This window comes from Sphingomonas canaveralia (genome assembly GCF_047238125.1).
Classification (GTDB): domain Bacteria; phylum Pseudomonadota; class Alphaproteobacteria; order Sphingomonadales; family Sphingomonadaceae; genus JBDFMH01.
In genome coordinates, this window is record NZ_JBDFMH010000001.1 from 1,020,774 (window position 1) to 1,249,855 (window position 229,082).

The 229,082-nt window shown below is 67.0% G+C and carries 219 protein-coding genes, 6 tRNA genes, 1 other RNA gene, 1 pseudogene and 1 riboswitch (2 of these 228 cut by a window edge); of the genes and pseudogenes, 83 read left to right on the forward strand and 144 right to left on the reverse strand.

The features are described from left to right. On the forward strand, positions 1–715 hold the 3' portion of the coding sequence (locus ABC347_RS04865; RefSeq protein WP_413244612.1) for a hydrolase 1, exosortase A system-associated. Its footprint begins 59 nt before the window's first position; only the last 715 of its 774 coding nucleotides appear in the window; its start codon lies off the left edge, out of view; its stop codon occupies positions 713–715. Here the strand turns inward: ABC347_RS04865 and trxB are convergent. Both trxB and ABC347_RS04875 read right to left on the reverse strand, forming a co-directional pair. After that, positions 712–1,677, reverse strand: coding sequence for a thioredoxin-disulfide reductase (trxB, locus tag ABC347_RS04870; protein WP_413244613.1), 966 nt, complete (start codon positions 1,675–1,677; stop codon positions 712–714). The two genes, ABC347_RS04865 and trxB, sit on opposite strands and share 4 nt — an antisense overlap. A 70-nt stretch (positions 1,678–1,747) precedes the next feature. Then, complete coding sequence (locus tag ABC347_RS04875) at positions 1,748–2,320, reverse strand: energy transducer TonB (protein WP_413244614.1); 573 nt, start codon at positions 2,318–2,320, stop codon at positions 1,748–1,750. A gap of 109 nt (positions 2,321–2,429) precedes the next feature. Between ABC347_RS04875 and ABC347_RS04880 the strand changes: the two genes are divergently transcribed. Next, positions 2,430–4,706: an ATP-dependent helicase gene (locus tag ABC347_RS04880; protein ID WP_413244615.1), complete on the forward strand. Its 2,277-nt coding sequence runs from the start codon at positions 2,430–2,432 to the stop codon at positions 4,704–4,706. 17 nt (positions 4,707–4,723) lie between these two features. Next, positions 4,724–5,887, forward strand: a complete 1,164-nt coding sequence (locus ABC347_RS04885) for an aspartyl/asparaginyl beta-hydroxylase domain-containing protein (RefSeq protein ID WP_413244616.1) — start codon at positions 4,724–4,726, stop codon at positions 5,885–5,887. Here ABC347_RS04885 and ABC347_RS04890 read toward each other — a convergent pair. Both ABC347_RS04890 and recG read right to left on the reverse strand, forming a co-directional pair. Continuing rightward, entirely contained in the window at positions 5,884–6,414 is a 531-nt protein-coding gene (locus tag ABC347_RS04890; RefSeq protein WP_413244617.1) for a hypothetical protein, read from the reverse strand. The genes ABC347_RS04885 and ABC347_RS04890 overlap by 4 nt on opposite strands. Positions 6,415–6,839: 425 nt before the next feature. Continuing rightward, positions 6,840–8,900, reverse strand: coding sequence for an ATP-dependent DNA helicase RecG (gene recG / locus ABC347_RS04895; RefSeq protein WP_413244618.1), 2,061 nt, complete (start codon positions 8,898–8,900; stop codon positions 6,840–6,842). 74 nt (positions 8,901–8,974) lie between these two features. On the opposite strand from recG, the gene ABC347_RS04900 reads away from it, so the two are divergent. Further along, positions 8,975–9,241, forward strand: a complete 267-nt coding sequence (locus ABC347_RS04900; protein WP_413244619.1) for an FAD assembly factor SdhE — start codon at positions 8,975–8,977, stop codon at positions 9,239–9,241. Continuing rightward, positions 9,238–12,714, forward strand: coding sequence for a transcription-repair coupling factor (gene mfd, locus ABC347_RS04905; RefSeq protein WP_413244620.1), 3,477 nt, complete (start codon positions 9,238–9,240; stop codon positions 12,712–12,714). The genes ABC347_RS04900 and mfd overlap by 4 nt, the downstream gene beginning before the upstream one ends. 21 nt (positions 12,715–12,735) lie before the next feature. On the opposite strand, the gene ABC347_RS04910 is transcribed toward mfd, so the two are convergent. After that, positions 12,736–13,137, reverse strand: a complete 402-nt coding sequence (locus ABC347_RS04910; protein WP_413244621.1) for a hypothetical protein — start codon at positions 13,135–13,137, stop codon at positions 12,736–12,738. 34 nt (positions 13,138–13,171) lie between these two features. Beyond that, positions 13,172–15,250: a putative bifunctional diguanylate cyclase/phosphodiesterase gene (locus tag ABC347_RS04915; protein WP_413244622.1), complete on the reverse strand. Its 2,079-nt coding sequence runs from the start codon at positions 15,248–15,250 to the stop codon at positions 13,172–13,174. Between the two features lie 80 nt (positions 15,251–15,330). On the opposite strand from ABC347_RS04915, the gene moaA reads away from it, so the two are divergent. After that, positions 15,331–16,338 (forward strand): GTP 3',8-cyclase MoaA, encoded by a 1,008-nt coding sequence (gene moaA, locus ABC347_RS04920; protein WP_413244623.1) that lies wholly within the window; start codon positions 15,331–15,333, stop codon positions 16,336–16,338. Then, positions 16,335–17,108 carry an NAD kinase gene (locus tag ABC347_RS04925; protein ID WP_413244624.1) on the forward strand — a complete coding sequence of 258 codons (774 nt, stop codon included), beginning with the start codon at positions 16,335–16,337 and terminating at the stop codon, positions 17,106–17,108. The genes moaA and ABC347_RS04925 overlap by 4 nt, the downstream gene beginning before the upstream one ends. A 10-nt stretch (positions 17,109–17,118) precedes the next feature. Here the strand turns inward: ABC347_RS04925 and ABC347_RS04930 are convergent, their stop codons facing one another. Next, positions 17,119–20,367: a DUF3857 domain-containing protein gene (locus tag ABC347_RS04930; RefSeq protein ID WP_413244625.1), complete on the reverse strand. Its 3,249-nt coding sequence runs from the start codon at positions 20,365–20,367 to the stop codon at positions 17,119–17,121. An 87-nt stretch (positions 20,368–20,454) separates the two neighbouring features. Beyond that, a tRNA-Asn gene (locus ABC347_RS04935) sits at positions 20,455–20,529 on the reverse strand. 131 nt (positions 20,530–20,660) lie between these two features. Between ABC347_RS04935 and ABC347_RS04940 the strand changes: the two genes are divergently transcribed. Genes ABC347_RS04940 through ABC347_RS04950 form a run of 3 tightly spaced genes read left to right on the forward strand, consistent with a single transcriptional unit; the run spans position 20,661 to position 26,264 of the window. After that, a complete protein-coding gene (locus tag ABC347_RS04940; protein WP_413244626.1) occupies positions 20,661–21,443 on the forward strand; it encodes an ImuA family protein in 783 nt (260 codons plus the stop codon). Beyond that, positions 21,343–22,899, forward strand: a complete 1,557-nt coding sequence (locus ABC347_RS04945; protein WP_413244627.1) for a Y-family DNA polymerase — start codon at positions 21,343–21,345, stop codon at positions 22,897–22,899. Before ABC347_RS04940 ends, ABC347_RS04945 begins: the two co-directional genes overlap by 101 nt. Then, positions 22,896–26,264 carry an error-prone DNA polymerase gene (locus tag ABC347_RS04950; RefSeq protein ID WP_413244628.1) on the forward strand — a complete coding sequence of 1,123 codons (3,369 nt, stop codon included), beginning with the start codon at positions 22,896–22,898 and terminating at the stop codon, positions 26,262–26,264. The genes ABC347_RS04945 and ABC347_RS04950 overlap by 4 nt, the downstream gene beginning before the upstream one ends. A gap of 31 nt (positions 26,265–26,295) precedes the next feature. Here the strand turns inward: ABC347_RS04950 and ABC347_RS04955 are convergent, their stop codons facing one another. The 6 genes from ABC347_RS04955 to ABC347_RS04980 form a co-directional block, all read right to left on the reverse strand. Further along, a complete protein-coding gene (locus tag ABC347_RS04955) occupies positions 26,296–26,541 on the reverse strand; it encodes a hypothetical protein (RefSeq protein WP_413244629.1) in 246 nt (81 codons plus the stop codon). Between the two features lie 49 nt (positions 26,542–26,590). Next, a complete protein-coding gene (gene modB, locus ABC347_RS04960) occupies positions 26,591–27,268 on the reverse strand; it encodes a molybdate ABC transporter permease subunit (RefSeq protein WP_413244630.1) in 678 nt (225 codons plus the stop codon). Further along, positions 27,268–28,011, reverse strand: coding sequence for a molybdate ABC transporter substrate-binding protein (gene modA, locus ABC347_RS04965; protein WP_413244631.1), 744 nt, complete (start codon positions 28,009–28,011; stop codon positions 27,268–27,270). Before modA ends, modB begins: the two co-directional genes overlap by 1 nt. Positions 28,012–28,074: 63 nt before the next feature. Next, the gene (locus tag ABC347_RS04970) at positions 28,075–28,449 is read right to left on the reverse strand and encodes a winged helix-turn-helix domain-containing protein (protein ID WP_413244632.1); all 375 of its coding nucleotides are present in this window, start codon (positions 28,447–28,449) and stop codon (positions 28,075–28,077) included. Then, entirely contained in the window at positions 28,431–31,163 is a 2,733-nt protein-coding gene (gene secA, locus ABC347_RS04975) for a preprotein translocase subunit SecA (protein WP_413244633.1), read from the reverse strand. The genes ABC347_RS04970 and secA overlap by 19 nt, the downstream gene beginning before the upstream one ends. A 99-nt stretch (positions 31,164–31,262) precedes the next feature. Next, positions 31,263–31,886 carry an energy transducer TonB gene (locus ABC347_RS04980; protein WP_413244634.1) on the reverse strand — a complete coding sequence of 208 codons (624 nt, stop codon included), beginning with the start codon at positions 31,884–31,886 and terminating at the stop codon, positions 31,263–31,265. 105 nt (positions 31,887–31,991) lie between these two features. Here ABC347_RS04980 and argJ point away from each other — a divergent pair, with 105 nt between their 5' ends. Together argJ and ABC347_RS04990 are read left to right on the forward strand one after the other, a co-directional pair. Then, positions 31,992–33,212, forward strand: coding sequence for a bifunctional glutamate N-acetyltransferase/amino-acid acetyltransferase ArgJ (argJ, locus tag ABC347_RS04985; protein ID WP_413244635.1), 1,221 nt, complete (start codon positions 31,992–31,994; stop codon positions 33,210–33,212). A gap of 37 nt (positions 33,213–33,249) precedes the next feature. Beyond that, positions 33,250–34,011, forward strand: coding sequence for an FkbM family methyltransferase (locus ABC347_RS04990; RefSeq protein WP_413244636.1), 762 nt, complete (start codon positions 33,250–33,252; stop codon positions 34,009–34,011). Between the two features lie 31 nt (positions 34,012–34,042). On the opposite strand, the gene trxA is transcribed toward ABC347_RS04990, so the two are convergent. Genes trxA through ABC347_RS05025 form a run of 7 tightly spaced genes read right to left on the reverse strand, consistent with a single transcriptional unit; the run spans position 34,043 to position 45,305 of the window. Then, positions 34,043–34,363, reverse strand: a complete 321-nt coding sequence (trxA, locus tag ABC347_RS04995; RefSeq protein WP_413244637.1) for a thioredoxin TrxA — start codon at positions 34,361–34,363, stop codon at positions 34,043–34,045. A 52-nt stretch (positions 34,364–34,415) separates the two neighbouring features. Beyond that, complete coding sequence (gene addA / locus ABC347_RS05000) at positions 34,416–37,844, reverse strand: double-strand break repair helicase AddA (RefSeq protein WP_413244638.1); 3,429 nt, start codon at positions 37,842–37,844, stop codon at positions 34,416–34,418. Beyond that, on the reverse strand, positions 37,841–40,786 hold the full coding sequence (addB, locus tag ABC347_RS05005) for a double-strand break repair protein AddB (RefSeq protein WP_413244639.1): 2,946 nt from the start codon (positions 40,784–40,786) through the stop codon (positions 37,841–37,843). The genes addA and addB overlap by 4 nt, the downstream gene beginning before the upstream one ends. 31 nt (positions 40,787–40,817) lie before the next feature. Continuing rightward, positions 40,818–41,576: a nucleotidyltransferase family protein gene (locus ABC347_RS05010; protein ID WP_413244640.1), complete on the reverse strand. Its 759-nt coding sequence runs from the start codon at positions 41,574–41,576 to the stop codon at positions 40,818–40,820. After that, a complete protein-coding gene (locus tag ABC347_RS05015; protein ID WP_413244641.1) occupies positions 41,573–42,529 on the reverse strand; it encodes an aminoglycoside phosphotransferase family protein in 957 nt (318 codons plus the stop codon). Before ABC347_RS05015 ends, ABC347_RS05010 begins: the two co-directional genes overlap by 4 nt. Continuing rightward, positions 42,514–42,951 (reverse strand): tRNA (adenosine(37)-N6)-threonylcarbamoyltransferase complex ATPase subunit type 1 TsaE, encoded by a 438-nt coding sequence (gene tsaE, locus ABC347_RS05020; RefSeq protein WP_413244642.1) that lies wholly within the window; start codon positions 42,949–42,951, stop codon positions 42,514–42,516. The genes ABC347_RS05015 and tsaE overlap by 16 nt, the downstream gene beginning before the upstream one ends. Further along, positions 42,948–45,305, reverse strand: a complete 2,358-nt coding sequence (locus tag ABC347_RS05025; RefSeq protein WP_413244643.1) for a sensor histidine kinase — start codon at positions 45,303–45,305, stop codon at positions 42,948–42,950. Before ABC347_RS05025 ends, tsaE begins: the two co-directional genes overlap by 4 nt. Before the next feature lie 111 nt (positions 45,306–45,416). Between ABC347_RS05025 and ABC347_RS05030 the strand changes: the two genes are divergently transcribed. Then, a complete protein-coding gene (locus ABC347_RS05030; protein ID WP_413244644.1) occupies positions 45,417–46,364 on the forward strand; it encodes a prolyl hydroxylase family protein in 948 nt (315 codons plus the stop codon). Positions 46,365–46,384: 20 nt separating this feature from the next. Here ABC347_RS05030 and ahcY read toward each other — a convergent pair whose 3' ends face one another. The 4 genes from ahcY to ABC347_RS05050 form a co-directional block, all read right to left on the reverse strand. After that, entirely contained in the window at positions 46,385–47,794 is a 1,410-nt protein-coding gene (gene ahcY, locus ABC347_RS05035; protein WP_413244645.1) for an adenosylhomocysteinase, read from the reverse strand. A 99-nt stretch (positions 47,795–47,893) separates the two neighbouring features. Beyond that, entirely contained in the window at positions 47,894–48,163 is a 270-nt protein-coding gene (locus tag ABC347_RS05040; RefSeq protein WP_413244646.1) for a DUF1467 family protein, read from the reverse strand. 10 nt (positions 48,164–48,173) lie between these two features. Next, positions 48,174–49,754, reverse strand: coding sequence for a ribonuclease J (locus ABC347_RS05045; RefSeq protein WP_413244647.1), 1,581 nt, complete (start codon positions 49,752–49,754; stop codon positions 48,174–48,176). Positions 49,755–49,927: 173 nt separating this feature from the next. Continuing rightward, positions 49,928–50,707 carry a type III pantothenate kinase gene (locus ABC347_RS05050; protein WP_413244648.1) on the reverse strand — a complete coding sequence of 260 codons (780 nt, stop codon included), beginning with the start codon at positions 50,705–50,707 and terminating at the stop codon, positions 49,928–49,930. 131 nt (positions 50,708–50,838) lie between these two features. On the opposite strand from ABC347_RS05050, the gene ABC347_RS05055 reads away from it, so the two are divergent. Then, a complete protein-coding gene (locus ABC347_RS05055) occupies positions 50,839–51,306 on the forward strand; it encodes a hypothetical protein (protein WP_413244649.1) in 468 nt (155 codons plus the stop codon). Position 51,307: 1 nt separating this feature from the next. On the opposite strand, the gene ABC347_RS05060 is transcribed toward ABC347_RS05055, so the two are convergent. The 22 genes from ABC347_RS05060 to ABC347_RS05165 form a co-directional block, all read right to left on the reverse strand. Continuing rightward, on the reverse strand, positions 51,308–52,006 hold the full coding sequence (locus ABC347_RS05060; RefSeq protein ID WP_413247002.1) for a biotin--[acetyl-CoA-carboxylase] ligase: 699 nt from the start codon (positions 52,004–52,006) through the stop codon (positions 51,308–51,310). After that, complete coding sequence (nuoN, locus tag ABC347_RS05065) at positions 52,003–53,436, reverse strand: NADH-quinone oxidoreductase subunit NuoN (protein ID WP_413247003.1); 1,434 nt, start codon at positions 53,434–53,436, stop codon at positions 52,003–52,005. Before nuoN ends, ABC347_RS05060 begins: the two co-directional genes overlap by 4 nt. 1 nt (position 53,437) lies before the next feature. Next, entirely contained in the window at positions 53,438–55,018 is a 1,581-nt protein-coding gene (locus tag ABC347_RS05070; RefSeq protein WP_413244650.1) for an NADH-quinone oxidoreductase subunit M, read from the reverse strand. A gap of 4 nt (positions 55,019–55,022) precedes the next feature. Beyond that, positions 55,023–57,101, reverse strand: coding sequence for an NADH-quinone oxidoreductase subunit L (nuoL, locus tag ABC347_RS05075; protein WP_413244651.1), 2,079 nt, complete (start codon positions 57,099–57,101; stop codon positions 55,023–55,025). Positions 57,102–57,108: 7 nt separating this feature from the next. Next, the gene (nuoK, locus tag ABC347_RS05080) at positions 57,109–57,414 is read right to left on the reverse strand and encodes an NADH-quinone oxidoreductase subunit NuoK (RefSeq protein ID WP_413244652.1); all 306 of its coding nucleotides are present in this window, start codon (positions 57,412–57,414) and stop codon (positions 57,109–57,111) included. After that, the gene (locus ABC347_RS05085; protein ID WP_413244653.1) at positions 57,411–58,022 is read right to left on the reverse strand and encodes an NADH-quinone oxidoreductase subunit J; all 612 of its coding nucleotides are present in this window, start codon (positions 58,020–58,022) and stop codon (positions 57,411–57,413) included. Before ABC347_RS05085 ends, nuoK begins: the two co-directional genes overlap by 4 nt. Positions 58,023–58,055: 33 nt before the next feature. Next, positions 58,056–58,541, reverse strand: a complete 486-nt coding sequence (gene nuoI, locus ABC347_RS05090; protein WP_413244654.1) for an NADH-quinone oxidoreductase subunit NuoI — start codon at positions 58,539–58,541, stop codon at positions 58,056–58,058. Next, positions 58,538–59,587 (reverse strand): NADH-quinone oxidoreductase subunit NuoH, encoded by a 1,050-nt coding sequence (gene nuoH / locus ABC347_RS05095; RefSeq protein ID WP_413244655.1) that lies wholly within the window; start codon positions 59,585–59,587, stop codon positions 58,538–58,540. Before nuoH ends, nuoI begins: the two co-directional genes overlap by 4 nt. Further along, the gene (gene nuoG, locus ABC347_RS05100; protein ID WP_413244656.1) at positions 59,584–61,593 is read right to left on the reverse strand and encodes an NADH-quinone oxidoreductase subunit NuoG; all 2,010 of its coding nucleotides are present in this window, start codon (positions 61,591–61,593) and stop codon (positions 59,584–59,586) included. Before nuoG ends, nuoH begins: the two co-directional genes overlap by 4 nt. Position 61,594: 1 nt before the next feature. After that, positions 61,595–62,356 carry a hypothetical protein gene (locus ABC347_RS05105; protein WP_413244657.1) on the reverse strand — a complete coding sequence of 254 codons (762 nt, stop codon included), beginning with the start codon at positions 62,354–62,356 and terminating at the stop codon, positions 61,595–61,597. Next, positions 62,353–63,660 (reverse strand): NADH-quinone oxidoreductase subunit NuoF, encoded by a 1,308-nt coding sequence (gene nuoF / locus ABC347_RS05110; protein ID WP_413244658.1) that lies wholly within the window; start codon positions 63,658–63,660, stop codon positions 62,353–62,355. The genes ABC347_RS05105 and nuoF overlap by 4 nt, the downstream gene beginning before the upstream one ends. Continuing rightward, entirely contained in the window at positions 63,651–64,319 is a 669-nt protein-coding gene (locus ABC347_RS05115; protein ID WP_413244659.1) for a complex I 24 kDa subunit family protein, read from the reverse strand. The genes nuoF and ABC347_RS05115 overlap by 10 nt, the downstream gene beginning before the upstream one ends. After that, a complete protein-coding gene (locus ABC347_RS05120) occupies positions 64,312–64,524 on the reverse strand; it encodes a hypothetical protein (RefSeq protein WP_413244660.1) in 213 nt (70 codons plus the stop codon). Before ABC347_RS05120 ends, ABC347_RS05115 begins: the two co-directional genes overlap by 8 nt. Before the next feature lie 34 nt (positions 64,525–64,558). Beyond that, entirely contained in the window at positions 64,559–65,059 is a 501-nt protein-coding gene (locus ABC347_RS05125; protein ID WP_413244661.1) for a hypothetical protein, read from the reverse strand. Further along, on the reverse strand, positions 65,056–66,279 hold the full coding sequence (locus ABC347_RS05130) for an NADH-quinone oxidoreductase subunit D (RefSeq protein WP_413244662.1): 1,224 nt from the start codon (positions 66,277–66,279) through the stop codon (positions 65,056–65,058). Before ABC347_RS05130 ends, ABC347_RS05125 begins: the two co-directional genes overlap by 4 nt. Further along, positions 66,279–66,938 carry an NADH-quinone oxidoreductase subunit C gene (locus ABC347_RS05135; RefSeq protein ID WP_413244663.1) on the reverse strand — a complete coding sequence of 220 codons (660 nt, stop codon included), beginning with the start codon at positions 66,936–66,938 and terminating at the stop codon, positions 66,279–66,281. The genes ABC347_RS05130 and ABC347_RS05135 overlap by 1 nt, the downstream gene beginning before the upstream one ends. After that, complete coding sequence (locus ABC347_RS05140; RefSeq protein WP_413244664.1) at positions 66,935–67,489, reverse strand: NuoB/complex I 20 kDa subunit family protein; 555 nt, start codon at positions 67,487–67,489, stop codon at positions 66,935–66,937. The genes ABC347_RS05135 and ABC347_RS05140 overlap by 4 nt, the downstream gene beginning before the upstream one ends. Next, complete coding sequence (gene ndhC, locus ABC347_RS05145) at positions 67,480–67,857, reverse strand: NADH-quinone oxidoreductase subunit A (RefSeq protein WP_413244665.1); 378 nt, start codon at positions 67,855–67,857, stop codon at positions 67,480–67,482. Before ndhC ends, ABC347_RS05140 begins: the two co-directional genes overlap by 10 nt. Positions 67,858–67,978: 121 nt before the next feature. Beyond that, positions 67,979–68,803, reverse strand: a complete 825-nt coding sequence (locus ABC347_RS05150) for an inositol monophosphatase family protein (protein ID WP_413244666.1) — start codon at positions 68,801–68,803, stop codon at positions 67,979–67,981. Positions 68,804–68,812: 9 nt separating this feature from the next. Next, a complete protein-coding gene (gene efp / locus ABC347_RS05155; protein ID WP_413244667.1) occupies positions 68,813–69,376 on the reverse strand; it encodes an elongation factor P in 564 nt (187 codons plus the stop codon). Positions 69,377–69,417: 41 nt separating this feature from the next. Next, positions 69,418–70,008 carry a M23 family metallopeptidase gene (locus ABC347_RS05160; protein ID WP_413244668.1) on the reverse strand — a complete coding sequence of 197 codons (591 nt, stop codon included), beginning with the start codon at positions 70,006–70,008 and terminating at the stop codon, positions 69,418–69,420. After that, on the reverse strand, positions 70,005–71,027 hold the full coding sequence (locus ABC347_RS05165; protein WP_413244669.1) for a L,D-transpeptidase family protein: 1,023 nt from the start codon (positions 71,025–71,027) through the stop codon (positions 70,005–70,007). Before ABC347_RS05165 ends, ABC347_RS05160 begins: the two co-directional genes overlap by 4 nt. A 67-nt stretch (positions 71,028–71,094) precedes the next feature. On the opposite strand from ABC347_RS05165, the gene ABC347_RS05170 reads away from it, so the two are divergent. Next, positions 71,095–71,679 (forward strand): YcbK family protein, encoded by a 585-nt coding sequence (locus tag ABC347_RS05170; protein WP_413244670.1) that lies wholly within the window; start codon positions 71,095–71,097, stop codon positions 71,677–71,679. Positions 71,680–71,688: 9 nt separating this feature from the next. Here ABC347_RS05170 and thiE read toward each other — a convergent pair whose 3' ends face one another. Beyond that, positions 71,689–72,381, reverse strand: a complete 693-nt coding sequence (gene thiE / locus ABC347_RS05175) for a thiamine phosphate synthase (RefSeq protein ID WP_413244671.1) — start codon at positions 72,379–72,381, stop codon at positions 71,689–71,691. A gap of 89 nt (positions 72,382–72,470) precedes the next feature. Between thiE and ABC347_RS05180 the strand changes: the two genes are divergently transcribed. Next, entirely contained in the window at positions 72,471–72,842 is a 372-nt protein-coding gene (locus tag ABC347_RS05180) for a hypothetical protein (RefSeq protein WP_413244672.1), read from the forward strand. 120 nt (positions 72,843–72,962) lie between these two features. On the opposite strand, the gene ABC347_RS05185 is transcribed toward ABC347_RS05180, so the two are convergent. Genes ABC347_RS05185 through tkt form a run of 5 tightly spaced genes read right to left on the reverse strand, consistent with a single transcriptional unit; the run spans position 72,963 to position 78,557 of the window. Further along, a complete protein-coding gene (locus ABC347_RS05185; RefSeq protein ID WP_413244673.1) occupies positions 72,963–73,862 on the reverse strand; it encodes a fructose bisphosphate aldolase in 900 nt (299 codons plus the stop codon). 43 nt (positions 73,863–73,905) lie between these two features. After that, a complete protein-coding gene (locus tag ABC347_RS05190; RefSeq protein ID WP_413244674.1) occupies positions 73,906–75,099 on the reverse strand; it encodes a phosphoglycerate kinase in 1,194 nt (397 codons plus the stop codon). Further along, complete coding sequence (locus ABC347_RS05195; RefSeq protein WP_413244675.1) at positions 75,096–75,554, reverse strand: MOSC domain-containing protein; 459 nt, start codon at positions 75,552–75,554, stop codon at positions 75,096–75,098. Before ABC347_RS05195 ends, ABC347_RS05190 begins: the two co-directional genes overlap by 4 nt. A gap of 2 nt (positions 75,555–75,556) precedes the next feature. Next, entirely contained in the window at positions 75,557–76,564 is a 1,008-nt protein-coding gene (gene gap / locus ABC347_RS05200) for a type I glyceraldehyde-3-phosphate dehydrogenase (RefSeq protein WP_413244676.1), read from the reverse strand. Positions 76,565–76,583: 19 nt separating this feature from the next. Then, positions 76,584–78,557, reverse strand: coding sequence for a transketolase (tkt, locus tag ABC347_RS05205; RefSeq protein WP_413244677.1), 1,974 nt, complete (start codon positions 78,555–78,557; stop codon positions 76,584–76,586). Between the two features lie 141 nt (positions 78,558–78,698). Here tkt and ABC347_RS05210 point away from each other — a divergent pair, with 141 nt between their 5' ends. From ABC347_RS05210 to ABC347_RS05225, 5 genes are all read left to right on the forward strand, one after another. Beyond that, positions 78,699–78,875, forward strand: coding sequence for a hypothetical protein (locus tag ABC347_RS05210; protein WP_413244678.1), 177 nt, complete (start codon positions 78,699–78,701; stop codon positions 78,873–78,875). Beyond that, positions 78,875–79,213: a cell division protein ZapA gene (locus ABC347_RS05215; protein WP_413244679.1), complete on the forward strand. Its 339-nt coding sequence runs from the start codon at positions 78,875–78,877 to the stop codon at positions 79,211–79,213. The genes ABC347_RS05210 and ABC347_RS05215 overlap by 1 nt, the downstream gene beginning before the upstream one ends. A gap of 11 nt (positions 79,214–79,224) precedes the next feature. Then, a non-coding RNA gene (ssrS, locus tag ABC347_RS18245) (6S RNA) lies at positions 79,225–79,380 on the forward strand. A 9-nt stretch (positions 79,381–79,389) separates the two neighbouring features. Then, complete coding sequence (locus tag ABC347_RS05220; RefSeq protein WP_488199650.1) at positions 79,390–79,947, forward strand: 5-formyltetrahydrofolate cyclo-ligase; 558 nt, start codon at positions 79,390–79,392, stop codon at positions 79,945–79,947. Then, a complete protein-coding gene (locus ABC347_RS05225) occupies positions 79,944–80,153 on the forward strand; it encodes a DUF2842 domain-containing protein (RefSeq protein ID WP_413244681.1) in 210 nt (69 codons plus the stop codon). Before ABC347_RS05220 ends, ABC347_RS05225 begins: the two co-directional genes overlap by 4 nt. A gap of 27 nt (positions 80,154–80,180) precedes the next feature. Here ABC347_RS05225 and ABC347_RS05230 read toward each other — a convergent pair. Continuing rightward, positions 80,181–80,257: transfer RNA gene (locus tag ABC347_RS05230), tRNA-Asp, on the reverse strand. A 40-nt stretch (positions 80,258–80,297) separates the two neighbouring features. Continuing rightward, complete coding sequence (locus ABC347_RS05235; RefSeq protein WP_413244682.1) at positions 80,298–81,509, reverse strand: AI-2E family transporter; 1,212 nt, start codon at positions 81,507–81,509, stop codon at positions 80,298–80,300. 371 nt (positions 81,510–81,880) lie between these two features. Between ABC347_RS05235 and ABC347_RS05240 the strand changes: the two genes are divergently transcribed. After that, positions 81,881–82,519 (forward strand): cell wall hydrolase, encoded by a 639-nt coding sequence (locus ABC347_RS05240; RefSeq protein ID WP_413244683.1) that lies wholly within the window; start codon positions 81,881–81,883, stop codon positions 82,517–82,519. Positions 82,520–82,531: 12 nt separating this feature from the next. Here ABC347_RS05240 and ABC347_RS05245 read toward each other — a convergent pair whose 3' ends face one another. The 8 genes from ABC347_RS05245 to ABC347_RS05280 form a co-directional block, all read right to left on the reverse strand. Beyond that, positions 82,532–82,876: a hypothetical protein gene (locus ABC347_RS05245; RefSeq protein WP_413244684.1), complete on the reverse strand. Its 345-nt coding sequence runs from the start codon at positions 82,874–82,876 to the stop codon at positions 82,532–82,534. An 8-nt stretch (positions 82,877–82,884) separates the two neighbouring features. Next, complete coding sequence (locus ABC347_RS05250; RefSeq protein ID WP_413244685.1) at positions 82,885–84,315, reverse strand: MBOAT family O-acyltransferase; 1,431 nt, start codon at positions 84,313–84,315, stop codon at positions 82,885–82,887. Between the two features lie 6 nt (positions 84,316–84,321). Next, the gene (locus ABC347_RS05255; protein WP_413244686.1) at positions 84,322–85,746 is read right to left on the reverse strand and encodes a GDSL-type esterase/lipase family protein; all 1,425 of its coding nucleotides are present in this window, start codon (positions 85,744–85,746) and stop codon (positions 84,322–84,324) included. After that, positions 85,743–86,726 (reverse strand): SGNH/GDSL hydrolase family protein, encoded by a 984-nt coding sequence (locus ABC347_RS05260; protein ID WP_413244687.1) that lies wholly within the window; start codon positions 86,724–86,726, stop codon positions 85,743–85,745. Before ABC347_RS05260 ends, ABC347_RS05255 begins: the two co-directional genes overlap by 4 nt. Before the next feature lie 155 nt (positions 86,727–86,881). Then, a tRNA-Leu gene (locus ABC347_RS05265) sits at positions 86,882–86,966 on the reverse strand. A 51-nt stretch (positions 86,967–87,017) separates the two neighbouring features. Further along, positions 87,018–87,413 carry a DUF805 domain-containing protein gene (locus tag ABC347_RS05270; RefSeq protein WP_413244688.1) on the reverse strand — a complete coding sequence of 132 codons (396 nt, stop codon included), beginning with the start codon at positions 87,411–87,413 and terminating at the stop codon, positions 87,018–87,020. Positions 87,414–87,509: 96 nt separating this feature from the next. Beyond that, positions 87,510–87,935 carry a hypothetical protein gene (locus ABC347_RS05275; protein ID WP_413244689.1) on the reverse strand — a complete coding sequence of 142 codons (426 nt, stop codon included), beginning with the start codon at positions 87,933–87,935 and terminating at the stop codon, positions 87,510–87,512. A gap of 11 nt (positions 87,936–87,946) precedes the next feature. Then, on the reverse strand, positions 87,947–89,455 hold the full coding sequence (locus ABC347_RS05280; RefSeq protein WP_413244690.1) for a YifB family Mg chelatase-like AAA ATPase: 1,509 nt from the start codon (positions 89,453–89,455) through the stop codon (positions 87,947–87,949). Positions 89,456–89,766: 311 nt separating this feature from the next. On the opposite strand from ABC347_RS05280, the gene rpmH reads away from it, so the two are divergent. From rpmH to ABC347_RS05310, 6 genes are read left to right on the forward strand one after another with little or no spacing between them, the layout of a single operon-like run. Continuing rightward, positions 89,767–89,901, forward strand: coding sequence for a 50S ribosomal protein L34 (gene rpmH, locus ABC347_RS05285; protein WP_413244691.1), 135 nt, complete (start codon positions 89,767–89,769; stop codon positions 89,899–89,901). Between the two features lie 56 nt (positions 89,902–89,957). Continuing rightward, positions 89,958–90,224: a ribonuclease P protein component gene (rnpA, locus tag ABC347_RS05290; RefSeq protein ID WP_413244692.1), complete on the forward strand. Its 267-nt coding sequence runs from the start codon at positions 89,958–89,960 to the stop codon at positions 90,222–90,224. After that, positions 90,221–90,433 (forward strand): membrane protein insertion efficiency factor YidD, encoded by a 213-nt coding sequence (gene yidD, locus ABC347_RS05295; protein ID WP_413244693.1) that lies wholly within the window; start codon positions 90,221–90,223, stop codon positions 90,431–90,433. Before rnpA ends, yidD begins: the two co-directional genes overlap by 4 nt. 17 nt (positions 90,434–90,450) lie before the next feature. Further along, entirely contained in the window at positions 90,451–92,166 is a 1,716-nt protein-coding gene (gene yidC / locus ABC347_RS05300; protein WP_413244694.1) for a membrane protein insertase YidC, read from the forward strand. After that, a complete protein-coding gene (gene yihA, locus ABC347_RS05305) occupies positions 92,163–92,816 on the forward strand; it encodes a ribosome biogenesis GTP-binding protein YihA/YsxC (RefSeq protein ID WP_413244695.1) in 654 nt (217 codons plus the stop codon). Before yidC ends, yihA begins: the two co-directional genes overlap by 4 nt. A gap of 17 nt (positions 92,817–92,833) precedes the next feature. Further along, the gene (locus ABC347_RS05310) at positions 92,834–93,502 is read left to right on the forward strand and encodes a glutathione S-transferase family protein (RefSeq protein ID WP_413244696.1); all 669 of its coding nucleotides are present in this window, start codon (positions 92,834–92,836) and stop codon (positions 93,500–93,502) included. Here ABC347_RS05310 and ABC347_RS05315 read toward each other — a convergent pair. Further along, positions 93,496–93,945 carry a cupin domain-containing protein gene (locus ABC347_RS05315; protein WP_413244697.1) on the reverse strand — a complete coding sequence of 150 codons (450 nt, stop codon included), beginning with the start codon at positions 93,943–93,945 and terminating at the stop codon, positions 93,496–93,498. The two genes, ABC347_RS05310 and ABC347_RS05315, sit on opposite strands and share 7 nt — an antisense overlap. A gap of 49 nt (positions 93,946–93,994) precedes the next feature. On the opposite strand from ABC347_RS05315, the gene dapE reads away from it, so the two are divergent. Beyond that, complete coding sequence (gene dapE / locus ABC347_RS05320) at positions 93,995–95,131, forward strand: succinyl-diaminopimelate desuccinylase (protein ID WP_413244698.1); 1,137 nt, start codon at positions 93,995–93,997, stop codon at positions 95,129–95,131. Here dapE and ABC347_RS05325 read toward each other — a convergent pair. From ABC347_RS05325 to phaR, 4 genes are all read right to left on the reverse strand, one after another. After that, positions 95,100–95,657, reverse strand: a complete 558-nt coding sequence (locus tag ABC347_RS05325; protein WP_413244699.1) for a Smr/MutS family protein — start codon at positions 95,655–95,657, stop codon at positions 95,100–95,102. The two genes, dapE and ABC347_RS05325, sit on opposite strands and share 32 nt — an antisense overlap. Next, positions 95,632–96,837: a murein transglycosylase A gene (mltA, locus tag ABC347_RS05330; RefSeq protein WP_413247004.1), complete on the reverse strand. Its 1,206-nt coding sequence runs from the start codon at positions 96,835–96,837 to the stop codon at positions 95,632–95,634. The genes ABC347_RS05325 and mltA overlap by 26 nt, the downstream gene beginning before the upstream one ends. Positions 96,838–96,875: 38 nt before the next feature. Next, on the reverse strand, positions 96,876–97,535 hold the full coding sequence (locus tag ABC347_RS05335) for a Tim44/TimA family putative adaptor protein (RefSeq protein WP_413244700.1): 660 nt from the start codon (positions 97,533–97,535) through the stop codon (positions 96,876–96,878). A gap of 71 nt (positions 97,536–97,606) precedes the next feature. Next, complete coding sequence (gene phaR, locus ABC347_RS05340; RefSeq protein ID WP_413244701.1) at positions 97,607–98,179, reverse strand: polyhydroxyalkanoate synthesis repressor PhaR; 573 nt, start codon at positions 98,177–98,179, stop codon at positions 97,607–97,609. 127 nt (positions 98,180–98,306) lie between these two features. On the opposite strand from phaR, the gene ABC347_RS05345 reads away from it, so the two are divergent. Further along, positions 98,307–99,266: an alpha/beta fold hydrolase gene (locus ABC347_RS05345; RefSeq protein ID WP_413244702.1), complete on the forward strand. Its 960-nt coding sequence runs from the start codon at positions 98,307–98,309 to the stop codon at positions 99,264–99,266. A gap of 34 nt (positions 99,267–99,300) precedes the next feature. Then, positions 99,301–100,473 (forward strand): acetyl-CoA C-acetyltransferase, encoded by a 1,173-nt coding sequence (locus ABC347_RS05350; protein ID WP_413244703.1) that lies wholly within the window; start codon positions 99,301–99,303, stop codon positions 100,471–100,473. Positions 100,474–100,476: 3 nt separating this feature from the next. Here the strand turns inward: ABC347_RS05350 and ABC347_RS05355 are convergent, their stop codons facing one another. The 9 genes from ABC347_RS05355 to ada form a co-directional block, all read right to left on the reverse strand. Beyond that, positions 100,477–100,926 carry a hypothetical protein gene (locus ABC347_RS05355; RefSeq protein ID WP_413244704.1) on the reverse strand — a complete coding sequence of 150 codons (450 nt, stop codon included), beginning with the start codon at positions 100,924–100,926 and terminating at the stop codon, positions 100,477–100,479. 60 nt (positions 100,927–100,986) lie between these two features. Further along, positions 100,987–101,757 (reverse strand): ABC transporter ATP-binding protein, encoded by a 771-nt coding sequence (locus tag ABC347_RS05360; RefSeq protein ID WP_413244705.1) that lies wholly within the window; start codon positions 101,755–101,757, stop codon positions 100,987–100,989. Beyond that, complete coding sequence (locus ABC347_RS05365) at positions 101,754–102,554, reverse strand: MlaE family ABC transporter permease (RefSeq protein ID WP_413244706.1); 801 nt, start codon at positions 102,552–102,554, stop codon at positions 101,754–101,756. The genes ABC347_RS05360 and ABC347_RS05365 overlap by 4 nt, the downstream gene beginning before the upstream one ends. After that, a complete protein-coding gene (alr, locus tag ABC347_RS05370) occupies positions 102,551–103,597 on the reverse strand; it encodes an alanine racemase (RefSeq protein WP_413244707.1) in 1,047 nt (348 codons plus the stop codon). The genes ABC347_RS05365 and alr overlap by 4 nt, the downstream gene beginning before the upstream one ends. 55 nt (positions 103,598–103,652) lie before the next feature. Beyond that, positions 103,653–105,230 (reverse strand): MFS transporter, encoded by a 1,578-nt coding sequence (locus ABC347_RS05375; RefSeq protein WP_413244708.1) that lies wholly within the window; start codon positions 105,228–105,230, stop codon positions 103,653–103,655. Between the two features lie 82 nt (positions 105,231–105,312). Further along, positions 105,313–105,684 carry a tRNA-binding protein gene (locus ABC347_RS05380; RefSeq protein ID WP_413247005.1) on the reverse strand — a complete coding sequence of 124 codons (372 nt, stop codon included), beginning with the start codon at positions 105,682–105,684 and terminating at the stop codon, positions 105,313–105,315. Positions 105,685–105,691: 7 nt separating this feature from the next. Then, a complete protein-coding gene (locus tag ABC347_RS05385) occupies positions 105,692–106,042 on the reverse strand; it encodes a GFA family protein (RefSeq protein ID WP_413244709.1) in 351 nt (116 codons plus the stop codon). Then, a complete protein-coding gene (locus ABC347_RS05390) occupies positions 106,039–106,557 on the reverse strand; it encodes a GNAT family N-acetyltransferase (protein WP_413244710.1) in 519 nt (172 codons plus the stop codon). Before ABC347_RS05390 ends, ABC347_RS05385 begins: the two co-directional genes overlap by 4 nt. Before the next feature lie 33 nt (positions 106,558–106,590). After that, entirely contained in the window at positions 106,591–107,637 is a 1,047-nt protein-coding gene (gene ada / locus ABC347_RS05395) for a bifunctional DNA-binding transcriptional regulator/O6-methylguanine-DNA methyltransferase Ada (RefSeq protein ID WP_413244711.1), read from the reverse strand. 173 nt (positions 107,638–107,810) lie between these two features. Here ada and ABC347_RS05400 point away from each other — a divergent pair, with 173 nt between their 5' ends. The 7 genes from ABC347_RS05400 (at position 107,811) to ABC347_RS05430 (ending at position 115,854) form a co-directional block, all read left to right on the forward strand. After that, the gene (locus ABC347_RS05400) at positions 107,811–108,365 is read left to right on the forward strand and encodes a F0F1 ATP synthase subunit delta (RefSeq protein WP_413244712.1); all 555 of its coding nucleotides are present in this window, start codon (positions 107,811–107,813) and stop codon (positions 108,363–108,365) included. Between the two features lie 2 nt (positions 108,366–108,367). Further along, positions 108,368–109,897: a F0F1 ATP synthase subunit alpha gene (atpA, locus tag ABC347_RS05405; protein WP_413244713.1), complete on the forward strand. Its 1,530-nt coding sequence runs from the start codon at positions 108,368–108,370 to the stop codon at positions 109,895–109,897. Between the two features lie 126 nt (positions 109,898–110,023). Further along, positions 110,024–110,911, forward strand: coding sequence for a F0F1 ATP synthase subunit gamma (locus ABC347_RS05410; RefSeq protein WP_413244714.1), 888 nt, complete (start codon positions 110,024–110,026; stop codon positions 110,909–110,911). 22 nt (positions 110,912–110,933) lie between these two features. Then, positions 110,934–112,391, forward strand: coding sequence for a F0F1 ATP synthase subunit beta (gene atpD, locus ABC347_RS05415; protein ID WP_413244715.1), 1,458 nt, complete (start codon positions 110,934–110,936; stop codon positions 112,389–112,391). A gap of 49 nt (positions 112,392–112,440) precedes the next feature. Further along, the gene (locus ABC347_RS05420; protein ID WP_413244716.1) at positions 112,441–112,704 is read left to right on the forward strand and encodes an ATP synthase F1 subunit epsilon; all 264 of its coding nucleotides are present in this window, start codon (positions 112,441–112,443) and stop codon (positions 112,702–112,704) included. Between the two features lie 144 nt (positions 112,705–112,848). Further along, positions 112,849–114,348, forward strand: a complete 1,500-nt coding sequence (locus ABC347_RS05425) for a TadA family conjugal transfer-associated ATPase (protein WP_413244717.1) — start codon at positions 112,849–112,851, stop codon at positions 114,346–114,348. 27 nt (positions 114,349–114,375) lie between these two features. After that, positions 114,376–115,854 carry a hypothetical protein gene (locus ABC347_RS05430; RefSeq protein ID WP_413244718.1) on the forward strand — a complete coding sequence of 493 codons (1,479 nt, stop codon included), beginning with the start codon at positions 114,376–114,378 and terminating at the stop codon, positions 115,852–115,854. Between the two features lie 5 nt (positions 115,855–115,859). Here the strand turns inward: ABC347_RS05430 and ABC347_RS05435 are convergent, their stop codons facing one another. Then, positions 115,860–116,045, reverse strand: coding sequence for a hypothetical protein (locus ABC347_RS05435; protein ID WP_413244719.1), 186 nt, complete (start codon positions 116,043–116,045; stop codon positions 115,860–115,862). Between the two features lie 35 nt (positions 116,046–116,080). Between ABC347_RS05435 and ABC347_RS05440 the strand changes: the two genes are divergently transcribed. The 5 genes from ABC347_RS05440 (at position 116,081) to ABC347_RS05460 (ending at position 120,861) form a co-directional block, all read left to right on the forward strand. Beyond that, on the forward strand, positions 116,081–116,893 hold the full coding sequence (locus ABC347_RS05440; RefSeq protein ID WP_413244720.1) for a class I SAM-dependent methyltransferase: 813 nt from the start codon (positions 116,081–116,083) through the stop codon (positions 116,891–116,893). Between the two features lie 97 nt (positions 116,894–116,990). Next, on the forward strand, positions 116,991–117,494 hold the full coding sequence (gene secB / locus ABC347_RS05445; RefSeq protein WP_413244721.1) for a protein-export chaperone SecB: 504 nt from the start codon (positions 116,991–116,993) through the stop codon (positions 117,492–117,494). Positions 117,495–117,534: 40 nt separating this feature from the next. Further along, on the forward strand, positions 117,535–119,088 hold the full coding sequence (murJ, locus tag ABC347_RS05450) for a murein biosynthesis integral membrane protein MurJ (protein WP_413244722.1): 1,554 nt from the start codon (positions 117,535–117,537) through the stop codon (positions 119,086–119,088). Beyond that, positions 119,088–120,086, forward strand: coding sequence for a tryptophan--tRNA ligase (trpS, locus tag ABC347_RS05455; RefSeq protein ID WP_413244723.1), 999 nt, complete (start codon positions 119,088–119,090; stop codon positions 120,084–120,086). The genes murJ and trpS overlap by 1 nt, the downstream gene beginning before the upstream one ends. 115 nt (positions 120,087–120,201) lie before the next feature. After that, the gene (locus tag ABC347_RS05460; protein WP_413244724.1) at positions 120,202–120,861 is read left to right on the forward strand and encodes a DUF4136 domain-containing protein; all 660 of its coding nucleotides are present in this window, start codon (positions 120,202–120,204) and stop codon (positions 120,859–120,861) included. Positions 120,862–120,873: 12 nt separating this feature from the next. Here the strand turns inward: ABC347_RS05460 and ABC347_RS05465 are convergent, their stop codons facing one another. The 7 genes from ABC347_RS05465 to mutM all read right to left on the reverse strand — a co-directional run bounded on the left by ABC347_RS05465 (position 120,874) and on the right by mutM (position 128,082). After that, positions 120,874–122,127, reverse strand: coding sequence for a HupE/UreJ family protein (locus tag ABC347_RS05465; RefSeq protein ID WP_413244725.1), 1,254 nt, complete (start codon positions 122,125–122,127; stop codon positions 120,874–120,876). Further along, positions 122,124–123,530 (reverse strand): tetratricopeptide repeat protein, encoded by a 1,407-nt coding sequence (locus ABC347_RS05470; protein WP_413244726.1) that lies wholly within the window; start codon positions 123,528–123,530, stop codon positions 122,124–122,126. The genes ABC347_RS05465 and ABC347_RS05470 overlap by 4 nt, the downstream gene beginning before the upstream one ends. A gap of 10 nt (positions 123,531–123,540) precedes the next feature. Next, the gene (locus ABC347_RS05475) at positions 123,541–124,254 is read right to left on the reverse strand and encodes a DUF4331 family protein (protein WP_413244727.1); all 714 of its coding nucleotides are present in this window, start codon (positions 124,252–124,254) and stop codon (positions 123,541–123,543) included. Positions 124,255–124,256: 2 nt separating this feature from the next. After that, complete coding sequence (locus ABC347_RS05480; protein ID WP_413244728.1) at positions 124,257–124,916, reverse strand: hypothetical protein; 660 nt, start codon at positions 124,914–124,916, stop codon at positions 124,257–124,259. 131 nt (positions 124,917–125,047) lie between these two features. Further along, a complete protein-coding gene (gene dnaA, locus ABC347_RS05485) occupies positions 125,048–126,418 on the reverse strand; it encodes a chromosomal replication initiator protein DnaA (protein WP_413244729.1) in 1,371 nt (456 codons plus the stop codon). 462 nt (positions 126,419–126,880) lie between these two features. Then, positions 126,881–127,144, reverse strand: coding sequence for a 30S ribosomal protein S20 (gene rpsT / locus ABC347_RS05490; RefSeq protein ID WP_413244730.1), 264 nt, complete (start codon positions 127,142–127,144; stop codon positions 126,881–126,883). 122 nt (positions 127,145–127,266) lie between these two features. Further along, positions 127,267–128,082: a bifunctional DNA-formamidopyrimidine glycosylase/DNA-(apurinic or apyrimidinic site) lyase gene (gene mutM, locus ABC347_RS05495; RefSeq protein ID WP_413244731.1), complete on the reverse strand. Its 816-nt coding sequence runs from the start codon at positions 128,080–128,082 to the stop codon at positions 127,267–127,269. Between the two features lie 47 nt (positions 128,083–128,129). Here mutM and ABC347_RS05500 point away from each other — a divergent pair, with 47 nt between their 5' ends. After that, on the forward strand, positions 128,130–128,861 hold the full coding sequence (locus ABC347_RS05500) for a class I SAM-dependent methyltransferase (protein ID WP_413244732.1): 732 nt from the start codon (positions 128,130–128,132) through the stop codon (positions 128,859–128,861). Positions 128,862–128,865: 4 nt separating this feature from the next. After that, positions 128,866–130,398, forward strand: a complete 1,533-nt coding sequence (gene ubiB, locus ABC347_RS05505; RefSeq protein ID WP_413244733.1) for a 2-polyprenylphenol 6-hydroxylase — start codon at positions 128,866–128,868, stop codon at positions 130,396–130,398. Here the strand turns inward: ubiB and ABC347_RS05510 are convergent. Then, complete coding sequence (locus ABC347_RS05510) at positions 130,388–130,684, reverse strand: 2OG-Fe(II) oxygenase family protein (RefSeq protein WP_413244734.1); 297 nt, start codon at positions 130,682–130,684, stop codon at positions 130,388–130,390. The two genes, ubiB and ABC347_RS05510, sit on opposite strands and share 11 nt — an antisense overlap. After that, a complete protein-coding gene (locus ABC347_RS05515; protein ID WP_413244735.1) occupies positions 130,648–131,361 on the reverse strand; it encodes a hypothetical protein in 714 nt (237 codons plus the stop codon). Before ABC347_RS05515 ends, ABC347_RS05510 begins: the two co-directional genes overlap by 37 nt. Positions 131,362–131,471: 110 nt before the next feature. Between ABC347_RS05515 and coaBC the strand changes: the two genes are divergently transcribed. The 4 genes from coaBC to ABC347_RS05535 are packed head-to-tail and all read left to right on the forward strand — an operon-like array spanning position 131,472 to position 134,221. Next, positions 131,472–132,674 carry a bifunctional phosphopantothenoylcysteine decarboxylase/phosphopantothenate--cysteine ligase CoaBC gene (gene coaBC, locus ABC347_RS05520; RefSeq protein WP_413244736.1) on the forward strand — a complete coding sequence of 401 codons (1,203 nt, stop codon included), beginning with the start codon at positions 131,472–131,474 and terminating at the stop codon, positions 132,672–132,674. Beyond that, positions 132,671–133,111, forward strand: coding sequence for a dUTP diphosphatase (gene dut / locus ABC347_RS05525; protein WP_413244737.1), 441 nt, complete (start codon positions 132,671–132,673; stop codon positions 133,109–133,111). Before coaBC ends, dut begins: the two co-directional genes overlap by 4 nt. A gap of 10 nt (positions 133,112–133,121) precedes the next feature. Then, complete coding sequence (locus tag ABC347_RS05530; RefSeq protein WP_413247006.1) at positions 133,122–133,871, forward strand: HesA/MoeB/ThiF family protein; 750 nt, start codon at positions 133,122–133,124, stop codon at positions 133,869–133,871. Beyond that, the gene (locus tag ABC347_RS05535) at positions 133,868–134,221 is read left to right on the forward strand and encodes a DsrE family protein (protein ID WP_413244738.1); all 354 of its coding nucleotides are present in this window, start codon (positions 133,868–133,870) and stop codon (positions 134,219–134,221) included. Before ABC347_RS05530 ends, ABC347_RS05535 begins: the two co-directional genes overlap by 4 nt. A gap of 2 nt (positions 134,222–134,223) precedes the next feature. Here ABC347_RS05535 and ABC347_RS05540 read toward each other — a convergent pair. The 8 genes and pseudogenes from ABC347_RS05540 to ABC347_RS05575 all read right to left on the reverse strand — a co-directional run bounded on the left by ABC347_RS05540 (position 134,224) and on the right by ABC347_RS05575 (position 141,858). Further along, positions 134,224–134,592 (reverse strand): annotated as a pseudogene (locus tag ABC347_RS05540) (type II toxin-antitoxin system death-on-curing family toxin). Between the two features lie 20 nt (positions 134,593–134,612). Next, entirely contained in the window at positions 134,613–134,840 is a 228-nt protein-coding gene (locus ABC347_RS05545; RefSeq protein ID WP_413244739.1) for an AbrB/MazE/SpoVT family DNA-binding domain-containing protein, read from the reverse strand. Positions 134,841–134,884: 44 nt separating this feature from the next. Further along, positions 134,885–135,595, reverse strand: a complete 711-nt coding sequence (locus tag ABC347_RS05550; protein WP_413244740.1) for an SIMPL domain-containing protein — start codon at positions 135,593–135,595, stop codon at positions 134,885–134,887. A gap of 59 nt (positions 135,596–135,654) precedes the next feature. Continuing rightward, positions 135,655–138,264 carry a type I DNA topoisomerase gene (gene topA, locus ABC347_RS05555; RefSeq protein ID WP_413244741.1) on the reverse strand — a complete coding sequence of 870 codons (2,610 nt, stop codon included), beginning with the start codon at positions 138,262–138,264 and terminating at the stop codon, positions 135,655–135,657. A gap of 72 nt (positions 138,265–138,336) precedes the next feature. Then, entirely contained in the window at positions 138,337–139,218 is an 882-nt protein-coding gene (locus ABC347_RS05560; RefSeq protein WP_413244742.1) for an alpha/beta hydrolase, read from the reverse strand. Between the two features lie 145 nt (positions 139,219–139,363). After that, positions 139,364–140,338, reverse strand: coding sequence for a hypothetical protein (locus ABC347_RS05565; RefSeq protein ID WP_413244743.1), 975 nt, complete (start codon positions 140,336–140,338; stop codon positions 139,364–139,366). 83 nt (positions 140,339–140,421) lie between these two features. Next, entirely contained in the window at positions 140,422–141,000 is a 579-nt protein-coding gene (locus ABC347_RS05570) for an N-acetylmuramoyl-L-alanine amidase (protein ID WP_413244744.1), read from the reverse strand. 39 nt (positions 141,001–141,039) lie between these two features. Next, complete coding sequence (locus tag ABC347_RS05575) at positions 141,040–141,858, reverse strand: ThuA domain-containing protein (RefSeq protein ID WP_413244745.1); 819 nt, start codon at positions 141,856–141,858, stop codon at positions 141,040–141,042. Positions 141,859–142,192: 334 nt separating this feature from the next. Here ABC347_RS05575 and rpoB point away from each other — a divergent pair, with 334 nt between their 5' ends. From rpoB to ABC347_RS05595, 4 genes are all read left to right on the forward strand, one after another. Then, a complete protein-coding gene (gene rpoB / locus ABC347_RS05580) occupies positions 142,193–146,353 on the forward strand; it encodes a DNA-directed RNA polymerase subunit beta (RefSeq protein WP_413244746.1) in 4,161 nt (1,386 codons plus the stop codon). Then, positions 146,353–146,727: a hypothetical protein gene (locus tag ABC347_RS05585; RefSeq protein WP_413244747.1), complete on the forward strand. Its 375-nt coding sequence runs from the start codon at positions 146,353–146,355 to the stop codon at positions 146,725–146,727. The genes rpoB and ABC347_RS05585 overlap by 1 nt, the downstream gene beginning before the upstream one ends. After that, the gene (gene rpoC, locus ABC347_RS05590) at positions 146,724–151,001 is read left to right on the forward strand and encodes a DNA-directed RNA polymerase subunit beta' (protein WP_413244748.1); all 4,278 of its coding nucleotides are present in this window, start codon (positions 146,724–146,726) and stop codon (positions 150,999–151,001) included. The genes ABC347_RS05585 and rpoC overlap by 4 nt, the downstream gene beginning before the upstream one ends. Before the next feature lie 289 nt (positions 151,002–151,290). Beyond that, positions 151,291–152,757, forward strand: a complete 1,467-nt coding sequence (locus tag ABC347_RS05595) for a hypothetical protein (protein ID WP_413244749.1) — start codon at positions 151,291–151,293, stop codon at positions 152,755–152,757. Between the two features lie 25 nt (positions 152,758–152,782). Here the strand turns inward: ABC347_RS05595 and ABC347_RS05600 are convergent, their stop codons facing one another. Then, positions 152,783–152,998 carry a hypervirulence associated TUDOR domain-containing protein gene (locus ABC347_RS05600; protein ID WP_413244750.1) on the reverse strand — a complete coding sequence of 72 codons (216 nt, stop codon included), beginning with the start codon at positions 152,996–152,998 and terminating at the stop codon, positions 152,783–152,785. Between the two features lie 94 nt (positions 152,999–153,092). On the opposite strand from ABC347_RS05600, the gene ABC347_RS05605 reads away from it, so the two are divergent. Beyond that, positions 153,093–154,271, forward strand: a complete 1,179-nt coding sequence (locus ABC347_RS05605) for a glycosyltransferase family 4 protein (protein ID WP_413244751.1) — start codon at positions 153,093–153,095, stop codon at positions 154,269–154,271. A 110-nt stretch (positions 154,272–154,381) separates the two neighbouring features. After that, positions 154,382–155,395, forward strand: a complete 1,014-nt coding sequence (locus ABC347_RS05610) for an SDR family oxidoreductase (protein ID WP_413244752.1) — start codon at positions 154,382–154,384, stop codon at positions 155,393–155,395. Positions 155,396–155,406: 11 nt separating this feature from the next. Here ABC347_RS05610 and ABC347_RS05615 read toward each other — a convergent pair whose 3' ends face one another. Continuing rightward, positions 155,407–155,700, reverse strand: a complete 294-nt coding sequence (locus ABC347_RS05615; RefSeq protein WP_413244753.1) for a DUF2218 domain-containing protein — start codon at positions 155,698–155,700, stop codon at positions 155,407–155,409. Beyond that, a complete protein-coding gene (locus ABC347_RS05620) occupies positions 155,697–156,185 on the reverse strand; it encodes a PadR family transcriptional regulator (RefSeq protein WP_413244754.1) in 489 nt (162 codons plus the stop codon). Before ABC347_RS05620 ends, ABC347_RS05615 begins: the two co-directional genes overlap by 4 nt. Positions 156,186–156,365: 180 nt before the next feature. On the opposite strand from ABC347_RS05620, the gene ABC347_RS05625 reads away from it, so the two are divergent. The 4 genes from ABC347_RS05625 (at position 156,366) to ABC347_RS05640 (ending at position 158,984) form a co-directional block, all read left to right on the forward strand. Continuing rightward, on the forward strand, positions 156,366–157,679 hold the full coding sequence (locus ABC347_RS05625; protein ID WP_413244755.1) for a replication-associated recombination protein A: 1,314 nt from the start codon (positions 156,366–156,368) through the stop codon (positions 157,677–157,679). Continuing rightward, on the forward strand, positions 157,676–158,017 hold the full coding sequence (locus ABC347_RS05630; RefSeq protein WP_413244756.1) for an MmcQ/YjbR family DNA-binding protein: 342 nt from the start codon (positions 157,676–157,678) through the stop codon (positions 158,015–158,017). The genes ABC347_RS05625 and ABC347_RS05630 overlap by 4 nt, the downstream gene beginning before the upstream one ends. After that, positions 158,017–158,889, forward strand: coding sequence for a hypothetical protein (locus tag ABC347_RS05635; protein WP_413244757.1), 873 nt, complete (start codon positions 158,017–158,019; stop codon positions 158,887–158,889). The genes ABC347_RS05630 and ABC347_RS05635 overlap by 1 nt, the downstream gene beginning before the upstream one ends. A gap of 19 nt (positions 158,890–158,908) precedes the next feature. Then, positions 158,909–158,984, forward strand: a tRNA-Thr gene (locus tag ABC347_RS05640). Between the two features lie 31 nt (positions 158,985–159,015). Here the strand turns inward: ABC347_RS05640 and ABC347_RS05645 are convergent. The 24 genes from ABC347_RS05645 to ABC347_RS05760 all read right to left on the reverse strand — a co-directional run bounded on the left by ABC347_RS05645 (position 159,016) and on the right by ABC347_RS05760 (position 183,078). Then, complete coding sequence (locus ABC347_RS05645; RefSeq protein ID WP_413244758.1) at positions 159,016–160,008, reverse strand: GGDEF domain-containing protein; 993 nt, start codon at positions 160,006–160,008, stop codon at positions 159,016–159,018. A gap of 192 nt (positions 160,009–160,200) precedes the next feature. Continuing rightward, positions 160,201–161,478, reverse strand: a complete 1,278-nt coding sequence (locus ABC347_RS05650; protein ID WP_413244759.1) for a dihydrolipoamide acetyltransferase family protein — start codon at positions 161,476–161,478, stop codon at positions 160,201–160,203. After that, complete coding sequence (locus tag ABC347_RS05655) at positions 161,479–162,483, reverse strand: alpha-ketoacid dehydrogenase subunit beta (protein WP_413247007.1); 1,005 nt, start codon at positions 162,481–162,483, stop codon at positions 161,479–161,481. Between the two features lie 20 nt (positions 162,484–162,503). Continuing rightward, entirely contained in the window at positions 162,504–163,772 is a 1,269-nt protein-coding gene (locus tag ABC347_RS05660; protein ID WP_413244760.1) for a thiamine pyrophosphate-dependent enzyme, read from the reverse strand. Between the two features lie 204 nt (positions 163,773–163,976). Then, the gene (locus ABC347_RS05665) at positions 163,977–164,342 is read right to left on the reverse strand and encodes a glycine zipper 2TM domain-containing protein (RefSeq protein ID WP_413244761.1); all 366 of its coding nucleotides are present in this window, start codon (positions 164,340–164,342) and stop codon (positions 163,977–163,979) included. 74 nt (positions 164,343–164,416) lie between these two features. Further along, a complete protein-coding gene (locus ABC347_RS05670; RefSeq protein WP_413244762.1) occupies positions 164,417–165,781 on the reverse strand; it encodes an ATP-binding protein in 1,365 nt (454 codons plus the stop codon). Next, on the reverse strand, positions 165,778–166,473 hold the full coding sequence (locus ABC347_RS05675) for a response regulator (RefSeq protein WP_413244763.1): 696 nt from the start codon (positions 166,471–166,473) through the stop codon (positions 165,778–165,780). Before ABC347_RS05675 ends, ABC347_RS05670 begins: the two co-directional genes overlap by 4 nt. Beyond that, positions 166,470–167,678 carry an ABC transporter permease gene (locus tag ABC347_RS05680; protein ID WP_413247008.1) on the reverse strand — a complete coding sequence of 403 codons (1,209 nt, stop codon included), beginning with the start codon at positions 167,676–167,678 and terminating at the stop codon, positions 166,470–166,472. Before ABC347_RS05680 ends, ABC347_RS05675 begins: the two co-directional genes overlap by 4 nt. A gap of 77 nt (positions 167,679–167,755) precedes the next feature. Further along, on the reverse strand, positions 167,756–168,559 hold the full coding sequence (locus ABC347_RS05685) for an ABC transporter ATP-binding protein (protein WP_413244764.1): 804 nt from the start codon (positions 168,557–168,559) through the stop codon (positions 167,756–167,758). Then, positions 168,471–169,895, reverse strand: a complete 1,425-nt coding sequence (locus ABC347_RS05690; protein WP_413244765.1) for an efflux RND transporter periplasmic adaptor subunit — start codon at positions 169,893–169,895, stop codon at positions 168,471–168,473. Before ABC347_RS05690 ends, ABC347_RS05685 begins: the two co-directional genes overlap by 89 nt. A gap of 1 nt (position 169,896) precedes the next feature. After that, positions 169,897–171,366, reverse strand: a complete 1,470-nt coding sequence (locus ABC347_RS05695; RefSeq protein ID WP_413244766.1) for an efflux transporter outer membrane subunit — start codon at positions 171,364–171,366, stop codon at positions 169,897–169,899. Positions 171,367–171,417: 51 nt separating this feature from the next. Beyond that, positions 171,418–172,149, reverse strand: a complete 732-nt coding sequence (recO, locus tag ABC347_RS05700) for a DNA repair protein RecO (protein WP_413244767.1) — start codon at positions 172,147–172,149, stop codon at positions 171,418–171,420. A gap of 27 nt (positions 172,150–172,176) precedes the next feature. After that, the gene (locus tag ABC347_RS05705) at positions 172,177–172,740 is read right to left on the reverse strand and encodes a GNAT family N-acetyltransferase (protein WP_413244768.1); all 564 of its coding nucleotides are present in this window, start codon (positions 172,738–172,740) and stop codon (positions 172,177–172,179) included. Beyond that, on the reverse strand, positions 172,737–173,648 hold the full coding sequence (locus tag ABC347_RS05710; protein ID WP_413244769.1) for a GNAT family N-acetyltransferase: 912 nt from the start codon (positions 173,646–173,648) through the stop codon (positions 172,737–172,739). The genes ABC347_RS05705 and ABC347_RS05710 overlap by 4 nt, the downstream gene beginning before the upstream one ends. Then, positions 173,645–174,568 carry a polysaccharide deacetylase family protein gene (locus ABC347_RS05715; protein ID WP_413244770.1) on the reverse strand — a complete coding sequence of 308 codons (924 nt, stop codon included), beginning with the start codon at positions 174,566–174,568 and terminating at the stop codon, positions 173,645–173,647. The genes ABC347_RS05710 and ABC347_RS05715 overlap by 4 nt, the downstream gene beginning before the upstream one ends. A gap of 50 nt (positions 174,569–174,618) precedes the next feature. After that, positions 174,619–176,532, reverse strand: coding sequence for an excinuclease ABC subunit UvrC (gene uvrC, locus ABC347_RS05720; protein WP_413244771.1), 1,914 nt, complete (start codon positions 176,530–176,532; stop codon positions 174,619–174,621). A gap of 74 nt (positions 176,533–176,606) precedes the next feature. Beyond that, the gene (locus ABC347_RS05725) at positions 176,607–177,152 is read right to left on the reverse strand and encodes a F0F1 ATP synthase subunit B family protein (RefSeq protein WP_413247009.1); all 546 of its coding nucleotides are present in this window, start codon (positions 177,150–177,152) and stop codon (positions 176,607–176,609) included. Positions 177,153–177,330: 178 nt separating this feature from the next. Then, on the reverse strand, positions 177,331–177,822 hold the full coding sequence (locus tag ABC347_RS05730) for a F0F1 ATP synthase subunit B family protein (protein ID WP_413244772.1): 492 nt from the start codon (positions 177,820–177,822) through the stop codon (positions 177,331–177,333). Positions 177,823–177,875: 53 nt separating this feature from the next. Then, on the reverse strand, positions 177,876–178,103 hold the full coding sequence (locus ABC347_RS05735) for a F0F1 ATP synthase subunit C (RefSeq protein ID WP_413244773.1): 228 nt from the start codon (positions 178,101–178,103) through the stop codon (positions 177,876–177,878). A 37-nt stretch (positions 178,104–178,140) separates the two neighbouring features. Next, the gene (locus ABC347_RS05740) at positions 178,141–178,941 is read right to left on the reverse strand and encodes a F0F1 ATP synthase subunit A (protein ID WP_413244774.1); all 801 of its coding nucleotides are present in this window, start codon (positions 178,939–178,941) and stop codon (positions 178,141–178,143) included. Between the two features lie 37 nt (positions 178,942–178,978). Then, complete coding sequence (locus tag ABC347_RS05745; protein WP_413244775.1) at positions 178,979–179,296, reverse strand: AtpZ/AtpI family protein; 318 nt, start codon at positions 179,294–179,296, stop codon at positions 178,979–178,981. Positions 179,297–179,421: 125 nt separating this feature from the next. Continuing rightward, entirely contained in the window at positions 179,422–179,802 is a 381-nt protein-coding gene (locus tag ABC347_RS05750; RefSeq protein ID WP_413244776.1) for a YdbL family probable chaperone protein, read from the reverse strand. Positions 179,803–179,809: 7 nt separating this feature from the next. Next, positions 179,810–179,983, reverse strand: coding sequence for a YnbE family lipoprotein (locus ABC347_RS05755; protein WP_413247010.1), 174 nt, complete (start codon positions 179,981–179,983; stop codon positions 179,810–179,812). Between the two features lie 32 nt (positions 179,984–180,015). Continuing rightward, entirely contained in the window at positions 180,016–183,078 is a 3,063-nt protein-coding gene (locus ABC347_RS05760; RefSeq protein WP_413244777.1) for an intermembrane phospholipid transport YdbH family protein, read from the reverse strand. Positions 183,079–183,244: 166 nt separating this feature from the next. Here ABC347_RS05760 and radC point away from each other — a divergent pair, with 166 nt between their 5' ends. Next, positions 183,245–183,940 carry a RadC family protein gene (gene radC, locus ABC347_RS05765; protein ID WP_413244778.1) on the forward strand — a complete coding sequence of 232 codons (696 nt, stop codon included), beginning with the start codon at positions 183,245–183,247 and terminating at the stop codon, positions 183,938–183,940. A gap of 145 nt (positions 183,941–184,085) precedes the next feature. Here the strand turns inward: radC and ABC347_RS05770 are convergent, their stop codons facing one another. Beyond that, positions 184,086–184,700 (reverse strand): hypothetical protein, encoded by a 615-nt coding sequence (locus ABC347_RS05770; protein WP_413244779.1) that lies wholly within the window; start codon positions 184,698–184,700, stop codon positions 184,086–184,088. Between the two features lie 295 nt (positions 184,701–184,995). On the opposite strand from ABC347_RS05770, the gene purB reads away from it, so the two are divergent. Next, a complete protein-coding gene (gene purB / locus ABC347_RS05775; protein WP_413244780.1) occupies positions 184,996–186,291 on the forward strand; it encodes an adenylosuccinate lyase in 1,296 nt (431 codons plus the stop codon). A 137-nt stretch (positions 186,292–186,428) separates the two neighbouring features. On the opposite strand, the gene wrbA is transcribed toward purB, so the two are convergent. Next, positions 186,429–187,028, reverse strand: a complete 600-nt coding sequence (wrbA, locus tag ABC347_RS05780) for an NAD(P)H:quinone oxidoreductase (RefSeq protein WP_413244781.1) — start codon at positions 187,026–187,028, stop codon at positions 186,429–186,431. Between the two features lie 61 nt (positions 187,029–187,089). After that, on the reverse strand, positions 187,090–187,788 hold the full coding sequence (locus tag ABC347_RS05785) for a pirin family protein (RefSeq protein ID WP_413244782.1): 699 nt from the start codon (positions 187,786–187,788) through the stop codon (positions 187,090–187,092). Positions 187,789–187,899: 111 nt separating this feature from the next. On the opposite strand from ABC347_RS05785, the gene ABC347_RS05790 reads away from it, so the two are divergent. From ABC347_RS05790 to ABC347_RS05800, 3 genes are all read left to right on the forward strand, one after another. Then, a complete protein-coding gene (locus ABC347_RS05790) occupies positions 187,900–188,799 on the forward strand; it encodes a LysR family transcriptional regulator (RefSeq protein ID WP_413244783.1) in 900 nt (299 codons plus the stop codon). A gap of 126 nt (positions 188,800–188,925) precedes the next feature. After that, on the forward strand, positions 188,926–189,621 hold the full coding sequence (gene ctrA / locus ABC347_RS05795; protein WP_413244784.1) for a response regulator transcription factor CtrA: 696 nt from the start codon (positions 188,926–188,928) through the stop codon (positions 189,619–189,621). 142 nt (positions 189,622–189,763) lie between these two features. Next, the gene (locus ABC347_RS05800; RefSeq protein ID WP_413244785.1) at positions 189,764–190,444 is read left to right on the forward strand and encodes a PEPxxWA-CTERM sorting domain-containing protein; all 681 of its coding nucleotides are present in this window, start codon (positions 189,764–189,766) and stop codon (positions 190,442–190,444) included. A gap of 2 nt (positions 190,445–190,446) precedes the next feature. Here the strand turns inward: ABC347_RS05800 and ABC347_RS05805 are convergent, their stop codons facing one another. After that, positions 190,447–191,568 (reverse strand): hypothetical protein, encoded by a 1,122-nt coding sequence (locus ABC347_RS05805; RefSeq protein WP_413244786.1) that lies wholly within the window; start codon positions 191,566–191,568, stop codon positions 190,447–190,449. A 137-nt stretch (positions 191,569–191,705) separates the two neighbouring features. Between ABC347_RS05805 and ABC347_RS05810 the strand changes: the two genes are divergently transcribed. The 5 genes from ABC347_RS05810 to ABC347_RS05830 are packed head-to-tail and all read left to right on the forward strand — an operon-like array spanning position 191,706 to position 196,246. Next, on the forward strand, positions 191,706–193,214 hold the full coding sequence (locus tag ABC347_RS05810) for a circularly permuted type 2 ATP-grasp protein (protein WP_413244787.1): 1,509 nt from the start codon (positions 191,706–191,708) through the stop codon (positions 193,212–193,214). After that, a complete protein-coding gene (locus tag ABC347_RS05815) occupies positions 193,214–194,149 on the forward strand; it encodes an alpha-E domain-containing protein (RefSeq protein ID WP_413244788.1) in 936 nt (311 codons plus the stop codon). The genes ABC347_RS05810 and ABC347_RS05815 overlap by 1 nt, the downstream gene beginning before the upstream one ends. Next, the gene (locus tag ABC347_RS05820; protein ID WP_413244789.1) at positions 194,146–194,979 is read left to right on the forward strand and encodes a transglutaminase family protein; all 834 of its coding nucleotides are present in this window, start codon (positions 194,146–194,148) and stop codon (positions 194,977–194,979) included. Before ABC347_RS05815 ends, ABC347_RS05820 begins: the two co-directional genes overlap by 4 nt. A gap of 35 nt (positions 194,980–195,014) precedes the next feature. Then, a complete protein-coding gene (locus tag ABC347_RS05825) occupies positions 195,015–195,833 on the forward strand; it encodes a proteasome-type protease (RefSeq protein WP_413244790.1) in 819 nt (272 codons plus the stop codon). 14 nt (positions 195,834–195,847) lie between these two features. After that, complete coding sequence (locus tag ABC347_RS05830) at positions 195,848–196,246, forward strand: hypothetical protein (protein WP_413244791.1); 399 nt, start codon at positions 195,848–195,850, stop codon at positions 196,244–196,246. Between the two features lie 19 nt (positions 196,247–196,265). Here ABC347_RS05830 and ABC347_RS05835 read toward each other — a convergent pair whose 3' ends face one another. Together ABC347_RS05835 and ABC347_RS05840 are read right to left on the reverse strand one after the other, a co-directional pair. Next, positions 196,266–197,090: an arginyltransferase gene (locus ABC347_RS05835; protein WP_413244792.1), complete on the reverse strand. Its 825-nt coding sequence runs from the start codon at positions 197,088–197,090 to the stop codon at positions 196,266–196,268. Positions 197,091–197,193: 103 nt separating this feature from the next. Continuing rightward, entirely contained in the window at positions 197,194–198,435 is a 1,242-nt protein-coding gene (locus ABC347_RS05840) for a threonine ammonia-lyase (protein WP_413244793.1), read from the reverse strand. A gap of 125 nt (positions 198,436–198,560) precedes the next feature. Here ABC347_RS05840 and ABC347_RS05845 point away from each other — a divergent pair, with 125 nt between their 5' ends. The 3 genes from ABC347_RS05845 to ABC347_RS05855 all read left to right on the forward strand — a co-directional run bounded on the left by ABC347_RS05845 (position 198,561) and on the right by ABC347_RS05855 (position 202,285). Further along, the gene (locus ABC347_RS05845) at positions 198,561–199,430 is read left to right on the forward strand and encodes an NAD(P)-dependent oxidoreductase (RefSeq protein ID WP_413244794.1); all 870 of its coding nucleotides are present in this window, start codon (positions 198,561–198,563) and stop codon (positions 199,428–199,430) included. After that, the gene (locus ABC347_RS05850; protein ID WP_413244795.1) at positions 199,427–201,124 is read left to right on the forward strand and encodes an amidohydrolase; all 1,698 of its coding nucleotides are present in this window, start codon (positions 199,427–199,429) and stop codon (positions 201,122–201,124) included. The genes ABC347_RS05845 and ABC347_RS05850 overlap by 4 nt, the downstream gene beginning before the upstream one ends. Before the next feature lie 201 nt (positions 201,125–201,325). Next, the gene (locus ABC347_RS05855; RefSeq protein ID WP_413244796.1) at positions 201,326–202,285 is read left to right on the forward strand and encodes a retroviral-like aspartic protease family protein; all 960 of its coding nucleotides are present in this window, start codon (positions 201,326–201,328) and stop codon (positions 202,283–202,285) included. A 33-nt stretch (positions 202,286–202,318) separates the two neighbouring features. Here the strand turns inward: ABC347_RS05855 and ABC347_RS05860 are convergent, their stop codons facing one another. Then, complete coding sequence (locus ABC347_RS05860; protein ID WP_413244797.1) at positions 202,319–202,921, reverse strand: redoxin domain-containing protein; 603 nt, start codon at positions 202,919–202,921, stop codon at positions 202,319–202,321. Positions 202,922–202,956: 35 nt separating this feature from the next. Then, complete coding sequence (locus tag ABC347_RS05865) at positions 202,957–205,020, reverse strand: protein-disulfide reductase DsbD family protein (protein WP_413244798.1); 2,064 nt, start codon at positions 205,018–205,020, stop codon at positions 202,957–202,959. A 69-nt stretch (positions 205,021–205,089) separates the two neighbouring features. Here ABC347_RS05865 and ABC347_RS05870 point away from each other — a divergent pair, with 69 nt between their 5' ends. Then, positions 205,090–206,739, forward strand: a complete 1,650-nt coding sequence (locus ABC347_RS05870) for an alkaline phosphatase family protein (protein WP_413244799.1) — start codon at positions 205,090–205,092, stop codon at positions 206,737–206,739. 15 nt (positions 206,740–206,754) lie between these two features. Here the strand turns inward: ABC347_RS05870 and gatB are convergent, their stop codons facing one another. The 4 genes from gatB to ABC347_RS05890 are packed head-to-tail and all read right to left on the reverse strand — an operon-like array spanning position 206,755 to position 211,279. Beyond that, positions 206,755–208,239 (reverse strand): Asp-tRNA(Asn)/Glu-tRNA(Gln) amidotransferase subunit GatB, encoded by a 1,485-nt coding sequence (gatB, locus tag ABC347_RS05875; protein ID WP_413244800.1) that lies wholly within the window; start codon positions 208,237–208,239, stop codon positions 206,755–206,757. 1 nt (position 208,240) lies between these two features. Continuing rightward, on the reverse strand, positions 208,241–209,722 hold the full coding sequence (gatA, locus tag ABC347_RS05880; protein ID WP_413244801.1) for an Asp-tRNA(Asn)/Glu-tRNA(Gln) amidotransferase subunit GatA: 1,482 nt from the start codon (positions 209,720–209,722) through the stop codon (positions 208,241–208,243). Next, complete coding sequence (gene gatC, locus ABC347_RS05885) at positions 209,722–210,009, reverse strand: Asp-tRNA(Asn)/Glu-tRNA(Gln) amidotransferase subunit GatC (protein ID WP_413244802.1); 288 nt, start codon at positions 210,007–210,009, stop codon at positions 209,722–209,724. Before gatC ends, gatA begins: the two co-directional genes overlap by 1 nt. 31 nt (positions 210,010–210,040) lie before the next feature. Then, complete coding sequence (locus tag ABC347_RS05890) at positions 210,041–211,279, reverse strand: MFS transporter (protein ID WP_413244803.1); 1,239 nt, start codon at positions 211,277–211,279, stop codon at positions 210,041–210,043. 150 nt (positions 211,280–211,429) lie between these two features. On the opposite strand from ABC347_RS05890, the gene ABC347_RS05895 reads away from it, so the two are divergent. From ABC347_RS05895 to ABC347_RS05910, 4 genes are read left to right on the forward strand one after another with little or no spacing between them, the layout of a single operon-like run. After that, a complete protein-coding gene (locus tag ABC347_RS05895) occupies positions 211,430–212,500 on the forward strand; it encodes a DUF3089 domain-containing protein (protein WP_413244804.1) in 1,071 nt (356 codons plus the stop codon). Then, positions 212,497–212,982, forward strand: a complete 486-nt coding sequence (gene ruvX / locus ABC347_RS05900; protein ID WP_413244805.1) for a Holliday junction resolvase RuvX — start codon at positions 212,497–212,499, stop codon at positions 212,980–212,982. The genes ABC347_RS05895 and ruvX overlap by 4 nt, the downstream gene beginning before the upstream one ends. A 36-nt stretch (positions 212,983–213,018) precedes the next feature. Continuing rightward, positions 213,019–213,975, forward strand: coding sequence for an aspartate carbamoyltransferase catalytic subunit (locus ABC347_RS05905; RefSeq protein WP_413244806.1), 957 nt, complete (start codon positions 213,019–213,021; stop codon positions 213,973–213,975). Next, positions 213,972–215,192 carry a dihydroorotase gene (locus ABC347_RS05910; RefSeq protein ID WP_413244807.1) on the forward strand — a complete coding sequence of 407 codons (1,221 nt, stop codon included), beginning with the start codon at positions 213,972–213,974 and terminating at the stop codon, positions 215,190–215,192. Before ABC347_RS05905 ends, ABC347_RS05910 begins: the two co-directional genes overlap by 4 nt. A gap of 29 nt (positions 215,193–215,221) precedes the next feature. On the opposite strand, the gene ABC347_RS05915 is transcribed toward ABC347_RS05910, so the two are convergent. The 4 genes from ABC347_RS05915 to dapB form a co-directional block, all read right to left on the reverse strand. Beyond that, positions 215,222–215,298 (reverse strand) — tRNA-Arg (locus tag ABC347_RS05915). 40 nt (positions 215,299–215,338) lie between these two features. Then, positions 215,339–215,758, reverse strand: a complete 420-nt coding sequence (locus ABC347_RS05920; protein ID WP_413244808.1) for a hypothetical protein — start codon at positions 215,756–215,758, stop codon at positions 215,339–215,341. Continuing rightward, positions 215,755–216,423 carry an endonuclease III gene (gene nth / locus ABC347_RS05925; RefSeq protein ID WP_413244809.1) on the reverse strand — a complete coding sequence of 223 codons (669 nt, stop codon included), beginning with the start codon at positions 216,421–216,423 and terminating at the stop codon, positions 215,755–215,757. Before nth ends, ABC347_RS05920 begins: the two co-directional genes overlap by 4 nt. A gap of 9 nt (positions 216,424–216,432) precedes the next feature. Next, complete coding sequence (gene dapB, locus ABC347_RS05930; RefSeq protein WP_413244810.1) at positions 216,433–217,158, reverse strand: 4-hydroxy-tetrahydrodipicolinate reductase; 726 nt, start codon at positions 217,156–217,158, stop codon at positions 216,433–216,435. Between the two features lie 104 nt (positions 217,159–217,262). On the opposite strand from dapB, the gene ABC347_RS05935 reads away from it, so the two are divergent. Further along, entirely contained in the window at positions 217,263–217,406 is a 144-nt protein-coding gene (locus tag ABC347_RS05935; protein ID WP_413244811.1) for a hypothetical protein, read from the forward strand. A 2-nt stretch (positions 217,407–217,408) separates the two neighbouring features. On the opposite strand, the gene ABC347_RS05940 is transcribed toward ABC347_RS05935, so the two are convergent. The 4 genes from ABC347_RS05940 to ABC347_RS05955 form a co-directional block, all read right to left on the reverse strand. Continuing rightward, positions 217,409–217,870, reverse strand: coding sequence for a YaiI/YqxD family protein (locus tag ABC347_RS05940; RefSeq protein ID WP_413244812.1), 462 nt, complete (start codon positions 217,868–217,870; stop codon positions 217,409–217,411). 84 nt (positions 217,871–217,954) lie between these two features. Beyond that, complete coding sequence (locus ABC347_RS05945) at positions 217,955–218,644, reverse strand: PEPxxWA-CTERM sorting domain-containing protein (RefSeq protein ID WP_413244813.1); 690 nt, start codon at positions 218,642–218,644, stop codon at positions 217,955–217,957. Positions 218,645–218,717: 73 nt separating this feature from the next. Then, positions 218,718–219,437 carry a PEPxxWA-CTERM sorting domain-containing protein gene (locus tag ABC347_RS05950; protein ID WP_413244814.1) on the reverse strand — a complete coding sequence of 240 codons (720 nt, stop codon included), beginning with the start codon at positions 219,435–219,437 and terminating at the stop codon, positions 218,718–218,720. Between the two features lie 56 nt (positions 219,438–219,493). Continuing rightward, entirely contained in the window at positions 219,494–219,643 is a 150-nt protein-coding gene (locus tag ABC347_RS05955) for a hypothetical protein (protein WP_413244815.1), read from the reverse strand. Here ABC347_RS05955 and ABC347_RS05960 point away from each other — a divergent pair. Both ABC347_RS05960 and ABC347_RS05965 read left to right on the forward strand, forming a co-directional pair. Beyond that, entirely contained in the window at positions 219,632–220,333 is a 702-nt protein-coding gene (locus ABC347_RS05960; protein WP_413244816.1) for an NAD-dependent deacylase, read from the forward strand. The genes ABC347_RS05955 and ABC347_RS05960 overlap by 12 nt on opposite strands. A 31-nt stretch (positions 220,334–220,364) precedes the next feature. Continuing rightward, positions 220,365–220,494: riboswitch (yybP-ykoY riboswitch) on the forward strand. 63 nt (positions 220,495–220,557) lie between these two features. Continuing rightward, positions 220,558–221,106 carry a manganese efflux pump MntP gene (locus ABC347_RS05965; RefSeq protein ID WP_413244817.1) on the forward strand — a complete coding sequence of 183 codons (549 nt, stop codon included), beginning with the start codon at positions 220,558–220,560 and terminating at the stop codon, positions 221,104–221,106. 3 nt (positions 221,107–221,109) lie between these two features. On the opposite strand, the gene era is transcribed toward ABC347_RS05965, so the two are convergent. Beyond that, the gene (era, locus tag ABC347_RS05970) at positions 221,110–222,003 is read right to left on the reverse strand and encodes a GTPase Era (RefSeq protein WP_413244818.1); all 894 of its coding nucleotides are present in this window, start codon (positions 222,001–222,003) and stop codon (positions 221,110–221,112) included. Continuing rightward, on the reverse strand, positions 222,000–222,665 hold the full coding sequence (gene rnc / locus ABC347_RS05975) for a ribonuclease III (RefSeq protein ID WP_413244819.1): 666 nt from the start codon (positions 222,663–222,665) through the stop codon (positions 222,000–222,002). Before rnc ends, era begins: the two co-directional genes overlap by 4 nt. 97 nt (positions 222,666–222,762) lie before the next feature. Here rnc and ABC347_RS05980 point away from each other — a divergent pair. The 3 genes from ABC347_RS05980 to ABC347_RS05990 form a co-directional block, all read left to right on the forward strand. Further along, positions 222,763–222,836 (forward strand) — tRNA-Gln (locus ABC347_RS05980). A 328-nt stretch (positions 222,837–223,164) separates the two neighbouring features. After that, the gene (locus ABC347_RS05985; protein ID WP_413244820.1) at positions 223,165–228,690 is read left to right on the forward strand and encodes an AMP-binding protein; all 5,526 of its coding nucleotides are present in this window, start codon (positions 223,165–223,167) and stop codon (positions 228,688–228,690) included. 20 nt (positions 228,691–228,710) lie between these two features. Then, on the forward strand, positions 228,711–229,082 hold the 5' portion of the coding sequence (locus ABC347_RS05990) for an SDR family NAD(P)-dependent oxidoreductase (protein ID WP_413244821.1). Its footprint extends 3,318 nt past the window's final position; only the first 372 of its 3,690 coding nucleotides appear in the window; the start codon lies at positions 228,711–228,713; the stop codon falls past the right edge of the window.

Sequence of the window (229,082 nt, forward strand, 5' to 3'; positions counted from 1 at the left end):
GGCCGATGGCACGAGCGGCCTGCTGATCGTATCCGGCGGCACCGAGACGCGCAGCGGCCCGCACGCGGCGATGACCCGGCTGGCGCTGCGGATCGCCGCCGCCGGCTTTCCGGTACTGCGGTTCGATCGCCGCGGGGTCGGCGACAGCGATGGCGACGATCCGGGCTTCGACGGCGCGGGCGCGGATATCGCCGCCGCCGCGACCGCACTGCGCGCCGCCTGCCCCGCCGTCACGCGCATCGTGGGGCTCGGCACCTGCGATGCCGCGAGTGCGCTTGCGCTGGCGCATCGCAATGCGACGCTCGATGCGCTGATCCTGATCAATCCCTGGGTGGTGCCACCGTCGAGCGATCTGCCCCCGCCCGCAGCGATCCGCCGCCGCTATCTCGATCGGCTGACAAGTCTCGATGGCTGGTCGCGGCTGGCGCGTGGTCGCATCGATATGCGCAAGGCGTGGCGCGGCTTGCGTAGCGCGGCGCGAGCGAATGAGCCGGCACTGCTTGCAGCGCAGGTGCGCCACGGGCTTGCCGGTGCCGATGCGACCGTGCTGCTGGCGACCGGCGATGCCACTGCCCAGGCCTTCATTGCCGAGCATCGCCGCAACGCCTTCCCCGCTGTCCTGCACAGCCGCGAAACCGGATCGCATGCGCTGATCGGCCCGGGTGACGCGGATTGGCTGGCCGCCCGGGTGCTGGGCGCTTTGGCCGGACCTTAGGCTGCTTCCTTAGCCTCGAAATCGGCTTCGGCTAGGAAGCGTTCGGCATCCAGCGCGGCCATGCAGCCGGTGCCGGCCGCAGTGATCGCCTGGCGGTAGACCTTATCCATCACGTCGCCGCACGCGAACACGCCCGGCACGTTCGTCAGCGCGGTCCCCGGCTGCACGCGGAGATAGCCGTCCTCGTCCAGATCCAGGTGACCGCGGAACAGTTCGGTCGCGGGGTGGTGCCCGATCGCGACGAACCCGCCGTCCACGTCGAGCCGGCTCGCCGCCCCGGTCCGCGTGTCCTTGAGATCGATCGCGACCAACCCGGCCGCGCCCTCGCCGCCCACGAAACCGGCGACCTCCTTGTTCCACAGCACCTTGATGCTCGGATGCGCGAACAGGCGCTGCTGCAGGATCTTCTCGGCGCGCAGGCTGTCGCGGCGGTGGATCAAAGTGACGTCATGGCTGTGGTTGGTCAGGTACAGTGCCTCTTCGACCGCGGTATTGCCGCCGCCGATCACGGCCACCTTCTTGCCGCGGTAGAAGAACCCGTCGCAGGTGGCACAGGCGGAAACACCCTTGCCACCGAGTTCCGCTTCGCCCGGCGCGCCCAGCCACTTCGCCTGCGCACCGGTTGCGATCACCAACGTGTCGCAGACATAGACGGTGCCGCCATCGCCGGTCAGCCGGAACGGGCGCTGCGACAGATCGACATTGACGATGGTATCCCACATCATCTGCGCACCGACATGCTCGGCCTGCTTCTGCATCTGCTCCATCAGCCACGGACCCTGGATCACCTCGGCGAAGCCGGGATAATTCTCGACGTCGGTGGTGATCGTCAGTTGCCCGCCCGGCTGCAGACCCTGCACCACGATCGGCGCCATGCCCGCGCGCGCGGCATAGATCGCCGCCGACAGGCCGGCCGGGCCGGAACCGAGGATCAGCATGCGGGTCGAATGGGTAGCGGTCATGGCAGGTCGGTCGCTCCGGAATGATGATCCCGCGAGATAGGGAGCGTCGAACCGGCTGTCGACCCGCCGGCTACTGTAGCCCCGGCGGCAGGCCGTTCTGCAGGCTAGCGGTGATGCGCTTCGCCTCGATCTCGGCGAGCCGCCATTCATTCACAGTCAGGCAGCGCTTCTGTGTGATGAACAGCGAGCCGAGTTTCGGCGCCGGCTTGCAGACCAGCTTCTCCTTGTCCAGCGCCAGCTCGCGGCGGTCGGCAGCGGGAATGGCAGGCGTGATCCCGGCCGGCAGCCGCCAGTCGACATAACCTTCCTGGGTGGAGGCGACCGGATTGCCGCGCGCGTTCCGCTTCGGCGTGAAGCGGCCGAACCGAACCAGCATGTCGCAGGTCTCGCGGTCCAGGCGCCAGAAGCCACTCGACTCGATCGGCTCGCAGCTGTTCATCCGGCCATCGCGCGACATCGACACTCGCACGCCGACCTTACCCTGCTCGCGCCGCTTGAGCGCGGCCGGCGGGTAATGATCGAGCATGAACTGCGCGTTGCGCACCGTCTGCTCGCTCGGCCTGTCGGGCACCGGAGGCGCCCCCTTCGGCGCATCACCTGTCTGGAGCGACAGCGTGGACAAAAGCAGCATCGCGAGCGCCATGGCATTTCCCCCTTGCAGTTCAACGCGATCATGCGCGCGAATCGGCCCTGCCGCAACGCCTGCGCATGATGGATTGCGATTGGCGCCCGCGTTCCCTAACTGTTCGCGGGTGACCCATGCCAGCCCCGCCCCACAGCCCGAACCGCCCTATCTGGCCGGCCTGAACCCGCCACAGCGCGAAGCCGTGCTGACGACCGAAGGGCCAGTGCTGGTGCTGGCCGGCGCGGGCACCGGCAAGACCGCGGCGCTGACGGCGCGGCTGGCGCATCTGATCGCCACCCGCCGCGCCTGGCCGTCCGAGATCCTGTCCGTCACCTTCACCAACAAGGCAGCGCGCGAGATGCGCGAGCGGGTCGGCCGGATCATCGGCGATGCAGTCGAAGGCATGCCCTGGCTTGGCACCTTCCACTCGATCGCCGCCAAGATGCTGCGCCGCCATGCCGAGCTGGTTGGGCTGCAATCGAACTTCACCATCCTCGATACCGATGATCAGCTGCGTCTGCTGAAGCAGCTGATCGTAGCGGCCGATCTCGACGAGAAGCGCTGGCCCGCGCGCCAGCTGGCCGGGCTGATCGATCGCTGGAAGAACCGCGGATGGACGCCGGCGGAGATCGATGCGGGTGAAAGCGAGACCTTTGCCAACGGCCGCGGGGCGGAGCTCTACGCCGCCTATCAGGCGCGGCTGCGGGCGGTGAACGCCTGCGATTTCGGCGATCTGCTGCTGCACATGCTGGTGATCCTGAAAACGCATCGCGAGGTGCTGGAGCTGTATCAGCAGCGCTTCCGCTACATCATGGTGGACGAATATCAGGATACCAATGCCAGCCAGTATCTGTGGCTGCGGCTGCTGGCGCAGGAGCGCAAGAATATCTGCTGCGTGGGTGACGACGACCAATCAATCTATTCTTGGCGCGGCGCGGAGGTGGCCAACATCCTGCGGTTCGAAAAGGATTTTCCGGGCGCGGTCACGATCCGGCTGGAGCAGAATTATCGATCCACCCCGCACATCCTGGCGGCCGCATCGGGCGTGATCGCGCACAATGGCGGGCGGCTGGGCAAGACGCTGTGGACCGACGCCGCCGAGGGCGAGAAGGTGCGCGTGGTCGGCGTGTGGGACGGGCCGGAGGAAGCCCGCCGCGTCGGCGACGAGATCGAGGCGGCCCGCAATCGGGGCGAGCGGATCGACGATATGGCGATCCTGGTGCGCGCCCAGTTCCAGACGCGCGAGTTCGAAGACCGGTTCATCGCGATCGGCATGCCCTATCGCATTGTCGGCGGCTTCCGCTTCTACGAGCGCGCCGAGATCCGCGATGCACTGGCCTATCTGCGCGTGATCGCGCAGCCGGCGGACGATCTGGCGTTCGAGCGGATCGTGAACGTGCCGAAGCGCGGGTTGGGCGACAAGGCGGTCGCGCGGCTGCACATGCTGGCGCGAGCCGAAGGCATCCCGCTGCTGCTGGCGGCCGCGCGCATCCTGGACACCGATGAGTTGACCGGGGCGGCCCGCAAGTCGCTGGGCCGGCTGTTGGGCGACATCGCCAATTGGCGCGACCGGCTGGCGACGACGCCGCATGCCGAGCTTGCCCGCCAGATGCTGGACGAGAGCGGCTATACCGCGATGTTGCAGGCCGATCGATCGGCCGAGGCTGCTGGCCGGCTCGAGAATCTGACCGAGCTGGCCCGCGCGATGGAGGAATATGAGACCCTCCCCGCCTTCCTGGAGCATGTCAGCCTGGTGATGGACAACGACGCCAACGCCGACGAGCCGAAGGTGACGATCATGACGATCCACGCGGCGAAGGGGCTGGAATTCGGCACCGTCTTCCTGGCCGGGTGGGAAGAAGGCGTGTTCCCCTCGCAGCGCGCGCTGGACGAAGGCGGTGCCGCCAGCCTGGAGGAGGAGCGACGGCTGGCCTATGTCGCGATCACCCGCGCCCGGCGGCAGGCGTTCATCTTCCACGCCGCCAATCGCCGCATCTATGGTCAGTGGACGTCGTCGATCCCATCACGTTTCGTAAACGAGTTGCCCGCCGATCATGTCGACAGCGAGACGACCATGACCGGCGGCGCATCGCTGTGGCGGGCGCAATGGTCCGAACAGGGCGATCCGTTCGCGCATGTCGGCCGCGGCCAGGGGCGCGGACCGGGCTGGCAGCGGGCCGCGGTCAGCGGCGTCGATACCGCGCCGACCCGGATCGTCGAGGCTCGTGCGTCGGCCGCCAGCTTCGCCGCCAAGCCGCGCGCCGATCTCGCGATCGGCCAGCGCGTGTTCCACGCCAAGTTCGGCTATGGTGCGATCGCCACGATCGAAGGCAACAAGCTGGAGATCGATTTCGAGCATTCCGGCCGCAAGCGCGTGATCGACAGTTTCGTGCAGCCAGGCTGACGCGCTAGACGGGCGCGATGACAGTCACTGCCGACGATGCCCAGCGCCTGATCCACGAAGGCGTAGCAGCGATGCAGCGCCGTGATCCGCGCGCCGCACGCGATGCGTTTGCCGCAGCCTGCGATTGCCCCGCCATCGCGCCGCCGCTGTTGCCGCTGGCGCAGGCCTGCCACGCGCTGGGCGATCGGGCGGGCGAGGAAACCGCGCTCGATCGACTGCTGGCGATCGAGCCCCGCAACCTCCGCGCGCTGCTGATGAAGGGTGAAGCGCGGATCGCCGCAGGCGACGATCGCGCCGCCACGTCCTTCCTCAACGTGGCGATCAAGTCGGCGGATGCCCAACAACCCCCCGTGCTCGCCGCCCAGCTGGTTCGCGCTCAGCAGTGGCTGGCAGGTGCTGCAAGTCGCTACGAGACGCATCTGCGCGGCCGATTGGACGGCGCCGGCCTGCCGCCGTCCTCGCTGCAGGGCCGGGTCGGCGCGGCGATGGCGATGCTGAGCGGGCGACGCGCGCTCTATCTCCAGCAGCCGAGCAGCTTCTATTTCCCGGGCCTGCCGCAGATCGACTGGTATGATCGCACCGATTTCGCGTGGGCCGAGGCGCTCGAGGCCGAGACCGATGCGATCCATCACGAGCTGGCCGCAGTGATGGCGGATGACCGCGACTTTCCGGCCTATGTCCAAGGCGAAGGCGATCGCCCGCGATCGCGTCACACATTGCTCGACGATCCGAGCTGGGGGGCGTTCCACCTGCTGAAGGGCGGACTTCCCGTCCCCGGCAATGCCGATCGCTGCCCGCGCACGATCGCCGCGCTGGGCCAGGCGCCGATGCCGGCGATCCGCGGCCGATCGCCGATGGCGCTGTTCTCGCTGCTGAAGCCCGGCACGCATATCCGTCCGCACCACGGCCTGCTCAACACCCGGCTGATCTGCCATCTGCCGCTGATCGTGCCGCCAGGCTGCGCGATGCGCGTCGGCGCCGAGACACGCGAATGGCAGCGCGGAAAGCTCACCATCTTCGATGATTCGTTCGAACACGAAGCCTGGAACCACGGCCGATCAACGCGCGTGATCCTGCTTTTCGAAATCTGGCGCCCCGAAATCTCGGCAGAGGAACGCGCCGCGCTGACCGTGCTATTCGAAGCGATCGGCGACTATGGCGGCTTCGGCGAAGAAGACTAGCGGACGGTCTGTGCGGCGGCAGACATCGGCTGCACCTGCGGGTTGAGTTTGCGCAGGTTGACCAGATAGCTGCGTGGCTTCTTCATCAGCTTCGGATCGTCGACCACGGTCAGCCCGATCGCGCGCGCGATATCGCCGACGAAGAACACGCAGTTGCGCGTGTTCAGCTCATAGGATTTGCCCGGCAGCGCCCGCCATTTCTCGATCGTGGCGAGCACCGCGCGATACTGATGGTCGGTCAGCACCAGGCTGAACTGCGGATCGGACGATGCCATGTAGCCCGGCTTCACATATTCGACATGGCCATAGACCGGCCCCATCAGGATCGCCGGGCTCACCGTCTTCGCGGTGAAGCCGTAGGTGTAGTCGACCGGCGTCGCCGGATCCGCATCGGTCGCGCCGCTCGTCGCCACGAAGGCGTGCGGAAAATTGGTGCCGAATTCCTTCGAGTAGAAGGTGATCGTGACCGCCGCTGAAGCCGGCGTGGCGAGGATCAGCAGCAGCGGAAGAGCGAGGCGAGACAGCATGGCAGCCTTTTACCTTGCTGATCGCCGGCTGAAACCCGGAAAACCAGGGACGGCGTCCGAAGCAGTCAGTCGGCTTAGGCTCTTCTCCAGGTAAGCGAATTCGCGCTAGAGTTGCAGTCATGACAATTGAGCATCTGCTTTTATACGGAGCGATCGCAGGCGTGGTGATCGGGCTTGCAGCCGGCCGCCACCGGATTGGGTGCTACGCCCTGTTGGTCGTGCCCGTGGCGATGATCATTTATATCGGTCAATGGCAAGCGGCCCACCCAGGAAATGTCCGTTCGACCAGCGCCCTGGACTTCATTTTCGGGCCGCTCTGGCCAAGCCTAGGAGCACTCGCGGGCTTCTACGCTGGAAGGTTGGTACGAGCTAAGCTTCGGCATCGCCGAGGGGATGACGAATAGAAGCCAGTTCCAAGCCAAAAGCTATCCGGACCGCAGCCGCGCCACCCCCGCATCCCGCTCGAACAGATAGAGCGCGGTCCGCGCCGCCTCCCCGCGCGGGCCGTCGAGCCCGCCTTCATGCTCGACCAGCAGCCGCGCGTCGTCGGTCGCGGTCTCGATCAGCGCGGCCACCTGTTCGGGCGCGGCCAGGCGGAACGCGGCCTCGCCCGATTGGCGCGTGCCCAGCATCTCGCCCGCGCCGCGCAGCCGCAGATCCTCCTCGGCGATGCGGAAGCCGTCGTTGGTGTCGCGCATTAGCGCCAGCCGCGCGCGCGCCGTCTCGCTCAGGCTGGCGCCGCGCAACAGCAGGCACACTGATCGCCCGCCGCCCCGCCCGACCCGGCCGCGCAGCTGGTGGAGCTGGGCGAGGCCGAACCGGTCGGCATGTTCGATCACGATCAGCGTGGCCGAGGGCACATCGACGCCGACCTCGATCACTGTCGTCGCCACCAGCACCGCCGCCTGCCCGCGCTGGAAGCGGTCCATCGCAGCGTCTTTCTCCGCCGGCTTCATCCGACCATGAACCAGCGCCACCTTGTCGCCGAACCGCAGCGCAAGCGCCGCCGCCCGCGTCTCGGCCGCGGCCAGATCACTCGCCTCGCTTTCCTCGACCAGTGGGCACACCCAATAGGCCTGGCCGCCGCTCGCGATATGGCGGCCGAGCCCTTCGACGACCTCGTCCAGCCGCTCCTCGCTCACCACCCGCGTCTCGATCGGCTGACGTCCCGGCGGCATCTCGTCCAGCCGGCTGACGTCCATCTCACCATAGTGGCTCAGCGCCAGGGTGCGCGGGATAGGCGTCGCCGTCATCACCAGCAGGTGCGGCGGCCGTTCCGCCTTGGCCTGCAGCAGCAGCCGCTGCGCCACGCCGAACCGGTGCTGCTCGTCTACCACCGCCAGGCCGAGCCGCCGATAGGTCACCGCCTCCTGGAAGATGGCGTGCGTGCCGACCAGGATGTCGATCGATCCATCAGCCAACCCCATCAGCGTCGATTCGCGCGCCCGGCCCTTGTCCCGCCCGGTCAGGATCGCAACTGTCAGCGGCAGGCCGGCCAGCATTCGGGATAGCGACTCGTAATGCTGCCGCGCCAAAATCTCGGTCGGCGCCAACAGCGCGCCCTGCGCCCCCGCCTCCACCGCCGCCAGCAGCGCCATCGTGGCGACCAGCGTCTTGCCTGATCCGACATCGCCTTGCAGCAGCCGCAGCATGGGCCGGCCCTGCGCGATATCGCCCTCGATCTCGGCAATCGCGCGCGCCTGCGCACCCGTCGGCGCATACGGCAGCTTCAGCGCGGACCGCAGCCGCCCATCGCCCTGCAATGGCGTGCCCCGTCGGCTGCGCTGCGATTGGCGGACCAGCATCAGCGCCAGCTGGTTGGCGAAGATCTCGTCATAGCCGAGCCGCTCGCGCGCCTTGCCATCGGCGGGATCGGCATGGATCCGCGCCAACGCCGCACGCCAGCCCGGCCACTCCTGCTTCTCCTTCAGGGAAGGCTCGATCCATTCGGCCAGCTCGGGCGCGCGTGCCACCGCCTGCGCGATCATCTGGCCCAGCCGCTTGTTCGTGAGACCTTCCGACAGCGGATAGACCGGCTCGCGCGCGGGCAGCGCGTTCGCCTCCTCGGGGGTCATCACGTCCGGATGCACCATCTGCAGCCAGACATCATACTGCTCTAGCTTGCCGGATATCGCGCGCGGCTCGCCCAGCGGCAGCAGCTTCTTGGCATAGCCCGACGAGGTGCCGAAGAAGACGAGGCTGACCGCCTGCCCTCCGCGATCGACCGCCACCACGCGCGATGGGCTGCGCGGGCCGCCACCCATCCGATACTCGGTCGGCGTCACCACCGTCGTCACGATCGACCCCACGTCGCGTTCGTGCAGATCGTCCACCGCCCGCCGGTCGATCCAGCCGGTCGGCAGGTGGAACAGCAGATCGATGACCCGCGCCAGGCCAAGCCGACCCAGCGGCTTTGCGAGCCCCGGCCCGACGCCCTTCAGCGCCTGCACTTCGGCGAACAGCGGATTGAGAATATCGGGGCGCATGACTAGATGCCTCGCATAGTCCCAGCCGACGGGCCGCGCCAAGGCCCGCCGGCCGATCGGCATTGGAACCCCGCGTGACCCCCGACGACCGCCTCAAACGCCTCCGCTTCCGCGCCTGGCACCGCGGCACCAAGGAAGCCGATCTGTTGATCGGCGGATTCTTCGATCTCGCCCATGCGGGCTGGACGGCGGCGGAGGTCGACTGGTTCGAAGCGCTGCTGAACGAGGAGGATGTCGAGATCATGGGATGGGCGATCGGCACGATCGCGGTTCCGGATCGTTGGCGCGGGCCGATGATGGAGCGAATGCAGGTGCTGGATTATATCCCGGTGAGCCGTTGATCGATCTTCAACGCATCCTGAAGGCCGATGCCCCCGTCACGCTGGCGGGCGCGCCGGGCGGCTTCCTGCCGTGGCTGATGGCCGATCTTGCGCGCGCCGCTGCGGCCAAGGGTGCGCGCCGGGCGGTGTTCGTGGCGCCCGACGAACAGGGCATGCGCGGCGTGGCCGATGCCGCGCGCTGGTTCGCGCCCGAGCTCGATGTGCTGAGCTTCCCGGCGTGGGACTGCCTGCCCTATGATCGCGCCTCACCCTCGCTGCGCGCCATGTCCGAGCGGATGGCGGCGCTGCATGCGCTGCAGGCGCAGCCGAAGGGGCCGCAGCTGCTCGTCACCACGGTCAACGCCGCGACCCAGCGGACGCTGACGCCGTTCCGTGTCCGCCAGCTGGTCGCGCGGCTCGCGCCCGGCGAACGGATCGATCGCGATGCGCTTGCCGCGCTGCTGCAGGCGAATGGCTATGTCCGCTCCGATACGGTGGCCGATGCCGGCGAATATGCGGTGCGCGGCGGTCTCGTCGATCTGATGCCCTCGGGGGCGGAGCATGCGCTGCGGCTCGACTTTTTCGGCGACGAGATCGAAAGCGTCCGGCAGTTCGATCCGGTCGACCAGCGCACGATCGGCCGGGTCGACGGCTTCACGCTGCTGCCCGCGTCCGAAGCCCTGCTTGACGAGGAATCGGTCAAGCGCTTCCGCGGCCGCTATCGCGAGACGTTCGGCGCCAGCGCGACCGGCGATCCGCTCTATCAGGCCGTGTCCGAAGGCCGCCGCCTCGCCGGAATGGAACATTGGCTGCCCTTGTTCGAAGAGCGGCTGGCGACGCTGTTCGATCATTTGAGCGACGACGACGTGATCGTGCGCGATACCGGCGACGCCGCTGCAGCCGAGCAGCGTTTCGAAGCGATAGCCGATTATCACGCCAATCGCATCCGCGCCCAGACTGCCGAGCCGGGCAGCTATCGCCCGCTGAAGCCCGGCACGCTCTACATGGAGGCGACGGAGTGGGCTGCTGTCGTGGCCGATCGCCCGATCCACCTCGCCACCCCGTTCCACGAACCCGACTCCCCCTCCGTGATCGATCTGGGTGTGGACGGCCCGCGCGATTTCACGCCCGAACGCGCGCAGGGCGGCAACGTCTACACCGCGCTCGTCGACCACGTGGCCGCAATGCGCAAGGCGGGTCGCAGGGTCGTGCTCGCCAGCTATTCGACCGGTTCGCGAGAGCGGTTCGCGGGGCTGCTGCACGACGAGGGGCTGGATCGCACGATCAAGGCGGACAGCTGGCAGGAAGCGCTGGGTGCCGCCGCCGGCGGGGCGGCCGCGCTGATCGTCGTGCCGCTCGACCATGGCTTCACCACGCCCGATGTCGCGCTGCTGACCGAGCAGGACATGCTGGGCGATCGGCTCGTCCGCCGCGCCAAGCGCAAGAAGTCCGCCGATGCCTTCCTGGCCGAACTCGCCACGCTCACCCCCGGCGATCTGGTCGTCCATGCCGATCATGGCATCGGCCGCTATGAAGGGCTGACCTCGATCCCGGTCGGCCAGAGCCCGCACGATTGCGTGGCGCTGAGCTATGCGGGCGGCGACAAGCTGTACGTGCCGGTCGAGAATATCGACGTGCTGTCGCGCTACGGGGCCGAGGAAGGCGCGAGCCTGGACCGGCTGGGCGGCGTCGCTTGGCAGCAGCGCAAGGCGCGGATGAAGGAGCGGATCCGCGAGATCGCGGGCGAGCTTATCGCCACCGCCGCCGCGCGCGCGCTGCGCCCGGCCGAGGTGATGGAGCCCGATCCCGGTGCCTTCCCGGCCTTCGTCGATCGTTTCCCCTACACCGAGACTGAAGATCAGGAACGCGCGATCGGCGACGTGATCGAGGATCTGTCCGCCGGACGGCCGATGGACCGGCTGGTCTGCGGCGATGTCGGTTTCGGCAAGACCGAGGTCGCGCTGCGCGCCGCGTTCGTGGCGGCGATGGCGGGGCAGCAGGTGGCGATCGTCTGCCCGACTACGCTTCTCGCGCGTCAGCATTACACCAACTTCGTCGATCGCTTTCACGGCTTCCCGCTGAACATCGGCCGCCTGTCGCGGCTGGTGCCCGCGGCCGAAGCGAAGAAGGTGAAGGAGGGCATTGCCGACGGGTCGATCGACATCGTCGTCGGCACCCACGCACTGCTGGCCAAGGGGCTCGAATTCAAGCGGCTCGGGCTGGTCATCGTCGACGAGGAACAGCGTTTCGGCGTCACCCACAAGGAACGGCTGAAGGCGCTGAAGACCGACGTCCACCAGCTGACGCTGACTGCGACGCCCATCCCGCGCACGCTGCAGATGGCGATGTCGGGCCTGCGCGAACTCTCGGTCATCCAGACCCCGCCGGTCGATCGACTGGCGGTGCGAACCTATGTGATGCCGTGGGATCCGGTCATGATCCGCGAGGCGTTGCTGCGCGAACATTATCGCGGCGGGCAGAGCTTCTTCATCACGCCGCGCATCGCCGATCTGCCCGACATCGAGGAATTCCTGCGCAAGGAAGTGCCGGAAGTCCGCTACGTCGTCGCGCACGGCCAGATGGCAGCAGGCGAAGTGGAAGAGCGGATGAGCGCCTTCTACGATCGCAAGTTCGAAGTGCTCGTCTCGACCAGCATCATCGAGAGCGGCATCGATATCCCGACCGCCAACACGATGATCGTGCACCGTGCGGACCGGTTCGGCCTGGCGCAGCTCTATCAGATCCGAGGGCGTGTCGGCCGCGCCAAGACCCGTGCCTATGCCTATCTCACCACGCCCGCCAGCCGGCTGGTCACCGAGACCGCGGAGAAGCGGCTCCACATCCTGTCCAACCTCGATTCGCTGGGCGCGGGCTTCCAGCTTGCCAGCCATGATCTCGACATTCGCGGTGCCGGAAATCTGCTGGGAGACGAGCAGTCGGGCCACATCAAGGAAGTTGGGTTCGAGCTCTACCAGTCGATGCTGGAGGACGCGATCAACGAGGCGAAGCTGGGCGGCACAGCCAGCTTCGAGGCGCGCGATCGCGAATTCTCGCCCCAGATCACGATCGATGCGCCGATCCTGATCCCCGACACCTATGTTCCCGATCTCGATCTGCGCATGGGCCTCTATCGCCGGATGAACGAACTCGAGGACAAGCAGGCGATCGAGGCGTTCGCGGCCGAGCTGATCGATCGCTTCGGGCCGCTGCCCGATGCCACGCAGAATCTGCTCAGCGTGATCGAGACGAAGCTCAATTGCCGCAAGGCCTGCATCGCCAAGCTCGATGCGGGCGCCAAGGGTGCGCTGGTCACCTTCCGCGACGACAGTTTCCCAAACCTGCCCGGCCTGATCGCCTACGTCGAACGGCTGAAGGGCACCGCCAAGCTGCGGCCGGACAGCAAGCTGGTGATCCAGCGCGCCTGGCCAGATGCCAAGGCCCGCCTGCACGGTGCGCTGCAGCTGTCGAAGGGGCTGGCGAAGATCGTGGGGTAATCCTCCCCGGCACGGGGAGGATCAGAAGGTCCGCGCCTGCTCCTCGGCGCTCTCGACCGCCACCTCGAGCTGCTTCTCCTCCACCGCCTCGGCATGCGTGCGGTTCATCTCGAACCCGCCCGACAGGCCGGCCAGCGACCAGAAGCCGGTCACTCGTGTGCCATCGGTGGAGATCGTGCCCGCATAGTCCACCCCATGCGCGGCATCGCTTTCGCCGTCGTACAGCTTGGTGAAGCGCACATCCTCGCCGTCGCGGCTGCCCCGCAGCACGGCATTCAGATGCATCGTCGTATCCCCGACCGTGTTCGGTTCGCTGGTCGTGCCCGAGATCATCCCGAACAATTCCTCGATCGAAGCGATGAAGCTTACGTCCGGTTCGCCGCCCCCGAGATAGGAGAAGCGGCCGAACCAGGCTCCGGTCATGTTACGGCGCTCCTCGCTCATGCTCTGGTCTCGCTCACCCCTTCGCTTCCCGCGCCAACAGCCGGACCAGCGCGGCAGGCTTCAGCGGCGGCGCGCAAAGGAAACCCTGATAATAGTTGCAGCCCTCGGCCGCCAGCAACTCGCGTTGATCTTCGGTCTCGACGCCCTCGGCCACGACGGCAAGGCCGAGCGAGCGCGCCATTTCGATCACGCCGCGCACCACGACCCGGTCTCGCTGGCTACCCGCGATATCCTGAGCCAGGCGCTTGTCGATCTTGAGATAGTCGAGGGGGAGCGACTTGAGATAGGCCAGGCTTGAATAGCCGGTGCCGAAATCGTCGATCGCAACGCGCAGCCCGCCGGCACGCAGGGTGGCCAGCAGGGTCGCAGCCTGGCCAAGATCCTCGATCAGCCCGCTCTCGGTGACTTCGACGGTCAGCCGCTCGCGCAGCAGGCCTGCCTCGTCCACCACGCGCAGCAGCTGATCGGCAAAGCCCGGCCGCGCGATATCAGCCGCAGTCACATTCACCGCGATCCTCAGCGCCGCCGCCCGCCCCTTCCATCCGGCTGCGATCGCAATCGCGCGACGCTGCACGTGGGAGGACAGCTGGACAAGGAAGTCGGACCGCTCGGCCGCCGCGAACAGGGTGGCGGCGCCCAGCTCGCCCAGCAGCGGATGGCGCCAGCGCGCCAGCGCTTCGACGCCCACGATACGGCCGCTGATGATATCGACCTGCGGCTGGAACAGGATCCCGATCTGGTCCCGCACGAGCGCGTGGCGCAGGTCGACCTGCAGACGGCTGTCATGCGCGACCGAGCTGATCGAGCCCGGGTCGTCCATCCGGATCGGGGCGCCGTCGCCGGCCTTCACTTCCGCCAATGCTGCGCCGGCGCGCCGCAGCAATGTCGCAGCATCCTCGGCAGGACCGGCAGATTGCGCGAGCCCGATGCGCGCCGCCAGCGTCACCAGATGCTCGCCCGATACGAACGCGCGGCCGACCGCTTCCTCGATCCGCGCCGCGAGGAACATCGCCTCGTCCGGATTCACCGGCGCCGGCATGCCGATCAGATATTCGGCGCCCGCCATCCGCGCGACCATCCGGCGCCCGGGGCCGTCGGACACCAGCCGCTCGATCCGCCGCGCCACGCCCTGCAGCAGCGCATCGCCGGTCGACCGCCCATAGGCGGCGTTGACCATGTCATAGCGCGCGATTTCTAGCAGCATGGCGATGCAGCCCGTGGCTGGCCGTTCGGGGCCGTGCGCGATCTGCGCCTCGAGCCAGCGCAGTGCCGCGATGGAGTCGCCGAGCCCGGTCAGCGGATCGCGGCTCGGCAGCGGATCGCCGCGCATCCCCGCGGACAGCGTCTCGATCCGCCCGACCACGGTGCCGGCGCCTTCCTCCAGGTGCAGGTGATGCGCGATCCGCTCCGCGCCCGCGCCGTCATGCGCGAACGCGGTCGCCCGGCCGGTCGCCAGCAGCCGTCGCACCGCCTCGCGCGCCGCGCGCCGCCCGGCCGGATCGAGCCGACGCACCAATTGTCCCAGCCGTGCCTCGCCCGCTATTCCCAGCCGGGCGGCCAGCGCCGGGCTCAGCTGCACCGTACGGCGAACGGGATCGAGCCGCCAGGCTTCCGCCTCGGCCGCCATCAGGCTTGCACGATCGCCCGCGGCACGCGCGCCGCCCGCGAGCCGCTCCACCTGCCGCTGCGCCAGCCGCAGCGCACGGGGCAGCGCGCCGAGATCGGCATCGCCTGCGACGATCTGGCTGGCACCGCATTCGGCCAGTTCGTCGAACAGCGCGGGATCTTCGGCATCCGCGATCACGACCAACGCGCCACCGATCCCGTCTGCCACCGGCGCCAACGCCCGTGCAGCGGCGACCAGTTCGGCGGCATGGCCACGTCCGTCGATCAAGGCGATCGGCGCGCCGCTGGCCAGAAAGCGTCGATCGACCGCATCGGCGCGACGCGCGGCGATCGGCCGCCAGCCGGCTTCCGCAACCTCCGCCGCGATCGCCTCGCGATCGGCGAACGATAGCAGGAACAGTGCAGCATGGCCTGCCCGGGCCGCGGCAGGCGTCGATCCGGCGACAGGCAGACTGGGTCGGTTCATCGCCGCCGACCCTAGCCGCTTTGCGGCGCAGGTCGAGCCCCGCCCTTGCGGGCGACCGCCCCGCAGCCTAGCTGTGGCGCATGAACGGCCTGCCGATCCCCGCGCGCCCACTGATCGACGGTTTCGGCCGCACGATCAGCTATGTGCGGATGTCGGTCACCGATCGCTGCGATCTGCGCTGCCGATACTGCATGGCGGAAGCGATGAGCTTCCTGCCGCGCGCCGAGGTGCTGACGCTGGAGGAGATCGCCGAGATCGCCGATGCGTTCGTGGCGCGCGGCGTGCGCAAGATCCGGCTGACCGGTGGCGAACCGCTGGTTCGCCGCGGCGCGCCCGATCTGGCGCGGATGATCGGCCGCAACCTGGGTCATGGTCTCGACGAGCTGACGCTGACGACCAACGGCACCCAGCTGGCGAAGCAGGCGTCGGCGCTGTTCGATGCCGGCATCCGGCGGATCAACGTCAGTCTCGACAGCCGCGATCCCGACCGTTTCCGCCATATCACCCGCTGGGGCGATATCGGCGTGGTGATGAACGGGATCGCAGCGGCGAAGGCCGCCGGGCTTGCCATCAAGGTCAACATGGTGGCGCTGAAGGATTTCAACGACGACGAGATCGAGCCGATGCTGCGCTGGTGCGCGGCCGAAGGCTTCGGCCTGACGCTGATCGAGACGATGCCGCTCGGCGCGATCGACGAGGATCGCACCGATCGCTACCTTCCGCTCGATACGGTCAAGGCGCGGCTCGCGTCGCGCTGGACGTTGACCCCGCTCGACGAGACGAGTGGCGGCCCGGCCCGCTACTGGCGGGTGGAAGAGCTTGGCGCGAAGCTGGGCCTGATCACGCCGCTGACCCATAATTTCTGTGCGACCTGCAACCGCGTGCGCGTCACGGCGGAAGGCAAGCTGTACATGTGCCTTGGCCAGGAGGATCGCGTCGACCTGAAGGCCGCGCTGCGTTCGGGCGGGCGGCCGGCGCTGGATGCGCTGCTCGACCAGGCGATGCGCCTCAAGCCGCTGCGTCACGAGTTCGACGTCGCCGCCGCAGCGCCAGCCGTCTCGCGGCACATGAGCGTCACGGGCGGATGATCGAGCGGAAGCTGGCGCTGGTCGCATCGCCGACGCCACAGGCGCAGGAGGCGGCTGCCGAGCTGCGCCAGCGGCACGAATGGTATCCCACCGAACAGGCCGACGTCATCGTGGCACTGGGCGGCGATGGTTTTCTTCTTCAGACGCTGCACCTGATGCTGGAACGGCGCCGCATCCTGCCGATCTACGGCATGAATCTGGGAACGGTCGGCTTCCTGATGAATGAGTGGGCGGCGGACCTGCTCGAGGTTCGGATCGGGCGCGCGCGCACCTTCACCGTCTCGCCGCTCAGGATGGAAGCCGAGACGATCGATGGCGAGAAGATCGAGAGCCCCGCGATCAATGAAGTCTCGCTCCTGCGCGAGACGCGCGAGACCGCGAAGATCGAGGTTGTCGTCAACGGCCGCACGGTGCTGCCCGAACTGGTGTGCGACGGCATCCTGGTTGCGACGCCGGCCGGTTCGACCGCCTACAATTTGTCCGCGCACGGACCGATCCTGCCGCTCAATTCGGCGATGCTGGCTGTAACGCCGATCAGCCCGTTCCGCCCGCGGCGCTGGCGCGGGGCGATCCTGCCCGACCGCGCGAAGATCGCGTTCCGCGTGCTCGACCCAGTCAAGCGCCCGGTCAGCGCCGTCGCCGATCAGCGCGAGGTGCGTGACGTGATCTCGGTCGCGGTGTCGGTCGATCGCACGACGACGTTGACGCTGCTGTTCGATCCAGAACATGCGCTGGATGACCGCATCACGATGGAGCAGTTCGCGGTCTGATCACCTGCCATCAGGGCTCCAATCCATAGCGGGCGAATTCGTCTGCGATCCGCGGGCGGATCGCGATCGCCTTGTCGATATCGGATCGCCCGCGCTTCGCGTCGCCGGATCGCAACCAAGCGAGCCCGCGACCATATAAGCTGCTTTCTTCCTTCGGATCCTGGGCAAGCGCGGCGTCATAATCCGCAATGGCCTTGGTCAGGTCGCCGCGCCTGAGGTGAACCATGCCGCGGCTGTCAAGAAACGCCACCGACCGGCTGATGGCGATCGCGGCGTCGCAATCCGCCAGCGCCTTGTCCAGCTCGATATTCAGGGTTGCGCGCAGCCAGCAGGCGTCGTTGCGCGGAGTTGGATCGGCAGGCATCGCGGCAGCGCGGGCGGCATAACGAGCAAGCAGCGGTTGCGGTTCGCCGAGCACCGACAGACTATTGTCGCGCGCGATGGCGACCGCTTCCCGATCGACGTCGGCGCGGCGCGTGGCCGTGGCATAGGCCGCCACGATCGCTGCCTTCGCGGCTGTGTCTCCAGCCAGGGGCGACAGCCCCGCATCGGGCAGGTGACGGCCCGGATCAAGCCGGATCACAGCCAGCACATCGTCCAACTGCCCCTTGCCACCGCTCGAAAGATCATAGGTCAGCCGCGCGATATAGGCGTCCGATGTTGGTTCGATCGCAATTGACTTTGCAATCGCCTGACGTGCTTCTTCGGGTCGCTTCTTGATCGCCAGCATGTTGCCGTACAGCGCCAGCGCCGAAGCGTTGCCCGGCGCAGCGGTCGCGAATGCTTCCGCCCGCGCCATCGCCTCGTCGGTCCGCCGCAGTTCGTTGAGAAGCGTGACCTCGGCGATCCGCGAAGCAGTACTGTCGGGCCTGCGGGCGAGGATGATCTGATGATCGCTCAATGCGCCCTCATACCGGCCAAGGCGCGCACGCGTCGCCGCGCGATCCATATAGGCTTCCACGAACTCGGGCTGGCTTACGATCAGCCGATCCAGCAGGATCAGCGCATCTTCGTCGCGCTGCACTTCGGACAGCAGCCAGGCCTTGCCCGCCAGCGCCGGTCTGAACGTCCGGTCGATCGCCAGGGCGCCGTCATAATCATTATTGGCCTTGTCGTAGGTTCCGTTCATGCGGTGAAAGTCGCCGCGCATGGCGAGCGCGCGGGCGGAACGTTCGCCACCTGCGATCAGGCGATCGAGCCGCTTTACGGCCGCCGCCTTGCTGCCGCTTTCCCATAGCCTGCCCGCCTCGGCATAGGCGTCGCCCGCTAGGGGGCTGTCGGCAGCCGGCATGGCCCGCTCGTCTGCGGTCGCCTGATATCCGAACGGCAAATTGATGAAGGCCTGCCGCGCGAAGACGGCATTGCTCTTCTCATCGGCCGCCTTTGCATCGGCGAAGCTGATCTCGCCGGCCGCCGATCGGGTGGATGCGGTCATGTCGAAGCGCCCATCCTTCAGGCTCACCGTGCGGCGGTAATGGATGTCGGCGATCGTCTCGTCGATCGCATCAGCGCGCAGCGTGAAGGGGTTTACGGATTTCGGAAGCAGGATGGTCTGGTGGGTCATGCTATATTCGCGATCCACCACCACCGGCATCGCCCTGGATGCCGCGTCGCTCCTCTCCGGCGCCAGATCCCGCCCCAGCCGTGCCTTGTTCGCTTCATAGCGATGGCTGGCATCAGCCCCGGTCAGGTTCCAATCCATCTTGCCGCTGCCGGTGAAGCCGAGCACGAGGTCGCCCGTTCGCGGATCATCGGCCGTGGTGACCTTGTCGATCGTCACCCAGTCATGACGTTCCTGCCACATCTTGGTCAGCATCTCGTCACGCTGGCCGGGCTCGAGCAGCGAAAGCGCCGCCCGCATCGTGGCAGCCGGATCGCCGCGCAGGATGACGGTACCGTTCGCAGCGGCCGGCACCATGATGCCTTTCCGTGCATCCAGATCGAGCCGCCACTCGCTATCGGGCTCGGTGGGCGGCAGCGAAGGCAGCGCCACCAGCACGGCCTTGTCGGGGACGAGCGGCAGCGCCCATCTGAATGCAGGCAGCTCCAGGCGGGCAAGGTCGCGATCGCCTAACCGCGTCCCATCCAGCCAATAGGTCTTACCGGCGATGGCGGCCCGCACGATGACATGATCGAAGCGGGCGGGCATCGGCAGCGATTTCTCGACGCCGTCGCTCCGCTTAACCGACACGAGCGCCGGTTCGGCATCGATTCCCAGCGCGCGCAGGATCGCCACCAGCAATACCGTCTTACCCTTGCAGTCCCCGACCCGCGCTTCCCATACCGCCTCCGCAAGCTGGGGCTGATAGCCGCCCAGCCCATCGACCTTAGCGAAATAGCGAACCTGGCGCTGGACTAGATCGAGCGCCATGCCCGCGCGGTCGATCGGATCGGGCGTGGCCGCTGCAATGCGTTTAACCTCGGAATCCAGCGCGGAACCCGGCGTGATGGTTGCGGCGCGGGCATAGATCGGCGCGAGCAGGGTGGATACCGCTTGCCAATCGGCAAAGTCGCTCACCTGCACGCCGCCGATATCAATGAAGCGGGTGGGTGCGCGGGGCGGCACGACCGGCATCTTGTGATCGAGCACATCGAAGACCAGAACTTCCTGCCCGTCCGGGCGCAGATGCCGCGGCTTCGGCAGGCTTTCACCTGCGCGCCAGCGCAGGTGGCGGCTAGCCGGCCAGCTGTAGCGCAGATGCAAGCGCCCCACGGTCAGTCCGCCGATAAACAGATTCTCTGCCTCGACATGACCGTCCAGAAGAGGATTCAGGTTGTTGACGGTAAAGGCGAATTCCAGTTCGTCGCCGACCCGTAGGTCAGGCACCTGCATCACGGCAGTCAGCAGACCATCGATCTGGGCGGATTCCAGCCCGGTCTCGCGACGGATGATGGAGAATCCGGACCCGTCCTTGAGTACATCGATCGTCTTGCCGTCGCGCAGGATGGCGACCCGGTGGATCGTCGCCGTGCCGAATTGCGGCTGCCAGGGCACGATCACGGTACCGGCGGCCTGCAAAGCGGCGACGGACGACAGTTTCAGGACCTGCCGTCCGAAATAATGCGTGCCCTGCGCATCGATGCGGGTCTGAAAGTCGAGCAGACGCAGGCTGAGCCCAGCAGCATCGGGCTTGGCCGCCGGAGCCTCGACGGGAACGACCCAGCCCGGCACCGCGCCAACCGCGATCCTGTCCTCTGCCCGCGCCGAGCCCGCCACCGCGATCAGCCACAACGCCACCAGCCCCAACCAGCGATGCATCGACGCCCCCCTGCCCCACGCACAGCCTATCGGCGCGCGCGGACAAGGCAATCCGTCGAAGAGGTTAATCGATGCTGCGAAAAAAAGTGGCTCCCCGGGCCGGATTCGAACCAGCGACCATTCGATTAACAGTCGAACGCTCTACCACTGAGCTACCGGGGAACGGCCCGTTTGCGGGCGAGGCGGCTCCTTAGCATGATCCGGCGCGCTGGCAAGGGGTCCGATCCGACATGCCATGCTTGACTCGTTGAAGAGCCTCCCGCATTTCAAGATAGAACATATCGGGAACACTAATGAGGTCGGATCGAGTCGAGATCGCGGCGCTTAAGCAGCGCATCGCCCGGATCGCCGCCGTGCCGGCCCCGGATCCGCTTGCGCGCGTGACGCTTGGCAACGCTGGGATCGACATGGCCATCGGTGGGGGTCTGGCGCGAGCCGCGCTGCATGAGGTTATGGCAGCCAGCCAGGCCGATATCGCCGCAGCCACCGGCTTTACGGCTGGGCTGGCGGCACGCGCGCTCGGTGGTCGCCCGCTGCTGTGGGTGCGGCAGACGTTCGTCGATGCCGAAGCGGGATGGCTGCATGGATCGGGGCTTGCCGAACTAGGCATCGATCCCGCGCTGCTCTTGCTGGTGTGTGCACGTGATGCGCTGGCGGTGTTGCGGGCAGGCAACGATGCCGTGCGCAGCGGTGCGCTCGGCGCAGTGGTGATCGAGCCCTGGGGCATGCCGCCGCGGCTGGATCTGACGGCAAGCAGGCGGCTGGCGCTGGCGGCCGAATCGTCCGGTGTGATGACGCTGCTGCTGCGCGTCGCAGCGGAACCCAAGCCGGGTGCGGCAGCCACCCGCTGGCTGGTGGCGGCATCGCCATCCCGCCCGCGGGAAGCGAATGCACCGGGGTCACCCGCCTTCGCGGTGACGCTGGATCGATCGAAGACGGGAGGGGCCGGGCGGACCTGGGTGCTGGAGTGGGATCGTGATCGAGGCTGTTTCGACGAACGAGGATCGGCGCCGCTATCTGGCACTGTGGTGCCCTCGCCTGCCGACCGATCGTTTGCATGGCGCCGCGCGGGCTGATTCACGGCCGCTGGTGGTGGTCGATCGGGTGCGCAATGCGGTGCGCCTGGTCGCGCTCGACGCACAGGCAGCACGGTTGGGTCTGGCGATTGGCACCACGCTGGCCGATGCACGGGCGCGATATCCCGATCTCGATGTCGCCGACGCCGATCCACAGGCCGATGATCGCCTGCTGATGCGGCTTGTGGCGCGGGCCGGCCGGCTGACCCCGATGGTTGCGCCCGATCTGCCCCACGGGCTGATGCTTGATATCAGTGGCTGCGCACATCTGTTCGGGGGAGAGGACGGGCTACATGCCGAAGCGCTGGCGCTGGCCATGCGTCACGGACTGTCCGCACGCGCGACCATTGCCGATACGCCCGATATGGCGCGTGCGCTCTGCCGCTTCGCACGGGTCGCGATCGTGCCACCCGGCGGTGGTGCGGCCCGTGTGCGTCCGCTTCCGGTCGCTGCGCTCGGCACCGCGCCTGATGTCGTCACCGCGCTGTCGCGCGCCGGGCTCAAGACGATCGGCGATCTGGCGGATCGGCCCTTGCGTGCGCTGGTGGCGCGTTTCGGTGCGGATCTGGCGACACGGCTGGCGCGCATCCTGGGGGAAGAGGATGCCCGGATCACGCCGCTGCGTGCGCAGCCCCCGGTACGTATCGTCCGCCGCTTTGCCGAACCGATCGGCCATGCCGATGCGATCGAGGCCACGATCGCGGATCTGACAGGGGAAGCTGCGCAGCTGCTGGTGGAACAGGGGCTGGGTGGGCGCGGCTTCCTGCTCGATCTCTTCCGTAGCGATGGCGCGGTGCGCCGTCTGGCCGTAGAAAGTAGCCGCGCGCTGCGCGATCCTTCAGCGGTCATGCGGCTGTTCCGCGAACGGATCGATACGTTGGCCGATCCGATCGATCCCGGCTTCGGCTTCGATCTGGTCGCTCTGGCCGTCACTCGCACCGAACCGCTGGATGCCGCACAACCGAACCTTGATGGTCGCGCCTGTGACGAAGAGGCGCTGGCCGCGCTCGTCGATCGGCTGGGTGTGCGGTTCGGCCGCGATCATGTGCTGCGTTTCGTTGCACGCGATACGCATGATCCCGATCGGGAAGCGGGTCTTTCACTCGCCGCATGCGGGCCGGGCGATCTCGGCTGGCCAGCAGCTTGCGCAGGCGATCCTCCTGCTCGCCCGATCCATCTGTTCGAACCGCCCCAGCCGATCGAGACCATGGCCGAAGTGCCCGATGCGCCGCCGATGCGCTTCACCTGGCGGCGGGTGCAGCACCGCGTCACCTGGTCCGAAGGGCCGGAGCGGATCGAGCCGGACTGGTGGCAGCATGCCGATCAGGAGCCTGCCCCGCCGCGTGACTATTACAGGGTAGAGGACGAGGCCGGCCGTCGTTTCTGGATCTATCGTGAGGGCCGCTTTGGCGCTGCGCGACCACCATCCTGGTACCTGCACGGCCTGTTCGCATGACCGCCTATGCCGAACTGGTCGCGGCCACCGGATTCTCGTTCCTGCGCGGCGCATCCCTGCCCAAGGAGATGGTCGCGGCAGCCCTGCTGATGGGCCATGACGGCATTGGCATCGCCGATCGCAATACCGTCTCTGGCGTCGTCCGCGCCTGGGCAGCATTGCGCGAGATGCGCAGGACCGGCGCGTTGCTTCCCGATCGGATCCGCGAAGGCGACGGGCCCGGCGTCGTTCATTGGCTGGAACGCGCCTTTCCCACAATCGCGGGCGAGCATCTGGTTGCGCCGGATGCCGATTCGGTGCGCGCCGCCGCGACTCGTTTCAAGCTGATCACGGGCGCGCGGCTCGTGTTCGCCGATGGCACGCCCGATATTGTGGCCCACCCCGCCAACCGCGCCGGCTGGGGCCGGCTCACCAAGCTGCTCACGCTTGGCAATCGCCGATCGATCAAGGGCCTGTGCGAACTGCATCTGGCCGATTTGCTGGCCGATGCGCAGGATCTTCTTCTGATCCTCATGCCTCCCCGCCGTGCCGAAGGGATCGAATCGGCAGCTGCCCGGCTGGCCGAAGCGGCTCCCGGATCGGCATGGATCGCGGCCACCATGCACCGCCGCGGCGATGATCGCCGCCGCCTCGCCCGGCTGCAGCGGACCGCGGATACCATAGGCCTGCCGCTGATCGCCACCAACGATGCGCTCTATGCCGATCCCGGCCAGCGCGATCTGCAGGATGTGATGACCTGTATACGCGAAGGCGTGACGATCGATCGCGCCGGCCGGCGGCTGCAGGCCAATGCCGAACGCCATCTGAAGTTCGCTATCGAGATGGAGCGGCTGTTTGCTGATGCGCCCCACGCCCTGGAGGCGGCTCGTGAACTGCGTGAGCGCGTCGATTTCGATCTCGATCAGCTGCGCTACCAATATCCCGACGAACCCGTCCCCCCCGGCTGGACCCCGCAGGCCTATCTCGAACATAGCGCCTGGGCCGCGGCGTCAGCACGCTATCCCGCCGGCATTCCCGCCAAGGTCGAAAGACAGATTGCCGAGGAACTCGAGCTGATCGAGGAACGCGATTATGCGCGCTACTTCCTGACCATCAAGGACATCGTCCAGTTCGCCGAGCGCAGAGGCATCCTATGCCAGGGCCGCGGGTCGGCCGCGAACTCCGCGGTCTGCTTCGTGCTCGGCATCACCGCGGTCGATCCGGCCGAGAATGACCTGCTGTTCGCGCGATTCGTCTCGGCCGAACGCAACGAGCCGCCCGATATCGACGTCGATTTCGAACATGAGCGGCGCGAGGAGGTGATCCAGCACATCTATGATCGCTACGGCCGCGATCGGGCCGCGATCGCGGCGACCGTCATCCATTATCGGCCGCGCTCGGCGATCCGCGACGTGGGCAAGGTGCTGGGGCTGAGCGAGGACATCACCGCCCGGCTCTCCAGCCTGCAATGGGGCAGCTGGGGCACCGATATTCCGCACCATCTGGTCGCCCGCGCCGGGCTGGACGCGAACAATCCCGTGATCGCGCGTGCGGTGGCGCTGGCGGAGCGGCTGCTGACCTTTCCACGCCACCTGTCGCAGCATGTCGGCGGCTTCGTGCTGACCCGCGGTCGGCTGGACGAGATCGTGCCGATCGGCAACGGTGCCATGCCCGATCGCACCTTCCTGGAATGGGACAAGGACGATATCGACGCGCTGGGGCTGATGAAGGTCGATATCCTGGCGCTCGGCATGCTGACGTGCATTCGCAAGGCGTTCGACCTGATCGCGCTGGCCGATGGCACCGATCCGCTCCAGCTGCACGAGATCCCGCAAGACGATCCGGTCGTCTACGACATGCTGAGCCGCGGCGATTCGCTGGGCGTGTTCCAGGTAGAAAGCCGAGCGCAGATGAACATGCTGCCCCGGCTCAAGCCGCGCCGGCTCTACGATCTTGTCATTCAGGTCGCGATCGTGCGGCCGGGGCCGATCCAGGGCGACATGGTCCACCCCTATCTGCGCCGCCGCGCCGGTCTGGAGCCGGTGATCTATCCGACGCCAAGTCCGGAGCATCCGCAGGACGAGCTGGAACAGGTGCTGGGCAAGACGCTTGGCGTGCCGCTGTTCCAGGAACAGGCGATGCGCGTCGCGATCGTGGCGGCCAAGTTCACGCCGGAACAGGCCAACCAGCTACGCAAGGCGATGGCCACTTTCCGCCATGTGGGCACGATCGGCCAGCTTGAGCAGCTGTTCGTGGGCAACATGATCGGGCGAGGCTACGTTCCCGAATTCGCGCAACGCTGCTTCGATCAGATCAAGGGGTTCGGCAGCTACGGCTTTCCCGAAAGCCATGCCGCCTCGTTCGCCAAGCTCGTCTACATCTCGTCCTGGATCAAATGCCACCACCCGGCCGCCTTCGCCTGCGCGCTGCTGAACGCCCAGCCGATGGGCTTCTATGCGCCCGCACAGATCGTGCGCGACGCCGCCGAGCATGATGTCGAAATCCGCCCGATCGACATCAACCACAGCGATTGGGACAATAGCCTTGAACGGCGCGACGATGGCGCGTTGGCGGTACGGCTGGGATTTCGACAGATCGATGGTCTGCACCAGGCCGATGCGCAGCGGCTGGTGGCGGGGCGCGGTGCGGGCTACGCATCGGTAGAGGTTCTGGCGGCACGCGCACGATTGAACGCCCGGGCGATGCGGCTGCTGGCCGATGCCGACGCGTTCCGATCGATCGGCTCGGACCGCCGGGCCGCGCTCTGGGCGGTTCGCCGGCTGCCGGGCGATGATCCGCTGCCGCTGTTCGCCGCCGCCGATGCGCGCGAGCTCGGCGCCGATGTCTCGGTCGAGCTGCCAGAAATGCCGCTGCCCGAACAGATCGCCACCGATTACCAGACCACCAGGCTTTCCTTGAAAGGCCATCCGATGGGCATGCTGCGCGGTCTGTTCGCGGCCGAAGGCGTGCTGAGCAGTGCGCAGGCCAATGCACTGAAGGATGGCCGCCGCGCGCGCGTAGCCGGCGTGGTGCTGGTCCGCCAGCGGCCGGGCAACGGCAAGGCGATCTTCGTCACGCTGGAAGACGAGACCGGCATCACCAACGTCATCATGTGGGCGCGCACCTTCGAGACGTTCCGTGCGGAGGTGATGGGATCACGGCTGATGCTGGTCGAAGGGCAGATCCAGAAGAGCCCGGAAGGCGTGATCCATCTGATGGTCGATCGGGTGATCGATCGGTCGGCCGAGCTGTCGCGCCTGTCCGACGATCGCATCGCCGAAGTGCCGCTGTGCCGCGCCGATATCGGCCTCAATCCCCAGCCCCCGCCCCGCGGCTGGCACCCGCGCGACGTCCGCGTGCTGCCGAAATCACGCGATTTTCATTGAAGGCGTCGGTCCCGTTTCCGCAAAGGTCAGACTAATCGTCGCGCCATTCGCGTTCCTGCTTGCGGCGGCGCTTCTCTTCGCGGCGGCGTTCCTTCGCCTCCCGCGCTTCCTGCTTGCGCAGCTTGCGGCCGCGGTTGCGATCGGCTTCGTCCTGGCTGGTCGTCGCCCAGTCCACGCCCTGGCCGACCGCACGCACCGGAAGCGTGACGACATCGACCGCGGTCGATACGCATCCCGACAGCAGTCCCGCCGCCACCATGGCCAAGATGATACGCATTCGCCCTACTCCGCAACCCGCGCCACCGTCGCGATGATCGCAGCTGCCGTCAACGCCGTTGGCGCCGTGCGATCAGATCGGATGCGATCAGTGCCGCCAGTGACAGGATGACCGACAGGATCGACAGCGTCACCACCATCGTCTCGCCGCCCGGCCGCTGCAGCGCGGCGTGGATCGCCAGCGGCAGCGTCTCGGTCGATCCCGGCACGCTGGCCACGAAGGTAATTGTCGCCCCGAATTCGCCCAGCGCGCGTGCGAACGACAGCACTGCCGCCGCAATCAGCCCCGGCATGCTCAATGGCAGCGTGATCCGTAGTATACGTTGCAGCCGTGATGCGCCCAGCAACCGCGCGCTTTCATCCACCTCGACATCGATCGCCTCGATCGCCAGCCGGATCGCGCGCACCGCCAGCGGCAGTGCCATCACCGCCGCCGCGATCGCAGCCCCGATCCAGGAAAAGACCAGCGGCGGCGCGCCGATCGCTGCCAGCAGCGCCCCGCCCGGCCCGGCCGGGGCGAACAGCAGCAACAGCAACCAACCCACCACCACCGGCGGCACCACCAGCGGCAGATGCACCAGCGCATCGACGATCAGCTTGCCCGGAAAGCGATGCCGCGCCAGCGCATAACCGATCCCCCAGGCTATCGGCAGCAGCAGCAGCGTCGCGGCCAGCGCCACCTTCAGGCTCAAGGCGACGATGCCCCATTCGACAGCGGTCAGCAGCATCAGCGCGGTGGCAGGAAGCCGGCGCGGATGAAATGGCGCTGCCCCGCCGCCGACCGCAGCCAAGCGCCGAACGCCGCCCCTTGCCGGTTCCGCGCGGCGACCGGCACCGCCATCACATAACGGATCGGTGGGTGCAGCGCGCCGGGCACGACGCCTGCCACCCGAACGCCGGGCTCGACCCGGGCGTCGGTCGCATAGACGATGCCTGCCGCTGCGGTGCCCCGCGCGACCTGCAGCAGGGCGGCGCGCACATTCTCCGCCCCCGCCACGCGCGGCGCGATCGCCGTCCACACGCCCGCCTTTTCCAGCGCCGCCTTCGCATAGCGCCCGGCGGGCACCGAGGCCGGATCGGCGAGCGCCAGCCGCCCGCCGCCGAGCCGCGCCGGCAGATCACGCAGCCGCCCGATCGGCCGCGGATCGGTGGCGGGGACGACCAGCACCAGCCGGTTCGCCAGCAGCACGGCCCGGCTGCCACGCCGCAACAGACCCTTGGCCAGCAGCGTATCGGCCCACGCCTCGTCCGCCGACAGGAACAAGTCGGCCGGCGATCCGGCCTCGATCTGGCGAGCGAGCGCAGGCGTGCCGGCAAAGGCGATGCGGGGGCGTTCGTGCCCCGCCGCCGCCCAGGCGTCCGCCGCGGCGTCGAGCGACTCCTGCAGGCTGGCCGCCGCCAGCACGATCGGCGGCGCCGCCACCGCCGGCGCGACGGCAAACAGCATCGCCAGGGCAATCAGAATGCGCATCGCGGACTCCACACGTGATATCCGGCGATATACGACGGCTTCAGCTCGCGCCAGTGGGCCGGATCAGGCTGCGATATGACGCCCGAGCGCCAGCAGATCGGATCGTGCAGCGACGGCTTCGAGCTCGGCTTCGAGCCGGCGATAGCGGTCGAGCACGTCGCGGCCCAAAGCGGAAAGTCGCGCGCCGCCCCCGCGGCTGCCGCCCGCCGCGGTCTCCACCAGCGGCGCAGGCCATGCCCGGTTCATGGCATCGACCAGCAACCAGGCCCGGCGATAACTCATGCCCATGGCGCGGGCACCGGCCGAAATCGATCCATGCGCGACGATCGCCTCGAGCAGCGCCGCCTTGCCCGGACCGATCGCGATCTCGCCGCCCAGATGCACGCGCAGCCGCAGCGACGCGTGCGGTTCCTGCTGCGTCAGATCTGGCCGTGACAATGCTTGTACTTGCGGCCGGATCCGCACGGGCACGGCGCATTGCGGCTCACCTGTCCGGCCCACTGCGTGGGATCGTCGCCCATCTCGGCCGGCATGTCGGGCTGAACCATCTGGAACGGCGCGATCCGGGTGGTCACCAGCCCGAGTGTGCCGGCATCCAGATCCAACGTATCATCCTCGCCGGTCAGCGGATCGAAGTGGCTGGTGAAGATGTCGGGCATTTGCGGCAGGTCGGGCGTTGCCTGGAACTGGGCATGTGCCAGCATCCGCGTCACGTCCTCGCGGATCGCGACCAGCATCCGCTCGAACAGCGCAAAGGCTTCCTGCTTATATTCGTTGATCGGCGTCTTCTGCGCATAGGCGCGCAGGTGGATGACCGCGCGCAGCGCGTCGAGCGTCGCCAGATGCTCCTTCCAGTGGTGATCCAGCGATTGCAGCAGGATGTTCTTTTCCACGGCATGCCACCGCGCCTCGTCCAGCATCGCCGATTTCTCGGCGATTGCGGCATCGGCGGCGGCCTGGATGCGCTCGGCGAACATCTCCGGCTCGACCGCGTCCTCGTTCAGCCAGTCATCGAACGGCAGCTCCAGCCCCAGCAGTTCCTGGGTCCGCGCCTTCATGCCCGAAATGTCCCACTGCTCCTGATAGCTGTTAGGCGGGCAGCTGTCGGCGACGATCGCGTTGACCGTCTCGGCGCGCATGTCGATCACGACGTCGTCGACGGTATCGGCATCCATGATGTCGGCGCGCTGTTCGTACACAACCTTGCGCTGATCGTTCATCACGTCGTCATACTCGACGACCTGCTTGCGGATATCGTAGTTGCGCGCCTCGACCTTCTTCTGCGCGGTCTCGATCGCCTTGGAAATCCAGGGGCTGACGATCGCCTCGCCATCCTCGAGATTCTTGTTCATCATCTTCGCGAACATCGTCTGCGGGCCGAAGATACGCAGCAGATCGTCGTCCAGCGAAAGATAGAAGCGCGACAGGCCGGGATCGCCCTGCCGGCCCGAACGGCCGCGCAGCTGATTGTCGATGCGTCGGCTCTCATGGCGCTCGGTGCCCAGCACGAACAGGCCACCGGCATCCAGCACGCGCTGTTTCTCTTCCGAGATCTCGGCCTTGATCCGCTCGATCGCTGCGTCACGGTCCGGACCCTCGGGCACGGCCGACAGTTCGTCCTCCACCCGAAATTCGAGGTTGCCGCCGAGCTGGATGTCGGTGCCGCGGCCGGCCATGTTGGTGGCGATAGTGACCGCGCCCAGCCGGCCGGCCTGCGCTACGATATGCGCTTCCTGCTCGTGATAGCGGGCATTCAGCACCTTGTGCGGCACGCCTTCTTTCTTGAGATATTCGGACAGCAGCTCCGATTTCTCGATCGAGACCGTACCGACCAGCACCGGCTGGCCGCTGGCCGCCGCATCACGGATCGCGGTGGTGATCGCCGCGAACTTGTCGGTCATGTTCTTGTAGAATTCGTCGTCCTGGTCGATCCGCTTGACCGGCACGTTGGTCGGGATCGAGACGACGTTCATCTTGTAGATCTGGAAGAATTCGGGCGCTTCGGTGGCGGCCGTGCCCGTCATGCCGCCAAGCTTGGGATACATGCGGAAATAGTTCTGGAAGGTCACAGAAGCCAGAGTCTGGTTCTCCGGCTCGATGTTGACGCCTTCCTTGGCCTCAACCGCCTGGTGCAGGCCATCCGACCAGCGCCGCCCGTCCATCATCCGGCCGGTGAACTCGTCGATGATGACGACTTTGCCGTCCTTCACGATATAGTCGGTATCGCGCTTGAAAACGACGTTCGCGCGCAGCGCCTGGTTCAGGTGGTGGACGACCTGGGTATTCTCGAAGTCATAGAGATTGCCGCCCTCCAGCAGGCCGGCGGTCTCCAGCATCCGCTCCACCTTCTCGGTGCCATCCTCGGTCAGGATCACCGAGCGCTGCTTTTCGTCCAGCTCATAGTCCTCGGCGGCGATCTGCTTCACGATCGCATCGACCTGCATGTAGAGCTCGGACTTGTCGTCGGTCGGGCCGGAAATGATCAGCGGGGTCCGCGCCTCGTCGATCAGCACCGAGTCGACCTCGTCGACCACTGCATAATTGAAGGGTCGATGCACCATCATCGACCGCTCATATTTCATGTTGTCGCGCAGATAGTCGAAGCCGAATTCATTGTTGGTGCCGTAGGTGATGTCGGAGGCATAGGCATCTCGACGCTGCCCGTCGGACAGGTTGGGCACGATCACCCCCACCGTCAGCCCCAGGAAGCGATAGACCTGCCCCATCCAGTCGGCATCGCGCCGCGCCAGATAGTCGTTGACCGTCACGACATGCACGCCGTCGCCCGGCAGCGCGTTCAGATAGACGGCCAGCGTGGCGACCAGCGTCTTGCCCTCACCGGTGCGCATCTCGGCGATCTCGCCGCGGTGGAGCACGATGCCGCCCACCATCTGCACGTCGAAATGGCGCATGCCCAGCACCCGGCGCGATGCCTCGCGAACGGTGGCGAAGGCTTCGGGCAGCAATTCGTCCAGTGTTCCGCCATCGGCCAGCCGCTGGCGGAACAGCGCGGTCTGGCCGCGCAACTGATCGTCCGACAGAGCCTGCAGCTGCGGTTCGAGATCGGCGATCTGGCGCACGATCGGGTTGAGCGACTTCACATAGCGGTCGTTGGACGACCCGAAGATGGCCTTGGCAATGCCGCCGAGCATGGACGTTCCTTGGATAAGCGCAGGTGCGCGCGCCCGAAGGCACGCCCGGAATGATCGTGCGCGAGATAGGTGCCCGTCGCGGGCACGTCAATTCGCGGGCTAGCGCCGGGCCTTCTGGGCGGGCGTGTCACCGGTCTTGGCAAGAGACACGGTGAAGATAAGCGACTCGCCAATAATGCTTGGGTCGATCGGCATTGGCGATCGCCCGGCTGCGAGCATTGCAGGGCAGACGTCGGACGCTGAGCCGGGGAGGCCTGAGTAGGCTTGCACAGTGCAATCTTTCATCTTCAAGTCTTCACCGACCGTGAACTGGATGCTCACTGAAAACGGCCGTGAGAGTCTATCAGGAAGAAAAGGTTGCTCGTCGGAGTTGGCTGCTTGCGGAATCTCCCATCGCACGCGTCGAGTTGTCGTCGAGCTGACCGCATTGCCCCGCTGATCGCGCGCCGGGCGATAGCGTCCACGCGCCTTTAGCAGTTCGCACGCTGTGACATCGAGCACCGCCGAACCGCTCGATCCCAGAATTTCGCACCGGTTCACGCGGCCGTCCGGGTCGATCGTGTAAGAGACATGGGTGGTACCGGCCTGGCCCTGCTGGATCGCCAGCTTTGGGTAATCCTCGGAGGTGATCCATTCGGCTTGGGGCGTGATCGATTCTGCCGGAATCGTGAAACCGGCGGCTTCGCTCGGCGCCATCAACAAGATCGCGATCGGCAATATCATTTTCCGCCCCCCTGCCCGGATCGAATGCTGGCGAAGCACCCGGGCCGGATCAAGCGAGATGTTACGGGCTTCATAAGCAGAGAGCGAACCCCTATGCCCCGCGCCATGACCCGCTCTCCCCTCGCCACACCCTTTCCCGCCCTGCCCGCCATCGCCGGCGTTCGTGCCGCGGTCGCGCGTGCGCGCTACAAGACATGGGACCGGTGCGATCTGACCTATGTCGCTCTCGAGGAAGGGACCGCCGTCGCCGGCGTTACGACGCAGAGCCGCTGCCCTTCGCCGGAGGTGGAATGGTGCCGGGCCGCATTGCCGCTGGGCCGGGCGCGTGCGCTGGTCGTCAACGCCGGCAACTCCAACGCCTTTACCGGCCATCGCGGACGGTCCGCTGTGGAGGCGATCGCCGCCCGCGTCGCCACCGCGACTGGTTGCCAGCCATCGGATATCTTCGTCGCATCGACCGGTGTGATCGGGGTGCCGCTGCCGATCGACCGGGCCGAGGCCGGGATCGACGCCGCGCTGGTCGCTCCTGCCGCCGGTTGGGAGGACGTGGCGAACGCGATCGCCACCACCGACACCTTTCCCAAAGGCGCGGTCACTCGCGTGGTGATCGGCGGCAGCACCGTCACGCTGGTCGGCGTGATCAAGGGATCGGGGATGATCGCGCCGGACATGGCGACGATGCTGGGCTTCATCTTCACCGATGCCGCGGTCGAGCCCGCCTTCCTGCAGACGATGCTGGAGGCCGCCAATCGCGCCACTTTCTCCTGCATAACGGTCGATGGCGATACTTCGACTTCGGACACCGTGCTCGCTTTCGCCACCGGCCGTGCCGGCCATGCGCCGCTGACCGGCTTCGATAACGCCGGGGCCGATGCCTTCCAGGCAGCGCTCACCGATCTCTGTCGGCAGCTGGCGCATCTGGTCGTGCGCGACGGCGAAGGCGCGTCGAAATTCATCCGGATCGACGTGGAAGGCGCGGAAAGCGATGCCAGCGCGCGGCGGATCGGCCTGTCGATCGCCAACTCGCCGCTCGTGAAGACTGCGATCGCCGGCGAGGATGCGAACTGGGGCCGGGTGGTGATGGCCGTCGGCAAGGCCGGCGAGCCCGCGGACCGCGATCGGCTGGCGATCCGCTTCGGCAACACGATCGTCGCGCGTGATGGGCTGGCGGTTGCGGATTATGACGAAACCCCGGTTGCCGCCCACCTGAAGGGCAGCGAGATCGAAATTGGCGTTTCGCTCGGCATCGGCGAGGGCAGCGCGACTGTCTGGACGTGCGACCTCACCCACGGCTACATCTCGATCAACGCCGACTATCGCAGCTGATCGGCGCGGGAGAGGCCACACCGACCGGAGACCGCGCTTGGCCCAGACCCTGAAGGAACGGCTCGTCCGCAAGCTGAGCCCGCACCTGAAATCGCGGATCCGCGCACGCCTGCATCAGTTCGGCCTGCTCACCCCGCGCCGCGCGGAGCGGCTGATCCTGTCCGCCGTGGCGCTGGATGGCGCGCGCACCTTCCTGCAGATCGGCGTCAACGACGGCCAATATGCCGATCCGCTGAACCTGGCGGTCCATCGCGGCTACCTGACCGGCGCGCTGGTGGAGCCCCAGCCGGTCTTCTTCCGAGCAATGCAGCAAACCTATCGCGGCATCGCAGGCATGGACTATATCAACAAGGCGATCTCGGATCAGGCGGGCACGCTGCCCTTCTATGCGTTCGATCCGGCCGATCCCGTCATTCCCGCCTGGGCGCACGGATCGGCCAGCCTCGACCGCGCGCAGCTGATGCGGTTCGCCGATCGCATTCCCGATGTTGATCGTCGGATCGTCGAGATCCCGGTCGAGCTTGTCACGGTCGATCAACTGCTGCGCGAGACCCGCCATGCCAACCCGGACATCCTGGTGGTGGATGCCGAGGGCCACGACGCCCGCATCCTGCGCCAGTTCGACCTGACCACGTTTCGGCCGAAGCTGATCCTCTACGAGGAGGAATCGATGTCGCCGGACGATGCATCAGACATCCGCAAGCGCTTCACCGACGCCGGCTACGAGCTTCGGGCGATGGGTCAGGACAGCGCCGCGATCCGCGGCGACACGCAGCTCGCGAAAGCGCCGGCCCCCTGATCCAGGTGCCGGCGCCCTGGGCTTGGATGCCTTAGAGGGCGCCTTCCAGCCACCCCTTGAGCTGGCTCTTCGGTGCTGCGCCGACCTTGGTCTCGACCGGCGCGCCATCCTTGAACAGGATCATCGTCGGAATGCCGCGCACGCCATATTTGGCGGGCGAATCCGGGTTCTCGTCGATGTTCAGCTTGGCGATCGTCACCTTTTCGCCAAGCTCGTCCGAAAGCTCTTCCAGCGCCGGGCCGATCATCTTGCACGGCCCGCACCATTCGGCCCAGAAATCGACCAGGACCGGGCCGGAAGCGGACAGCACATCGCTCTGGAACGAGCCGTCGGTGATCGTCTTGGTGGCCATGGTCGAAACTCCTTTGGGTTGACTGTGGATGTAGGGTGGCGCTCGGTCGGGCTCAACGGTCGCCCGACAGCATTTGCTCCTGCCGGGCCAAGCCGGGCTTGTGGCGCGGGTGCAAGTCGTCGGGCAACGGCAACAGCACGGGACCGGCCGTATAGAGCAAGGCTGCCTCGATCCGCCGATCGGGAAAGATCGACGCGAGCGCGGCGACATAGGCTGCCATTTGGTCCAGATGATGCGCTGGCACGGCATCGATCGTGGCCGGCACCCGCCGCCCGGTCTTGAAATCGACGATCAGCACGCGATCCTCGCGCACCAGCAGCCGATCGACCGTACCGGCGATCACGTCGCCCGCGACGACCGCTGCGATCGGCGCTTCGGCCAGGGCATCGGAAGCGAACACATCGGCGAAGCGGGCATCCGCGATCACCGTCAGCGCGTCTGCGATCAGCGCTTCCCGCTCCTCCCGGTCGATCACCCCGGCCGATTGTTCCAGCCAGCGCAGCCCGGCCGCCGTCCGATCGACCGGGGCAAGCGCGGGCAACCGTTCGAACAGCGCATGCAGCAGTGTCCCGCGCCGCGCCGCCGCGCGCATCGCCGGGCTCGGCGGCGGATCCGCAACTGCATCGACGCCGATCGCCGATGGGGCGAGCGGACGCGGCGGGCGCGCTTCCTGCGGGGCGGCGGCATGCAGCCAAGCGGGCAATGCGGGCTCAGGCGGCGCCAACCTCCGCGCACGCGCCAGCGGCGGCACCGGCTTGCCGCCGCGATGATGGCGGGCATGGCCCCAGAATTCGTCGGCCGGATCTTCCTCTGCGCCCAAGGCGATCATCGCGGCCTCGATCGCGGCATACCAGCTCGATTGCGGCACCACCCCCTTGGTCGCCGGGCCAAGCGCACCGCCGATCACCAGTCGCTCCTCCGCCCGCGTCACCGCGACATAGAGGAGCCGCAGATGCTCCTCGCGGTCGCGTCGGCGTGCGCGCTCGGCGGCCTCGGCGATCGATCCGGCCAGCTCCGCCTTGCGCGGACGGAATAGCGGCACCGTCGCCTCTCCGACCGGCCACGCCAGCGTCGACACTGGCGAGCGATCGGGATCGCCGGTGGCATCGGCCAGGATCACCAGCGGTGCCTGCAGCCCCTTCGCGCCGTGCGCCGTCATCACCCGCACAGCATCCAGCGGGGTGGAAGGATCGCGCTTGATGTCGACTTCGCCGCGATCGAACCAGTCCAGAAAGGATTGCAGCGTCGGCGTACCCTCGCTCTCGAATAGCAGCGCGGCGTTCACGAGTTCGTCGATGGGGTCCGATGCTTCCGCGCCCAGCCGGGCGACCAGCCGGCGGCGGCCGTCGAGCGGACCGCTCAGGATCGTCTCGATCAGCATGTACGGCGAGACGAAATCGGCCTGCGCGAGCAGGCTGCCGAGCGCGGCCGCGGTATCGGCCTCGTCCGCCCGGTCCCGCAGCGTTGACCACAGCCCGGCGCGCGGCTGCTTCGCCAGCCGGTACAGCCGGTCCTGATCCCAGCCGAACAGCGGCGATACCAGCAGCGCGGAGAGATTGAGATCGTCCAGCGGCTGCGTGCAGAAACGCAGCCCCGCCAGCAGGTCCCGAACCGCGAGCGGCCGATCGAGCCGCAGCCGATCGACACCCGCGACCGGCACGCCTTCGGCATGCAACCGCGCCACGAGCAGCCCGGCTAAGTCACCGCGCTTGCGCACCAGGATCAGGATATCCTCGGGCCGCACCGGCCGCCCCTTGCCTTCCAGCCACAGCGGTTCGTCCAGCCAGCGGCGGATTTGCCGGGCGAGCTGGGTCGCGAAACCACGCGTGGCATCGTCGAGCCAGGTCTCGTCCCCCTCCTCGACATCCTCCGCACTCGACACGCTGTGCGGCCGCCACAGGGTCACGGTGCCGGGACCGCCGTCACGCGCGCTCAGATGCGGGGCCAGCTGTTCCTCGACCCCGAGTTCGAGCGGGCCGAGCTGATCCAGCAGCGTATCGACCAGTTCCAGCACAGGCGGCGTCGAACGAAACGAACGATCGAGCGAGAGTTGGTTGAAGCCCCTGCCGGCCTGCTCCGCCCGCATCGAGAATGCCTGCCGCGCCGCGTTGAAAGCCTGCGGGTCGGTGCCCTGGAAGCCGAAGATCGCCTGCTTGAAATCACCGACCGTGAAGATCGTGCGCGTCGTCTGCCCTCGCGCCCCTTCGCCGGCAAAGAACTCGCCCGCCAGCGCCGCAATGATCGACCATTGCCGCGCATTGGTATCCTGCGCTTCGTCGACCAGGATATGGTCTGTCGCCTGATCCAGCTTGTAGCGGATCCAGTCGCCGATCCCGTCGCTGTTCAGCAGCCGGACCGATGCGTTGATCAGGTCGTCGAAATCGACCATCCCGGCCGCGCGCTTGGCAGCGGCGTATCGCAGCGCATAGGCCTGCCCGGCACGCAGCCCCGCCGCGACCAGCACGGCAAGCCCGGCACGCGCGCGCAGGCCGATCAGCTCCGCGCAATGCCCATGCAGCCGCATCGCCAGATCCGCATAGCCTTCCTCCTGCGGGGCCTGGCCCTTGCCGAACGACAGCGGCGCGCCATCCTTGCGGGACCAGACGGCGTGCAGATCGGCCAGCAATGTCGCCCGCTCCATTGCATCCGAAGCCAGCCAGCGCGCCACCAGATCGGCGCGCGCGGCTCCCTTGGCCGTCTTCCAGCGCCCGTTCGCGGCACCAATCGCGCGCAGCGTCTCCGTATCGAAACGATCGTCGCCACAGGCCTGCTCGATCGCCGCGTCGATATCGCCCAGCGGCAGATCGAGCGCTGTGCGCACCCGCGCCTCGATGCCCTCGCGGGGGCCGAGCCCCGCCATGTCCTCGGCAGCGCGAGCGCAGTCCATCAGATAGCGTTCGGCCCCCTGCTCGCCCAGCCGACGGCTCAGCTGCTGCACGTCATCGATCAGGCCGAGATCGCCGCCGCGTTCCGCGTCCACCAGCAGATCGGCCAGCACCGATCGCGCCAATGCCGCCTCCTCGCGCCCCTCGATCGGCCGAAAGCCGGGCGAAAGCCCCGCCTCCGCCGGAAAGCCGGCCAGCAGCGTCTGGCAGAAGGCGTGGATCGTCTGGATCCGCAGCCCGCCCGGCGCATCCAGCACCGTGGCGAACAGCGCCCTCGCCCTCGCGATCGCCTCTTCGTCATGGGGCTCACCGAGATTGAAGAGCTCCTTGCGCAGCTTTTCGTCTGCCAGCCGCACCCAATGCGCCAGCCGCTCGTGCACCCGTTCCGCCATCTCGGCGGCCCCCGCCTTGGTGAAAGTCAGGCACAGGATCGATTGCGGGGCGGCCCCGGCCAGCAACAGCCGCAGCACGCGCGCAGTCAGCACATGCGTTTTGCCTGTGCCGGCGGAGGCGGACAGCCAGACGAGATCGGCAGGGTGCGATGCCTGCTGCTGCTCGCCGAACAGTCGTTGCAGCGGCTTCACCCGGCGGCTCACCGCTCGGCTCCATACCATTCGTCCAGCCGCATCAGCTGGTCATAGTCGTCGAACGGAGCGAAATCGGGATTGAGCTTTGCGGTGAAGGGCTCGTCGCCGGTCAGCCACTTGGCGATCGCCTCGCGCAGCACGCGTTCCGAAAAGGCAAGGAAGCCCTCGGGGTCAACCGCGCTGGCCTTGCCGAACCCGTCGCGCTCCTTGGCCAGGGACCAATATTCGAACGCCTCGGCCCAGCCCGCTATGCCTTCGATCCCGCCCTGCTCGGCAATCAGACCCAGCAGGCCCAGCTGCAGCGCGAAGCCGGCGTCGATCTGCGCCTTCGCCGGCGCCTTGCCGGTCTTGTAGTCGACGATCGCCAGCCCACCGCCCGGCAACCGGTCCACACGATCGACCTTGCCCGATATGGTGACGCCGGCGATGTCGATCACGGCCTTGCGCTCGGCTGCGATCGGCACCCGCCCCGCCGCCACATCGTCGGCCATGCGGGCGGCCACCCATTCCAGCGCCTCGATCAGCCGCGGCGTCCACAGCGCCCTCAGCACCGGATGCGCGGCAATCCGGTCGAGCAGGTCGCGTGCACGCGGCACCAGGCGGTCCGGGCGACAACCATCCTCGATCATCCAGGCCTCGAACACGGCATGCACCGCGCTGCCGCGCCACGCCGCACTCGGATCGGCATCGACCGGATCGAGCCGCGACAGCCCCAGCATCGCCTTGGCGTAGAAGGCGTATGGGTCGGCCTTCAGCCGGTCGAGATCGGTCACCGCCAGTCGGCGCGGCCGTTCACGCGATGGCGGTGACGGCGCGGGCTGGCTGGCCGGCGCACGCGGGCCGATCGGCCGATCGATCGCGTCGGCCCAGCGCCGCAGCCGCGGCAGCCGGGTCACGCCGCCGGTCATCGCCTCCAGCCGCAGCCAGAAGCGCGATGCGATCACCGGCGCACGCGCATCGCGCCGCGCCCGGGTCAGGATCACGCGCGGCGCGCCCAGCGCGCTGGCGAAATCATGCGCGGCCAGGCCGATCCGCCGCTCCAGCCCGGGCAGGCCCAGCGATCGGCGCAGCGCTGGCGCCAGCCACGGATCCGGCGCAGGCAGGGCCGGCCAAACGCCTTCGTTCAACCCACCCAGGATCATCAGGTCGGCCTGTTGCAGCTGCGCTTCGATCAGCCCCCAGATGAACAGCCGCGGATGCCCGCCCTGCGGCGGCCGGATCGCGATATCGTCCATCAATTGCCGCAGCATCCGGTGCAGCCCGTCACCATCGACCCGCACCGGCCCCTCGGCGGCAACAGCTTCCAGTTCCGCGATCAGCGCGGCAGCGCGCCGCCCATCGGGGCCCGCCCACACCGCATCACCGCACAGCGCGGACGCCACGTCGCGCAGCACCGCAAGTCGATCAGCGGTCGATGCGCCAGCGGCCAGCGACTCGAGCGGGGCAAGCAACGCCCTTGCCTCGTCCCACCAGCCGGCGGCTGCGCGCCGCCACTTGCGCTCGCGCTCGTCGCCGCCGTCGAGATGCGCGGTGACGCCGGCCAGCCCGGCATCGGGCCGCGGGCCGCGCAGTGCGCGATCCAGCGCCCGCACCCCCGCCAGCCAGGCATCGCGTCGATCGCCGCGCCGCACCAATGGATGCTTCAGCAGCGCCAGCAGGGCGACCGGTGCGAACCGTTCGGCGGCGGCCGCCGCCAGCGAAAGAAGCAGCGTGCCCGGAGGCAGCTGCGAAAGCGGTCGCCCTGCCGAATCATCGACATGGATCGCCCAGCGGCGCAGCTGTGCGGCCACGCGTTGCGCCAGTCCCCGATCCGGGGTCACCAGCGCCGCGGTCCGCCCCGGCGTCTCGATCGCTTCGCGCATGGCGATCGCGATCGCGCGTGCCTCCTCGCCCGGACCGGCGAACTCCGCGGCCACGATCCCGCTCAGCCGCCGCTCGGCCGGGGGTAGCGTCTGCCACTTGGCGGTGAAGCGCGCCGGGGCCATCGCGTTGCCGATCGCACGACTGCGCACCGCCGCCGAACCGCGCCCGCCACCCCAGCGCCACGGCCGAACCTCGCCGCGCGCCACACCGATCGCGTCGATCAGCAGCTTCAGCTGGAATTGGGGGTGTGTCTCGATCGGCGACTTCACGATGCCGGTCGTCGGATCGGGATCATGCGGGCCGAGCGCCGACCACTCGGCGACCGGCATCGCCAGGTCGAGCGCAGGCACCACCACCATACCCTGCGGCAGCCGCGCGATCCGTCGCAGCAGCCGCGCGATCGCGGGCGCCGATGTCGTGATCCCCGCCGCTACGACCAGCCCAGCCGGCGGCGTGGTGGCCCAGCGCCGCTCGATGCCCGCCAGCAGCCGAGCACGCCGCTCGGCCAAATCGATCCGGCCGATCGCCGTCAGCTCCGCCGGCCACCGATCCAGCACCGCGCGCAGGATCGCCAGCGATCCTTCCCAATGGCGCGACAGCTCGACCGGCACCGCATCGGCCAGCCGCTCGGGCGGCACCTCCTCGACCAGTAGCTGATCGCGCACCCGCGCCAGATCGCCGGCGAGACGCAACGCTTCTGCCGCGTCGATCGGATCGCCAGCGGCATCGCGCGCCTGCTGGACGAGCCGCGCCAGCCGCATCAACCGATCGAGCGGATCGACCGCAGGCGGCACCGGCTCGGCATCCGCAGGGTCCAGCGCCAGACCTAGCGCGTCGCCGAGCTCGGCATCGCCGATCGCCACCAGCCGCGGCAACAGCAGCCCGCCTTCCGATCGCCGCACGAACGCATCCGTCACTGCCCGCACTGCACGATTGGTCGGCAGCAGCAGCATCGCGCGCGCCAGTGCCATCCGGTCGCCGCCGGTGCGCGCGATCAGCCCGGCGGCAAGCGCATCGGCAAAGGCGCGGTGCGCTGGGATGGTGAAGACGGCCGGCCTGAGCGGCGCGGCGCGATCGGCTGGCGTCATGGCGTCATCTAGCGCGGCGGGAGCCCCTGCGTCACCCCTCGGCGATCAGCGCCTCGGTCCGCGCGATCGCCTGCGGCGTCCCGACATCGAACCAGAGGCCCTGATGCACGACACCGTACAGCCGCCCGCTTTCGATCGCCCGATCCCAGAGCAGGTTGGTCGAGAACGGACCATCGGGCGCATCGGCCAGCAATCGTGACGAGACGATTTGGATCCCGGTAAACACGAACGGCGCCACCCGCCCTGGCCGCCGCCGCGCGATTCGGCCGGCGGCGTCCATATGGAAATCGCCCGGCCCGCGATGGCAGTTGGCGCGCGCCAGCGGCACCACCAGCAAAAGGGCATCCATCGTCGTATCGTCCCAGCGCTGGCCCAGCAGGCTGATCGCGTCGATCGGGCCGTCGATCCACAGATTGTCGCTGTTGACGACCAGGAAGCGATCGCGATCGATGATCGGCAGCGCCTTCACCAGCCCGCCGCCCGTCTCCAGCAGCCGCCCGCGCTCATCGGAAACCTGGATGTCGAGGCCGCTGGCGCTACGCTGCAGGTGCGCCTCCAGCGCGTCGGCCAGATAGTGGACGTTAACCACCGCGCGCTTCACGCCCGCGGTGCGCAGCCGATCCAGCACATGATCGAGCAGCGGCTTGCCGGCCACTTCCACCAGCGGTTTGGGCCGGGTCGCGGTCAGCGGGCGCATGCGCTTGCCAAGTCCCGCCGCCAGCACCATCGCGGTCTCGATCGGCGCGGCGCCCGTCACGGCCCGCAATTCCAGCGGCTTGCGCGCGCTCATGCGTCCGCCCACAGCGCGGCGCGCTTCGCGGGCGGCACGTTGGCATCGAACCAGTCGCGCACCGGCGCCAGTGCGGGATGGGCCAGGTCGCGTTCCAGATAACGCCAGACCCGCGGCTGATAGGCCAGGTAGCGTGGCTTGCCGTCGCGTTTCCACAACCGGCAGAAGATGCCCAGTATCTTGGCGTTGCGCTGCGCGCCGAGCAGCGCATAGGCGGCGGGATCGATCGCGCCATAATGCGCCAGCATCGCCTCTTCCAGCGCGGGCGGCACGTCGCGCCGCGCATCCTGCAGCAGCGAGACGAGATCATAGGCTGGGTGGCCTGCCAGGGCATCCTGGAAGTCGAGCAGGCCGAGGCTGCCGTCGGGCAGCAGCATGATGTTCTCGGCATGATAGTCGCGCAATACCGTCACAGACCGGTCGTCCCGGATCGGCGCCAGCGCAGCGTCCCAGGCGGCGGCATAGCCGGCCGTATCCACCTCGATGCCGGCGGCGGGCGCATACCATTCGGGAAACAGCCCCGCCTCGCGCTGATAGACCGCCATGTCATAGGGCGGCAGCCCGCCGGCATCCTGCGCATGGAGCGCGCTCAGCAGGTCGATAGCGTCGCGATAGACCTGCAGTTCGCGATCTGGCTCGGCGGCGATCACCTCGGCCATCCGCGCATCGCCGAAGTCCTCAAGCAGGATCAGTCCTTGGGTCAGATCGCGCGCCAGGATCCGGGGGGCGGCGAAGCCGCGCGCGTGCAGATGTTCGGCAACCGCGATGAACGGGCGGCTATCCTCGTGCGCGGGCGGTGCATCCATCAGCACGGCGGTGCGATCGGGGGTCGCGACGCGGAAATAGCGGCGGAAGCTGGCATCGCCGGCCAGCGGCAGGATGGCAGCGCCACGCCAGCCCGCATCGGCCAGGAAATCGGGCGCATGCGCCGGCGGAATCATCGCGGTGGCCATCGCGCTTCCCATGACGGTGGCACTTGCGCTGTCAAGCATCGCCCGCCGCCATCCGGCGCAAGCCATAGTCGCAGGGCATGCGGCCACAGCCGGTCGCCCATCCGCCCCGGCCATTCGATGATCAACGCGCCATCGGCCAGCGCATCGTCCAGCCCCAGCTCGTCGATCGCATCCGCCCGGTCCAGCCGGTAGAGATCGACATGCCACACCGGCACCGCCAGATCGTCGTAAGGGATCACGATCGGGAAGGTCGGGCTGGCGATCTCGCCGTCATGCCCCAGCGCCGCCAGCAGCCCGCGCGCGAGCGTCGTCTTGCCGGCACCCAGGTCACCTGACAGCGCGACGACGTCGCCCGGCTGCAGCACCCGCGCCAGCCCCGCGCCGAACGCCAGGGTCGCTCCTTCATTCGCCAGTCGGATCATGCGCGCTCGCGCTCGCGCGGGAGGCGCAGGATCACGGTCGTACCTTCGCCCGGCTCGCTGAACAGCGTGATCGTGCCGCCATGCGCCTCCACGAACTGGCGGGTCAGCGGCAGCCCCAGGCCCAGCGCCGCGCGTCCGCCGCGATCCACGCCGGGCTCGCTACCGCGGTGGAAGCGGTCGAACACGCGCTCCTGCTCGGCCGCGGCGATCCCGGCGCCATTGTCCGAAACCACGATCTCCGCGCCTTCCGCATCGCCCGATGCATGCAGCAGGATCCGCCCACCGGCCTGCGTATAGGCTACCGAATTGCGCAGCAGATGATCCAGCGCCTGGCGCAGCCGCCGGGCATCGCCCAGGATTGCGCCGACCGATGGATCGATCTCCACCACGAACTCCAGCCGCTGCTCGTCCGCGGCGGCGCGCACCGCATCGGCCGCGGCATGCGCCAGCCGTTCCAGGTCGACCTGCTCGGCCGCCATCGGCAGCAGCCCGGCCGCGCTCTGCGTCAGATCCAGCACGTCGTCGATCAGCGTGCCCAACCGCGCGGCCGATGCCGTGATCGCGGCCAGATAATCGGTCGCAGTCTCCCCGATCTCGCCGGCATAGCCGCCCGCCAGCATCTCCGCGAACCCTGCGATCGTGGTCAGCGGCACGCGCAGTTCGTACGACATGTTGGCCACGAACGCGGTCTTCAGCTTGTCGGCCTCCTCCAGCGCATCGTTGCGCTCGCGCAGCGCCGCTTCGATCTGGCGGCTGGCGGTGATGTCCAGCATCGTGAATAGCGCGTTTCCGTCCGGCAGCGGTACCGCCGCGAACTCAAAATGGCGCCCGTCCTTCAACGCCACCCGGCCCGATCGCTGCTGGCGATCGATGGTTGCGATCCGCACCAGCTCGCGCACCAGCCCGGCGCGCGCCGGATTGACGAGCTGCCTGCCGACATGTTCGACCAGCGCGTCCACCCGCGGATGCAGCGCCAGCACCTGCTCGCTCAGCCCCCATACATCCAGAAAACGGTTGTTCCACAGGTGCAGCCGGCCATCCGCGGCAAACACGCCGATCGCCTCGAACAGATTGTCGAAGGTCGCGGTCCGCACCCGCAGCAGCGTGTCGCGCGCGGATGCCAGCTGCAGCTGCTCGGTGCGATCCTCGAAGATCAGCAGCAGTCCGCCATCGGGCAGCGGCTGCGCCAGCACGCGCAGATGGATACCGCCCGGCAGCTGCCAGGCTTCTTCCTCCGGGGCAGTCGCGGTGAACCAGGTCCGGCGGTCCGCCTTCCACTTAGGGAAGTCGCGCATCTCCGGCGCGCGATTGGCCTCGCGCATCCGGTCCAGCACCCGATCGAATTCAGGATGATCGGCGATCCAGTCCTGCTGCATGGCGAACAGCCGCTGGAACGGCAGGTTGCAGAACGCCAGGCTGCGATCGGCGGCGAACTGCGCCACCCCGGCCGAAAGGCGGTCGAGCAGATCCCGCTGGGCGCGCTGGAAGCGGCCCAGATCGGCGCGAGCCTCCTCGAGCTCCTCGATGTCGACGGCATAGCCCGCCACCCCGGCTTCACCCAGCGGCACGTCGACGATGCGGATCATCCGCCGCTCGCCGGCGATCGTGGCTGGCGCGGTGCGTACCGACAGCCGGCCCTCGTCGCGCGCCATCGCCGCCGGGCCCAGCGGGCCGCGCCCGGCCTCTCCCTCCACCAGCTCCAGCCCGCGCGCGACCACCTCGGCGGCGTCGCCAGCTTCCACCGCCCGCACATAGGCGGCATTGACCAGTGCAAGCCGCAGATCGGGGCCACGATGCCACATCGGGAAGGGTGCCGCCTCGATCAATGCCGCCACTGCCTCCAATGCCTGCGACAATTGCGCGCCGGCGGCGGTCAGCCGCTCGATTTCAACCTGGCTGTCAGTCTGATCGAACAGCCAGACAACCACGCTCCCGCCGCCAGACGGTCGTCCCCGCGCCATCAGCACACGATCCGATCCCTGCACGTGCAGCGGCCGTGCGAAGCCGCGGCCGGCGCGCTGGGCCGCGGTCACATCGCGTGCCAGCAGCGCGGCATCCTCGCCCGACAGGCCGGCCTCGTCCTGCGCCAGATCGCCGATGAAGCGCGGCAGTCGCGCCAGCCCCAGCCAGTCGGCCAGCCGCTCGGTGGCGGCGATCCGCCCGTCGGCCGCGATTCGCAGCGGAATGACCGGCGCGCCTGCCAGCATCGCCTCGCTATCCGCCAGCCGCGCCTGCGCCGCCCCGGCCGCACGTCCGCGCCGGATCCCCCAGCCGATTGCGAACGCCGCCGCCACCATCCACAGCGCGCACAACCCCACCGCCAGGGCGGCCGCAAGCGGGCTCAGCGTCATCATCGGCGGATCGGGCGCGAAATCATCGGATGGTGATAGGCAGGCGATGGCCCGCGGTGAAGGGACTTCCGCAATCCGCTTCCCTGAAGCCGCCCGACACGCGACAAGGCGGCGATGGCGAGTGTGATCGACAGGGCGAACGAACTGGCGGAAGCGGGCGATCCGGCCGCCGCCGCTGGGCTGCTGGCCGAGTCCGGCGATGGCGACGCGCTGTTCCTGCTCGCGCGCTGGCGGCTCGCCGGCACCAACGGCCCGCGCGACTTGGCGGCGGCGCGCGCATTGTTCGCGCGGGCGGCCAAGCTTGGCCGGCGCGGTGCCGCCCAGATTTACGCCGCCTTCCTAGGCAGCGGCACCGGTGGGGAACGCGACTGGTCCGGCGCGCTCGATCTGATCGCGGCGGATCCGGGCGCGCAGGCCGAGCATGGGTTGATCGCGCAGATGGCGCTCGACGCCACGGGTGATCCGCTGGTCGTCCCCACGGGAGAGCCGATCGCCGGCCACCCGATCATCCGCTTTCCCGCACTATTCTCGGTGGCCGAATGCGCCTGGCTGGTCGGTGCCGGCAAGCCCAGGCTTGCACCGGCGGTGGTGGTAGATCCGGTGACGGCACGGCCGATCGCCAATCCGGTCCGCACGTCGGGCATGGCCTCGTTCCCGCCCGCGCTTGAATCACCGGCAGTGCATGCGCTCAACCGGCGGCTCGCGGCGGCCAGCGGCACTATGGTCGCCCAGGGAGAGCCGCTCCAGTTGCTCGCCTATGCGCCCGGCCAGGAATATCGCGCCCATGTCGATGCGGTTCCGGGCACGCGCAACCAGCGGATCATGACGATGCTGGTCTGGCTGAACGCGGCCTATGATGGCGGCGCGACCCGGTTTCTTGATCTGGGCATCGATCTGCGCGGCCAGCCCGGCGACGCGATCCTGTTCCACAACGTGGATGCCGATGGCGCGCCCGACATGAGGATGCGCCATGCCGGCCTGCCCGTTACGCGCGGGGTCAAATTCCTCGCCTCGCGCTGGATCCGCGAACGGGCGATGACAAGCTGGCCGCCGGAGGATTGATCCCCCGGCGGCCGCATCGATCAGTAGCGGTAATGATCGGGCTTGAACGGGCCCTCGGTCGAAACGCCGATATAGCTCGCCTGCTTCGCGGTCAGCTTGGTCAGCTTCACGCCCAGCTTCTGGAGGTGCAGCGCGGCCACCTTCTCGTCGAGATGCTTCGGCAGCACATAGACCTGGTTCTGATAGGCATCGGACTTCGTCCACAGCTCGATCTGCGCCATCACCTGATTGGTGAAGCTAGCCGACATCACGAACGACGGATGGCCGGTCGCGTTGCCCAGGTTCACCAGCCGGCCCTTGGACAGGATGATGATCTGCTTGCCGTCCGGGAATTCGACCAGGTCGACCTGCGGCTTGATCTCGGTCCACTTGTAGTTGCTCAGCGCCGCGATCTGGATCTCGCTGTCGAAATGGCCGATGTTGCAGACGATCGCCATGTTCTTCATCGCCGCCATATGCTCGGCGGTGATCACGTCGGCATTGCCGGTCGCAGTCACGAAGATATCGGCGCGCTGGGTCGCCTCTTCCATGGTGACGACCTCGAAGCCCTCCATCGCCGCCTGCAGCGCGCAGATCGGATCGACTTCGGTCACCAGCACACGCGCGCCGCCGTTGCGCAGGCTCTGCGCGCTGCCCTTGCCGACATCGCCGAAGCCCGCGACGCAGGCGACCTTGCCAGCCAGCATCACGTCGGTGCCGCGGCGGATCGCGTCGACCAGCGATTCCTTGCAGCCATAGAGATTGTCGAACTTAGACTTGGTCACGCTGTCGTTCACGTTGATCGCGGGGAACGGCAGTTCGCCCTTCTTGGCGATCTCATACAGGCGGTGCACGCCGGTCGTGGTCTCTTCCGACACGCCCTTGATCGCCTTCACGGTCGCGGTCAGATAACCCGGCCGGTCGGCGATGAACTGCTTCACCACGCGCTGGAACTCGACTTCCTCGTCATTCTCCGGCTCGGCGAAGCTGGCGCCTGCCTCCAGCTTGGCGCCCCACAGCGCGAACATGGTGGCATCGCCACCATCGTCGAGGATCATGTTGCAGGGCTCGTTGCCCCAGTCGAAGATGCGCGCCACATAGTCCCAATATTCGGCCAGCGTCTCGCCCTTCACGGCGAACACCGGGATCCCGGCTGCGGCGATCGCGGCGGCGGCATGGTCCTGGGTCGAGAAGATGTTGCACGATGCCCAGCGCACGTCGGCGCCCAGCGCGGTCAGCGTCTCGATCAGCACCGCGGTCTGGATCGTCATGTGCAACGATCCGGTGATGCGTGCGCCCTTCAGCGGCTTCGATGCCCCGAATTCCTCGCGCAGCGCCATCAGGCCTGGCATCTCGGTTTCGGCGATCTCGATCTCCTTGCGACCCCAGCCGGCCAGGCTGATGTCATGGACGAGATAATCGGTGAAATTGTCGACGGGCTGGGTCGCCACGGATGCTCTCCGGCAATGGAATGGATGGCCGCGCGCCTAGCGGAGCCGGGCCACGGATGCAAATGCAAATATAAAGATATCTTTATATGTGGGTCGGCCTCAATGCCGCTGCGGCACGATCAGCTGGAAGAATTCGGCCCCGATCCAGCCGTTCACATAGTTCGCATAGTAGAGCGCAAAGGCGATCGCCGACACGATCGTGGTCCAGAACACCGTCCGCCACACGCTGAACCGCGGCGGCGCGCCGCGATCCTGGCCCGGCACCGCTTCCTCGGCCGCATCCCCGGTCTGCAGCCGGAACGGCAGTACCAGGAACAGGCAGAAGAACCAAAACAGCACATAGATCGCGACGATCGAGCCGAAGGTCATCGCTTGGCGCTCACACGCGGATCAGCGAGACATCGACGACCGGCTTCTTGCCGGTCCACTGGGTCGCGCGCCGCCGCACCGCCAGCCGAACCGCTTCCTTCAGCTTGGCCTCGTCGCGCGGCGGGTTGGCCAGCGCCTCCGCCGCCGCATCGCGCGCCTCGACCAGGAATTCGTCGCGATCCTCCTCCACTGGCAGGCCCTGCAGCGCGATCGCGGGCTCTCCGCGCAGCTTGTTTTTGGCATCCAGCGCCACCGCGACCGAGATGACGCCGTTCAACGAGATCCGCCGCCGCTCGTTCATGGTTGTCCCATCCGCCGGCAGGATCACGTCGCCGTCCAGGATCAGCCGGCCGACCCGTTCATGCCCCACCAGCGCCGGGCCGTTCGGTGCCAGCCGCAGCACGGTGCCGTTCTGCTGCACCACGCCCTTGGGCACGCCTAGCCCGGTCGCAAACCGCGCCTGCTCGGCCATATGGCGCATCTCGCCATGCACCGGCAGGATGATCTCGGGCCGGATCCACTTGTACATCAGCTCCAGCTCGGGCCGGCCCGGGTGGCCGGACACATGCACATGCGCCTGGCGGTCGGTGATCATGATCACCCCCTTCTCCGCCAGCTTGTTCTGGATACGGCCGATCGCGACCTCGTTGCCCGGGATCTGCTTGGACGAGAACACCACCGTGTCGCCGGCCGAAAGCTTGATCGGGTGGCTGTCGAACGCCACTCGCGCCAGCGCGGCGCGCGCTTCGCCCTGCCCGCCGGTCGCGATGATCATCACCTCGCGCGGCGGCAGCCGCATCGCGGCGTCCACGTCGATCGTCTCGGGGAAATCCTTCAGATAGCCGGTCGCCTTGGCCACCTTGATGATCCGGTCCAGCGATCGGCCCGCCACGCACAGCTGGCGCCCGGTATCGCGCGCCACTTCACCCAGCGTCTGCACGCGCGCCGCGTTGGACGCGAAGGTTGTCACCAGCACGCGGCCTTCCGCCGCGCCGATCACTGCATCCAGCCCCTCGCGTACCGCCGCTTCGGATCCGGACGCGCTCTCGTTGAACACGTTGGTCGAATCGCAGACCAGCGCCAGCACGCCGTCGTCACCGATCGCCTCCAGCTCGGCCGCGGTCGATGGCGTGCCCAGCAGCGGCTCCTCGTCCAGCTTCCAGTCGCCGGTGTGGAACACCTTGCCATAGGGCGTGTCGATCAGCAGCGCGTTCCCCTCCGGGATCGAGTGCGCCAGCGGCACATAGCGGAAGCCGAACGGCCCGAGCTGGAAGCTGCTCTCGTTCGGAATGATGTTGAGCTTGACCTTCTTCGACAGGCCTTCCTCGTCCAGCTTGCCGCGGATCAGCCCCGCGGTGAACGGCGTGGCATAGAGCGGCACGCCCAGATCGGCGGCGAGGTAAGGGATCGCGCCGATATGATCCTCATGCCCATGCGTCAGCACGATGCCCAGCAGATCATCGGCACGGTCCTCGATGAACTGCAGGTCTGGCAGGATCAGGTCGATGCCCGGATAGCCCGGATCGGCGAAGGTCAGGCCGAGATCGACCATCACCCATTTGCCCTGGGTGCCATAGAGATTGACGTTCATGCCGATCTCCCCGGATCCGCCGAGGGCGAGGAAGAGGAGTTCGTTGCCGGGTTTGGTCACGTGTCTGTGTGTCTTTCTTTTTGAAATCGTCACCCCGGTGGAAGCCGGGGGTTGCGGGCGGCAGGCGCGCAACCGTCTTGAAAACCCCAGTTCGCACTGGAGAACTGAACCGGTTACGCAGGCTTCAGCCGCTGATACATGATGCGCAGGCCCTGGATCGTCAGATCCGGTTCGATCGCATCGAACACCGATGTATGCGTGTCGAACAGCACCGCAAGCCCGCCGGTCGCGATCACCTTCACCGGGCGGCCGATCTCGGCCTTCATCCGCGCCACCAGCCCCTCGATCATTGCGATATAGCCCCAATAGATGCCGATATGCATCTGGCTGACGGTATCGCGCCCGATCACGCTCTCGCCCGCCGGTGCCTCGATCGCGATCCGCGGCAGCTTGGCGGCCGCCGCCACCAGCGCGTCGAGCGAAAGATTGATCCCCGGCGCGATGATCCCGCCTTTGTAGGCGCCATTATAGTCAACAACGTCCAGCGTGGTCGCGGTGCCGAAATCGATCACGATCAGATCGCCCGCGTGCAGCGCATGCGCAGCGATGGTGTTGACTGCGCGGTCCGCGCCGACCGACTTGGGCTCGTCGACATCCAGGTCGATCCCCCATTCCACCGGCGCGCGGCCGGCGATCAGCGGGGTCACGCCGAAATATTTGGTCGCCAGCACTTCCAGGTTGTGCAGCGCGCGCGGCACCACGGTCGCCACGATCACCGCCTTCACCTGGCGCCGCTCATATCCCTCGAGTTGCATCAGCTGGTTGAGCCAGACGGCATATTCATCGGCGGTACGCCTGGGATCGGTTGCGATCCGCCAGCGGGTGCGGATCTCGGCCCCGTCGATCAGGGCGCAGACGACATTGGTGTTCCCGGCATCGATCGCGAGCAGCATGGGGGCGCTGTAGAGACAATAAGTCCGCATCGCTAGGCCACCCTGAACGAGGTATTGCACCGCGCGGGTTCCCGGGTGATCCACGATCCATATCCGAGGAGAGAAACATGCGAACGTCAGGGTTTGTGGGAATGATGATCAGCGCGACAGGGGCTTTGTCGAGCATGGCAAACGCTGGCGTCTTCACCGACGATCTCAGTCGTTGTCTCGTGACCGCCGCTACACCGGCTGACCGCGATACGATGATGCAATGGATTTTCTCAGCTTACGCCGCTGCCGACATCGCGCGAGAAATCTCATCGGTGACCCCGGAACAACACGTGGCCTACAACAAGCGTGGCGCGGCTCTGTTCGAGCGCCTTATCCTCGTTGATTGCAGAAAGCAGGCCGTGGCGGCAATCCGAAACGAGGGCCAGACCGCTTTCGAGCAGAGCTTCCAGGTTCTCGGACAGATGGCCGGCCGCGGGCTGATGGAGGATCCCAAAGTCGCAGCGGAGATGGAGCGGTTCGGCGCGGTCCTTGACCGAGAAAAACTGGGCGCGTTGATGACAGAAGCAGGACAGGCTGCCCCGCCTCCGGCGCCGGCAGCGAAGAAATAGATTACAGCGGAAACACGTCGGCGGCGTGAATCGTGCGAACCCCGTCGCGGTTGCGCAGCCGCAGCGCGCCGTCGCCGTCCAGTCCGTCGAACAGGCCTTCGAGCGCCGCGCCGTCCGCCAGTCGCGCTACCAGCGGTGTGCCAACCGGATGCGCGCGTCGGCACCACTGGGCACGAACATCGCCCAACCCGTGCCGCCAGCGCGCAACCCAGCGCGCGACGCTATCCGCCAGCGCCTCGCAGAACAGCCCGGGATCAGGTGGCTCGACGCCCGCTGCCGCCAGGCTCGTCGCAGGATAAGGCGTATCGGTCGGCGCCTGCGCCAGATTGACGCCGAACCCGATCACCACCGTATCGCCGCTGCGCTCGAGCAGGATTCCCGACAGCTTGGCTCCATCCAGCAGCAGGTCGTTCGGCCATTTGATCGCCAGCCGGTCCGGCCCGGCATAGGCCGCCACCAACTCGTCCAGCGCGACCGCGGCAACCAGCGCCAGCGAGGCCGGCGGCGGATCACCCGGCCAAAGCGCCACGATCGTGCTGGCATAGAGGTTGCCGAAGGGAGACGACCAGTCCCGCCCCTGCCGCCCCCGCCCCGCCGTCTGGCGATCCGCGCGCAGCCAGGTGCCGTGCGACGCCCCGGCGCGGGCGAGCGCGATCAGATCGGCATTGGTGGAACCGGTCTCGGCGACCGAACGGATCAGAACAGCGCCCGCGCCGCCGCCATGCTGGCCGCGCCCAGCGCCGGGATCGCCAGATAACCGAGCGGCGACACCGCCAGCGCGCTCGCCGCGATCAGCCCGCCCTCGATCCGGCTCGCCTGCGGTGCGAACGCCGCCGCCGGCTCGTCGAAATACATCGTCTTGACGATCTTGAGGTAATAATAGGCCCCGATCACCGAGGTCGCGATGCCGATCATCGCCAGCGGCCACAGCCCGGCCGCCACCACCGCATCGAACACCAGGAATTTCGGCCAGAAGCCGAACAGCGGTGGAATGCCCGCCAGCGAGAACATGAACATGGCCAGCGCTGCAGCCAGTGCGGGACGGGTGCGCGAAAGGCCGGCCAGCGAGGCGATTGTCTCGACCGGGCGGCCATCGGCATCGCGCATCTGCAGCACGCACAGGAAGCTGCCCAGCGTCATCACGACATAGACGGCCAGATAGGTCAGCACCGATGAAACGCCATATTCGGTGCCCGGCACCAGCCCGAACAGAATGAAGCCGACATTGTTGATCGACGAATAGGCCAGCAGCCGCTTGACGTTGGTCTGTCCGATCGCCGCCACGCCGCCGAGGATGGTGGAAGCGAGCGCCGAGAACACGACGATCTGCTGCCACGCCGGGTTGGCCGGTCCCATCGCCTCGATTGCGACCCGCGCCAGCAACGCCACTGCCGCGACCTTGGGCGCGGAGGCGAAGAAGGCAGTCACCGGCGTCGGCGCGCCTTCATACACGTCGGGCGTCCACATGTGGAACGGCACCGCGGCGATCTTGAAGGCGATCCCCGCCAGCACGAACACGACGCCGAACAGCAGCCCGGTCGACATGCCCTGCGCCAGCGTCTCGGCGATCAGGTCGAACTGGGTGGTGCCGCTGAAGCCATAGACCAGCGAGATGCCGTAGAGCAGGATGCCGCTCGCGAGCGCACCGAGCACGAAATATTTCAGACCCGCCTCGGCCGAGCGAAGGTCGCGCCGCATGAAGCTGGCCAGCACATAGGCGGCGAGCGATTGCAGCTCGAGCCCGACATACAGCGTCAACATGTCGCCGGCGGACACCATCATGCCCATGCCGACACCTGACAGCAGGATCAGCACCGGATACTCGGCCCGCATCTGGCCGCCATCGGCAAAGAAGCGCGGCGCGATGATGATCGCGATCGCCGCCGCCAGATAGATCAGTATCTTGGCGAAGGCCGCGAACTGGTCCGCGCGGAACAGTCCCTCGAAAGCCACGCCATAGCCCGCCGGGGGCAGCGCGGCCAGGAAGCCGGCTGCCACGAACAACGCGACCGCAGCGATGCTGATCGCACTGGATGCGCGATCACCCTGCCAGCCGGCCCACAACAGCAGCGCCAGCGATCCGAGCGTCAGCGTCAGTTCGGGCAGCGTGAAGAGCAGCGATCCACCCATCTCAGTGCCCCCCGCCATGCGCCGCCGGTGCGGCATGGCCGCCACCGTGCGCCGCGGCCGCAGCCGCCGGGTTGCCCGCCGTCACCAGCGCATCGCCCGCCGGCGTCGCCCGCTCGATCCGGGCAAGCAGCGTGCCGATATCGCCGCGCATCGGCGCCATGAAGCTTTCGGGGTAAACGCCCATCCACAGCACCACCGCCGCGATCGGCGCCAGCAGCGCGAATTCACGCGGCGAAAGATCGGGCATGGCGCGCACATCGTCCTTGGTCAGCGCGCCATAAGCCACGCGGCGATAGAGATAGAGCATGTAGGCCGCACCCAGGATGATGCCGGTGGTCGCCACGAACGCAACCCAGCTGTTCGCTTCATAGGCGCCGACCAGCGACAGGAATTCGCCGACGAAGCCAGACGTGCCGGGCAGGCCGACCGATGCCATCGTGAACAACAGGAAGAACAGCGCATATTTCGGCATATTGTCCGAAAGGCCGCCATAGCGGTCGATCTCGCGCGTGTGCAGCCGATCGTAGATCACGCCGACACAAAGGAACAGCGCGCCGGACACGAGCCCGTGGCTCAGCATCACCAGCATCGCGCCTTCCAGGCCCTGACGGTTGAACGCGAACAGGCCGATCGTCACGAACGCCATGTGCGCGACCGAGGAATAGGCGATCAGCTTCTTCATGTCATTCTGCACCAGCGCGACGAGGCTGGTATAGACGACCGCGACCATGCTCAGCCCCATCACCAGCCAGAACAGCTGGGACGACGCTTCCGGGAACATCGGCAGCGAAAAACGGATGAAGCCGTAACCACCCATCTTCAGCAGCACGCCGGCCAGGATCACCGATCCCGCGGTCGGTGCCTGCACGTGCGCGTCGGGCAGCCAGGTGTGAACCGGCCACATCGGCATCTTGACCGCGAACGAGGCGAAGAACGCCAGGAACAGCCAGGTCTGCGCTTGCGGATCGAAGTCATAGGCCATCAGCGCCGGGATCGATGTCGTGCCCGCGGTCTGCGCCATCCACAGCATCGCCACCAGCATCAGCACCGAGCCGAGCAGCGTGTAGAGGAAGAACTTATAGCTGGCGTAGATCCGCTCGGCCCCGCCCCAGATGCCGATGATCAGATACATCGGGATCAGGCCGGCTTCGAAGAAGATGTAGAACAGGAACAGATCCTGCGCCGCGAACACGCCGATCATCAGCGTTTCCATCAGCAGGAACGCCGCCATATATTCGGGCACGCGCTTCTCGATCGCCTGCCAGCTTGCGGCAATGCAGATCGGCATCAGGAACACCGACAGCATGATCAGCATCAGCGCGATGCCGTCGATGCCCAGCGCCCAGGCGAAGCGACCGAACAGCGGAACGCTCTCGGTGAACTGCCACTGCGCGCCGCCGATGTCGTAGGTCGCCCACAGCAGGATGCCGAGCGCGAAGTCGATCAGTGTGGCGCCGAGCGCGACCCAGCGCGCCTGGCCGGCGCGCGCATCTTCGTCGCCGGGCGCGAACAGGCACCACAGCGCCGCCACCACGGGCACCGCGATCATGATCGAAAGGATGGGGAAGCCAAGCTGGTTCATCGTCTTAGCGCACCACCACCCAGGTCGCGAGCGCAGTGAGGCCGAGCAGCATCACCAGCGCATAGGTATAGAGATAGCCCGACTGCAGCCGCCGCGCGACGACGCTGCCGCCCTGCACCACGCCGGCGATGCCGTTGGGGCCGAAGCGATCGATCATGCCCTGGTCGCCACGCTTCCAGAACAGCCGCCCGAAGGCGAATGCCGGCCGCACGAAGATCAGGTGATAGAGCTCGTCGAAATACCATTTGTTGAGCAGGAAGGCGTAGAGGCCCCGCGCCGTGGCGGTGAAGCGCGCCGGCAGGCCGGTATCGAGCACATAGGCCCATAGCGCGGTCAGGAAGCCGAGCGCCATCACCACCGTGGCGGAAAGCTTCACCCACAGCGGCACCTCGTGCATCGCGTGCATCAGGTGCGTGTCGAACGCGATGCTGCCCTTCCAGAATTCCACGCCATGTTCCGCATCGATGAAGCTGTGGTGGAACAGAAAGCCCGCGAAGATCGCACCCAGCGTCAGCACCGCCAGCGGCACCAGCATCGCGATGGGGCTCTCGTGCGGATGATAGCCGGCCGTGCCGTGCTTCACCTGGTCGGAACCCGCGTCGTGCGCATGAGGCTCATGCCCGGAGTCTTCGGCCGACGGATTCTCGTCATGATGATCGCCATGCGCCCCGTGCCCGTGCGCGTCGTGCACCGCATGCTGGATATGCTCCGATCCCGCCCAACGCGGCTTGCCGTAGAAGGTCAGGAACACCAGCCGCCAGGAATAGAAGCTGGTCAGCAGCGCCGCGAACACCGCGACCGCGAACGCGATCCCGCCGGATACGGTGCCGCTGGCGAACGCCGCCTCGATGATCGCGTCCTTCGAATAGAAACCGGCAAAGCCGAACACGCCGATCACGCCCACGCCGGTAATCGCCAGCGTACCGGCCATCATCGCATAGAAGGTCAGCGGGATCGCCTTCCGCAGCCCGCCATAGAAGCGCATGTCCTGTTCATGGTGCATCGCGTGGATCACGCTGCCGGCACCCAGGAACAGCAGCGCCTTGAAGAAGGCGTGCGTGAACAGGTGGAACATCGCCGCGCCATAGGCGCCCACGCCGGCTGCGAAGAACATGTAGCCCAGCTGCGAACAGGTCGAATAGGCGATCACGCGCTTGATGTCGGTCTGCACCGTGCCGACGGTCGCGGCGAACAGCGCGGTCGCGGCGCCGACATAGGTGACCACGGTCAACGCGGTCTCGCTCGTCTCGAACATCGGTGACAGCCGGCAGACCATGAACACGCCCGCCGTCACCATCGTCGCGGCGTGGATCAGCGCGGACACCGGGGTCGGGCCTTCCATCGCGTCCGGCAGCCAGGTGTGCAGGCCCAGCTGTGCGGACTTGCCCATCGCGCCGACGAACAGCAGCAGGCACAGCACGGTCATCGTGTCGAACCGGCCGCCCAGGAAGCCGATCGTCGAGCCCGCCATACCGGGCGCCATTTCCAGGATCGCCGGGATCGAGACGGTGCCGAACACCAGGAAGGTACCGAAGATGCCCAGCGAAAAGCCGAAATCGCCGACGCGGTTGACGACGAACGCCTTGATCGCGGCCGCATTCGCGCTCGGCTTGTGATACCAGAAGCCGATCAGCAGATAGGATGCCAGGCCGACGCCTTCCCAGCCGAAGAACATCTGCACCAGATTGTCCGCGGTCACCAGCATCAGCATCGCGAAGGTGAACAGCGACAGATAGGCGAAGAAGCGCGGCTGGCTGTCGTCCTCCGCCATGTAGCCCCAGCTGTAGAGGTGGACGAGCGCGGACACCGTCGTCACCACCACCAGCATCACCGCCGTCAGCGTATCGACGCGCAGCGCCCAGTCGACCACCATGTCGCCCGAGCGGATGAAATCGAGAACCGGCACGACCATCGGCTCGGCACTGCCGCCCAGGAAGTCCAGGAAGATCGGCCAGCTGAGCGCGCACGACACGAACAGCGCGCCGGTCGTCACGGCCTTGGCCGCGACATTGCCGATCGCGCGATTGCCCAGCCCCGCGACGAGCGCGGCCAGCAGCGGCAGGAAGACGATAAGCTGGATCACCGAATGATCACCCCTTCATCCGGTTGACATCGTCGACCGAGATCGTGCCCCGGCCGCGGAAATAGATGACGAGGATGGCCAGGCCGATCGCGGCCTCGCCTGCCGCCACCGTCAGCACGAACATCGCGAAAACCTGGCCGACGAGATCGCCCAGATAGGCACTGAACGCGACCAGGTTGATGTTCACGCTCAGCAGGATCAGCTCGATCGCCATCAGGATGATGATGATGTTCTTCCGGTTCAGGAAGATGCCGAACACCCCCATCGCGAACAGGATGGCGGAGACCGCCAGGAAATGCTGGATCCCGATCACAGTTCGATCCCCTGCCCGACCGGCGCGTCGACCTTGCGGGTCGCATCCTGCGGCCGGCGCATATTCTGCCGCTCGATATCCTGCTTCTTCACGCCGCCGCGCGCCCGGTGGGTCAGCACGATCGCGCCGATCATCGCCACCAGCAGCACCAGCCCGGCGCCTTCGAAGATGAACAGGTAGCGCGTGTAAATCAGCGTGCCGATCGCCTCGATATTGGGCACCTGCTCGGGCATCGGCGCGGCGCGATTGGCCAGCTCGATCCCGCCTGCGGTCCACGCCTGGGTCGCGATGATGATCTCGGCTGCCAGCGCGATCAGCACGAGCACGCCGATCGGCAGGTAGCGCACGAAGCCCGCGCGCAGCTCGGCGAAGTCGATGTCCAACATCATCACGACGAACAGGAACAGCACGGCGACCGCGCCGACGTAGACGATCACCAGCAGCATCGCGATGAATTCGGCGCCGACCAGCACCATAAGCCCGGCCGCGTTGAAGAAGGCGAGGATCAGCCAGAGCACCGAGTGCACCGGGTTGCGCGCCAGGATGGTCAGTCCCCCGGAGGCGACGACCATGATGGCGAACAGATAGAAGGCGATCGTCTGGATCACGAGATTGGCAGCCCTTCGGATTCGGTCGGCGGCTTAACGGTAGGGCGCATCGGCGGCAAGGTTCGCGGCGATGGCGCGCTCCCAGCGATCCCCGTTCGCCAGCAGCTTGGCCTTGTCGTAGATCAGCTCCTCGCGGGTCTCAGTCGCATATTCGAAGTTCGGCCCTTCCACGACGGCATCGACCGGGCAGGCCTCCTGGCAGAACCCGCAGAAGATGCACTTCGTCATGTCGATGTCGTAGCGCGTCGTCCGCCGCGATCCGTCTGCCCGCGGCTCGGCCTCGATCGTGATCGCCTGGGCGGGGCACACCGCCTCGCACAGCTTGCACGCGATGCAGCGTTCCTCGCCGTTCGGATAGCGGCGCAGCACATGCTCGCCCCGGAACCGCGGCGAGAGCGGGTTCTTCTCGTACGGATAGTTGATCGTCGCCTTGGGCTTGAAGAAATATTTCAGCGTCAGCGCATGCGCCTTCACGAATTCCCAGAGCGTGTACGACTTGATGTAGTGCGCGAGGCTCATGAGAGGCCTCCATAACGGGTGAGCATGAGATAGCCGGAGACGACGAACACCCACAGCAGCGAAAGCGGCAGGAAGATCTTCCAGCCCAGCCGCATCAGCTGGTCATAGCGGAAGCGCGGCACCGTCGCCTTCACCCAGCTGAAGATGAAGAAGAAGGCGAAGATCTTGATGAAGAACCAGATGATGCCCGGGATCGCATAGAGCGGCGCCCAGTCGATCGGGGGCAGCCAGCCGCCCCAGAACAGCACCGCGTTCAGCGCGCACATCAGGATCACGTTGCCATATTCGCCGAGCCAGAACAGCGCGAAGCTCATCGACGAATATTCGGTCTGGTATCCGGCGACGAGTTCGCTCTCGGCCTCGGTCAGGTCGAACGGCGCGCGCGCCGTCTCCGCCATCGACGAGATCAGGAAGACCACCGCCATCGGGAACAGCAGCGGATTGAAGCCGAAGCCGTTGATGATGCCGAAGATGTGCCCGCGCTGCATGTCGATGATGCCCTGCAGGTTGAACGTCCCCGCCCACAGCACAACCGAGATCAGCACGAAGCCGATCGACACTTCGTACGACACCATCTGCGCGGCCGCGCGCAGCGCCGAATAGAAGGGATATTTGGAGTTCGACGCCCAGCCCGCGATAATGATGCCGTACACGCCCAGCGACGATGCCGCGAGGATGTAGAGAAGCCCGACGTTGATGTCGGCCAGAACCATGCCCGGCCCGAACGGAATCACCGCCCAGGCGATCAGCGCGACCGTGAAGGTCAGGATCGGTGCGATCAGGAACAGCCCGCGATTGGCCGCGGTCGGGATGATGGTTTCCTTCAGGAACACCTTCAACCCATCGGCAAAGCTCTGCAGCAACCCGAACGGGCCGACCACGTTCGGCCCGCGCCGCAGCGCCATCGCCGCCCAGATCTTGCGATCGGCGTAGATGATCATCGCCACCGCCAGCATCAGCGGCAGCGCGATCATCAGGATCAGGATCGTGGTCGCCAGGAACCAGCCGAAGCCGTAACCGAGCGATGCCTGGAAGAATTCGGTCACTCCGCGGCCTCCGCGAAATCCTGGCCGTGGATCAGCTCGGCCGAGCAGCGCTGCATCGTCGGGCTCGCGCGGCAGATCGAATTGGTCAGGTAGAAGTCCCTGATCGGATAGCCGATCGGCCCGCTGGCATCGGATGCCAGCGACGGCGGCGCCCAGGCGTAGTCGGCCAGCCCCTCCTGCCCCAGCGCCGGCACGTCCGCCGCCATCGCGCTGCGCAACTGGTCGAGCGTGTCGAATGGCAGCGTGCGGCCGAGCACATCGGACAGCGCGCGCAGGATGGTCCAGTCCTCGCGCGCATCACCCGGCGGAAATACCGCGCGGTCGCCGCGCTGAACGCGGCCTTCCAGGTTCACCCAGGTGCCCGCCTTCTCAGCATAAGTCGCGCCGGGCAGCACGACATCCGCCGATGCCGCGCCAGCTTCACCATGATGTCCCATATAGACCTTATATGACACACCAAATAGGTTCGTGTCAAGCTCGTCCGCACCCAGCATGAACAGCAGTTTCGGCGCGGCCGCAGCCAGATCGGCGATGCCGCCGGGCTGCGCATAGCCCAGCATCAGCCCACCCATGCGCGCTGCCGCCATGTGCAGCACGTTGAACCCGTTCCAGCCCTCGCGGATCAGCCCAAGCGATCCGACCGCGGCCAGCGCCACGCCAAGTCCGCCGGCCTTCAGCCCGCCGCCGCCCAGGATCAAGGCCGGCCGTGCCGCGCCGGCGAACGCGTCCGCCGCCGCCTGCGGCAGCTTGCCGATCAGCGAGATGTCGTTGCCGATCCACTCGACCGGGTAGGTCAGGTCGATCTCTTCGCCGATCGCGAATACCTTGGCGCCGCGCTTCACTGCCTTGCGGATCCGCGTATTCACCAGCGGCGCTTCCCAGCGCACGTTCGATCCCGCGATCAGGATCACGTCCGCGGTCTCGATCCCGGCGATCGTGGAATTGAAGTTCACCGCCGCCAGGTTCGAGCAATCATAGTCGAGCCCGGTCTGCCGCCCCTCGAGCAGCGTCGAGCCCATCGATGCCAGCAGCGCCTTGGCGGCATACATCGTCTCGCAGTCGACCAGGTCGCCTGCCACCGCCGCAACCGACGATCCGGCCGCGTCCGCCGCCTGCTTGATCGCCACGAACGCCTCGGCCCAGCTCGCCTCGACCAGCCGGCCGTCGCGGCGGACATAGGGTTTATCGAGCCGGCGGCGGACCAGCCCGTCGACCGCGTGGCGCGTCTTGTCCGACGCCCATTCCTCGTTCACATCCTCGTTTACCCGCGGCAGCGCGCGCAGCACCTGTCGGCCGCGGCTGTCGAGCCGGATGTTCGTGCCGACCGCATCCATCACGTCGATCGCGCGGGTCTTCTTCAGCTCCCACGGCCGTGCCTCGAACGCATAAGGCTTCGAGGTCAGCGCGCCGACCGGGCACAGGTCGACCACGTTGCCGGACAATTCGGAGGTCACTGCCTTTTCTAGATAGGAGGTGATCTGCATGTCCTCGCCGCGATAGAGCGCGCCGATCTCCTCCACGCCCGCCACTTCCTGGGCGAAGCGGACGCAGCGTGTGCACTGGATGCAGCGGGTCATCACCGTCTTGACGATGGGGCCCATATATTTCTCGGTCACCGCGCGCTTGTTCTCGTGATAGCGGCTGTGGCCCTTGCCATAGGCGATCGACTGATCCTGCAGGTCGCATTCGCCGCCCTGATCGCAGATCGGGCAATCCAGCGGATGGTTGATCAGCAGGAATTCCATCACGCCTTCGCGCGCCTTCTTCACCTTCTCGGTGGTGGTGAAGACTTCCATCTTGTCGGCGGCGGGCAGTGCGCAGCTTGCTTGCGGCTTGGGCGGACCCGGCTTCACCTCGACCAGGCACATCCGGCAATTGCCCGCGATGCTAAGCCGCTCATGATAGCAGAAGCGCGGGATCTCCTTGCCAGCCGCCTCGCAGGCCTGCAGCACGGTCGCGCCCGCAGGTACCTCGACCTCGATCCCGTCAACGGTAAGTGTGGGCATCTCAGTTCGATCCGTTCAGCATTGCGGTTTCAGCCTTCGGCGCGACCACGGTCCGGCGGTAGAGCGCCGATGCCAGCGCCAGCCTGATCCCTGTACGATTGGTTTTCAGGGTCACCTTCTTCGGCACGCAAGATGAAAGCGACGGCACCAGCGCCGTGATCGCGACCTTCTCCGCCGGCGACGCTGGATCGGAGGTGACGAGTTGCACGCTCTCTGCCGGCGCGGTGAAGACGAGGCAATCGGCCATTGCCGATACGATGTCGCGTGAGGGATTGCCGGTTCGGATCGCCCGCGCCTGCGCCGCATCGTCAAAGGCCTGCTCGGCCATGACTGGGGGCGCGTGCTTGCGCAGCCAGGCTTCCGACAGCAGGCCGCGCAACGTCGCCCGGCTGAGGTTCACGGCTACCTGCGAGCCCATACCTTCTACCGACTTGCCGAGACAGCTGGTCAGCTGTGGCTGAAGGCGCACGAAATGGCTGTTGGACGCTGGATCGCCATCGTTGGTTTCCAGCGCGGCCATCACCCGCTTCTCCTCGCGATTGACCAGGCACCGTGCCATCGCCCGACCCGTGGCCATCGCGGCCTCCGCGGTCTGGTCGATCATCTCGGCCGAGCCGACATAACGATATGGATTGCCGGCATTGTAGACCGGCGCCACGGTCGATCGGCCCGGGATCAGCGTGCCGGTGCTGGCCTCTGGCGGCCGCGCTGTCGCCGGCGCGGCAAGCGTCGCGGTCAGGGCAAGGCAGCCGGCAAGCCTCACTCGGCCGCCTCCAGCATGCCGCCGCGCTCGGCGATGCGCCGTTCCAGCTCCGGCCGGAAATGGCGGATCAGGCCCTGGATCGGCCAAGCCGCCGCGTCGCCCAGCGCGCAGATGGTGTGGCCTTCGACCTGGCGGGTCACCTCGTCCAGCATCGCGATCTCCTCCACGCGGGCATTGCCCTCGCGCAGGCGTTCCATCACGCGCCACATCCAGCCGGTGCCCTCACGGCACGGCGTGCACTGGCCGCAGCTCTCATGCTTGTAGAAATAGCTGATCCGGCTGATCGCGCGAACGATGTCGGTGGATTTGTCCATCACGATCACCGCCGCGGTGCCCAGGCCCGACTGCAGATCGCGCAGGCCGTCGAAATCCATCGGCGCATCCATGATCTGCGCGGCCGGCACCAGCGGCACTGACGAGCCGCCCGGAATCACCGCCAGCAGATTGTCCCACCCGCCGCGGATGCCGCCGGCGTGGCGGTCGATCAGCTCGCGGAACGGGATACCCATCGCTTCTTCGACCACGCACGGCTTGTTGACGTGGCCGGAGATCTGGAAAAGCTTGGTGCCCTCGTTCTTCTCGCGGCCGATGCCCTTGAACCAGGCAGGCCCGCGGCGAAGGATGGTTGGCACAACCGCGATCAATTCGACATTGTTCACGGTCGTCGGGCAGCCGTAGAGGCCCGCCCCAGCCGGGAAGGGCGGCTTCAGCCGCGGCTGGCCCTTCTTGCCTTCCAGGCTCTCGATCTGCGCGGTTTCCTCGCCGCAGATATAGGCGCCTGCGCCACGGTGGACGAACACGTCGAAATCATAGCCCGATCCGGCGGCGTTCTTGCCCAGCAGCCCGCGGTCATAGGCCTGCGCGACTGCTGCGAACAGCGTCTCCGCCTCGCGGATGAACTCGCCGCGGATGTAGATATAGGCCGCCCGCGCACGCATCGCGAAGCCGGCGATCAGCGCGCCTTCGATCAGCTTGTGCGGATCGTGGCGGATGATCTCGCGATCCTTGCACGATCCGGGCTCGGATTCGTCGGCGTTGATCAGCAGGAAGCTCGGCTTTCCCGGCTTCGGCTCCTTGGGCATGAAGCTCCACTTCATGCCGGTCGGGAAGCCCGCGCCGCCGCGACCGCGCAAGCCGGACGCCTTGATGTCCTCGATGATCTGGTCCTGCCCGCGCGCCATCAGCGCCTTGGTGTCGTCCCAGTCGCCGCGCATGATCGCGGCATCGAGCGTCCAGGGCTGATAGCCGTAGACGTTGGTGAAGATCCGATCCTTGTCGGCCAGCGGCGCGATCGTCATGCCCATTCGCCCCGGTAATCATGGTTCGCATCGACCATCTCGACCAATGTCGTCGGCCCGCCTTCGGGCGCCGACGCCTGCCGCCCGGTCTGCGGACCCGGCTGCGGCGTGTCGCCGACGGCCAACGCCTCCAGGATCTGGGTCATGCTGTCGAAATCGAGATCCTCGTAATTATCGTCGTTAATCTGCACCATCGGCGCATTGGCGCAGGTGCCCATGCATTCGACCTCGGTCAGCGTGAACAAGCCGTCGGGCGTGGTCTTGCCCTTGGCCAGCCCCTTCTGCTTGCAGGCTGCCATCACATCGTCCGATCCGCGGAGCATGCAGGGTGTGGTGCCGCACACCTGAACATGGAAGCGGCCGATCGGCGCCATGTTGTACATGGTATAGAAGCTGACGACTTCGAGCGCGCGCATGTACGGCATCTCGACCTGCGCCGCGACGAATTCGATCACCGGCACCGGCAGCCAGCCCTGCGTGTTGGTCTCCGCGCCGACCTGGCGCTGCGCGAGATCGAGCAGCGGCATGATCGCCGAATGCTGCCGGCCCGGCGGATAGCGTGCGATGATGCCGGGCACCTTCGCGGCATTCTCGGGCGACCAGGCGAAACCGCCCCAGCGCGCGCGGGTTTCGGCCTCATCGGGAATGTGGGGAGCGTCAGCCATTGTGCGGCACCTGATTTCGAACGGCGCTGATCATACGGAACGCGACACACGCCGTGCCGCTGAACAGCAGGCCCGCCAGCGCCACGAAGCCGAGCGCCCAGGCGATGTGCGGCTGATCCGGCGAGGACTTGCCGAGCAGTACCGCAACCGCGAACAGCGCCATGCTGGCGACCAGCGCAAGGCGAGCGATCAGCAGCCCCCTCACCGGTCGCACTCCCCGAACAGGACATTGCGGGTCATCAGGCGCACTCCCAATCACCAACTTGAACCAAGTCTCCGCATTCAAGGCATTTCCCATGAATGTTGATGACGTCAAAATAATCCGAAGTGCTTCCGCCGTCTTCGCTTACGATCTCAACTATCTCGGTTGCATCGATATTATAGCTTAGCTCGACCAAGCAGACGAAGCGGTCTGTATGACCTTGCCGACAAGTCACGGGAACGGATGACTTGGCTTGCCGGTAGGAAGCCCCCCCGTTCAGAAGCCCGTCATAGCCATCGCGGTTGCTATCGAAGAACGTCACTGATTTGCCGCATTGCCTGCAATCAAACCGCACCGGATCGAGATGTTCGCGATCAACGACCTCCCCGGCAACAATACGGCCAAAGGTGCTCGAACAGGGGCACTGCAAACGCCAGCGAACGAAAACGTCCTGCACCCCCTCGCTGACGGCGACAAGTCCGTTAAAATTACGAGGTGGGGACTCAGCTGCAGATCGAGCCGTCTCGCTCAAACTCACCGGTCGCACTCCCCGAACACAACGTCGATCGCGGAGAGGATGGCAGTGGTGTCGGCCAGCATGTGGCCCTTCATCATGAAGTCCATCGCCTGGAGATGGCTGAACGCGGTCGGGCGGATCTTGCAGCGGTACGGCTTGTTGCTGCCGTCCGACACCAGATAGACGCCGAACTCGCCCTTCGGGCTCTCGGTCGCGACATACACATCGCCCGCGGGCACGTGGAAGCCTTCGGTGTAGAGCTTGAAGTGATGGATCAGCGCTTCCATCGACTGCTTCATCTCACCGCGCTTGGGCGGCACCACCTTGCGGTCGAGCGAGGCGATCGGCCCTTCCGGCATCTCGTCAATGCACTGCTTGATGATCCGCATCGACTGGCGGACCTCCTCGACGCGCACCATGAAGCGGTCGTAGCAATCGCCCCGCGTCCCGACCGGGATCTCGAAATTCATCCGGTCGTACACGTCGTATGGCTGCGACTTGCGGATATCCCATGGCACGCCCGCCGCGCGGATCATCGGGCCGGAAAAGCCCCAGGCGATCGCATCGTCGCGGCTGACGGTGCCGATATCCACGTTGCGCTGCTTGAAGATGCGATTGTCGACAACGAGGCTCATCGCATCCTCGAACAGGGTCGGCACGCGCTTCTCGAGCCAGTCGTAGATATCGGTCAGCAGCTTCAGCGGCACATCCTGGTGCACGCCGCCTGGGCGGAACCAGGCCATGTGCATGCGCGCGCCCGATGCCCGCTCGAAGAAGCCGTAGGTATCCTCGCGGATCTCGAACAGCCACAGGTTCGGCGTCATCGCGCCCACGTCCATCACATGCGAACCCAGGTTCAGCATGTGGTTGGAAATGCGGGTCAATTCCGCGAACAGCACACGCAGATATTGCGCCCGCAGCGGCACTTCCAGCCCCAGCAGCTTCTCGATCGCCAGCACATAGCTATGCTCCATGCACAGCGGCGAGCAGTAATCGAGCCGATCGAAATAAGGCAGTGCCTGGAGATAGGTCTTGTATTCGATCAGCTTCTCGGTGCCGCGATGGAGCAGGCCGACATGGGGATCGACCCGTTCGACGATCTCGCCGTCCATCTCCATCACCATCCGCAGCACGCCGTGCGCGGCCGGATGCTGCGGGCCGAAGTTGACCGTATAATTCTCGATCGCGACATCGCCGATCGTCGGATCGGCCGGGGTCAGCGTCTCGTAGGTCGTCGCCATCAGCGCTTCACCTCGTCAGCCTTTAGCGGGGTCGGCGCGCCGGGGGCTTCGGGCGCCTTCTCGTCGCCGGGCAGCACATATTCGGCGCCTTCCCAAGGGCTCATGAAATCGAAGCTGCGGAAGTCCTGCGCCAGCTTCACCGGCTCATAGACCACGCGCTTGTCCGCCTCCGAATAGCGCAGCTCGACATAGCCGGTCAGCGGAAAGTCCTTGCGCTGCGGATGGCCGCGGAACCCATAATCGGTCAGGATCCGGCGCAGATCCGGGTTCCCCTCGAAAAAGACGCCGTACATGTCATATACTTCGCGCTCCAGCCAGCCGGCCACCGGCCATAGCCCCGTCACGGAAGGCACCGGCTCCACCTCGTCGGTTGCGACATGGACGCGGATGCGATGGTTCTTCGTCAGCGACAACAGGCAGTAGACGACTTCGAACCGCTCCGCGCGATCGGGATAGTCGACCCCGGCAATCTCCATCAGCTGCTGATAGTGCAGCTCGTCGCGCAGCGTACGCATTGCCGCCACCAGTTCGCCGCGCGCCACGTCGAGCCGCACTTCGCCCACCGCCTCCGATGCGTCCACCAGCGCGGCGCCGAGCGCCGCGCGCGCGGCATCGATCACGCCGTCATTGGGGGCATATTTGGGGAAAGGCGCCGTCACCGTTCGATCGTCCCCGATCGGCGGATCTTCCGTTGCAGCTGCATGATACCGTACAGCAAAGCCTCCGCGGTCGGTGGGCAGCCCGGCACGTAGATGTCGACCGGCACGATCCGGTCACAGCCGCGCACCACCGAATAGCTGTAATGATAATAGCCGCCGCCATTGGCGCACGACCCCATCGAGATCACGTAGCGCGGCTCTGACATCTGGTCGTAGACCCGGCGCAGGGCCGGCGCCATCTTGTTGCACAGCGTGCCCGCCACGATCATCACGTCCGACTGGCGCGGCGATGCGCGCGGGGCGGCGCCGAACCGCTCGAGATCATAGCGCGGCATGTTGACGTGGATCATTTCGACCGCGCAGCACGCCAGGCCGAACGTCATCCACCACAGCGATCCGGTGCGGGCCCACTGGAACAGATCCTCGGTCGACGTGACCAGGAAACCCTTGTCCTGAACCTCGGCGGTCAGATCATCGAAGAAGGCGCGATCGGGCTCGGTCCCCTCGGGCGGGAACGGCGCGTTCGGCGAGCCTGCGATTTCTACTCCCAATCGAGCGCTCCCTTCTTCCAGGCATAGGCGAAGCCGATGGTCAGTTCGGCAAGGAAGATCATCATTGCCAGCCAGCCGGCAAAGCCGATCGCGCCCAGCGAAACCGCCCACGGATAGAGGAACGCGGCCTCGAGATCGAAGATGATGAACAGGATCGCGACCAGATAGAAGCGCACGTCGAACTGCGCGCGGCTGTCCTCGAACGCGGGAAAGCCGCACTCATATTCGGTCAGCTTGTCCGGATAGGGGTTGGACGCGCCGGTGAACTTGGCCGCGATCATCGGCAGCGCCACAAACACGGTGGAGATCGCCAGGGCGATACCCAGGAACAGCAGAATCGGCAGATATCCGGCGGCGACCGACGCCATGTGCGAACTCCGAGAGAGGCGCTTTGCGCGCCGGTTTCCGGGCGGCTTCTAGGCTTGCCGCACCTGCGAAGCAAGGTTTGCAGGCCTGAAAATGACTCGCAGCCGTCTGCGTTTGTTCCGTTCAGCGCAGCGTCTTGAGGGCGCCTGCCACGAGCTTGTGGAGTCGCGAATGCAGCGCATCGTTGCCTGCGATATATTCGCGTCGCTCGATCGCCTTGTCGCCCCCGCGATAGTCGGTAACGAAGCCGCCGGCCTCGCGCACCAGCAGCATGCCCGCCGCGCTGTCCCAGATGTCGAGATCCTGCTCGAAGAAGGCGTCCATCCGGCCCGCCGCCACCCAGGCGAAATCCAGCGTGGCGGCACCGAACCGGCGCACCCCCGCCACTTCGGCCGCGATCGCGGCATAGATCGCCACCCACTGCTGGATGCTGCCCCGCCCGAGATGCGGCATCCCCGTGCCGACCAGCGCCTCGGTCAGATCGCGGCGCGACGACACGCGCAGCCGCCGATCCTGCAGCCAGGAACCCCTGCCCTTCTCCGCCCAGAAGCTCTCGTCGGTGATCGGCTGGTAGACCAGCGCCTGGGTAATCTCGCCGCGCGTGGATCCGAGTTTCGGCTCCTCGACCGCGATCGAGATCGCGAAGTGCGGCACGCCGTGCAGGAAGTTGGTGGTCCCATCGAGCGGATCGACGATGAAGCGCGGCTTGGACGGATCGCCCTCGATCACGCCCGCTTCCTCCATCACGAAACCCCAGTCGGGCCGCGCGCGCTTCAGCTCGTCAAACAGCGTGCGCTCGGCCGCCTGGTCCGCCATCGAGACGAAATCGGCCGGCCCCTTTTTCGAGACCTGCAGCTGCTGCACTTCGTTGAAGTCACGGCGCAGCTTCTGCCCGGCCTTGCGGGCCGCGCGCTCCATGACGGTGATCAGGCCGGAATGGGCAACCATCTGTCGATCTCAGTCCGCGCGCCGCACATATTCCTGGCTGTAGACGTCGACCACGATCTTCGTCCCCGAGCCGATATGCGGCGGCACCATCACGCGCACGCCGTTGTCCAGCATCGCGGGCTTGTAGCTCGACGATGCCGTCTGCCCCTTCACGACGGCATCGGCTTCGACGATCGTTGCCTCGACCGTGTCGGGCAGCTGCACGTTGATCGGCTCCTCGTCATAGAGTTCCATCACCACGTCCATCCCGTCCTGCAGGAAGGCCGCGGCATCACCCAGCAGATCGCGCGGCAGGCTGATCTGGTCGTAGCTTTCCTTGTCCATGAAAGTCAGCTGATCGCCATCGGCGAACAGGAACTGGAAATCCTTGGTGTCCAGCCGCACGCGCTCCACCGTCTCGGCTGAGCGGAAGCGGACATTGTTTTTGCGGCCGTCGCGCAGATTCTTCATCTCGACCTGCATGTAGGCGCCGCCCTTGCCGGGCTGGGTGTGCTGGATCTTGACCGCGCGCCAGATGCCGCCCTCATATTCGATGATGTTGCCGGGACGAATGTCCACGCCGCTGATCTTCACGGGATCGCCTCATATAGTCTGGAGAAAGAGCCGTGCGCGCCTTAGCGGGCCGGCGCTTGCCCCGCAAGCAAGCGATACGGATCGATCGGCCGTCCCTCATGCCAGGCGGCGTCGGGCGGCTTGGCAAAGATCGCGAAATGAAGGTGCGGCCCGTCCGGGCTGGCGTTGCCGGTGGATCCCACGCTGCCCAGCCGGCGACCGCGCGGCACATAGATCCCCTCGCGCAGATCGGCGGCATAGTCGCGCAGATGGGCGTAATAATAGCTGAAGCGCCGATCGGGAGAGCGGACGTAGACGGTCAGCCCGCCGGCCTCGCTGGTGAACAGCTTCTCCACCGTGCCGCCCGCCGCCGCGATCACCGGCCGACCCGCCGGCGCCATGATGTCGAGCGCGCCGTGCCGCCGTTCCTCACCGCGAGCATCGCCGAACGTGTCGGTCAGATCCGCCGCCCGCACGCCCGCCACGGGGATGGCAAGGCCGGTGGGGGCAACCACCACGTCATCTGCGGCCGCCGGCTCTGTGTCACGGCTCGAATCGCCTGGTGCATCGGCCGGCACGATCCGCACGATCGAGATCAGCCCGATCACGCCGAGCAGCAAGAGCCCGAGCAGGATCTTGCCGAACCGGTTCACGCCTGGAACCGCGCCTTGGTACCGGCCTTCACCATCAGCGACAGCCGCGCGGCATCCCAGTTGGTCAACCGCACGCAGCCGTTGCTTTCCGCGCGGCCGATGGTCTGCGGCTCGGGGGTGCCGTGGATACCGTAGTGCGGCTTGTTCAGATCCATCCAGATCACCCCGACCGGACTGTTCGGCCCGGCCGGCAGCTGATGCTTCTCGTCGCTCTTGGCGTTGCGCAGCAGCGAAGGGTTGTAGGCATAGGTCGGGTTGTAGCTCAGCCCCTGAATCTTCCAGCTGCCCAACGGTAGTGGATCATGGCTGCTGCCCATCGTCGCCGGGAACTGTGCCAGCAGCCGATCGCCGGCAAAGGCGCGCAACACGCCGTCGGATTTGTCGACCACCACCAGATCGGCCTGCGGCTGCACCGCGCTCACGTTGAGATCGGATAGCGTCCGGCGCCAGGGTTCGGGCAGTTTGGGATCATAATCGCGGCTGGCAGGCAGCACGTTCGGGAAGCGCAGCACCGCCCCTGCCGCGATCCGGCCACCGGGGTTGAGCGCGGCCAGCGTCTGCGGCGTCGTGTGGAATTTCTCGGCCAGCCGCTCCAGCGCATCGGCATAGCCCAGGGTCGGCAGCGCGGCCTGCGCGGCGGGATCTTCTGGCAGCTTGCCGACGAACGGTCCGGCGAGATCGGATTGCGAGACGCGCAACAACCGGATCGGGCGAATGGCGCGGAAGCGATGCAGTGCCTTCAGCGTCGGCTGGTCGATCTCGCCGGTCTGCTGAAGGTTGGACGCCTTCTGGAATCCCGTCAGCGCGAGCTTGAGCGACTGGCCGCCCTTGCCGTCGATGACACCTGGCCCGAACCCGATCCGATCGAGCAGCACCTGTACATGCAGCACGGTGAGGTCGACGCCGGCCGCTGGCGAAGATTCGGCGGATTTGTTCCCGACCTGTGCGATTGCCGGCGCGAAAATGAGGCCGGCCGTTGCGATCGACAGACAAGTGCAGGCGACGACTGCTTTTTTCATTAACCCCAACTCCTCATATTCGATTTCGTAACGCGGCGGGGCCGTAATCTTTCCGAGTGGGAAACGAATGCTGGATCAGGGTCTCAGCCGGCGACGGCTGATTGGTGGCGCTTTGGCGCTCGGCAGCTCGATGGCGATCGGCGCCACACGCGCCAATGCCAGCTTCATCGTTCCCGGATCGGAAGTGGGCGGGATCGAGAAGCGTCTGGCGATCCGCAGCTGCCATACCAATGAGCGCTACGACGCCTGCTATTTCCGCAACGGCACCTATGATCCGCAGGGTCTCGCCGAAATCGCCCACGCGCTGCGCGATTGGCGCACCGGGCAGGCAGCCCCGGTCGATCGTGAATTGCTTGACCTCCTCGTCACGCTCCGCGGGCGGCTCGATGTCGATCCCCGCAAGCCGTTCGACCTCATCTCCGGCTATCGATCGCCGCACACCAACGCCGCGCTGCGTGCCGCCGGTGGAGAGGGCACGGGGGTCGCCACCAAGAGCCAGCACATGCTGGGCAAGGCGACAGATATCGCGCTGCCCGGCGTGCCGCTCGCCCGCGTCAAGGATGCCGCGCTGGCGATGGCACGCGGCGGAGTCGGCTACTATCCGCGCGACGGGTTCGTCCATGTCGATACGGGACGGGTACGCAGCTGGTAGGGTCGATGCTCAGCCGCCAAGTACCCCGGCGAATTTCCGTACCGCTTCCCCCGGCCCGGCCGGATCGTTCCACACCGCGCCGCTGACCGCCACGAAATCGGCCCCGGCCCGTGCCAGGTCGCCCGCGGTCTCGACCGTGATCCCGCCGATCGCGACGCACGGTATCTCGAACAAGGTCGACCACCAGCCCAGCAACGCCGGATCGGCCTGGTGACGCACCTCCTTGGTGGTGGTCGGATAGAAACTGCCGAACGCGACATAATCGGCACCCGCCTCGCCCGCTTCCATCGCGAGGTGGCGGCTGTCATGGCAGGTCACGCCGATCTGCGCCTGCGGACCGAGCTGGCGCCGGGCGTCACGCGGATCGCCGTCGTCCTGTCCCAGATGCACGCCGTCAGCGCCCAGCCGCTTGGCCAGGCCGATCGAATCATTGACGATGAAGGCGACATCGGCCGCCGCGCAGATCGCCTGCAGCGGCAGGGCGAGCGCCGCGATCGCATGATCGTCGATCCCCTTCAGCCGCAGCTGGAACGCTGCCACCGGCCCGCCCGCCAGCGCGGCCCCGAGCTGCGCGGCAAACGCCGCATCGATTGCCGGCGGAGAGATCAGGTAGAGCTGGCAGGGTGGGCGTTTGGGGTCGCGCTCGAACCGGTCGGCAAAGCCGGGGTCGAGCGGTCCGAGCGGATCGGTGTCATCGGTCATGGCGCCCGGTTACGGTGTGGCGCAGCGCCCGGCAATCGGCGATCCATTGTTCAGCCATCGCTCACCCGATCCACGGCACGGTCGCGACCATGAAGACGCCCCTCCTCGCCGCCGTCGCGCTTGCCACCGTCGCGGCTCCCGCCGTTGCCCGCCAGACCGAAGGCCTCGTGCGCCTGCGCCAGGCGGCCTATGTCGGCGGCCCGCGCGTGACCCCGCTGAAGGTGATCGAGGACAGCCGCTGCCCGATGAACGCGCGTTGCGTCTGGGCGGGCCGTGTCATCGTGCGCGCCAAGGTGCAGACCGGGCGTAGCGCGCGGACCATGGACCTGACGCTGGGCCAGCCCGTCCGGGTCGCGGATGGCATGCTGGCGCTGACATCGGTGACGCCGGAGAAGATGGCGGGCGCGCAGCCCCGCCGCACGCCCTATCGCTTCGGTTTCAGCTTCGAAGGTGGATTATAGGAACGACCCGCCGCACCCTGGTGAAGGCCGGGGTTCAGTTGCGAGACGTGCCGCGAGGCACGGCGCCGGGTTTGGTTTCCCGCGAGCTGTGCCCCAGCATGAGCCGGGGTACGGCATAGCTCAGCCGGCAACCTTCTGCGTCGAAGCCTTGTGGATCTCGTCGATCGCACCGCCCAGCGACGCATCGAACTCGTCGTCGCTCATCTGCGCGCGCAGGTCTTCCAGCAGCGCGCGGCTGAAGCTGGCGATCATGCCGCGATTCTTTGCCAGCTGCGCGCAGGCTTCCGGCCGCGCATAGCCGCCCGAAAGCGCCACGACGCGCAGCACCCGCGGATGATCGACCAGCGGGTCGAACAGGCCGGGCGTGGCCGGGATCGACAGCTTCAGCATCACCTTGTCGTCACCCGGCAGCGCATCCAGCGCCTTCAGCAGCTCGTCGAGCAGGATGCGGTCGGCCTGCGCGCGCTCCGGGCTCTTGATGTTGATCTCCGGCTCCAGCATCGGTACCAGCCCGGCGGCCAGCACCTGCTGCCCCACCTCGAACTGCTGCTTCACGATCCGTGCGATGCCCTCACCATTGGCGAGGTTGATTACCGACCGCTCCTTGGTGCCGAACACACCGAGCGACTTCGCCCGCGCGAGCAGCGTGTCGAGCTCGGGCATCGGCTTCATCAGCTGCACGCCGTTCGCCTCGTCCTCCAGACCTTTGTCGATCTTGATGAACGGCACCACGCCCTTGTCGATCAGCGCCTGCGGCGTCGGCTTGCCGCCGACCTGGCCGTCCATCGTGCGTTCGAACAGGATCGCACCGATCACCTTGTCACCCGTGAAGGCGGGCGAGGAGATGATGCGGCTGCGCATGTCGTGGATCAGGCCGTACATGCCGGCCTCGTCGCTCCACGCGCCATCCTCGATGCCATAGCCCTTCAGCGCCTTGGGCGTCGATCCGCCCGACTGGTCGAGGGCGGCGATGAAGCCGTTGCCGGCTGCGATCTTGGCGGTCATCTCGGCGGTGTTCATGGTCGAAAGGCTCCAGTCAGATCGGGCAGCGCCCGGATGCGTGTCAGATGTCGAGCGCGGCGACTCCGGGCAACGGCTTGCCTTCCATCCACTCCAGGAAAGCGCCACCGGCGGTCGATACGAAGGTGAAGCGGTCCGCCACGCCCGCCTGATTGAGCGCAGCGACGGTATCGCCACCGCCGGCGACCGACACCAGCGATCCGCCCTCGGTGAGCGCCGCCGCGGTCTGCGCCAGCGCCACGGTGGCGGTATCGAACGGCGGTGTCTCGAACGCGCCCAGCGGGCCGTTCCACACCAGCGTGCGGCAAGTCTTCAGCGCGTCGGCCAGCGCCTCGGTCGCCGCCGGGCCGATGTCCAGAATCATCTCGTCGGCCGCCACTTCATGCACGTTCACGGTGCGGGTCGCCGGGTTCGGTTTGAACTCCTTCGCCACCACCACATCATAAGGCAGGTGGACGGTGCAGTCGGCCTTGTCGGCCGCGTCCAGGATCTCGAGCGCGGTCGCAGTCAGATCATGCTCGCACAGCGATTTGCCGACATCCACGCCGCGCGCGGCCAGGAAGGTGTTGGCCATGCCGCCGCCGATGATCAGATGATCGACCTTCGCCACCATCTGGCGCAGCACATCGAGCTTGGTTGAAACCTTTGCACCGCCGACGACAGCGGCCACCGGATGCTCGGGATTGCCCAGCGCCTTGTCGAGCGCCTTCAGCTCGGCTTCCATCGCGCGGCCGGCAAAGGCCGGAAGCCGGCGCGCCAGCCCCTCGGTCGTCACATGCGCGCGGTGCGCGGCGGAGAAGGCGTCGTTCACGTAGAAGTCGCCCAGCTTCGCGATTGCATCGGCCAGCGCGGGGTCGTTCTTTTCCTCGCCGCCATGGAAGCGGCTGTTTTCCAGCACCGCGATCGCACCCGGCTCCAGCGCGGCGACCGCCTGTTCGGCCGCATCGCCGCAGCAATCGTCGATGAAGGTGACTTCGCGGCCCAGTACGTCGCCCAGCGGCCCCGCGATGTTGACCAGCGACATGTCCGGCCGCCGCTCCCCCTTCGGGCGCCCGAAATGGGCGAGGACGAGCACGACCGCGCCCTTGTCGGCCAGCTCGCAGAGCGTCGGCGCGGCCGACCGCAGGCGCGTGTCGTCGGACACCTCCGCGCCGTCCATCGGCACGTTCAGATCCTCGCGCACCAGCACGCGCTTGCCGCGCACGTCGCCGATATCGTCCAGGGTGCGAAAGCTCATGCTTCGATCCTCATCTCATCTCCGATCGCAAGCTGGCCGCCCGCGATCACCCGCGTCAGCAGCCCGCCCCGCCACTCGGGCGTTAGCGCCGCGCGCAGCCCGGGCGCGATCTCGTCCATCCGGCTGCACGGATCGCACTCGCCGGTCACTTCCAGCACAACCGCATGGCCGACCCTCAAGAGCGTGCCCGGTGTCCGCGGCAGACCGATGCCATCGACCAGCAGATTGGCGCGGCGGACCGACCAGTCGAGCGCGGTGCCCAGATCCGCGATCGCGGCCTCCCAGTCGGCGCGCGCAAGCACGGTCACCTGCCGCTTGCCGCGGCCGCCCGGCTTCACGGCCCCGCGATAATCGCCGCGAATGCCTTCCTCGATCGACACGTCGGCCCGATCGATCGTCTCGATCGGGCCGCGCGGGCGGCCGTGCCGGGCAATGCCGATCAGCCGCCCCGTCATGATCAGATCAGCTTCGCCATCGCGCCGGCGGTATCGACCATCCGGTTGGAGAAGCCCCACTCATTATCGTACCAGCTGACGACGCGGACCAGCTTGCCTTCGATCACCGCGGTCTCCAGGCTGTCGACAGTGGACGAAGCCGGGTTGTGGTTGAGATCGATCGACACCAGCGGCTCGTCCGACCAATCGAGGATGCCAGCCAGCGGGCCGCTTTCGGCCGCCGCCTTCAGCAGCGCGTTGACCTCGTCCTTGGTCGTGTCGCGCTTCGGCGTGAAAGTCAGGTCGACCAGGCTGACGTTCGGCGTCGGCACGCGCACCGCGGATCCGTCGAGCTTGCCCTTCAGCTCCGGCAGCACCTCGCCCACCGCGCGCGCGGCGCCGGTTGTGGTGGGGATGATCGACATGCCGGCGGCGCGCGCGCGGCGCATGTCGGGGTGGATCTGGTCCAGGATCTTCTGGTCGTTGGTGTAGGCGTGGATCGTGGTCATCAGGCCGCGCTCGATGCCGATCGCATCGTTCAGCACCTTGGCAACCGGCGCCAGGCAGTTGGTGGTGCACGATGCGTTGGAGACGATCTTGTGTTCGCCGCTCAGCTTTTCGTGATTGACGCCGTAGACGACGGTCAGGTCGACACCCTTGCCCGGGGCCGAGATCAGCACGCGCTTCGCGCCTGCCGCCAGATGCTTTTCGGCATCGGCGCGATCGGTGAAGAAGCCGGTGCATTCCAGCGCGATATCGACGCCGTTGGCGGCGTGCGGCAGGTTCGCAGGATCCCGCTCGGCCGAAACCTTGATGCGCTTGCCGTCGATGATCAGGTCGTTGCCGTCGACTTCGACCGTGCCGTTCCACAGCCCGTGGACCGAATCACGGCGGAACAGATGCGCGTTCGACTTGGCATCGGCCAGATCGTTGATCGCGACCAGTTCCAGCCCGCTATCCGGGCGCGACAGGATCGCGCGGGCGACCAGCCGGCCGATCCGGCCGAAGCCGTTGATGGCAACTTTCGTCATGTTCAAATCTCCCAGTGGATCAGTTCAGTGCGGCGCGGACCTGCGATGCGATCGCATCCGCATCCAGCCCGAAATGGCGATAGAGATCGGGGGCAGGCGCCGATGCGCCCCAGCCATCCAGCCCGAAGCGCAGGCCGTTGACCATCGTGTAGCGTTCCCACCCCATCGTGGTTCCGGCCTCGATCGAGACGCGCAGGATCTGCGAAGGATCGACGTTCGGCAGGATATCGTCGCGATAGGATTGCGGCTGCGCGTCGAACCGTTCCCATGACGGCATCGAGACGACATCCGCGCCGATGCCGTCCGCTTCGAGCTTGCCCGCCACCGCGACCGCGATCTCCACTTCCGATCCGGTGGCGATCAGGATCACCCGGCGATCGGCCGTGGCGGCGCGCAGCCGATATGCCCCGCGCGCAGACAGATTCTCCGAAACATCGGTGCGCAGCTGCGGCAGGTTCTGGCGGCTCAGCGCCAGCAATGAAGGGCCGTCCTTCTTCTCCAGCGCAAGCGCCCAGCATTCGGCGGTCTCGATCGTGTCGCACGGGCGATAGACGTCCAGGTTCGGCATCACGCGCAGCGCCATCAGATGTTCGATCGGCTGATGGGTCGGCCCGTCTTCGCCCAGCCCGATCGAATCATGCGTCATGACGTAGACGACGCGCGCCTTCTGCAGAGCGGACAGCCGGATCGCCGGACGGCAATAGTCGGCGAACACCAAGAAGGTGCCGCCATAGGGGATGACGCCGCCATGCAGCGCCATGCCGTTCATCGCCGCAGCCATCCCGAACTCGCGGATGCCGTAATAGATGTAGCGGCCGGAATAGTCGTCGGCGGTGAGCGGTGCCTGCGCCTTGGTCTTCGTGTTGTTCGATCCGGTCAGATCGGCCGATCCGCCCAGCGTTTCCGGCAGCGCAGCGTTGATCGCCTCGAGCGTCATCTCAGATGCCTTGCGCGTCGCCACCGTCTGCGGCTTCTCGATCAGGCTTTCGAGATAAGGGGTAAGCCAATCCGTCGCCGGCAGCTCGCCCGCCATGCGGCGCTCGAATTCCGCCGCATCCGAATGGCTTGCAAGCCGCTCCGTCCATTCGGCATGAGCCCCGGCGCCCTTGCGGCCGATCTCGCGCCACGCAGCCACGACATCGCCCGGAAGCTCGAACGGCGCATACCCCCAACCCAGCGCTTCGCGCGTGGCGGCGATCTCGGCATCGCCCAGCGGCGATCCATGGGTGGCGCTGGTGCCCTGCTTGTTGGGCGCGCCATAGCCGATCAGCGTGCGGCAGGCGACGAGCGACGGCCGCGGATCCGCCGCCGCCTCTGCCAGCGCACGCGCGATATCGGCCGGATCATGGCCGTCGCAGGACGTGACATGCCAGCCGGTCGCGACATAGCGGCTGGCGATATCCTCGCTCGACGACAACGACACCGCGCCGTCGATGGTGATGCGATTATCGTCCCACAGCACGTTCAACCGGCCGAGCTTCAGATGGCCGGCCAGGCCGATCGCCTCATGGTTGATGCCTTCCATCAGGCAGCCGTCGCCCGCGATCACCCAGGTGCGATGATCGACGAGATCGTCACCGAAGGTGGCGTTCAGATGCCGCTCGGCGATCGCCATGCCGACCGCCATCGCCAGCCCCTGGCCCAGCGGCCCGGTGGTGCACTCGATGCCCGGGAGCTCGAAATTTTCGGGGTGGCCGGCGCAGGGGCTGCCCAGCTGGCGGAAATTGCGGATATCCTCCAACGTGGGCCGGGCATAACCGGTCAAATGCAGCAGGCTATAGATCAGCATCGATCCGTGGCCGGCCGACAGCACGAAGCGATCGCGATCCGCCCAGTGCGGATCGGCGGCATCGAACTTCAGCTGATCGCGATAGAGCACGGTCGCAACATCGGCCATGCCCATCGGCATCCCGGGATGACCGCTGTTCGCTGCCTGTACGGCATCCATGGAAAGCGCCCGGATGGCGTTGGCGAGCGTGCGGATGTCGGTCATCGCGGAAACGAACCTATGAGAAGGCCGCGCGAGTCGAGCGGCGGGGAAGAATGCGCGCGCCCAATTGGCGCGACCCGCCCGTATCGTCAACCGAGATGCCCCGTGGCTTGCCGCGCGGTGCCGCCATGCTATTGATCCATCATGCTTGACGAGCGCCTCATCATCGCCATCGGGCGGATCGAACGCGCCCTGTCGCGGATCGAAACCGCCGCCCAACGCTCCGCCCCCGCCGATCCCGGCCTTGCCGCCCGCCACGCCGCCCTGCGGCGCGATACAGCAGCCGCGATCGCGCGGCTCGATGCGCTGATCGGCGATTGATGGCGGCGGTCGAACTCAAGATCGGCGGCCGCAGCTACGAGATCGCCTGCCGCGATGGCGAGGAAGATCATTTCCGCCGCATCGCTGCGATGGTCGATGCGCGCGCGGCCGATGCCACCCGCGCGGTCGGCGGGCTTACCGAGACACGCACGCTATTGTTCGCGAGCCTGTTGCTGGCGGACGAGCTGGCATCCGCGCCCACGCAACCGGCCGCCGCGCCCCCCGCCCCTGCGCCCTCGCCGGCCGACGACGATCAGGCCGCACAGGCGATCGAGCGGTTGGCCAGCCGGATCGAGGCGCTGGCCGAAAGGCTTGAGAGCGGGCACGCGACCGCCTAGATAGGAGATGACGGGTACTGCCCGGTACGAGCCGACGGAAAATCCCTGAGGCTATTCATCATCCATGGGAGCTGTCCCTGTCAGGACCCTGGTCCAAAGCACACGGCGCCCACCTGACGTTACCGGCGTCAGAGGATATTCCGGCAAACGGCCATGGCGGTCCCGTCACCCCGCCGATCGACGAAGCCAAGCGCCAGTTGCGCCACCTGCTGCGCGAACGCCGCGCCGCGCATGCCGCCGATCCGTTACATGCTGCCGCCTGCGCGGCGATCGCGGCGCGGGTCATCGCGCGGCTCGATTGTGCGACCGCGATCGTGGGCTACCGGTCAATGCCCGGCGAAGTCGATCCAGCCGCGATCCTCGATGCCGCACATGCGCGCGGCTGCACGATCGCGCTGCCTCATATCACTGCCCGCGACCGGCCGATGCGGTTTTTGCGCTGGCGGCCGGGAGACGCGCTGGTGCGTGGGCCGTTCGGCATCCAGCAACCCGCCGCGGATGCGGAGCCGATCGAACCAGATCTGATCCTGGCTCCGCTGCTGGGCTTCGATGCGTCCGGCGGACGGATCGGCATGGGCGCGGGCTTTTACGATCGCGCTTTCGCAGCCTATCCGCAGGCGCGCCGGATCGGGCTGGCGCGCGCCGACCAACAGGTGCCGCTGATCCCACGCGATCCATGGGATATCGCGCTCCACGCTATCGCCACCGAAGAGGACTGGATCTTGCCATCATGACGCCAAGCTGGCGCAAGCCGTTCGGAATGCTGCTGATCCTGCTGCTGATCGCGGCCTGGGCGGTGCTGGTGACGACCCTCGTGCCGCTGTTCGGCCGGCCACCCGCGCTGGTGGAAGCGCTGCTGTATGTCGCCGGCGGAATAGTCTGGATCTGGGTCCTGCCGATGCGACGGCTGCTGACCTGGATGGAAACCGGCCGCTGGTAAAAGGGGTCGCAAAGGCCACCGGAAGGGTGGCGCGAGTGACGGGGCTCGAACCCGCGACCTCCGGCGTGACAGGCCGGCGCTCTAACCAACTGAGCTACACCCGCTTGAAGCGAGGCGGCCGATTAGGCGGCCATCGCTACCCTGTCAAGCGACCTTCTGGCCGGCCGGCGGATCATCGGGCGCGGCGCCGGTCAGCGTGCCTTCCTCGAACAGGAAGCCGGCGATATCCGGCTTGCCGGCAGCGTCGAGGATCGTCTTCAGGATGATCAGCAGCGGCACCGCCAGCAGCGCGCCGGTCGTGCCCCACACCCATCCCCAGAAGCTGAGCGCGACGAGGATCAGCAGCGGATTGATGGTCAGCCTGCGGCCCACCAGCGTCGGCGTGATGATGTTCGCCTCGATCAGATGGACCGCCACGAAGATCGCCGCGGGCACCAGCGCATACCAGGGATCGGGGAAGGTCATCAGCCCGCCCAGTGCCAGCAGCAGCGCTGCCACGATCGGCCCGAAATAGGGGATATAGTTCATGATCGCCACGATCCCGCCCCACATCAGCGGGGTCGGCATGTCGACCAGCCACAGCCCGGCCGAGACCAGCAGGCCGAGCGTGACGTTGATGATCGTGATTGTGCCGAGATAGGCCGATGTCGCGTCGACCATCTCCTGAATGACGCGCGCGGTCGTCATCGCGCTGGAGAAGCTGCCGCGGCTGGTGATGGTGCGGCGGCGCATCTTCGTCCAGCCGGACAGGAAGAAGTAGATCACCAGGATCGCGAAGAACATCTGGATGATGGCGAACGGCGCGGAGGTCGTCAGCAGATCGAGCAGCGAGTTCGGCGTCTCCAGCGTCACCGTGCGGGCCGCGGCGTGCGGCGTGCGCGCCAGCATCGTCACGGTCTGGTCGATGAAACGCTCGAGATTCGCGTAGATTTCGATCACTGGCTGCAGGTTGGTGCGAATTCGCCCGATCCGCTCGGGCAGCAGCGCGAACCAGTCGGCCGCAGGGACGATGATCGACGCGATCGCGATATTGGCGACGCTGAGAAACAGGACCAGGCATAGCAGCGCGGCCAGGCCGGACGGCACGCGCCGCCGCTCCAGCCATTCCAGTACCGGCACCAGCGCCACCGCGACCACCAGCGCCGCCGTGACCGGCAGAAAGAATTCGGCGCCTGCCCGCAGCGCGAACGGCACCGCCAGCGCGAGCCCGACGCCTGCGATCAACGTCAGTGCCGCCAGCAGCCGATCGCGCCGGTGCGCGGTCTCCGCGGTTTCGTGAAGCACCTCGTCCAGCGACAGCGGATCGACCGCGACGGCCTTTGCAGCAACGGGCGTATCGGCGTCGGGGCGGTTCATCGTGGCGTCATCCTCTGCACCGATCATAGCATGGTGGTTCGGCCACGCGACTGTTGATCGGCGATGGCGAACCGATTCGCTGCCGATATGGTCATATGCAGGCGCAAATCCTGCTGAAGATAGTTAACCCCGTTAACGACCGCCCGATGTTCCCGCTTTGATTCTCAAACCACCCTGTCGCCGTAACGACTCGTCGCGGCTTGGGTTGCTGTAAACGGATGTGAAGGCCATCGCGCTGCAACCAGGGTCGTCGGGGGGCGACAGGGTCAGCCAGAGCACCCCTGCCTACGACAAGACGTGACCGTCATCCGCGCCCAGTTTTCACTGTTTGGGGCGTCGGGGCAGCGTTTGCGCATTTTTTGGAGTGCGGAATGTCCGCCAAGCGGAACTCGAATATTCTTGGCAGTGCCGCGCTTGCGCTGCTCGCCCTTGCCGTGACGGTCCCTTCGACCCACGGCCTGTTCGGTGAAACCTCGAACGCCCAGCCACTCGCTACGCTTCCTGTCGCCAGCCTGTCCGCCATCAACGGCGTCGACGCGGCGATGAAGCTTTCCCCGGAATTCACCGCTGCGCTGCTCGCCGACGATGGCGTCACCGCGAGCGACGATGCCGCCCCCCGCCCCGAAACCGCCGCCGCCGGCCCGCTCGATGCGGAGACGACCTGCATGGCCAAGGTCGTTCATCACGAGGCTGCCAACCAACCGCGCGACGGTCAGCTCGCGGTTGCGCAGCTGATCATGCACCGCAAGGAATTGGGCCGCTTCGCCAGCAGTGTCTGCGGGGTCGTCCATCAGCCTGGTCAGTTCTTCAACACCAACGCCTACAACCCCAATCGCAGCGATCCGCGCTGGGCGACCGCCGTCGCCGTGGCGCGCGAGGCGATGTCTGGCGAGACCGCGGCGGTGGTGCCGGGTGCGATCTTCTATCATGCAGCCTATCAGCCGGCACCGCGCTTCTTCCGCTCGCGCCAGCGGGTCGCCACGCTGGGCGATCACATCTTCTATCGCTGATCGCCGCCCGGATCAGTCGGCCATGGCCGGCTGACTGTCGAACCGCGCCGCCTGCCAGCCCTTCCAAGCGCGGTGCATGGCCGCACGCGTTCCCCCCAGCCCGATCGCGTCGCTCGTCGCCAGCCACCATTCGCTGGCAGCGACGATCCGCGCGCTCGTCGGGCTTGGCGCCAGTTCCGCCGCCCAGGCGTTGATCGATACGGCATTGGTCAGCGCCAGGAACAGCGAAGCGACGGCGATCGTCACCGTCGTCCAGCCCAAAGGATGGCCACCAATCAGCTGGCTGCCCGGCAGATCGACGGGCGAGGCCATATCCTCGCGGGGGCGGCGGGGCACGGGGGATGGATCCTCGCTCATCGCTTCCCCTAAAACTGATAATAGATGAAGGGCGCGACCCCTTCGTAGCGCATCGCATCGATGATCAGGATGGTGATGCCGATGCCCGCGCCCAGCAGCGGCGCCGGCACCCGGCGCAGCTGCAGCGCGATCGTCTGCGCCAGCCGCGGCGGCGTGAAGTGGATGGCAATGCCGAACAGGATCAACGCCAGGATCAGCGGGGTGGCGGTGATGCCGGCCACCGGGCTCGCCACCATGCCGCCAAGATAGGCGATCGCCTCGTCGAAGCTGGCGGCACGGAAGAAGATCCAGCCCAGCAGCACGATGTGGAAGGTAAACAGGATCGCGACCGGGCGTGGCACCGTCGGCCAGCCCGCGGGCCGATATTCGCGCCACAGCCGCTCCAGCGCCAGTACGCCGCCATGCAGCCCGCCCCAGATCACGAAGGTCCACTTCGCCCCGTGCCAGAGCCCGCCCAGGAGCATCGTGATCATCAGGTTGCGGCAGATGTACCAGACCCCACCGCGGTTGCCGCCCAGCGCATCGATATAGAGATAGTCGCGCAGCCAGCTCGACAGGCTGATGTGCCAGCGCCGCCAGAAATCCTGCAGCGACGCCGCGCGATAGGGCTGGTTGAAGTTCAGCGGGAATTTGTAGCCGAGCAGCGCGGCAAGCCCGATCGCCATATCCGAATAGGCGGAAAAATCGCAGTAGATCTGGACCGCATAGCCATAGGCCGCGAACAGGAGGTCCGCCCGCGAAAAGGATGCAGGGTCGGCGAACACCGGATCGACGAAGGTGACTGCCAGTTCGGACGCAACGACCGCCTTCTTGAACAGCCCCCACACGATCAGCAGCAGCGCCATCGCCGCCATGCCGCGATCGAGCCGGGGGCGCTCGGCGAATTGCGGGATCAGGTCCGACGCGCGCACGATCGGCCCGGCCACCAGGTGCGGGAAGAAGGACATCAGCAACGTCATGTCGAGCAGCGATGCCGGCGGCACGCGTCTTTTGTAGACGTCGACCAGGTAGCTCATCCCCTGGAAGGTGAAGAAGGAGACCCCCACCGGCAGGATGATCTCCAGCACCGGCAAGTCTCGCTCGAAGCCGATCGCGGTCAGCGACGCGGCGAGCTGATCGGTGAAGAATCCGAAATATTTGAAGAAGCCGAGGATCGCGAGATTGCCGGCTACGCCAAGCACCAGCAGTGGCTTGCGCCCGTTCGCCCCCTCCCCGCCATCCTCGTCCACCGGGCGCGCGGCGATCGCGCGGGCGATGACCCAGTTCATCAGCGCCGATCCGATCAGCAGCGCGACGAAGCGCCCATCCCAGGCGCCGTAGAACACCCAGGAAGCAAGCAGCAGCACGATCTTGCGCCACTCGTTATCGCGGGCGACGCCCCAGACGAGCGTGTAGACGAGCAGGAAGAACAGCCCGAAAGTCAGCGTCGGGAACAGCATGATCGCCTATCGGCCGCCCAGCGCGGCGCTGGCGGCGCGGTCGAGATCGCCTTGCAACAACCGGCCGATCTCGCGCCCGCCGGCCGAATTGAAATGGACATAATCGCCGCGCATCAGCGGCGGCGTGCCACGCACCCACTTCACTGCCGAGCAGGGCCCGCCCATCCGCGCTTCCCAATCCCAGAAGGCCACGCCCAGCTGCGCAGCGACCTTGCGCTGGATATCGCGTGTCGCCTTGAGGGCCGGGGGCGCGAACAGCGACGGGCGGGTCGCCGCGACGGGCGCCGGGCGTGGCGCGGGGACGATGGCCGCCGTCGCGATCGCCGGATCGCTTGCCAAGCCTTCGGTAGCGGCCTGATCGCGCAGCGCATCGATCGTCGCGGCCAGCGGATCGCTGCGCACCGGCGCCGGGGTGGCCGGCGCCGACGGGCTCCAGTCGCTGCCGGTCCCGGGGCAGATCGCCGGCGCGCCATCCGCATTGGCGCGCAACGCCGGTTGCCGGCTGGATGCGTCTGGAGCGCCCAGCAGCAGGATCGGCACATTGCCGGCCAGCCGCCGCAACCGGCCGATCTGGGTACGCAGCGTGATCTCGTAGGAAGACGGACTGAACCGGGGGGTAAAGCCCTCATTGGTGCCGAACGCCATCACGATCAGATCCGGTCGATAGCTCTTCAGCTCCTCCCCGATCACGGAGTCACTGGTCCGCGCGAAATGCATCAGCTGCGCGCCGACCACGCCGACATTGGACAAAACGACGCCGCCGGCATCGCGGAACGTGGCCCAGCTGGTGATCGTGACCGGTGCGCCCTCGGCCTCGACTTCCACCGCACTGGCCAGGCCGAACGTATCGAAGGTGCGGCATTCGGGTCGCGGGCTCACCGAATTGAGCTGCATCCGTGCTTCCGCACCGGCCAGCCGCACGACCAGGGTGCCGGCGTCGCGATCCGCCACCGCGCACAGCACGAAGCGATCGAACATCTGGTTGGGCTCGGCGGTCAACGCGATCTTCGCGCCTGATGTCCGCGCGGTCAGGCTGAAGCCGGCAAGGCCAATCGGCGGGCGTGGCTCGGCGGAATTGGCGCCGTAGATCGACTTCACCTGCCAGCCGGATGACATGGTGACGGTCACGCCGCGCGTTAGATAGCCCTGATAGGGCCGCCCGCCGGCCAGCACGCCGCGTCCGCCGCTGCCGAACCGCGCCTGCAGCAGGTCGCGCCACCCGCCGGTGATGGCGTCGCCCGCGGTATGGCTGTCTCCGATCTGCAGGATATGGACCGGCCGGCCGCTGCGCTTTGCGCGCGCCGCCATCAGCTTCTCGAAATAGGGGCGCAGCTCGTCCGCATCGCACAGCGTATCGGCACAGGGTGCGGCGGCGGCGGCGATGGGCATCGCCGACAACGCGGCGGCGATCAGCAGCAAAGCTCGCGTCATGCCGCAGTCTCGCGCGCCGGCGGTGTCGCCGGGGCGGGCGGCGATGCCTTGCCGGCGATGCGGCGGGCAGCCTCAACTTCCGCCTTGATCCGCCCGGCCAGACCGCGCGTGATCCAGACATAGCCGGTCATCGACATGTGGATGCCGTCGTCCGCACGGATCAGGGTGCGCTTCGCATCGGCAGGATCGATCAGATAGGTGGCGAAGCCGCCGTCAGACCCCGCGCTGGTGCTGACGGTTTCGATGAAGGGCACGCCCAGCGCCGCCATCCGCGCCTGATAGAAGGCGTTCATCGCGGCGATATCGGCATCGAAGCTGGGTTTGCGCATCCGCGGCAACCCCACCCAGAACACGGTGGCACCATGCTCGCGCATCAGCCGGACGAAACCATCGACCCGAGCGCCGATCTCGGCCTGCCATTCGGGGCTCATCAGCGCTGCATATTTGCCCTTGGAGGTGATCACGCCTTGGGTGTCGTTCGCCCCGTAACTGATCACCGCGATGTCGATCCGGCGATCGCCCAGCTGCTCGGCAGCGTGCGTTTCCAGGTTCAGCCGTTTGTAGCGCGTGAAGCCGGTCGCCTGCTGGCTGAACTTCACGACATCATAGCCGTCCCGCTCGCCCAACTGGCGGTTCAGGCCGGACCAGACGCCGTCACCGAAGCTGTCGCCGAACACCCCGATGCGGACGGGACCACCGCCCGCTACCGTCTCCACCAGCTGCTGCGAAGGTGCGCCCGGCACCAGCGCTGCGGAGGGCAACGGCCGCGCGGTGGGGGCGGCAGCCGCGCCCGGGGCCGTATCCGGGGCAGCCGGCGCTACGGACCCAGCACTTGGCGCATCCGGCGCCTGCGGCACGATCACCGGCGGCGGCGGCGCAGGCGGCGCATCGGGAAAGAAGGCGACCGCGATCAGCGCGCCCGCCGCGATTCCCAGGAACAGCACCAGCGTGCGATCCGCCAGCGCCAGCCATGTCCTCATGCCCGCTCCCCGCAACAACCCATCTGTCCGGCAAATCCCATTGCGTCGCTGTCCGGCGACTGAACGGCGGCGTGCTTAACGCGCGTGCGAGTCCGCTGTCCATGCACCAAAGCGGCGATTCCGGCGGATCGCGGGATGGGTGGAGCGGGCGGCGATGGTGCCCCTGGCCGGGCTCGAACCAGCACTCCTTTCGGAATCCGATTTTGAGTCGGACGCGTCTACCAATTTCACCACAGGGGCATCGCCGTCGGCCCGGTTAGCCGAGCCGCCGGCTGCGAGCAAGCGCGCGCGTCAACCCTTGGGATCGGGGCCGTAGCGGTTGGGGCCGCGCGTGCCTTCAAGGCACATGAAGACCAGTACGATGATCCCGCCGACGAACGGGATCAGCGCCAGCAGCACAAGCCAGCCGGACTTGTCCTGATCGTGGAAGCGGCGAACCTGCACTGCAATCGATGGCACGATCACGGCCAGCCCGAACAGCACCAGCAGGATCATCACCGGCCCGCCAAGCAGCGTGCTGCCGGTATCGCCGCCGATCGCGCTGCCAAGCCCGCCCAGGATGGCGGCGATCGTCATCAGCACGAGATAGATGACGAACAGCACCAGCGCGAACATCCAGTATTCCTTGCGGCGTGAACGCCCGGAAAAATCTGCATAGCGCTTCAGCGGCAGCAACGCCCATTCCATGTCGATATTCCCCCTATCGTGCCGCCGATCCCCGGGCGGCGGCATGAACGCTATAATGTTTCGGCGGTCGGGCAAGTGTCGGGCGACACAGCTTCGCTATCCCAATTGCCGCCACCCCCGGATCAGGCCCACGGCGTGAACGGTGCCGATCAGCAGAACGATTGCAGAGCTCCAGATTAGGAATGCCATGCTGCGATCGGGCATCGTGCGGATCATCATCGGCAGTGCGACAGCGCGCAGCAGATAGACGGCAGTGATCGCGATCAGCCCCAGTCTCAACAGCGGCAGTCGCGTGATCAGGCCGGCGCCAGACAAAGCATAGGCGGACCACAGGCCGAGCACGGCCGCGATACCCAGCGTAATCACAGTGGGGCCGATATCCCCGCGCTCGACCAGCCGCGCCGTACGCTCGCCTGCGCCGAAGAACCGGTACCAGTCTGGACCACCCAGGATGCAGCCCAAGTGGAGCAGTGCCGCCACTCCGCTCATCACCCCACCTGCGAGCAGCCAGCCATTGGTCATTTCTCCTCTCCTCAAGCGGTCGGCGAACGCCGTCGATAGCTGAGCGCCTCGGCGACATGCACGCGGCCAACCGCCTCGGCGCCGGCCAGATCCGCGATCGTGCGCGAGACACGCAACACGCGGTGATAGCCGCGCGCCGACAGGCGCATCGCCTCCGCCGCCTGCGCAAGCAACCGGCGGCCTGCCTCGTCGGGTTGCGCGACGGCATCGAGCAGATCGCCATCCGCCTCGGCATTGGTGCGAACCCCCTGCCCCGCGTAGCGCGCAGTCTGGATCGCGCGCGCATCCGCCACCCTTGTGGCGACTTCGGCCGAGCCTTCGGTCGGCGGCGGCAGCACCAGATCGGCAGCGCTGACTGCGGCCACCTCGACATGTAGGTCGATCCGGTCGAGCAGCGGACCGGACAGGCGCGACTGATAGTCCGCCGCGCATTTCGGAGCGCGCGCGCAGGCCAGCGCGGGATCGCCGAGATGGCCGCAGCGGCATGGGTTCATCGCTGCCACCAGCTGCACGCGTGCAGGGAAGGTGACATGAGCGTTGGCGCGCGCGACGGTCACCTTGCCGGTCTCGATCGGCTGGCGCAGCGAATCGAGCACCGCGCGCTGGAATTCGGGCAGCTCGTCCAAAAACAGCACCCCGAGATGCGCCAGGCTCACCTCGCCCGGCCGCACGCGCAGCCCGCCGCCCACCAGCGCAGCCATCGAGGCGCTATGATGCGGGCTCCGGAACGGACGGTTGCGGCTCATCGCGCCGTCGCCAAGCTCGCCCGCCACCGATTTCACCATCGAGACTTCCAGCGCCTCGGCCGGCGTCAGCGGCGGCAGGATACCGGGCAAGCAGGCCGCCATCAGCGATTTGCCCGCACCCGGCGGGCCCGACATCAGCAGATTGTGGCCGCCCGCCGCCGCGATCTCCAGCGCGCGGCGCGCGGTCTCCTGCCCCTTCACCTGACGCAGATCGGGGCCGCCGGCATCGAACCGCGCCTCGCCCGGTCGGGCCGGCGGCAGCGGCGCGCTACCCTTGAAATGGTTGAGCAGCGCCAGCAGGTCGGGCGCGGCGATCACTTCTACACTGGCCGCCCAGGCCGCTTCCGGCCCCTGAACGGCCGGGCAGATCAGCCCAAGCTCATGCTCGCCGGCATGGAGTGCCGCCAGTAGTACGCCAGGCGAGGGCGCCACCCGCCCGTCCAGGCCGAGCTCGCCAACCACGACGAAGCCGGCCAGCGTCTCGGCATCCACGATCCCCATCGCGCCGAGCAGGCCGAGCGCGATCGGCAGATCATAATGCGATCCCTCCTTCGGCAGATCGGCCGGCGACAGGTTCACCGTGATCCGCCGCGGGGGCAGCGCCAGGCCGATCGCGGTGAGCGCGGCGCGCACGCGTTCCCGGCTCTCGGCCACCGCCTTGTCCGGCAGGCCCACCACCACGAACGCCGGCACCCCCGCCGAAAGCTGCACCTGCACCTCGACCGCGCGCGCCTCCAGCCCCAGAAACGCAACCGTTGCCACGCGCGCGACCATGCCGCCCCCCTCATCGCCCGTGGCCGACCCTAGCGCCCGGAGACGCAAAGACAATTCGCCGCGGTCGATCGATCGACCGCCGACCCGCGCCGACCGGCGACATTGCCGCGCGGCGCGCCGGCCCCCACATCGTGGCCATGATGAGGCAATCGCACCGCGGTTCGATAGCCGGGAGCCGCTGCCGGGCTGCCGCGCCGACGCCGGAACGGGCGCTTCGGCATTGACTTTCGCGGGCATCCTGCCTAACCGCCCGCACCAACAGCGGCCGCCCCTTCGGCGGCCCTTATTGTTTCGATCCTGAGGAATGAACGATGAAGCGCACCTTCCAGCCGAGCAACCTGGTTCGCGCCCGCCGTCACGGCTTCCGCGCGCGCAGCGCGACTCCGGGCGGCCGCAAGGTTCTGGCGGCCCGCCGCGCGCGTGGCCGCAAGGTACTGTCGGCGTAACCACGCTCGTCCGCCGCGCGGATTTCCTGGCGGCCAATGCCGGCCGCCGTGCGCCCATGCCGGGCTTCGTTCTGCTCGTCCGTGATCGCCGCGATGGCGATCCCGCGATGCGGATCGGCTACACGGTTACCAAGAAGATCGGCAACGCCGTTGTCCGCAACCGCATGAAACGGCAGCTGCGTGCGCTGGCGCGTGAGCTGTTGCCGGAAGCGGGCGTTGCCGGCGCGGATCATGTGCTGATCGGTCGCCAGGGCGGGATCGAACGCCCGTTCGCCGACCTCCGCCACGATCTCGCCAAGGCGCTGGCAAGGGCGTCGCGGTGATCGGCCGGCTGCTGATCCTCATCGCGCGCGGCTGGCAGCTCGGCCCCTCGCGCGTCCTGCCGCCATCGTGCCGTTATGCGCCCAGCTGTTCGGCCTATGCGATCGAGGCCATAAGGCGCTATGGCGCCGCGCGGGGCGGCTGGCTCGCCCTGAAACGCATCCTGCGGTGCCACCCCTGGGGGGGACATGGCGCCGACCCCGTTCCCTGACATGAAGGAAGATCCTCGTGGGTGGCAATGACCAGCGCAACATGATCCTGGCGATCGTGCTGTCCGCCTTGGTGCTGTTCGGTTGGAGCCTGCTCTCGGAGCGGATCATGCCGACTGCCAATCCGCCCGCGACCAAGATCGAAAAGGGCAAGACGACCGCTGTGCCGAACCCGGCCGCGGATCCCGCGGCCGACTCGCCCGCCGCAATGCGCACGCGTACGGCAGTGCTGGCTGAAGGCCAGCGGGTGCGGATCGAGACGCCAAGGCTGGCCGGATCGATCAACCTGACCGGCGCGCGGATCGACGATCTGACGCTGACCACCTATCGCGAGACGATCGCGAAGAATTCGCCGCCGATCCGGCTGCTTTCGCCCAGCGGCGCGCCCGATGCCTATTTCGCCGGCTTCGGCTGGACGGGGGATGGCGTTTCGCTGCCCGGCCCGGCCACTGTGTGGCGCGCGGATGGCACGCTGCTCGCGCCCGGCCGCCCCGTCACGCTGGCATGGGATAACGCGACCGGCCAGCGCTTCCGCATCCGCCTGTCGATCGACGACGGCTATCTGTTCACGATCCGCCAGACAGTGGCGAACGGCGCCGGGGGCGCGGTCGCCGTGCAGCCTTATGGCCTGATCAGCCGCGTCGGCATCTCGAAGGATCCGGACAGCTGGACGATCCATACCGGTCCGACAGCGGTGATCCCGGGCCAGAAGCTGCGCCATGTGAACTTCAAGGAAGTGGACGAGGCGGGCGCCGCCGGTGATCGCTTCACCACCAACGGCGGCTGGCTCGGCTTCGGCGACAAATATTGGCTGACCGCGCTGGTGCCCCCCGCCGGTCGCACGGTGGAGGCTGGCTTCCGCGCCGCTAGCGGCAGCCGCTACCAGGCCGATTTCGCCGGCGCTGCCACGATCGTGCCGGCTGGCCGCGCCTTTTCCAGCGAGCAACGCTTCTTCGCCGGCGCCAAGGAGGTCGCGCTGCTTCAATCCTACGAGAAGCAGCAGGGCATCACACGCTTCGATGATGCGATCGACTGGGGCTGGTTCGCCGTCATCGAGCGGCCGATCTTCTGGCTGCTGGATCAGATCTTCAAGGCGGTCGGCAATTTCGGTGTCGCCATCATCGGCCTCACCTTCATCATCCGCGGCCTGATGTTCCCGATCGCGCAGCGTCAGTTTGCCTCGATGGCCGGCATGCGTGCGGTGCAGCCCAAGATGAAGGCGCTGCAGGAACGCTATAAGGACGACAAGCAGGCACTGCAGCTGAAGATGCTGGAGCTCTACAAGGAAGAGAAGGTCAATCCGCTCGCGGGCTGCCTGCCGATCCTGATCCAGATCCCGATCTTCTACGCGCTTTACAAGGTGCTGCTGCTGACGATCGAGATGCGGCACCAGCCGTTCGTGCTGTGGATCAAGGATCTGTCCGCACCCGATCCGCTGACCCCACTCAACCTGTTCGGCCTGCTTGCCTTCACCCCGCCGCAGTTCATCGCGATCGGCGTGCTTCCGATCCTGCTGGGCATCACCATGTACTACCAGTTCAAGCTGAACCCGCAGGCGATGGATCCAATGCAGGCGCAGATCTTCTCCATCATGCCGTGGATCTTCATGTTCATCATGGCGCCGTTCGCGGCCGGCCTGCAGCTCTACTGGGTGACGAGCAACATCCTGACGATCGCGCAGCAGAAGTGGCTCTACAGCCGCCACCCGTCGCTGAAGCAGGCCCCCGCCAAATGACGGGCACGCCGATCGACGACGCGGATGCGGAGCGGATTGAGGCGGCGCGCAAGCTGTTTGCCGGGCCGATCGGGTTCCTGAAGTCGGCGCCGGGCCTGCAGCACCTGCCCGATCCGCACGCGCCGGAGATCGCGTTCGCCGGTCGATCGAACGTCGGCAAATCCTCGCTGTTGAACGCGCTGGCGAACCGCAACGGGCTTGCGCGCACGTCGAACACGCCAGGGCGGACGCAGGAGCTGAACTTCTTCGATGTCGGCGAACCGCTGGTGTTCCGCCTGGTCGACATGCCGGGATACGGCTTCGCCAAGGCGCCCAAGGACATGGTCCGCCAGTGGAAGCATCTGGTGAACGATTATCTGCGGGGCCGACAGGCGCTGCGCCGCACGCTGGTGCTGATCGACAGCCGTCACGGCATCAAGGATGTCGATCGTGAAGTCATGGCGATGCTGGACAAGGCCGCTGTCTCGTACCGGCTGGTGCTGACCAAGGCCGACAAGGTGAAGGCGACCGATCTCGCTGCCGCGCAGGCGGCCACCGCGGCCGAGGCGCGCAAGCATGTCGCGGCCCATCCCGATCTCATCACCACATCCAGCGAAACCGGCCTCGGCATTCCCGAACTGCGCGCCGCGGTGCTGGACGCGATCGGCTAAGCGTCTACAACGCCGGCATGCTCAAGCTCTTCATCGGCAACAAGGCGTATAGCAGCTGGTCGCTGCGCGGCTGGCTCGCGCTCAAGCAGTCCGGTCTTCCGTTCGAGGAGACGGTCGTTCCACTCTACGACCAGGATTGGGACAAGCGTCGCGAGGGCGATGAGTATTCGCCGTCGGCCGGCAAGGTGCCGATCCTGTGGGATGGCGATGTCGTCGTCTGGGACAGCCTCGCAATCGTGGAATATTGCGCCGAAAAGGCCGGTCGCGAGCGCTTCTGGCCGGAGGACGAGGCCGCGCGCGCGATGGCGCGTTCGATGGCGGCGGAAATGCATTCCGGCTTCGCCGCGCTGCGCCGCGAGCACTCGATGAACGTGCGGCGCACCTTCGCGCCGCAGCCGCTCAAGCCGGAAGTGATCGCCGACGTCCACCGCATCCTCACGCTCTGGGCACAGGCGCGCGCGCGGTGGGGCGGCGATGGCGAGTTTCTGCTGGGCGATTTCGGCGCGGCGGACATCATGTTCGCGCCTGTCGTCACCCGGATGCTGACCTACAGCATCCCGATCCCGGCGTTCGCTGCCAATTACGCGCACGCGGTCCTCACCCATCCGTTCATGATCGAATGGATCGAGGCCGCGAACCAGGAGACTTGGGTGATCGAGAAGTTCGAGGCGACGCCCGCTCAATAGGGCGTGCCATCGCGGTGCGTGTACCGGTCGGTCGGGCCATCCACGCGCAGATCGATATCGGGATAGTGGCAATCGCAGCCGCTGTTGCGCCCGATGGCGATGAAGGCGCACGGCGTATCGCTTTCGTTGACCAGATGGTGGCCGTTGGCGACATCCTTGGGAAACGCGGCGACATCGCCGGCGCGCAGGATCGTACGCGCGCCTTCCTCGATCAGTACCGCCTCTCCCGCCAGCATCACGACCAGTTCGTCCTCGCCCTCATGCCAGTGCCGATGGCTGGACCAGGCACCGGGCGAGAGCGTCACATGGTTCGCGCCGAAGTCGGTCACGCCTGCGGGTTCGGCCATCCGCCGATACAGACGCCCGGCGACGGCTTGATCGAACGGCGGCGGATAGCCTGTGCGGCTAATCGCTTCGATCCGATCGAGATCGACCTTCGGCATCGCAGGCTCCCGGCTGGTCAAGCGTGTGATGCCGGTCTAGGCGCGCGCCATGGCCATCACAACCGATCCGATCGCCCTTGCCCGCGCGCTCATTGCCTGCCCCAGCATCACCCCTGCCGACCATGGCGCGCAGTCGGTGCTCGCGGAGGCGCTGGAAGCCATCGGGTTCGAAGTCACCCGGCTCGAATCAGGCCACGCGCCCGATGGCCCCGTGCCCAATCTGTTCGCCACGCGCGGTCACGGCGGCCCGCATTTCGCCTTTGCCGGTCATACCGATGTGGTGCCGCCGGGCGCCGGCTGGACGAGTGATCCGTTCGTACCGGAGATCCGCGGTGATCTGCTGCACGGCCGCGGCGCGGTCGACATGAAAGGCGCGATCGCCGCATTCGTGGCGGCCGCGGCGCGCGTCGATCATGCCGGCACACTCAGCCTGATCATCACTGGTGACGAGGAAGGACCCGCGACGCACGGCACTGTCGCGCTCATGGAGTGGATGGCCGAGCGCGGCATCCGCCCCGACCTGTGCCTGATCGGCGAGCCGACATCGGACAAGAGGCTGGGCGACGTCATGAAGATCGGCCGTCGCGGATCGGTCAATCTATGGATCGACGTGCCGGGTACGCAGGGCCATGTCGCCTATCCGCAGCTGGCTGATAATCCAGCGCCGCGGCTCGTGAAGATCCTGGCAGATCTGGTGGCGATGCCACTCGACTCAGGCAACGCCTGGTTCCAGTCTTCCAACCTCGAGATCACCGACATCACCGTCGGCAATCCGGCGACCAACGTCATCCCGGCGCACGCCTCCGCCCGGCTCAACATCCGCTTCAACGACGAACAGCGCGGCCAGGATTTGGTCGATCGGGTCGAGACGATCGTAAGGCGTCATGCGCCCGCGGCCAAGCTGGTGGCCAGGATCTCGGGCGAGGCGTTCCTGACCGAGCCGGGCCTGCTGTCGTCGATCGTGGCCAATGCCATCCGCGCGGAGACTGGCGTGGATGCCACGCTTTCGACCAGCGGCGGCACTTCCGATGCGCGCTTCCTGTCGCGACTTTGCCCGGTCGTCGAGTTCGGCTTGTGCAACGCCACGATGCACAAGCTGGACGAGGCGGTGGCGATCGACGACGTCCACCGTTTGGCCGCCATCTATGAACGGATCATTCGCGCCGCGCTGCCCGCCGCAGGATGACGTAGAGCGCGCCCTGCCCACCATGACGCGGGTGTGCGTTGCGCACCGCGGCGATATGGCGGGAGTGGCGGCTGTGATGCAACCAGTCCGGCACGGCCGCGCGGATCGCACCGCGACCCTTGGCGTCGCCACGCGGCGGCTTGCCCGTCACCAGCAGCAATACGCGGGCCTCATCCGCCAGCGCCTGCGCGATGCCCGCATCCAGCTCCGCATGCGCGCTCGCCAGCGTGTGGCCGTGTAGGTCGATCGCGATATCGGGGATGATCGCGCCGCGCCGCAGCCGCCGATCCCAGCCGCCATCCAGCGTATTGGCGGCGGCCGCAGCAGGTGCAATCGCCTTCCGGCGTATGTCTGCGGCCGGCAACGGCGCGGGTGTCGGGGAGCGCCCGGACTTGGCCTTCGCCGTACTGGCCGGCGTGGCCACGATCGGCTCTTTCTGCACGCTGACGGGCCGGATCGGGCGCACGTCGGCCGTCACCCGCTGCCAGAGCGCGCGCTCCTCAAGGTCGAGGCGTCGTCCCGCCATCCGCCGCCCCCTGCAGCCTTGCCAGCGACCCGATCGGCAGCAGCAAATAGGCCTGCCCGCGGCCCGACATGCCGCCCGCGATCGTGCGTGCCTCCGCGCCTGCCCCCCAGAATGTATCGAACCGATTGGCGCCCTTAATCGCCCCGCCCGTATCCTGCGCAATCCACAGTCCGTCCGCTTCCGCGCGATCCAGGTCCAGGAACACCGGCGCGCCCAGCGGAACGAACGCCGGATCCGCCGCGACCGTGCCGCGCGGCGTGACCGGCAGCCCCAGCGCGCCGAGGGGCCCCGGCCCGGTCAGTTCCTTGAAGAACACGAAGCTCTTGTTGACGTCCATAACGCTCGCACCACCATCGGGCTGCGCGCGCAGGACCAACATGATGCCCTGCATCGAGGATTGGCCGGGCTGGAGCATGCCCTGGTCCTTCATCCATTTGCCGATGCCGGTATAGTCCCGGCCGTTCTGGCCAGCATAGCCGATCCGCATCACCTGCCCGTCGGGCAGACGCAGCCGGCCGGAGCCCTGTACCTGAAGGAAGAAGAACTCGATCGGATCGCGCGCCCAGGCGAGCTCGAGCCCGCGCCCGGCCAGCGCCCCGCCCACGATCTCGCGCCGCTCATAATAAGGAATCAGCCGATTGGCGGATACGCGCCCGCGGACGGACTTGCCCTTCAGCGCCTCGCTGAACTGCCCGAGATCGACTTCGACGATGTCGGCCGGTCGCGCATAGACCGGCACGTCATAGCCCGGCGCGCGGACGCGCGATCCTTCGATCTCCGGTTCGTAATAGCCAGTCGCGAAGCCCTGGCCGTCGCCGACGATCGCCGTTTCGAAATGACGCGCGAAGAAGCCGCGCGCATCGCTATCCGGCCAGCTCAAGGCAGCGGCGCAGGCCGGCTGCCAGTCTGGCCCGCGCGTCAGGCCGCTGGCATCGTTCCGCCGCTGCAGCGCAGGACAGGAAATCCGGAATGCTGCCAAGGCGCGGCGGGCGCCGGCATCGTCAATGGCAAGTGACGCGATTGCCGGGCCGGGCCGGATGCCTGCACCCCGTGCGTTGTCTACATCGCCAGATACTTCGGCGGTCGCTGGCACCACAGCAGGCGGGACAGTCGGCACTGCCGGTGAGGCGGGCGGCGGCGAGATTGCAGGGCGGCTTGCCGGAACGCACGCGGCGAGCATGATCAGGAGCGGTACCTGCGCCGCCCAGGCGCGCGGGTTCACGCGGCCTCGTCGGTTTCTATCAGCACCCAGTTGGGATCATCCGCACGGACATGCCGGCTGAACGTCCACACGTCATGAGTCGGAACGGCGTCGGAGAGCGATCCGGCGATCACATTCCCGTCTGCATCACGCGTCACTGCCGCGATATCGGCATCGAACCGCACCACGATCTGCGCCATCTGGCCGTCGAGCCGCGCATTGTCGATCACGGCGCGCTCGATCGCGACGAGACGGTTGTCGATCACGTGGCCGGCCTCGGCGCGCACGGCAATCGCGGCAGCAAAGTCGTCGCGGACCTGGGTATCGACGAGACGGTCGAGCGTCTCGGTATCGCCCTGCCAATAAGCTTCCAGGATCATGCGATAAGCCGCCTGCGCGCCATCCAGGAAGGTCGCGGAATCGAAGCTCGGATCGGCCGCGGCAATCGCGCGTAGACCGTCGCGCGCGGAAGCCTCGATCGCAGCATCCTGTGCCGAAGTGATTGGGGACTGTTGGACCTGATCATTCACCGGGCGCAACGCCGGTGCCGATGCAGCAGCACGGCCCTCCGCCGGCTTGGCGATCGGCTGCTCATGGCCCGTCCTCCGGCCAAGCACGCTGTAGAGCCGCAGGCCGACGAAGAAAAACACAAGCGCCAGGATGATGATGATTTCCACCGGACCTCCAACCCACAGCAACCCGCGATATAGGCGCGCGTTCCCCCGAGTTCAAATATCCTGCGCCGGGTTCAGTTCGCCAGCTTGTCGAGCTGCGCCTGCATCGCGGCGAGTTGCGCCTTCAGGGCTGCCACCTCATCGGTACGGCTCCCCGCTTCCGGCGCAGGCGCGGACGGTCCAGCACCGCCAAACCCCTTCGTGCCCGGCTTGAAAGCGCTGGTCGCCGCTTCAAACATTTCCATGTTCCGCTTGGCGATCTCGGCGAAGGGGCCGCCAGAAAAAGCGCCCTCCATCGCGGTGCGGAACTGCGCCTGGTTGCGCTTGAAGGCATCCATCGACGCTTCCAGATATTGCGGCACCATCGATTGCATCGAATCGCCATACATGGCGATCAGCTGGCGCAGGAAGCTGACCGGGAGCATCGTCTGGCCGCGGGTTTCCTCCTCCATGATGATCTGGGTCAGGACATTGTGGGTGATGTCCTCCTCGGTCTTGGCGTCGATGACCTTGAAGTCACGGCCCTCGCGCGTCATCGCGGCGAGATGGTCGAGGGTGATGTAGCTCGAGCTTTCGGTATTGTAGAGGCGACGGTTGGCGTATTTCTTGATGATGACCGTTCCCGATCCGCCCGCAGATTTCGCCATGTCGTCCCCTCCGACGCTAGAGGAAATCCTTGTAGCACCGAATCTTTCCGCACCGCAACACAAGCCACGTCCGCTGCCGCTGTTTCTGGAGATGGTGCGCAGCGAAACCGCAGCAGACCCGGTCCGGATGGCGCGCATTCTCGCAGGTTTACGGGTCTATCAGCAGGCACCGCGCCCGGCGGCGCCCGCGCTGCCGCCGATCATCACCCGACATGGCCGCGCCGCGCTGCACGATTATGGCGGCGCCGGCGCGCCGGTCGTATTCGTGCCCTCGCTCATCAATCCGCCCCGCGTGCTTGATCTGGCGGTGGAGAATTCGCTGTTGCGACATCTGTCCGCTCGTGGGCACCGCATCCTGCTCGTGAACTGGGGCGGGCCCGAGCCTGCGGAACGCGCTCTCGACATTGCTGGCCATGTCGAGGCCTTGCTGCTGCCGTTGCTGGCTGCGCTCGGTCGGCGACCGGCGCTGGTAGGCTATTGCCTGGGTGGCACGATGGCGCTGGCAGCCGCTGCCAACATTGCGTGTCGGGGTGTTGCCACGCTTGCAGCGCCTTGGCGCTTTGCCGGCTTCCCGGACGCGGCCCGCGAAGGGCTGCGCGCCATGTTCGCGCATGCGCAACCGGCAGCAGAGCAGATGGGGTTGCTGCCGATGGAGGTGCTGCAGACCGGGTTCTGGCGCCTTGATCCCGCCCGCACGGTGGGCAAGTTCGAGCGGCTGGCCGGGATCGATGCGTTGGATCCGGCGCTGGCCGATTTCGTGCGACTGGAGGATTGGGCCAATGATGGTCCTCCGCTCACGCTGGCGGCGGGACGCGATCTGGTCGATCGCTTCATGGCCGCTGACGAGCCCGGATCCGGCCGCTGGCGGGTCGGCGGTCATCGGATCGACCCTCACGTCCTGCCCTGCCCCCTGCTCGATATCGTATCGACGACAGACCGGATCGTGCCGTCGGCAACGGCGCATGGGGCCGGTGATCGCATCACGCTGGGTCTCGGCCATGTCGGCATGATCATCGGCGGGCGCGCGCCGGAGCGGGTCTGGGCGCCTCTCGATGCGTGGCTTTCGGGACTCGACGCCGGCTGCTAGAGCCGGCCACGGCCAGCCCAACCGGAGAAGAACAATGACCGATGTCGTGATCACCGCCGCTAAGCGTACCCCGGTGGGCAGCTTTCTCGGCGCGTTCGCAGCGACCCCGGCGCAGGAACTCGGCCGGATCGCGATCGAGGCTGCCATGGCGCAGGCAGGGGTTGGCGGCGATGAGGTGGACGAGGTCGTGCTGGGCCAGGTGCTCACCGCCGGCCACGGCCAGAACCCGGCCCGCCAGGCCGCGATCAATGCGGGCATCGCCAAGGAGGCGACCGCCTATGGCGTCAACCAGGTCTGCGGATCGGGGCTGCGCGCGGTGGCGCTGGCCGCGCAGGCGATCCGTCTCGGGGATGCCCGCGTCGCGATCGCCGGCGGACAGGAGAGCATGTCGCTCGCGGCGCATGCCCAGCAGCTGCGCGCCGGGCAGAAGATGGGCCCGGTCTCGCTGGTGGATACGATGGTTCATGATGGGCTGACCGATGCGTTCAATGCCTATCACATGGGTATCACCGCGGAGAACCTGGCAGAGCAGTACCAGATCACGCGCGACGAGCAGGATCGCTTCGCGGTCGCCAGTCAGAACAAGGCCGAGGCGGCCCGCAGCGCCGGCCGCTTCGCCGACGAGATCGCGCCCGTCACGATCAAGGGCCGCAAGGGTGAGACCGTCGTCGACCAGGACGAATATATCCGCGCCGGCGCCACGATCGACGCGATGCAGGCGCTGCGCCCCGCTTTCCGCAAGGACGGCACGGTGACCGCCGCGAACGCATCCGGACTGAACGACGGAGCCGCCGCGCTCGTGCTGATGTCGGCGGAGGAAGCCGCCCGCCGCGGCAGCACGGTGCTGGGCCGGATCGCATCCTGGGCCACTTGCGGCGTCGATCCGTCGATCATGGGGATTGGCCCCGCCCCCGCCAGCCGCAAGGCGCTGGAGAGGGCCGGCTGGACGCTGGCCGATCTCGACCTGATCGAAGCCAATGAGGCGTTCGCGGCGCAGGCGCTGGCGGTCGGCAAGGAGCTCGGCTGGGATGCCGACAAGGTGAATGTGAATGGCGGCGCAATCGCGATCGGCCATCCGATCGGTGCATCCGGCGCCCGCGTGCTGACGACCCTGCTCTACGAAATGGGCCGGCGCGATGCGAAGAAGGGGCTGGCCACGCTCTGCATCGGCGGCGGCATGGGGATCGCGCTCTGCATCGAGCGCTGATCGTCAGTCCAGCGCGCGCTTGATTCCTTCGAGCCGGATCACCTCTCGGCCGACGCAGACCGGTGCTGCGATCAGCCGCATCCAGCGCGTGCCGCCACTGGCGGGTCGCAGGGCGACATCAAGCGTGAAGCCGCGCCGGTGGCGGATGGCATAGGCCCGCAGCCGTTCCATCACTGCACGCGACGGTTCCGAATAAAGCGCGACGCTTTCGCTGCGTTTGACCGGCGCGCCGCGCGGTAGCCCGAAAATGTCATAGACGGCGTCCGTCCAGCTGAGCGACTGATCCCGCAGGTCGCAGGACCAGTGGCCGACCGGCGGCACATGAGCTGGACCGCTCCCGAGCTGTGCCTCCGCCAGCGCCTTCAGGTCGAACGTCATGCCGTGATCGAACCGTGCGTCCCGCTCGAATAGCGGCCAGCTGTGATTGATCGGCAATGGTTCACGCGGCAGCATGACGGGTCCTTCGCATCCGTGCCGCATAGGCACCAGCGGTTAACGATCCGCGACGGCCGATCAGCGGATCGGGCCGTCCGCCCGTCCTTGCACGAACTGATCCACATAGGGATTGCCACTGTCGTACAGCCGGTCGCGCGGGCCGCGCCAGATGATCTTGCCTTGGTAGAGCATCGCCACGCGGTGCGCGATCTTGCGGGCCGAGGCCATGTCGTGGGTGATCGTCAGTGCCGTCACGCCCAGCCCTTCGACCAGTTCGACGATCAGGTCGTTGATCACGTCGGCTCGGATCGGATCGAGACCCGTCGTCGGCTCGTCGAAGAAGATGATCTCGGGCCGCGGCGCGATCGCCCGTGCCAACGCCACACGCTTCTGCATGCCGCCGGAAAGCTCGTTGGGCCTGAGGTTCAGGATCCGCGCGTCGAGCCCGACCCGCGCCAGATTCTCCTCGGCGATACGGCGCATCCTGGCCGGTTCGCGCAATCGGCCCTGAGTGATGCCGAACGTCACGTTGCGCCACACCGGCAGCGAATCGAAAAGGGCCGATCCCTGGAACAGCATGCCGAACTTGGCGCGCAGCCGCTCAAGCTCGCGCGGGCCCATCGTCGTCACATCCTCACCATCGACGAGGATACGCCCGCTGTCGGGCCGGATGATGCCCAGGATGCACTTCAGCGTCACCGATTTGCCGCTGCCTGACTGCCCGATGATCGCCATCGATTCGCCCGGCTCGATCGTGAGGTTCACGCCGTCGAGGATCGTGCGGCCTGCGAAGGCCTTTACGACATCTTCGAGAATGATCTTCGGCATCGCCGCCACCGGCGCGCTCATCCGAAGGCCGCCACGGTGATCAGCAGGTTCGACAGCAGGATCAGGATGAAGGTGGAGACGACTGCGTTGGTGGTCGATCGGCCCACGCCGGCCGCGCCGCCCTCGGTCCGATAGCCATGATAGCAACCCATCAACGCGATGAAGAAACCGAATACGCCGGCCTTCATCAATGCCATCGCGAAATCGTCCGCCTCGATGAAATGGCGGGTCACGTTCAGATAGTTGCCGGCATTGAAGCCCAGCTTGTAGACCGCGATCAGATAGCCGCCCAGGATGCCGATCGCATTGGCGATCAGCACCAGCAGCGGCAGCGCGATCACCGCCGCGAACAGCCGCGGCGCGATCAGGTAACGGAACGGATCGGTGCGCAGCGTCGTCATCGCATCCAGCTGCTCGGTCACCCGCATCGTACCGAGTTCGGCCGACATCGCGGAGGAGACGCGCCCCGCCACCATCAGGCCGACCAGCACGGGGCCGAGTTCGCGCACGATGCCGATCACCACGATCGCCGGTACCGTCGAAGTCGCGTTGAAGCGCGATCCGGCAGTGAAGGTCTGCTGCGCCAGCGCGGCGCCGGTGAAGATCGCGGTCAGCCCGACCACAGGGAGCGAGAACCAGCCGATCTGCGCGATCTGCTCCAGCAGCTTGCCCGGATAGTAAGGCGGTAAGAGCGCGCGGCCGACGGTGGTCGCCGCGAAGCGGGTCACCCGGCCGACGGCGCCCAGCATCTGTACGGCGAGCCCGCCGATGGCGGCGAAGAGGCCGATGACGGCGGCGGAGGGGGACGCGATACTCATGACCAGCGCCGCTGATAGCGAGGGCCAAGCCCGGTCAGCAACTCATATTGCGAAAGGCCGGTCGCCGCCGCCGCCGCTGGCAGCGCATAATCCAGCGTCAGCCAGTCACCCTCGCGCCCCTGCGGTGCCGCGGTCAGGTCGATCGCCACCAGGTCCATCGAGACGCGCCCGACCAGCGGGCACGCCGCCCCGTCCAGCCGCGCGATACCGTGCCCGGCCCAGGCACGCAGATAGCCGTCGGCATAGCCGATGTTCAGGATACCGATCCGCATCGGCCGCGGCGCGGTGAAGGTGGCACCATAGCCAACCGTCTGGCCGGCCGCGATCTCGCGGATCTGGATGAGCGCCGCCTCCACCCGCGCGACCTGTAGGATCGCATCGTCCAGCCCCTGCACGGGCTGTCCGCCATAAAGCGCCAGCCCCGGCCGGGTGAGATCGAAGGCATAGCGCCGGCCGAGGCAGACGCCCGCCGAATTGGCCAGGCTGTAGCGCCGCGCCGGCACCTGCCCCTTCAGCCCGCGAAACGTGAACAGCTGCTGCTCGTTCATCGCGTGGCCCGGCTCGTCCGCGCAGGCGAGATGGCTCATCAGCGTCTCGATGGCGAGCGGTGCGGTCAACGGGGATCGGGCCTCCTCGGGTGTCAGGCCCAGGCGATTCATGCCGGTGTCGATCATCACGTCGCACGGGCGGCCCGGCGCAGCCTCGCACCACCGCGCGATCATCGCGGGGGAATTCAGCACCGGCCGCGCCTTGTGATCGCTCGCGACCGGGAGATCGGCATCGCGGATGCCGTGCAGCACCGACAGCGACAGACCGTCATCGAGCCGGCCGAGTGCGAGCGCCTCGGACCAGGTCGCGACGAAGAAATCGCGGCAGCCCGCGGCGGCCAGCGCATCGACCACCGCGCCTGCGCCCAGCCCATAGCCATCGGCCTTGACTGCCGCGCCGCATGCCGCGCGCCCACCCTGTGCCGCTAGCCAGCGCCAGTTGGCGACGAGCGCGTCTTTCGACAGGATCAGGCGCAGGGGCGGTTCTGGCGGCACCGGCGCGCCGATAGCCGAGCCTCGGGGATCCGTCACCCCTCGACCGGATGCGACGTCATTCCAGCTTTTTGCCGGCCGTCTCGGGCAGCCAGATCAGCGTCACAACCAGCGCCATCGCGACCACGCCGATCGTGTACCAGATGCCCGAGAAGGGGTCGCCCGTACGCGCCACGATATATTGGCTGATGAAGGGCAGGAACCCGCCGAAATAGCCGGTCCCGATATGATAGGGGATCGACATCGATGTGTAGCGGATACGCGCCGGAAACAGTTCGACCAGCAGCGCCGCGACCGGGCCGTAGGTCATTCCCGAAAGGAAGCCGATCGTGACGATCGCCAGCACGATTTCCAGCGAGCGGCCGAGCGGCGGCACCGATTTCTCGAGCTTGTAACCCGCCTCGGCCAGCGCACGATCGACCGCCTCGGGGGAAGATGTGTTGACCGGGCGGCCGCCGATCCGCATCGCCGGCGGCGTGCCATCCGGTGTCACCAGCTTGGTGTAGGCGACGCCTTTCTTCGAGAGGATGTCGAGCAGCTTGCCGCAGGCAGTCGGCTGGCCCTTGGTTGCGAACGGATCATAGGAACAGTCGCTGCCAGAAACGACGACGGGATTGGTCGCCATCGCGCGGGCCAGTTCCGGATTGGCGGCGCCCGCCATCCAGTGGAACAGCGGAAACATCAGCGCGATGGTCAGCGCGTAGCCGATCACGATCGGCTTCTTGCGACCGATTCGATCGGACAGCCAGCCGAACAGGATGAACCAGAACAGGCTGAAGACCGCCCCGATACCCACGATGAGCCGGGCCGCGGTATCCTCTATGCGAGCCGTGTTCTGGAGGAAGTAGAGCGCCTGGAACTGCGCGGTGTACCAGATCACCGTCAGCCCGGCGGCGATGCCGAACAGCGCGACCAGCATCATGCGGATCCGCGGCCAGCTGGCGAAGCTTTCGCGCAACGGGTGCGCCGCCACCTCGCCGCCGGCCTTCATCGCCTGGAAGACCGGGCTCTCCTTCAGCTTGAGCCGGATCCAGAGCGAGACCGCCAGCAGCAGGATCGAGAACAGGAATGGGATCCGCCAGCCCCATTCGGTCCACGCCGCCTGATCGACGATCGTGGTCGATGCCAGCACCACCGCCAGGCTCAGCAGGAAACCGCCGATCACGCTGGCCTGGATGAAGCTGGTATAGAAGCCGCGCCGGTTCGCAGGCGCATGCTCGGCGACATAGACGGCGGCGCCGCCATATTCTCCGCCCAGCGCCAGCCCCTGCGCCAGCCGACAGATCACCAGCAAGATCGGCGCCGCGATGCCCGCCTGCGCATAGGTCGGCAGCACGCCGACCGCGGCGGTGGCGACGCCCATCAGCGTCACGGTCACCAGGAACGTATATTTGCGCCCGAGCCGATCCCCCAGATAGCCGAACAGGATCGCGCCCAGCGGCCGCACCCCGAAGCCCGCTCCGAACGTCGCCAGCACCAGCAGGAAGCCCGCGGTTGGATCGACCGCCGGGAAGAACTGCTGCGCGATGATCGCAGCGAGCGTGCCGTAGATGAAGAAGTCGTACCATTCGAACACGGTGCCCAGCGACGATGCCAGGATCACCAGCCGATCACGCTTCCCATCCACGCCCGCCATCCACGCCCCCCTGTTCCTGTTTGCCGCGATCTAGGCGCGTGTCGGTGTGGCGGGCAAGCGGATCCCGGCCCGGCCCGTGCCGCTAGAACAGGCGGCCGCCGTTCGGCACGGCGCGGTCCGGCGTCATCAGCACCACGGCCCCGTCCTCGTTTGGAAAGCCCAGCGTCAGTACCTCGGACATGAAGCGCCCGATCTGGCGGGGCGGAAAGTTGACGACCGCCGCCACCTGCCGCCCGACCAGCGCTTCGGCGTTGTAGAGCGCCACAATCTGCGCGCTCGATCGCTTGCGCCCGATCACCGGCCCGAAATCGATCGTCAGCTTCCACGATGGCTTGCGCGCCTCCGGGAACGGATCGACCGCGACGATCGTCCCGACGCGGATGTCGACCGCAAGGAAATCGTCGAACGCGATCTCGGACGCCATCGGTGCGGACGGATCGTGGCTCAGGTGCACCGTCGGCTCAATCGCCATGGCCGGCGAAGGGCACTACGCGCACGTCCAGCCCATGCCCCTCGTCGAGGCAGTTCAGATTGATGCTGATCCCGTCCGGATGCGATCGCGGCTTGTAGAAGCTCTTGATGCCGCACTGGCTGCAGAAGATGTGGCGCGCCTTGCCCGTTCCGAACCGATAGGTGGTGGTGTCGCGTTTGCCTTCGATAAGCCGGAACTTCGGCTCCGGCACGATCAGGTGCAGGTAGCGCGTCATCCGGCAGATCGAGCAGTCGCAGTCCAGCACCTCGACCGGGCCTTCCGGCAGCGATGCCTCGAACCGCACCAGGCCGCAGTGGCAACCGCCCTCCACCATCGTCATTGCGCGTCTTGCCCCGTCAGCGGCCGCGCCATCACGACCATGTCTAGCGGTGGATCCACCTTCACCGGAAACGGCCGGATCTCGCCGGTGCGCGCATAGCCACGGCGCTCATAATAGGCCAGCAGCTCGCTGCGGCGCGAGATCACCGTCATCTCGATGCGCGACGCCCCGAACCGGCGCACCGCTTCCGCCTCGGCCGCCGCGATCAGCTGCCGGCCAAGCCCCGCCGCCTGCCGCACCGGATCCACCGTCAGCATGCCGAGATAGGCAGTGCCGGGTGCCACCAGCATAAGCTGCACGCAGCCGACCAGCGTGCCCCCGTCGAAGCTGAGCAGGATCATCGATCGCGCGCCGCTCACCAGCCCGGCCAGTTCCACCGCATCGGTGCGATGCCCCGACAGGAGATCCGCCTCATGTGTCCAGCCGATCTTCGCGCTGTCGCCGCGATAGCCGCGTTCGATCAGCGCGTGGAGGGCGGGGATATCGGCCGGAACGGCGGGGCGGATCGCGATCATGGGCGGGGGACATATCGCGCCCGCCCGTCGCTGTCAGCCATTCGCCTCGCGCTTCAGCAGGTCGGTCTTCATGGCCAGGCCATAGGCATAGCCACCGAGGCTGCCGTCGCCACGCTGCGCACGGTGACAGGGGATCAGCACCGCGACCGGGTTCGCGCCGCAGGCCGATCCCGCTGCGCGCGCCGCGCCCGGCTTGCCGGCCCGCGCTGCCAGCGCGGCGTAGCTCAGCGTCTCGCCAGGTGGGATCCTCGACAGTTCCCGCCATACCGCTTCCTGGAACGCAGTGCCGCGTACGTCGATCGGCAGATCATGTGCACGCGCCGGCTCCGCCACGGCCGCGATCGCGCGCGTGATCAGATCGTCAAGCACGGCGCCGCCCGGCCGGATCGTCGCGTTCGGAAAGCGAGCAGCCAGCACGCTCTCGTCCTCGTCAAACGACAGGCGGCAGATGCCCCGCGCGGTCGCCGCCACCAGCATCCGCCCGAGCACGGTATCCGCGATCGCCCAGCGGATCTCCACGCCGCGCCCGCCATCCCGCCAGACGGAAGGGGTCATCCCGAGCCGATCGTCGGCATCGGCATAGAAGCGGCTGGGGGCGGCATAACCAGCCTCGTAGATCGCGTCGGTCACGGTTCCGTCTCCCTGCAAGGCCCGCTCCGCGCGCCGGGCGCGGACCGCGCGCGCATAGGCGGCGGGGGTCATGCCCATGGCGGTGCTGAACAGGCGGTGGAAATGATGCGGCGCATAGCCGGCAACCGCTGCGATCTCCGCCAGCGCGGGCCGTTCCTCGGCAGATTCGATGAAGGCAGTCGCGGTGGCGATCGCGGCGGCATCGCGCGGCACCTCGTCCGGTCGGCAGCGCAGACAGGCGCGCAACCCAGCCGCCCGCGCGTCCGCGCCATCCGCGAAGAAACGGACGTTGCGGCGGTCCGGGTGACGCGCCGCGCAGGACGGGCGGCAATAGATGCCGGTCGTCAGTACGCCCGTCACGAAGCGGCCGTCAAAGGCGCGGTCGCGGCGCAATACGGCTGCCCAGGCCGCGTCGGTGGTCGGCATTTCAAGGTTGTCGATCTTGGTCATGGGCCCTGTCTGGACCGTTGCGGACGCCATCGCATCCCGCGGCTTGCGATCAAAGTCCAGCCGCCTTGCATCGCGGGGGCACCCCTGCTAACCGGCCGGCGACCCAGGCGGGGGCGCTGATCGGCGGCCCCCTTTTCGCATGGGACGAAATCCATTTGGGGGATTCGACGCGCGTGGAGACTTCCGGCGGTATTCAGGCTAGCCTCAGCGGGCGCTATGCGCTGGCGCTTTTCGGGCTGGCGCGGGACGACAAGGCGATCGAGACCGTATCGGCCAGCCTGGCGACGTTGAAGGCGGCGCTCAAGGAATCCGCCGATCTGCGCAACGTGATCGGATCGCCGCAGGTCGGCCGCGCCGAGGCCGGCCGGATCGTCACCGGCATCGCGCCGGTCCTGGGGCTCGATCCGCTCACCACCAAGTTCCTCGGCGTGCTCGCGCAGAACCGGCGGCTCGGCACGTTGTCCGCCGTGATCCGCGATTACACGCAGCTGGCCGCCCGCCACCGCGGTGAGACCACCGCCGAAGTCGTTTCCGCCCATCCGCTGACCGACGATCAGATCGCCGCGCTCAAGGCCAAGCTGAAGGCCGAGACCGGCAAGGACGTCACCGTCGATCTCAGCGTCGATCCCGCCATTCTGGGCGGCCTGATCGTCAAGCTCGGCAGCCGCCAGATCGACGGCTCCATTCGCACCAAGTTGAACACCCTCGCGCACGCGATGAAAGGCTGAACATGGAAATCCGCGCCGCAGAAATCTCGAAGGTCATCCGCGACCAGATCGCCAACTTCGGCACCGAGGCGGAAGTCTCCGAGGTCGGTCAGGTGCTGTCAGTCGGTGACGGCATCGCCCGCATCCACGGGCTGGACAAGGTCCAGGCCGGCGAGATGGTCGAGTTCGCCAACGGCATCAAGGGCATGGCCCTGAACCTCGAGGCCGACAATGTCGGTGTCGTGATCTTCGGCACCGATTCGGAGATCAAGGAAGGCGATACCGTCAAGCGCACTGGCACCATCGTGGACGTGCCGGTCGGCAAGGGCCTGCTCGGCCGCGTGGTCGATGGCCTCGGCAATCCGATCGACGGCAAGGGCCCGATCGCGTCCGACCAGCGCAGCCGCGTCGAAGTGAAGGCCCCGGGCATCATCCCGCGCAAGTCGGTGCACGAGCCGGTGCAGACCGGCCTCAAGGCGCTCGACGCGCTGGTGCCCGTGGGCCGCGGCCAGCGCGAGCTGATCATCGGCGATCGCCAGACCGGCAAGACCGCCGTCGCGATCGATACCTTCATCAACCAGAAGGCCACTAACCAGGGCGATGACGAGAGCAAGAAGCTCTACTGCATCTATGTCGCGGTCGGCCAGAAGCGCTCGACCGTCGCGCAGATCGTGCGCGCGCTCGAAGAGAATGGCGCGATGGAATATTCCATCGTCGTCGCCGCCACTGCTTCCGACCCTGCCCCGCTGCAGTTCCTGGCGCCCTACACCGGTTGCGCGATGGGCGAATATTTCCGCGACAACGGCATGCACGCCGTGATCGTGTATGACGATCTGTCGAAGCAGGCGGTCGCCTATCGCCAGATGTCGCTTCTGCTGCGCCGTCCGCCGGGCCGCGAAGCCTATCCGGGCGACGTGTTCTATCTCCACTCGCGCCTGCTTGAGCGCGCGGCGAAGATGAACGACGCCAACGGCAACGGATCGCTGACTGCGCTGCCGATCATCGAGACGCAGGCGGGCGACGTGTCGGCCTACATCCCGACCAACGTGATCTCGATCACCGATGGCCAGATCTTCCTCGAGACCGACCTGTTCAATGCGGGCGTCCGCCCCGCGATCAACGTCGGCCTGTCGGTCAGCCGCGTGGGCTCCGCCGCGCAGACCAAGGCGATGAAGAAGGTTGCCGGCTCGATCAAGCTGGAGCTGGCGCAGTATCGCGAGATGGCCGCGTTCGCGCAGTTCGGCTCGGATCTCGACGCCTCCACGCAGAAGCTGCTGAACCGCGGCGCTCGGCTGACGGAGCTGCTCAAGCAGGCACAGTATTCGCCGCTGCCGTTCGAGGAGCAGGTGGTGTCGATCTTTGCCGGCACCAACGGCTATATCGATAGCGTGCCGACCGCGGACGTGGTGCGCTACGAGGCCGCGCTGCTGTCGCACTTCCGCTCGCACCACGCCGATATCCTGGCGTCGATCCGCGACACCAAGGATCTGGGCGACGACACGAAGGCCAAGCTGAAGGACGCGCTCGCCGCGTTCGGCAAGACCTTCGCGTAAGTAGAAGCCGTCGCCCCTGCGCAGGCAGGGGCCCATGTCGCTCTCCGCGAGGGACATCGTTCGCCGATCGAGACATAGGCTCCTGCCTCCGCAGGAGCGACGGGTAGAGAAGAAGACGCACGGAAGATGGCCAGCCTCAAAGCCCTCAAGACGCGGATCAACTCGGTCAAATCGACCCAGAAGATCACCAAGGCCATGAAGATGGTGGCTGCCGCCAAGCTGCGCCGCGCGCAGATGGCGGCGGAGGCCGGACGCCCCTATTCCCAGCGGCTGAACGACGTGATGGCGCGGCTGGCCGCGAACATCGTGGTCGGGCCGGAAAGCCCGCGGCTGCTGGCCGGCACCGGATCGGACCAGCGCCACCTGCTGGTCGTCGCCACCTCGGAGCGCGGCTTGGCCGGCGCGTTCAACACCAATATCGTGCGGGCCGCGCGCAAGCGGGCGGACGAGCTGATCGCACAAGGCAAGGACGTGAAGTTCTACCTGATCGGCAAGAAGGGCCGCGCCGTCCTCCAGCGGCTGTTCCCGGGCAAGATCGTCCACCAGGTCGATCAGACCCACATCAAGAACGTCGCCTTCACCGATGCGCTCGAGGTCGCCCGTGACCTGACCGCGCGGTTCGAGGCGGGCGAGTATGACGTGGCCGAGCTGTTCTACGCCAAGTTCCAGTCGGCACTGGTGCAGATTCCCACCGCGCAGCAGATCATCCCCGTCGCGATCCCGAAGGCGGTCGAGACCGGCAAGTCCGATGTCGCCGCGGCCGCGGTCGAATATGAGCCCGACGAGGAATCGATCCTCGCCGAACTGCTGCCGCGCAACGTGGCCGTCCAGCTTTTCCGCGCGATGCTGGAGAATGCGGCGTCCGAACAGGGCAGCCGGATGACCGCGATGGACAACGCCACCCGCAACGCGGGCGACATGATCAACAAGCTGACCATCCAGTATAACCGCCAGCGCCAGGCTGCGATCACGACCGAACTCGTCGAGATCATCGCCGGCGCCGAGGCGCTGTAAGCCAGAGACAAGGAACCAGACGATGGCAACCGCCCCCCTGCAGACCACCAACAATGTCGGCCAGATCAGCCAGGTCATCGGCGCGGTCGTCGACGTGACCTTCGAGGATCAGCTGCCGGCGATCCTGAACGCGCTCGAGACCCGCAATGGCGACACCCGCCTGGTGCTCGAAGTCGCCCAGCATCTGGGTGAGAACACCGTTCGCACGATCGCGATGGACTCGACCGAAGGCCTGACCCGCGGCCAGGCCGTAACCGATACCGGCAGCCAGATCCGGGTGCCCGTCGGACCGATGACGCTCGGCCGCATCCTGAACGTGATCGGCGAGCCGATCGACGAGCGCGGCCCGGTCAATGCTGCGACCACCGGCCCGATCCACGCCCCTGCCCCGCTGTTCGTCGACCAATCGACCGACACCTCGATCCTTGTGACGGGCATCAAGGTGATCGATCTGCTGGCGCCTTATGCCAAGGGCGGCAAGATCGGCCTGTTCGGCGGCGCCGGCGTCGGCAAGACCGTGCTGATTCAGGAACTGATCAACAACATCGCCAAGGGCCATGGCGGCACCTCGGTATTCGCTGGCGTCGGTGAGCGCACCCGCGAGGGCAACGATCTCTATCACGAGTTCCTGGATGCCGGCGTCATCGCCAAGGATGCCGACGGCAACCCGACGCCGGAAGGCTCGAAGGTGGCGCTGGTGTTCGGCCAGATGAACGAGCCGCCGGGCGCCCGCGCCCGCGTCGCGCTGTCGGGTCTAGCGATCGCGGAATATTTCCGCGACCAGGAAGGCCAGGACGTGCTGTTCTTCGTCGATAACATCTTCCGCTTCACCCAGGCGGGTTCGGAAGTGTCGGCGCTGCTGGGCCGCATCCCCTCGGCGGTGGGCTATCAGCCGACGCTGTCGACGGACATGGGCGCGCTGCAGGAGCGGATCACTTCGACCAACAAGGGTTCGATCACCTCGGTGCAGGCGATCTACGTGCCCGCGGACGACTTGACCGATCCGGCGCCGGCCACCTCCTTCGCCCACTTGGACGCTACCACCGTGCTCAGCCGCGCCATCTCCGAGCTCGGCATCTATCCGGCGGTCGATCCGCTGGATTCGACGAGCCGCGTGCTGACCCCGGCCGTCGTCGGCCAGGAGCATTACGACACCGCCCGCCGCGTCCAGGAGACGCTGCAAAAGTACAAGTCGCTGCAGGACATCATCGCGATCCTGGGCATGGACGAGCTGTCCGAAGAGGATAAGCTCACCGTCAGCCGCGCCCGCAAGATCCAGCGCTTCCTCAGCCAGCCGTTCCACGTCGCCGAAGTCTTCACCGGCATCTCGGGCAAGTTCGTGCAGATCGAGGAGACGGTGAAGAGCTTCAAGGCGGTGGTCGAAGGCGAGTATGACCATCTGCCCGAAGCCGCCTTCTACATGGTCGGCGGCATCGACGAGGCGGTCGAGAAGGCCAAGAAGCTGGCCGAAGCCGCCTGAGCTATTTGATCACCCCCCCCTTCGGGGAGGGGATTGAGGACTGATATCGATGCCCCTGCACTTCGAACTCGTGACTCCGGAAAAGCTCGTCCGCTCGGAGGACGTCTACATGGTGGTCGTGCCCGGCACCGAAGGCGATTTCGGCGTGCTCGAGGGCCATGCGCCGTTCATGTCGGTCGTCCGATCGGGTGAACTGCAGATCCTGTCTGGCCCCAGCACGGTTTCCGCCCGCATCCATGTCGAAGGCGGGTTCGCGGAAGTGAACGACAAGGGATTGACCGTGCTGGCCGAGGAAGCCCGCGAGATCGCCTGACTTTCCGGCATTTGCTGAAAGCTGGTGAAAGGCCATCGTTTTCAGGACGGTGGCCTTTCGCTTTCCGGGCTTGGTTAGGAAATTGTCAAAGTCTGGCGGTTAACCCTGCGCTGCGAACAAGTGTTGTGTGGGGTTTGGCTGACCATGAGTGCATTCGGCAAGCGCAGCGGAACAGGTGGCGGCCAGCGACCGGCGTTCGGGGTGGCGCGGCCCATGCAGGGCGGCGGCAAGCCGGCCGACGGCGGCACGCAATTCCCGCCGATCGAAACGGTCGAGCTGCCCGGCGGCATGGGGATGCCCGCTGCACACCAGGATGCGATGTCGCGGCTCACCGAGCGTCAGGATGCCTCGGGTGAAGCCGGCAAATCGGTGGTCGAGGGTTTCGAGGCGTCGGTCCACAAGATCAAGGAACAGGTGCTTCCCCGCCTGCTGGAGCGGGTCGATCCCGAGGCCGCGGCCACGCTGACCAAGGACGAGCTGGCGGAGGAATTCCGCCCGATCATCGGCGAGGTTCTGGCAGAGCTGAAGATCACGCTGAACCGCCGCGAGCAATTCGCGCTGGAAAAGGTGCTGGTCGATGAGTTGCTCGGGCTCGGGCCGTTGGAGGAACTTCTGTCCGATCCGCTGATCACCGACATCATGGTGAACGGCCCGGACCAGACCTACATCGAAAAGAAGGGCAAGCTGGAAATCGCGAACATCGCGTTCCGCGACGAGGAGCATCTGTTCCAGATCGCGCAGCGGATCGTGTCCAAGGTCGGCCGCCGCGTCGACCAGACGACACCGCTGGCCGACGCCCGCCTGGCCGACGGATCCCGCGTCAACGTGATCGTGCCGCCGCTGTCGCTGCGCGGCACCGCGATCTCAATTCGTAAATTCTCCGCCAAGCCGATCACGCTCGACATCATGGCGGGCTTCGGATCGATGAGCCCGAAGATGGCGACAGCGCTGAAGATCGCGGGGGCCAGCCGGTTCAACATCGTCATTTCGGGCGGCACCGGCTCCGGCAAGACGACGATGCTGAACGCGCTGTCGAAGATGATCGACCCCGGCGAGCGCGTGATCACCATCGAGGACGCGGCCGAACTTCGCCTGCAGCAGCCGCACTGGCTGCCGCTGGAAACCCGCCCGCCGAACCTGGAAGGGCATGGCGCGGTCACCATCCGCGACCTCGTGGTCAACGCGCTGCGTATGCGCCCGGATCGCATCATCCTGGGCGAAATCCGCGGCAGCGAGTGTTTCGACATGCTCGCCGCCATGAACACGGGTCACGATGGCTCGATGTGTACGCTCCACTCCAACAGCCCGCGCGAGGCGCTGGCGCGTATGGAGAACATGGTGATGATGTCCGACATCAAGGTGCCGAAGGAAGCGATCAGCCGCCAGATCGCCGACTCGGTCGATCTGATCATCCAGGTGAAGCGCCTGCGCGACGGATCTCGCCGCGTGACCAACATCACCGAGGTGATCGGCATGGAGGGTCCGGTGATCGTCACCCAGGAGCTCTTCAAGTTCGAATATATCGACGAAGATGCCGACGGAAAGATCAAGGGCGAGTATCGCGCGATGGGCCTGCGCCCCTACACGTTGGACAAGGCAAAGCAGTTCGGCTTCGACCAGCCCTATCTGGAAGCCTGCCTCTGATGGAGGCGGGGCGACCCGCTCGATGACATGACAAGCGTCGCCCTCCCCCGCGCCGCCGCCGCCCCGCTCGCGATATCCATGCGAGCGGTCGCAGGCACGGCTTTCGGGCTGCTGGCGTTGCCGCACCTGCTGCTCGGTAGCTTCCTCGGCTTCTCGGCGCCGGTGCTCGGGCTGTCCGCGATAGCCATCGCTGTGCTGGGCGTTTTATTCGCCCGCGGTTTCTCCGGCGCGATACCTGCCCACACGGCCATAGCGTGCCTGGCGATCGCGACCGGCCTCTGCCTGCTCGGCGGCGAGGGGCGGATCTTCCACGCCAATCTCGATTGGCAGGTCCGCGATGCCGTGCTGCGCGATCTCGTGGTCTACCCGTGGCCGTTCGCCTACGCCGGAGCAGATCGGCTCATCCTGCGGCTGCCGTCCGCCATGTATCTACTGCCTGCGCTAATCGGCAAGGCCAGCGGTGTCGGCACGGCCCAGGTCGCGCTTCTCGCCTGCAACAGCGTGCTGCTCGGTAGCCTGTTCGCGCTCGGCGCGGCGTTGTTCGAGGGCAGCCGCGAGCGCCGCATCGCGATCTCGTTGCTCGTCGCGTTCTCGGGCTTGGATGCGTTGGGCAAGCTGCTGATGGCCCAGCCGGTCTCCGACCACATCGAATGGTGGAGCAGCCAGCAATATTCGTCGATGCTGACCCTGCTCTTCTGGGTTCCCCAGCACGCGATCGCTGGTTGGACCGCAGCCTTGCTCTATCTGCTCTGGCGTGCCGGTCGGATCGGCCTGCCGGTGCTGCTCGTGCCGATGCCCCTGCTTGCGCTGTGGTCGCCGCTCGCCCTTGCAGGTGCGATGCCGTTCCTGGCCCATGCAGGCATGGCTCGGCTGCTCGACCGAGGCCTGCGCCCCGCTGATCTGCTGCCCGCACTTGCGGCGCTGGCAGTCGCGATCCCGTCCTTGCTGTATCTGGCGACAGGCAGCGGCGGCGCCGTGGGCGGGGGCGAGCGGCCGATGCGCTGGCCCGAACATCTGCTGTTCGTGTCGATCGAGGTTGTGCCCTACCTGCTCGCCATCGCTCGCACGCGAGAGACTATGCGCTTCGGTGGCGCCACGCTGGCAATCACCGGCGCGACGCTGCTTCTGCTTCCGCTCGCGTCGAGATCCGGGGACATCAACCTCGTCATGCGACTTAGCATCGCTCCGCTGGCGATCCTGGCCGTGCAGACCGCCGATCTACTCATCCGATCGAAAACTTCCAGCAATAACCGGTTGTGGGCCACAGTCGTGGCGATCGCGCTCATGATCGGCGCCGTCACACCCGCGCTGGAGATCGCACGCGCGATCAGGCTGCCCGTCAATCCGATCCGCCCGTGCAGCTATCTGGCCGTCGTCCCTGGCGGCGCGCCGACCTATGTCGCGCCCCTTGCCCGGCTGCCGTCGCCGATCCGGCCCGTCGGCGCCGCCATCGCGCGGCCGGAGGACCGCCCCGCCTGCCGCGAGACGATCCTGCAGAGGCGTTGAAAACGCTAGCTTTTCAAAGCCAGCGCAGCGGCGATCAGACCCGCGAACAGCGCCGCCAGCAGGATCTCGGTCCACGGGACCCAACCAACCCGGTCGAGATCGCGTCGCTTCGTGCGTCGACGCTCGCCCACCGCGGCGACCAAGACCACTGCCGCCGATCCCGCCGCCACGCCCCACAGCCCTGCTTGCATCCGTCACGCACCCTGTCCAAGGTCCGGCCAAGATTATGCATCGGAGAGCGTGCGTGAACAAAGCCCTGATTTCCGCCCTGGTCGCGCTGAGCGCCACTGCCCCCACCATCGCCCAGCCAGCGCCCGCCACCATCAAGGCCGCGGTTGCCGACAGCCGCCGTAGCGAGGCGAACCGCGCCCGCGATCAATATCGCCACCCGGTCGAGACGCTGACCTTCTTCGGCGTGAAGCCCAACCAGACAATCGTCGAATTCATCCCAGGCGGCGGCTGGTACACCGAGATCCTGGCGCCGCTGGCATCCGCGAAGGGCCGATATGTCGCTCTCGTCAGTCCGCGCAGCGCCGAGTTGGCCAACAAGCTGATCGCCGACAAGCAGGCGTGGTTCGGCCCGGCGACTGTCGCGACGCTTGATACCGCGACTGGCACCACCACAGTGGCGCCGGGCTCGGCAGATGTCGTGCTGACGTTCCGCAACGTCCATAACCTGACGATGGGCGGCGATCGCGCCACCGCGCCCAATGCCTTCAAGGCGTTCTATGCGATGCTCAAGCCCGGCGGCACGCTGGGCGTGGTCGAGCATCGCCTGCCCGAAGCCCGCAATTCGGCCGAGGAGCAGAAGTCGGGTTATCTGAAGCGATCGACGGTAGTCAGGCTCGCCACCGACGCCGGCTTCAAGCTGGCCGGCGAGAGCGAGGTGAACGCCAATCCGAAGGACACGGCCGATCACCCCGAAGGCGTATGGACGCTGCCGCCGGTAATGCGCCTGAAGGATGTCGACGCAGCCAAATACCGCGCGATCGGCGAGAGTGACCGGATGACGCTGAAGTTCATCAAGCCGAAGCGCTGATCAGCCTTTCCGGGCGGCCGCAGCGGCGGCGTTCGCCTTGCCCCGCTCCCCGCCCCCTGCTAGCGCGCCGCTTTCCCGATAACGAGGTTCTTCGACGATGGCTGAGAATGAAAGCGCGCCCGAATTCGGCGAACCGCTGGCCAATGGTGCGGATACCGCGCCGCAGGTCGGCGTGATCACGCAATATGTGAAGGATCTCTCATTCGAGAATCCGCACGCGCCGCACGCCTTCCAGTGGCAGACCCAGCCGAAGATCGACGTCCAGTTCAACATCGGATCGAACCAGGTCGCCGAGGATGTGTACGAGGTCTCGCTGAAGATCGAGGCGCGCGCCGAGGTCGAGGACAAGGTCGCGTTCGTGGTTGAGCTCGTCTACGCTGGCCTCTTCGGCCTGCGTAACGTGCCCGAGGAAGCGATGCAGCCATTCCTGCTGGCGGAAGCGCCGCGCATCCTGTTCCCGTTCGCGCGCCGGATCATCGCCGATGTCACGCGCGACGGAAACTATCCGCCGCTGATGCTCGAGCCGATCGATTTCGCCGCGATGTACATTGCCCAGGCGCAGGCGCAGTCCGGCGAAGGCCAGCAGATCGGCCAGGCCTGATCGGCACGCGCCACCGGCGGCGCAGGCGGGACAGCAGTCGATGAACATGCTCAAGGCGGTCGGCACGATCGGCGGTCTCACGATGGTGAGCCGCGTGTTCGGCTTCGCGCGCGAGATGATGATGTCGCGGATCATGGGGGCGTCGGGCGCGGCCGATGCCTTCCTGGTCGCCTTCCGGCTGCCAAACACCTTCCGCCGCCTGTTCGGCGAAGGGGCCTTTTCCGCCGGTTTCGTGCCGCTCTTCTCGCAGCGCTTCCACGGTCCTGGCGGGATCGAGGAAGCCAAGCGCTTCTCGGAAGACGTGTTGGCCGTCTTCCTGCCCACCCTGTTCCTGTTCACGCTGCTGTTCGAATTGGCGATGCCGCTGTTCGTGGCGGCGATCGCCTCGGGTTACACCGGCGCCAAGTTCGAACTGACGGTGTTCCTGACCCGGATCACCTTTCCTTATCTGCTGTTGATCAGCCTCGTCTCGCTGTTCTCCGGCATCCTCAATTCGCTGACGAAATTCGCCGCCGCCGCTTTTGCGCCCGCGCTGCTCAACGTCGCGATGCTGCTCGCGCTCATCCTGTATCCGCAAGGCGGCGTCGTCTCGGCGACGGCGCTGGCGTGGGGCGTCACCGCGGGCGGCGTGCTCCAGCTGGCGATGCTTTGGCATAGTGCGCGGCGCGCGGCCATCTCGCTGCGGCTGCGGCGGCCGCGGATCACGCCATCGGTCAGGCAGTTCTTCGTCGTGGTGATCCCCGCCACGCTGGGTGCGGGCGTCTATCAGATCAGCCAGCTGATCGACACGTTCTTCGCCACCCGCCTGCCCGAAGGCTCGATGAGCTACCTCAACTATTCGGATCGGCTCAATCAGCTGCCGCTGTCGGTGATCGGCACCGCGCTCGGCACCGCGATCCTTCCGCAGATCAGCCGCTTCATCGCCAAGGGCGAACCGCACGAGGCGGCGAAGGTGCAGGGCCAGGCGGTCGAGCTGGCGATGCTGCTGTGCCTGCCCGCCGCACTGGCGCTGGGCGTGGTCGCGGGGCCGCTGGTGGCGGCGCTCTTCCAGGGCGGCAAGTTCACCGCGCAGGATGCCTTCGTCACCGGCAACACGCTGGCGATCATCGTCTCCGGCCTCCCTGCCTATGTGCTGGTTAAGGTCATCACACCCGGCTTCTATGCGCGCGAGGATACCGCCACTCCGGTCAAGACCGCGGTCGTCGTGCTCGTCGCCAACGTGATCCTCAACTTCGCGCTGATCCCGCCGCTCGGCATCTACGGGCTGGCGATCGCGATCGCCGCCTGTTCCTGGCTGAACGCGATCATGCTCTACGTCATCCTCGCCCGCCGCCGCCATTTCAGGATCGAGGGCTGGCTTTGGAGCCGGATCGCGCGCCAGTTCGCCGCCGGTGGTGTGATGGTGGCGCTGCTCTATGCGCTGAAGCTGGTGCTGGCGGACTGGTTTGCCGGATCGGTGATAGAGCGGATGGCCGGCGTCGCCGCGCTGGTCGGCGTCGGCGGTGTCGCCTATTTCGGCGTGGCGTGGATCGTCGGCGCGCTCGATCGAGAGGCGATGCTCATCCTCATGCGCCGCAAGAAGAAGGAAGCGTGATGCGCGTCGTCTCGGGCATCCAGCCCACCGGCAATCTCCACCTCGGCAATTATCTTGGCGCGATCCGCAACTGGGTGCGGATGCAGGACGATCATGAGGCCGACACCTGTTTCTTCTTCCTCGCCGATCTCCATGCGATCAGCGTCCACAACGAGCCTGCCCAGCTGAAGGCGAACATTCGCGAAATGGCGGCGGCACTGATCGCCGCCGGTGTCGATCCCGATCGCGCCACGCTGTTTCGCCAGGCGCATGTGCCCGCCCATGTCGAGCTGTGCTGGCTGTTGAACGGCACCGCGCGGATCGGCTGGCTCAACCGGATGACCCAATTCAAGGAGAAGTCCGGCAAGAACCGTGAGGGTGCCTCGATCGGCCTCTATGCCTATCCGGTGCTGCAAGCGGCCGACGTCCTGCTCTACAACGCGACTCACGTGCCGGTGGGTGACGATCAGAAACAGCATCTGGAGCTGGCGCGCGATATCGCGACCAAGTTCAACACCGATTTCGAGACCGATCTGTTCGTGCTGCCCGAACCCTTCATCCCGCCCGCCGCCGCGCGCATCATGTCGCTGCGCGACGGCAGCGCGAAGATGTCGAAGTCCGATCCGTCGGATATGAGCCGGATCAACCTGACCGACGACAGTGACACCGTCGCCGCGAAGGTTCGAAAGGCCAAGACAGATCCCGATCCGCTGCCCGCCGAGGCAGCCGGGCTCGAGGGGCGCGCCGAAGCGAAGAATCTGGTCGGCATCTACGCCGCACTGACCGGCGAGACGGTGGATGCCGTGCTCGGCCGCGTCGCCGGCCAGGGGTTCGGCAGCTTCAAGCCGGCGTTGGCGGATCTGCTGATTGAAACCCTCGCTCCGATCCGCGCCCGGCTCGAGGATCTTCGGCGCGATCCGGCCGAGCTCGACCGGCTGCTGGCGCGCGGCGCGGAGAAGGCGCGCGCTGCCGCCGCGCCACAGCTGGCGGCGGCCTATGCGGCAATGGGGCTGGATTAGGTCTGAGGAGCCGCGCAACCACTCGGTTCCCGCTTCGTTCAACGATGGTTCAGCACACTTGGCCGATGACGTGTCATCGCCTAGCTTGTCGCTTCCCCTTCTGAGGTCGCTGCCTATGTCACGCCTGTCCCGCACCGCCTTCGCTCTCGCTGCGCCGATGGCCCTGCTGCTGGTCTCTGCCTGCGCCACGCCGTTCCGTGCCGATGTCGCACGCTTCCAGCGTATGCCCGCCCCGGCCGGGCAGAGCTTTGTTGTCCAGGCAGTCGATCCGCGCAATCGCGGCGGCATCGAATTCCAGCAATATGCGGGCTATGTGACGCAGGAACTGGTCGCCCAGGGCTATCAGCCGGCGTCCAGCGCCGCCAACGCGACCTTCGTCGTGAACCTCGACTACGGCGTCGATGACGGTAAGGAAAAGGTCCGCACGACGCCGGGCTTCGGCGGTGGCTGGGGTTATGGCGGATTCGGCCGGCCCTTCTACGGTCGCAATGGCTTCGGCTCGCCTTATTTCTACGGCTGGAACGATCCGTTCTTCTTCGGCGGCTATCCGGAGGTGAACAGCTACACCTATTACACCAGCTATGTGGACGTGACGATCAGTCGCACCGCGGATGGCGAGCGGTTGTTCGAGGGCAAGGCCCGGGCGCGCTCGACGACCGACAGCCTTCCGGCGCTCGTGCCGAACCTGGTGCAGGCAGTGTTCACCGATTTTCCGGGCCGCTCGGGCGAGGAAGTGCGCATCACCATCCCGCCGCCCGATCGCCGTCGCGGCTGATCGGTTCGGAAATCACGGGGCTGCGATCGGATCGCGGCCCTTTCCATATCGGCCGTAGATCAGCACGGCCCCCAGCGTCAGCGCCGCCAGCAGCCAGGGCGCCTGGGCCAACCCGGCATCGATGGCGCCAGCGACTGGGTTGGCGGTGCCCGCGATCCGCTCGACCCCCCAGGCGATCGCCGCTGCACCGGCGAACAATGCACCTGCGCTTCGGATGGGGGGATAGGCTGGCGTCCGCGCCAGCAGGATCAGCGCAGGCAGGACCGCCGCCACGACCAACAGCTGCACAACCTCGATCCCCAGGTTGAAGCCCAGGATCGACTGCGCCTTCTGCCAGCGATCGAGCCCGTAATCCCCGATCAGCGTCGCGAACGCCAACCCGTGGACCAGACCGAAGCCGCCCGCCACCACCGCCTCGCGCCCCGCGAAGATCGGCCGCCAGGCGTGTACCGCGGAAATGAGGATCGACAGCGCGATTCCGATCTCGACCGGCTGCGATGCCAGCCGCCAGCCAAAGAAAGCGCCGCCGATCAGCGTGATCGAATGACCGATCGTGAACGCTGTAATGACGGCGATAAGCCCACGCACCAGATGGCGGCCGCCGCCATAGCCACCCCAGCGCCGCCCGGCCACCAGCAGGGGGGCGGGCAGGATCAGTGCGATCAGGAACAGCAGATGATCATGCCCCTCGGCGATATGGTGCATGCCGAGTGCGATCGCGGCACGGAACCCGGCCCAGCCGCTGCCCGCTCCGCGATCGATCCTTGCAGTCGCCCCCCGCCCCTGCAGTCCGCCGATCATCGCGGGTTCGCCACCCAGCTTGCCGCCCCGATAATCGCTGCGCGCGAACAGCAGCACGAAATGATTGGGCAGCCGATCGGTCACCGCATCATAAGCGATGGTGAAGCGTCGCGGGTCGCCGCCCGGCGCGGGCTGCAGCGCCAGCCGCGCCCTGATGTCGGGGGCCCAGCTCTCGTCGGCGGTGCCGGCATCGCGCAGCGTCACGCGCCAGGCGCGGCCGTCGTCGCCGCGTACCACGAAACGCGCCGCCAGCGATGCCGCGGTGGCGCGCACGACGGCGGGGTCGTGCCAGTTGATCCGCTTCTGCGCGGCGAATTCCAGCTCGGCAACCGGGACCAGGATCTCTGCTTCGATCCGGTCGTCTCCGAAATCCAGATAGATGGCGGTGTTGGGCATCAAGTGCGCGTCGGCCGGCAGCGCGGGCCACAGGGTGATCAGGACGAGCGCGAGCAGCGTGCGGATCACTGGTGCAGCCATACCAGCCCGGGATTGCGATCGAAGCTGCGCGGATTGATCGCCAGCGCCGCCTGCCGTGCGGCCTCCGCCTTGTCCGCCTGTCCGGTGATCGCGTAAAGCTCCGCGGCCAGCACCTGCGGCTCGGCCATGCGCCATTCGGATCGCAGCACCGGTTCCAGCACGCGCAGCGCATCGGCCGTGCGGGCATTGGCAGCCAGCGCCGCCGCCAGCGCCACCTTCGCTTCCGCATAGGGCCGCGCGCGGTGGTTCGCGATCGCATAGGCCAGCGCCTGCCTGGGATCGCCGAACGCCAGTTCATGATCGACTGCATGGCCATAGGCCGCCTCGGGCGCGAGCGCGATCCGCCGCCGCCATTCCGCCCCCGCGCGATCGGCCCAACGCCGGGCGGCAGCGAAATCGCCCGATGCACGGGCCAACCCGGCCAGCGCATCCATCGCTTCGGGCGATCCACTTTCGCGTGCCACCGCCGCGAACATCGCGGTCGCCTTCGCGGGATCGCCGTTGAGCGCGGTCACCAGCGCCTGTTGCTGCCGCACCAGCCAATAGCCCGGAAAGCGTCGCTCGGCCTCGGCAAAGCCGGCCGCGGCCGCGGTCCAATCCCCCCGGCGCAGCGCGATCAGGCCGCGCTGCATCGCCAGGAAGCCCTGGAACTGCGGCTGCGGCCCCCGCAGCCGGCGTTCGGCGAGGTCGATGCGTTCGAGCGCAAGATCGGTCTGGCCGACATGCGCGGCGAGGTTCGCCAGCCGGAACATGGATTGGCTGGTCGGCCAGCTGCCGTCGGCGCGCGCATAGAGGTCGCTCGCCTCCCCCATCCGCCCGGAATAGAAGGCGATATCGCCGCGCAGCCCCAATATCTCGGCTCGGGTCGCCTGGTCCGGGGGTAGCGCCGCCCCCTCGATCGACTCCAGGCTGGCTTCGGCCTGCGGCAGCCGATGCATCGCCATCGCCTGATAGGTCTGCACCATCAGCGGCCCGGATCCGGGCTCGGCAACCTTGAATGCGTTGGCCAGCGCACGATCGGCGGCCACCAGATCGTCGAACCGCCCCGTCAGCCGGCCCCGCGCCAGCAGCGCTTCGGCCAGCAGCCCGTGCATCGACCAGCTGTCCGGCTGATCGGCCAGCCGGCGGCGATGGAAGGCGATCTCCTCGTCCAGCGCGCCGGCGGCCTGGGCATAGGTTTCGGGCACGGCCTGTTGCTGCAGCCCGCCGAGCGCGGGCCCGGCCGTTAGCGCCGGCGGTGGTGCGGCTTCGTGTGAAGCCAGCCGCCAGCGGATGGCACCGGCGGCGGCAAGCCCCATCAGCAGCACCAGGAACGCCGCCAGCAGGCCGCGCCGAAGCGCCCCGCCGAATGCCGGTGCGGACGTCGACGCCGCCACTGCCGTCACGCCCACTGGCCCTGGATCAGACCGGCTTGGCGCAGGGCGTCAGGCTCAGCCGCTGGAAGTCGTCGCGCAGCAGCGTCGCGAGACCGGTCAGCGCCTGCGTGATATCGGGAATGAACTTGCCGCCGTTGGATGCATAATCGGCCGGGAAATTGTCGTTGTAGGTCGGCTGGATGTTCTGGGAAATCAGCGCCGTCGCGATCGCGGGATTACCCATCGCGTCGACGTTCACATAATCCGACACGGCATTGGTGCGGAACGCGAATCCGCTGCCGGTACCCTCGGGCACCACCTGATCCCAAGCGGCGGCGACATAGGGGAATTCCGTCAGGAAAGGCTTGTCGTTGGCCGCCGGGTTCAGCGCCAGTTTGGCCAGAACATCAAGATCGTGGCGCGAAAGATCGATGAATAGATAGGCCAGCGTGATATCGATGACCGGGTCCTGGAGTCTCCGTCCGTTCGGGAAGCCCGGCGCGCGATCCCATTCGAACCGCACCGAATCGCGTGCGAGCGAGGTCCGGACCGATACGCCCGGCAGGATCTGCTGGTTCATGCAGGTCTCGACGCTCAGCGAAGTGCCGGTCTGCCCGCCGCCGCTGTTGTTCGTCATGTTGTTCGTGCTGTTGTTGGCGGACTCGCCGCCTCCGCCACCGCCGCCACCACCGCCGCCGGACGTGCAGCCCGCCAGCGCCACGAAGGCCATCGCCATGCCGGCCATGATGATTCTGTTCATGCTCACAGCCCCGCCCTTACGCGCGCAGAATGGACCGACACCTGCAGCGGATTGTTGCCGTTGCGGATCGCCGACTGCGGAAATTCAAGGATGATCATCGTGTCGTTCGTTCGTGCGAAGAAGTCACGATCCGAACGGAAGCGCAGATCGCCCGCCACCCGCGTGTCGGAAAGCCCCTGCGAATTGAAGAAGAAGGGATCGTCGTAGAGGCCGGCGACGACCTTTGCCGTTCCGCTCGTCAGCGTCTTCTGCACCGGCCCTTCCATCACGCCCGCAGCACCCGGCACATTCTTCAGCTGCACGCCCCAGTTGCCGTTGGCATCGCGCGCGAAGCGGATCTCGATCGTCACTTCGATCGTCAGGGGATCGGCATCGTTCGAGATCAGGATGGTATAGAGCGCGTCCCGGTCATAGACGCCTGGTCGCGTCGAGATGCCGGGCCCGGCGAAACTGTCGACCAGCACCAGCTTGTCCCCCACCGGGAACACATAGATGTCGGCGATGTCGTTGGCCTTGTCGGCCGCGCCGGTATTCACCCGCGATCCCGGCTCGTTATGATCGGCGGCGCTCGCCTGCCGATCGGCCAGCAGCAGGCCCCCGCCCGCTGCCGTAGCCAATGCGACCATCGCGGCCGCCAGCGTCTTCATGCGTTGCATCGTCACCCCACGCGCTTCGGCATCCGCCAAACGACGAATGACCTAATCCCTGTTTGCGCGACCGGATGTGCTTGTTTGCACAGTCTAGACCCGTCGGTCCGACATCGGAAGCGGATTCGACTTGAGGGGGGTGAAGTTCAGCCCTCGAGCTGACGGATCAGCAGCCGGACATCCATGTCCAGCTCTGCATCCTGCTGGCGCAATCGCTCGATCTGCTTGACGGCGTGGATCACGGTCGTGTGGTCCCGCCCGCCGAACCGGCGGCCGATCTCGGGCAACGAACGCGGCGTCAGCTGCTTGGCGAGATACATCGCCACCTGCCGCGGCCGCGCCACTTCACGCGCGCGCCGGGCGGAGCTCATTTCCGCCTGGCGGATGCGGTAATGGTCGCACACGCGGCGCTGGATCTCGTCGATAGTGATCCGGCGCTGGTTGGCGCGCAGCAGATCGGCCAGCGTCTCGGTTGCGAAATCCATGTCGATCCCACGCCCCTGCAGCGTGGCATAGGCGACGACGCGGTTCAGCGCCCCTTCCAGCTCGCGCACATTGGCGCTGATCCGCTTGGCCAGAAACATCGCGACATCGTCGGGCACCCGCGCACCCGGCATCTGCTCCAGCTTCTTGTGGACGATGTTGAAACGCAGCTCGAAATCGGCCGGGTTCACGTCGGCCACCAGCCCCCATGACAGGCGAGAGAGGATCCGGCTTTCGATCCCGTCCAGATCCTGCGGGCTGCGATCGGCGGTGATCACCAGCCGCTTTCCCGCGGTGATGATCTCGTTCATCGTGTGGAAGAATTCCTCCTGCGTGGAATCCTTGCCGGCGATGAACTGGACATCGTCGATCATCAGCAGGTCGGCGGAGCGCAGCCGCGTCTTGAAGCTGTACGTGTCCTTGGCGCGCATCGCGGCCACGAATTCGAACATGAACTTCTCGGCCGACATGTAGATCACCTTGGCGCCCGGCCGGGCGGCGAGGAAATCATGGCCGATCGCGTGCATCAGGTGGGTCTTGCCGAGCCCGGTGCCGCCATGCAGGAATAGCGGGTTGAAGCCGAGCGGACCACCGCCCGCCAGCGTGCGTGCCGCATTGTATGCGACTTCATTGGCCTTGCCGACAACGAACGATTCGAACGTGTAGCGCGGCTCCAGCGGCGTCGATCCGGCCGCTGGCGCGATCGGCTCGGCAACGGTTGCGACAATCGCGGGCTCGGGCTCGGGCGCCGCTTCGGCCAACGTCGTGGTGCGGGCCGCCCCCTCGCCGGTCACGATCGCGACATGCCGCACGAACGGCAGCGCCGCGCGCCACGCGGCCAGCAGCTGCTCCGAAAAATGGGTGGTGACCCAGTTCGCCATGAAATCGGACGGCGCAGCCAGCGTCACGACACCGGCCACATCGTCGCAGCCCGCGATTGCCAGCGGCTTCAGCCATCCGTCGAAGGTGCGCGCACCGCAGGCGCGGCGCAGCGTATCGCGCACGCTGCTCCAGGCAGCGTCTGCTGGCGACATGTCCTGCAGCCTCTCCTCCGTCTCTCTCGCGACCATTTTTTCCCGTCCGCCCCACGCAACAGGCTACCCTCCGTCCCGGGTACCCCCGGTCCGTGGCTGAAAATCCAACAGCGCGCAGCGAAGTCCCCCCTCGCCGCCCCTTGGCTCGATTACCCGGTGAAACCGCTTCCGAGATTCGTCGGGGCGGCGCTGGGAGGGCCGTTAAAGACAATGCAGCGGGTCTGATCAAGGCCCCGAATTTTCACAATCGCGAAATATTGCGGCTTGACAGCCGCTTGCGCGGAAAACCCCCAACCCCGGCTTAAGTGACTGTAATCGTTCAAGACTTTCGAGACTGCTGTTTATGACGATTTTACGAATCGCGGATTTCCGCGGGGTGCCGGGCGTTGCGTAACCCGCACGCGAAAACGCCCGCCGGATCAGGTCCGGCGGGCGCTTCGAAATTTGCGACGAACCGAGCGATCAGCCCAGCGCGGCGACCCGCTTGGTCAACCGCGAAATCTTGCGGGACACCGTGTTCTTGTGGAGCACGCCCTTCGAAACGCCACGCGCCATTTCCGGCTGAGCGGCGACCAGCGCGGCAGCGGCAGCGCTCTTGTCGCCAGCGGCCAGCGCCGATTCGACCTTCTTCACGAAGGTGCGGATACGGCTGACACGCGCGCCATTGATCTCGGCGCGGCGGTCGTTGCGGCGGATGCGCTTCTTGGCTTGCGGCGTGTTCGCCATTGATCGTCCTCGTTAAAGTCGAACTGATGTTGCTCGAATGGATTGGCGGCGACGGACGCATCCGTCACCGGAAGGCGCGCCCACTACCCAAAACCCCCGTCTGCGTCAACCGCCTGCGCCACTCAGCGCTGGCAGGCCGGGCAGTAGAATGTCGATCGTCCGCCTTCGGCGACACGCTTGACGATGCCCCGACCACACGGACAGGCTTCGCCCTCACGGCCATAGACGCGGAACTGTTTCGAGAAATAGCCGAGCTCGCCATCGGGCCGCGCATAATCGCGCAGCGTCGATCCACCGGCCTCGATCGCGGCCATCAGCACGTCGTGCACCGCCACCACAAGCGCCTCGAGCCGCGCCCGCGCGATCCGCCCGCCCGCGCGGGACGGCGCGATCCGCGCCATGTTGAGTGCCTCGCAAACATAGATGTTGCCCAGCCCGGCCACGATCCGCTGATCGAGCAGCAAGGCCTTGATCGGCGCGGATCGGCCCGCCAGCCGCTCGGAGAGATAGGCGCCGGTAAAATCGGCACCCAGCGGTTCCGGCCCCAGCGCCATGAAGGCAGGGAATGAGGCCAGCGCCAGCGTCGGCACCAAGTCCAGCGATCCGAACCGGCGCGGATCGTTCAGCGCGAGCAGCCGCGCATCGGACGTCTCGATCACCAGATGGTCGTGCAGGCCGATCTCGGTCGGGTCGACTCGCCAGCGCCCGGACATGCCGAGATGGAAGATCAGCGTGTCGCCGCGATCGGTATCGATCAGCCCATATTTGGCGCGCCGCGACAGGCCAGTCACCATCGCCCCCGTCAGCCGCTGGCGCAGATCGACGGGGATCGGGCGGCGGATATCCGCGCGGCGCGGATCGACCCGGCTCAGCGTGCGCCCGGTCAGCACCGGGGCCAGCCCGCGCACGGTGGTTTCGACCTCGGGAAGCTCGGGCATGGCCAAGCCGCTAGCGGCGCCCGCCTCCGTTGGCTAGAGCCGTGGCCATGACCGATACCGTCTCCTTCGGCTATGCCGACGTCACCCCCGCCGAGAAGACCGAGAAGGTGGGCGAGGTCTTCCGCTCGGTCGCCGCCAGATATGATCTGATGAACGATGCCATGTCGGGCGGCATGCATCGGCTGTGGAAGGATCGGTTCGTGCGGCGGGTGAAGCCGCGGGCCGGCGAGTCGATCCTCGACGTGGCGGGCGGCACCGGCGACATCGCGTTCCGCATGGCGAAATCGGGTGCGCAGATCACGGTGACTGACATCAATCCCGCCATGCTCGAAGTCGGCATGGAACGGGCGGCGAAACGCGGCATCGACGGGCTGGTCTGGGGCGAGGAGAATGCCGAGACACTGTCCTTCTCGGACCGCCGGTTCGATGCCTACACGATCGCGTTCGGCATCCGGAACGTGACCGACATTCCGGCCGCGCTTCGCGAAGCGCACCGCGTGCTGAAATATGGCGGCCGCTTCTTCTGCCTCGAATTCTCCACCACGCTGTGGCCGGGCTTTGCCGAAGCCTATGATGCCTATTCGCATCGCATCGTGCCGCAGCTGGGCAAGCTTCTGGCCAACGATGCCGAAAGCTATCGCTACCTCGTCGAATCGATCCGCCGCTTCCCGGATATGGAACGCTTCAAGACGATGATCGCCGCCGCCGGCTTCCAGCGCGTGTCGGTCGAACCGCTGCTCGGCGGTCTGGTCGCGATCCATTCGGGCTGGAAGGTCTGACCGCTTGACCCACCCCGCCGTCCATCTGTTCCGCCTCCTCAATTGGGGGCGCACCCTGGCGCGGCATGGCGCGCTGCAGGGAATCGAGCGCGATCCGATGACGCCGGCTGCGGTCCGCCGGCTGGCGCGGATCGCCCGGCTGGGCGCGCGTGTACCCGCCCGCCCCGCCTATGCCGACGCCTTCCAGGCGATCGGCCCGGCCGCGATCAAGCTGGGCCAGAGCCTCGCTACCCGCCCCGATCTGGTCGGCGAGGAAGCCGCGCACGACCTGCTGCGCCTGCAGGATGCGCTACCGCCGCTGCCGTTCGACGCGGTGTGCGATCAGATGCGCGCGAGCCTCGGCAAGCCGATCGAAACACTGTTCGCCTCGATCGATCCGGTCGCGATCGGTGCCGCCTCGATCGCGCAGGTGCACCGTGCCGTCACCACCGATGGCCGCACCGTCGCGGTCAAGGTGCTGCGCCCGGGCGTCGAAGAGGAATTCGTCCGCGCGATCGATACCTATGAATGGGCGGCCGCCCAGATCGAGGCGATGGGCGGCGAAGCGGCGCGCCTGCGCCCCCGGCTGGTCATCGCCACGTTCAAGCGCTGGACGGCACGCGAACTCGATCTGCGGCGCGAAGGCGCCTCGGCCTCCGAACTGGCCGAACGGATGGAATCCGAACCCGATTTCATCGTCCCGGCGATCGACTGGCAGCGCACGTCGGGCAAGGTGCTGACGCTGGAATGGATCGACGGTATCAAGCTTTCGGATCGCGCCGCGCTGCTCGCCGCCGGCCACCATCCCGCGACGCTGGCCCACCGCCTCGTCCGTGCCTTCCTCCGCCAGGCGATCGCGGAAGGCTTCTTCCATGCCGATATGCACCAGGGCAATCTGTTCGCGCTGCCCGGCGATCGCATCGCCGCGATCGATTTCGGTATCATGGGGCGGATCGATCGGCGCGCGCGGCTGTGGCTGGCCGAGATCCTCTACGGGCTGATCACCGGCAACTACAAGCGCGTCGCCGAAATCCACTTCGAGGCGCAATATGTGCCCGCCCACCATGATGTCGACGAGTTCGCGATCGCACTGCGCGCGGTGGGAGAGCCGATGCGCGGCCTGCCCGTCAAGGAGATGTCGGTCGGCGCGATGCTCGACGGGCTGTTCGCGATCACGCGCGATTTCGACATGCAGGTCCAGCCGCATCTGCTTCTGCTGCAGAAGACGATGGTGATGGTCGAAGGTGTCGCGACCGCGCTCGACCCCGATATCAACATGTGGGAGACGGCGGGTCCCTATGTGCAGGGCTGGATCCGCGACGAACTTGGTCCCGAGGCCTGGATCGCCGATCGGCTGGCGGCCGACGTCAAGACGTTGGCCCGCCTGCCCGAGCTGATCCGCCGGATCGAGGCGCGCTATCCTGCCCCCGGCGGCGCCCCGCCCCTGCCGCCGCTGCGCGAGGTCGAGGTCGTGCGGATCGGCGGCGGCTGGCGCTATGCGGCGGTCGCGCTGCTGGCGACGATCGCCGGCGCGGCCGGGATGTGGCTCATCGGCTGACGTCGCGCGGCCGCGCTTCGTGCGGCCCGAATCCGTCCTGCCCTGCCGGTCGCGCCCTGATCCAGCGGCTGGCGACGATCTTCGTGCCGGCGGTCACCGGCAGCCCCGCATGGCGCGCGGCCGGATCGGGCAGGCCATCGTCGCCGAGATTGCGGAACAGCAACGCATCCCCGATCCGTCCGCGCACCACCGGGCCCGGCGGCGCGAACCAGGTCTTGCCGCCTTCGTAATCGTCGTTCAGCCACAGGATCAGCGTCGCGACCCGCGGATTGGCCATGCCGGGCACGGCATCGAGATGCGGCCGATATTCCTGCCCGGTTCGGTAGCGCAGGATCTGCAGCGGCTCGCCGCAATCCGCGTCGCTGCCGCTGGCCACGGCGATGCGACGGTTGATCGCGCGCACGAACGGCCATTCCGCCACGATCGGGAAGCCGGCCGTGTCCGATCGCCGGATCGGATCGGCGACGAATGCTGCCGTCCCTCGTGATAGATCAGCGCCGGCTTGAAGCGCCCTTCCGATAGTTCGATCAGCAGCGCGCATTCGTCGGCGCTCGCCAGACCGGGGATATAGACGACATCCGGTTTCGCAGACAGCGGGTGCGCCGCCGGCACGGTTATCGGTGCCCCCTCGCCGTCGAGAGACATTGCGGTGATCGCATCGCGTTGCCGCGCCGACAGCGGATCGATCGCGGCCATCCCGTCGATCAGCGCCAGCGCCGCCGGCCAGTCTGCCGCGCCGCCGATACCGCAGGCCACCAGCCCCGCATGGGTCCGCCCAGCGCCGATGTGGCCGGCGCGGGCCGCCTGTCCGATCAGGTCGCGCGCGCACACCGTATCGCGCACCAGCCAACGCCCTTCCAGGCACCAGAGCCCAAGCAGCAAAAGCGAGTCGACGTCCGCGGCGGCGCACCCCTCCTTCAGCAAACGCAGACCGTCTTCGGCGCGCCCTGCGGCTGCCAGCATCACCGCAGCCTGTGCGCGTGATCGTTCCCCCACGGCCAAGATGATGTCACGCCGGCGCGGATCGTGCCAGCCCTCGACAGACGGTCGCGCTTTGGGCAGGGATGCCCGCGATGACCGCGCCGCGCATTCTCCTGATCGTGTCCGGCGGGATCGCTGCCTACAAGGCGTGCGAACTGGTTCGCTTGCTGCGTCGCGATGGCATGACGGTGCGCTGCGTGCTGACCGCCGGCGCGGCCCAGTTCGTCACGCCGATGACGTTCGCGGCACTGACCGAACAGCCCGTCCATACCAGCCTGTGGGATCTGAAGGACGAGGCCGAGATGGGCCATATCCAACTCAGCCGCGAAGCCGATCTGGTCGTCGTCTGCCCCGCCACGGCAGATCTCATCGCGAAGATGGCAGCCGGTCTGGCCGATGATCTCGCAACCACGTTGCTGCTGGCGACCGACAAGCCGGTGCTCGTCGCCCCCGCGATGAACGTGCGGATGTGGCACCATGCTGCCACTCGCCGCAATGTGACGCAGCTTCGGGATGACGGCATCACCGTCGTCGAACCCGATGAAGGCCCGATGGCGTGCGGCGAATATGGCGCCGGGCGCCTGCCCGAGCCCGAACGCATCGCCGCGCTGATCCGCGATCGCGTGGCCGCTCCGCCGCGCAAGCCGTTGCAGGGCAAGCATATCCTGTTGACCGCTGGGCCCACGCACGAGCCGATCGATCCGGTCCGTTACATTGCCAACCGATCTTCGGGTAAACAGGGCTTCGCGATTGCAGCCGCGCTCGCGGCGCGGGGGGCCCGGGTGACCTTGATCGCCGGCCCCGTCTCGCTGCCGACACCGGCTGGCGTCGATCGCATCGATGTCCAAACGGCACGCGAGATGGCGGCAGCGGTTCAGGCCGCCCTGCCCGCCGATGCCGCGATCCTTGTTGCCGCCGTCGCCGACTGGCGGGCCGAACCTCAGGACCGCAAGATCAAGAAAGGCAGCGGGGCACCCGCCGCGCTGCCCCTGATCGAAAATCCGGATATCCTGGCGGGGCTGGCCGCCTCGTCCGATCGCCCGGGCCTGCTGGTCGGCTTCGCGGCGGAGACCGACGATGTCATCGCGCACGCGGTCGCCAAGCGCATCCGCAAAGGCTGTGACTGGATCGTCGCGAACGATGTGTCCGGCGATGTCATGGGCGGCGATGCCAATCATGTGCATATCGTCACCGCTGATGGCGTCGAAAGCTGGGACGAGGCGAGCAAGGCCGAGGTCGCTGACCGTTTGGCCGATCGCGTCACGGCCGCCCTTGTTGCGAAAGATGCTGAATGACCATTCGTATCGCGTTGAAAAGACTGCCACACGGCGGAGACCTGCCGGTCCCGGCCTATGCCACGGATCATGCCGCCGGCCTTGATGTGGTTGCGGCCGAGGATGTGACGATCGCTCCCGGCGCCCGCCATGCCGTCGCCACCGGCTTCGCGGTCGCGATCCCGCCCGGCTATGAGATCCAGGTCCGCCCGCGGTCCGGCCTCGCCTTCAAGCATGGCATCACCGTGCCCAATACGCCGGGCACGATCGACGCCGATTATCGTGGCGAGCTGAAGGTGCTGCTGATCAACCACGGCGATGCACCGTTCGCCATCGCGCGCGGCGATCGCATCGCGCAGCTCGTGCCCGCCGCCGTCACCCACGCAGCCTTCGATGAAGTCGACAGCCTGGACGAAACGGTGCGTGGTGCCGGCGGCTTCGGATCGACCGGCCGATGACATGCCGCCGCTGAGCCTGGGGGACGATCAGCTCGATCGCTACGCACGCCATATCATCCTGCCGGAGATCGGTGGCAGCGGCCAGCTTCGCCTGCTTCAGTCGCATGTCGCGCTGGTCGGGGCGGGCGGGATCGGCAGCCCCGCGATCCAGTATCTTGCCGCGGCCGGCGTCGGCCGGCTCACGATCATCGACGACGATGTCGTCTCGCTCTCCAACCTCCAGCGCCAGACCCTTTATTCCACGCGCGACGTCGGCGCGCACAAGGTGGCGATGGCGGCCAATGTCGTCGCCCGGCTGAACCGAGACGTCCAGATCCATCCCGTCAGCCGAAGGCTGGATGCCGCCAATGCCGATCTCGTGCTGCGCGGTGCCGATGTCGTGATCGACGGCAGCGACAGTTTCGCGACACGCTTGTTGGTTGCCGATGCATGCCAGTGGCTTCAGATTCCGCTGGTGTCGGCTGCGGTCGGCCGGTTCGAGGGCCAGCTCGCCGTCTACCGTGGATGGGAAGCGGGCCTGCCCTGCTATCGCTGCCTTGTGGGCGAGGATCCGGCCCGTGACGAGACCAGCTGCGCGGACCAGGGGGTCCTTGGCGCGCTGACCGGCGTGATCGGCAGCCTCGCCGCGATGGAGGCGATCCGCCAGCTCGTGCCGTTCGGCGAGGACAGCGCAGGCCGGCTGCTGCTGTTCGACGCGCTTGCCTTCCGGATGCGCACGATCGCGCTGGCCAAGGATCCGGGGTGCCGGTGCGCGGCGTGACGATCATCATCGCGCGACCCGATCCGGTCGCCCTGCGCACCGCGCTCGGCATCGCGCTGTCGGCGGCTGCGCTCGGCGGCCGGGCGCGGCTGTTCGTCGATACGGCGGCCGTGCCGCTGCTGCGCGTTCCCGTGATCGATCCGGCGGATGACGCGCAGGTCGACGCCGGCCTGCCGACCCTCGCCGGCCTGCTCGACGAGGCCGATCAGGCCGGCGTTGCGATCCTCGCCTGCCAGGCTGGCCTTGCGCTGGCGGGGCTCGCCTTGCCCGATCTCGTAACGGGTACCGAAGCCGCCGGCATGGTGTCGTTGCTGCAGACACTTGCCGATGATCGCCTGCTGACGCTCTGACGTCAGTCCGCCGCTATCCGTGTCCGGAACCAGTCCGCCAACTCCGCTTCCTCAAGCTCGCCGGCGCCGAGGGCGAGAAAGGCAACCACGACCTCGGCGTCGCTAGCGGTCAACCGATAGCCGTTCAGCATCAGGAATGTTTCGCTGATCACGGCCGCAGTCCGTTTGTTACCATCCACAAATGGGTGATTGCGGGCGATGCCGAAAGCATAGGACGCGGCCAGATCGGCAGCGTCCGGGTTCCCCTACGCCGCTAGGTTTGCCGGGCGGGCCATCGCGCTCTAGACGAGACGGGCATCGCGTACGCCCTCACCGCCACCATGTTCGGCCAGCTGCTCGCGATGCGCCGCCAACGCCACGGCAACATCCATCCATATCCAGTCCATTGCGGCTACTTGGCAGGCTCGCGTAAAGCGACACGGCGCGCGCGCATCACCTCTCTCGCCGCCGACATCTGCACTTCGAAATCAGCATGATGGCGTCGCAACTCAAGACCATCAGGGGTCGCGACGACGCTCACGGCATCGCCCTGTGACAGGCCCAGCCTGGCGAGCATCTCCTTCGGCAGGATCAGCCCCGTCGAATTGCCGATTGGAATGAGCTTCATGGGCTTGGTCATACAGCCGTTACAACAGACGCGGTCAGTCGCTCCAAGCCGTCCCCTCAATCCAGATAGAAGTCGATCGTCGTCACTACCCGTACCTTCTGGAACGGTGACTCACTTCCAGATCCACCGCTCTCGCCATCACGCGCGCCGATCGAGAAATAGCCCTGCGTCGCCTGCCGGATCGCGCCGACACTGGTGCCTGAATCCTTGGCGAACTGCTCGGCCGCCTTGCGCGCATCCTTGGTCGCCTCCGCGATCATCGCGGGCTTGATCTCGTTTAGCTTGGTGAAGCTGTAGGCGATACCCGATCCGTCCTCCAGCGCCACGCCCTGGCGCACCAGCGCAGCCTGGTCCGCGAACGCGCGGCGTGCGGCCATCACCTTGGTGGTGCGCAACTGCAGCCGCTGCCGGCTCGTTACGTTCAGCCCGCCGTCGTTGCGCTGATACTGGCTCACATTCACGCCGGCGACGTTGATCTCGTCGCGCGAGAAGCCCGCCTTCGCCAGCATCGCCAGGATGATGCCGGTGGCGCGATCGGTCTGCTGCTGGACCGACACGACATCGCTGCCGGTCGCCGAATAGGCCAGGGTCCAGGTCGCGAGATCGGCGGTCACGTCGCGCTCGGCCAGGCCGCGCATGGTGACGGCGCGATCTGCGTGGCGGGCGCGGACGAGGCCGTTGCCCATCAGATAGCCGCCGACCACCAACCCGATCGCCAGCAGGATCGCTGCGATCACCAGCTCGCTGCGGAAGGCCTGACGTTCCATTCGATGATCCCCCTTGATAGCGCGTGGATCCTGCCCCGCGTCGCCTGTCTGCAGCCTGACTAGGCTCCGGCCTTGGCCGCCGCCTTCTTCGCCGCGGGCTTCTTTGCGGGTGCCTTCTTCGCGGCTGGCTTCGCCGCGGCCGCCTTGCGAGCCGGCTTCTTCTTGCCCTTGGCCGGTCCCTTGGCCGCGCGCTCGGCCAGCAGCAGCAGCGCCGCCTCGGCGTCCAGCGTCGCGGGGTCGGCGGTCTTCGGCAGCGTCGCGTTGGTCTCGCCATCGGTGACATAGGGGCCGAACCGCCCCTCCATCAGCTTCACGGGCTTCCCCGTCACCGGTGACTCGCCGAACGTCGCCAGCGGCTCGCGCGCGGCGCCCCGGCCGCGTCCGCCGCCTGCGGCCGCTTCCGCCAGCTTGGCGACTGCGCTGTTCATGCCGGTTTCGAACACCTCGGCGGTCGAAGCCAGCCGCGCATATTTCCCGTCATGCTGGAGATACGGTCCGTAACGCCCTATGCTCGCCAGGATTTCCTTTCCAGTCTCCGGGTGATTGCCGACCGTGCGGGGCAGCGATACGAGCCGCATCGCCATCGCGAAATCCAGCTCGGCTTCGGGCACATCTTTGGGGATGGACCCGCGCTTGGCCTCCTTGCCATCGCCCAGCTGGACATAGGGCCCGAACCGCCCGCTCCGCTTCGAAAGCTCGAGCCCGCTCTCGGGATCGGTGCCCAGCACCACCGGGCCAGTGTCAGCGCTGGCGGAATCGCCGCCCGCCTGCGCGAAACGGCGCGTATATTTGCAGTCGGGATAGTTGGAGCAGGCGACGAACGCGCCGAACTTGCCGCCACGCAACGCCAGCCGCCCGTCCGCACAGGCCGGGCAGGCACGCGGGTCGCTGCCATCACCCTTGTCGGGGAACAGATATGGCTCGAGAAACTGGTCGAGCGCCGCGGTGATGTCCGACGGCTTCTGCTCCATTACCTCGGCGGTCTTGGGCTTGAAGTCACGCCAGAACGCTTCGAGCACCGCCTGCCAGCCGGCGCGCCCGCCGGATACGTCGTCCAGGCTGTCCTCCAGCCCGGCAGTATAATCGTAGCTCACATAACGTTCGAAGAAGCGCTCGAGAAAGCTGGTCACCAACCGCCCGGATTCCGCGGGAATGAAACGGTTTTTCTCCAGCGTCACATAGTCGCGATCCTTCAGCGTCTGCAGCGTGGCGGCATAGGTGGACGGGCGCCCGATACCGAGCTCCTCCATCTTCTTGACCAGCGAGGCTTCGGAATAGCGCGGCGGCGGTTGAGTGAAATGCTGCTCGGCCAGCACTGCCTTCTTGGCCGGCGAGTCGCCTTCCTTCATCCGCGGCAGCCGCTTGCCGTCATCGTCGGGCTCGCCAGCTTCGCCATGCTTGCCGGCGCCGGCGACCGGATCGTCGCGCCCTTCTTCGTACAGCGCGAGATAGCCGGGGAAGAGCACGACCTGCCCGGTCGCGCGCAGCGCATGCGATCCGCTGCCATCCTCCAGCTCCACCGTGGTCCGCTCAAGCCGGGCGGATGCCATCTGGCTGGCGAGAGCCCGCTTGAAGACCAGCTCGTAAAGCCTTGCATGATCACCGGAACCCGCCTTGTCACGCGAGAAATCGGTCGGTCGGATCGCCTCATGCGCTTCCTGCGCATTCTTGGCCTTGGCCGTATATTGGCGTGGCTTGTCCGGCACGTAGGACGCATCGTAGCGATGGGCGATCGCGCCACGCGCGGCCGAAATCGCGGCACCGTCCATCTGCACGCCGTCGGTCCGCATATAGGTGATCGCGCCGTCCTCGTAGAGGTTCTGCGCCACCCGCATCGTGTGGCTGGCGGAAAAGCCCAGCTTGCGCGCAGCTTCCTGTTGCAGCGTCGATGTGGTGAACGGGGGCGGCGGATTGCGCGTGAGCGGCTTGGTCTCGACAGAGACGATACCGAACCGTCCGGCTTCGACATCCGCCTTGGCCTGTTCGGCCGCGCCCTTGTCGCCGATCGTCAGCCGATCGATCTTGCGACCCTGCCACTTTACCAGCCGCGCGATGAAGCCGACGCCGTCCTGCTCCATCTCGGCCGTGACAGACCAATATTCCTGTGCGCGGAACAGCTCGATCTCGCGCTCGCGATCGACGATCAGCCGCAGCGCCACCGATTGCACCCGCCCCGCCGATTTCGCGCCCGGCAGCTTGCGCCATAGCACCGGCGAAAGCGTGAAGCCGACCAGATAGTCCAGCGCGCGGCGTGCCCGATAGGCGTCGATCAAATCCTCGTCCAGCGCCCGCGGATTGGCCATCGCCTCCAGCACCGCCGGCTTGGTGATCGCGTTGAAGGTCACGCGCTGCACGTCCTTGGGCAGCGCCTTGCGCTTGCGCAGCACTTCCTGGACATGCCAGCTGATCGCCTCGCCTTCGCGATCGGGGTCGGTTGCCAGGATCAGCGTATCGGCCGATTTCGCCTCGTCGGCGATCGCCTTCAGCTGCTTGGCCTTGTCGGCATAGGGCTCCCATTCCATCGCGAAGCCCTCGTCCGGCTTCACCGATCCGTCCTTCGGCGGCAGATCGCGGACATGGCCATAGGATGCCAGCACCCGGTGGCCCGGGCCGAGATATTTCTCGATGGTCTTGGCCTTGGCCGGGGATTCGACGACAACGAGCTTCATCTTGGTCCTGTCCTTCATACGTACGCGCGAGGGTGGAAAGCCCGGCGGCGGGTCGTCAAGCGTTGATATGGATCAATCGGCCGTGGTCACCTGGCGCGCGAAGTCCAGCACGTCGTCCAGCACCGGCGCGCGCTGGCGGAAAGGGCGTGCGATCGCGGTGACGATGCCGACATGGCCGATACCGGGATAACGCTTCACTTCCGCTGCCACTCCGCCCGCGCGTAGCCGGGCGGCGAGCGCCTCCGAATTTCGCGGTTCGACGGTGGTGTCGTCCGCCCCCGTCAGCAGCAGCGCCGGCGGATCGCCCGCCCCGGCATGCGTCACTGGCTGGGTATCGGCCGGATCGGGCCAGCGGCCAAAGGCGGCGATGCTGGCCGGCACATCGAAGGGCGCGAAATCATAGGGACCGGCAAGGCCGATCAGCCCCCGGATCGCGGCCCGGTCAGCGCCCGTCCAGCGCGGATCGACCGCCAGCATCGCTGCGATATAGGCGCCGGCCGAATGCCCCATCACCACGATCCGATCGGGATCGCCGCCATGCGCGGCGGCATGCGCCCGCAGCCAGCGCAGCGCGGCCGCGCTGTCCTCCACGAAGCCGGGATAGGTCACCTCCGGCACCAGCCGATAGTCGGGCACCGCCACCAGATAGCCCGCCGCCGCCAGCGATCGCCCGACGAAGGCGTATCCCTCGCGCGTCCCCGTCGCCCAGCTGCCGCCATAGAGAAACAGGATGATCGGGCGGCGGCCCGTCACGCTGCGTGGGCCATAAAGGTCAAGCGTCCGCCGCGGTCCCGCGCCATAGGGAATGCCGCGCGCCATCAGCCGTCCGTCGCGATCCTGCGGCACCAGCGTGTCGAACGTTCGCAGCGGCGAACAGGCCAGTGCCGCCAGTCCGGCCCCGATCACGCCGGCACCCAGCAGGATCAAGCGGCGGCGGGCGGGAGATCGGATCATGGCGGCGCAGGTAGGGCGGCGCCCGCAAAACCGCAAACGCCGCTTCCCCCACCCGTCATCCCCGACTTGCTCCGGGATCCGGAGTTATCGGTCGCACCCGCGCGCGGCTTTGGATCCCTGCTTTACGCCGGGATGACGGGAGCAATCAGCGAAGCGCCGCCAGTTGATCCACCAGCTGCGCATTCGCCAGCGTCGCCGCCTTCGTGGCGCCTTCCTCATAGGCACCGGGCTTGGCGGTGAAGGTATATTTTCGGGTCTTTCCCGTCTTCACCCCACCCAGGATGCCGATCACGTTGCCGGCCACATCCATTGCCTTGTTCACGCCGCCGGTCGAATCCGCCATCGTCGCGAAATCGCCTTCCACCGCCACCGGCTGCTTCATCAGGATCGTCGCCTGCTTGCCGCTGGGCGCGATCAGGTTGAGCTTCGAATAGTCGCCGACGACCGACACGCCGGAATTCACGCGCACCCCGGCAAAACTGAACGCGCCCGGCCGCTTCACGTTGGAAAAGTCGATCAGATAGACCACGTCGAGTACCGCCTGCCCGCTCGCCTTGGCATGGTTGACCATGCTGTAGGCGGTGGTGCCGGACTGCATCTGCATCCCCATGCCGCTCAGCCCGGTCGACATAAAATCGCCCGGCAGCATCACAAGCCCCGGCAGCGCGCTCGGCTTGTAGAAGCTGGTCTTTCCCTTGCTGCCCTTCTCCAGCACCACGCTGGCTTCATAGGGCGATGGTGCCAGCTTCACCTTGGCGAATGCCTGGCTGCCGAACAGCGTCGCGCTGTCCGCCACGGTAAAGCCGCGCGCCTCCAGCTGGCTGCGGAAATCGGCATAGGCCGCATCCACGATCGCCTGCATCATCTGCGGGGTCACGCCTTCCAGCTCGCTCTTGGCGGTGGTCGGGCCGCTGAACATCCCGATCATGCCGCCGGTCGCCGCGGTCTTGTCGACCGACTCGAACAGGAACCCCACGTTGAACGCGCCGATCACGACCTGGCTCACGCCCTTCACCGCGTCGGGTTTCGTGATCTTCAGCGGGGCCGGCGGTGCCGCGATCGCGATCGGAGCGGCGATCGCCAGCGTGATGCCGGCCAGCAGGGTCGATAGAATGCGCATCATGATCCCCCAACAAGTGCGCGCATCCTGCCGACGCTGCCGCGCCGGCACTACTTTCAAGCGCAGACAGGCTTGCGCTGCGATCATGCCGCCAGCCGCAGCGTGGCCCCGGCCATGAATGCCGCCACCTCGCGCACCAGTTCCGCCTTGACGACATTGCGCCCCGGGCAACCGCTGTGCGTGGTGCGCGGATCGTCGCGGTGGAACAGGATCGCTTCCGGGGCGATGTCGAGCGCGGCGCACAGGAGGGCAGCGGCCGCCACTCCCAATCGCCGCACCGCCAGCCCGCGCCCGCTGTCGAACGGCTCGCGCGCATAATCGCCCAGCAGCTCGATCCCGATCGCGCTCGCGTTCCAGCTCGGCGAATGGACGCCCCGTCGGTTCAGCGGCGTGAAGCCGTGGATCGCATGGTCATCGATGAACAGGTGCGGCCCCGCGCTCCAGCGGTTGGTGTCGCGATACCAGGTCTCGAGATTGGTGAGGTGCGCGCGCGTGAGCCCTGCCGGCCGCTGCGCCAGGCTCGGTGTCGCGGTATTGTGCATCACGATCCGGCTCGGCCGCCACCCGGTCCAGTCGGTGGCCGCGACATGTGCCGCGAATTCGGCGATGCTCCGCGCGCGCCCATCGATCACCGTCCACGCCATCGCATCCTCCCGCCCCACAGCGAACCATATAGGTGATTCGCTGGCTGTAGGAAAATGCTATTTCGCGCGGCGGCCAGATCCCTCGTCCACGACCCAGCGGATCGCGTTCTCGACCAGCCGGCGATAGTTGGGATCGGCGAACGTCGCGGCATCGTCGCCTGGCTGGAGATAGACCAGCGGACTGGCGCGCGCCCGCCGGGTCCAGCCGATCAGATCGTGGCCTGCCGGGTGCGTCCAGCCGTCATTGTCGAACATCCGCCCGTCCATCGCCGCCGCCGCCGAGTGGAACCCCGCCGCCTCGAAGCGATGCCGGGCACGCAGCAGCGGCGTCGCCTGCTCGTCGAGCAGCTCGGCCAGATACAGCTCGTCGGTCAGCCGGAAGCGCGGGGGCAGGCCCGCCGTTACCGGATGGTCCGGCGCCACCACCTCCACGCCGTAATTCACGCCGTGGCGATAGCCCGAATCCATTGTCGGCACGCCGCGCAGCCGGGCCGGCCGGTAGAGAAACGTCCCGCCCAGATGCTCGCCATAACCGGGCCATGCCGGCCACCCCGCCAACGCGTGATGCAGCGCCACGATGCCCTTGCCTTCCTCCAGCAGCGCTTCGAACCCGGCCACGAAGTCCGGATCGGGTGCCACCAGCCCCGGCGGCGGCACCGCATCGAAATCCAGCCCGGGCATGTCGTACAGCAGCAGCGCGTCGTAGCCGGCCATCGCGACCGGGTTCATCAGCTGCGCCGCGGCGGGCTGGTCGACCATCGTCGCAGCGATGCCGTCCATGGCCAGGAACATCGCATCGAACGCGTTGCGGTCGAACGGGTGGCCGCGCACCGCCACCAGGATCTGGATCGGCGCGGAATAGGCGATCGTCGGCATGGCCGCGATGCTGGCCGCGGCGGCGGCGGCCGGTCAACCCGCCCTTCTGCACAGCCCCTTCCCTTTCCTACAAAGCCGGCCTATATCGCCGTCACACGAGATTTCAGGCTCCCCTTGTCCCGATGGTCGATCGGGAGCCCCCTGATCGTCTCCCGGGACACGGCCTGCGTTGCGCACGGGCCGCGACGGATGGGGGGAGGAACAGGGCCTACCAAGACGCAGGCAGTGCGGTTCCGATGGCCCGGACCCGCACTTTTTTTCGTGGGAGCAATCCTGCGAATCGGCCGCGATCCCGCTGCGAGGCGGTTGGTTTTGATGGACGCGAGGATAATTCATGGCGACCAAGGCAGTTCCGGGCGAAAGCGCACCGGCGACCTCGAAGAAGCGCATCCGCAAGATGTTCGGCAATATCCACGAAGTGGTGCAGATGCCGAACCTGATCGAGGTGCAGCGCGAGAGCTACGAGCAGTTCCTGCGTTCCGATCCGTCGATCGGCTATGTCTCGGGCTTGGAGAAGACGCTGCGCAGCGTGTTCCCGATCCGCGATTTCGCGGGCACGGCCGAGCTGGATTTCGTCCAGTACGAGCTTGAGGATCCGAAGTACGACGTCGAGGAATGCCGCCAGCGCGGGATCACCTATGCGGCGCCGATGCGCGTCACGCTGCGCCTGATCGTGTTCGAGGTGGATCCCGATACGGAAACCCGCTCGGTGCTCGATATCAAGGAGCAGGACGTCTACATGGGCGACATGCCGCTCATGACGGGCAACGGCACCTTCTTCATCAACGGCACCGAACGCGTCATCGTCAGCCAGATGCACCGCTCGCCCGGCGTGCTGTTCGATCATGACCGCGGCAAGACCCATGCGTCGGGCAAGTATCTGTTCGCCGCACGCGTGATCCCGTACCGTGGCTCGTGGCTCGATTTCGAGTTCGATGCCAAGGACATCGTCAACGTCCGCATCGATCGCAAGCGTAAGCTGCCCGTCACCACCCTGCTCTATGCGCTGGGCCTGAACGGCGAGGATATCCTAAACCAGTTCTACAAGACCGCCACCTATGTGCGCGGCGAAGGCGGCTGGAAGGTGCCCTATCTGCCGGAGAACTGGCGCGGCCAGAAGCCTTCGTTCGATGTCGTCAATGGCGACACCGGCGAAGTCGTGTTCCCGGCCGGCACCAAGATCAGCCCCCGCGCCGCCAACAAGGCCGGCAAGGACGGGCTGACCACGCTGCTGATCCCGACCGAGGAGATCTTCGGCCGCTATTCCGCGTACGACCTGATCGACGAGTTGACCGGCCGCATCTACATCGAGGCGGGCGACGAGGTGTCGCCGGAGAATCTCGAGAAGCTCGACGCCGCCGGCATCGAGAAGCTCGAGCTGCTCGACATCGATCATGTCTCGACCGGCCCGTGGATCCGCAACACGCTGAAGGCGGACAAGGTCGAGGAGCGCGATCATGCGCTCAGCGAGATCTACCGCGTCATGCGCCCCGGCGAGCCGCCGACGAAGGAAACCGCGGAGTCGCTGTTCGGCGGCCTGTTCTTCGATCCGGAGCGCTATGATCTCTCGGCCGTCGGCCGCGTGAAGCTTAACATGCGCCTCGACCTCGATGTCGAGGATACCGTCACCACGCTGCGCGCCGAGGATATCCTCGAAGTCGTCAAGACGCTGGTGAACCTGAAGGACGGCAAGGGCGAGATCGACGACATCGACAATCTCGGCAATCGCCGCGTGCGTTCGGTCGGCGAGCTGCTGGAGAACCAGTATCGCGTCGGCCTGCTCCGCATGGAGCGCGCCGTGAAGGAGCGTATGTCGTCGGTCGACGTGTCGACTGTGATGCCGAACGATCTGATCAACGCGAAGCCCGCGGTCGCCGCGGTGCGTGAATTCTTCGGTTCGTCGCAGCTGTCGCAGTTCATGGACCAGACCAACCCGCTGTCCGAAGTGACGCACAAGCGTCGCGTCTCGGCGCTCGGGCCGGGCGGCCTCACCCGCGAGCGCGCGGGCTTCGAGGTCCGCGACGTCCACCCGACCCATTATGGCCGCATCTGCCCGATCGAGACGCCGGAAGGCCCGAACATCGGTCTGATCAACTCGCTGGCCTCGTTCAGCCGGGTCAACAAATATGGCTTCATCGAGACGCCGTACCGCAAGGTCGTCGATCACAAGGTCACCGACGAGGTCGTCTACCTGTCGGCGATGGAGGAGGCCAAGCACACGATCGCGCAGGCCAATGCCGAACTCGACGAGAACAAGGGCTTCGTGGAGGAGCTCGTCTCCTCACGCGAGGCGGGCGAATTCCTGATCGCGCCGCGCGACCATATCACGTTGATGGACGTCAGCCCCAAGCAGCTGGTGTCGGTCGCGGCTTCGCTCATCCCGTTCCTGGAGAATGACGACGCCAACCGCGCGCTGATGGGCTCGAACATGCAGCGCCAGGCGGTGCCGCTGGTCAAGGCCGAAGCGCCGTTCGTGGGCACCGGCATGGAAGAGACCGTCGCGCGCGATTCCGGCGCGGCGATCGCTGCCAAGCGTTCGGGCGTGGTCGATCAGGTGGATGCCACCCGCATCGTGATCCGCGCGACGGATCGGGTTGAGGCGGGCAAGTCGGGCGTGGACATCTACACGCTGATGAAGTTCCAGCGCTCCAACCAGTCGACCTGCATCAATCAGCGCCCGCTGGTGAAGGTAGGCGATCAGGTCAGCGCCGGCGACATCATCGCCGATGGCCCCTCGACCCAGTTCGGCGAGCTCGCGCTCGGCCGTAACGTCCTCGTCGCGTTCATGCCGTGGAACGGCTACAACTATGAGGACTCGATCCTGATCTCCGAGCGGATCGTGAAGGACGACGTGTTCACGTCGATCCACATCGACGAGTTCGAGGTGATGGCCCGCGACACCAAGCTCGGGCCGGAGGATATCACTCGCGACATCCCGAACGTCGGCGAGGAAGCGCTGCGCAACCTCGACGAGGCGGGCATCGTTTATATCGGGGCCGAGGTCGAGCCGGGCGACATCCTGTGCGGCAAGATCACGCCGAAGGGCGAAAGCCCGATGACGCCGGAGGAAAAGCTCCTCCGCGCCATCTTCGGCGAAAAGGCGTCGGACGTGCGCGATACCTCGCTGCGCCTGCCGCCGGGCGTGTCGGGTACCATCGTCGACGTGCGCGTGTTCAACCGCCACGGTATCGACAAGGACGAGCGCGCGATGGCGATCGAGCGTGAGGAGATCGACCGCCTGAAGAAGGACGCCGAGGACGAGCGTGCGATCCTGAACCGCGCCACATGGGGCCGGGTCAAGGAGATGCTGGTCGGCCAGGTCGCGACCGCAGCGCCGAAGGGCGTGAAGAAGGGCGTGACCATCGACGAGGAGGTGCTGACCACGGTCGAGCGCCACGAATGGTGGAAGTTCGCGGTCGCGGATGACGCCCGCCAGTCGGACCTCGAGGCGGTCAAGGCGCAGTATGACGAGGCCGCGCAGACCATCAAGGCGCGCTTCGACGACCGCGTCGAGAAGCTGCAGCGCGGTGACGAGCTGCCGCCGGGCGTGCTCAAGATGGTCAAGGTGTTTGTCGCGGTGAAGCGCAAGCTGCAGCCGGGCGACAAGATGGCCGGCCGCCATGGCAACAAGGGCGTGATCAGCCGCATCCTGCCGAACGAGGACATGCCGTTCCTCGCCGACGGGACGCCGGTCGATATCGTGCTGAACCCGCTGGGCGTGCCGAGCCGCATGAACGTCGGCCAGATCTTCGAGACCCATCTTGGCTGGGCCGCGCGCGGCCTGGGCCAGCAGGTGACCGAGGCGCTGGAAGCGTGGCGCGAAGCGAACCCGAACGCCAAGGGCGGCGCTGCGCCGTCGGCGGTCGTGGACAGCCTGAAGAAGGTCTATGGTGATCAGTATCACGCCGAGATCGACGGGCTTTCCGCCGATCATGTCGTGGAGATGGCCGGCCTGCTGAAGGACGGCGTGCCCATGGCGACACCAGTGTTCGACGGCGCGCGCGAGGCGGACGTTTCGGCGATGCTGGAACTGGCCGGGCTCGACACGTCGGGCCAGGTGGAACTGTTCGACGGGCGCACCGGCGATCAGTTCGATCGCAAGGTCACGGTCGGCTACATCTACATGCTGAAGCTGCACCATCTGGTGGACGACAAGATCCACGCGCGCTCGATCGGGCCGTACAGCCTGGTCACCCAGCAGCCACTGGGCGGCAAGGCCCAGTTCGGCGGCCAGCGCTTCGGCGAGATGGAGGTGTGGGCGCTGCAGGCGTACGGCGCCGCCTACACGCTGCAGGAGATGCTGACCGTGAAGTCCGACGACGTGGTCGGCCGCACCAAGGTCTACGAGGCGATCGTCAAGGGTGACGACACGTTCGAGGCCGGCATTCCCGAGAGCTTCAACGTGCTCGTCAAGGAGATGCGCTCGCTCGGCCTCAACGTCGAGCTCAAGAGCATCGAAGACGACGACGACGGCGTGGCGATCGCGGCGGAGTGATGTTGGGCATTGCTCTACCCGCGCTGTCGCTGCTTGCAGTCGAAAGCACGGCTGCAAATGAGCAGCGTTACGACGCTTCAATGAAGTGTGCGGTTAGTCTCGTGTTTGCCGACGCTTTCCTGAAAGCATCTGGTCACGGGCCAAGTCAGATGGGCGCAATGGCGCAGACCTACCTACGATCGGCTCGTAATGAAGGCTCGACGTTGGGAAAGGGCCCCGACAAGGTTCAGTCAGAATTCTTGGCTGGAATGTCGGATCTCCGGCGTCACGTCCAGAATCCTGACAAGGCCGCCCAAAAGCTGAAGCTGCGCGAAACGCTCGACCAGGTTAATTCTTGCGCTACTCGCCTGATTGGCGACGGAGACAAAAAATGAACGAACTGACCAATTTCGCGAACCCGGTCGCCAAGCCGGAGACGTTCGACCAGATCCAGATCGGCATCGCCTCTCCCGAGCGCATCCGCAGCTGGTCGTTTGGCGAGATCAAGAAGCCCGAGACGATCAACTATCGAACGTTCAAGCCCGAGCGTGACGGCCTGTTCTGCGCGCGCATCTTCGGTCCGATCAAGGATTACGAGTGCCTGTGCGGCAAGTACAAGCGCATGAAGTACAAGGGCATCGTCTGCGAGAAGTGCGGCGTCGAGGTCACCGTCTCGAAGGTTCGCCGCGAGCGGATGGGCCATATCGAGCTCGCCGCCCCGGTCGCGCACATCTGGTTCCTGAAGTCGCTGCCGAGCCGCATCGGCCTGCTGCTCGACATGCAGCTCAAGCAGCTCGAGCGCGTGCTGTATTTCGAGAGCTACATCGTGATCGAGCCCGGCCTGACCCCGCTCGAGAAGTATCAGTTGCTGACCGAGGACGAACTGCTCGAGGCGCAGGACGAGTATGGCGAGGACGCCTTCTCGGCCGGCATCGGCGCGGAAGCCGTGCGCCGCATGCTGGAGGAGCTGGATCTCGAAGGCGAGAAGACCCAGCTGCTCGAAGAGCTGGCGGTCACCAAGTCCGAGCTGAAGCCCAAGAAGATCATCAAGCGGCTGAAGGTCGTCGAGAGCTTCCTGGAGTCGGGTAACCGCCCGGAATGGATGATCCTCGAGGTCGTCCCCGTGATCCCGCCCGAGCTGCGCCCGCTGGTGCCGCTGGATGGCGGCCGCTTCGCGACCTCGGATCTGAACGATCTGTATCGCCGCGTGATCAACCGTAACAACCGCCTCAAGCGCCTCATGGAGCTGCGTGCGCCGGACATCATCGTGCGCAACGAAAAGCGCATGCTGCAGGAATTGGTCGATGCGCTGTTCGATAACGGCCGCCGCGGTCGCACGATCACGGGTGCCAACAAGCGTCCGCTGAAGTCGCTCAGCGACATGCTGAAGGGCAAGCAGGGCCGCTTCCGCCAGAACCTGCTCGGCAAGCGCGTCGACTATTCGGGTCGTTCGGTGATCGTAACCGGTCCCGAGCTGAAGCTCCACCAGTGCGGCCTGCCGAAGAAGATGGCGCTCGAGCTGTTCAAGCCGTTCATCTACGCCCGGCTCGACGCCAAGGGCCTGTCGATGACGCTGAAGCAGGCCAAGAAGTGGGTCGAGAAGGAGCGCAAGGAAGTCTGGGACATCCTCGACGAAGTGATCCGCGAGCATCCCGTGCTGCTGAACCGCGCGCCGACGCTCCACCGCCTGGGGATCCAGGCGTTCGAGCCGGTGCTGATCGAGGGCAAGGCGATCCAGCTCCACCCGCTCGTCTGCTCGGCATTCAACGCCGACTTCGACGGTGATCAGATGGCTGTCCACGTTCCGCTGAGCCTCGAGGCGCAGCTGGAAGCGCGCGTGCTGATGATGTCGACCAACAACATCCTCTCGCCCGCGAACGGCAAGCCGATCATCGTGCCGTCGCAGGACATGGTGCTGGGCCTCTATTATCTGTCGATGATGAAGGAAGGCGAGCCCGGCGAGGGCATGATGATCGCCGACATGTCGGAAGTGCATCAGGCGCTCAACGCCAAGGCGGTGACGCTGCACACCAAGATCATCAGCCGCGTGCCGCAGGTCGACGAGGCCGGCGTCACCACGATGAAGCGTTACGAGACGACCCCGGGCCGCATGCTGCTCGGCGAGACGCTGCCCAAGAGCCACAAGGTACCGTTCGAGACCGTCAACCGCCTGCTGACCAAGAAGGACGTGGGCGACGTGATCGACGAGGTCTATCGCCACACTGGCCAGAAGGAGACCGTGCTGTTCGCCGACGCCATCATGGCGCTGGGCTTCCGCCACGCGTTCCAGGCCGGCATCTCGTTCGGCAAGGATGACATGATCATCCCGGCCGACAAGGAGGCGAAGGTCGAGGAGACGCGCGCGCTCGTGAAGGATTACGAGCAGCAGTATCAGGACGGCCTGATCACCCAGCAGGAAAAGTACAACAAGGTGATCGATGCCTGGTCGCGCTGCGGCGATCAGGTCGCCGGATCGATGATGAAGGAGATCCAGGCGGTCAAGAAGGACGCCGACACCGGTCGCGAGAAGCCGATCAACGCGATCTACATGATGGCGCATTCGGGTGCCCGCGGTTCGGCCGCTCAGATCAAGCAGCTGGCGGGCATGCGCGGCCTGATGGCCAAGCCTTCGGGCGAGATCATCGAGACGCCGATCATCTCGAACTTTAAGGAAGGCCTGACCGTCCTCGAATATTTCAACTCCACCCACGGCGCCCGCAAGGGCCTCGCGGATACGGCGTTGAAGACCGCCAACTCGGGCTATCTCACCCGCCGTCTGGTCGATGTGTCGCAGGATTGCGTCGTGGTCGAACTCGACTGCGGCACCGAGCGCGCGCTGGACATGAAGGCGATCGTACAGGGCGGTTCGGTCATCGCGTCGCTGGGCGAGCGCATCCTGGGCCGCACCACGGCCGAAGACATCGTCGACACGAAGAACAACGAGGTCCTCGTTCCCGAGGGCACGCTGCTCGACGAGGCGATGATCGCGAAGATCGAGGCGATCGGCACGCAGGGCGTGAAGATCCGCAGCCCGCTGGTCTGCGAGTCCAAGGGCGGCGTCTGCGCGGCCTGCTACGGGCGTGACCTCGCCCGCGGCACCCCGGTCAACATCGGCGAGGCAGTCGGCGTGATCGCGGCGCAGTCGATTGGTGAGCCCGGCACCCAGCTGACGATGCGGACCTTCCACATCGGCGGCGCGGCGCAGCTCAACGAGCAGTCGAACCTCGAGGCGGTCGCCGACGGCCGGCTGGAATATCGCGATCTGCGCATCATCGTCGATCCGCGTGGCCGCCGCGTGCTGCTGTCGCGTTCGGGCGAAGTCGCGATCGTCGATCTCGACGGCCGCGAGCGCGCGACGCACCGCCTGCCCTACGGCGCGCATCTGCTGTTCGACGACGGCCATATCGTGTCGAAGGGCGATCGCATCGCGGAGTGGGATCCGTTCACCATGCCGGTGATCACGGAAACCGGCGGCACGGTGAAGTATCAGGATCTGGTCGACAACCAGACGCTGACCGAAACCACGGACGAGGCCACCGGCATCGCCCAGAAGATCGTCACCGAGTATCGGGCGACGGCGCGCAAGGAAGATCTCCGCCCGCGCCTGACGCTGCTCGACGACAATTCGGGCGAGGCCGCGCGCTACATGCTGGCGCCGGGCGCGGTGCTCTCGGTCGAGGACGGTCAGACCGTTTCGGCCGGCGAGGTGCTCGCCCGTGTCTCCCGCGAGTCCGCCAAGACCCGCGACATCACCGGCGGTCTGCCGCGGGTGGCGGAGCTGTTCGAAGCGCGCAAGCCCAAGGAGAATGCGATCATCGCCAAGGTCTCGGGTCGTGTCGAGTTCGGCAAGGACTACAAGGCCAAGCGCAAGATCATGATCCGTCCGGAAGACGGATCGGAGCCGATCGAATATCTGATCCCCAAGTCCAAGGTGATCGATGTTCAGGAAGGCGACTATGTGAAGCGCGGCGACAACCTGATCGGCGGCAGCCCGGATCCGCACGACATTCTGGAAGTGCTCGGCATCGAGCCGCTCGCCGAATATCTCGTGTCGGAAATTCAGGAAGTGTACCGACTGCAGGGCGTGAAGATCAACGACAAGCACATCGAGACGATCGTTCGTCAGATGCTGCAGAAGGTCGAGATCACGGTCGCGGGCGACAGCACTTTCCTGCCGGGCGAGCAGATCGACCGCATCGAGATGGACGAGGCGAACGAGAAGCTGGCCGCCGAGGGCAAGACGCTGGCGGAAGGCAAGCCGATCCTGCTGGGCATCACCAAGGCGAGCTTGCAGACCCGCAGCTTCATCTCGGCGGCGTCGTTCCAGGAAACGACGCGCGTGCTGACCGAGGCATCGGTGCAGGGCAAGATCGACTCGCTCGACGGGCTCAAGGAGAATGTCATCGTCGGCCGCCTGATCCCGGCGGGCACCGGCGCCGGCATGAACCGGCTGCGCGTCACCGCCACGTCGCGCGATGCGGCGCTGCGCGCGCAGCAGCGTTCGTTCGCAGCGGCGATTGCGGCGCCCAATTCCGCCAAGGAAGAGCATGACGCCGAACTCGCCCGCTCCGCGCGCGATGCCGGCGGCACCGGCGATGATCCGCTGGCCGAGGTCGTGCCTTCGGGTCACGGCACCGACGCGGATGCCGGTGATTATCTGAACAGCTGATCGATCAGCCGATCGGCACGACACGGGGCCGCCGCATCTTCCGGGATGCGGCGGCCTTGTTCGTTTCGGCGCGGGTCCAGTCGATGCGGAATTCACGCAAGCTACGTGATCCTACCGACCGACGCGCGCTTAATCTCGGACGCGCGGCGGGCCCGGGGCTCGCCAGACCGCCCCTGATACGCTGTGCGAATATCCTGCAATTCCAACTGATCGGGGCACGAACCAGGCCTTCGCGGGCCGCCGGTTAAACCCTGTCCCAACGGCGCATGGGGCGCCGGGGGGTTTGTCCATGTCTGTGTCCGCGTCCGCCATTCGCTATCCGCTGCTGATCTCCGCTGCGACAGCCGCTCTCATCTGGGGCGTGCGCCCCGCCCAGTCGCAGGTCGTCGATCTGCCCGGGTTGATCGGAGAGGTCTCGATCCTGTCCGGGCGGCTCGACATCAACGAAGCCGCGCTGCTGGCGCTGGATGCCGATGTCACCGTCAATGCGGCGCGGCTGGCCACCGTCGAGACGCGGCTCGATGTCGACGCGGCCGCGCTCGTCGCGATCGATGCGCGGATCGATGCGCAGGTCGGTGCCAGCGCGGCACTGGCCACGCGGGTCGATGCCCAGCAGGCCGATACGGCAGCCCTCGCTGCGCAGGTCGGCGGGCAGGCGACCACTCTGGCGACCGTCACCGGCCGGGTCGATGCCCAGGCCGCCGCAGCGACCATCCTCACGGGCCGCATCGAAGCGGAGGTGGCAGCCGGCATCGGCCGCGACGCGCGTCTCGATGCGCAGGCGGGCGCGACGGTGGCGATTGCCGCCGACGTCGCAGCACTTGGCGGCACCGTCACCGCGACCACCACTGCGGTGGGCGATCTGGCAGATCGGGTCGCCGGACATGACGGCCGCCTCGTGGCGATCGATGCCGATCTCGCCGGAATCTCGGCTCAGGTCGGCGGGCTTTCAGACAGTGTCGCTGCAATCGGCGATGTGGTGAGCGACGTTCAGGCCGGTGTCGCAGTGCTCGGCGGCCGGGTCGATGGCCATGATACGGCGCTTGCCACAGTCTCGGTACGGCTCGACGCCGATGCCGCCGCGCTTACCGATCTCGATACCCGGGTGACGGCGCATGATGCCACCCTCTCCACTCACACCACCGCGATCGCGAACCTCGACACGCGCACGACGCAGCATACCGCACAGATCGCTGCGCACGATGGCCGGATCGGAGCGGTCGAGGCGCAGGCTGGCGCCACCGCCGCGCTGATCAATCAGGCAGGCTCGTCCGCCCCGATCGCGATCGGGGCACAGACCGGCGGCACAGCCGTCGCGTTCACCGGCACCGGTGGCGATCGTCGGTTGACGGGCGTCGCTGCGGGGGTGGCAAGCAATGATGCCGCAACCGTCGGCCAGCTCCAGTCGGGGCTCGCAGGCGCGGCCGGCTATACCGATCTGATGGCGGGGCGCACGCTGCAGGCCGGCCAGGCCTATACCGATACGATGGTGGCCGCACTCGATCGACGGATGCGCGGGCGGATCGATGCTGGCGTCGCCAGCGGTGCTGCGATCGCCGGGCTGCCGCAATCCATCGTGCCGGGTCAGGGGATGGTCGGCGCCAGCGTTGGCGGGCGTGGCAGCGATGTCGCGATGGCGCTCGGCCTGTCGAAGGCCTTTGCCGGCCCTAACACCCCGGTGCTGAAGGCCGGTGCGGCGCTGAGCACCCGTAGCGGCGACCTGACCTACAACGCGGCAGTCGGCATCCACTTCTGACGGTGCCCCCCCACGGCGGCCGCAGTCAGGCGCTGAGTTCGCTTCCCCGCTTCAGCGCGCGGCCGCCATCATCCTGCTCAATCAGATAGGCCGGATTGTCGGTCGTGCCGTTCTTTACGATCTTCGATCCCTTGATCGTCCGCTGCACGCGCCGATCGAATCGTTCCGCCACCTTGCCATGTGCGGTGCCGGATCCGAACTTCCAGCTGACCGATTGCCCCTTTCTAAAACTGTTCGCCACGCCGCGCTCCTGTCAGAGATCGCCCGCCCAAACGCGGCGATCGCGGACACCGTTCCGGTTGGCCTTTTTACGGGCATGACACTATCTGCGCCCGATGGACGTCTCCCAGCTTCGCGTCGGGCTCTTCACCGGCAACTACAACTATGTCCGCGATGGCGCCAACCAGGCGCTCAACAGGCTGGTCGGTTATCTGCTGAAGCAAGGCGCCGCGGTGCGCATTTACTCGCCCCGCACCGATACCCCGGCCTTTCCATCGGTCGGCAAGGTCATCAACATTCCGGCGATCCCCTTTCCCGGCCGCAGCGAATATCGCGCGCCGCTGTTCATCCCGCCGCGGGTGCACAAGGATATCCGCGAGTTCGCGCCGAACATCATCCACGTCGCCAGCCCGGAGATACTGGGCCACCGCGCGGTCTCACTTGCCCGGCGACGCAACCTGCCGGTCGTCGCCTCGGTTCACACCCGGTTCGAGACCTATCCGCGCTATTACGGGCTGACCTTTCTGGAACCGCTGATCGAGGCCGGATTGCGCCGTTTCTATCGGCGTTGCGACGCGATCTTCGCGCCGTCGGAATCGATGGCACAACTGCTGCGCGACCAGCGCATGAGCTATGACGTCGGCATCTGGACGCGCGGCGTGGACCGCGAGATCTTCGCGCATGATCGGCGCAGTCTCGAATGGCGGCGCTCGCTCGGCATCGCGGATGACGAGGTGGCGATCGGCTTCGTCGGCCGGTTGGTGATGGAAAAGGGGCTGGACGTCTATTCCGACGCGATCGACCTGCTGGAGCGCCGCGGCGTGCGCCACCGGGTGCTGATCGTTGGCGACGGGCCGGCGCGGGCATGGTTCGAACGCCGGTTGCCACGGGCGGTGTTCGCCGGGTTCCAGGGCGGCGCCGATCTCGGCCGCGCGGTCGCTTCGATGGATATCTTCTTCAATCCGTCGGTCACCGAGACGTTCGGCAATGTCACGCTGGAGGCGATGGCATGCGCGCTGCCGGTGGTCGCCGCACGCGCCACGGGCAGCGCCAGCCTGGTGCAGGACGGCCTCACCGGAAAGCTGGTGCGGCCGGGTGCGATCGAAGCCTATGCCAACGCCTTGGCTGCCTATGCGACCGATCCCGGGGCGCGGGCGGCGGCGGGCGAAGCCGGGTTCGCGGCTGCCGAACGCTATGGTTGGGATCAGGTGAACCAGCAGCTCGTCGACGCCTATTTCCGTATCATCCGCCAGCGCGATGGTGGCGGAAGGCCGCCACGGGGACCGTTCGGCTGATCGCCGGCGGCGTCAGTCCTTTCCAGCGAAATCAATCGTTTCGCCGCCCGTGCAGGAACACCGCTCGGCCTCGCCTGTTCAGCGCAGGCATATTGGCGGGATGATGACAGATGGCGGACGACGGCACTTCACGGCGCATGGTGATCGGTGGCGCGGCGCTCGGCCTCGCGATGACGGCAGCGGGCGCACGCGCGCAGGGTGCGGTACAGGGTCAGGCGGGGCAAGCCGCAACAGGCGGCGCAGCCGTGCTGCGTGATCCGCGCGCCAAATACACGAACCAGCCCTTCCCCGAGCAGCGCCAGCCCTGGCCCGCGCTCGCCAGCAAGATGACGCCGCGGCCGGATCATGGTGAAAGCAGCTACCGCGGATCGGGCCGGCTGGCTGGCCGCAAGGCGCTGCTGACCGGCGGCGACAGTGGCATCGGGCGCGCCGCCGCGATCGCGTATGCGCGCGAAGGCGCAGATGTCGCGATCAACTACTATCCTAGCGAAGAGCCCGACGCGCGCGAGGTGGTGGCGCTGATCGAGCAGGCCGGGCGCAAGGCCGTCGCCCTGCCCGCCGATATTCGTACCGAAGGCGCCTGCCGCAAGCTGGTCGCCGATGCGGTCAAGCGGCTGGGCGGGCTCGATATTCTCGTGAACAATGCCGCCTACCAGCAAAGCAAGGCCGACATCAGCGAGATCAGCGACGAGCAGCTGGTCCGCACCTTCGAGACCAACATCTTCGCGCCGTTCCGGATCAGCAAGGCGGCGATCCCGCACATGCCGCCGGGTTCGGTGATCATCAACACCGGATCGGTCAATTCCTACGATCCGGGCGAGGAACTGCTCGACTATGCCGCCACCAAGGGATCGATCCTGATTTTCACCAAGGGCTTGGCCAAGCAGCTCGCCAAGAAAGGCATCCGCGTCAACATGGTGGCCCCGGGGCCGATCTGGACACCCTTGCAGGTGGCAGGCGGCCAATTGCCCGGCAAGCTCGGCGAGTTCGGGCAGGATACGCCGCTCGGCCGTGCCGGCCAGCCTGCCGAGCTCGCCTCGCTGTTCGTGATGCTGGCCGCCGACGACGCCAGCTTCAGCACCGGCACCGCGGTCGGCGCCCACGGCGGTCACGGCAACCCCTGAGCCGCTAGGACTTATTCGACTGTGCGCCAGTGGAACGGAAGCGGTGCTTCGCGGAACGCGAACCGATCGAGATGTTCGGCGACAACGCGTTTCATCTGATCACCGACGGCCGGGTCCTCGACGTCCAACGCGATGGCGAGCGTTCCGTCCTCCGCTGCTAGGGTCAGCAGCGCGCCCGGCAGCGGCACGGTGCCATGATCGGCATCGAAAGCCACATCGAACTTGTGGCTCCAATGCTTGCAAAGCTGCTGCAGGTAGCGGCTGGCCTGCGCAGTAGGCACGGCGGCGACATAACGGGTGCTCACAGCCGTTCGATCTTCTGCGCCGCCGCATCGAGGATCGCTGCGATCTCGTGCGCGGTGTCGTCGTCGGTCTCGCGATGCAGGCGATCATGGAGCGCCGATTTCAGGTTGTGCATCGCGCGGCGGACAGGGGCACGATCGGTACGCTCGCGCTGCTCGCCCAGCGCATCGAGCCGGGCAAAGAGCGCCGCTACCTCCGCCTCGCGGTCGGCCAGATGGCTCGTTCCGTCGGCTGTGATCGCGAAGGTCTTGCGGGCGGTGTCGTCCGCCTTGGGTGCGATCAACCCCATATCTTCCAGCAGCGTGATCGTGGGATAGATGACCCCAGGGCTCGGCGCATAGGCGCCGCCGGTCCGTTCCTCGATCGCGCGGATCAGATCATAGCCGTGGCGCGGCTGATCGGCGATCAGCTTGAGCAGCACGAGCCGCAATTCGCCCGAATCGAACATCCGCCGCCGGCCGCCGCCGCCGCGCTCACCGGGCTCCATACTCCACGCAAACTCGAACGGCCCGCGGCGAAAGCGCCCCTCGCGAGGCCCGCAACCGCGATTGCCGGATTGATGACGTCCAAACATATAAGCTCCTTCTAAGATGGGACTAAGATATATCTTCATGTGGCTCCTGCAAGAGGCGGATGCAGAAATTTCCGCAAGACCTATATTCGCCTCATGGCCGATCTTTTCGCGAGCGCCGCGCCCGCCGCTGCCCTGCCCGCCGCCGATGCGCCGTTGGCGGATCGATTGCGGCCGACCCTGCTCGACGCCGTGATCGGGCAGCATCATCTGACTGGTCCCGAAGGCGCGATCGGAAGGATGGTGGCGGCCGGACGGCTGTCGTCGATGATCCTTTGGGGCCCACCCGGCACCGGCAAGACGACGATCGCGCGATTGCTGGCGGATGCGGTTGGACTGCGCTTTGCTGCGGTATCGGCGGTGTTCTCGGGCGTCGCTGATCTCAAGAGGATTTTTGCCGAGGCGCGCGAGCATGCCCGCGTTGGCACCCGAACCCTGTTGTTCGTGGACGAGATCCATCGCTTCAATCGCGCGCAGCAGGATGGCTTCCTGCCCTATGTCGAAGACGGCACGGTCATCCTCGTCGGCGCAACTACCGAGAACCCGTCGTTCGAGCTCAACGCCGCGCTGCTCAGCCGCGCGCAGGTGCTCATGCTAAACAGGCTGGATGCCACCGCGCTCGAACAATTGCTGGCGCGGGCCGAATCGATCGAGGCGCGCACCCTGCCTCTCACCACCGATGCCCGCGCCGCACTCGTCGCCTCGGCCGATGGAGATGGCCGCTTCCTGCTGAATCAGGCCGAAACCCTGTTCGCCATCGCGGGCGATACCGTGCTGGATCCCACGGCGCTTGCCGCCCTGCTCCACCGCCGGCTCGCCGTCTATGACAAGGACCGCGAAGGCCATTACAACCTGATCTCGGCGCTGCACAAATCGCTGCGGGGATCCGATCCGCAGGCCGCGCTCTATTACCTGGCGCGCATGCTGACTGCCGGCGAACAGCCGCTCTATGTGCTGCGCCGATTGGTGCGCTTTGCTAGCGAGGATGTCGGCCTGGCCGATCCGCAGGCGCTGGTGCAGTGCCTGGCCGCTAAGGACGCCTATGATTTCCTGGGGTCGCCCGAAGGCGAACTCGCGATCGTGCAGGCCTGTCTCTATCTGGCGACCGCACCCAAATCCAACGCCGCCTATACCGCGCAGAAGGCGGCGTTCCGGTCCGCCCGCGAGACGGGGTCGCTGATGCCACCGCCATCGATCCTGAATGCGCCCACCAAGCTTATGAAGGAGATCGGCTACGGCAAGGGCTATGCCTATGATCATGATAGCGACGAAGCTTTCTCGGGCGAGGATTACTGGCCCGCAGAGATGCGTCCACAGGACTATTATCGCCCATCGCCTCGCGGTTTCGAGGCGAAGATCGCCGAGCGCCTGGCCTATTGGGAAACGCTGCGCGCGGAACGGCGCGGATGACGTGGGACGACGTCTGCGCCATCGCGCGAGACCTGCCCGGCGTAGTCCTAGGCACGAGTTACGGCACCCCCGCCCATAAGGTCCGCGGCAAGCTGATCACGCGATTGCGCGCGGAGGAAGGCGGGACGGTGATGGTGCTGCTCTTGCCGATCGACGAGGTCGAGCATCTGATCGAAACCGACCCCGCCTGCTTCTATCAGACCCCGCATTATCAGGGCCATGGAGCGGTGCTGGTGCGGCTGCCCGACGCCGATCCTGATCGCGTCGCGACGCTTGTCGAGCGGGCCTGGTCGATCCGGGCATCGAAGGCGCAGCGTGGGATGCGCGGCGCAGACTGATGCGCGATTTCACGAGCTTCGCCTGCATCGACTGGTCGGGACAGGCAGTCGCCCGTCCCAAGGGACTGGCCGTCGCCATCTGCGAAACCGGAAGCAACGCGCCTGAGCTGATCCGACCCGACGGGGGCTGGTCGCGCGGGCACATCCTCGATTGGCTGCGGCAGCAGGCGGCCGCGGGCGCCAACCTGCTGGTCGGCCTCGATCTCTCGCCCGCGCTGCCGTATGCCGATCGGACCGCTTATTTCCCGGGATGGCCCTCAAGCCCTGCCGATGCACGCGCGCTTTGGGCGATGGTCAATTCGGCCGGGAACGAGGCGAGCGACCTGCTCTGCTCCACGGGCTTCCTCGCCCGGCCGGAAGCGCGCCGCCATTTCCGACTGCACCGCGAACAAGGCGATGCCTATCCGCCCGGCCGCGGCCGCCTGCGCCGATGCGAGGAGGGCCAGGCGGCGATGGGACTGTCGCCCTACAGCTGCTTCAACCTCGTCGGCGCGGCGCAAGTCGGCAAGTCGAGCCTTACCGGCATGCGCGTGCTGCACCGCCTGGCCGGTCAGGTGCCGGTCTGGCCGTTCGATCCGGTGCCGGCGCAGGGACCCGTGATCGTCGAGATCTACACCGCACTGGCGGCTCGCGCCGCCGGCATGCCACGCGGACGCAGCAAGATCCGCGATGGTTCGACGCTCGACACTGCGCTGGCTGCGCTCGGCAGCGACGCGCATGTACCACTGGCCCGCTATGACGATCACAGCACCGATGCGATTCTGACCGCCGCCTGGTTGCGCCACGCCGCGGCCGATGCTTCGCTCTGGTCCCCAGCCGGGCTGACGCCGGAGATCGCGCGAACCGAGGGCTGGACGTTCGGCGTCACCTGACGCATGGAGGCGCCGGATCGCCGGTTTAGCTCAGCTGGTAGAGCAGCGGTTTTGTAAACCGAAGGTCGCGGGTTCGATTCCTGCAACCGGCACCACTTACCGGATCGCACCGTTAGGCGAGCTTAATCAGGCCGTGTGGACGCGGTTCCGGCCACTATCCTTGGCAGCGTAGAGCAGCGCATCCGCCCGGACGAGCACGTCTTCCAGCGGCTCGCCCGGCGCCACCGCCACCAATCCGCCGGAAAAGGTGATCTCGCCCAGCGGCGCATCCGATTCGCGCAGGCGGAAGCGCTTCTCCTGCACCACCTCGCGGGCATCCTCGAGCAGGGCCAGCGCGCCGGCCAGCTCGATACCGGAAAACAGCACGGCGAACTCCTCACCGCCGTGACGGGCGATCAGATGCCCCTCGCAGCTGGTGGTCAGAGTGCTTGCGATCGCTTTCAGCACGCGATCGCCGACCGCGTGGCCGAAGCGATCGTTGACGGCCTTGAACCGGTCGATATCGCAGAGCGCGACGCACATCGGCACCGATTGTCGACGCTTGGCGAAGAATTCCTCCCCGAACGCGCGCCGGTTGGGCAACCCGGTCAGCGGATCGCGGCGCGCGTCGTCGCGCGCCTCGTCGAGCTTCTCGCGCAGATCGCGCGCCTCGTGCGTCGCCGCTTCGAGCCGGTTCTCGGCCGATCGGATGCGTTCCAGCATCGATCCGGTAATCCGCACCAGCCCATCGACTTCGAGGTTGTTCTTGAGTTCGCGCATCGCCGCCGCTCCCGCCTGGAGATCGCGGCCGAAATCCTGGGTCTCGGCGTGGATCGCGGTCACGATATCCTCGAAGCCGCGCACTTGCGCCTGGGTCTTCTCGACGATCGCGTCGATACGGCCCTGGCGCTCGCTCGTCGCCGGCTGGACATCGAATGGCCGCGTATCGACGGCGTGGCCCAACCGGGCGATATCGCTGTGCGTCAGCCGCACGCCGCCTTCGACGATCGCGGAGACCGCATCCGCCAGCTTGCCATCAGGTTCGGCCAGCATGCGATAGGCAAAGGCGTAATGGGCCGGATCGGGGGACAGCCGGTGCGCTGCGAGAAAGTCGCCGATCTGCTCGAACAGATTCTGCATCCGTTCAGCAGGATCATCGATCCTTGCATTGCCTGCCGTGCCCATGGGCCCCCACCCGCTCGATCTCAACCTGGCGCATATCCCGCGCGAACCCGATCCCTAGCAGGCAATCGCTAAAAGCAAGTAACCAGAAATGTCAGGCAGCGGCGGAATTGCGTGGTTTGTGGCCACTGTTGCATCGCCGCAACCCGATCAATCCACGAACAGCAGGGCCGGTGTTTCCAGCAGCTTGCGCGCCGCCTGCACGAAGCTGGCGGCGTCCCACCCATCGACGACGCGGTGATCGCAACTGATCGAAAGGTTCATCAGCTTGGCGACTGCGATCTCACCGTCGCGAATCACGGGGCGCTCGATCACGCGGTTCGGGCCGATGATCGCGACTTCGGGGCGATTGATCACCGGCGTGGTCGCAATCCCGCCGAGCGGGCCCAGCGAGGTCAGCGTGAGGGTGGAGCCGGACAGCTCGCTGCTCTGCGCCTTGCCGCTGCGTGCGGCGTCGGCCAGGCGGCGGATCTCGGTCGCCAGCTGCCAGATATTTCGGCTCTCGGCATCGCGGATGACCGGCACCATCAGCCCCGCGTCGGTTTGCGTCGCGATACCCAGATGGACCGCGCCGAAGCGCGTGACGAAGCCCGCCTCGTCGTCGTAGCGGGCGTTGATCATCGGAAAATCCGGGATCGCCTTGCAGATCGCAGTGATCAGCAGCGGCAGCATCGTCAGCTTGGGCCGGTCGCCACGAGTCGCATTCAGGTCCTCGCGCAGCGCTTCCAGCTTCGTGACGTCGATCTCCTCCACATAGGTGAAGTGCGGGATGGCGCGCTTGGCGGCCGCCATATTCTCCGCGATCCGGCGGCGCAGGCCGATCACGCGGACCTGTTCATCGGCGCGCTTGCCGGCCGCACCGCGATAGCCATGGTTATAGGTCAGGAAGGCATCAAGATCGGCGTGGCGCACGCGCCCGTCGGCCGCCGGCTTCACCTGCGTGAGATCGATGCCGAGATCCCTGGCACGCGCCCGCACGGCCGGCGACGCGATGACCTTGGCCGCAGCCGGGATCGGACTGGCGGGCGGCTCCGCAGCTGCGGGAGCCTCTGTTGGCCGGGTCGGCTCCGGGTCGGCCACGGGCACAGGCTTAGCAGGGCTCTCCACCACGGGATCGGGCCGTGAGACCTGACCGGCCTCGTTCGGGGCGACCTGCACAGTCGGCTCCGGCGCTTCGGACAGCTCGCCCTCGACTTCGAAGACGGCCAGCATCGATCCGATCGCGAGCTGATCGCCGACCGCGCCGGCAAGCTCGACGATGGTGCCGGCCACCGGCGCGGTCATCTCGACGGTTGCCTTGTCCGTCATCATGTCGGCCAGCGGCGCGTCTTCCTCGATGACATCGCCCACCTTGACGTGCCAGGCGACGATCTCCGCTTCGGCGATGCCCTCGCCGATATCCGGCAGCTTGAACGTGAACGTCGCCACTCAGTCCTCCATGACCCGCTTGATCGCCTCGCCCAGACGGACGGGGCCGGGGAAATATGCCCATTCCAGCGAATGCGGATAGGGCGTGTCCCAGCCCGTCACGCGCTCCACTGGCGCCTCGAGATGGTGGAAGCAGCGCTCTTGCACCAGCGCCGCCAGCTCAGCACCAAAGCCGCCGGTCCGCGTCGCCTCGTGCACCACCACGCAACGCCCGGTCTTCTTCACCGACGCCTCGATCGTCTCGATATCCAGCGGCACCAGCGTACGCAGGTCGATCAGATCGGCGTCCAGCCCCTTGTCCGCGATCAGCGCCGCCGCAACGTGCACCATCGTGCCATAGGCCAGGATGGTCACGTCACCGCCCTCGCGAACCAGGTTCGCCTTGCCCAGCGGGATCTTGTAATAGCCTTCCGGAACTGCGGCGGCGGGATGCTTCGCCCAGGGCGTCACCGGCCGGCCGTAATGACCGTCAAAGGGGCCGTTATAGATCCGCTTCGGCTCGAAGAAGATCACCGGATCATTGTCCTCGATCGATGCGATCAGCAGCCCCTTGGCGTCATAGGGCGTCGACGGCACCACCGTCTTCAGTCCCGCGACATGGGTGAAGATGCCCTCCGGGCTCTGGCTGTGGGTCTGCCCGCCGAAGATGCCGCCGCCAAATGGGGATCGCACCGTCAGCGGCGCGGTATACTCGCCGGCCGAACGATAGCGCAGCCGCGCGGCTTCGGAGACGAGCTGGTCGAGCGCCGGGTAGATATAGTCCGCGAACTGGATCTCCGGCACCGGGCGCAGTCCATAGGTCGCCATGCCGACCGAGACGCCGATGATGCCGAGCTCGTTGATCGGCGTATCGAACACGCGGGTCTTGCCATATTTCTTCTGCAAGCCCGCGGTCGCCTTGAACACTCCGCCGAAATAGCCGACGTCCTCGCCCATCACGACGATCGTCGGATCACGATCCATGCAGATGTCGATGGCGCTGTTGATCGCCTCGATCATGTTCATCGTCTTGGTGTCGCCGTCGCTCATATCCCGGCGGCCTCGCGCTCTGCGGTCATCTGCGCGCTCTGCTCCTTCAGGTGCCAGGGCATCTCCTCGAACACATCCTCGAACATCGTCGAGAAGGGCTGGTGCATGCCATCACCCAGGATGCCCTGCTTCTCGGCTTCCTTGGCGGCGACCTTCACCTGCTCGGCCACGTCGCGATCCATCGCGGCATGGCGGTCCTCGTCCCACTCGCCAAGCGCGATCAGATGGTCGCGCAGCCGGGCGACCGGGTCGCCCAGCGGCCATTTCGGACGTTCCTCGGCCGAACGATATTTGCTCGGATCGTCCGAAGTGGAATGGCCCTCGGCGCGATAGGTGAAGTGCTCGATCAGCGTCGCGCCATAATTGTTGCGCGCCCGCTCCGCCGCCCACTCGGTCGCTGCATAGACCGCCAGGATATCGTTGCCGTCCACCCGCAGGCCCGCAATGCCATAGCCGATCGCGCGCGCCGCGAAGGTCGTCTCCTCCGCCCCGGCGAAGCCCGAATAGCTGGAGATCGCCCACTGGTTGTTGACCACGTTCAGGATCACCGGCGCGCGATAGACCGCGGCGAAGGTGGCGGCCGAATGGAAATCGCCCTCCGCAGTCGATCCTTCCCCGCACCAGGCCGACGCGATCCGCGTATCCCCGCGTGAAGCCGACGCCATCGAGAAGCCCACCGCCTGCGGCATCTGGGTGGCGAGATTGCCGGAAATCGAGAAGAAGCTGGCGCCCTTCGCCGAATACATGATCGGCATCTGGCGGCCGAGCAGTCGATCGCCCTTGTTCGAATAGACCTGGCACATCATGTCGACCAGCGACCATTCACGCGCAATCAGGATCGCCTGCTGCCGGTAGCTGGGGAACACCATGTCGTCGCGGTGCAAAGCGTGCGCGGCGCCGACCGAGGTCGCCTCCTCGCCGGTGCATTTCATGTAGAAACTGGTCTTGCCCTGGCGCTGGGCGCGGTACATCCGGTCGTCATAGGCGCGGGTCAGCGCCATATGGCGCAGCATCTGCCGCAGCCGATCGGGCGAGAGCTTCGGATCCCAGGGACCGACCGCGCGATGATCGTCATCGAGCACGCGTACCAGTTGATAGGCGTGGCCGCGCATCGACGCAGGATCGGCCGAAATGTCCGGCCGCTCTACGGCCCCCGCGACACCGCGGTCGAATTCGGCATAGTCCACCGCATCGCCGGGGCGAAACCGCGGCTCGGGAATATGCAGGCTCATCGGGCGCAGATTGCGCCCAGCCGGGTCGGTCATCCTCACCATCCTCGCGCAATGGGCCGGCGATCGAACGCCGCTGGTCCCGCATCGTCTCCCGCCCGGGACCAAAAAGCTACCCGGAGAAAGTTGTGCGCGGCTGTTATTTTATTTCGCAGCGCTTGGCGAGTCTTCTGATGGGCAGGCACGGCAGAAGGGGCGACCGCTGCGGCGGCCGCCCCTTCCCGTCACTCGAAATCCGGATCAGCGGCGATAGCAGGGCGCGCCATCAGACTTGTCGATGGCACGGCCCGCCAGGGCGCCGGCCCCGGCACCGAGGATCGTACCAAGCGTGCGATCCCCGCGGCCGGCGATTTCGCGTCCGGCCAGCGCGCCGACGATGCCGCCGATTGCAAGGCCGCCATTGCCCTTGTCGTAGCAGCGCTGATTGTAACGCGCCCCGCGATTATAGCGCCGATTGTCGCGGCGATCGCGCCACCCGGCCTGCTGAAAATAGCCATTGTCGCCATTCTGCCAGGCGACCGGCGCGTTCCAAACCTGCGCGGGCGCAGCGACGGTCGGGACGACCATGGCGGCGGACAAGGCGGCGGCGGTGAGGAACTTCATCATGGTGGTACTCCCTTGAAAACTGATGGGAGCTTTCTGGCCGATTCGCGTTGACCGCGATCTGAACGGTGCCGTTATCAATTGTTCAGATCGGCCCTGATCGGAAAGCAGGCGATCGCCTCGATCCCGCCGCCGACCCGATCTTCCAGCCGCAGCGTGCCGCCATGTGCCTGCGCGATCGCGCGCGCGATCGTCAGCCCCAGACCGATCCCGCCGGTTTCGCGACTGCGCGACGGTTCACCGCGCTGGAACGGCTGGAACAGCCGCTCACGCCACTCCGCCGGCACGCCAGGCCCCCGGTCGGCAATCCGCACCTCCGCCATCTCGCCACTGCGGGCGAGGATCAGTTCGACCGACTTCCCATAGTCGACGCCATTGTCGATCAGGTTCTGCAGCAGCCGTTCCAATGCGACCGGATCGCCGAGGATGGTCACCGGCTCGATCGACCCCAGCCGCACCGGCCGCTCCACCTCCCGCTCATGCTCGGCCAGCCGGCGCAGCAGCGCATCGAGCCGGACGGGCACGGGATCGACCGGGGCCATCCCCTTCACGAAGCCGATCGTGGCCGCGATCATCGCGCGCATCTGTTCGATATCGGCCTGCACCTTGTCACGCACCTGATCGGGCGCGGCTTCGATCCGGAACGCGATGCGGGTCAGCGGCGTGCGCAGATCGTGCGCGATCGCGCCGATCATCGCGGTTCGTTCGGCAACATAATCTTCAAGCCTGCCCTGCATGCGGTTGAGCGCGTTGGCGGCGACGCGCAGCTCGGCCGGCCCCTCTTCGGGCACTTTCGGCGCCAGCGGATCGCTGCCCATCGCGTCCGCGGCATCGGCGAAGCGGCGGATCGGCCGCGTCAAACGCCGCGCGAAGACGAACGCGAACGGCGCCAGCAGCAGCGCGGAGAGGCCGAACCAGATCAGCGTGCGTCGCTGCCAGGTGTTCAGCATCGGCCGCGGCGGCGTCTGCACCACGCGCCATCCCGCCCCGGTATCCAGCCCGGCGATCACGGTGTTGAAGAAGATCGGCTCGCCGCGGCGAATCGGCACCAGCCCGACCACCTTGCGATCATCGAACGGAAAGGTGCCGCGCTGGTCGGGCTCGAAGAACAGGCGCACGCGTGTGGCCGGCACGCGCAGGCGATCAGCCAGTTGCGCGGTGAAGGCCGGATCGGTCGCCATGCCCTCCGCCCCGCCGGGTGCCGACCTTTGAAGCTGGGCGCTTAAGGCCCGGTCGCGATCGTCATGCCGGTGGCGGCGGCCATCACGCGGCACCGTGCCCGACAGCGCCTCGGCGATGTCGGACAGCCGGTTGAAATCAGGGCGCGGCGGCCGGAGCGAGAGGAACAGGCCGATCGACAGCGCCTGGGTCACGATCAGGCTGGCGAGCAGCAGCAGCAGCGTCTGCCAGACGATCGGCAGGCCGCGCGCGCGCCAGATCATCCGTCGACCTTCAGCGTGAACATATAGCCTTCGTTCCGCACCGTGCGGATCGGATCGTCCGCCCCCAGCTTCTTGCGCAGGCGGCTGATCGTGACATCGATCGCACGATCATAGACATCGCTATCGATGCCTTTGCCGCTCTCGATCAGCTGATCCCGACTCAGCACGCGCTGCGGCCGATCCAGGAAGGCAGTCAGCGTGCGGAATTCAGCGTCGGTCAGCGGTGCCGATGCCGCCCCGGCGCGGCGAAGCTCGCGGTTGACTAGGTCCAGCGTCCATGGTCCGAATCGGCGTTCGGGATTGCCGCCGGCGCCTGCCCCCTCGCGCCGACGCAGCACCGCGCGCACACGGGCCAGCAATTCGCGCGGGTTGCAGGGCTTCGGCAGGTAATCGTCGGCGCCCACCTCCAGGCCGATGATCCGATCGGTATCCTCGCCCATTGCGGACAGCATGATCACGCCCGGCCCACCCTGCCCGCGCAGCCGCCGCATGATCGACAGCCCGTCCTCGCCGGGCATCATCAGATCCAGCACCACAAGGTCGGGTGCGGCGCGGGCGATAGCGGCATCCATCTCGACGCCATTGGCCGCACTTTCGACGAGCAGGCCGTTGGCCGCCAGGAAGTCGGACACCAGACCGCGCAGTTCGGCATCGTCGTCGACGACCAGGATCCGGGGCGGAGCGTCGCTCATTCGTGCCTCAACGCATCGATCGGGTTCAGGCTCGCGGCACGGCGTGCCGGGAAATAGCCGAACACGACACCGATCAGCGCGGATATCGCGAAGGCGATCAGGTTGATCTGCGGATCCCAAAGCAGCGGCACCTGCATAATCGGCGCAAGCAGCGTGGTCGCGATCAGCGCGAGTACGAGCCCGATCGCTCCGCCCAGGCAGGACAATGCGACCGCCTCCACCAGGAACTGCAACAATACTTCTCGCGCGACCGCGCCGATCGCCAGCCGGATACCGATCTCGCGGGTCCGCTCTGTCACCGAAACCAGCATGATGTTCATGATGCCGATCCCGCCGACGACCAGGCTGATCGCCGCCACCGCCGCCACGATCGTGGTCAGCAACTGGGTGGTGCCGGAAAGCGTGTCCGAAATCTGCTTCGTGTCGAAGATGTTGAAGTCATCTTCCTTGTTACCCGTAATGTTGCGCCGTTCACGCAGCAGCTGCTGGATCGAGGCCTGCACCACCGCCGTGTCATACGCGTCATCGACCGCGACCATGATGTTGCGGATGTCGCGATTGCCAGTGAAGCGCCGCTGCACTGCCTTGATCGGCATCAGCACCACATCATCTTGATCGTTGCCGAACCCGCCCTGCCCGCGTGTCGAAAGCACGCCGATCACCTCGCAGGAAAGATCGCGCAGGCGGAAGCGCTCACCGACCGGATTCTCACCACGAAACAGGTTCTGCCGCACCGTGTTGCCGATGATGCAGACCGCCTTTCCGGCCTGTTCCTCGGCCGCTGTGAAGATCCGGCCGCGTTGCGGGTACCATTGCTGCGCAGTGAAATATTGCGCGGTGGTGCCGTTGATGGTGGTCGACCAGTTGGCCGCGTTGCGCACCGCGATGCCGGTCGACTGGGCTTGCGGCGCGACTGCCTTCACGCCAGCGATCTGCTGCTGGATCGCATCGACATCGGCTTGCTTGAAATCGGGCGGTTGCGGCCCGCCGCCGCCGCGGCCGAAACCTTGGCCGGGTCGGATCTGCAGGATGTTCGCGCCAAGCCCGCTGATCTGCGCCTGCACGGCAGCCGTGGTGCCCTTGCCCAGCGTCACCATCGTCACCACCGCGGACACGCCGATCACGATGCCCAGGATGGTCAGGAAGCTACGCAGCAGGTGCCGGCGAATCTCGCGCACCGCCAGGATCACCGTGGTGCCCAGCAGACGCAGCGTGCCGGCGCTGGTCGGCGCCGGGGCGGTTTCGGCCGGGACTGGCGTGGTGGTCGGATCGACGGGCGCGTTCATGCCGCTTCCCCCTGCTTGTGGGTCCGGTCGATCCGCTCGACCAGGCCATCGCGGAAGTGGATGATTGTGCGCGCGAACGCCGCCATCTCGGGCTCGTGCGTCACCATCAGCACCGTGATCCCGCTGTTGCGGTTGAGATCGGTCAGCAATTCCATGATCTCGACCGACCGTTCGGAATCGAGATTGCCGGTCGGCTCGTCCGCCAGCAGCACATCGGGATGGGTGACGATCGCGCGCGCGATCGCCACGCGCTGCTGCTGACCGCCGGACAGTTCGGCAGGCGTGTGATCCCACCAGTCCTTCAAGCCGACCTTGTCGAGCGCGCCCATCGCCAGTTCGTTGCGCTTGGATTTCTCCTCGCCGCGGTAAAGCAGGGGCAGCTCGACATTCTCCAGTGCGGTCGTGCGGTTGAGCAGGTTGAAACCCTGGAACACGAAGCCAAGGTAGCGCCGGCGCAGCAGCGCGCGCTGATCGCGATCGAGCGTCTCCACATGGTGGCCGCGGAACAGGAACTCGCCCGCGCTCGGCACATCCAGGCAGCCGAGGATGTTCATCGTGGTCGACTTGCCCGATCCCGATGGCCCCATCACCGCGACGAAATCGCCGCGCTCGATATCCAGGTCGATGCCCTTCAGTGCCTGGAACGCGGTCGCGCCCTCGCCGAACGTCTTGGTGATGCCGCGCAGCCGGATCAGCGGCTGGCTGGCGGGGTTACTGGCCACGCTGGCCACCCTGCCCGCCACCGCCGCCACCCTGCCGGCGCTGCCCGCCGCGCGCACCACCGGACGAGGACGCGCCATCCTCACTGGCGAGTTGGCCGGTGATCACTTCCATGCCCGGCTCGAGCCCCGCGCCGGACACTTCGGTCTGGCTGCCGTTGGTGTCGCCCACCGTCACCTGGATCGGCTTCGGCTTGCCCTCGGCATCCTTGACATAGACGGTCTGGCGGCTGCCGCGGCCGATCGCGACCTCACGCGTGGCACGATTGCCGCGGCGCGGGCGCATCGGCGCGATCGCGCCGGCGATACCGCCGCCGCCACTGCCGGCCGCGGCGCTGTCGGGCGTGAAGCGCAGCGCCGCGTTGGGCACCAGCAGCACGTTCCGCTTTTCGGTCGTCACGATATCGGCAGTCGCCGTCATCCCGGGGAGCAACAATTCTTCCGGGTTCGCGACCGAAAGGATGGCCGTGTAGGCGACCACCGAGCCGCTGGCGGACGTCGTGCTGGTGGATGTCGACGTGCTGCTCGTCGATCCGCTGGCATTCGCACCCACATCGACGCGCTCGATCCGTGCAGGGAAGGTGCGGCCGGGAAAGGCATCGACAGCGAAGGTCGCGCGCTGGCCATCCTTGACCTGGCCGACATCGGCCTCGTCCACCTTCACCTCGAGCTGCATCTGGCTCAGATCCTCGGCGATCTGGAACAGCACGGGCGCGTTCAGCGATGCCGCCACGGTCTGCCCGGGCTCGATCTGGCGGCTCAGCACCACGCCGTTGACCGGCGAGACGATCGAGGCCCGCGAAAGCTGGGTCTGGTCGGACGAGAGCAGTGCCTGCGCCTGTGCGACCGCAGCCTGTGCGGTCCGCACTGCCGCTACCGCGCGCGCATAGTCGGCGCGCCCGGTGTCGAGTTCGGCACGCGACGGCACCTTGCCGCCGGAGATGCGGTAGACTTCTTCCAGCCGGGTGAGATTGGCGCGGGTCTGGGTGACCGTCGCCTGCGCCTGCGCGACCTGTGCCCGCGCCGAATCGAGCCCGGCGCGCCGCTGATTGACCGCATCGACGAAGGCGCGCGTATCCAGTCGCGCCAGCACCTGACCCTTGGTCACTCGATCGTTGTTGTCGACATAGACATCGGTGATCAGGCCCGACAGCTCGGATCCAACATCGACCTGGTTGGTCGGCTGCAGGTTGCCGGTCGCCGCCACCGTCACAGTCAGATTGCCGCGCTCGACCCGCTGGGTAGCGTAGCCGACTGCCGCGTCGCCAGCGAAGAACAGCCGCCAGGCGAGCAGCGCCAGCAATACCACGCCGATCGCAATCGCAGCCCATTTCAACATCGCGCCACGACGGCTGGGCGGCTGGACCCCAAGGAAGGCATCAAGCTCTTCCTGCGTATTGGTGGTCGGCTGGTCCATCTCAGTTCGCCCTTGAAGAAGTGGTCACGGTGCGCGGTTCGGGGGCGGATTGCCATCCACCGCCAAGCGCCTTGTAGAGCTGCACGGTCGCGGTCGCGCGTTCTGCACGGACGCTTGCGCGGCTGTCCTGTGCCGACAGCAGGCTGCGCTCGCTTTCCAGCAGGGATTGGAAATCGATCAGGCCCGCGCGATACTGGCTGCGCGCGAAGGTCACGGCGTTGCGCGAGGCTTCCTCCGCCACCACCAGCTCGCGCTCGCGGCGTTCGGCGGCGGACAACGCGACCAGCGCATTTTCGACTTCCTCCAGTGCGACCAGCACGGTCTGGCGATAGGCCGCGAAGCTTGCGTCGGTGGATGCGCGCTGTCCCTCGATCGCGGCTCGGATCTGTCCACCCTGGAAGATCGGCGCGGAGATCGCCCCGACGATGTTGCCAAGCGCGCTCGACAGGAGATCGCCGACCGAGGTGTCGGAGCCCGAGAACGTGCCCGAGAGCCGCAGCGCGGGATAGAGCTGCGCAGTCTGCACGCCGATCCGCGCGGTCTCGGCCGCCAGCTGGCGCTCGGCTTGGGCGACATCGGGCCGGCGCTGGATGACGGCCGCCGGCACGTCGCTGGCCGCAGGGGCGAGCGGGATCACTGCCTCCGTCGCCATCAGCGCGTTGACGGCGCCGGGCGCCTCGCCCAGCAACACCGCGATCCGGTTGAGCGATGCGTTCAGCCCGCTTTCGAGGCTGGGAATGCTCGCCGCCGTCTGCGCGCGCAGCTGTCGTGCCTGTTCCAGATCGAGCGAGCTGACCAGCCCGGCCTGCACCCGCCAGCCAACGATCTGCACGGTTTCGTCCTGGGCGCGCAGATTATCACGGGCGATGCGCAGCCGCGTCTGGCCGAGCCGCGCATCGAGATAGTTGAACGCGATCTCGGAAGCGATCGTCAGCTGGGTCGATCGCAGCGCTGCCTGCGACGCATCGGCATCCGCTCGGGCGGCTTCGATCGATCGGCGAATGCCGCCGAACAGATCGACTTCGTAGGACGCATCCAGCCCGGCGCGGTAGATGGTGGTATCGCCACCGGTCGAGATGGTCTGACCGGTGGTGGGATCGATCACGGTGCGACCATCCGCCCCGATCGACCGCGCGACCGACCCACTGGCTCCGAGGGTTGGAAACAATTGGCCGCGTGTGCCGCGCAGGCTTGCCCGCGCCTGGCGCAACCGTGCGCCCGCCGCCTCGATATCGAGATTGGCCGCCAGCGCGCGATCGACAAGCTGCACCAGCACGGGATCCTGGAAGGCCTGCCACCAGCGCGCCAGATCGACCTCGCCGGCGATCGGCTGGGCCTGCGCTGCAAGGAAGCTGTCGGGCACCTTCAGCGCCGCATTGGTCGGCGGTCGGTAATTGGGTCCGACGGTGCAACCCGCCAGCAGCGCCAGCGCCAGCATTCCCGTCGTCGTCGATGTGGCGATCCTTGTCATGATCCTGCCCATAGCCCGCATTCTTTGCCGCGAATGTCAGGCCTGAAATATCTAGTCCGCCAGTCGCGTGATCCTGTCCACGAGCCGTTCGCGTGCAGGCAGAAGCCGCGCGCGTCCGTCACCGAGCAGGTCGCGCGCGAGGAAGCGGCCGGTGATCCGCAGGCCGGCGACGACATCGTCCCAGCCGGCCGGCGCGCCATCGTGAAGGAATGGTGGCAGCGGCAGCAGCCGGCCTTCATGCCCGATCGCCGCCGCGCGGCTCACCGCCCCACCGCTTTTCGGGCTGACGAAGCCCAGATCGTCGCGTGCGCCGGTGGCGACGCATTGCGAAAGGTCGAGCCCGAACCCCAATTCCGCCAGCAGCAGCAACTCGTATCGCACCAGCGCAGTTGCCCAGCCGCGCGCAGCCGGCGCCGCGACGATGGCGGCCAGCAAGCCGTCGAGTGCAGCATGGATCGCTGGATAGGCCTGGCCTTCGGGCAGCGTAGCGGCAGCCAGCGCAGTCGACCAGTCGATCGCCGCCGCAGCGAGCGGTTCCGCCAGCAGCGGTGCGCGGCTTTCGACCAGTTCCACGGTCAAGGCCGGAAGCTGAGTGTCGGTACGCGCGCGCAGATCGGCCAGCACGGTGTTGCCGGCCAGCAGCACCGGCCGCATCCGCCGCGATCGCCCACCCCGCACATACCCCGCGACCAGTCCGTCGGCGGGCGTCAGCACACGTGCGACCGCACCATGTTCGCCATGTGCGCGCACCGCGCACACGATCGCCTCGGCCGAAATGTGCATTGCCCGTCTCTAGCTTATGCTGCCGGGTCAGGCGATGGAGATCGCATCCCGCTTGCGCGACGTCCGGCCGGGCCAGGCACGCCGGTGGCCGCGCACCGACCCCATCCAGCCCGCCGCTTCCCAGCCGCATCGGCGGAAGGTGGCCAGTGCCGGCCAGTTCGTCCACCATGTCCAGGCAAGCGGCGCGCGGTCGAAGCGCTGGGCACTGTTGCTGAGCAGCACGCTGCCGGCTCCACGTCGGCGCGACGCCTCGATCGTCCAGATGTCGATCACGGCATGATGCCCTCGCAGCCGCGGCCAGAACGCCATGATCCAGCTCAGCTCGATCGGCTCGTAAAGGATCACGCCCAGCAGCGCGGTGCCATTCCACAGCGCCAGGAACACGGCGCCCGCCGCAAGCCCGGCATGTGAAAGTTCACGCGGTTTGGGCAGGCTTTCGGATGCCAGCGCGCGCCGCGCTTCCTGATCGACCGGGCGAATTGCCCAGCCATCCGGGATCGGCAGCACCGGGGCATCGTCGCCGCGGCGGATCACGCGATAGAGTTCATAGCCGCCGATGCGCCGCATCAGCCACTGGAGCGCGGACTTCAACGCCTGACGATCCGGCTCCACCGACGCAGTTGAGGACTGTCGAGCGCCACCTTCGCGCGCGCCACGGCGCGATCGAACGCGATCAGCCCATCGCCGGCGATCCGGTTCAGGATCCCCGGCTTCAACAGCAGCAGATCCGCGCACGCGACTCCACCGGTCGCGAACTGGCGCTTGTGCTGCCCCTCGCCCTCGGTGAAATCCAGCGCCACGAACCGCCCTTCCTGCATCAGCAACCGCAGCGCCTCCAGCTGGAGGACGCCGCCCGGCGAGAGATCGGAGACGGCCGGGTCGAAGCCCAGATGGGCATAGACCAGCACGTCGTCGTTCGCCGGCAGATGCAGGTAACTGACTGGTCGACCGTCGAGGAAGAGCAGAAAAGCCCTAACGCGATCGGCCGCTGCCAGCCGTCCCAGTTCGGCACGCGCTGCGTTGCCATCAGGCAGGCCTGCATCGAGCAGCTTCTCCTGATAGCTCAGTGCGGAGACCTGGCGGGCAAGCCTATGGAACTCGCCGACTTCCGCTGGCGTGCGATAGGCGCGCACATCCAGCGCACCGCCGGATCGCTCGGCGAAGCGGCGCGATTTGCGCAACAGCGTCGATCGACTCTTCGACGAAAAGCTGGCCAGATAGGCATCGAAACCCTGCGCCAGATCAGCATAGCGACGCGTGTAGCGCTGGCGGACCAGGCAGCGCAGATCGGTGTTCGTCACCAGCGCCTCGATCGCCGGCTCGGGCACGGATGCGACCAGATAGCCGTGGGCATCGTCGGGCAGCGGCGGCAGCGGCGGCAGCGCGCCGGCGCGGATGTCGGCCAAGCTGGGGGATACGCGGACCAGCCGGCGCTTGAGCGACCACAAGGTGCGCGCGCCGACCTGAAAGCGCAGTGCGACCGGGGCTGCGATCGTCACGCGCGACGCTCGTCGTAGAGATTCGACCAGAGCTGCTCCGCCTTGCGCAAGGCCGCGCGTGCAGGCGATGCCACCACAGGAACGGCCGGTGCGCCGAGCGGAAGGTCATCGAGCTCCGTGAACCAGGCGGTCGGCACCGAACCTGCGCGTGTGGCTAGATGCTCGCACAGCGCCTCGAAACGGCGAACGTGCACGCCGTTGGGGCGCGCGCCGTTGCGGCTCGCAAGCTCGAACGAGTGGCTGACGATCGACACCACGGGATGCGCCACGACGACCGCATGATCGATCGCGGCGCGCATCTCCGCGGCGGAGACTGCGCACAGCTGGAGGTGGCGCAGCGCGCCGCCATCCCGGATCTGGCCAACCGGCACCTCGATCACGCCTTCTCGAAGCACCGGGGCAATCTGCGCGGGCGGCAACGGGATCGCGCTGGGCCAGGGGTGGTGGCTGCCATTGTGGCTGCTGTCATATCGAATGCCGATCGCGGCCAGCGCGCGCAGCGTATCGTCATTGGCCGCATAGCTGCCGGCACGATAGGCAACAGGTTCGGGTGCGCCGGCTGCGACCAGCAGCTCGCGCGCGCGGCTCAGCAGGTCGCGTTGCCCGGCTTCGTCCCAGTCGGTCAGCTCATGACGCGAATCGATCCAGCCGGGATGGAGATGCAGTTGCACCTGCTGCCCGGCCGCCAGGATCGGTTCGACCATCGCCTTCACACAATCAATCCCGAACCGCTGCGCCGGCATCGGATCGACGAAGAAGGTCGCCTTCAGGCCATGTGCGGCGAACCGGGCAAGCTGGTAGCCGATCCCCACCCCCGCCGGCTCACAGGATCGGGCGAACAAGGCACGCCAGTCGTCGCGGTCGGAATCACGGCGCAGCATCAGTTCGGTATCGACGGTGATCAGCGCGCGGGTGGCCATGGAACCCGCGATAACGCGGTGCCGGTTAAGGCTTCGCTGCCGGCGCCCGGTCAGGACGGATGGAAATAGTCGTAGATCGCGCGCGCCATCGTCGCGGACACGCCGGGCGCCTTCTGAAGATCCTCGAGCGCTGCCCCGCGCACTGCCTTGGCCGTGCCGAAATGCATCAGCAGCGCCTTCTTACGCGCCGGGCCGATGCCAGGCACTTCGTCCAGCGGGCTGGCAGTGAACGCCTTGGCGCGCTTCGCACGGTGCGCCCCGATCGCGAAGCGGTGCGCCTCGTCCCGCAGCCGCTGGAGGTAGAACAGCAGTGGCGATCCCGGCGGCAGCATCTGCTCGCGACCATCGGGCAGATGAAAATGCTCCCGGCCGGCATTGCGGTCCGGTCCCTTGGAAATGCCGACGATCGGCACGTCGTGAACGCCTGCGTCTTCCAATATGCTGCACACGGCGGAAAGCTGGCCCTTGCCGCCATCGATCAGCAGCAGATCAGGCCATTCCCCAGACTTGCGATCGGGATCCTCCTTTTCCAGCCGCGCGAAGCGCCGTTCCAGCACTTCGCGCATCATCGCGAAATCATCCCCCGGAGCAGTCTCCGGCCGCCGGATATTGAACTTGCGGTACTGGCCCGGCCTGAACCCCTCCGGCCCCGCCACGATCATTGCGCCCACCATGTTGGTGCCCATGATGTGGCTATTGTCATAGACTTCGATCCGCCCGGGCGGCCCCTCCAGCTCGAACAGCTCGGCCATCTCGCCGAGCAGCCGCCCCTGCGTCGTCGACTCTGCGATCCGCCGATCGAGTGCTTCCTCCGCATTGCGCGTGGCCTGCGCGATCAGCCGGCGCTGCTCGCCGCGTTGCGGCTGCTTCAACTGCACCTTGCGGCCGGCGCGTTCGGACAATGCCTCGCCAAGCAACTCGGCTTCCTCCAGCGCGCGATCGAGCAGCACCAGACGCGGCGGCGGCACCTCTTCATAGAATTGCATCAGGAAGCTTGCGAGGATCTCGTCTTCCGGCACGTCTGCCGTGTGCGCCGGGAAGAAGGCGCGGTGGCCCCAATTCTGACCGCCACGGATGAAGAAGGCCTGGATGCCGATATGGCCCTGCTTGGCGGCCATCGCAAAGATGTCCGCATCGGCCACGCCTTCCGCGTTGATCGTCTGCGTCCCCTGGATGAAGGTCAGCGCACGCAGGCGATCGCGGTAGACGGCTGCAAGCTCGAAATCCATGTCGGCGGCGGCGCGGGTCATCGCGTCGCCGAGCTTCTTCTGGACCTGCGTCGACTTGCCGGACAGGAACGCCTTCGCATCCGCCACCAGGTCGGCATAATCCTCCTTCGAGACGCGCCCGACGCACGGCGCCGAACAGCGCTTGATCTGATAGAGCAGACACGGCCGGTCGCGATTGGCGAAGAAGCTGTCCGTGCAGGATCGCAGCAGGAACAGCTTCTGCAGCGCGTTCAGCGTGCGGGTGACCGATCCCGCGCTGGCGAACGGGCCGAAATACTGCCCCTTGGCACGCCGGGCGCCGCGATGCTTCTGCACGCGCGGAAAATCATGATCCTCGCGCAGCAGGATGAAGGGGAAGCTCTTATCGTCGCGCAGCAGGACGTTGTAGGCGGGCCGAAACCGCTTGATCAGCTGCGCTTCGAGCAGCAGCGCCTCCGCCTCGGTATTGGTCGTCACGATGGTCATGCTGCGCGTCTGCGCGACCATCCGGCTGAGCCGCTTCGGCAGCCGAGCGACCTGCGTATAGTTCGCGACCCGGTTCTTCAGCGCGCGCGCCTTGCCCACGTAAAGCACGTCGCCGCGGATATCCTGCATCCGGTAGACACCCGGCCGCGCCGGCAGCGTCTTCAGCACATTACGGATCGCGGCCACCCCCGCGTCGAGATCGGGCTTGTCCGATCCGCGTACGGCATAGGTGGATTTCTCTTCGTTGAAGCGATCGGTCGGCTCAGTCACGCCGCCGATTTAGGGGCGGGGCGGCCACACGTCACCCCCCGACTGCCCCACCCGCGCGCCAGCGGGCGGACCGCTCAATTCATACGCTGGGCGGAAATCCCGGCGATGGTACGATCGATCAGCGCCTTGTCGCTGCCCGCGTCATGCTTCTGGGCGATCAGCGCGGCGGCCGCCGCTGCGGCGGCGCTGGCGGCCTTAGCGCGGACCTCGGCCAGCGCGGCGCGCTCGGCAGCGGCAATCTTGTCCTCGGCCATCCGGCCGCGACGCTCGATCAGCGCGGTGGCATCGGTACGCGCCTGTGCCACGATGTCGTCGGCCTGGGTGCGGGCGTCGGCCAGGATCGCGTCAGCCTCACCAGCGGCAGCGGCGGCCTTCGCCTCATACTCCGCCTTCAGCGCCTCGGCCTCCTTGCGCAACTGCGCGGCCTGATCCAGCTGGGCGCGAATGCCGGCGATCTTCTTGTCGAGCGAGGCGCCGATCACCGCCGGCACCTTCTTCCACAACAGCAGGCCGATCACGACCAGCATCGCGACCGCGACCCAAGCGGTCGCGTTGAGGCCGAGCGCGGTAGGATCGGCATGCGCCGGCCCACCATGCGCCACTTCGGTCGCAGTGGCCATGCCCTCGCTATCGGCGGCATGGTCGAGATTGTCGGCAACCGTCGCGGAGCCGTTGCCGGGCAATTCTGCGGTCAGCACCGATCCGTCGGCCCGGGTGACCACGGTATCGGCAGCGGCGGCGCTGGGGCTATGCGACATGGGGCCGGTTCCTCACCGAATAATGATCAGAGCGTGCCATTCAGGCGGCGAGCGCGGATTTCACCGCCGCGGTCGCCTCGTCACGTCCGACCGACAGGCCCGACACGCGCGCGACAATGTCCTGCGTCGCTTCTGCCGCGACATCCTCGATGCTCGACAGTGCCGCGGTTCGCGAGGCCTGGAGCCGGGCATCCGCCTCGGCGGCCTTGGCGGCCACTTCGGCGTCGGCCGCTTTCACGCGCACCTCGGCATCGGCCGCGGCCTGTGCCTTGGCGGCTTGAGTCGCCTTCAACGCCTGCGCCCGCGTGGCATCCATCCGCGCGCGATAGTCTGCTTCGACCGTGTCGGCGGTATTGCGCGCCGCTTCGGCCGCGGCGAGATCACCCGCGATCTTCTTGTCGCGGCCTTCGATCGTGGATTCGATCTTGGGCAGCATCCCGCGCCCGATCCCGAAATAGATCAGGCCGAAGACGATCAGCAGCCAGAAGATCTGGGAGGCATAGGTTTCGACGATCTGGGCGATCTGCGGCATCGGACGTCCCGGTCAGAAAGGGGCGAGGCGGCCGGGGCCGCCCCGCAAATCGATCAGGCGACGAACAGCAGGATCATCGCAACGACGAACGCCAGCAGGCCGAGCAGCTCGGCCGCGGCGAAGCCGATGAACAGGCGGCCCTGCTGGCCGTCCGCGGCACCCGGATTGCGCAGCGCGCTCTCGAGGAACGAGCCGAAGACGTTGCCCACGCCCAGCGCGGCAAGGCCCACGCCGATCGCGGCCAGACCGGCACCGATCAGCTTTGCGGCTTCTGCGTCCATGATATAACTCCCTAGATTAAAACGTTGGAAAGAATGGCTAGTGAAGGTTGATCGCATCGTTCAGGTAAAGCGACGTCAGCAGCGCGAACACATAGGCCTGGATCGCGCAGACCAGCAGTTCGAGCAGCGTGATGCCGACCATCAGGATGAAGCTGGGCAGCGACACAATCGCTGCGATCCCGGCGCCGGCGTTCATCCCGTTGATCACGAACCCGGCCAGCACCTTCATCAGGATGTGGCCCGCGGTCATGGCGACGAACAGTCGCAGACCCAGCGAGAACGGACGGATCAGGAAGGAAAACAGCTCGATCAGGAAGATCAGCGGGACCATGTAGCCCGGGGTGCCGTGCGGGATGAACAGCGAGAAGAAGTGGAAGCCGTGGCGCGCGAAGCCGACGACGAGCACGATCGCGAAACTGATGATCGCCAGCACACCCGTCACCGTGAGATGGCTGGTGACGGTGAAGGCGTGGAAACCGGGATTGACGCCGGACAGGATGCCGACCGGCATCATCCCCATCAGATTGGCGACCAGAATGAACATGAACAGCGAGAAGACATAGGGCGTGAACTTCTTGCCTTCCGGCCCGATGTTCGAATGCATCATGTTGGAGATGAAGCCAGTGAAGCCCTCGACCGCGGCCTGCCAGCGACCGGGCACCAGTTCACGCTTCATGCCGCCCAGCATGAACAGCCAGATCGCGACCAGCGTGATCACCATCCACAAGGCGGAATTGGTGAACGCGATGCTATGACCGCCGATCTGCCACGATTGGCCGAAGATCGGCTCCACCAGAAACTGGTGCATCGGATCGATCTTGCCGGATTCCGCCGCCACCCTGACAACCCCTGCTATGCGAGCAGCGTCCGAACCGTCAGTCCGGGCGCTGCTTGGACAATCTGAAGATGTTCCTGAAGGCGACTGCGATTCCGAGGAACATCAGCGCCAAGAGGAGCCAGGGCGTCGTGCCGAGCAGCCGGTCGAGGACCCAGCCGATCAGCGCTCCGCCGCCGATCCCCGCGATCAGATCGGACAGCACGCGATTGCCGAGCGAATAGTTCGCGTCGACTTTCTTCTGTGCCGTGCCGGTCCGAGCCGCTTCGGCGTCCTGCGCTGCCCTGAGCCGCTCTTCGAGCGAATCCAGCCGCGCATCATCGCCGATGGGATCGTGCCCGGGTTCCCCTGCCGTCATGCCGCCTCTCCCATATCGGGGATGCGCCCTGACGACGGGCGATCCCGCCTAGGCGCGGACCCTTTAGGAAGGGGGGAATGGCAAGTCAACCTTGGGGGCGGGGCGGCGGATGCCGCCCGCCGACCTCAGCCGCAGACCGCGGGCAGCGGCACCGGAGCCGACCCGTCGCGACGCGCCCAGCTGCCGCCGACCTTGTAGAACTGGCCCGGCCCGACCCGCTTGGCGAGCTGATCGCAACCACGCGCAGCCGCCACCTCCTGAACGGTCGCGCCCTGCTTGGCGGCGATATCGGTGTAGATCGCGCGGCGCTTGATGTTGATCGCATCAACTGCGGCCTTCAGCTCCGCGCTCGGGCTCGTGACGAAACCGAGATAGCCGTCCGCCTGCTCGCCGACCTGGCCGGCGGCCCGCGCCTGCCCGACGATCGCCTCCTCCGCCTGCGCCCAGGCCACCGTCGCGCCCAGCGCGGCGGTCGCCAGCGCGGCTCCGATGATCAGCTTGGCCATGCGCATTTCAGAACACTCCCGGATATTGCTTGTCGAGATCCTGCACGTCCTTGCGCAGGCTCACCACCACTTCCTGCCGGATGTTGACGTTAAGGTTGATCTCGATCGGCTTGTCGGGTGCCTTCACCGAGATGCACCCACCCGTGCCGACCGCCAGCCCCGCCATCATCACCCAGCGCATCATATCGGATCCTCTCATAGCCTGTCTCCGCTTTATCGAGGCTGAACGGGGGCGGACCCCGGCAGCGGGGGTTCCTGCCGGGGCAGCGCCTGATCGATCAGCCCGCGCGGGTCGTTTAGCGACTGCGCCGCATTCAGCAGTCCGCGGAACGGCGCCCGGATCGTGATGCGGAAGCGGAACGGCAGGTTGGAGAACTGACTGAGCAGCCCGTTCTTCTTCACCGCTTCCTTCGGCGTCTCGTTGGTGCCGTCGAACAGCACGCGGCTGACAAGCTCGCCGTCCAGCGCGCCATCGAGCTCGATCGCGAGCGATCGGTACCGCATCCGCTTCAGCGCATCGAAGGCGAGGCTTCCGAACAGGCCGAGATCCTCGTTCGAGACTTCGCCGACATAGGCCAGCGTGCCGCCCGCCTCGCGCACCGTGAGCCGACCACCCTCGATGCGGCCGCCGCGCGCGTCGAAGATGATCGGCATCACGCCGTCGAACGTGCCCGTCACCGCGACATTGTCGAATTCGAAGCGCTGCACGAACTGGGCCGCGTCCATGCCCACCACGCGAAACGTGAAGCGTCGTTCGACCGGCTTGCCGAAGTCGAGCAAAGTCGGCTCCAGGATCAGCTCGCCACCCGAAAACGGCCAGCGGCCATCCTCGACCTGCACCATCTGGTCGCGCAGCAGCCGGTAGCGGACGACGCCGTCATTGACCGCGATACCCGGGTTGGCCTCTGCGATGGTCGCGATCTGCCCTGGCGCGGTGACGAGACCGAGCAGATCGGTGAAGGCCAGTTCGGTCTTGAGGCCTTTCACCGGGCCGAACGCGGCCGCCAGATCCAGCCCATCGGTGCGATAGCGGCCCTCGCTCGCCACTCCGGCGGGCGACCAGTCGATTCGCCCGCGGCCCGAGACCGCCCCGGAGACATTGGCGACGACGCCGAGCGTTAATCGAGTTAGCTGTTCTGGCTGCAGGGCCTGGCCAAACCGGATCTCGGGCGTATCGAGCACGGCATGGCCGCGCCCGCTGGCAAGCGCATGGCGGAGGTCGAGCGCCACCAAGGGCGTGCGCGTTTCCCGTTCGGCAAGGGGCGCGGTGGCGGTCACGATCCCGTCGACCAGCGTCAGATGGGCCCGCTCCGATACGAGCGGGCGAAAGCGCGGATCATCCGCTGCGTCATCGACCCGGATCGCCCCATCCAGGTCGAGCCGGCCCGAATCGAACCGCCAGTCTCCCGTGCCTTCGGAGATCAGCAGCGGCACTGCAGCCAGCTTCCCGTCCAGCCCGGAGAACCGCCCGACCGCACCGCCTGCCTGCAATTTCCCGGTCAAACCGGCGACATCGAGCCGGTTGATAGCATCGGCACGGCCGAGGCGGACCGCCAGCGCATCGATTGAAAAGCCCGGCGTGCCGACCGTGAAGCCCAGCGACCGCGCCGCGATCGTGGCAGGCGACCCGCCGATCGTGCCTGCCAGCCGCGGCGTCGCGATCCGGCCGCCGCCGCCGATCGCGGCATCCGCCCGTCGAACGAACAGCCCCCCGCCGGCGGGGCACAGCATCAGCTGGGAGCGGCCGAGCCGCAAGCCGGCCACCGTCATGCCGCTGAATGTCAGCGGCGCGCAGGTCGGATTGACGACCGTCGAGCCAGCCCGACCCAGACGGCCGTTCAGTGGAAGGGTCAACCCGTCGACCCGGCCATCGGCCAGCGGTCCGTCGAGCGTGATTCGGGATGCGAAGCGCGTTTCGCCGCCGGCGATGTCGAACCGCACCGGCTCCAGCGCCACGCGGGCGCCACCAGCAGCGTAGGGCGCGACCTGCGCCATACCTGCGATCAGCGCGCCCGCTGCGGCTTGCCGCAGGCTCAGTCGCGCGTCGGGCAGGCCACCGCCGCCGATCGTGACGGTCCCATCGCTCAGCAGCCTGTCGCCCGGCCAGCCGAACCGCAGCCCCTGCCCGCCGGCCAGCGTCGCCCGCGCGCCCGATGCGGCGCGCAGGTCGGCCCGGCCGACATGGATCAGGCCATCGCCCTTCCCGATGCGCAGGGCGATGTCGGCGCTCAGGTCTATCCGTCGCGATGCCGCTGCCGCCGCGCTCCCGATGCCGGCAGCGATCGGACCGACCGGCGTGCCGCCGCCGACAGCAAACGCGGTCGCGATTGCACGGCTTCGCAGCGGATCGGCCGAAAGAGCGCGGGCACCGATCCGTCCCGCCAATCGAAGGTCGGAGCCAAGCCTGTATCGGCCGGAAAAGTCGATCGCCCCGCTGCGCCCCCAGGCTCCGCTGATCCGCTCGCCCGTCAGCGAGAGCGCACCTGCCGTTCCCGACGCCCGCCCGTCGAAGGCGATCCGCCCGCCCAAGCCTGAGAGAGCCAGATCGCGCCGTGCGATCCGGGCAATCTCGAACAAGGCATCGCCCGTCCAGCGATCGAGCGCGGCCGATAGCGTGGCATCCACCGCCCCGGCGAAGCCACTGACACGCACCGACGCATCCGCGCAAGTCAGCGAAGCGGCGCGTAACGGCCCATCGATCGACGGCCGCGCCTTCGCCACGGCAAGGTTCAGATAGGCCGTCAGCCCCTCAGCGCGGCAAGCCCCAATCGCCAGCCCCCGCGTCGCCACGGCAAGCCGGCCGCGGAAGCCATCGACGAGATTGCCCTCCCCCGTCAGCCCGATCCCGATCGGCCCAGCCGGCGTGTCCAGCCGCATCCGTGCATCGCGCAGCGTAGTATCGAGATCGGGCAGTGCGAACGGCTTGCCGCTGGGTGGCGGCAACAGCCGATCGACCTGCCCCATCCGCAGCACGCCGCCCTCCAGCCGGCCGCGCAGCCGCACCCCGTCCGCTTCGATCGACTGGATGGCCGGCAGACCGAAGCCATAGCGCAATCGCACCACCGCGCGCCGCGCGGTCAGATCGGGCCGTTCGGGATCACCGATCACGACGTCGGTCAGCACCTGCTGCTCGACCCCCAGCCGCTCGATCCGATAGCGCGCCGCCACCCCCCGCGCCTTCAGCGCATCATCGATATAGTGGGTCGCGATCGGGCGTCGTTGAATCCAGGCGAGCGCAAAGGCCAGCAGAACCAGCCCGACGAGAATGGCCGCCATGCGCCGCCACCGGCCGAGACGTCGGCGCGAGGGTGCGGCGTCGTCGATCGCGTCACTCCCCTCGCTCAAACGCCGGTCACTCCATTGCCTTCATACGCAGGCCGCGGCCGCGTGCCGCGATCGTCGGATTGCGATGAACCCAGGCTGACCTTAAGGTCGGTCGTGCATGGCGGATAGCCCAGACGATCCCGGCTTCGATGCCAGCGGCCATCGCGCGCGCCTGCGGGCACGGCTGCTGGGCCAGGGTCCGGAAGCGCTGCTCGATCATGAGTTGATCGAATATCTGCTGGCGCTGGCGATCCCCCGCCGCGACACCAAGCCGATCGCCCGCCGACTGATCGCCGAACTGGGCAGCGCGGGCGCGGTGCTGGGCGCCGACGCCGAGACGCTGATGCGCGCCGGCAGCCTTTCCGAAGGCGCGGCCGCCGCCATCAAGATCGCCGAGGCTGCCGCGCTGCGGCTGCTGCGCGGCAAGGTCGCCGAGCGCCCCGTACTGTCGAGCTGGCAGGCGCTGATCGACTATCTCCATGCCGACATGGCGCACCGCGCGATAGAGCGGGTGCGCGTGCTGCACCTGAATGCCCGCAACCTGCTGATCCGCGACGAACTGGCCGCGGAGGGCACGATCGACCAGGCCGCGGTCCATGTCCGCGAAGTCATCCGGCGCGCGCTCGAACTGGGATCGGCCGGGCTGATCCTGGTCCACAACCACCCGTCCGGCGATCCGCAACCCAGCCGCGCCGACATCGCTTTGACGCGTGAGATCATCGCTGCCGGCAAACCGCTTGGCATCACCGTGCATGATCATGTCGTGATCGGTGCCAACGGCCATGCCAGCCTGCGCGCGCTCGGGCTCATCTAAGCAAGTAGCCGAGGCTGCGCAGGAGCTGGCTCCGCTCTCGACCGATCAGATCCGCGAGCCACAGTCTTTCTCGTGCCGTAAAATCGATACGAAAACGGGCCCCGGATGACCGGGGCCCGCCTTCAAGCTCGAATCGATCGCAACCTTAGCTGAGGTAGGTGGCGAGTTCCTCGGGCGAAATGGTCTTGCTCTTGTCCGCGTCCGCCTTCGAGAATTCGGTGGCGGTGGCATTGAGCACCTTCACGGCGGGCAGGTTGGCCTGCTTGCCGGCCTTCGACTTCTCGACCTGCGCGGTCATGTCTTGCCCGTTGGCAGCCATGATCCAGGTACCGAATTCAAGCGCGGTCAGCGAACCCTTGTTGCCCTTGTCATAGGTCGCCCAGCCGGATTGGACCTTAGCCGTCGCATCCGCGCTGGCGACCTTGGTGCCTTCCGCGCCCGGGGCCGGCGCAGCGCTGGCCGTGGCCGCGGGTGCCATGCCGGGCTCTGCCGGGATTGCAGCGGCATCGGCCGTGGCAGCCGGCGCGCTCGTCGCGGGCTGGGTCGTCATACTGTCGGCGGTCGTGGTCGCAGACGGCGTAGGTTCGGTTGCGGTCGACGGCGTCGTCGCGTCAGCGGCCGGGGCCATATCGGTTGCGGGCGCAGCGGTCGTCGCGTCGGCCGGGGCGGCCGGATCTGCGGGCTGAGCCATATCCTGCGCGATGGCCGTGCCACCGAGGGCAAGCATCGCGACACCAGCGAGTGCAGCAAACTTGGTCATAAAAACCTCCTTGTTCTATCGTGAACAATAAACTCGGTCCATCGGGACATCGCACCGCGATACCGGATGGTCGAAAGCTAAACTGGTGAAGTTGATTTTCGTTTCGGATGTTGTGGTTTGGCAACGTCGAATCTTGCGAAGCGGGCCGATTCAGCGACGAAACGATCGGCAATGTTACGAGGCCAAGTAGCACTTAACGGCTCGCCCGCGCAGGTGTTCCACTGGGCGCATCGTTGCCGGTATCGGGCCGCTCTGCTAGCGCCCCGGCGTTCGCAGCCACTCCAGGACCACGCCGATGATTCCCCGCTATTCGCGCCCCGAGATGGCGGCGTTGTGGACGCCCGAGGCGCGTTTTCGGATCTGGTTCGAGATCGAGGCGCATGCCACCGATGCACTGGCCGAACTGGGCGTGGTGCCGAGGGAGGCCGCCGCCGCGATATGGGAACGCGGTGCCTTCGAGGTCGATCGCATCGACGAGATCGAGCGCGAGACCAAACATGACGTGATCGCATTCCTGACCAACGTCGCCGAGCATGTCGGCCCCGAAGCGCGCTTCATGCACCAGGGCATGACATCGTCAGACGTGCTCGACACCTGCCTGGCCGTACAGCTCGCCCGCGCCAGCGACATCCTGCTGGCCGATCTCGATGCGCTGCTTGCCGCGATCAAGCGGCGCGCCTACGAGCACAAGCTGACGCCGACCATCGGCCGCAGCCACGGCATCCATGCCGAACCCGTGACATTCGGGCTCAAGCTGGCGCAGGCCTATGCCGAATTCGATCGCAACCGTGCCCGGCTGGTGGCGGCGCGGGCCGAAATCGCAACCTGCGCGATTTCCGGCGCGGTCGGCACGTTCGCGAATATCGATCCGCGGGTGGAAGCGCATGTCGCGGAAAAGATGGGCCTGACGGTCGAGCCGGTCTCGACCCAGGTCATCCCGCGCGATCGGCATGCAATGTTCTTCGCCACCCTCGGCGTGATCGCGTCATCGATCGAGCGGCTGGCGATCGAGATCCGCCACCTGCAGCGGACCGAAGTGCTGGAGGCCGAAGAATATTTCTCGCCGGGCCAGAAGGGTTCGTCGGCGATGCCGCACAAGCGCAATCCGGTGTTGACCGAGAACCTGACCGGACTGGCGCGGATGGTGCGCGGCTATGTCACGCCTGCGCTCGAGAATGTGGCGCTCTGGCATGAACGTGACATCAGCCACTCGTCGGTCGAGCGCTATATCGGGCCGGATGCGACCATCACGCTCGATTTCGCGCTCGCGCGGTTGACCGGGGTGATCGACAAGCTGGTCGTCTATCCGCAGCGGATGCAGAAGAATCTCGATCGGATGGGCGGGCTCGTCCATTCGCAGCGTGTGTTGCTGGCGCTGACCCAGGCCGGCGTCAGCCGCGAGGATGCCTACCGGCTGGTCCAGCGCAACGCGATGAAGGTGTGGGAATCAGACGGCGCGCTGTCGCTGCTCGATCTGCTGAAGGCCGATCCGGAGGTGACGCTTTCGGACGCCGAGCTCGAAGACAAGTTCGATCTCGGCTACCATTTCGCCCAGGTCGATACGATCTTTAAGAGGGTGTTCGGGGAGTAACGCAGTTCCTCCTCGGCACGGGGAGGGGAACCGCGGCGAAGCCGGGGTGGAGGGGGTTCTCCACCCAAGCTGCGCGCGTGGCGCCCCCCCTCCACCATCCTGCGGATGGTCCCCTCTGCGTACCGGGGAGGATATTCTTACCCGAACAGCTTCGCCGCCGTCTCCGCGACGCGCTTGCCGAGATATTTCGCGCCGTCGATCTCCTCGGGCCCGACTGCGCGGCTGCCGTCGCTGTTGGCGATCGTGGTGGCACCATAGGGCGCCCCGCCGACCACCTTCGAATTGTCGAGCTGGCCCTGGAAGCCATAATCGAGCCCGACGATCGTCATGCCGAAATGCAACAGGTTCGTGATGATCGAGAACAACGTTGTCTCGTTGCCGCCATGCTGGCTGGCGGATGAAGTAAAGGCAGCGCCGACCTTGCCATTCAGGGCGCCGCGCGCCCAGAGGCCGCCGCCCTGATCGAGAAAGGCTGCCATCTGGCTGGAGATCCGGCCGAAGCGGGTGCCGGTGCCGACCACGATCGCGTCGTAATTCTCGAGTTCCGCGATAGTCGCGACCGGTGCGGCCTGATCGAGCTTGTAATGGCTCTTGCGCGCGACCTCCTCGGGCACCGTTTCCGGCACGCGCTTCACATCGACGTCGGCGCCGGCCGCGCGCGCGCCTTCGGCGATCGCGTTCGCCATCGTTTCGATATGCCCGTAGCTCGAATAATAAAGCACCAGCACCTTGGCCATGTCGTGTCTCCCGTTGGGTTCGAAAAAGGCGTCCCGCGCCTGAAAGCGCGGGACGAGAGGATCAGGCCGCGTCGACGAGGACGAGTTCGGCATCCTCGATCGCGGTCAGCGTCACCGTGCTGCCACCCGAGATCGCGGCGCCATCGCGCGCTTCGAGCCGGGTGCCGGACACGGTGACCGCGCCGGTGGCGGGCACGAGGTAAGCATGACGCCCCTCGCCCACCGCATAGTCGACGCTCTCCCCCGCCTTCAGCGTCGCGCCCAGTACGCGGGCGGGGGTGCGGATGAACAAGGCGTCCGCATCCTCCTCGAAGCCGCTGGCCAACGTCACAAACCGACCCGACCGGTCGCCCTTGGGAAAGGGCTTGGCACCCCAGCGCGGCTCGCCGCCGCGAATGGCGGGCTGGATCCAGATCTGGAACAGCCGCGTCTCGCCATCCTCGACATTATATTCGGCGTGCGTGATGCCAGATCCTGCGCTCATCACCTGCACATCGCCGGCTTCGGTGCGGCCGAGATTGCCCAGGCTGTCCTTATGGGTGATCGCACCTTCGCGAACATAGGTGATGATCTCCATGTCGCGGTGGGGGTGTGGCGGGAAACCGGCACCGGCCGCGATCCGATCGTCATTCCAGACGCGGATAGATCCCCAGCCCATGCGATCGGGATCATGATAGTCCGCGAAGGAGAAGTGATGGCGTGCATCCAGCCAGCCATGATTGGCGTGGCCGAGCGTTTCGAAAGGTCGTTTGTCGATCATGTCACGTCTCCGTGGCGAGCGGGCCTTGCCGCATCGCTTGACGCCAACATAGGCCTCTGCATGATCGAATAAATAGAAACTGTCGAAACACATCGTTTCAGGAAACACGCCATGCCGCTACCCGATCTCGAAGCTTGGGCGATCTTCGCGAAAGTGGCCGAGCGCCGCAGCTTCACGGCCGCGGCAGAGGATCTGCAACTTTCGAAGGCGACCGTGTCGAAAGCCGTCGCGCGGCTAGAGGCTCGGTTTCAGACGCAGCTGTTCCACCGCACTTCGCGCCGGATCGCCCTGACGGCGACCGGGCAGGATCTCGCAGTGCGCGCCGCGCGCATCCTGGGCGAGGCGGAGGCGGCGGAGGATGCCGCGCGCGACGAGGCCAGTTCCCCGCGCGGCGTAGTGCGGATCGCGACGTCGATCAGTTTCGGCATCGTCCATCTCGGCCCTGCGCTGCCGGCGCTGCTGGAAAGCTGCCCGGGCCTGTCGATCGAGCTGAGCCTGTCCGATGCCGCGGTGGACCTGGTGGCGGAGGCCATCGACATCGCACTGCGGATCGGCCGGCTTGAAGACAGTACGCTGCGGGTCCGCAAATTGGCGGACGTACACGCCTGCCTGGTCGCGGCGCCCGCCTATCTGGCGCGCTACCCTGCCCCGCAACAGCCTGCCGACCTGACCGCGCACCGGCTGTTCCTCTATACCAACCTCGCCCGATCCGATCGGCTGCCGCTGGTCCACCGCAGCGGGCGCGAGACGGTGGTGCGGATCGCGGGGCCGCTGGCAGCGAACAACGCCGATGTGCTGATGCCGGCGCTTCGTGCGGGCGCGGGCATGATGATGCTGCCGCAATTCATCGTGGCCGCTGATCTGGCGACCGGCGCGCTGGTGCGGGTGCTGCCCGATTGGGCGCCGCCCGCGACCGCGCTCAACCTGGTAACGCCCCCCGGCGGCCCGCGCCCGGCCCGAGTGCGCGCGGTGATCGATCATTTGGTGGAAGCATTCGCGAATCCAATGTGATGCGCGGAAGCCACGCTCGCCATCCGTTCGCTTTACTGGCCGTTAACCTTTTGCGTTCATCAAGGCGATGGTTAATGAAGGCGTGATGGGCCGTGAACGTCCATGCCGCGAAGACAGGGGTGTCACATGCGCGTGCTGCTGATCGAAGACGAGCCGACGACCGCCAAGGCCATCGAGCTGATGCTGGGCGTCGAAGGCTTCAACGTCTACACCACCGATCTTGGCGAGGAAGGCCTCGATCTCGGCAAGCTGTATGATTACGACATCATCTGCCTCGACCTGAACCTGCCCGACATGCACGGCTATGACGTGCTGAAGAAGCTGCGGACCGCCAAGGTGCAGACGCCGGTGCTGATCCTGTCCGGCATCTCGGAAATGGACTCCAAAGTCCGCGCGCTCGGCTTCGGAGCCGACGACTATGTCACCAAGCCGTTCCACCGCGAGGAACTGGTCGCCCGTATCCACGCTGTGGTGCGCCGCTCGAAGGGCCATTCCCAGTCAGTGATCCGCACCGGCAAGCTGGCCGTGAACCTGGATGCCAAGACGGTCGAGGTCGACAATGCCCGCGTCCACCTGACCGGCAAGGAATATGCGATGCTGGAGCTGCTCTCGCTCCGCAAGGGCACGACGCTGACCAAGGAAATGTTTCTCAACCACCTCTATGGCGGCATGGACGAGCCCGAACTGAAGATCATCGACGTCTTCATCTGCAAGCTGCGCAAGAAGCTGAGCCTGGCCTGCGGCGGCGACAATTATATCGAGACGGTCTGGGGCCGCGGCTATGTGCTGCGTGATCCCGACGACGTTTCCGCGGTCGCCTGATCCGATCCACTGTCGCATTTCGAGACGATCAGCGCCGATCGGCGTTCCTGCTCACTTGCCTTCATGACCATCCTTCATAGGATGTACCTCGCTCCAGCGGGTCGCTCCAACGGAAGGCGGCATTGCCGCCGGAGGGGGACCCATGACGCGCAAGCTTTTCGTGACGGCAATATTCTCGGCTTTGGCATGTGCCATGCCGGCGCATGCGGCAGTGATCGCATCGAGCGATTTCGCGACCGGTGACGAAGGCTGGACGATCGGTGAATTCACCGGCATCGGCCCGAACCTGACCCCGACCTATGATCCGATCGGGCAACTGATCTCGACCGGCGATGTTGCCGCCAACGTCGCCTTCATCGCCTCTTCGGCCTATTTGGGCGATCAAAGTGGCGCGTTCGGGGGGTCGATCAGCTTTGATCTGTCCGATGCTTCCAACGACGGCACCAACTATTCGCCGCTCTCGCTAACCGGTGCGGGTATCACCCTCTATGCCCGGCCGACGCCGCCGCCATCGACAACTGCGCTGAGCGCGTTCAACATCTCGCTCGTTGGTGCGAGCTTCGTCACGTCCGATCCGTTCGGCACCAGCGGAGCAACCGCAACCGATGCTCAGTTGCTGGCGGTGCTGGCAGATCTCGATCAACTCGCGATCCTGGCCGACTGGCAGAGCGGCGGAGATTTTTCGCAACTCGACAATGTCGTGCTGAGCGATGGGGCGACCGCGGTGCCCGAACCCGCAGCATGGGCGCTGATGATCGGGGGCTTCGGCCTGGCGGGCACGGCACTGCGCCGTGCGCGGCCAAAGCTCGCCTTCGCTGGCTGACCTCAGCTAGCAGGCGGCGGGACGCTCAGATCGAGCCGTTCGAATCGCGGATTGATGGCGCGCCGACGGATCAGCGACCCGATCGGCGTGCCGAAATCCGCGGTCATCGTGTAGCGCTCGATGCGGAACTGCCCTTCAGCGATCGGGGCGTAGCGGCGCTTCTCGATCGACAAGAGGATCGGCACCGACCAGTCGAGCGTGCGCGATCCGCGCAATGCCTCCACGCTGTCAACACGGCCATCGGGCCGGATCCAGAAGCCGACATCCACCCAGCGGGTAGCGATATAGTCCGAACTGCGGGTCACGGTGTCGACGGTCTGGATCAGCCGATCCTTCGGCACCGGATCATTGGGGCGGGGCGGCGGCGGCGAGAAGATCAGCCGCGGCTCGGGCGTCGATCCCGCGGCAGACATCTGGTTCAGCAGCGCTTCCATCGGCTTCAGATCACCCCGATCGCGGGCGATCCGCGCGGCGATGACCTGCGCCTCCAACCGGACTCCTGCCTTTGCATCGCCTTCCGCGATCAGTCGGTTCAGCGCGGCAAGTGCACCGCTATCGTCGCGCTTGAGGTGGCTCAGCCAAGCCTGACGCAATCGGGCGCCATCCCGGATCGGGCGCAACGAAGCGCTATCCGCCTGGCCGATCACCTTGGCGTATTGGCTCGACGCTTCGTAGAGCCGACCGACTCGCGCCAGCATGTCGCCGACCCGCATCTCGGCAAGCAGGGTTTGCGCGGTACCCGGACGATGCTCGCGCAGGATCCGCGCGCTGTCATAGGTCGATCGCATCAAATCGCGCTGCTCGCCATGATGCGCGGCGACGGTGGCGATTGCTAGATGGAGCTGCGAAACGGCAATCGGCTCCTGCGCGGCGAATGCTTTCATGCGGCCGAGACTGGAGCGTAGCGTGGCGCGAGAACGGTTGTAATCGCCCCTGCGGAACTGCGCCTCGCCCAACCGGATCGATGCGACGATATCCTGTCGTGGGGTGCACCCGCCGCGGCTACAGCGATCGACCGCCGCCTGCAGCTCCGGCAGCGTCGCCTTCACGACGATTACCTCATCAGATGGCTCGACCGGCGGTGGTGGCGCGGCCTGGAAAAACAACAGCAACGGCAGGATCATGGCATGCCCCCGATAACCGATCGATCATCTCCGGTGCGCCCGTGACCGTCAAGCGACGCCGGCACCCTTGTGCGGCGCAACGAACCGTTGCAGTCTTGCGTTCTTGCTGAACTTTTCGGCAAGCGAACGGGGGCATTTTGGCGACGCGAGACGCATTCGACGAGATCTGGGGCCAGCCCGCCGATCGCAAGGGCCGACCCGATTTCGGCGCGCTGGCAGACTGGATCGCCGACACCCCCCATGCCGAACTGGAGCGTCGCCAGCAGGCCGCCGAGTCCGCCTTTCGCCAACTGGGGATCACCTTCGCCGTCTATGGCGAGGAGGAAGCAGCCGAGCGCATCATTCCGTTCGACATCGTACCGCGCATCTTCACCGCGCGTGAATGGACGAACCTGTCCGCGGGGCTTGTCCAGCGGGTCGAGGCGATCAACGCGTTCCTGGCCGATATCTACGGCCCCCGCCGGATCCTGGCGGACAAGGTGGTGCCCGAGGAGCTGATCCTCGCCAACCCGCAGTTCCGCGCCTTCCTGTCGGGCAGCCGACCGCCCCACGGCATTTTCGCACATATTTGCGGTATCGATCTGGTCCGCACCGGGCCGAGCGACTTCTTCGTGCTAGAGGACAACGCCCGCACGCCTTCCGGCGTGTCCTACATGCTGGAGAATCGCGAAGCGATGCTGCGGCTCTGTCCCGAGCTGTTCGAACGCTACAAGGTGCTCGCGGTCGACACCTACCCGGATGCGCTGCGTGAGACGCTGCAGTCGGTCGCGCCCAACCCCAAGGGGGTGCCGGTATGTGTGCTGCTGACGCCCGGCCATTTCAATTCCGCCTTCTACGAACACAGTTTTCTGGCGGACAGCATGGGCATCGAGCTGGTCGAGGCGGCCGATCTCGAAGTGGAGGACGATGTCGTATGGATGCGCACGATCGACGGGCGTGTCCGCGTCGACGTGATCTACCGGCGGATCGACGATGACTATATAGACCCGCTGGTGTTCAAGCCGGACTCGCTGCTGGGCGTGCCCGGCCTGATCGCGGCTTACATGGCGGGGAATGTCGCGCTGGTGAACGCGCCGGGCACCGGCATCGCCGATGACAAGGCGATCTACAGCTACATGCCGGAAATCGTTAAATATTATTCGGGCGGTGAGGCGAAGCTACCCAATGTCGAAACCTATCGCTGCCGCGAAGCCGATGCCCTCAAATATACGCTCGACAATCTCGACAAGCTGGTGGTGAAACTGGTCGATGGATCGGGCGGCTATGGCATGCTGGTCGGGCCGACCGCATCGGCCGCGCAGATCGAAACATTCCGGGCCGCATTGGTGGCCGAGCCGCATCGCTATATCGCCCAGCCGACGCTGGCGCTGTCGACCGTGCCGACGCTGACCGAAAGCGGGGTCGCGCCGCGCCATGTCGATTTCCGTCCTTTCTGCCTGACCGGCACCGGCGGGGTCACGATCGTGCCCGGCGGGCTCACCCGCGTCGCACTGCGCGAAGGATCGCTGGTCGTGAATTCCAGCCAGGGCGGCGGCACCAAGGACAGCCTGATCCTGGCCGATACACCCGGCCAGTCGCAGAGCCAGTCGCAGGGCGGGCAATCCCAGTCCCAGTCCCAGTCCCAGTCGCCGCGAGGGTCGCGCTGATGCTGTCGCGCACCGCCAGCCTGCTCTACTGGATCGGCCGCTATGTCGAGCGCGCCGAGTTCACTGCGCGCCTGATCGAAGCGACGATCCGGCTCGATGCGCTGTCCGCCCGCCCGGCCGGTGCCGCCGCGTGGGAGAGCGCGCTGCTGGTGGCTTCCGCCGAAGTGGGCTTCGGCGCCACCGGCGACGAGCTGACACCCGCCAATGTCAGCCGCTATCTCACGCTGGACGCGGGCAATCCCAGTTCGATCCGCGCCTGCCTCGATGCCGCACGGTCAAATGCGAAATCGGTGCGCACCGCGCTCAGCCGCGACGCCTGGGAAGCGATCAACCGCGCCTGGCTGGGCCTGCGCGGCCGGCTCTCCACCGGCGGCAGCCAGGCGACGCTGACCCTGATCGAGAGCCTGAAGGCGGAAACGCGCGGCTTCGAAGGGGCGCTGCACCGGATGCTGCGCAACGAGGCCTATCATTTCCTGAGCCTGGGCGCGGCGATCGAGCGGGCGGATAATACCGCGCGGCTGATCGACGTGAAATATCATCTGCTGCTGCCGAAGGGCGAGCGGGTCGGCGGGCTGGTCGATCGCGATCAATGGACCACGATCCTGCATACCGTCTCCGCCGTCACAGCCTATCGCTGGCTCTACCGCGAAGGGCTGAAACCCTGGCTGGTGGCGGAATTGCTGATCGTGCGGCCGGAAATGCCGCGCTCGCTGGCGGCGTCGGCGGGTGAGGTCGTGCAGCATCTGAACGCCATCGGGAAACGCACCGGCCGCCAGGGCGAGGCCGATCGGCTTGCGCGCCAGCGCCTCGCCGCGATCGGCCGCGCCAGCACCGATGCGATCTTTGCGAGCGGGCTGCACGAATGGTTGAAGCAGTTCGTGACCGAGAATGGCCGGTTGAGCCACGCCATCGCCGCCCAGTTCCGCTTCGCTTGAGCTGCACCGTGCGCCTGTTCGTCAATCACAGCATCGCGTATCGCTTCACCCAACCGCAACAGCGGTTGATCCAGCTGCTGCGGCTGACGCCGGGATCGCATTACGGCCAGAATATCGTCGACTGGCGGATCGACGTCGATTGCGATGCCCGGCTGCGCACCGCGCGCGACGGCTTCGGCAACGAGACCGCGATGCTCTATGTCGACGGGCCGGTCGAGCGGATCGGCATCACCGTGGCAGGCGAAGTGCTGACCGACGATCGCGCCGGCGTCGTCGCCGGTACGCTGGAAACGCTGCCACCCGCAGTCTATCTGCAGGAAACGCCGCTGACCCGCGCCGATGCCGCGATCGTGGCGCTGGCGGCCGACGTGGCGGACCATGCCGCCCCGCTCGACCGCGCGCATGCCCTGAACCGCGCGATCGCTGAGGCGACGACCCTCGATGCAGTCGCGAAGTCACCCGACCTGTGCGATGCTGCGGCGACGTTGGCCGATGGCCACGGCACCGCCAACGCGCTGGCGATGCTGTTCGTGTCGGCTGCGCGCACAATCGGCCTGCCGGCGCGATTGGTCGCCGGCTATCGCTGTCCGCCCGGTGAACCGCCCGCCCCGGCCCGCCCCCATGCGTGGGCGGAGGCGCATGTCGAGCATTATGGCTGGATCGGCTTCGATCCCGGCCACGAACTGTGCCCCGACGACAATTATGTGCGCGTTGCGATCGGACTCGACTATCGTGACGTCGCTCCGGTATCCGGGGCGCGGATCGGCGGCGGTGTCGAGGAACTCGAGGTGGACGTGCGCGTCGCCAGCGAGGACCAGCACCAGGACTGACCGGCCGCGGCGGCCATCCGGGGGAGGCAAAGGCGATGACCTATTGCGTCGGAATCCTGCTGCGCGAAGGGCTGATCATGATTGCCGATACCCGCACCAATGCGGGCATCGACAACATTTCCACCTATCGCAAGATGCATGTGCTGGCCGACAGCGACGACCGACTGATCCTGTGCATGTCGGCAGGCAATCTGTCCGTCACCCAATCGGTACTGGGCATGCTTGCCGAAGGGCTGGCGCCCGCGGGCGAAGACGATCGGCCGCGCACCATCCAGTCCATGCCCAGCATGTTCCGTGCCACCCAGCTGGTTGGTGAGGCTGTAATGTCGGTCGGGCGCGAGTTGAAGCCCGCACTGCATGCCGCCGGAGTCAGCGCCGGCATCTCCTTGTTGGTGGGCGGACGGATCGGTGACGGACCGCTGAAGCTGTTCCTGGTCTATGACGCCGGCAATTTCATCGAATGCCAGACCGACACGCCCTTCCTGCAGATCGGCGCGACTGCCTATGGCAAGCCGATCCTTGACCGAGCGATGGATTTCGACACGTCGCTCGACGAGGCCGTAAAAGTCGGCCTGCTATCGTTCGATTCGACGATCCGATCGGATCTGTCGGTCGGCCTGCCATTCGACATGGCGGTGCTGCCGGCCGATCACGCACGGCCGGTGCTGCGCCGGCGGATCGAGCATGACGACGCCTATTTCCGCGATCTTTCGACGCGCTGGTCGATGCTGCTGAACGAGAGCCGCGCGACCATCCCCGATCCGCCGTTCATGGCGCGGACAGGAGTCTATTCCGAGATTACGCCCCCCGATGCCGAGCATCCGGCCGAGATCCGGTCGGTGGGCGGCGGCTGAACAGGAGAGTGACGATGCGTGTTCCAGCGATCCTCGGCGCACTTGCGCTGGCCATGCCTGCCGCCGCCGCGCTTGCGGCCCCGGCCGCCCCGATCCACCCCGGTCGGTACGAGGGTCGATTGGAAGGCGGCGACGGCGAGGCGACCATCCGCAAGGCGGCCGGCAACAGCTATCTGGTTGATGTCACCGTGGCGGAAAAGGGTTGCGTCGGCAACGCGAAGGGCAAGGCGCGAATGATCGGGACGGCGCTCGTGCTGCAACCCAAGCCGCTGGATGCGCTGCGCGAAAATCGCCAGTGCCGGATCAGCTTCACGCCGAAGGGCCATGCGCTGGTCGTCGATGAGGCGAACTGCCTCGGCTATCACGGGTCGGCGTGCGGATTCTCGGGCACGCTGCAGCAGAAGGGAAAGTGACGGCTGCCGCCGCGCCGGATCAGACCCGGGGCGGCGCCATCGCGGCGAACTTGGCGGCCAGCGGCCCGGTGTCGCCGGTCGCGAGATCGCTCCGCGCGGCCGGCGGCGGCGGATCGAACCGCACCCAGCCGCCCGGGCCCAGCCGCTCGATCGGGCGATAGCCGATCTTGTACTGCATCCGCGCGCTGCCCTCGACCCAATAGCCCAGATAGACATAGGGCAGGCCCGCATCCGCCCCGCGCAGGATATGGTCGAGGATGATATAGGTGCCCATTCCGGGCCGCAGCTCAGGATCCGTCTCGAAGAAGGAATAGACCATCGACACGCCGTCCGCCTGACGATCGGTGAGGCAGGCACCGACCAGCCGACCGGGACGACCCTCGGCATCGTCGGGTTCGCGATATTCGATGATGTGGGTATCGACCGGGGTCTGCTCGACCATGTCGGCGAAATCGAGCTCATCCATTTCTGCCATGCCGCCGCCGGGGTGGCGCGCGGCGAGATAGCGGCGGAGCAGAGCGAACTGTTCCTCGGTCGTCCAGGGCCGGCAGGCGGAGACGACAAGATCCGAATGGCGCCGGATCAGCTTGCGCTGGCTGGCATTCGGCCTGAATTCCTTGGCCACCACCCGCACCGACACGCAGGCCGTGCAATCCGCGCAGGACGGACGATAGGCGACGCTCTGGCTGCGGCGGAACCCGATCCGGCCGAGCGCATCGTTCAGCTCCGATGCGTGGGGCCCGCGCAGTTCGGTGAACACCTTGCGCTCGGTCTTGCCCGGCAGATACGGGCATGGCGAAGGCGTCGTCACGAAGAAGCGCGGGAATCGGAACGGCGCGGTCACGGCTATGCGTTTTCCCGGATCAACTGGTGTGGCCGACTATGCGTGTAGGACACGGCCCTGAAAAGATCATTTACCACGGAAAATGGGTTAAGCGCCCGCAGGCTCATGCCAGCTCCACTGGCGCCACTTCGTAACCGGCGTCGGTCAGTGCCTCGATCAGCCGGTCGAGATGCGCGCGATCGCGCGTTTCGCACTCGATATCGGTGATCAGGCCCTTGGCCGGCAGCGTGGTGAAGACACGCTGGTGATAGATCTCGATGATGTTGACCTGTTCCTGGTCGAAGATCCGCGAGACGTTGAAGAGCGCGCCAGGCTGGTCGCGCAGCCGAAGCCGAAGCCGCGCCAGCCGGCCCGATCGCGCCAGATCGCGCAGCAGCACGTTCGCCAGCAGCCGGGTATCGATGTTGCCGCCGCACAGCACCACGCCCACGGTACGCCCGGCGAAGCGATCGCGGTGCGCCAGCAGCGCGGCCAGCCCGGCCGCACCCGCGCCTTCGACCACCGTCTTCTCGATCTGCAACAGCAGTGAGACCGACTTTTCCAGCTCACGTTCGGACACCAGCACGATATCGTCGACGATATCGCGAATCATCGCGCTCGTGATCGCACCGGGTTCCTTGACCGCGATGCCTTCGGCCAGCGTATCGCCCTCGCAGGGCATATCGGTGCCACGGATACGGTTGTACATCGATGGATAGAGCTCGGCCTGCACGCCGATCACCTCGATCGGGTGTGGCTGGGCACGGCCCACCACCGCGCAGCCGGAGATCAGCCCGCCGCCGCCGATCGGGATCGCCAGCGTATCGATCTGCGGCACATCCGCCAGCATCTCGATCGCCACCGTGCCCTGCCCGGCGATCACCTGCGGATCATCGAATGGGTGGACGAAGACGAGGCCGCGCTCGGCCGCCACCGTCAGTGCGTGGGCATAGGCGTCGTCGAACCGCTCCCCTGCCAGGATCACGGTGGCGCCGTGGCCGCGCGTCTGCTGCACCTTCACGGTCGGCGTATGGACCGGCATCACGATGGTGACGGGGATGCCCATCCGCGCGCCATGATAGGCCAGCCCCTGCGCATGATTGCCGGCCGACGCCGCGATCACCCCCTGGGCACGCGACGCGGCATCGAGCTGGGCCAGCTTGTTCAGCGCGCCGCGCTCCTTGTAGGCGGCCGTGAACTGCAGATTTTCGAACTTCAGATAGACGTTCGCGCCGGTCAGATCCGACAGCGTCTTGCTGTGTAGCGTCGGCGTGCGGACGACGGCATCTCGCACGCGCATGTGGGCGGCGCGCACATCGTCGATCGTCACGGGTAGTGCGGGCGGGGTCTGGGGGGCAGTGGCCATGGGCGATGCCCTAGCCGATGGCGGCGCCGGGCAAAACCCTTGGCGAGGTTTCGCTTGGCCAACCTGACCTTCGCCCGGGGTTTGGGGCCTAGCGCGGGGCCGCATCGCCGCCTAAACCCGGCGTCATGGCAAAGGTCACCTTCCTCGGGCTCGGCGCGATGGGCGCCCCGATCGCACGGCATCTGGCCGCCGCCGGTCATGACGTCACCGTCTATAACCGCACCCGTGCCAAGGCGGACGCCTGGGTCGCCGCGTATGGCGGGCGCGCCGCGCCCACGCCCGCCGCCGCCGCCGAGGATGCCGATGCGGTCTTATCGTGCGTCGGCGCGGATGGCGATCTGGAAGCCGTCACGCTGCGCGCGGACGGCTGTTTCCGCGCGATGCGCAAGGGCGCGCTTTATATCGATCACACGACGGTTTCGGCGCGGATCGCGCGCCAGCTGGCAGTCGAGGGTCGCGATCGCGGGTTGCTTGTGGTCGACGCACCCGTCACCGGCGGACAGGCGGGCGCGGAGGCAGGCACGCTATCAATCATGTGCGGCGGCGCGGAAAAGGCGGTGAGCGCGGCGCGGCCGTTCATGCAGGCCTATTCACAGCGTATCGTGCATGTCGGCGGTGCGGGATCGGGCCAGCAGACCAAGATGGTCAATCAGATCTGCATCGCAGGAGCAATGCAGGGCGTGGCCGAGGCATTCCGCTTCGCGCAGAATGCCGATCTGGATCTGGAAAAGGTGTTCGAGGCGATCTCGGGCGGGGCCGGCGCCAGCTGGTATCTGGTCAATCGCTGGGCGACGATGGGCGAGGATCGCTATGATTTCGGGTTCGCGGTCGATTGGATGCGCAAGGACCTGGGGCTGGCGATCGACGAGGCGCGCGCCAACGGCGCAGCCCTGCCGGTGACGGCACTGTCCGATCAATTCTATGCCGATATCCAGGCGATGGGCGGCGGCCGGCAGGATATCTCCGCGATCGTACGGCGGCTGCCGCGCACATGATGCACCGGCACTGGGCGGCGCTGCTGGCCGCCACGATCCTGCTCGCCGCGCCCGCGGACGCGCGTCGCAAGCCGCAGCCCCCCGCCCCGATCCCGCCCAATGCCGGCGGGCTGGTCGACAATGTCGATGGCTATACGCTGGACGGGGAAGGCCGGCTGCAGCGCTTCGTAGCCATGCTGATCGACAAGCAGGGCAAGGTCGTGCGGCTGTACCGGACCGGAGACGCCAAGCCCGATCGACTCGATTTCCGGCTGGACGGCAAGGGGCGCACGCTGTTGCCGGGACTGATCGATGCGCATGGCCATGTGATGGGCCTGGGCGAGCGTGCCCAGCAACTCGACCTTTCGGAGACGACCAGCCTGGCCGATGCGCAGACCCGGCTGGCGGCCTGGGCGCGCGAGAACCCCAAGCCGGTGTGGATCCGCGGCGGCGGCTGGAACCACGAACGCTGGGGCCTCGGCCGCTTTCCGACCGCGGCCGACATCGATGCCGCCGCCGGCGATCGCCCGGTGCTGCTCGAGCGGGTCGACGGCCATGCGACGCTTGCCAATTCCGCAGCGATGGCCGCAGTCGGCATCACGCGCGAGACCAAGGATCCGCCGGGCGGGCGGATCGAGCGCGATGGCCGCGGCAACCCTACGGGCCTGTTCGTCGATGCGGCGGCCGATCTGCTGACCCGCGCCATCCCGCGTGCCGTGCCGCGCGAGCGCGATCAGGCGCTGCAGATGGCGCAGAACAAGCTGCTCGAGAATGGCATCACCGCGACTGCGGATATGGGCACCACGCTCGATGACTGGCAGGTCATGCGGCGCGCCGGAGATGCCGGGCGGCTGCGCGTACGGATCATCTCCTATGCGCACGGGATCGATCCGCTGCTGGTGATCGCGGGCACGGGGCCGACCCCGTGGCTCTACGACGATCGGCTGCGGATGGTGGGCGTCAAGCTCTATGCCGATGGCGCGCTGGGATCGCGTGGCGCATTCCTGAAGGCCGATTACCGCGATGCACCCGGCAAGCGCGGACTGACCTTCCTCGGCGATGCGCAGATCCGCAACCTGATCAGCCGGGCCGCGATGGACGGGTTCCAGGTCGCGGTCCACGCGATCGGCGACGCCGCCAACGCACAGGCGCTGGATGCGATCGAGGAAGTGGCGCTGACCTACAAGGGCGATCGGCGCTGGCGGATCGAGCATGCCCAGATCGTCGATCCGGCGGATCTCCCTCGGTTCGGCCGCAACGGCATCGTGGCGTCGATGCAGCCGCTGCACCAGACGTCGGACCGGCAGATGGCGGAGGCGCGGCTGGGGCCCGAGCGCCTAATCGGTGCCTATGCCTGGAAATCGATGCTGACTGCCGGTGCGACACTGGCGTTCGGATCGGACTATCCGGTCGAGCCGCCAGATCCGTTCGCGGGGCTGGCCGCCGCGATCAGCCGCGAGGATGCCGCCGGCCAGCCGCCCGGGGGGTGGCACCCCGAACAGCGACTGACCATCGAAGAGGCGCTGGCCGGCTTCACCACCAAGGCTGCCTATGCGGGCTTCGCCGAGGATCGCATCGGCAGCTTGCAGCCGGGCCGCTACGCCGACTTCATCCTGCTCGATCGCAATCCGCTGACCGGCGGCGCCGCCGCGCTTCGCCAGACTCGGGTGCAGGAGACCTGGATCGGCGGCAAGCGGATGTGGGTACGGAAATAGGTCTTCTGCCCGCGCCTCACGCACTGAGTCACGCCGACCCTCGATCCCTTCGCATCGGAAGAAGGGTCGTCCTTCGGCGGGTTTCGAGGCCACTGGTTCGGCTCGCCTAGCGCGTTGGTCGACGCCCTACGCGGTTCGTCATATTCGCGTGGCGCGGCCGCTGGCGGCGTGTCATCCTTCCGGCAACGAGAGGATCGCCCGATGAGCCTGACCGCGTTCGCCGCCGCGCTGCTGACCGTGCCCGCCCCGCCCGCGATCGCCACGGCCCCGTCGCTTGCCACGCCGGCAGCCGTCACCCCGATCGGCGACGAGGCCGAGGATCTGCTGACCGGGCGTGATCGTGTGCAGCGTATGACGGTGCCGGTGCTGGTCAACGGTGCCGGCCCCTATCCCTTCGTGGTCGATACCGGCGCCGACCGCAGCGTCGTCAGCCGGCGGTTGCAGGCCGAACTGGCGCTGCCGCACGACGGCGCCGTCACGCTGCACGGCATCACCGGCGCCGAGACGATCCAGACCGCGCGGGTGGCGCGGATGGGCGTCGGCAAGCGCGAGATCGCGGATGTGCGTGCGCCCGTGCTGAGCGAAGGCAATCTCGGCGCGCGCGGCATGCTGGGCATCGATGCGATCAACGACCAGCGTGTGACGATGGATTTCAAGGCCAATCGGATGACGATCGCGCCAGCGCCCCGCCGCGAACAGCGCGACAGCGACGAGATCGTCGTCACCGCGCGCCGCCGGTTCGGACAGCTGATTCTGGCCGACATGCGGATCGACGGCCGCAAGGTCTATGCGATCATCGATTCCGGTGCGGAGAACAGCATCGGCAATACCGAGCTGATGACCCTGCTCGAGAACAAGCGCATCGGGCGTCCGCTGTCGGTCACGCTCACCAGTGTCACCGGCGCCACCACCGTCGCATCGCTGCGCAAGGTGCCGAAGATCGTGATCGGCGGAGTCACGTTGGTGAACATCCCGATCGCCTTCGCCGACATCCACACCTTTCGGCAGTTCGGCATCGGCGACAAGCCGGCAATGCTGATCGGGATGGACGTGCTGCGCATCTTCGAGCGCGTGTCGCTCGACTTCCGCCAGAAGCGCGTCCGCTTCCGCCTCCGTGATGACGAAGGCGCGAGCGCGGTGCAACAGCTGGCGGGGCTCTAGGCCGCTACATGTCCGGCGATGGTGAGCTGCCGATCACGCCCCATATTTCACCGAGCACCCGTACGGCTTCGACGTCGCCACCGCGACCGGTTTGCCGGCCTTCAGGTCGCCGAGCGCTGCCAGCACATAGTTGCGCGCCGTCTTGATATCGGCCGGGTTCGCGGTTGGCTTGTCGTCGATGCCGCCAGCATAGACGAGCGTGCCCTTCGCATCGATCAGGTAGAGATGCGGCGTGGTCTTGGCATCATAGGCCTTGCCGACCATGCCCTTGCCATCGAGCAGATAGGCGGTGGGCACGGCCTTGGCGGCGCGGATCTCGGCATTGGCGGCAGCGCCGTCGACATGGCCCTGCTTGCCGGGCGCGCCCGAATTCACCGTGAGCCAGACCGCACCGGCCTTGCGCGCGGCGGCCTGGGTGCGCTGCATGTTGCCGCTGCCATAATGTTTCTGCACGAACGGGCAGCCGCTGTTGGTCCATTCCAGCACTACCGGGCGGCCACGCAGCGCGGAAAGCTTCACGGCCTTGCCGTTCGAGTCGGTGGCGGTGAAATCGGGTGCGGGCTGGCCGATCATGGGCGCAGCCGGCGCGGGCGCCGCCGCCAATGCCGCCAGGGCAATCGTTGCGATACGGATCATGCGGTCCTCCATCACGCCCCCGCCCGATAATCGGCTCAAGCGACCAGCGCCGTCAAGCGGCCCGGCGTGAGCACCTGAGGCAGCACCTCGACCGCGCCGCCCGGACGGTAGAACAAATAGAGCGGCACGCCCGACCGGCCCTGCCCGGCCAGGAAACGCGTGATCGCGGGATCGCCGCGCGTCCAGTCGCCCACCAGCACCTTCACGCCCTTCGCCGCAAAGGCCCCGGCCACGCTCGCGCTGTCAATTGCCGCTGCTTCGTTCACCTTGCAGGTCACGCACCAGTCCGCCGTGAAATAGACGAAGACCGGCGTGCCGGCATCGCGCAACGCGGCCAGCCTCGCCTCGCTGAACGGCTCCGATGCCAGCCCGCCTTTCGCCTCGGCCGCGGCCGGCGCGGCATCCTGCGGCAGGACCGTCAACATGGCGAGCGCCGCCACCGTTGCGGGTAGGGCGGGCCACCACGCCGCAGGCTTGCCGCGCTGCTGTCGCGCACCGACCCACCACAGGCCGAGCGCGATTAGCAGAGCCGCCGCCAGGCCCAGCGTCATACCATCGACACCGGCCTGGCGGCCGAGGATCCAGGCCAGCGCCAGCGCGGTCACGAACATCGGAACCGAAAGGATATGGCGTAGCCGCGCCATCCATGCCCCCGGCTTCGGCAAGCGCCGGCGTAGTGCGGGCACGAAGCCAAGTGCAAGGAACGGCAACGCGATGCCGAAGCCGAGACCCGCGAACACCGCCAAGGCAGCCACAGTCGGCAGCACGAGTGCCGCACCCAGCGCCGCCCCCATGAATGGCCCGGTGCAGGGCGTGGCGACGAACGCGGCCAGTGCCCCGGTCCAGAAGGCGCCGCCCGCGCCGCCCTTTGCCGCCAGCGCGTCACCGCCAGTGATGGATGGCAGTTCGAACAGCCCCGCCAGATTGAGCGCGATCGCGGACACCAGCAGCAGAAGGACGAGAATGACGCGCGGATCCTGCAGCTGGAACGCCCAGCCCGCCGCGCTGCCCCCTGCCCGCAGCGCGAGCAGCGCCCCGCCGAGCGCCAGGCAGACCGCGATCACCCCCGCCGCATAGGCCAACGCCTCCACCCGTGCGCCCCGCGCATCGTCTCCAGCGCGCGCCAGGCTGAGCGCCTTGAGGCTGAGGATCGGAAACACGCAGGGCATGATGTTGAGCAGCAGGCCGCCCAGGATCGCGCCGCCGAGCGCGATCAGCACCGGACCTGCCGCCGGGCCGCCGCCAGCCGCGGACGTGGCGGCTGCAATCGGCGTACCGGCAGGCGGCACGTTGCCCTTCGAGGCGGCCAGCGTCAGCCCGTCCCCTTCTCCCAGCCGCAGCACGCCTTCGATCCGCGCTGGATCGCCGCTGCCGGCTTTCGTCTCGATCACGAGTTGGTCACCGGCGCGCGACGCGGCCTGCGGAGCGGCATAGTCGATCGCGCCATCGGTCAGCGGGAAGAACCATGCCTCTCGAACCGCCATCGCCGCAGGAATCGGCACGGCCAGCCGGAACCGATCGCCGACCCTTGCGAACCGCGCTTCGGTGCCCAGCGGCCGGGGCAGCGCAGCCCGATAGCGATCGAACGCGGCCCGGCGGGCATCGGCCACCCGCCCATCGCCGACCGTGAGCTGGGTTGATAGCGTCGCGGTCGCCGGCACGCACACCTCATCGGTGCATTCGAGCCAATCCAGCTTGGCGCGGATCGGCAGCGCCGTACCGGCGGCCAGTCCCGCCGGAATCGAAACGGTCACAAGCTGTGCGTAGGGGCCTTCATAGACATAGTTCATGATGCCCTGGATCAGCAGCTTGTGCGGCACCTGATAGCGGAGCGGGCCGGCGGTGACGCCCGCCGGCAGCGTCCATTCGACCATGGTCTCGATGCCGGCATCGCCGGGATTTTTCCAATAGCCGTGCCAGCCCGCGGCCGGCCGCATCACGAAGGCGAGTTCGACCGTGGATCCCGCCGCCGGGGCATCGCTTTCGGCGACCAGGCTAGGCGTGATGTTGGGCGCGCCGCCGCCCGGCAGCTGGGCGTGGGCGGCGCCGGCAGCGATCAGCCAGGCAAGGATCAGCAGGTGGACGAGACGGCGGATCATCGAAGCTCCCATGGCATCCGGGCCCACGCTATAGCACGCCGATCAGATTCGGCACCGCCAGGAGATATTGTGAACGCTTTGATGCCGATCGCGCGCGCGATCATCACCGGCGCGATTGCCGCGGCACCCGTGGCCGGGATCGCCGCCGCCCCCGCACCGCGACTGATCGTGGCGATCTCGGTCGATCAGTTCTCGGCCGATCTCTACGCCGCCTATCGCGCCAGCTTCACCGGCGGGCTGAAGCGGCTGGGCGAAGGCGCGGTCTTCCCGTCCGGCTATCAAAGCCACGCCGCGACCGAAACCTGCCCCGGCCACTCGACGATCCTGACCGGATCGCGGCCGGCCCGCACCGGGATCATCGCCAACAACTGGTTCGATCTGTCGCTGCCGGAAGGCAAGCAGAAGGTATACTGCTCGGAAGATCCAGCGCTGCGCACTGCCGGGTCCGACGATTATGTCGTCTCGCCCAAATATTTGAAGGTGCCGACGCTGGGTGACCGGATGAAGGCGGCCAATCCGGCCAGCCGGTCAGTCGCGATATCCGGCAAGGATCGCGGCGCCGTCATGATGGGCGGTCACGATACCGATGCGATCTGGTATTGGGGCGGCAAGCGCTTCGTGACACTGCGCGGCCGCGACGGCACCGAGCCCATGATCGTGTCCGAAATCAATCGACGGGTGGCCGCCGCCGTGTCGCGCCCGCCGCGCCCCGTGCTTCCCGCACAGTGCCGCACCCGTGATCGATCGGTGGCGATCGGCCAGGGCAAGTCGGTCGGGCGGCTGGCGGATCGCAAGGCCGAGGATTTCAGCGGGTTCCGCCGCGCGATCGAATTCGACTCGCTGACCGGGGATCTGGCGATCGGACTGATGCGCGCGATGCGGCTGGGCCAGGGCGCAGCGCCCGACGTGCTTGCAGTCAGCTTTTCGGCAACCGACTATGTCGGCCATGCCTATGGCCCTGGCGGGGCCGAGATGTGCGCACAGATGGTCGCGCTCGACGCCACGATCGGCAAGCTGCTGGCGGCGGCGGACGCGACTGGCGTGCCCTATGCGGTCGTGTTGACCGCCGATCATGGCGGACTCGACCTGACCGAGCGCGAGCTGGAGCAGGCGATCCCGCGGGCCGCCCGCGTCGACAAGGCGGTCGACGGGCGGCCGATCGGCGATGCGGTCAAGCGCGAGCTCGGCCTGCGCTTCGATGGGCCGCTGCTCTACACCGATGGCGCGTTCGGCGACTATTATCTGTCGCGCGCCGTGCCTGCCGATCAGCGCGATCGCGCGCTTTCGTTGGTCCGCGCAAAGCTATTGGCGCTGCCGCAGGTGGCCGACGTGCTGCTGGCGGACGATCTGCGGCGGGTGCGGCCGGGCGCGATGCCGGTCGACGAATGGTCGCTCCCCGAGCGGTTCGCCGCCTCCTTCGATTCGTCGCGATCGGGCGATCTGCTCGTCGCGCTGAAGCCGCAGGTGACGCCGATCGTCGATCCGACGAAGGGTTATGTCGCGACCCACGGATCGCCCTGGCAATATGATCGTCGCGTGCCGATGCTGTTCTGGCGCAGCGGCGGCGAGGGTTTCGAACAGCCGCTGCCGGTCGAGACGGTCGATATCCTGCCGACGCTGGCGGCGCTGATCGGGCTGCCGGTGCCGGCGGACGAGATCGATGGCCGCTGCCTCGATCTCGATCCCGGCGCGGGCGATAGTTGCAAGGCGGCGCGCTGATCCGCGCCGCCCGGATCAGCCGAGCGCCTTCTTCAGCAGATCATTGACGACGGCGGGATTGGCCTTGCCGGCCATCGCCTTCATGGTCTGGCCAACGAAGAAGCCGAACAGCTTGTCCTTGCCGCCGCGATAGTCGGCCACCTTGTCGGCATTGGCCGCCAGCACCTTGGCGATTTCGGCCTCGATCGCGCCGGTGTCGCTGGTCTGCTTGAGCCCGCGCTCCTCGACGATCGCGGCCGGATCGGCGCCGGTTTCGAGCATGATCTCGAACACCTGCTTGGACAGCGTGCCGGACAGCGTACCATCTGCGACCAGCCCGAGCAGTTCGGCGCCCTGGGCCGGCGTGATCGGGCTCTCGTCGATCGACTTGCCCGCCCGGTTCAGCCCGCCGAACAGATCAGATACCAGCCAGTTCGAAGCGGCCTTTGCGATCTCCGGTTCGCTCTTGCCCTGCCCCGCCGCGGCCAGGCCGAGCAGCGTCTCGAAATAGCGGGTATTGGCAACATCGGCAGTAATGACCGCGGTGTTCCCGTCCGACACGCCCAACACCTCGCGATAGCGGCGCACCTTGGCATCGGGCAGTTCGGGCAGGCTGGCGCGGCATTCCTCCAGGAAGGCATCGTCCAGCTCCAGCGGCAGCAGATCGGGATCGGGGAAGTAGCGATAATCGTGCGCATCCTCCTTGGATCGCATCGACCTTGTCTCGCCCTTGTCCGGATCGAACAGGCGGGTTTCCTGCACGATGGTGCCGCCGGCTTCGAGCACATCGACCTGGCGCTGGGCTTCCAGCTCCACCGTCTGCATTACGAAGCGCACCGAATTGACGTTCTTCGTCTCGGTCCGCGTACCGAACTCCGCCCCCGGCCGGCGCACCGACACGTTGACGTCGGCCCGCATCGAGCCTTCTTCCATGTTGCCGTCGCACGAGCCGACATAGCGCAGCAGCGCCCGCAGCTTGCGCAGATAGGCGCCCGCCTCTGCCGGCGATCGCATGTCCGGCCGCGAGACGATCTCCATCAGCGCCACGCCCGACCGGTTGAGATCGACATAGCTGCGGGTGGGGTGCTGGTCGTGCATCAGCTTGCCGGCATCCTGCTCGACATGGATGCGCTCGATCCCGATCACCTTTTCAATGCCCGGCTCCGGTTCCACCGTCAGCGAGCCTTCGCCGACAAGCGGATGATAAAGCTGGGAAATCTGGTAACCCTGCGGAAGATCGGCATAGAAATAATTCTTCCGATCGAACCTCGACCAGCGATTGATTTGCGCCTCGATCGCCATGCCGGTGCGCACCGCCTGGCGAATGCATTCGCGGTTCGGCACCGGCAGCATGCCAGGCATCGCCGCGTCGATCAGCGAGACATTGGCATTCGGCTCTGACCCGAACGCGGTCGATGCGCCGGAAAACAGCTTGGCGTTGGATGTGATCTGCGCATGGACCTCGAGCCCGACCACGACCTCCCATTCGCCGGTGCTGCCCTGAATGCGATAGCTGCTCATCTTACCACCACCTGTCCGCACGCGCGACGAAGCCGGCGCGCTGCTCGATCGCCAGGCCTGCGTTCAACACCCCCTGCTCGTCCATCGGCCGGCCGATGATCTGCAAGCCGAGCGGCAGGCCCTGCCCGTCCAGCCCTGCCGGCACCGACATCGCCGGCAGCCCGGCCAGCGACGAGGGCACGGTGAAGACGTCGTTCAGATACATGGCAAGCGGATCCGCCGATTTCTCTCCGAGCGCGAAGGCGGCCGAAGGCGCGGTCGGCGTCAGCAGCAGATCGCAACTGTCCCAGGCCTGCTCGAAATCGCGGGCGATCAGCGCGCGGACCTTCTGCGCCTTCGTGTAATAGGCATCGTAGAAGCCCGCCGAAAGCACATAGGTGCCGATCAGGATGCGCCGCTTCACCTCCGGCCCGAAGCCGGCCGCCCGTGTGACGGCGTACATTTCCTGCAGATTCGCGCCTTCGGGCAGGTCGCGCTGACCATAGCGAACGCCGTCGTAGCGCGCGAGGTTAGACGACGCTTCGGCCGGCGCGATGATGTAATAGGTCGGCAGCGCATAGCGGGTATGCGGCAGCGAAACGTCGACGATCTCGGCACCGGCATCGCGCGCCCAGGCAATGCCCTGCTGCCAGAGCGCATCGATCTCGGCCGGCATGTCATCGACCCGATATTCCTTGGGAATACCGATGCGCTTGCCCTTGAGATCACCGGACAATCCCGCTTCCCACTGCGGGACCGACGCATCAAGCGAGGTTGCATCCTTCGGATCGAACCCCGCCATCGTCTCCAGCAGAATGGCGCAATCGCGAACGTCGCGCGCCATCGGCCCTGCCTGGTCGAGCGAGGAGGCGAACGCGACCACGCCCCAGCGCGAGCAGCGGCCATAGGTCGGCTTGATGCCGGCGATGCCGGTAAAGGCGGCGGGCTGGCGGATCGAACCACCGGTGTCGGTGCCGGTCGCGGCCGGGCACAGCCGCGCCGCGATCGCCGCCGAAGAGCCCCCCGAAGACCCGCCCGGCGCCAGCGCGGCATTGCCGCCATCCTTCCGCCGCCAAGGCGAAAGGACGTTGCCGAACGCACTGGTTTCGTTGGACGAACCCATGGCGAACTGATCCATGTTCAGCTTGCCGAGCATGCCCGCGCCGGCGCCGAACAGCTTGGCGGTGATCGTCGATTCATAGGTCGGCACGAAGCCATCCAGGATATGGCTGGCCGCGGTCGTCTGGTAGCCTGCGGTGCAGAACAGATCCTTGATACCCAGCGGCACGCCCGACAATGCACGCAGCTCGCCCGAAGCGCGGCCGCGATCGGCGGCTTCGGCGGCAGCAAGCGCATGTTCCGGCGTCTCGACCAGGAAGGCGTTCAGCGGGCGCCCAGCCTCGACCGCGGCGATGAACGCATCGGCCGCCTCGCGCGCCGAGAAATCCCCTGCGCGGAAACCGTCACGCAGGCCGGCGACGGTGAGTTCGGTCAGCGCGGTCATTATTCGATCACCTTTGGCACGGCGAAAAAGCCATGTTCGGCCTGCGGGGCATTGGCCAGTATCGCATCGCGGATATCACCATCGGTCACGACGTCGTCGCGCAGCCGCAGCGTATTTGGGATGACGGCCGCCAGCGGCTCGATACCGGCAGTGTCGACCTCGCCCAGCTGCTCGATCCAGCCGAGGATGTTGTTGAGTTCGGGCACCATCGCTTCTACCTCGGCATCGCTGACGGCGATGCGCGCGAGACTGGCGATCTTGCGGACGGTTGCGGTATCGACGGACATGCCCGGCGGCTAGCAGCCGGGCCGCCCCGCTTCAAGCATCGCGCGTGCGCGTCTCCGGCATCAACAGCGCGTAGCCCACAAAGCCGAGCGCGGCGATTGCGGCCAGCGTCAGGAACGACGTCGAATAGCCACCGGCGACGATGACGGCCCCCGCCAGGCTGGCGCTGAGCGCGCCGCCCAGCCCCTGCACGGTCGAGACCGCACCCAACGCGGCATTGAAACGACCGCTGCCGCGGGTGATATCGGCGATCACGACCGGCAGCAGCGCGCCGAAAATGCCCGCGCCCACTCCATCGAGGCATTGCACAGCGAGCAGCCAGGCCGGTGCATCGGACAGCGGATAGAGCGCGCCGCGTGCCGCCAACACGCCGAACGCAGTCAAGAACAATGGCTTGCGCCCCCATCGATCGACATTCCGACCGACGACGATCGCCACCGGGACCATCACCAGCTGCGCCGCCACGATGCACATAGCGATCAACGACGTCGCCTGCGCCGGACCCAGGATCTTGGACAGCAGCTGCCCGGTAGATGGCAGCATGGCGGCATTGGCAAGGTGGAACAGCGCGGCGAGCACGGCAAAGGTCAACAGCCGGCGATCCTTGAACAAAGCCGCCCAGCCCACCGGCTGGTCGTCCCCTTCCGTGTGATGATCGAGCCCGCGGGCGACGACATGGTCGATATCCTGTTCGCGGATTGCCAGCACGGCGGCCAGGCTCGCGAGCGCCAGCACCGCCATCAGCACGAACACCACGACCGGCCCGAACCACCACGCCAATAGCCCCGCGGCGGCAGCGGACGCGGCATTGCCCGCGTGATTGAACGCTTCGTTGCGACCAATCCGGCGTGCAAATGCCCGGCGACCGACAAGCCCAAGCGTGAGTCCGGCCAGCGCAGGCGCAATCACCGCACCAGCGATCGCCGCGATTGACTGGGTGATGGTGACGATCGCGAAGCCGCTGACGAATGGCAGCGCGAGACACGAAATCGTGATCGCCATCGTCGCAACCGCCAGGATCAATCGTTTCGCGCTGCTGCGATCGATCAGGCTGCCGGCGGGCGTCTGCGCTGCCAGCCCGACAATTCCCGCGATCGTCATCACATAGCCGATCGTCAATTCGGTCCAGCCATGGCTGGGCCCGCGAACTGCCAACAGATAGATTGCGAGATACGGCCCAAGCCCGTCACGCACGTCGGCGAGAAACAAGTTCAGCGCGTCCAGCGCCTTCAGCGAGCGCGGCGTTGCCCGGGGATCGATCGAAGTGTCCATCCAACGCCCCCGCGGTGCGGCCGAATGCGTTGCATGGCGCAGCGCTTGTCCCATACGCACTTGTCAGCGGCGAGTTGCTTGCTGCACTGCACAATCGGAGACTGTTCGTTGCTGGCACGTCGCTTTCTTTATGTAATTGCGGGACTCATCATGCTGACGCTCGCCGCTGCAATCGGCTGGAACCTGTTCCAGGATCAGATCATCCGGGCCACCTTCGTGCCATCCGGCGCGTTTGCTCAGCCGGCCGACGCCACCGCGCCGGATTACGCTCGGCCGGCCGCATGGCTGTCGCGGCCTGATCTGCCCGACGATCCGTCGCGCTACACGCCGCCGGGCTTCACGGTCGCTGCCCGGCCGGAAGTCGCCGTGTTCTACGTCGCCCCCACCACCTATATCCGGAAGGACCGCTGGAACGGGCCGCTCGACGACACCGAGTCGAATGCACGGCTGCGGCTGTTCGCATCCAGCCAGGCAAGCGCGTTCAACGGCATGGGCGCGATCTGGGCGCCGCGTTATCGCCAGGCATCGATCGGCGCCTTCCTGACCAGCGAGGCGAGCGCCCAGAAGGCGATCGATTTCGCTTACGGTGATGTCGAGCGGGCGTTCGCCGCGTTCCTGAAGCAGATCCCCGCGTCGCGGCCGATCCTGCTGGCCGGCCATAGCCAGGGCGCGCTGCATCTGACGCGGCTGCTGCACGAGCGCATCGCCGGCACCCCGCTCACCAAGCGGATCGTGGCCGCCTATATCGTCGGCTGGCCGGTTTCGATCGAGGCGGATCTGCCGGCGCTCGGGCTTGGCGCATGCGATGGACCCGCCAGTACCGGCTGCATCCTTTCGTGGCAGAGCTTTGCCGAGCCGGCAGAGCCGCGCCAGATCCTGGATGCCTACAATGCCAGCACCGGCTTCACTGGCCAGCCGCGGCGCGACACGCGGATGCTTTGCGTCAATCCGCTGACCGGTGCGCCCGATACCGCAGCGCTTGCCACGGCCAACCTGGGCGCGCTGGTGCCGCGGCCGGGCCTGAACGGCGCGGATCTCGAGCCTGGCCGTGTGCCCGCGCGCTGCGCGCCCAACGGCCTGCTGCTGATCGGCGGCGAGCCCAAGGGATACGGCAGCTATGTGCTTCCGGGCCGCAACTATCATGTGTTCGACTACGCGCTGTTCTGGGCCAATATCCGCGCCGACGCCGAACGCCGCGCCAAGGAGTTCGCCGGGCGATGATCACGTCGGCCATTGCTGAATTCAGCTATGCCCTGCCACAGGGGGGTCGGCTCGCCGGGCTCGACGTTGGCACACGCACGATCGGTGTGGCGCTGTGCGATGCCGGGTGGAGCATCGCCAGCCCGGCCGAGACGATCGAGCGCCGCAAGTTCGCCGTCGATCGCGCGATGCTGGCTGCGATCTTAACCGCGCAATCGGTGCGGGGGCTGGTCATCGGCCTGCCCTTGAACCTGGACGGCAGCGATAGCCCGCGGACCCAATCGGTCCGCGCGTTCGCCCGCAACCTGATCGGGTTCGACCTGCCGATCCTGCTGTGGGACGAACGCTGGTCGACCGCGGCCGTCCAGCGCACGCTGCTCGATGCCGATGCCAGCCGCGCCCGCCGCGCCGAACTCGTCGACAAGCTGGCCGCCGCCTACATCCTGCAAGGCGCGATCGACGCATTGGCGATGGCGAGGCCGCTCGACGATACGAGCGCTTGAGCCGGCCCGCGCGGCCCGCTACCAGCCGCATTCGCAATGTCGGCCCGCATCTCCTTCCCCCATCGCCACCTGCTGGGGATCGCGGCGTTGCAGCCGCACGAGATCCGCTTCCTGCTCGACGAGGCCGAACAATGGGTGGCGCTTAACCGCAGCGCCACCAAGCATGACGACCGGCTGAGCGGGCTCACCCAGATCAACGCCTTCTTCGAAGCCAGCACGCGCACGCTGCTTTCGTTCGAGATTGCTGGCAAGCGGCTGGGGGCAGACGTCGTCAACATGATCGCCCAGCAGTCGAGCGTGAAGAAGGGCGAGACGCTGATCGACACCGCCGTGACGCTGAACGCGATGCGCGCCGACGTGATCGTGATCCGCCACGACGCTTCCGGCGCGGTCCAGCTGATCGCGGACAAGGTCGACTGCCCGGTACTGAACGCCGGCGACGGGCGCCACGAACATCCGACCCAGGCGCTGCTCGACGCGCTGACCATCCGCCGCCGGCGCGGCAGCGTCGAGGGCCAGGTGGTCGCGATCTGTGGCGATGTGCTGCACAGCCGCGTCGCCCGATCGAACATTCTGGCGCTGACAGCACTCGGCGCCGAAGTGCGCGTGGTCGGCCCGCCGACGCTGCTGCCCGCGGGGATCGAGCGGATGCACGTTCGCGCCTTCACCGATTTCGATGCCGGGCTCGACGGCGCCGACGTGGTGATGATGCTGCGGCTGCAGCGCGAGCGCATGGCGGGCGGCTTCGTCCCGTCCCCGCGCGAATATCATGCGCTCTACGGGCTCACGCCCGAGCGGCTGGCGCGCGCCAAGCCCGATGCGCTGGTTATGCATCCCGGCCCGATGAACCGCGGCGTGGAGATCGAGAGCAGCGTCGCCGACGATCTCGGTCGGTCCGCGATCACCGAACAGGTGGAGATGGGGGTGGCGGTGCGGATGGCCTGCCTGGACGTACTGACCCGCGCGCGTCGCGGCGTGGCGGGCTGGGCGTGAGCGGCCTCGCCATCCTGAACGGGCGGCTGGTGCTGGCCGATTGCGTGGTGGCCGGCGGGGTGCTGGTGCGCGAGCGGCAGATCGTTGCGGTCGGCTCGTTCGACGTGCCCGACGATGTCGATACGCTGGATGCCGAGGGCGCGCTGATCGCGCCCGGGCTGGTCGATGCCGGGGTATTCGCGATTGACCTGCCGGCCTTCACCGCCGGCGGCATCACCCGCGCGGCGCTCATGCCTGATCAGTCGCCAGCGCTGGACCATGCCGCGCTCGTCCAGCGTGCGGCGCAGGCGGGCAAGCCGGATGCGTGGATCCATCCGATCGCCGCCGCCACCCGCGCGCTGGACGGGATCGACCTGGCCGAGATCGGGCTGATGAAGGCGGCGGGCGCCTGTGCGGTCTCCAGCGGGCGCGGCTGGATTGCCGATTCGGGCGTCATGCACCGCCTGCTCGCCTATGCCGCCGCGCTCGATCTGGTGGTGATCGCGCATCCCGAGGATGGCGGCCTCGTCGCCGGCGCGGTAGCGACCGAGGGCGAGACCGCCACCCGGTTGGGCCTGCCCGCCGCACCGGCCGCTGCCGAGGCGATCGCGATCGCCCGCGACATCGCGCTGGCGCGGGAGACCGGCGCGAGACTGCACTTCCGGCAGGTGACCACGTCGCGCGGGTTCGATCTCGTCCGCCAGGCCAAACGCGACGGCATCCGCGTGACCTGCGGTGTCACCCCGGCGCACCTGTTCCTCTCCGATACCGCGATCGGGCCGTTCCGCACTTTCGCACGGCTCTCGCCGCCGCTGCGTGAGGACAGCGACCGCCAGGCGGCACTGCGCGCGATCGCCGACGGCACGATCGACCTGATCTGCTCGGCCCATGACCCGCATGGCCCGGAAGCCAAGCGCCTGCCGTTCGCGGATGCCGTCCCCGGCATGGCCGGCGCGGAAACGCTGCTCGCCCTATCGCTCGGCCTGGTGCGCGACGGCCTGATCGATCTGCCGCGGCTGTTCGATCTGCTGGCGACGACGCCGGCCCGGCTGCTCGGCCTGCCCGGCGGTCGGCTGACAGAGGGGCAGGAAGCCGACCTGATCCTGGTCGACGAGGATCGCCCCTGGCGGATCGACGCTGATCGGCTGGCCGCGCGCGAAGGTAATACGCCGTTCGATGGCCTGCCGGTGCAGGGCCATGTGCTGCGGGTACTGAAGGGCGGGGCCTGGCGGGGGTGAGCCGGCGGCGGCCGTCCGGACTTTGGAAATGGCGCACCGGAAGGGATTCGAACCCCTGACCCCTGCCTTCGGAGGGCAGTGCTCTATCCAGCTGAGCTACCGGTGCGTGCCAGGGCGCTTAGCAAAGCGTCTGCGCCGCGGCTAGGCTAATTTCCGCGCGGTGGCCTGCCGCGATGGCCCGGCCGCTCATCGGCGATCGTGACGGGCTGGAACGTCCCGAGCCCGCAACCCGCACCCTGCGTCAGCCCCGGCCCTGCGCGGTCGAGCACGGTGATGATATCGACCGAACAGAGCCGGCTGAGCGACGTGCGATAGCTGAATGCCTGTTCGAAGCCGAGCCGCGGGCAACTGGACGGCAGCACGTTGCGATACACCCGGCCATTCTTCATGATGAAATCGATGGTGCGATCGTCGCGCACCTTGCTTTCGCGGATGCTGGTGATCGGGATGCAGGTTTCCACCGCCCCGGCTGGCACGGCGGCCGGCACGCGATCGCGCTTCGCAGCGGCGGCCGGAACAACCAGCAGCGCAGCGGCTGCCAGCGCGAAGGGCAATGATCGCATCATGATCCGTCTCCTACCGGTTCGGCGCGCGCCGGGGGCGGCGTCTTCGGGCGATAAACGCACAGATCAGCGACCCGGCACCGCCAGCATTCGGGCTTGCGTGCCTTGCAGACATAGCGGCCATGCAGGATCAGCCAATGGTGGGCATGCGCCCGGAACGGAGCAGGCGTGACCTTGACGAGCCGGTCCTCCACCGCGCGGACATCCTTGCCCTTGGCGAGCCCGGTCCGATTGGCGACGCGAAAGATATGGGTATCGACCGCGATCGTCTCCTCGCCGAACGCCACGTTCAGCACGACATTCGCGGTCTTGCGGCCGACACCGGGCAGCGCTTCCAGCGCGGCACGATCGCGCGGCACTTCGCCATCATGCTCGGCGATCAGCTTCTCGGACAGCGCGATCACATTCTTGGCCTTGGTGTTGAACAGGCCGATCGTCTTGATGTGATCCTTTAGCGCAGCCTCGCCCAGCGCCACCATCTCCGCCGGGGTGGAGACGCGCTTGAACAACGCCCGGGTGGCCTTGTTGACGCCGATGTCCGTTGCCTGTGCAGACAGCGCGACCGCGACGAGCAGCGTGTAGGGGTTGGTCCAGGCCAGTTCGGTTTCCGGCGCGGGATCATCCTCCGCCAGCCGGCGATAAAATTCGAAGACGTCCGCCTTCTTCATGCCGACGTCCTACAGGCCCAGCACGTCGGCCATGGCGTAGCGGCCGGGCGCACGGCCCGCCAGCCACAGCGCCGCGCGGATCGCACCGCGCGCGAAGATGGCGCGGCTTTCGGCCCGGTGGCCGAGCTCGATCCGCTCGCCCTCCCCCGCCAGCACCACCAGATGATCACCGGCGACCGATCCGCCGCGCAGCGCCGCAAACCCGATCTCGCCCGCGGCACGCGCGCCCATGCCGTCGCGGCCCCGCGCCGCCACCGTATCCAGCGTGACGCCACGCCCGGCTGCCGCCGCCTCACCCAGCAGCAGCGCAGTGCCCGATGGCGCATCGAGCTTGTGGCGATGGTGCATCTCGACGATCTCGATATCCCAATCCGGTCCGAGCCGCTCCGCCGCCTGGCGCACCAGCGCGGCCAACAGATTGACGCCCAGCGCGGTATTGGCCGCCTGCAGGATCGGGATGCGCGCCGCGGCGCGATCGATCAGGCGATGCTGCCCGGCCGCGAGTCCGGTGGTGCCAACCACCAGGCCGATCCCCGCCCCTTCCGCCGCCGCGATATGCCGGTTCAGAGCCGACGGAGCCGAGAAATCGACGAGCACGTCGCTCATCGCGGCCAACGTGTCGGGATTCTCGCCCTGATCGACCCCGCCCGCCAGCGCGCCGCCGGTCGCGTCGATCTGCTCGGCGATGGCACGGCCCATCCGGCCGCGTGATCCGAGGATGCCGATCCGGATCATCGCATTGCCCTTGCCGCCTGCGCATCCGATACTGCCAGCATGAGATCCCTTTCGGCCTGCGCTGGCGCGATGCCATCACCGCCGATCAACCGCAAGGAGCGGCCATGCCCCCGCCCGATCCCGAGCCCCGCAGCCCCGAACCCGCATTCGGCCCGGACGAGGAAGGCGAGCTGCCGCTGGAACCCGATGCGATCCCGGAGGACGAAGCCGCCTGGGTGCATGTCGATCGCAAGCCGCCGGCGGATTAAGATCAGCCCGCGCGCTTCAGTTTCACCAGCGCGGCATCGAGCGCGGAAAGGAAGCGCGAGCGATCGGCCTTGGCGAACGGTGCCGGTCCGCCGATGGCATCGCCCACCGCGCCGGCGCGCAGATCGGCCATGATCGCGCGGGTAGCGATCGCGCCGCCGATCGAGGCGGCGGTGAACGGCTTGCCCGTCGGCCCGAGAACCGTGGCGCCCGCCTTCAGGCAACGATCGGCCAGCAGGATATCGGCCGTCACGACGATCGCGGACGAGTCTACAGCGTCCGCGATCCAATCGTCGGCCGCGTCGAACCCGCCATCCACCACCACCCGGCGGACCAGTGGATGCACGGGGATACGGAACGGGCTGTTGCTGACGACGACCACCGGTACCTCGTGCCGCCAGGCGACCTTGTAGATTTCTTCCTTCACGGGGCAGGCGTCGGCGTCGACCAGGATGCGCAGCGTCATGCCCTGCTGTGGCGGGGCGGGCCGCGCGAGGCAAGGCCCCCACGCCGGCGGCGCAGCCCTCGAAGACAGTGCCGCGCGCGCGGATCAGGCGGCGGTCGGGCGCATTCGCCTTGTACGCAGCGTGCCGCCGATCAGGCCGAAGCCACCGATCATCAGTGCCCAGCTGGCCGGTTCAGGCACTGCGGCGGCCGGCAGAAAACCGCCCGATGCGAAGCGGAAGTTGAGGATCGTGTCGGGGCCGCCGATGATCTCGTCGGCCGGATCGCCCTCATAATAATAGCTCAGCAGGTTGAAGCCTGCATCGGTCCCCGGCGCGCCGATGTCGAGCGAATCGGGCATCGAGGTATCGGTGTAGGCCGCAGCCGGTGTGTAGGAGAATTGCAGCTGATAACCGGGCGCGGTGATACCGTCCGTCCCAGCCAGCACCAGAAACGGTACGCTGCCGAACTGCGCCAGATTGGGTGCGAGCGTGCTGACGAACGAATTCCCGGTGCTGAAGCCGATCGTGCCGTCAGCGCCCGTCACCGAGAAGGACGTGATGTTCTGGTAGAGCGCGCGGGTGAACGGCGTGTTCTCCGGATCCTGCGCGGTCAGCGGCGTCACGAATAGCGGTGCGGAGTCATCGAATTCGAACCGTACGGTATAATATTCGAGTTCGCCGGTCTCCTCGTCGGGCACACCGACCGAAGTGCCTTCCCAGACCGTGATGGCAGCGGCTGGCGCACTAAGCGCCGCGGCGGCCGCAGCGGCAGCCAGAATGAAGATAGTACGCATTGCAGGTCCCCCGGATCGATCGAGGCATCCGGCACCTCCTGGCAACCGGCAGCCTCATCATTCAGCTATGCGGTCAGGCGAAGCTCACGCTGGTGCGGATCTTGCGGCGGCGCAGCGATGCGCCAGTCATGCCAAAGCCCGCGATCATCAGCGCCCAGCTGGCCGGTTCCGGCACTGCCGGGGTAACGGCGTCCAGCGTGAAGGTGAGGTTGTCGATGCCGAACAGGCGGACCGAGCCGTTGGGCGGATTGTTGAAGCCGCCGACGATGTCGATCTGCGCGATTCCACTCGCGGTCAGTGTCTGGATATCGAACTGGCCATTGTTCGCCATCACGTTGGACAGGCTTTGCAGCTGCCCACCCATCGCATCATAGGCGATGATGCTGACGCTGTTCTGGCCGCCGCCCGTGTAGAGGCCGAACGAAATCTCGCTGGCAGTCCCGTCGAAGGACAACGACATGATGTTGTAGCGCGGCGCCAGCAGATAGTCGGACGGCCCCGGCACCGGCGACGACGGCGTGATCTCACCGAAATTGCCGAGATAATTGCCGCTGCCGCCCGGCCCGGATGCCGCGATCAACCCCCAGGCATTGAGCGGGCCGCTGGTGTTATTTTGGGTATTGGTGCCCGAGATGGTGAGCCCCAGCGAAGCATATTGCGTGCTGATCGCCGTGCCGGTGCTCGGCAGGGTAGTGCCGTTCGGCAGCTGATCGAAGTTGATGATCGTCGCGGCTGTCGCGGGCATGGCAGCCGCCAGGGCGATTCCCACGGCGATCGTCTTGAGAAAAGGCATGAAAGTCCCCTGTTTCGAGCATCAGCCGTGACATGGCTGTTCTGCACTACATCGCATCACAGGATGATGGGCCAAACAAGGCCGCATTTACCGTTTCTTAATGTTGCCGAACCTTCACCTGCATCAGAATCGGACAGATCGGTCAGCGGCGCGCGATCTTTGCCGCTCGCCTGGTGATCGCCTATCCTGATGAGATGAAGACGCATCGTAACATCGTGGTCCTGACCGGAGCCGGTATCTCGGCCGAAAGCGGCCTCGCCACTTTCCGTGGCCCCGACGGACTTTGGGAAGGGCACCGGGTCGAGGACGTCTGCACACCCGAAGCGCTGGCGAAGGACGAGGCGCTGGTGCAGCGCTTTTATGATGCACGGCGGGCGGCGCTGGGTTCGGTCGAGCCGAACGCGGCGCATCTGGCGCTCGCACGGCTCGATGCCGAATGGGCAGGCGAACTGCTGATCGTCACCCAGAATGTCGATGACCTGCACGAGCGGGCCGGCACGCGACGGCTGACGCACATGCATGGCGAGCTCAAATCGGCGCTGTGTCGTGCGTGCGAGGAGCGCTCGCCGATCGCAGGGGATCTGATCGATGGCCCACCCTGCCCCGCCTGCGGCACGCCTGCAGCGCTGCGGCCCGATATCGTGTTCTTCGGGGAAATGCCTTACCAGATGGAGCGGATCGAAGCTGCGATCCAGGACTGCGACCTATTCGTCTCGATCGGAACATCGGGCGCGGTCTATCCGGCCGCCGGCTTCGTGCAGCTGGCAGGCGCTGTCGGTGCGGAGACGCTGGAGCTGAACCTCGAGCGATCCTCCGGCAGCGGCTGGTTCGACGTCTCGCGGCAGGGGCCGGCCAGCGTGCTGGTGCCCGATTGGGTCGCCACGCTGATCGGCTGAGCTTGCCTTCGCGGCCGATCCTGCCTAGGGCCGCACCGTCATTTGGGGAGTAGCCAGCCGCCATCCAGCATGGCGGGCGCGCGCATCGACATACCCGGCCGAGAGGCTGCGGTGCGCGCGGGGCCGGAACGGCCCGGGCGAGACCAATGGCATCGGCTTTCCGCACGGTCGGGCGGGAAGGACGATGCTGTTGGCTGGTTCTCGCTCGACCCCGGATGCTGCCGATGCTGACTTTCCTGATCCTTTCGCTGGCGCTGGCCATGGATGCCTTTGCCGTGGCTATCGTGCAGGGCGCCAGCGTGCGCTGCGGTGCTGCGGGCGCGGCCCGGCTCGGGCTGGCATTCGGCGCGGCGCAGGCGGCCATGGCAGGCCTTGGTTGGGCGCTGGGCGCATTCGCTGCGGGCTGGATCGCGAGCGTCGATCACTGGATCGCATTCGGCTTGCTCGGGATCCTCGGCCTCCGCATGATCCGCGAAGGCTTTTCCCCGGCGGATGATGCCGCGCCCGCACTGCTCGGCGGCACCGCGTTGCTGGCCGCAGCGCTCGCCACCAGCATCGATGCCGCTGCCGCCGGTGTCACCCTGCCACTGATCGGGCTGCCGGCGGCGGTGTCGCTCAGCGCGATCGGTATCGTTACCGCGCTGCTGAGCTTCGGGGGCACGCTGTTCGGTGCGCGACTGGGCGCGGCGTTCGGCAAGCGTGCGGAAATTGCGGGCGGGCTGGTCCTGGTCGGGCTCGGCATCAAGATCCTGATCGAGCATCTCGCCAGTTGAACGTCAGTCTACCCAGTCGAGCCCGATCTCGCGATAGAGGCCGCGATCCTCCTCCCATTTCGGGTTCACCTTGACGTGCAGGAACAGGTGCACCTTGCGGCCCAGCAGATCGGCTAGCTGGGTTCGCGCGCGGCTGCCGATCTCCTTCAGCCGGGTGCCGCCCTTGCCCAGGATGATCGCGCGCTGGGTATCGCGCGCCACCAGAATCTGCTGGTGGATCGCAACCGATCCGTCCTTGCGCTCCTCATATTTCTCGGTCTCAACCGCGCTGTCATAGGGCAGCTCGGCATGAAGCTGCAGATAGAGCTGCTCGCGCGTGATCTCCGCCGCCAGCATCCGGTCGGTCGCGTCGGACACCTGATCTTCGGGGAAATGCCACGGCCCCTCGGGCACGCGCGCGGCCAGCGCCGCCTTCAGGTCGGCAATGCCGTCACCGGTGGTGGCGGATACCATGAAGATCGCCTCCGGCTCCAGCGCGGCCTGCAGCTTTACCGCCAGCTCGAGCAGCTTTTCCTTCGCCGTCGCATCCACCTTGTTCAGAATCACGAGCTTGGGTTCGGGCCGCGCCGCCAGCTGCTCGACCAGCGGCGCGATCCGCTTCGTCAGCCCGGTGCTGGCATCGACCACGAACGCGATCAGATCCGCATCCTGCGTGCCGCCCCACGCCGCCGCCACCATCGCGCGATCGAGCCGGCGGCGCGGATCGAAGATGCCCGGCGTATCCACCAGCAGCAGCTGCGCCTCGCCTAGAATGGCGATGCCCATCAGCCGCACGCGCGTCGTTTGCGCCTTGGGGCTCACGATTGCCACCTTCTGGCCGACCAGCGCGTTGACCAGCGTCGATTTGCCCGCGTTCGGCGCGCCCACCACGGCGACGAGGCCGCATCTCTCGGTCATTGCAGTTTCTCCAGCAGCGCGCGGGCGGCGGCGGTTTCGGCCTCCTGCTTCGAATTGCCTTCCGCCTCGGCCGCCGCCCGGCCCGGTATCTCGACGGTGACGCGAAACGTGGGTTGATGATGCGGGCCCGCGCGGCCGGCCATCACATAGACGGGCGGGCGGCAGCGATTGGCGGCCGCCCATTCCTGCAGCGCCGATTTCGGGTGGCGGGGCGCCAGCCGCTGGCCATCCACCAGCCCTGCCCAATGGCGACGCACGAAATCGCGTGCCCCTGCCAGCCCCGCATCGAGGTAAAGCGCGCCGAGCAGTGCCTCGACCGCATCGCCGACGACATTGTCGCTATGTTGGGCGCCATCGTCCCGTGCCTGCTTGCCCAGCTTCAGTTGGCGCTGGACGCCGATCTCGCGTCCGACCTGCGCGCAGCTTTCGCGACTGACGAGGGCGTTGATCCGGCGTGAAAGTGCGCCTTCCGGTTCCTCCGGGAACAGTTCGAACAGCCATTCCGCAGCGATCAGGCCGAGCACGCGATCGCCGAGGAATTCGAGACGCTCATAATTGGCGATACCGGTGCTGGCATGCGTGAGTGCGCGCGCATAGGGCGCGGCATCGGCCGGCCGATGGCCGAGCACGCCCGCCAGCCAGTCAATAAAGTCGGATTGCATGGTGCGCCGATACGCATCGCCGGCCCGTTGGGCAACCGCGCCCGCGCCGGCAGGCGTTGACAGCCGGGGGCGGTCTTTCTATCTGGCGCGGCTCCGGTGCCCCGTCGTCTAAAGGTAAGACTACGGACTCTGACTCCGTCAATTGAGGTTCGAATCCTCACGGGGCATCCAGCGAACTTGGTCATCGCTCCGGTCGCCTTCTCGACACGAGACACCGACCATCCCCTCCCCCGGTCAGCCTCCGCAGGGAGCTGCAACACAGCCTAAGGTGTTATTCAGAAACACAATTCCTCTGAATGATCGCAGTGGACTGCAGGAAGAGCGACACTTTTCTACCTACGGTAATCGCGGCTTGTCTTCGTCGGATCTACTGTCTGGCCCTGGACAGTAGCTGGCAATGCGTCGCGTGTAGGCGGAGACTTTCGCAACAGCATTGCCAATATTGCCAAATTAGGATCGACTACCGGTCAATAAGATAAAGGGGGAGAGCGAGTCGGGGATGACGACGCCTTGCCGTGCGCACCAGCCCGGGCTCGCCGAGACGAATCCTGTCCGTACCCGTGCGGATTGGGAGGCGATGCGGGCCGCAGCGCTCGCCGATCCGGGCAGCTTCCATGGCGATATCGCGGCGCGGCAGATTCATTGGTTCGCCGACAGCATCGGCAACGGCGGCGCCTGGCTGTCACGGGCTCAGGATGGCGACTGGCACGGCTGGGACGCGCGGACCGCGCGTCCAATTACCCTCGACCCAGACAGCTTCACGCCCTGGACCAGTGCGTTCGACGGTTCGACCCCGCCGCACTGGCGCTGGTTCGTCGGCGGCCGCACCAACGCCGCGTTCAACGAGGTCGATCGACATGTGCTGGTCGGGCGTGGTCACGAGACCGCCCTGATCTTCGAAGGCGACCGCTGGGATATGGCCGCCGACGGCGGGCGCGGAGCGCCGCTCGACTGTTTTGCGGTCTCACGTAGGCAGTTGCTGCTGGAAAGCGCGAAATGCGCGCTGGCGCTGCAGGCGCTGGGGCTGAAGGCGGGCGACCGGATCGCGCTCAACATGCCCAGCATCGTGTCGCAGATCTTCTGGATCGAGGCGGCCAAGCGGCTCGGCATCGTCTACACTGCCGTGTTCGGCGGATTCAGCGACAAGACGCTGTCTGATCGGATCGCCGATGCCGGCGCGCGCGTGATCGTGACGTCCGATGGCAGCTACCGCAATGCGCAGGTAGCCGCGTTCAAGACCGCCTATACCGATCCAGCGCTCGACAATTACGTGCCGGTGGCGACCGCGCTGACGCTGCTGGCCGACGCGGATCTCGGGCTGGCCGCCGACGACGTAGAGAGCGTGCGCGCGATCGTTGCCGAGACGCTGGCCGGCGAAGTGACCGTCGAGCGGTCCGATGTGATGCGCGGCGTGGGTCGCGCGCTGAGTCTGCTCGGTCGCGACGGCAGGATCGGTGCAGCCGAGGCGGCACGGGTGCGGATTGCGGTGGCCACCAGCCTCGTCACGCTGCCGCCGCGGGTCGATGCCGTGATCGTGGTCCGCCATACCGCCCAGCCCGATATCGTCTGGCGACCGGAGCGCGACCGGTGGAGTCACGAACTGACCGATGCGGCGCTGGAGACGGTGCTCGACAAGGCCCGGGCGGCCGGCTTCGCGATCGGCAACGAAGCGGACCTGATGGCCCTTGCCGACACCGAGTTCGTACGCGCGATCTGGGCGTCGTCGCCGCCGCTGCCGGTCGATGCCGATTATCCCTTGTTCCTGATCTACACATCGGGATCGACGGGAAAGCCCAAGGGGGTCGTGCACGTGCACGGCGGCTACACCGCCGGCATCGCGCATACCATGAAGGTATCGTTCGACGCGCGGCCCGGCGACACGATCTATGTTGTGGCCGATCCCGGCTGGATCACGGGCCAAAGCTATCTGATCTCGGCTGCGCTTACGACCGGGGTGACGTCGGTCATCTCCGAAGGATCGCCCGTCTTTCCGCACGCCGGCCGGTTCGCCTCCATGATCGAACGGCATCGGGTGACGATCTTCAAGGCTGGTGTGACATTCCTGAAATCGGTGATGGCCGATCCGTCGAACCTGGCCGACGTCCAGCGATACGACCTCTCATCGCTGCGGGTCGCGACCTTTTGTGCCGAGCCGACATCGCCATCGGTGCAGGCCTTCGGGATGGCGCATGTCGTACCGCGCTACATCAACAGCTATTGGGCGACCGAGCATGGCGGCATCGCCTGGACGCATTTCTACGGCAACGATGATTTTCCGCTTCGGCCCGATGCCCATGCCTATCCCCTGCCCTGGATCGTCGGCGACGTCTGGGTAGAGGATGCGGACGGCGGCTCCGCCGAAGCCCCGTTCGTGCGCGACGGGCCAGACGGTGCCGCCTGGCGGCGGGCGGCGGCGGGTGAGAAGGGCGAGATCGTGATCGCTGCCCCCTACCCCTATCTCGCCCGCACGGTCTGGGGCGACGCCGCAAACTTCCGCGTTGACAAGGGAAACGTCGTCGGCGGCTGGCGAGGCGATCCGGCGCGCTGGGAGGATGGCTACTGGCGGCGATGGCGCGGTGCCTGGGGCTATACGCAGGGCGATTTCGCCGTGCGCCACGACGATGGCTCCTTCTCGTTCCACGGTCGCAGCGACGACGTGATCAACGTGTCCGGTCACCGGCTCGGCACCGAGGAAATCGAAGGTGCTGTGCTGCGCGACAAAGCGCTCGATCCGGATTCACCTGTCGGCAACGTGCTGGTGGTCGGTGCGCCGCACCGCGAAAAGGGGCTGACCCCGCTCGCCTTCGTAGTGCCGGCGGCGGGCCGCCGGCTGAGCCACGAGGACCGGAGACGGCTTGCCGAACTGGTCCGCACCGAGAAGGGCGCGGTCGCGGTGCCGGCCGACTTCATCGAGGTTTCGCAATTTCCCGAGACGCGCAGCGGCAAGTATATGCGTCGCATGGTGCGCGCGCTGGTGGAGGGCGGCGCCGTCGGCGACGTGACGACGCTGCGCAATCCGGAAAGCCTGACCGAACTGAAGACCGCGATCGACGATTGGCAGCGCCGGCAGCGGCTGTCCGAGGATCAGGCGCTGTTCGAGCGCTATCGCTACTTCCTGATCCAGTACAATGTGGTGGCGCCCGGCAAGCGCGTGGCGACGGTGACCATCACCAACCCGCCCGTTAACGCGCTCAACGAACGCGCGCTCGATGAATTGGTGATCGTGGTCGATCGCCTGTCGCGCGCCGATGATGTCGTGGCGGTGGTATTCACCGGCGAAGGTGCGCAGAGTTTCGTCGCAGGGGCCGACATCCGCCAGTTTCTCGACGAGATCCACACCGTCGAGGAAGCGCGCGTCCTGCCCGCCAACGCGCAGCTGGCGTTCAACAAGATCGAGGCGATGGACAAGCCTTGCATCGCCGCGATCCAGGGCGTGGCGCTGGGCGGCGGCATGGAATTCGCGCTGGCCTGCCATTACCGCATTGCCGAGCCGACCGCGCGCTTCGGGCAGCCGGAAATCCGGTTGCGCCTGATCCCCGGCTATGGCGGCACGCAGCGCCTGCCGCGGTTGCTGCATGGCGCCGACAGAGAATTCGGTTTGCGCAATGCGCTCGACCTGATCCTGGGTGGACGAAGTATCGACGCGGACAGCGCCCATGCGCTCGGCCTGATCGACTGGCTGGTAACCGACAGCGGGGACGCGGTGACCGCGGCGCACATGCTGGTTCGCGATTTTGTCCTGCACGGCGAGGATTGCCCGTTCGGCGAACGTTTCGCTTCGCGCCGCGCGGCTGCGAAGCGATCACGCGAGCCGGCCGATGTCGACCTTGCGGCCTCGCTTGCGGACCCGTTCGTCCAGCAAATTTGCCGCCAGCTGGAATGGGCGGGACGCGGCCAGGCGCGCGACATGGCGATCGACGCCATCCGCACCGGCCTGGAAGAGGGCATCGATGCCGGTCTGAGGCGGGAGGCCGATCACTTCGCGGCGGCCGTCGTCGATCCGAACGGCGGCAAGACCGGTATTCGCCAGTTTCTCGAGAAGGTCAGTCCGCCGCTGCCCGTTCGCCGCGACGGGCTATGGATCGACGACGCGCATCAGACCCGCCGACAGTTGCTAGTGGCGAGCGCTGACCTGCTGCCGGTGGGAGCGCCCTTCTATCCCGGCATCACGCCGATCCCGCGTAAACAACATGCCTTCGGCATCGCCCGCAGCCGCGAAACTGGCGAGCCCGGTTTCGGGCCGCCCGCGACGCACGAGCGCGAGCTGATCGTGCCGGTCGAGCGGCCCGATGCCAACGAGGCGCTGGTCTACATGCTGACCAGCGAAGTGAACTTCAACGACATCTGGGCGCTGACCGGCATCCCTGTATCGCCGTTCGACGGCCATGAGAACGACTATCAGACGACCGGTTCGGGCGGCATCGGGCTGATCGCGGCGCTGGGCAATTCGGCACGGGCCGAGGGGCGGCTGAAGGTCGGCGATCTCGTCGCGGTCTATTCTGGGACCAACGATCTCCTGTCGCCGCTGGTGGGCACCGATCCGATGTTCGCCGACTTCGCGATCCAGGGCTATGAAACGCCGACCGGCAGCCACGCCCAGTTCCTGGTTACGCAAGCGCCGCAGCTGCATGCGATCCCGCCCGGCCTGACGCTCGAGCAGGCCGGAAGCTATATTCTTAACCTCGGCACGGTGTGGCGCTGCCTGTTCACGACACTCCAGATCCGCGCCGGGCGTACCTTATTCGTCGAGGGGGCATCGACCGGGACCGGGCTTGATGCGCTGCGCAGCGCAGTCCGCACGGGGTTGCAGGTGACAGGACTTGTCTCAAGCCCGGCGCGCGCCGCGGCAATCGCAAAGCAGGGTGCAGTCGGCGCGATCGACCGGAAGGATGCTCGGTTCGCCGATCTCTACAGTGTCGTGCCCGAAGATGCGGAGGCCGCGCGGGCGTGGGAGGCTGCGGGGGCGACCATCGTGGCCGAATATGAGCGCATCAATGGCGGTCGGCGCGCCGACTATGTCGTCAGCCATGCCGGCGAGACCGCTTTTCCGCGCAGTTTCCAGCTGCTGGCCGAAGGCGGCACGCTCGCGTTCTACGGGGCGTCATCGGGCTATCACTTCAGCTTCATGGGCAAGCCCGGTTCGGTGCCTCCCGAAGAGATGCTGGCGCGGGCCGGCCTGCGTGGCGGCGAGGCTGTGCTGATCTATTATGGTCCGCGCTCGACCGACCTGATCGACGAGGCCGGCCTCGAGATGATCGAGGCCGCACGCCAGCTGAAGGCCCGGATCGTCGTCGCCACAACCACCGACGGCCAGCGCGAGCTGCTGCAGTCGCTTGGGCTGGAGGATGCGATCGAAGGCGTCGTCAGCCTGGAGGGGATCGCCCGTCGCGAGGGCGCCAATTTCCTGTGGCCCGATACGATGCCGCGCCTGCCCGATGCCAAGGCCGATATCGATGCATTCAAGGCGGCGGTGCGCGATTATCAGGAACGGGTAATGAAGCCGTTCGGCTCCGCGATCGGCCGCATCCTGCGATCGCCAGACAATCCACGCGGTGCGCCGGACGTGATCATGGAGCGGGTGGCGCAGGATACGCTGGGCGTCTCGACCTCGCTGGTCAAACCCTTCACCGGCCGGGTCGTCTTCGCCGAGGATCTCAGCGGGCGCCGCTTCACCTTTTATGCCCCCCAGGTCTGGACCCGGCAGCGGCGCATCCTGATGCCGACCGCATCGATCCTCGGCACGCATCTCTGCAACGCGTCCGAAGTGGCACGGATGAACGACATGATCGCCGCGGGTCTGCTCGAAGTGACCGAACCCGAAGTGGTGGAGTGGGCCGATCTGCCGGAAGCCCATCAGGCAATGTGGGAGAACCGGCACGCCGGGGCGACCTATGTCGTCAACCATGCGCTTCCCGCGATGGGCCTCAGGAGCCGTGACGCGCTGCTGGAGATGTGGGCGGCCCAGAACGCATCTGGATTGTCTGACCGGTCACCGACCGGCTTCGAGGGCAACGCGAACAAATAAACCGAGGGGGGAGAGCGACGATGGCGAAGGCAGCGACCGCGACACGGCCGACCACGCAGGCGGCCGGACGGCTTGAAGGCAAGATCGCCGTCGTCACCGGTGCCGCCGGCAATCTCGGCGGCCACATCGTTCGCCATTATCTGGCCGAAGGCGCCACGGTCGTGATGACCGGGCGATCGGCCGACCGCATCGAGGCGGCGGCCGCCGCCGCGCGGAAGGCATCCGGGTGTGATCCCGATCGCATCGCCACTACAGTGCTCGACGGTGCCGATCCGCAGTCGGTCCGCGACGGCATCGCGGGGATCGTTGCGCGCTTCGACCAGATCGACATCCTCGTCAACAATGCCGGTTCCACCGGGCCGAAGCAGCCGATCGAATCGCTGCCGCTCGAC

Coding starts and splice junctions, on each gene's coding strand:
- trxB (WP_413244613.1), bottom strand. CDS start 1,677: ATGACCGCTACCCATTCGACCCGCATGCTGATCCTCGGTTCCGGCCCG.
- ABC347_RS04875 (WP_413244614.1), bottom strand. CDS start 2,320: ATGGCGCTCGCGATGCTGCTTTTGTCCACGCTGTCGCTCCAGACAGGT.
- ABC347_RS04885 (WP_413244616.1), top strand. CDS start 4,724: ATGACAGTCACTGCCGACGATGCCCAGCGCCTGATCCACGAAGGCGTA.
- ABC347_RS04890 (WP_413244617.1), bottom strand. CDS start 6,414: ATGCTGTCTCGCCTCGCTCTTCCGCTGCTGCTGATCCTCGCCACGCCG.
- recG (WP_413244618.1), bottom strand. CDS start 8,900: ATGCGCCCCGATATTCTCAATCCGCTGTTCGCCGAAGTGCAGGCGCTG.
- ABC347_RS04910 (WP_413244621.1), bottom strand. CDS start 13,137: ATGACCGGAGCCTGGTTCGGCCGCTTCTCCTATCTCGGGGGCGGCGAA.
- ABC347_RS04915 (WP_413244622.1), bottom strand. CDS start 15,250: ATGAACCGACCCAGTCTGCCTGTCGCCGGATCGACGCCTGCCGCGGCC.
- moaA (WP_413244623.1), top strand. CDS start 15,331: ATGAACGGCCTGCCGATCCCCGCGCGCCCACTGATCGACGGTTTCGGC.
- ABC347_RS04925 (WP_413244624.1), top strand. CDS start 16,335: ATGATCGAGCGGAAGCTGGCGCTGGTCGCATCGCCGACGCCACAGGCG.
- ABC347_RS04930 (WP_413244625.1), bottom strand. CDS start 20,367: ATGCATCGCTGGTTGGGGCTGGTGGCGTTGTGGCTGATCGCGGTGGCG.
- ABC347_RS04940 (WP_413244626.1), top strand. CDS start 20,661: ATGAGGTCGGATCGAGTCGAGATCGCGGCGCTTAAGCAGCGCATCGCC.
- ABC347_RS04950 (WP_413244628.1), top strand. CDS start 22,896: ATGACCGCCTATGCCGAACTGGTCGCGGCCACCGGATTCTCGTTCCTG.
- ABC347_RS04955 (WP_413244629.1), bottom strand. CDS start 26,541: ATGCGTATCATCTTGGCCATGGTGGCGGCGGGACTGCTGTCGGGATGC.
- modB (WP_413244630.1), bottom strand. CDS start 27,268: ATGCTGCTGACCGCTGTCGAATGGGGCATCGTCGCCTTGAGCCTGAAG.
- modA (WP_413244631.1), bottom strand. CDS start 28,011: ATGCGCATTCTGATTGCCCTGGCGATGCTGTTTGCCGTCGCGCCGGCG.
- secA (WP_413244633.1), bottom strand. CDS start 31,163: ATGCTCGGCGGCATTGCCAAGGCCATCTTCGGGTCGTCCAACGACCGC.
- ABC347_RS04980 (WP_413244634.1), bottom strand. CDS start 31,886: ATGATATTGCCGATCGCGATCTTGTTGATGGCGCCGAGCGAAGCCGCC.
- argJ (WP_413244635.1), top strand. CDS start 31,992: ATGACCCGCTCTCCCCTCGCCACACCCTTTCCCGCCCTGCCCGCCATC.
- trxA (WP_413244637.1), bottom strand. CDS start 34,363: ATGGCCACCAAGACGATCACCGACGGCTCGTTCCAGAGCGATGTGCTG.
- addB (WP_413244639.1), bottom strand. CDS start 40,786: ATGACGCCAGCCGATCGCGCCGCGCCGCTCAGGCCGGCCGTCTTCACC.
- ABC347_RS05010 (WP_413244640.1), bottom strand. CDS start 41,576: ATGAGCGCGCGCAAGCCGCTGGAATTGCGGGCCGTGACGGGCGCCGCG.
- ABC347_RS05015 (WP_413244641.1), bottom strand. CDS start 42,529: ATGGCCACCGCGATGATTCCGCCGGCGCATGCGCCCGATTTCCTGGCC.
- tsaE (WP_413244642.1), bottom strand. CDS start 42,951: ATGATCCGACTGGCGAATGAAGGAGCGACCCTGGCGTTCGGCGCGGGG.
- ABC347_RS05025 (WP_413244643.1), bottom strand. CDS start 45,305: ATGATGACGCTGAGCCCGCTTGCGGCCGCCCTGGCGGTGGGGTTGTGC.
- ABC347_RS05030 (WP_413244644.1), top strand. CDS start 45,417: ATGGCGAGTGTGATCGACAGGGCGAACGAACTGGCGGAAGCGGGCGAT.
- ABC347_RS05040 (WP_413244646.1), bottom strand. CDS start 48,163: ATGACCTTCGGCTCGATCGTCGCGATCTATGTGCTGTTTTGGTTCTTC.
- ABC347_RS05045 (WP_413244647.1), bottom strand. CDS start 49,754: ATGAACGTCAATCTCTATGGCACCCAGGGCAAATGGGTGATGGTCGAT.
- ABC347_RS05050 (WP_413244648.1), bottom strand. CDS start 50,707: ATGCTGCTCGCGATCGATGCCGGGAACACCAATGTCGTCTGCGCCCTG.
- ABC347_RS05055 (WP_413244649.1), top strand. CDS start 50,839: ATGATGATCAGCGCGACAGGGGCTTTGTCGAGCATGGCAAACGCTGGC.
- nuoN (WP_413247003.1), bottom strand. CDS start 53,436: ATGGGTGGATCGCTGCTCTTCACGCTGCCCGAACTGACGCTGACGCTC.
- ABC347_RS05070 (WP_413244650.1), bottom strand. CDS start 55,018: ATGAACCAGCTTGGCTTCCCCATCCTTTCGATCATGATCGCGGTGCCC.
- nuoI (WP_413244654.1), bottom strand. CDS start 58,541: ATGAGCCTCGCGCACTACATCAAGTCGTACACGCTCTGGGAATTCGTG.
- nuoG (WP_413244656.1), bottom strand. CDS start 61,593: ATGCCCACACTTACCGTTGACGGGATCGAGGTCGAGGTACCTGCGGGC.
- nuoF (WP_413244658.1), bottom strand. CDS start 63,660: ATGGGCATGACGATCGCGCCGCTGGCCGACAAGGATCGGATCTTCACC.
- ABC347_RS05115 (WP_413244659.1), bottom strand. CDS start 64,319: ATGGCTGACGCTCCCCACATTCCCGATGAGGCCGAAACCCGCGCGCGC.
- ABC347_RS05130 (WP_413244662.1), bottom strand. CDS start 66,279: ATGGCGACGACCTACGAGACGCTGACCCCGGCCGATCCGACGATCGGC.
- ndhC (WP_413244665.1), bottom strand. CDS start 67,857: ATGGCGTCGGTCGCCGCCGGATATCTGCCGATTCTGCTGTTCCTGGGT.
- ABC347_RS05150 (WP_413244666.1), bottom strand. CDS start 68,803: ATGGTTGCCCATTCCGGCCTGATCACCGTCATGGAGCGCGCGGCCCGC.
- ABC347_RS05165 (WP_413244669.1), bottom strand. CDS start 71,027: ATGAAAAAAGCAGTCGTCGCCTGCACTTGTCTGTCGATCGCAACGGCC.
- ABC347_RS05170 (WP_413244670.1), top strand. CDS start 71,095: ATGCTGGATCAGGGTCTCAGCCGGCGACGGCTGATTGGTGGCGCTTTG.
- thiE (WP_413244671.1), bottom strand. CDS start 72,381: ATGACCGATGACACCGATCCGCTCGGACCGCTCGACCCCGGCTTTGCC.
- ABC347_RS05180 (WP_413244672.1), top strand. CDS start 72,471: ATGAAGACGCCCCTCCTCGCCGCCGTCGCGCTTGCCACCGTCGCGGCT.
- ABC347_RS05185 (WP_413244673.1), bottom strand. CDS start 73,862: ATGAACACCGCCGAGATGACCGCCAAGATCGCAGCCGGCAACGGCTTC.
- ABC347_RS05190 (WP_413244674.1), bottom strand. CDS start 75,099: ATGAGCTTTCGCACCCTGGACGATATCGGCGACGTGCGCGGCAAGCGC.
- ABC347_RS05195 (WP_413244675.1), bottom strand. CDS start 75,554: ATGACGGGGCGGCTGATCGGCATTGCCCGGCACGGCCGCCCGCGCGGC.
- gap (WP_413244676.1), bottom strand. CDS start 76,564: ATGACGAAAGTTGCCATCAACGGCTTCGGCCGGATCGGCCGGCTGGTC.
- tkt (WP_413244677.1), bottom strand. CDS start 78,557: ATGACCGACATCCGCACGCTCGCCAACGCCATCCGGGCGCTTTCCATG.
- ABC347_RS05210 (WP_413244678.1), top strand. CDS start 78,699: ATGCTTGACGAGCGCCTCATCATCGCCATCGGGCGGATCGAACGCGCC.
- ABC347_RS05215 (WP_413244679.1), top strand. CDS start 78,875: ATGGCGGCGGTCGAACTCAAGATCGGCGGCCGCAGCTACGAGATCGCC.
- ABC347_RS05225 (WP_413244681.1), top strand. CDS start 79,944: ATGACGCCAAGCTGGCGCAAGCCGTTCGGAATGCTGCTGATCCTGCTG.
- ABC347_RS05235 (WP_413244682.1), bottom strand. CDS start 81,509: ATGAACCGCCCCGACGCCGATACGCCCGTTGCTGCAAAGGCCGTCGCG.
- ABC347_RS05240 (WP_413244683.1), top strand. CDS start 81,881: ATGTCCGCCAAGCGGAACTCGAATATTCTTGGCAGTGCCGCGCTTGCG.
- ABC347_RS05245 (WP_413244684.1), bottom strand. CDS start 82,876: ATGAGCGAGGATCCATCCCCCGTGCCCCGCCGCCCCCGCGAGGATATG.
- ABC347_RS05250 (WP_413244685.1), bottom strand. CDS start 84,315: ATGCTGTTCCCGACGCTGACTTTCGGGCTGTTCTTCCTGCTCGTCTAC.
- ABC347_RS05255 (WP_413244686.1), bottom strand. CDS start 85,746: ATGACGCGAGCTTTGCTGCTGATCGCCGCCGCGTTGTCGGCGATGCCC.
- ABC347_RS05260 (WP_413244687.1), bottom strand. CDS start 86,726: ATGAGGACATGGCTGGCGCTGGCGGATCGCACGCTGGTGCTGTTCCTG.
- ABC347_RS05270 (WP_413244688.1), bottom strand. CDS start 87,413: ATGGAATGGGCGTTGCTGCCGCTGAAGCGCTATGCAGATTTTTCCGGG.
- ABC347_RS05275 (WP_413244689.1), bottom strand. CDS start 87,935: ATGACCAATGGCTGGCTGCTCGCAGGTGGGGTGATGAGCGGAGTGGCG.
- ABC347_RS05280 (WP_413244690.1), bottom strand. CDS start 89,455: ATGGTCGCGCGCGTGGCAACGGTTGCGTTTCTGGGGCTGGAGGCGCGC.
- rpmH (WP_413244691.1), top strand. CDS start 89,767: ATGAAGCGCACCTTCCAGCCGAGCAACCTGGTTCGCGCCCGCCGTCAC.
- rnpA (WP_413244692.1), top strand. CDS start 89,958: ATGCCGGGCTTCGTTCTGCTCGTCCGTGATCGCCGCGATGGCGATCCC.
- yihA (WP_413244695.1), top strand. CDS start 92,163: ATGACGGGCACGCCGATCGACGACGCGGATGCGGAGCGGATTGAGGCG.
- ABC347_RS05310 (WP_413244696.1), top strand. CDS start 92,834: ATGCTCAAGCTCTTCATCGGCAACAAGGCGTATAGCAGCTGGTCGCTG.
- ABC347_RS05315 (WP_413244697.1), bottom strand. CDS start 93,945: ATGCCGAAGGTCGATCTCGATCGGATCGAAGCGATTAGCCGCACAGGC.
- dapE (WP_413244698.1), top strand. CDS start 93,995: ATGGCCATCACAACCGATCCGATCGCCCTTGCCCGCGCGCTCATTGCC.
- ABC347_RS05325 (WP_413244699.1), bottom strand. CDS start 95,657: ATGGCGGGACGACGCCTCGACCTTGAGGAGCGCGCGCTCTGGCAGCGG.
- mltA (WP_413247004.1), bottom strand. CDS start 96,837: ATGCTCGCCGCGTGCGTTCCGGCAAGCCGCCCTGCAATCTCGCCGCCG.
- phaR (WP_413244701.1), bottom strand. CDS start 98,179: ATGGCGAAATCTGCGGGCGGATCGGGAACGGTCATCATCAAGAAATAC.
- ABC347_RS05345 (WP_413244702.1), top strand. CDS start 98,307: ATGGCGCGCATTCTCGCAGGTTTACGGGTCTATCAGCAGGCACCGCGC.
- ABC347_RS05350 (WP_413244703.1), top strand. CDS start 99,301: ATGACCGATGTCGTGATCACCGCCGCTAAGCGTACCCCGGTGGGCAGC.
- ABC347_RS05355 (WP_413244704.1), bottom strand. CDS start 100,926: ATGCTGCCGCGTGAACCATTGCCGATCAATCACAGCTGGCCGCTATTC.
- ABC347_RS05360 (WP_413244705.1), bottom strand. CDS start 101,757: ATGAGCGCGCCGGTGGCGGCGATGCCGAAGATCATTCTCGAAGATGTC.
- ABC347_RS05365 (WP_413244706.1), bottom strand. CDS start 102,554: ATGAGTATCGCGTCCCCCTCCGCCGCCGTCATCGGCCTCTTCGCCGCC.
- ABC347_RS05375 (WP_413244708.1), bottom strand. CDS start 105,230: ATGGCGGGCGTGGATGGGAAGCGTGATCGGCTGGTGATCCTGGCATCG.
- ABC347_RS05385 (WP_413244709.1), bottom strand. CDS start 106,042: ATGACGATGGTGGAGGGCGGTTGCCACTGCGGCCTGGTGCGGTTCGAG.
- ABC347_RS05390 (WP_413244710.1), bottom strand. CDS start 106,557: ATGATCGCGATCCGCCCCGCCGTTCCGGCCGATATCCCCGCCCTCCAC.
- ada (WP_413244711.1), bottom strand. CDS start 107,637: ATGACCAAGATCGACAACCTTGAAATGCCGACCACCGACGCGGCCTGG.
- atpA (WP_413244713.1), top strand. CDS start 108,368: ATGGAAATCCGCGCCGCAGAAATCTCGAAGGTCATCCGCGACCAGATC.
- ABC347_RS05410 (WP_413244714.1), top strand. CDS start 110,024: ATGGCCAGCCTCAAAGCCCTCAAGACGCGGATCAACTCGGTCAAATCG.
- atpD (WP_413244715.1), top strand. CDS start 110,934: ATGGCAACCGCCCCCCTGCAGACCACCAACAATGTCGGCCAGATCAGC.
- ABC347_RS05420 (WP_413244716.1), top strand. CDS start 112,441: ATGCCCCTGCACTTCGAACTCGTGACTCCGGAAAAGCTCGTCCGCTCG.
- ABC347_RS05425 (WP_413244717.1), top strand. CDS start 112,849: ATGAGTGCATTCGGCAAGCGCAGCGGAACAGGTGGCGGCCAGCGACCG.
- ABC347_RS05430 (WP_413244718.1), top strand. CDS start 114,376: ATGACAAGCGTCGCCCTCCCCCGCGCCGCCGCCGCCCCGCTCGCGATA.
- ABC347_RS05435 (WP_413244719.1), bottom strand. CDS start 116,045: ATGCAAGCAGGGCTGTGGGGCGTGGCGGCGGGATCGGCGGCAGTGGTC.
- ABC347_RS05440 (WP_413244720.1), top strand. CDS start 116,081: ATGCATCGGAGAGCGTGCGTGAACAAAGCCCTGATTTCCGCCCTGGTC.
- secB (WP_413244721.1), top strand. CDS start 116,991: ATGGCTGAGAATGAAAGCGCGCCCGAATTCGGCGAACCGCTGGCCAAT.
- murJ (WP_413244722.1), top strand. CDS start 117,535: ATGAACATGCTCAAGGCGGTCGGCACGATCGGCGGTCTCACGATGGTG.
- trpS (WP_413244723.1), top strand. CDS start 119,088: ATGCGCGTCGTCTCGGGCATCCAGCCCACCGGCAATCTCCACCTCGGC.
- ABC347_RS05460 (WP_413244724.1), top strand. CDS start 120,202: ATGTCACGCCTGTCCCGCACCGCCTTCGCTCTCGCTGCGCCGATGGCC.
- ABC347_RS05475 (WP_413244727.1), bottom strand. CDS start 124,254: ATGAACAGAATCATCATGGCCGGCATGGCGATGGCCTTCGTGGCGCTG.
- dnaA (WP_413244729.1), bottom strand. CDS start 126,418: ATGTCGCCAGCAGACGCTGCCTGGAGCAGCGTGCGCGATACGCTGCGC.
- rpsT (WP_413244730.1), bottom strand. CDS start 127,144: ATGGCGAACACGCCGCAAGCCAAGAAGCGCATCCGCCGCAACGACCGC.
- mutM (WP_413244731.1), bottom strand. CDS start 128,082: ATGCCCGAGCTTCCCGAGGTCGAAACCACCGTGCGCGGGCTGGCCCCG.
- ABC347_RS05500 (WP_413244732.1), top strand. CDS start 128,130: ATGACCGATACCGTCTCCTTCGGCTATGCCGACGTCACCCCCGCCGAG.
- ABC347_RS05515 (WP_413244735.1), bottom strand. CDS start 131,361: ATGCTGGCAGCCGCAGGGCGCGCCGAAGACGGTCTGCGTTTGCTGAAG.
- coaBC (WP_413244736.1), top strand. CDS start 131,472: ATGACCGCGCCGCGCATTCTCCTGATCGTGTCCGGCGGGATCGCTGCC.
- dut (WP_413244737.1), top strand. CDS start 132,671: ATGACCATTCGTATCGCGTTGAAAAGACTGCCACACGGCGGAGACCTG.
- ABC347_RS05545 (WP_413244739.1), bottom strand. CDS start 134,840: ATGACCAAGCCCATGAAGCTCATTCCAATCGGCAATTCGACGGGGCTG.
- ABC347_RS05550 (WP_413244740.1), bottom strand. CDS start 135,595: ATGGAACGTCAGGCCTTCCGCAGCGAGCTGGTGATCGCAGCGATCCTG.
- topA (WP_413244741.1), bottom strand. CDS start 138,264: ATGAAGCTCGTTGTCGTCGAATCCCCGGCCAAGGCCAAGACCATCGAG.
- ABC347_RS05560 (WP_413244742.1), bottom strand. CDS start 139,218: ATGATCCGATCTCCCGCCCGCCGCCGCTTGATCCTGCTGGGTGCCGGC.
- ABC347_RS05565 (WP_413244743.1), bottom strand. CDS start 140,338: ATGCGCATTCTATCGACCCTGCTGGCCGGCATCACGCTGGCGATCGCC.
- ABC347_RS05575 (WP_413244745.1), bottom strand. CDS start 141,858: ATGCCGACGATCGCCTATTCCGCGCCGATCCAGATCCTGGTGGCGGTG.
- rpoB (WP_413244746.1), top strand. CDS start 142,193: ATGGCGACCAAGGCAGTTCCGGGCGAAAGCGCACCGGCGACCTCGAAG.
- ABC347_RS05585 (WP_413244747.1), top strand. CDS start 146,353: ATGTTGGGCATTGCTCTACCCGCGCTGTCGCTGCTTGCAGTCGAAAGC.
- rpoC (WP_413244748.1), top strand. CDS start 146,724: ATGAACGAACTGACCAATTTCGCGAACCCGGTCGCCAAGCCGGAGACG.
- ABC347_RS05595 (WP_413244749.1), top strand. CDS start 151,291: ATGTCTGTGTCCGCGTCCGCCATTCGCTATCCGCTGCTGATCTCCGCT.
- ABC347_RS05605 (WP_413244751.1), top strand. CDS start 153,093: ATGGACGTCTCCCAGCTTCGCGTCGGGCTCTTCACCGGCAACTACAAC.
- ABC347_RS05610 (WP_413244752.1), top strand. CDS start 154,382: ATGGCGGACGACGGCACTTCACGGCGCATGGTGATCGGTGGCGCGGCG.
- ABC347_RS05620 (WP_413244754.1), bottom strand. CDS start 156,185: ATGGAGCCCGGTGAGCGCGGCGGCGGCGGCCGGCGGCGGATGTTCGAT.
- ABC347_RS05625 (WP_413244755.1), top strand. CDS start 156,366: ATGGCCGATCTTTTCGCGAGCGCCGCGCCCGCCGCTGCCCTGCCCGCC.
- ABC347_RS05630 (WP_413244756.1), top strand. CDS start 157,676: ATGACGTGGGACGACGTCTGCGCCATCGCGCGAGACCTGCCCGGCGTA.
- ABC347_RS05635 (WP_413244757.1), top strand. CDS start 158,017: ATGCGCGATTTCACGAGCTTCGCCTGCATCGACTGGTCGGGACAGGCA.
- ABC347_RS05645 (WP_413244758.1), bottom strand. CDS start 160,008: ATGCAGAATCTGTTCGAGCAGATCGGCGACTTTCTCGCAGCGCACCGG.
- ABC347_RS05655 (WP_413247007.1), bottom strand. CDS start 162,483: ATGAACATGATCGAGGCGATCAACAGCGCCATCGACATCTGCATGGAT.
- ABC347_RS05660 (WP_413244760.1), bottom strand. CDS start 163,772: ATGACCGACCCGGCTGGGCGCAATCTGCGCCCGATGAGCCTGCATATT.
- ABC347_RS05665 (WP_413244761.1), bottom strand. CDS start 164,342: ATGATGAAGTTCCTCACCGCCGCCGCCTTGTCCGCCGCCATGGTCGTC.
- ABC347_RS05670 (WP_413244762.1), bottom strand. CDS start 165,781: ATGATCTGGCGCGCGCGCGGCCTGCCGATCGTCTGGCAGACGCTGCTG.
- ABC347_RS05675 (WP_413244763.1), bottom strand. CDS start 166,473: ATGAGCGACGCTCCGCCCCGGATCCTGGTCGTCGACGACGATGCCGAA.
- ABC347_RS05685 (WP_413244764.1), bottom strand. CDS start 168,559: ATGGCGCGTCCTCGTCCGGTGGTGCGCGCGGCGGGCAGCGCCGGCAGG.
- ABC347_RS05690 (WP_413244765.1), bottom strand. CDS start 169,895: ATGGACCAGCCGACCACCAATACGCAGGAAGAGCTTGATGCCTTCCTT.
- ABC347_RS05695 (WP_413244766.1), bottom strand. CDS start 171,366: ATGACAAGGATCGCCACATCGACGACGACGGGAATGCTGGCGCTGGCG.
- recO (WP_413244767.1), bottom strand. CDS start 172,149: ATGCACATTTCGGCCGAGGCGATCGTGTGCGCGGTGCGCGCACATGGC.
- ABC347_RS05715 (WP_413244770.1), bottom strand. CDS start 174,568: ATGGCCACCCGCGCGCTGATCACCGTCGATACCGAACTGATGCTGCGC.
- ABC347_RS05725 (WP_413247009.1), bottom strand. CDS start 177,152: ATGGCCACTGCGACCGAAGTGGCGCATGGTGGGCCGGCGCATGCCGAT.
- ABC347_RS05730 (WP_413244772.1), bottom strand. CDS start 177,822: ATGCCGCAGATCGCCCAGATCGTCGAAACCTATGCCTCCCAGATCTTC.
- ABC347_RS05735 (WP_413244773.1), bottom strand. CDS start 178,103: ATGGACGCAGAAGCCGCAAAGCTGATCGGTGCCGGTCTGGCCGCGATC.
- ABC347_RS05745 (WP_413244775.1), bottom strand. CDS start 179,296: ATGACGGCAGGGGAACCCGGGCACGATCCCATCGGCGATGATGCGCGG.
- ABC347_RS05750 (WP_413244776.1), bottom strand. CDS start 179,802: ATGGCCAAGCTGATCATCGGAGCCGCGCTGGCGACCGCCGCGCTGGGC.
- ABC347_RS05755 (WP_413247010.1), bottom strand. CDS start 179,983: ATGCGCTGGGTGATGATGGCGGGGCTGGCGGTCGGCACGGGTGGGTGC.
- ABC347_RS05760 (WP_413244777.1), bottom strand. CDS start 183,078: ATGGCGGCCATTCTCGTCGGGCTGGTTCTGCTGGCCTTTGCGCTCGCC.
- radC (WP_413244778.1), top strand. CDS start 183,245: ATGGCGGATAGCCCAGACGATCCCGGCTTCGATGCCAGCGGCCATCGC.
- ABC347_RS05770 (WP_413244779.1), bottom strand. CDS start 184,700: ATGACCAAGTTTGCTGCACTCGCTGGTGTCGCGATGCTTGCCCTCGGT.
- purB (WP_413244780.1), top strand. CDS start 184,996: ATGATTCCCCGCTATTCGCGCCCCGAGATGGCGGCGTTGTGGACGCCC.
- wrbA (WP_413244781.1), bottom strand. CDS start 187,028: ATGGCCAAGGTGCTGGTGCTTTATTATTCGAGCTACGGGCATATCGAA.
- ABC347_RS05785 (WP_413244782.1), bottom strand. CDS start 187,788: ATGATCGACAAACGACCTTTCGAAACGCTCGGCCACGCCAATCATGGC.
- ABC347_RS05790 (WP_413244783.1), top strand. CDS start 187,900: ATGCCGCTACCCGATCTCGAAGCTTGGGCGATCTTCGCGAAAGTGGCC.
- ctrA (WP_413244784.1), top strand. CDS start 188,926: ATGCGCGTGCTGCTGATCGAAGACGAGCCGACGACCGCCAAGGCCATC.
- ABC347_RS05800 (WP_413244785.1), top strand. CDS start 189,764: ATGACGCGCAAGCTTTTCGTGACGGCAATATTCTCGGCTTTGGCATGT.
- ABC347_RS05805 (WP_413244786.1), bottom strand. CDS start 191,568: ATGATCCTGCCGTTGCTGTTGTTTTTCCAGGCCGCGCCACCACCGCCG.
- ABC347_RS05815 (WP_413244788.1), top strand. CDS start 193,214: ATGCTGTCGCGCACCGCCAGCCTGCTCTACTGGATCGGCCGCTATGTC.
- ABC347_RS05825 (WP_413244790.1), top strand. CDS start 195,015: ATGACCTATTGCGTCGGAATCCTGCTGCGCGAAGGGCTGATCATGATT.
- ABC347_RS05830 (WP_413244791.1), top strand. CDS start 195,848: ATGCGTGTTCCAGCGATCCTCGGCGCACTTGCGCTGGCCATGCCTGCC.
- ABC347_RS05840 (WP_413244793.1), bottom strand. CDS start 198,435: ATGGCCACTGCCCCCCAGACCCCGCCCGCACTACCCGTGACGATCGAC.
- ABC347_RS05845 (WP_413244794.1), top strand. CDS start 198,561: ATGGCAAAGGTCACCTTCCTCGGGCTCGGCGCGATGGGCGCCCCGATC.
- ABC347_RS05850 (WP_413244795.1), top strand. CDS start 199,427: ATGATGCACCGGCACTGGGCGGCGCTGCTGGCCGCCACGATCCTGCTC.
- ABC347_RS05855 (WP_413244796.1), top strand. CDS start 201,326: ATGAGCCTGACCGCGTTCGCCGCCGCGCTGCTGACCGTGCCCGCCCCG.
- ABC347_RS05860 (WP_413244797.1), bottom strand. CDS start 202,921: ATGATCCGTATCGCAACGATTGCCCTGGCGGCATTGGCGGCGGCGCCC.
- ABC347_RS05865 (WP_413244798.1), bottom strand. CDS start 205,020: ATGATCCGCCGTCTCGTCCACCTGCTGATCCTTGCCTGGCTGATCGCT.
- gatB (WP_413244800.1), bottom strand. CDS start 208,239: ATGAGCAGCTATCGCATTCAGGGCAGCACCGGCGAATGGGAGGTCGTG.
- gatA (WP_413244801.1), bottom strand. CDS start 209,722: ATGACCGCGCTGACCGAACTCACCGTCGCCGGCCTGCGTGACGGTTTC.
- gatC (WP_413244802.1), bottom strand. CDS start 210,009: ATGTCCGTCGATACCGCAACCGTCCGCAAGATCGCCAGTCTCGCGCGC.
- ABC347_RS05890 (WP_413244803.1), bottom strand. CDS start 211,279: ATGGACACTTCGATCGATCCCCGGGCAACGCCGCGCTCGCTGAAGGCG.
- ABC347_RS05895 (WP_413244804.1), top strand. CDS start 211,430: ATGCTGACGCTCGCCGCTGCAATCGGCTGGAACCTGTTCCAGGATCAG.
- ruvX (WP_413244805.1), top strand. CDS start 212,497: ATGATCACGTCGGCCATTGCTGAATTCAGCTATGCCCTGCCACAGGGG.
- ABC347_RS05905 (WP_413244806.1), top strand. CDS start 213,019: ATGTCGGCCCGCATCTCCTTCCCCCATCGCCACCTGCTGGGGATCGCG.
- ABC347_RS05920 (WP_413244808.1), bottom strand. CDS start 215,758: ATGATGCGATCATTGCCCTTCGCGCTGGCAGCCGCTGCGCTGCTGGTT.
- nth (WP_413244809.1), bottom strand. CDS start 216,423: ATGAAGAAGGCGGACGTCTTCGAATTTTATCGCCGGCTGGCGGAGGAT.
- dapB (WP_413244810.1), bottom strand. CDS start 217,158: ATGATCCGGATCGGCATCCTCGGATCACGCGGCCGGATGGGCCGTGCC.
- ABC347_RS05935 (WP_413244811.1), top strand. CDS start 217,263: ATGCCCCCGCCCGATCCCGAGCCCCGCAGCCCCGAACCCGCATTCGGC.
- ABC347_RS05940 (WP_413244812.1), bottom strand. CDS start 217,870: ATGACGCTGCGCATCCTGGTCGACGCCGACGCCTGCCCCGTGAAGGAA.
- ABC347_RS05945 (WP_413244813.1), bottom strand. CDS start 218,644: ATGCGTACTATCTTCATTCTGGCTGCCGCTGCGGCCGCCGCGGCGCTT.
- ABC347_RS05950 (WP_413244814.1), bottom strand. CDS start 219,437: ATGCCTTTTCTCAAGACGATCGCCGTGGGAATCGCCCTGGCGGCTGCC.
- ABC347_RS05960 (WP_413244816.1), top strand. CDS start 219,632: ATGAAGACGCATCGTAACATCGTGGTCCTGACCGGAGCCGGTATCTCG.
- ABC347_RS05955 (WP_413244815.1), bottom strand. CDS start 219,643: ATGCGTCTTCATCTCATCAGGATAGGCGATCACCAGGCGAGCGGCAAA.
- ABC347_RS05965 (WP_413244817.1), top strand. CDS start 220,558: ATGCTGACTTTCCTGATCCTTTCGCTGGCGCTGGCCATGGATGCCTTT.
- era (WP_413244818.1), bottom strand. CDS start 222,003: ATGACCGAGAGATGCGGCCTCGTCGCCGTGGTGGGCGCGCCGAACGCG.
- rnc (WP_413244819.1), bottom strand. CDS start 222,665: ATGCAATCCGACTTTATTGACTGGCTGGCGGGCGTGCTCGGCCATCGG.
- ABC347_RS05985 (WP_413244820.1), top strand. CDS start 223,165: ATGACGACGCCTTGCCGTGCGCACCAGCCCGGGCTCGCCGAGACGAAT.